At 67.5% G+C, this 223457-nt stretch carries 207 protein-coding genes, 4 tRNA genes, 1 other RNA gene and 2 pseudogenes (2 of these 214 only partly in view); 66 read left to right on the forward strand and 148 right to left on the reverse strand.

All coding sequences use genetic code 11. The features are described 5' to 3' along the window. Together purB and SRAA_RS09935 are read right to left on the reverse strand one after the other, a co-directional pair. Positions 1-455: the 5' portion of an adenylosuccinate lyase gene (gene purB / locus SRAA_RS09930; protein WP_045533691.1), read on the reverse strand. Its footprint begins 1015 nt before the window's first position; 455 of the gene's 1470 nt are visible here — the first part of the coding sequence; the start codon lies at positions 453-455; the stop codon falls past the left edge of the window. A gap of 57 nt (positions 456-512) precedes the next feature. Next, entirely contained in the window at positions 513-3227 is a 2715-nt protein-coding gene (locus SRAA_RS09935) for a cation-transporting P-type ATPase (protein ID WP_045532435.1), read from the reverse strand. Between the two features lie 169 nt (positions 3228-3396). On the opposite strand from SRAA_RS09935, the gene SRAA_RS09940 reads away from it, so the two are divergent. Next, the gene (locus SRAA_RS09940; protein WP_045532437.1) at positions 3397-4014 is read left to right on the forward strand and encodes a glutathione S-transferase C-terminal domain-containing protein; all 618 of its coding nucleotides are present in this window, start codon (positions 3397-3399) and stop codon (positions 4012-4014) included. 139 nt (positions 4015-4153) lie between these two features. Here the strand turns inward: SRAA_RS09940 and SRAA_RS09945 are convergent. Then, positions 4154-5340 (reverse strand): IS3 family transposase gene (locus SRAA_RS09945; RefSeq protein ID WP_171820229.1). Its coding sequence is split into 2 segments (ribosomal slippage): positions 4154-5085 and positions 5085-5340, totalling 1188 coding nucleotides; the frame shifts between segments, so codons are not numbered across the junction. A 331-nt stretch (positions 5341-5671) separates the two neighbouring features. Between SRAA_RS09945 and SRAA_RS09955 the strand changes: the two genes are divergently transcribed. After that, positions 5672-5938, forward strand: coding sequence for a type II toxin-antitoxin system Phd/YefM family antitoxin (locus tag SRAA_RS09955; protein ID WP_045532439.1), 267 nt, complete (start codon positions 5672-5674; stop codon positions 5936-5938). Next, positions 5935-6360, forward strand: coding sequence for a type II toxin-antitoxin system VapC family toxin (locus SRAA_RS09960; protein ID WP_045532441.1), 426 nt, complete (start codon positions 5935-5937; stop codon positions 6358-6360). Before SRAA_RS09955 ends, SRAA_RS09960 begins: the two co-directional genes overlap by 4 nt. Before the next feature lie 24 nt (positions 6361-6384). Here the strand turns inward: SRAA_RS09960 and chrA are convergent, their stop codons facing one another. The 3 genes from chrA to SRAA_RS09975 all read right to left on the reverse strand — a co-directional run bounded on the left by chrA (position 6385) and on the right by SRAA_RS09975 (position 9580). Next, a complete protein-coding gene (gene chrA / locus SRAA_RS09965; protein ID WP_045532443.1) occupies positions 6385-7599 on the reverse strand; it encodes a chromate efflux transporter in 1215 nt (404 codons plus the stop codon). Between the two features lie 82 nt (positions 7600-7681). Further along, positions 7682-9031, reverse strand: a complete 1350-nt coding sequence (locus SRAA_RS09970; RefSeq protein WP_045532445.1) for a Y-family DNA polymerase — start codon at positions 9029-9031, stop codon at positions 7682-7684. 3 nt (positions 9032-9034) lie between these two features. Further along, positions 9035-9580 carry a LexA family protein gene (locus SRAA_RS09975; RefSeq protein ID WP_231849280.1) on the reverse strand — a complete coding sequence of 182 codons (546 nt, stop codon included), beginning with the start codon at positions 9578-9580 and terminating at the stop codon, positions 9035-9037. 137 nt (positions 9581-9717) lie between these two features. On the opposite strand from SRAA_RS09975, the gene SRAA_RS09980 reads away from it, so the two are divergent. From SRAA_RS09980 to ruvC, 5 genes are read left to right on the forward strand one after another with little or no spacing between them, the layout of a single operon-like run. After that, on the forward strand, positions 9718-11964 hold the full coding sequence (locus tag SRAA_RS09980; protein ID WP_171820240.1) for an EAL domain-containing protein: 2247 nt from the start codon (positions 9718-9720) through the stop codon (positions 11962-11964). A gap of 23 nt (positions 11965-11987) precedes the next feature. Then, complete coding sequence (locus SRAA_RS09985; RefSeq protein ID WP_045532448.1) at positions 11988-12839, forward strand: creatininase family protein; 852 nt, start codon at positions 11988-11990, stop codon at positions 12837-12839. Between the two features lie 5 nt (positions 12840-12844). Continuing rightward, on the forward strand, positions 12845-13690 hold the full coding sequence (locus SRAA_RS09990) for an energy transducer TonB (protein ID WP_420834930.1): 846 nt from the start codon (positions 12845-12847) through the stop codon (positions 13688-13690). A 17-nt stretch (positions 13691-13707) separates the two neighbouring features. Further along, complete coding sequence (gene mtgA, locus SRAA_RS09995; protein WP_045533695.1) at positions 13708-14418, forward strand: monofunctional biosynthetic peptidoglycan transglycosylase; 711 nt, start codon at positions 13708-13710, stop codon at positions 14416-14418. Positions 14419-14448: 30 nt separating this feature from the next. Further along, positions 14449-14997, forward strand: coding sequence for a crossover junction endodeoxyribonuclease RuvC (ruvC, locus tag SRAA_RS10000; protein WP_045532451.1), 549 nt, complete (start codon positions 14449-14451; stop codon positions 14995-14997). Between the two features lie 12 nt (positions 14998-15009). On the opposite strand, the gene SRAA_RS10005 is transcribed toward ruvC, so the two are convergent. The 27 genes from SRAA_RS10005 to SRAA_RS10135 form a co-directional block, all read right to left on the reverse strand. Beyond that, positions 15010-15204 carry a hypothetical protein gene (locus SRAA_RS10005; protein WP_045532453.1) on the reverse strand — a complete coding sequence of 65 codons (195 nt, stop codon included), beginning with the start codon at positions 15202-15204 and terminating at the stop codon, positions 15010-15012. 1 nt (position 15205) lies between these two features. After that, the gene (gene lpxC, locus SRAA_RS10010; protein ID WP_045532455.1) at positions 15206-16129 is read right to left on the reverse strand and encodes a UDP-3-O-acyl-N-acetylglucosamine deacetylase; all 924 of its coding nucleotides are present in this window, start codon (positions 16127-16129) and stop codon (positions 15206-15208) included. An 88-nt stretch (positions 16130-16217) separates the two neighbouring features. Continuing rightward, on the reverse strand, positions 16218-17462 hold the full coding sequence (ftsZ, locus tag SRAA_RS10015; protein WP_045532457.1) for a cell division protein FtsZ: 1245 nt from the start codon (positions 17460-17462) through the stop codon (positions 16218-16220). Between the two features lie 40 nt (positions 17463-17502). Next, entirely contained in the window at positions 17503-18732 is a 1230-nt protein-coding gene (gene ftsA, locus SRAA_RS10020; RefSeq protein WP_045532459.1) for a cell division protein FtsA, read from the reverse strand. A gap of 12 nt (positions 18733-18744) precedes the next feature. Further along, complete coding sequence (locus tag SRAA_RS10025) at positions 18745-19575, reverse strand: cell division protein FtsQ/DivIB (RefSeq protein ID WP_045532461.1); 831 nt, start codon at positions 19573-19575, stop codon at positions 18745-18747. Positions 19576-19579: 4 nt separating this feature from the next. After that, positions 19580-20608, reverse strand: coding sequence for a D-alanine--D-alanine ligase (locus SRAA_RS10030; RefSeq protein ID WP_045532463.1), 1029 nt, complete (start codon positions 20606-20608; stop codon positions 19580-19582). After that, positions 20605-22065, reverse strand: coding sequence for a UDP-N-acetylmuramate--L-alanine ligase (gene murC / locus SRAA_RS10035; protein ID WP_045532465.1), 1461 nt, complete (start codon positions 22063-22065; stop codon positions 20605-20607). Before murC ends, SRAA_RS10030 begins: the two co-directional genes overlap by 4 nt. Beyond that, entirely contained in the window at positions 22062-23147 is a 1086-nt protein-coding gene (gene murG / locus SRAA_RS10040; RefSeq protein ID WP_045532467.1) for an undecaprenyldiphospho-muramoylpentapeptide beta-N-acetylglucosaminyltransferase, read from the reverse strand. The genes murC and murG overlap by 4 nt, the downstream gene beginning before the upstream one ends. Beyond that, positions 23144-24481, reverse strand: a complete 1338-nt coding sequence (gene ftsW, locus SRAA_RS10045; RefSeq protein WP_082040018.1) for a putative lipid II flippase FtsW — start codon at positions 24479-24481, stop codon at positions 23144-23146. The genes murG and ftsW overlap by 4 nt, the downstream gene beginning before the upstream one ends. Next, a complete protein-coding gene (gene murD / locus SRAA_RS10050; protein WP_082040019.1) occupies positions 24478-26385 on the reverse strand; it encodes a UDP-N-acetylmuramoyl-L-alanine--D-glutamate ligase in 1908 nt (635 codons plus the stop codon). Before murD ends, ftsW begins: the two co-directional genes overlap by 4 nt. Further along, positions 26382-27560 (reverse strand): phospho-N-acetylmuramoyl-pentapeptide-transferase, encoded by a 1179-nt coding sequence (gene mraY / locus SRAA_RS10055; protein ID WP_045532469.1) that lies wholly within the window; start codon positions 27558-27560, stop codon positions 26382-26384. Before mraY ends, murD begins: the two co-directional genes overlap by 4 nt. Then, a complete protein-coding gene (locus SRAA_RS10060; RefSeq protein ID WP_045533701.1) occupies positions 27550-29115 on the reverse strand; it encodes a UDP-N-acetylmuramoyl-tripeptide--D-alanyl-D-alanine ligase in 1566 nt (521 codons plus the stop codon). Before SRAA_RS10060 ends, mraY begins: the two co-directional genes overlap by 11 nt. Positions 29116-29123: 8 nt before the next feature. Continuing rightward, on the reverse strand, positions 29124-30677 hold the full coding sequence (locus SRAA_RS10065; RefSeq protein ID WP_045532471.1) for a UDP-N-acetylmuramoyl-L-alanyl-D-glutamate--2,6-diaminopimelate ligase: 1554 nt from the start codon (positions 30675-30677) through the stop codon (positions 29124-29126). Further along, positions 30674-32404 carry a peptidoglycan D,D-transpeptidase FtsI family protein gene (locus SRAA_RS10070; protein WP_045532473.1) on the reverse strand — a complete coding sequence of 577 codons (1731 nt, stop codon included), beginning with the start codon at positions 32402-32404 and terminating at the stop codon, positions 30674-30676. Before SRAA_RS10070 ends, SRAA_RS10065 begins: the two co-directional genes overlap by 4 nt. Next, on the reverse strand, positions 32401-32784 hold the full coding sequence (gene ftsL / locus SRAA_RS10075; protein ID WP_045532474.1) for a cell division protein FtsL: 384 nt from the start codon (positions 32782-32784) through the stop codon (positions 32401-32403). Before ftsL ends, SRAA_RS10070 begins: the two co-directional genes overlap by 4 nt. Continuing rightward, positions 32781-33722: a 16S rRNA (cytosine(1402)-N(4))-methyltransferase RsmH gene (gene rsmH / locus SRAA_RS10080; RefSeq protein WP_082040021.1), complete on the reverse strand. Its 942-nt coding sequence runs from the start codon at positions 33720-33722 to the stop codon at positions 32781-32783. The genes ftsL and rsmH overlap by 4 nt, the downstream gene beginning before the upstream one ends. A gap of 9 nt (positions 33723-33731) precedes the next feature. Further along, on the reverse strand, positions 33732-34160 hold the full coding sequence (mraZ, locus tag SRAA_RS10085) for a division/cell wall cluster transcriptional repressor MraZ (protein ID WP_045532478.1): 429 nt from the start codon (positions 34158-34160) through the stop codon (positions 33732-33734). Positions 34161-34401: 241 nt separating this feature from the next. After that, complete coding sequence (locus tag SRAA_RS10090) at positions 34402-35286, reverse strand: class I SAM-dependent methyltransferase (protein ID WP_082040022.1); 885 nt, start codon at positions 35284-35286, stop codon at positions 34402-34404. Between the two features lie 33 nt (positions 35287-35319). After that, positions 35320-36657, reverse strand: a complete 1338-nt coding sequence (hslU, locus tag SRAA_RS10095) for an ATP-dependent protease ATPase subunit HslU (protein ID WP_045532482.1) — start codon at positions 36655-36657, stop codon at positions 35320-35322. Between the two features lie 3 nt (positions 36658-36660). After that, the gene (gene hslV, locus SRAA_RS10100; RefSeq protein ID WP_045532484.1) at positions 36661-37227 is read right to left on the reverse strand and encodes an ATP-dependent protease subunit HslV; all 567 of its coding nucleotides are present in this window, start codon (positions 37225-37227) and stop codon (positions 36661-36663) included. An 84-nt stretch (positions 37228-37311) separates the two neighbouring features. After that, positions 37312-39063: an STAS domain-containing protein gene (locus SRAA_RS10105; RefSeq protein ID WP_082040023.1), complete on the reverse strand. Its 1752-nt coding sequence runs from the start codon at positions 39061-39063 to the stop codon at positions 37312-37314. A 42-nt stretch (positions 39064-39105) separates the two neighbouring features. Further along, positions 39106-39861, reverse strand: a complete 756-nt coding sequence (dksA, locus tag SRAA_RS12530) for an RNA polymerase-binding protein DksA (protein WP_231849281.1) — start codon at positions 39859-39861, stop codon at positions 39106-39108. A 206-nt stretch (positions 39862-40067) separates the two neighbouring features. Beyond that, positions 40068-41201: a CobW family GTP-binding protein gene (locus tag SRAA_RS10115; protein ID WP_045532488.1), complete on the reverse strand. Its 1134-nt coding sequence runs from the start codon at positions 41199-41201 to the stop codon at positions 40068-40070. Positions 41202-41301: 100 nt separating this feature from the next. Continuing rightward, positions 41302-42357 carry a tyrosine recombinase XerC gene (locus SRAA_RS10120; protein ID WP_045532490.1) on the reverse strand — a complete coding sequence of 352 codons (1056 nt, stop codon included), beginning with the start codon at positions 42355-42357 and terminating at the stop codon, positions 41302-41304. 11 nt (positions 42358-42368) lie between these two features. After that, entirely contained in the window at positions 42369-43058 is a 690-nt protein-coding gene (locus SRAA_RS10125; protein WP_045532492.1) for a DUF484 family protein, read from the reverse strand. A gap of 29 nt (positions 43059-43087) precedes the next feature. After that, entirely contained in the window at positions 43088-43963 is an 876-nt protein-coding gene (dapF, locus tag SRAA_RS10130) for a diaminopimelate epimerase (protein WP_045532494.1), read from the reverse strand. 60 nt (positions 43964-44023) lie between these two features. After that, a complete protein-coding gene (locus SRAA_RS10135; RefSeq protein WP_420834931.1) occupies positions 44024-44683 on the reverse strand; it encodes a YiaD family glycine zipper/OmpA-like lipoprotein in 660 nt (219 codons plus the stop codon). A gap of 139 nt (positions 44684-44822) precedes the next feature. Between SRAA_RS10135 and SRAA_RS10140 the strand changes: the two are divergent. Continuing rightward, a pseudogene (locus SRAA_RS10140) lies at positions 44823-45743 on the forward strand (MBL fold metallo-hydrolase); the annotation flags it as partial. On the opposite strand, the gene SRAA_RS10145 reads toward SRAA_RS10140, so the two are convergent. Continuing rightward, positions 45733-47367 (reverse strand): diguanylate cyclase domain-containing protein, encoded by a 1635-nt coding sequence (locus SRAA_RS10145; protein ID WP_171820241.1) that lies wholly within the window; start codon positions 47365-47367, stop codon positions 45733-45735. The pseudogene SRAA_RS10140 and the gene SRAA_RS10145 sit on opposite strands and share 11 nt — an antisense overlap. Before the next feature lie 239 nt (positions 47368-47606). On the opposite strand from SRAA_RS10145, the gene SRAA_RS10150 reads away from it, so the two are divergent. Continuing rightward, a complete protein-coding gene (locus SRAA_RS10150; RefSeq protein ID WP_171820242.1) occupies positions 47607-49532 on the forward strand; it encodes a diguanylate cyclase in 1926 nt (641 codons plus the stop codon). Positions 49533-49567: 35 nt separating this feature from the next. On the opposite strand, the gene rnpB is transcribed toward SRAA_RS10150, so the two are convergent. After that, positions 49568-49913: RNase P RNA component class A (gene rnpB, locus SRAA_RS12115), an RNA gene on the reverse strand. Positions 49914-50075: 162 nt separating this feature from the next. Between rnpB and SRAA_RS10155 the strand changes: the two genes are divergently transcribed. Further along, entirely contained in the window at positions 50076-51998 is a 1923-nt protein-coding gene (locus SRAA_RS10155) for an NAD(P)/FAD-dependent oxidoreductase (RefSeq protein WP_045532500.1), read from the forward strand. Between the two features lie 67 nt (positions 51999-52065). Here the strand turns inward: SRAA_RS10155 and htpX are convergent, their stop codons facing one another. From htpX to SRAA_RS10230, 16 genes are all read right to left on the reverse strand, one after another. Next, a complete protein-coding gene (gene htpX, locus SRAA_RS10160) occupies positions 52066-52938 on the reverse strand; it encodes a protease HtpX (RefSeq protein ID WP_045532501.1) in 873 nt (290 codons plus the stop codon). Positions 52939-53084: 146 nt separating this feature from the next. Next, positions 53085-53612: a transcription termination/antitermination protein NusG gene (nusG, locus tag SRAA_RS10165; protein WP_231849362.1), complete on the reverse strand. Its 528-nt coding sequence runs from the start codon at positions 53610-53612 to the stop codon at positions 53085-53087. Between the two features lie 66 nt (positions 53613-53678). Continuing rightward, positions 53679-54059, reverse strand: a complete 381-nt coding sequence (gene secE / locus SRAA_RS10170) for a preprotein translocase subunit SecE (RefSeq protein WP_045532504.1) — start codon at positions 54057-54059, stop codon at positions 53679-53681. A 107-nt stretch (positions 54060-54166) separates the two neighbouring features. Next, positions 54167-54242 (reverse strand) — tRNA-Trp (locus SRAA_RS10175). 10 nt (positions 54243-54252) lie between these two features. Continuing rightward, positions 54253-55443, reverse strand: coding sequence for an elongation factor Tu (tuf, locus tag SRAA_RS10180; RefSeq protein WP_045532507.1), 1191 nt, complete (start codon positions 55441-55443; stop codon positions 54253-54255). 53 nt (positions 55444-55496) lie between these two features. Further along, a tRNA-Thr gene (locus tag SRAA_RS10185) sits at positions 55497-55571 on the reverse strand. Between the two features lie 54 nt (positions 55572-55625). Continuing rightward, positions 55626-55699: transfer RNA gene (locus SRAA_RS10190), tRNA-Gly, on the reverse strand. 57 nt (positions 55700-55756) lie between these two features. Then, positions 55757-55842 (reverse strand) — tRNA-Tyr (locus SRAA_RS10195). Between the two features lie 37 nt (positions 55843-55879). Next, complete coding sequence (locus SRAA_RS10200) at positions 55880-56650, reverse strand: uracil-DNA glycosylase (protein ID WP_045532517.1); 771 nt, start codon at positions 56648-56650, stop codon at positions 55880-55882. Continuing rightward, positions 56647-57444, reverse strand: a complete 798-nt coding sequence (trpC, locus tag SRAA_RS10205) for an indole-3-glycerol phosphate synthase TrpC (RefSeq protein ID WP_045532519.1) — start codon at positions 57442-57444, stop codon at positions 56647-56649. Before trpC ends, SRAA_RS10200 begins: the two co-directional genes overlap by 4 nt. An 11-nt stretch (positions 57445-57455) precedes the next feature. Then, positions 57456-58505, reverse strand: coding sequence for an anthranilate phosphoribosyltransferase (trpD, locus tag SRAA_RS10210; protein ID WP_045533709.1), 1050 nt, complete (start codon positions 58503-58505; stop codon positions 57456-57458). 94 nt (positions 58506-58599) lie between these two features. Then, complete coding sequence (locus tag SRAA_RS10215; RefSeq protein ID WP_045532521.1) at positions 58600-59187, reverse strand: anthranilate synthase component II; 588 nt, start codon at positions 59185-59187, stop codon at positions 58600-58602. Continuing rightward, positions 59184-59549, reverse strand: coding sequence for a chorismate mutase (locus tag SRAA_RS10220; protein WP_045532523.1), 366 nt, complete (start codon positions 59547-59549; stop codon positions 59184-59186). Before SRAA_RS10220 ends, SRAA_RS10215 begins: the two co-directional genes overlap by 4 nt. Beyond that, positions 59546-61048: an anthranilate synthase component I gene (gene trpE, locus SRAA_RS10225; protein ID WP_045532524.1), complete on the reverse strand. Its 1503-nt coding sequence runs from the start codon at positions 61046-61048 to the stop codon at positions 59546-59548. The genes SRAA_RS10220 and trpE overlap by 4 nt, the downstream gene beginning before the upstream one ends. A gap of 13 nt (positions 61049-61061) precedes the next feature. Further along, the gene (locus tag SRAA_RS12800) at positions 61062-61193 is read right to left on the reverse strand and encodes a hypothetical protein (protein WP_268747374.1); all 132 of its coding nucleotides are present in this window, start codon (positions 61191-61193) and stop codon (positions 61062-61064) included. A gap of 64 nt (positions 61194-61257) precedes the next feature. Next, the gene (locus SRAA_RS10230) at positions 61258-64647 is read right to left on the reverse strand and encodes a DEAD/DEAH box helicase (protein ID WP_338056364.1); all 3390 of its coding nucleotides are present in this window, start codon (positions 64645-64647) and stop codon (positions 61258-61260) included. A gap of 249 nt (positions 64648-64896) precedes the next feature. Here SRAA_RS10230 and SRAA_RS10235 point away from each other — a divergent pair, with 249 nt between their 5' ends. Further along, positions 64897-65487, forward strand: coding sequence for a hypothetical protein (locus SRAA_RS10235; protein WP_045532528.1), 591 nt, complete (start codon positions 64897-64899; stop codon positions 65485-65487). A gap of 6 nt (positions 65488-65493) precedes the next feature. Here SRAA_RS10235 and htpG read toward each other — a convergent pair whose 3' ends face one another. From htpG to SRAA_RS10250, 3 genes are all read right to left on the reverse strand, one after another. Next, positions 65494-67485, reverse strand: coding sequence for a molecular chaperone HtpG (htpG, locus tag SRAA_RS10240; RefSeq protein WP_045532530.1), 1992 nt, complete (start codon positions 67483-67485; stop codon positions 65494-65496). A 557-nt stretch (positions 67486-68042) separates the two neighbouring features. Beyond that, on the reverse strand, positions 68043-68927 hold the full coding sequence (locus SRAA_RS10245; RefSeq protein ID WP_082040028.1) for a pseudouridine synthase: 885 nt from the start codon (positions 68925-68927) through the stop codon (positions 68043-68045). 74 nt (positions 68928-69001) lie between these two features. After that, complete coding sequence (locus SRAA_RS10250; protein WP_045532534.1) at positions 69002-69724, reverse strand: Crp/Fnr family transcriptional regulator; 723 nt, start codon at positions 69722-69724, stop codon at positions 69002-69004. Positions 69725-69893: 169 nt separating this feature from the next. Here SRAA_RS10250 and SRAA_RS10255 point away from each other — a divergent pair, with 169 nt between their 5' ends. The 7 genes from SRAA_RS10255 (at position 69894) to SRAA_RS10285 (ending at position 78416) form a co-directional block, all read left to right on the forward strand. Further along, positions 69894-71840 carry an AMP-dependent synthetase/ligase gene (locus SRAA_RS10255; RefSeq protein ID WP_045532536.1) on the forward strand — a complete coding sequence of 649 codons (1947 nt, stop codon included), beginning with the start codon at positions 69894-69896 and terminating at the stop codon, positions 71838-71840. After that, a complete protein-coding gene (locus tag SRAA_RS10260; RefSeq protein ID WP_045532537.1) occupies positions 71837-72622 on the forward strand; it encodes an ABC transporter ATP-binding protein in 786 nt (261 codons plus the stop codon). Before SRAA_RS10255 ends, SRAA_RS10260 begins: the two co-directional genes overlap by 4 nt. A gap of 12 nt (positions 72623-72634) precedes the next feature. Further along, positions 72635-73564 carry a branched-chain amino acid ABC transporter permease gene (locus SRAA_RS10265; RefSeq protein WP_045532539.1) on the forward strand — a complete coding sequence of 310 codons (930 nt, stop codon included), beginning with the start codon at positions 72635-72637 and terminating at the stop codon, positions 73562-73564. Positions 73565-73591: 27 nt separating this feature from the next. After that, positions 73592-74668 (forward strand): branched-chain amino acid ABC transporter permease, encoded by a 1077-nt coding sequence (locus tag SRAA_RS10270; RefSeq protein WP_045532541.1) that lies wholly within the window; start codon positions 73592-73594, stop codon positions 74666-74668. 83 nt (positions 74669-74751) lie between these two features. Next, the gene (locus SRAA_RS10275; protein WP_045532543.1) at positions 74752-76116 is read left to right on the forward strand and encodes an ABC transporter substrate-binding protein; all 1365 of its coding nucleotides are present in this window, start codon (positions 74752-74754) and stop codon (positions 76114-76116) included. 176 nt (positions 76117-76292) lie between these two features. Next, positions 76293-77102, forward strand: coding sequence for an ABC transporter ATP-binding protein (locus SRAA_RS10280; protein WP_045532545.1), 810 nt, complete (start codon positions 76293-76295; stop codon positions 77100-77102). A 36-nt stretch (positions 77103-77138) separates the two neighbouring features. Next, positions 77139-78416 carry a phenylacetate--CoA ligase family protein gene (locus tag SRAA_RS10285; protein ID WP_045532546.1) on the forward strand — a complete coding sequence of 426 codons (1278 nt, stop codon included), beginning with the start codon at positions 77139-77141 and terminating at the stop codon, positions 78414-78416. Here SRAA_RS10285 and SRAA_RS10290 read toward each other — a convergent pair. Further along, positions 78407-79060 carry a glutathione S-transferase family protein gene (locus SRAA_RS10290; protein ID WP_045532548.1) on the reverse strand — a complete coding sequence of 218 codons (654 nt, stop codon included), beginning with the start codon at positions 79058-79060 and terminating at the stop codon, positions 78407-78409. The genes SRAA_RS10285 and SRAA_RS10290 overlap by 10 nt on opposite strands. Positions 79061-79157: 97 nt before the next feature. Here SRAA_RS10290 and SRAA_RS10295 point away from each other — a divergent pair, with 97 nt between their 5' ends. Beyond that, the gene (locus SRAA_RS10295; protein ID WP_045532549.1) at positions 79158-80849 is read left to right on the forward strand and encodes an HDOD domain-containing protein; all 1692 of its coding nucleotides are present in this window, start codon (positions 79158-79160) and stop codon (positions 80847-80849) included. 32 nt (positions 80850-80881) lie between these two features. On the opposite strand, the gene tssL is transcribed toward SRAA_RS10295, so the two are convergent. The 3 genes from tssL to SRAA_RS10310 form a co-directional block, all read right to left on the reverse strand. Further along, positions 80882-81763, reverse strand: a complete 882-nt coding sequence (gene tssL / locus SRAA_RS10300) for a type VI secretion system protein TssL, long form (RefSeq protein ID WP_045533711.1) — start codon at positions 81761-81763, stop codon at positions 80882-80884. Between the two features lie 10 nt (positions 81764-81773). After that, the gene (pomA, locus tag SRAA_RS10305; RefSeq protein ID WP_045532550.1) at positions 81774-82529 is read right to left on the reverse strand and encodes a flagellar motor protein PomA; all 756 of its coding nucleotides are present in this window, start codon (positions 82527-82529) and stop codon (positions 81774-81776) included. 174 nt (positions 82530-82703) lie between these two features. Beyond that, positions 82704-85517, reverse strand: coding sequence for a DNA topoisomerase III (locus tag SRAA_RS10310; protein WP_082040029.1), 2814 nt, complete (start codon positions 85515-85517; stop codon positions 82704-82706). Between the two features lie 148 nt (positions 85518-85665). On the opposite strand from SRAA_RS10310, the gene SRAA_RS10315 reads away from it, so the two are divergent. From SRAA_RS10315 to SRAA_RS10340, 6 genes are all read left to right on the forward strand, one after another. Continuing rightward, positions 85666-86469, forward strand: a complete 804-nt coding sequence (locus SRAA_RS10315; protein ID WP_045532551.1) for a biotin--[acetyl-CoA-carboxylase] ligase — start codon at positions 85666-85668, stop codon at positions 86467-86469. After that, positions 86463-87320 (forward strand): hypothetical protein, encoded by an 858-nt coding sequence (locus SRAA_RS10320; protein WP_144318751.1) that lies wholly within the window; start codon positions 86463-86465, stop codon positions 87318-87320. Before SRAA_RS10315 ends, SRAA_RS10320 begins: the two co-directional genes overlap by 7 nt. Then, positions 87317-89593 carry an MASE3 domain-containing protein gene (locus SRAA_RS12085; protein WP_052467557.1) on the forward strand — a complete coding sequence of 759 codons (2277 nt, stop codon included), beginning with the start codon at positions 87317-87319 and terminating at the stop codon, positions 89591-89593. The genes SRAA_RS10320 and SRAA_RS12085 overlap by 4 nt, the downstream gene beginning before the upstream one ends. After that, complete coding sequence (locus SRAA_RS10330) at positions 89590-90393, forward strand: nucleotidyltransferase family protein (protein WP_045532555.1); 804 nt, start codon at positions 89590-89592, stop codon at positions 90391-90393. The genes SRAA_RS12085 and SRAA_RS10330 overlap by 4 nt, the downstream gene beginning before the upstream one ends. A 59-nt stretch (positions 90394-90452) precedes the next feature. After that, positions 90453-91841: an aminopeptidase P N-terminal domain-containing protein gene (locus SRAA_RS10335; protein ID WP_045533717.1), complete on the forward strand. Its 1389-nt coding sequence runs from the start codon at positions 90453-90455 to the stop codon at positions 91839-91841. Positions 91842-91931: 90 nt separating this feature from the next. Beyond that, on the forward strand, positions 91932-92885 hold the full coding sequence (locus SRAA_RS10340; protein ID WP_052467558.1) for a YecA/YgfB family protein: 954 nt from the start codon (positions 91932-91934) through the stop codon (positions 92883-92885). A gap of 134 nt (positions 92886-93019) precedes the next feature. Here SRAA_RS10340 and SRAA_RS10345 read toward each other — a convergent pair whose 3' ends face one another. From SRAA_RS10345 to apaG, 5 genes are all read right to left on the reverse strand, one after another. Beyond that, positions 93020-93523, reverse strand: coding sequence for a CinA family protein (locus SRAA_RS10345; protein ID WP_045532557.1), 504 nt, complete (start codon positions 93521-93523; stop codon positions 93020-93022). A 17-nt stretch (positions 93524-93540) separates the two neighbouring features. After that, positions 93541-94098 carry a phosphatidylglycerophosphatase A family protein gene (locus tag SRAA_RS10350; RefSeq protein WP_420834932.1) on the reverse strand — a complete coding sequence of 186 codons (558 nt, stop codon included), beginning with the start codon at positions 94096-94098 and terminating at the stop codon, positions 93541-93543. Then, a complete protein-coding gene (locus SRAA_RS10355; RefSeq protein ID WP_082040031.1) occupies positions 94086-95006 on the reverse strand; it encodes an NUDIX hydrolase in 921 nt (306 codons plus the stop codon). Before SRAA_RS10355 ends, SRAA_RS10350 begins: the two co-directional genes overlap by 13 nt. Positions 95007-95086: 80 nt before the next feature. Next, positions 95087-96100: a thiamine-phosphate kinase gene (gene thiL, locus SRAA_RS10360; RefSeq protein ID WP_045533725.1), complete on the reverse strand. Its 1014-nt coding sequence runs from the start codon at positions 96098-96100 to the stop codon at positions 95087-95089. 15 nt (positions 96101-96115) lie between these two features. Beyond that, positions 96116-96505, reverse strand: a complete 390-nt coding sequence (apaG, locus tag SRAA_RS10365) for a Co2+/Mg2+ efflux protein ApaG (protein ID WP_045533727.1) — start codon at positions 96503-96505, stop codon at positions 96116-96118. 227 nt (positions 96506-96732) lie between these two features. Here apaG and rpe point away from each other — a divergent pair, with 227 nt between their 5' ends. The 3 genes from rpe (at position 96733) to SRAA_RS10380 (ending at position 101171) form a co-directional block, all read left to right on the forward strand. Beyond that, the gene (rpe, locus tag SRAA_RS10370) at positions 96733-97419 is read left to right on the forward strand and encodes a ribulose-phosphate 3-epimerase (protein WP_045532559.1); all 687 of its coding nucleotides are present in this window, start codon (positions 96733-96735) and stop codon (positions 97417-97419) included. A gap of 137 nt (positions 97420-97556) precedes the next feature. Beyond that, positions 97557-99920: a methyl-accepting chemotaxis protein gene (locus SRAA_RS12895; RefSeq protein ID WP_144318752.1), complete on the forward strand. Its 2364-nt coding sequence runs from the start codon at positions 97557-97559 to the stop codon at positions 99918-99920. Positions 99921-99968: 48 nt separating this feature from the next. Next, positions 99969-101171: an MFS transporter gene (locus SRAA_RS10380; RefSeq protein WP_045533731.1), complete on the forward strand. Its 1203-nt coding sequence runs from the start codon at positions 99969-99971 to the stop codon at positions 101169-101171. Positions 101172-101186: 15 nt separating this feature from the next. Here the strand turns inward: SRAA_RS10380 and hypE are convergent, their stop codons facing one another. The 7 genes from hypE to SRAA_RS10415 form a co-directional block, all read right to left on the reverse strand. Further along, positions 101187-102284: a hydrogenase expression/formation protein HypE gene (hypE, locus tag SRAA_RS10385; protein WP_045532561.1), complete on the reverse strand. Its 1098-nt coding sequence runs from the start codon at positions 102282-102284 to the stop codon at positions 101187-101189. Then, a complete protein-coding gene (gene hypD, locus SRAA_RS10390; protein WP_045532562.1) occupies positions 102281-103453 on the reverse strand; it encodes a hydrogenase formation protein HypD in 1173 nt (390 codons plus the stop codon). The genes hypE and hypD overlap by 4 nt, the downstream gene beginning before the upstream one ends. After that, on the reverse strand, positions 103450-103746 hold the full coding sequence (locus tag SRAA_RS10395) for a HypC/HybG/HupF family hydrogenase formation chaperone (RefSeq protein WP_082040032.1): 297 nt from the start codon (positions 103744-103746) through the stop codon (positions 103450-103452). Before SRAA_RS10395 ends, hypD begins: the two co-directional genes overlap by 4 nt. Continuing rightward, entirely contained in the window at positions 103737-104939 is a 1203-nt protein-coding gene (locus SRAA_RS10400) for a Kae1-like domain-containing protein (RefSeq protein ID WP_045532563.1), read from the reverse strand. The genes SRAA_RS10395 and SRAA_RS10400 overlap by 10 nt, the downstream gene beginning before the upstream one ends. Positions 104940-104949: 10 nt before the next feature. Beyond that, positions 104950-106008: a hydrogenase nickel incorporation protein HypB gene (gene hypB, locus SRAA_RS10405; RefSeq protein WP_045532565.1), complete on the reverse strand. Its 1059-nt coding sequence runs from the start codon at positions 106006-106008 to the stop codon at positions 104950-104952. Between the two features lie 97 nt (positions 106009-106105). Beyond that, the gene (locus SRAA_RS10410) at positions 106106-106453 is read right to left on the reverse strand and encodes a hydrogenase maturation nickel metallochaperone HypA/HybF (RefSeq protein WP_045532567.1); all 348 of its coding nucleotides are present in this window, start codon (positions 106451-106453) and stop codon (positions 106106-106108) included. 24 nt (positions 106454-106477) lie between these two features. Further along, positions 106478-107098: a HupE/UreJ family protein gene (locus SRAA_RS10415; protein ID WP_045532569.1), complete on the reverse strand. Its 621-nt coding sequence runs from the start codon at positions 107096-107098 to the stop codon at positions 106478-106480. Between the two features lie 375 nt (positions 107099-107473). Between SRAA_RS10415 and SRAA_RS10420 the strand changes: the two genes are divergently transcribed. The 9 genes from SRAA_RS10420 (at position 107474) to SRAA_RS10460 (ending at position 123208) form a co-directional block, all read left to right on the forward strand. Beyond that, positions 107474-110359, forward strand: coding sequence for a PD-(D/E)XK nuclease family protein (locus tag SRAA_RS10420; protein WP_045532571.1), 2886 nt, complete (start codon positions 107474-107476; stop codon positions 110357-110359). Then, on the forward strand, positions 110356-113889 hold the full coding sequence (locus tag SRAA_RS10425; protein ID WP_045533735.1) for a UvrD-helicase domain-containing protein: 3534 nt from the start codon (positions 110356-110358) through the stop codon (positions 113887-113889). Before SRAA_RS10420 ends, SRAA_RS10425 begins: the two co-directional genes overlap by 4 nt. Next, entirely contained in the window at positions 113886-115010 is a 1125-nt protein-coding gene (locus SRAA_RS10430; RefSeq protein WP_045532572.1) for a DMT family transporter, read from the forward strand. The genes SRAA_RS10425 and SRAA_RS10430 overlap by 4 nt, the downstream gene beginning before the upstream one ends. 266 nt (positions 115011-115276) lie before the next feature. Next, entirely contained in the window at positions 115277-116887 is a 1611-nt protein-coding gene (locus tag SRAA_RS10435) for a site-specific DNA-methyltransferase (protein WP_045532574.1), read from the forward strand. 123 nt (positions 116888-117010) lie between these two features. After that, positions 117011-117259, forward strand: a complete 249-nt coding sequence (locus SRAA_RS10440) for a DUF2281 domain-containing protein (RefSeq protein ID WP_045532576.1) — start codon at positions 117011-117013, stop codon at positions 117257-117259. Then, positions 117256-117663, forward strand: a complete 408-nt coding sequence (locus SRAA_RS10445; RefSeq protein WP_045532578.1) for a type II toxin-antitoxin system VapC family toxin — start codon at positions 117256-117258, stop codon at positions 117661-117663. The genes SRAA_RS10440 and SRAA_RS10445 overlap by 4 nt, the downstream gene beginning before the upstream one ends. After that, complete coding sequence (locus SRAA_RS10450) at positions 117660-120371, forward strand: DEAD/DEAH box helicase (RefSeq protein WP_045532579.1); 2712 nt, start codon at positions 117660-117662, stop codon at positions 120369-120371. The genes SRAA_RS10445 and SRAA_RS10450 overlap by 4 nt, the downstream gene beginning before the upstream one ends. A gap of 81 nt (positions 120372-120452) precedes the next feature. Next, positions 120453-122465, forward strand: coding sequence for an ABC-F family ATP-binding cassette domain-containing protein (locus SRAA_RS10455; RefSeq protein ID WP_045532581.1), 2013 nt, complete (start codon positions 120453-120455; stop codon positions 122463-122465). 71 nt (positions 122466-122536) lie between these two features. After that, a complete protein-coding gene (locus SRAA_RS10460) occupies positions 122537-123208 on the forward strand; it encodes a histidine phosphatase family protein (RefSeq protein ID WP_045533736.1) in 672 nt (223 codons plus the stop codon). 12 nt (positions 123209-123220) lie between these two features. Here the strand turns inward: SRAA_RS10460 and SRAA_RS10465 are convergent, their stop codons facing one another. The 4 genes from SRAA_RS10465 to queC all read right to left on the reverse strand — a co-directional run bounded on the left by SRAA_RS10465 (position 123221) and on the right by queC (position 128112). After that, positions 123221-125350 (reverse strand): ribonuclease catalytic domain-containing protein, encoded by a 2130-nt coding sequence (locus SRAA_RS10465; protein ID WP_045532582.1) that lies wholly within the window; start codon positions 125348-125350, stop codon positions 123221-123223. A gap of 170 nt (positions 125351-125520) precedes the next feature. Further along, entirely contained in the window at positions 125521-126177 is a 657-nt protein-coding gene (gene queE / locus SRAA_RS10470) for a 7-carboxy-7-deazaguanine synthase (RefSeq protein WP_045532583.1), read from the reverse strand. Positions 126178-126272: 95 nt separating this feature from the next. Beyond that, positions 126273-127373, reverse strand: a complete 1101-nt coding sequence (locus SRAA_RS10475) for a 6-pyruvoyl trahydropterin synthase family protein (RefSeq protein ID WP_045532585.1) — start codon at positions 127371-127373, stop codon at positions 126273-126275. Between the two features lie 13 nt (positions 127374-127386). Then, positions 127387-128112, reverse strand: coding sequence for a 7-cyano-7-deazaguanine synthase QueC (queC, locus tag SRAA_RS10480; protein ID WP_231849282.1), 726 nt, complete (start codon positions 128110-128112; stop codon positions 127387-127389). A 156-nt stretch (positions 128113-128268) separates the two neighbouring features. Here queC and rfaH point away from each other — a divergent pair, with 156 nt between their 5' ends. Then, positions 128269-128766: a transcription/translation regulatory transformer protein RfaH gene (rfaH, locus tag SRAA_RS10485; RefSeq protein WP_045532588.1), complete on the forward strand. Its 498-nt coding sequence runs from the start codon at positions 128269-128271 to the stop codon at positions 128764-128766. Here rfaH and rnhA read toward each other — a convergent pair. The 13 genes from rnhA to SRAA_RS10550 all read right to left on the reverse strand — a co-directional run bounded on the left by rnhA (position 128763) and on the right by SRAA_RS10550 (position 140938). Then, positions 128763-129227 carry a ribonuclease HI gene (gene rnhA, locus SRAA_RS10490; protein ID WP_045532590.1) on the reverse strand — a complete coding sequence of 155 codons (465 nt, stop codon included), beginning with the start codon at positions 129225-129227 and terminating at the stop codon, positions 128763-128765. The two genes, rfaH and rnhA, sit on opposite strands and share 4 nt — an antisense overlap. After that, a complete protein-coding gene (locus SRAA_RS10495; protein ID WP_045533738.1) occupies positions 129224-130057 on the reverse strand; it encodes a class I SAM-dependent methyltransferase in 834 nt (277 codons plus the stop codon). The genes rnhA and SRAA_RS10495 overlap by 4 nt, the downstream gene beginning before the upstream one ends. 43 nt (positions 130058-130100) lie before the next feature. Beyond that, entirely contained in the window at positions 130101-131069 is a 969-nt protein-coding gene (locus SRAA_RS10500; RefSeq protein ID WP_045532592.1) for a hypothetical protein, read from the reverse strand. Between the two features lie 113 nt (positions 131070-131182). Further along, a complete protein-coding gene (locus SRAA_RS10505; protein ID WP_231849283.1) occupies positions 131183-131959 on the reverse strand; it encodes a hypothetical protein in 777 nt (258 codons plus the stop codon). Beyond that, positions 131959-132951, reverse strand: a complete 993-nt coding sequence (locus tag SRAA_RS10510) for an MlaD family protein (RefSeq protein WP_045532594.1) — start codon at positions 132949-132951, stop codon at positions 131959-131961. The genes SRAA_RS10505 and SRAA_RS10510 overlap by 1 nt, the downstream gene beginning before the upstream one ends. A 4-nt stretch (positions 132952-132955) precedes the next feature. Then, positions 132956-133759, reverse strand: a complete 804-nt coding sequence (locus tag SRAA_RS10515) for an MlaE family ABC transporter permease (RefSeq protein WP_045532595.1) — start codon at positions 133757-133759, stop codon at positions 132956-132958. Positions 133760-133800: 41 nt separating this feature from the next. After that, the gene (locus SRAA_RS10520; protein WP_052467561.1) at positions 133801-134067 is read right to left on the reverse strand and encodes a hypothetical protein; all 267 of its coding nucleotides are present in this window, start codon (positions 134065-134067) and stop codon (positions 133801-133803) included. Next, positions 134064-134729 carry a response regulator transcription factor gene (locus SRAA_RS10525; protein ID WP_045532597.1) on the reverse strand — a complete coding sequence of 222 codons (666 nt, stop codon included), beginning with the start codon at positions 134727-134729 and terminating at the stop codon, positions 134064-134066. Before SRAA_RS10525 ends, SRAA_RS10520 begins: the two co-directional genes overlap by 4 nt. A 21-nt stretch (positions 134730-134750) precedes the next feature. Next, positions 134751-136172 carry an HlyD family type I secretion periplasmic adaptor subunit gene (locus SRAA_RS10530; protein ID WP_171820243.1) on the reverse strand — a complete coding sequence of 474 codons (1422 nt, stop codon included), beginning with the start codon at positions 136170-136172 and terminating at the stop codon, positions 134751-134753. Further along, positions 136172-138334, reverse strand: coding sequence for a type I secretion system permease/ATPase (locus SRAA_RS10535; RefSeq protein ID WP_045532599.1), 2163 nt, complete (start codon positions 138332-138334; stop codon positions 136172-136174). The genes SRAA_RS10530 and SRAA_RS10535 overlap by 1 nt, the downstream gene beginning before the upstream one ends. Before the next feature lie 159 nt (positions 138335-138493). Then, positions 138494-140248 (reverse strand): phosphoenolpyruvate--protein phosphotransferase, encoded by a 1755-nt coding sequence (ptsP, locus tag SRAA_RS10540; protein WP_045532600.1) that lies wholly within the window; start codon positions 140246-140248, stop codon positions 138494-138496. After that, on the reverse strand, positions 140245-140514 hold the full coding sequence (locus tag SRAA_RS10545; RefSeq protein WP_045532602.1) for an HPr family phosphocarrier protein: 270 nt from the start codon (positions 140512-140514) through the stop codon (positions 140245-140247). The genes ptsP and SRAA_RS10545 overlap by 4 nt, the downstream gene beginning before the upstream one ends. Beyond that, positions 140483-140938, reverse strand: coding sequence for a PTS sugar transporter subunit IIA (locus SRAA_RS10550; RefSeq protein WP_045532604.1), 456 nt, complete (start codon positions 140936-140938; stop codon positions 140483-140485). Before SRAA_RS10550 ends, SRAA_RS10545 begins: the two co-directional genes overlap by 32 nt. 300 nt (positions 140939-141238) lie before the next feature. Here SRAA_RS10550 and SRAA_RS10555 point away from each other — a divergent pair, with 300 nt between their 5' ends. Continuing rightward, positions 141239-141646 carry a TlpA disulfide reductase family protein gene (locus tag SRAA_RS10555; RefSeq protein ID WP_338056365.1) on the forward strand — a complete coding sequence of 136 codons (408 nt, stop codon included), beginning with the start codon at positions 141239-141241 and terminating at the stop codon, positions 141644-141646. A 34-nt stretch (positions 141647-141680) separates the two neighbouring features. Here the strand turns inward: SRAA_RS10555 and SRAA_RS10560 are convergent, their stop codons facing one another. Next, positions 141681-142127 carry a c-type cytochrome gene (locus SRAA_RS10560; RefSeq protein ID WP_045532606.1) on the reverse strand — a complete coding sequence of 149 codons (447 nt, stop codon included), beginning with the start codon at positions 142125-142127 and terminating at the stop codon, positions 141681-141683. Positions 142128-142271: 144 nt separating this feature from the next. Between SRAA_RS10560 and SRAA_RS10565 the strand changes: the two genes are divergently transcribed. Then, positions 142272-142937, forward strand: a complete 666-nt coding sequence (locus tag SRAA_RS10565) for a cytochrome b/b6 domain-containing protein (protein WP_045532608.1) — start codon at positions 142272-142274, stop codon at positions 142935-142937. Here the strand turns inward: SRAA_RS10565 and SRAA_RS10570 are convergent. The 24 genes and pseudogenes from SRAA_RS10570 to SRAA_RS10685 all read right to left on the reverse strand — a co-directional run bounded on the left by SRAA_RS10570 (position 142934) and on the right by SRAA_RS10685 (position 160037). Next, a complete protein-coding gene (locus SRAA_RS10570; protein WP_045532610.1) occupies positions 142934-143440 on the reverse strand; it encodes a peroxiredoxin in 507 nt (168 codons plus the stop codon). The genes SRAA_RS10565 and SRAA_RS10570 overlap by 4 nt on opposite strands. 85 nt (positions 143441-143525) lie before the next feature. After that, complete coding sequence (gene rpsQ / locus SRAA_RS10575; RefSeq protein WP_045532612.1) at positions 143526-143807, reverse strand: 30S ribosomal protein S17; 282 nt, start codon at positions 143805-143807, stop codon at positions 143526-143528. Between the two features lie 3 nt (positions 143808-143810). Beyond that, complete coding sequence (gene rpmC, locus SRAA_RS10580) at positions 143811-144014, reverse strand: 50S ribosomal protein L29 (RefSeq protein ID WP_045532613.1); 204 nt, start codon at positions 144012-144014, stop codon at positions 143811-143813. A gap of 13 nt (positions 144015-144027) precedes the next feature. Next, the gene (gene rplP, locus SRAA_RS10585; protein ID WP_029463323.1) at positions 144028-144444 is read right to left on the reverse strand and encodes a 50S ribosomal protein L16; all 417 of its coding nucleotides are present in this window, start codon (positions 144442-144444) and stop codon (positions 144028-144030) included. Positions 144445-144467: 23 nt separating this feature from the next. Beyond that, positions 144468-145280: pseudogene (rpsC, locus tag SRAA_RS10590) on the reverse strand (30S ribosomal protein S3); the annotation flags it as partial. A 16-nt stretch (positions 145281-145296) separates the two neighbouring features. Next, the gene (gene rplV, locus SRAA_RS10595) at positions 145297-145626 is read right to left on the reverse strand and encodes a 50S ribosomal protein L22 (RefSeq protein ID WP_029463321.1); all 330 of its coding nucleotides are present in this window, start codon (positions 145624-145626) and stop codon (positions 145297-145299) included. Between the two features lie 11 nt (positions 145627-145637). Beyond that, positions 145638-145913 carry a 30S ribosomal protein S19 gene (gene rpsS, locus SRAA_RS10600; protein ID WP_029463320.1) on the reverse strand — a complete coding sequence of 92 codons (276 nt, stop codon included), beginning with the start codon at positions 145911-145913 and terminating at the stop codon, positions 145638-145640. A gap of 12 nt (positions 145914-145925) precedes the next feature. Then, a complete protein-coding gene (gene rplB, locus SRAA_RS10605; RefSeq protein ID WP_029463319.1) occupies positions 145926-146750 on the reverse strand; it encodes a 50S ribosomal protein L2 in 825 nt (274 codons plus the stop codon). A 2-nt stretch (positions 146751-146752) separates the two neighbouring features. Next, a complete protein-coding gene (rplW, locus tag SRAA_RS10610; protein ID WP_045532615.1) occupies positions 146753-147067 on the reverse strand; it encodes a 50S ribosomal protein L23 in 315 nt (104 codons plus the stop codon). Then, positions 147064-147684: a 50S ribosomal protein L4 gene (rplD, locus tag SRAA_RS10615; protein WP_045532617.1), complete on the reverse strand. Its 621-nt coding sequence runs from the start codon at positions 147682-147684 to the stop codon at positions 147064-147066. The genes rplW and rplD overlap by 4 nt, the downstream gene beginning before the upstream one ends. Continuing rightward, positions 147684-148355: a 50S ribosomal protein L3 gene (gene rplC / locus SRAA_RS10620; RefSeq protein WP_045532619.1), complete on the reverse strand. Its 672-nt coding sequence runs from the start codon at positions 148353-148355 to the stop codon at positions 147684-147686. Before rplC ends, rplD begins: the two co-directional genes overlap by 1 nt. A gap of 250 nt (positions 148356-148605) precedes the next feature. Beyond that, positions 148606-148917 (reverse strand): 30S ribosomal protein S10, encoded by a 312-nt coding sequence (gene rpsJ / locus SRAA_RS10625; protein WP_029463315.1) that lies wholly within the window; start codon positions 148915-148917, stop codon positions 148606-148608. A 22-nt stretch (positions 148918-148939) separates the two neighbouring features. Further along, positions 148940-150130: an elongation factor Tu gene (gene tuf / locus SRAA_RS10630; RefSeq protein WP_045532620.1), complete on the reverse strand. Its 1191-nt coding sequence runs from the start codon at positions 150128-150130 to the stop codon at positions 148940-148942. Between the two features lie 163 nt (positions 150131-150293). Then, entirely contained in the window at positions 150294-152396 is a 2103-nt protein-coding gene (gene fusA / locus SRAA_RS10635) for an elongation factor G (protein ID WP_045532622.1), read from the reverse strand. A gap of 101 nt (positions 152397-152497) precedes the next feature. Then, on the reverse strand, positions 152498-152968 hold the full coding sequence (gene rpsG, locus SRAA_RS10640; protein WP_029463501.1) for a 30S ribosomal protein S7: 471 nt from the start codon (positions 152966-152968) through the stop codon (positions 152498-152500). A gap of 191 nt (positions 152969-153159) precedes the next feature. Beyond that, positions 153160-153537, reverse strand: coding sequence for a 30S ribosomal protein S12 (gene rpsL, locus SRAA_RS10645; protein ID WP_029463500.1), 378 nt, complete (start codon positions 153535-153537; stop codon positions 153160-153162). Positions 153538-153666: 129 nt separating this feature from the next. Next, on the reverse strand, positions 153667-154353 hold the full coding sequence (locus SRAA_RS10650) for an exopolysaccharide biosynthesis protein (RefSeq protein ID WP_045532624.1): 687 nt from the start codon (positions 154351-154353) through the stop codon (positions 153667-153669). Between the two features lie 52 nt (positions 154354-154405). Then, positions 154406-154807 carry a hypothetical protein gene (locus SRAA_RS10655; RefSeq protein WP_045532626.1) on the reverse strand — a complete coding sequence of 134 codons (402 nt, stop codon included), beginning with the start codon at positions 154805-154807 and terminating at the stop codon, positions 154406-154408. 140 nt (positions 154808-154947) lie between these two features. Next, positions 154948-156045, reverse strand: a complete 1098-nt coding sequence (locus tag SRAA_RS10660) for an NAD(P)-dependent alcohol dehydrogenase (protein WP_045532628.1) — start codon at positions 156043-156045, stop codon at positions 154948-154950. Positions 156046-156181: 136 nt separating this feature from the next. Further along, on the reverse strand, positions 156182-157372 hold the full coding sequence (locus SRAA_RS10665; protein WP_045532631.1) for a D-alanyl-D-alanine carboxypeptidase family protein: 1191 nt from the start codon (positions 157370-157372) through the stop codon (positions 156182-156184). A gap of 19 nt (positions 157373-157391) precedes the next feature. Further along, a complete protein-coding gene (locus SRAA_RS10670) occupies positions 157392-158036 on the reverse strand; it encodes an alpha/beta hydrolase (RefSeq protein ID WP_052467562.1) in 645 nt (214 codons plus the stop codon). Positions 158037-158051: 15 nt separating this feature from the next. After that, on the reverse strand, positions 158052-158399 hold the full coding sequence (locus SRAA_RS10675; RefSeq protein ID WP_045532637.1) for a (2Fe-2S) ferredoxin domain-containing protein: 348 nt from the start codon (positions 158397-158399) through the stop codon (positions 158052-158054). After that, positions 158396-159523: a VanZ family protein gene (locus SRAA_RS10680; protein WP_231849284.1), complete on the reverse strand. Its 1128-nt coding sequence runs from the start codon at positions 159521-159523 to the stop codon at positions 158396-158398. Before SRAA_RS10680 ends, SRAA_RS10675 begins: the two co-directional genes overlap by 4 nt. An 85-nt stretch (positions 159524-159608) precedes the next feature. Next, a complete protein-coding gene (locus SRAA_RS10685) occupies positions 159609-160037 on the reverse strand; it encodes a CopD family protein (protein WP_045532640.1) in 429 nt (142 codons plus the stop codon). A gap of 43 nt (positions 160038-160080) precedes the next feature. Here SRAA_RS10685 and SRAA_RS12095 point away from each other — a divergent pair, with 43 nt between their 5' ends. From SRAA_RS12095 to SRAA_RS10710, 5 genes are all read left to right on the forward strand, one after another. Next, positions 160081-161043 (forward strand): SMP-30/gluconolactonase/LRE family protein, encoded by a 963-nt coding sequence (locus tag SRAA_RS12095; protein WP_052467563.1) that lies wholly within the window; start codon positions 160081-160083, stop codon positions 161041-161043. A 59-nt stretch (positions 161044-161102) separates the two neighbouring features. Continuing rightward, entirely contained in the window at positions 161103-162320 is a 1218-nt protein-coding gene (glcE, locus tag SRAA_RS10695) for a glycolate oxidase subunit GlcE (RefSeq protein ID WP_045532642.1), read from the forward strand. A gap of 71 nt (positions 162321-162391) precedes the next feature. Further along, on the forward strand, positions 162392-163690 hold the full coding sequence (glcF, locus tag SRAA_RS10700) for a glycolate oxidase subunit GlcF (RefSeq protein ID WP_045532644.1): 1299 nt from the start codon (positions 162392-162394) through the stop codon (positions 163688-163690). 14 nt (positions 163691-163704) lie between these two features. Then, entirely contained in the window at positions 163705-164874 is a 1170-nt protein-coding gene (alr, locus tag SRAA_RS10705; protein WP_045532645.1) for an alanine racemase, read from the forward strand. Positions 164875-164988: 114 nt separating this feature from the next. Continuing rightward, positions 164989-165744, forward strand: coding sequence for a sulfite exporter TauE/SafE family protein (locus SRAA_RS10710; RefSeq protein WP_045532647.1), 756 nt, complete (start codon positions 164989-164991; stop codon positions 165742-165744). 6 nt (positions 165745-165750) lie between these two features. Here SRAA_RS10710 and SRAA_RS10715 read toward each other — a convergent pair whose 3' ends face one another. Next, positions 165751-167382, reverse strand: a complete 1632-nt coding sequence (locus tag SRAA_RS10715) for a GMC family oxidoreductase (RefSeq protein ID WP_045532649.1) — start codon at positions 167380-167382, stop codon at positions 165751-165753. A 153-nt stretch (positions 167383-167535) separates the two neighbouring features. Between SRAA_RS10715 and SRAA_RS10720 the strand changes: the two genes are divergently transcribed. After that, entirely contained in the window at positions 167536-167823 is a 288-nt protein-coding gene (locus SRAA_RS10720; RefSeq protein ID WP_052467564.1) for a putative signal transducing protein, read from the forward strand. Between the two features lie 259 nt (positions 167824-168082). On the opposite strand, the gene SRAA_RS10725 is transcribed toward SRAA_RS10720, so the two are convergent. Next, positions 168083-168391, reverse strand: a complete 309-nt coding sequence (locus tag SRAA_RS10725; RefSeq protein ID WP_231849285.1) for a flagellar basal body protein — start codon at positions 168389-168391, stop codon at positions 168083-168085. A 179-nt stretch (positions 168392-168570) separates the two neighbouring features. Here SRAA_RS10725 and SRAA_RS10730 point away from each other — a divergent pair, with 179 nt between their 5' ends. Then, positions 168571-169437 carry an HDOD domain-containing protein gene (locus SRAA_RS10730; protein ID WP_045532654.1) on the forward strand — a complete coding sequence of 289 codons (867 nt, stop codon included), beginning with the start codon at positions 168571-168573 and terminating at the stop codon, positions 169435-169437. Positions 169438-169453: 16 nt separating this feature from the next. Here the strand turns inward: SRAA_RS10730 and SRAA_RS10735 are convergent, their stop codons facing one another. The 3 genes from SRAA_RS10735 to SRAA_RS10745 form a co-directional block, all read right to left on the reverse strand. Next, positions 169454-169957 (reverse strand): flavin reductase family protein, encoded by a 504-nt coding sequence (locus tag SRAA_RS10735; RefSeq protein ID WP_045532655.1) that lies wholly within the window; start codon positions 169955-169957, stop codon positions 169454-169456. A gap of 62 nt (positions 169958-170019) precedes the next feature. Continuing rightward, positions 170020-171297, reverse strand: a complete 1278-nt coding sequence (locus tag SRAA_RS10740; protein WP_045532657.1) for a D-amino acid dehydrogenase — start codon at positions 171295-171297, stop codon at positions 170020-170022. Between the two features lie 63 nt (positions 171298-171360). Next, the gene (locus SRAA_RS10745; protein ID WP_082040036.1) at positions 171361-172359 is read right to left on the reverse strand and encodes a metallophosphoesterase; all 999 of its coding nucleotides are present in this window, start codon (positions 172357-172359) and stop codon (positions 171361-171363) included. Positions 172360-172534: 175 nt separating this feature from the next. Here SRAA_RS10745 and SRAA_RS10750 point away from each other — a divergent pair, with 175 nt between their 5' ends. Both SRAA_RS10750 and SRAA_RS10755 read left to right on the forward strand, forming a co-directional pair. Then, complete coding sequence (locus tag SRAA_RS10750; protein WP_144318753.1) at positions 172535-173005, forward strand: hypothetical protein; 471 nt, start codon at positions 172535-172537, stop codon at positions 173003-173005. Between the two features lie 36 nt (positions 173006-173041). Continuing rightward, positions 173042-174208, forward strand: coding sequence for an AI-2E family transporter (locus SRAA_RS10755; RefSeq protein WP_045532661.1), 1167 nt, complete (start codon positions 173042-173044; stop codon positions 174206-174208). A gap of 19 nt (positions 174209-174227) precedes the next feature. On the opposite strand, the gene SRAA_RS10760 is transcribed toward SRAA_RS10755, so the two are convergent. The 4 genes from SRAA_RS10760 to hemB all read right to left on the reverse strand — a co-directional run bounded on the left by SRAA_RS10760 (position 174228) and on the right by hemB (position 179781). Further along, on the reverse strand, positions 174228-176117 hold the full coding sequence (locus tag SRAA_RS10760; protein ID WP_045532663.1) for a phosphoenolpyruvate carboxykinase (GTP): 1890 nt from the start codon (positions 176115-176117) through the stop codon (positions 174228-174230). A gap of 256 nt (positions 176118-176373) precedes the next feature. Continuing rightward, positions 176374-178287 carry a DNA helicase RecQ gene (recQ, locus tag SRAA_RS10765; RefSeq protein ID WP_420834933.1) on the reverse strand — a complete coding sequence of 638 codons (1914 nt, stop codon included), beginning with the start codon at positions 178285-178287 and terminating at the stop codon, positions 176374-176376. A gap of 69 nt (positions 178288-178356) precedes the next feature. Then, positions 178357-178767 carry a rhodanese-like domain-containing protein gene (locus SRAA_RS10770; protein ID WP_045532665.1) on the reverse strand — a complete coding sequence of 137 codons (411 nt, stop codon included), beginning with the start codon at positions 178765-178767 and terminating at the stop codon, positions 178357-178359. Positions 178768-178773: 6 nt separating this feature from the next. Further along, positions 178774-179781 (reverse strand): porphobilinogen synthase, encoded by a 1008-nt coding sequence (gene hemB / locus SRAA_RS10775; protein WP_045532667.1) that lies wholly within the window; start codon positions 179779-179781, stop codon positions 178774-178776. A gap of 86 nt (positions 179782-179867) precedes the next feature. On the opposite strand from hemB, the gene SRAA_RS10780 reads away from it, so the two are divergent. Then, positions 179868-181046: a hypothetical protein gene (locus SRAA_RS10780; RefSeq protein ID WP_144318754.1), complete on the forward strand. Its 1179-nt coding sequence runs from the start codon at positions 179868-179870 to the stop codon at positions 181044-181046. Here SRAA_RS10780 and SRAA_RS10785 read toward each other — a convergent pair. Further along, complete coding sequence (locus SRAA_RS10785; RefSeq protein ID WP_045532671.1) at positions 181043-183268, reverse strand: malate synthase G; 2226 nt, start codon at positions 183266-183268, stop codon at positions 181043-181045. The two genes, SRAA_RS10780 and SRAA_RS10785, sit on opposite strands and share 4 nt — an antisense overlap. Positions 183269-183341: 73 nt before the next feature. Beyond that, positions 183342-184010, reverse strand: coding sequence for a LysE/ArgO family amino acid transporter (locus SRAA_RS10790; RefSeq protein WP_420834918.1), 669 nt, complete (start codon positions 184008-184010; stop codon positions 183342-183344). 214 nt (positions 184011-184224) lie between these two features. Here SRAA_RS10790 and argP point away from each other — a divergent pair, with 214 nt between their 5' ends. The 8 genes from argP (at position 184225) to SRAA_RS10830 (ending at position 192854) form a co-directional block, all read left to right on the forward strand. After that, positions 184225-185151 carry an HTH-type transcriptional regulator ArgP gene (argP, locus tag SRAA_RS10795; protein ID WP_045532673.1) on the forward strand — a complete coding sequence of 309 codons (927 nt, stop codon included), beginning with the start codon at positions 184225-184227 and terminating at the stop codon, positions 185149-185151. A gap of 71 nt (positions 185152-185222) precedes the next feature. Continuing rightward, positions 185223-186926, forward strand: a complete 1704-nt coding sequence (gene argS, locus SRAA_RS10800; RefSeq protein WP_045532675.1) for an arginine--tRNA ligase — start codon at positions 185223-185225, stop codon at positions 186924-186926. A 41-nt stretch (positions 186927-186967) separates the two neighbouring features. Then, on the forward strand, positions 186968-187603 hold the full coding sequence (locus SRAA_RS10805; protein ID WP_045532677.1) for an SPOR domain-containing protein: 636 nt from the start codon (positions 186968-186970) through the stop codon (positions 187601-187603). A 116-nt stretch (positions 187604-187719) separates the two neighbouring features. Then, positions 187720-188373 (forward strand): thiol:disulfide interchange protein DsbA/DsbL, encoded by a 654-nt coding sequence (locus SRAA_RS10810; RefSeq protein WP_045532679.1) that lies wholly within the window; start codon positions 187720-187722, stop codon positions 188371-188373. Between the two features lie 91 nt (positions 188374-188464). Then, positions 188465-189118 carry a lipopolysaccharide transport periplasmic protein LptA gene (gene lptA / locus SRAA_RS10815; RefSeq protein ID WP_231849286.1) on the forward strand — a complete coding sequence of 218 codons (654 nt, stop codon included), beginning with the start codon at positions 188465-188467 and terminating at the stop codon, positions 189116-189118. Next, positions 189115-189873, forward strand: a complete 759-nt coding sequence (gene lptB / locus SRAA_RS10820) for an LPS export ABC transporter ATP-binding protein (protein ID WP_045532681.1) — start codon at positions 189115-189117, stop codon at positions 189871-189873. Before lptA ends, lptB begins: the two co-directional genes overlap by 4 nt. An 11-nt stretch (positions 189874-189884) precedes the next feature. Further along, on the forward strand, positions 189885-191531 hold the full coding sequence (gene rpoN, locus SRAA_RS10825; protein WP_045532683.1) for an RNA polymerase factor sigma-54: 1647 nt from the start codon (positions 189885-189887) through the stop codon (positions 191529-191531). Positions 191532-191537: 6 nt separating this feature from the next. Next, a complete protein-coding gene (locus SRAA_RS10830; RefSeq protein ID WP_045532685.1) occupies positions 191538-192854 on the forward strand; it encodes a THUMP domain-containing class I SAM-dependent RNA methyltransferase in 1317 nt (438 codons plus the stop codon). Between the two features lie 224 nt (positions 192855-193078). On the opposite strand, the gene SRAA_RS10835 is transcribed toward SRAA_RS10830, so the two are convergent. Then, entirely contained in the window at positions 193079-193444 is a 366-nt protein-coding gene (locus SRAA_RS10835) for a TFIIB-type zinc ribbon-containing protein (protein WP_045532686.1), read from the reverse strand. A 103-nt stretch (positions 193445-193547) separates the two neighbouring features. On the opposite strand from SRAA_RS10835, the gene SRAA_RS10840 reads away from it, so the two are divergent. Then, positions 193548-194432 (forward strand): LysR family transcriptional regulator, encoded by an 885-nt coding sequence (locus tag SRAA_RS10840; RefSeq protein ID WP_045532688.1) that lies wholly within the window; start codon positions 193548-193550, stop codon positions 194430-194432. 52 nt (positions 194433-194484) lie between these two features. Here the strand turns inward: SRAA_RS10840 and SRAA_RS10845 are convergent, their stop codons facing one another. From SRAA_RS10845 to SRAA_RS10900, 12 genes are all read right to left on the reverse strand, one after another. After that, positions 194485-195591 carry a 2Fe-2S iron-sulfur cluster-binding protein gene (locus tag SRAA_RS10845; protein WP_045532690.1) on the reverse strand — a complete coding sequence of 369 codons (1107 nt, stop codon included), beginning with the start codon at positions 195589-195591 and terminating at the stop codon, positions 194485-194487. A 25-nt stretch (positions 195592-195616) separates the two neighbouring features. Further along, a complete protein-coding gene (gene paaD, locus SRAA_RS10850; protein WP_045532692.1) occupies positions 195617-196171 on the reverse strand; it encodes a 1,2-phenylacetyl-CoA epoxidase subunit PaaD in 555 nt (184 codons plus the stop codon). Between the two features lie 13 nt (positions 196172-196184). Beyond that, positions 196185-196982, reverse strand: a complete 798-nt coding sequence (gene paaC, locus SRAA_RS10855) for a 1,2-phenylacetyl-CoA epoxidase subunit PaaC (protein ID WP_045532694.1) — start codon at positions 196980-196982, stop codon at positions 196185-196187. Then, a complete protein-coding gene (paaB, locus tag SRAA_RS10860) occupies positions 196982-197281 on the reverse strand; it encodes a 1,2-phenylacetyl-CoA epoxidase subunit PaaB (protein WP_045532695.1) in 300 nt (99 codons plus the stop codon). Before paaB ends, paaC begins: the two co-directional genes overlap by 1 nt. Continuing rightward, entirely contained in the window at positions 197278-198288 is a 1011-nt protein-coding gene (gene paaA, locus SRAA_RS10865) for a 1,2-phenylacetyl-CoA epoxidase subunit PaaA (RefSeq protein ID WP_045532697.1), read from the reverse strand. Before paaA ends, paaB begins: the two co-directional genes overlap by 4 nt. A gap of 28 nt (positions 198289-198316) precedes the next feature. Next, positions 198317-199642 carry a phenylacetate--CoA ligase PaaK gene (paaK, locus tag SRAA_RS10870; RefSeq protein ID WP_045532698.1) on the reverse strand — a complete coding sequence of 442 codons (1326 nt, stop codon included), beginning with the start codon at positions 199640-199642 and terminating at the stop codon, positions 198317-198319. Positions 199643-199673: 31 nt separating this feature from the next. Next, on the reverse strand, positions 199674-200168 hold the full coding sequence (gene paaI, locus SRAA_RS10875) for a hydroxyphenylacetyl-CoA thioesterase PaaI (RefSeq protein WP_082040037.1): 495 nt from the start codon (positions 200166-200168) through the stop codon (positions 199674-199676). 218 nt (positions 200169-200386) lie between these two features. Next, positions 200387-201346 carry a phenylacetic acid degradation operon negative regulatory protein PaaX gene (gene paaX, locus SRAA_RS10880; RefSeq protein WP_197538509.1) on the reverse strand — a complete coding sequence of 320 codons (960 nt, stop codon included), beginning with the start codon at positions 201344-201346 and terminating at the stop codon, positions 200387-200389. A gap of 69 nt (positions 201347-201415) precedes the next feature. Then, a complete protein-coding gene (locus SRAA_RS10885; RefSeq protein ID WP_045532699.1) occupies positions 201416-202504 on the reverse strand; it encodes a sulfate/molybdate ABC transporter ATP-binding protein in 1089 nt (362 codons plus the stop codon). 22 nt (positions 202505-202526) lie between these two features. Further along, positions 202527-203459 carry a sulfate ABC transporter permease subunit CysW gene (gene cysW, locus SRAA_RS10890; RefSeq protein ID WP_045532701.1) on the reverse strand — a complete coding sequence of 311 codons (933 nt, stop codon included), beginning with the start codon at positions 203457-203459 and terminating at the stop codon, positions 202527-202529. Then, complete coding sequence (cysT, locus tag SRAA_RS10895) at positions 203456-204370, reverse strand: sulfate ABC transporter permease subunit CysT (RefSeq protein WP_045532703.1); 915 nt, start codon at positions 204368-204370, stop codon at positions 203456-203458. Before cysT ends, cysW begins: the two co-directional genes overlap by 4 nt. After that, positions 204371-205378: a sulfate ABC transporter substrate-binding protein gene (locus SRAA_RS10900; RefSeq protein WP_045532705.1), complete on the reverse strand. Its 1008-nt coding sequence runs from the start codon at positions 205376-205378 to the stop codon at positions 204371-204373. A gap of 294 nt (positions 205379-205672) precedes the next feature. Between SRAA_RS10900 and mntA the strand changes: the two genes are divergently transcribed. Both mntA and hepT read left to right on the forward strand, forming a co-directional pair. Further along, a complete protein-coding gene (gene mntA, locus SRAA_RS10905) occupies positions 205673-206068 on the forward strand; it encodes a type VII toxin-antitoxin system MntA family adenylyltransferase antitoxin (RefSeq protein WP_045532707.1) in 396 nt (131 codons plus the stop codon). Beyond that, positions 206058-206486 carry a type VII toxin-antitoxin system HepT family RNase toxin gene (hepT, locus tag SRAA_RS10910; protein ID WP_045532708.1) on the forward strand — a complete coding sequence of 143 codons (429 nt, stop codon included), beginning with the start codon at positions 206058-206060 and terminating at the stop codon, positions 206484-206486. The genes mntA and hepT overlap by 11 nt, the downstream gene beginning before the upstream one ends. Before the next feature lie 39 nt (positions 206487-206525). Here hepT and SRAA_RS10915 read toward each other — a convergent pair whose 3' ends face one another. From SRAA_RS10915 to SRAA_RS10930, 4 genes are all read right to left on the reverse strand, one after another. Beyond that, positions 206526-207551: a sulfate ABC transporter substrate-binding protein gene (locus SRAA_RS10915; protein ID WP_045532710.1), complete on the reverse strand. Its 1026-nt coding sequence runs from the start codon at positions 207549-207551 to the stop codon at positions 206526-206528. A gap of 164 nt (positions 207552-207715) precedes the next feature. Beyond that, positions 207716-208258, reverse strand: coding sequence for a flagellar transcriptional regulator FlhC (flhC, locus tag SRAA_RS10920; protein WP_082040110.1), 543 nt, complete (start codon positions 208256-208258; stop codon positions 207716-207718). Positions 208259-208317: 59 nt separating this feature from the next. Continuing rightward, a complete protein-coding gene (gene flhD / locus SRAA_RS10925) occupies positions 208318-208629 on the reverse strand; it encodes a flagellar transcriptional regulator FlhD (protein ID WP_045533797.1) in 312 nt (103 codons plus the stop codon). 231 nt (positions 208630-208860) lie between these two features. After that, entirely contained in the window at positions 208861-209445 is a 585-nt protein-coding gene (locus tag SRAA_RS10930) for a cob(I)yrinic acid a,c-diamide adenosyltransferase (protein WP_045532712.1), read from the reverse strand. Positions 209446-209586: 141 nt separating this feature from the next. On the opposite strand from SRAA_RS10930, the gene SRAA_RS10935 reads away from it, so the two are divergent. From SRAA_RS10935 to SRAA_RS12100, 4 genes are all read left to right on the forward strand, one after another. Next, positions 209587-210900 carry a methyl-accepting chemotaxis protein gene (locus tag SRAA_RS10935; protein WP_144318755.1) on the forward strand — a complete coding sequence of 438 codons (1314 nt, stop codon included), beginning with the start codon at positions 209587-209589 and terminating at the stop codon, positions 210898-210900. Beyond that, a complete protein-coding gene (locus SRAA_RS12750) occupies positions 210901-211164 on the forward strand; it encodes a hypothetical protein (protein ID WP_144318756.1) in 264 nt (87 codons plus the stop codon). It begins immediately after the preceding gene. 126 nt (positions 211165-211290) lie between these two features. Continuing rightward, entirely contained in the window at positions 211291-212724 is a 1434-nt protein-coding gene (locus SRAA_RS10940; RefSeq protein ID WP_045532713.1) for an FAD-binding oxidoreductase, read from the forward strand. After that, entirely contained in the window at positions 212721-215918 is a 3198-nt protein-coding gene (locus SRAA_RS12100) for a bifunctional diguanylate cyclase/phosphodiesterase (protein ID WP_052467565.1), read from the forward strand. The genes SRAA_RS10940 and SRAA_RS12100 overlap by 4 nt, the downstream gene beginning before the upstream one ends. A gap of 72 nt (positions 215919-215990) precedes the next feature. On the opposite strand, the gene SRAA_RS10950 is transcribed toward SRAA_RS12100, so the two are convergent. From SRAA_RS10950 to SRAA_RS10980, 8 genes are all read right to left on the reverse strand, one after another. Then, complete coding sequence (locus SRAA_RS10950) at positions 215991-216977, reverse strand: ParB/RepB/Spo0J family partition protein (protein ID WP_045533801.1); 987 nt, start codon at positions 216975-216977, stop codon at positions 215991-215993. Between the two features lie 56 nt (positions 216978-217033). Further along, positions 217034-217807, reverse strand: a complete 774-nt coding sequence (locus tag SRAA_RS10955) for a ParA family protein (RefSeq protein ID WP_045532715.1) — start codon at positions 217805-217807, stop codon at positions 217034-217036. A gap of 205 nt (positions 217808-218012) precedes the next feature. Then, the gene (gene rsmG / locus SRAA_RS10960; protein WP_045532717.1) at positions 218013-218669 is read right to left on the reverse strand and encodes a 16S rRNA (guanine(527)-N(7))-methyltransferase RsmG; all 657 of its coding nucleotides are present in this window, start codon (positions 218667-218669) and stop codon (positions 218013-218015) included. Further along, positions 218666-220669 carry a tRNA uridine-5-carboxymethylaminomethyl(34) synthesis enzyme MnmG gene (gene mnmG, locus SRAA_RS10965; RefSeq protein ID WP_045532719.1) on the reverse strand — a complete coding sequence of 668 codons (2004 nt, stop codon included), beginning with the start codon at positions 220667-220669 and terminating at the stop codon, positions 218666-218668. The genes rsmG and mnmG overlap by 4 nt, the downstream gene beginning before the upstream one ends. A gap of 73 nt (positions 220670-220742) precedes the next feature. Then, on the reverse strand, positions 220743-220955 hold the full coding sequence (locus tag SRAA_RS10970) for a type II toxin-antitoxin system HicB family antitoxin (protein ID WP_045532723.1): 213 nt from the start codon (positions 220953-220955) through the stop codon (positions 220743-220745). A gap of 6 nt (positions 220956-220961) precedes the next feature. Continuing rightward, positions 220962-221150: a type II toxin-antitoxin system HicA family toxin gene (locus SRAA_RS12345; protein ID WP_082040039.1), complete on the reverse strand. Its 189-nt coding sequence runs from the start codon at positions 221148-221150 to the stop codon at positions 220962-220964. A 21-nt stretch (positions 221151-221171) separates the two neighbouring features. Then, on the reverse strand, positions 221172-222059 hold the full coding sequence (locus SRAA_RS10975) for a lysophospholipid acyltransferase family protein (RefSeq protein WP_052467566.1): 888 nt from the start codon (positions 222057-222059) through the stop codon (positions 221172-221174). 90 nt (positions 222060-222149) lie between these two features. Then, a protein-coding gene (locus tag SRAA_RS10980; protein WP_045532725.1) for an aldehyde dehydrogenase crosses the window boundary here: on the reverse strand, positions 222150-223457 show its 3' portion. The gene runs 177 nt beyond the window's last position; 1308 of the gene's 1485 nt are visible here — the last part of the coding sequence; the start codon falls outside the window, past its right edge; its stop codon occupies positions 222150-222152.

The raw sequence follows: 223457 nt of genomic DNA on the forward strand, positions 1-223457 counted from the left end.
GCGTGGCTGGTGTTGTTGATGTCTTCGCTGGTGCAGGCAAAGTGCACGAACTCGCCCAGCGCCTGCAATTCCGGCCAGCCAGCAAACGCGCCGGCCACGCCGAGCTCGGGGTTGCCGCGTATCCAGTACTCGACCGCTTTGACGTCGTGGTTGGTGGTTTTTTCGATCGCTTTGATGGCCGCCGCATCGGCCACGCCGAAGCGCTCGACGAGGGCGCGCAAATGCGCCCGCGCCTGGGGGCTGAGAGGCTGCGCCGCGGGGCTTAGCGGCTGGGCGCTGGCCAAGCCGGCGTCGCATAGGTGTTCGAGCCAGACCAGCTCGACCTGCACCCGGCAGCGCATGAAGCCGTATTCGCTCAACAGCGGGCGCAGGGCGTCGAGCTTGGGCTGGTAGCGCCCATCGAGCGGCGACAGGGCGGTGAGGGGGGAAAATTCCAGTGGGGATGAAGCTTGCATGGTGCGCAGATTGTAAAAGCCCGGCACCTAGCCGCCGACATCGCGCCCCAAGCGGCCTCAGCCCGCTGCAGCGCGGGCTTCCAGCGTTTTGCGCAGCAGCTTTTCGGCACCGACCACGAGGTGGATGGCCAGCCCGACGGCCAGCACCGGCAGCCACTCGGAAGCGGCAATCGGCGCGGTGTGGAACATCGTATTCATTACCGGCACGTAAGTCACCAGCAACTGCGAGCCCATCATCGCCGCAATGCCGACCCAGATCCACGGGTTGCTCATCAGCCCGAGCTTCCACATCGAATGCCGCAGCGAGCGCATATTGAGCAGGTAGAACGACTGCCCTACCGCAAACACCGCCAGCGCGATGGTGCGCGCCTCGGATTCGGTGAGCCCGCGCGCCAGCGCATGGTGGAACAGCACGGTCGCGCCGAGCATCAGCATCACGCCCACGATGAGGATGCGCAGCACCAGCTCCCAGTTGAGGATGGGCGCATCGGGCCGGCGCGGCGGGCGCAGCATGATGCCGGCCTCGCGCGGCTCGAAGCACAGGGTCAGGCCCAGCAGCACGGCGGTTGTCATATTGATCCACAGCGCCTGCACCGGCAGAATGGGCAGCGGCTGCGCGGCCAGAATCGCGGCGATGATCACCAGCCCCTGCCCGGCGTTGGTGGGCAATATCCAGCTGATGAACTTGACGATGTTGTCGAACACGCCCCGGCCCTCCTCGACCGCGGCCTCGATGCTGGCGAAGTTGTCGTCGGTCAGGACCATGGCGGCGGCCTCCTTCGAGACCTCGGTGCCGGTGATGCCCATCGCCACGCCGATGTTGGCGCGCTTGAGCGCGGGCGCGTCATTCACGCCGTCGCCGGTCATGGCCACCACCTCGCCGCGCGCCTGCAGCGCCTGCACCAGGCGCAGCTTCTGCTCAGGGGTGACGCGCGCGAACACCGCAGTCTCGGCCGCAGCGGCCTCGAACGCCGCCTCGTCGAGCGCTTCGAGCTGGCGGCCACTGAGCGCACGTGGCGGCCGCTCGCGGCTGGCGCGCGGGTCCAGCCCGATTTCGGCGGCGATGGCCGCGGCCGTGACCGCGTGGTCGCCGGTGATCATCTTGACCCGGATGCCGGCCGTGTGGCAAGCTTGCACCGCGCGCACCGCCTCGGCGCGCGGTGGGTCTATCATGCCCTGCAGGCCCACAAACTCCAGCCCGCTGCCCACCTCGCCGTGGCCGATGCGCGCCAGGCCCGCGCCGCTGCGGCGCGCAAAAGCCAGCACGCGCAGGCCAAGCCGGGCCATGGCCTCGACCTCGGCCTGCACCGCATCGGCGTCTAGCGGCTGGCTGGCAGCATCTGGGCCGATGGCGCAGTCGCAGCGCGCCAGCACCGCCTCGACCGCGCCCTTCATGTAAACCACCGGCTGCGCGCCGCCGTGCAGCGTGGCCATGTACTGGTGCTGCGACTCGAACGCCAGCGCGTCGAGCCGCGGGTGCGCGGCCGCCTGCCCCGCCTCGTGCAGCCCGGCCTTGCGCGCGGCCACCAGCAGCGCGCCCTCGGTCGGGTCGCCCTCGATGCGCCAACTGCCGCCATCCTCGCGCAGCACGGCATCGTTGCACAGCAGGCCGGTGCGCAGCAGCTCTTCCAGCGCCGGCGGCAACTCTGCCAGCGCCTGGCCTGCCTGGCTGAGCGCCCCCTGCGGCTCGTAGCCCACGCCGCTCACCTCGGCACCCAAGCCAGCGGCCCACAGGCGCTGCACCGTCATTTCGTTGCGCGTGAGCGTGCCGGTTTTGTCGGAGCAAATCACGGTCGTGCTGCCCAGGGTCTCGACCGCCGGCAGGTGGCGGATGATGGCGTTGCGCTTGGCCATGCGGCTCACGCCGATGGCCAGCGTGATCGTGAGCACCACCACCAGCCCTTCGGGGATCATCGCCACCGCCAGCGCCACCGCCGCCAGGAACATCTCCACCGCCGACTGGCCGTGCACCAAGGTGCCCACCGCGAAGCTCAGCGCCGCCAGCGACAGAATGGCCCACATCAGCCAGTGGCTAAAGCGCGTGATGCGCCGCGTCAGCGGCGTAGCCAGCACGTTGGTGTGGGCCAGCAGCTCCGAGATGCGGCCGATCTCGGTGCCTTTGCCTATGGCCACCACCACTCCGGTGGCCGTGCCGTAATGCACCAGGGTCGAAGAATAGGCCATGTTGCGGCGGTCGGCCAGCACCGTGTCGGTGGGCAGCGGTTCGGCGCGCTTCTCCACCGGCAGCGACTCGCCAGTGAGCGCCGCCTCATCCACGCGCAGCTCGCGCACCTCGAGCAGGCGCAGGTCGGCCGGCACCTTGTCGCCCGAGGCCAGCAGCACGATGTCGCCGGGCACCAGTGCGCGCGCATCGATGCGCTGGCGCTGCCCGCCGCGCAGCACCGTGGCCTCGGTGGTGAGCGCGCGCGCCAGCGCTTCCAGCGCACCCAGCGCCTTGCCTTCTTGGATGAAGCCGATCACGGCGTTGAGGAAAATCACGCCAAAAATCACCGACGCATCGGTCCAGGCACCCACGGCCAGCTTGATGGCGGTTGCCACCAGCAGGATATAGACCAGCACCTGGTTGAACTGCAGCAGAAAGCGCAGCAGCGGGCCGCGCCCCTTGGCTGTCGGCAGCGCGTTGGGGCCAAAGCTGGCTTGGCGCGCCTGCACCGCAGCCGCATCGAGGCCCTGCTGCGGGTTTGCCTCCAGCAGCCCGATCACTTCAGCGGGCGGCTGGTGGTGCCAGTGCTTTTCGGGCAAATTTTGCATGCGTGAACCAAATATCTTTGAGGCCACAGTCACACGGGGCCTGATGAAAACCATTCTAACCATGGACTGTGTCGGCGCGGCTGCATCGGCGCGGCTGCGGTGGCACAATCAATTGCCGCTTCAAAATCCTTCACACACCCGCTCAGGTGCCATCCCAACAGTCAAGACCATGAAACTCATCGGATCACTCACCAGCCCCTATGTGCGCAAGGCGCGCATCGTGTTGGCCGAAAAAAAGCTCGACTTCAGCTGGGTCGATGAAAACGTCTGGGCCGCCGACACCCGCATCCAGCAGTTCAACCCGTTGGGCAAGGTGCCCTGCCTGCTGCTCGACGACGGCACCAGCGTGTACGACTCGCGCGTGATCGTCGAGTACCTCGACACCCTGTCGCCGGTGGGCAAGCTGATCCCCGCCAATGGGCGCGAGCGGCTGGAGGTGAAAATCTGGGAGGCGTTGGCCGATGGGGTGAGCGACGCCGCCTTTGCCGCCCGCATGGAGGGGCACTGGGAGGGCCGCACGGCGCAGCAACGCAGCCCGGCTTGGATCGAGCGCCAGCTGGGCAAGATCGCGCACGGCCTGCAAGCCATGAGCGCACGCCTAGGCGAGCAGCCTTTTTGCCACGGCAACCACTTCTCGCTGGCCGATGTGGCCACGGGTTGTGCGTTGGCGTACTTGGATTTTCGCTTTGCGCAGATAGCTTGGCGCACCGAACACCCCAACTTGGCCCGGCTCTACGAAAAGCTGGAGCAGCGCCCGAGCTTTGTGGCCAGCGTGCCGCCGGGCTAAAGCCCCCAAGAGCAGCGTATAAAAAAGGGGTTGCGAGACACTCCGCAGCTCAAGAGAAGAGAGAGGGAGGAGGAGAAAGGCCCCGGAGTGGTCGAAGGCTGTGTGACCTTGCCCCTAGAATCCGTATCCCATAGCCGAGTCACGAATTGGCTTGCTTGGCCTGAGCCGCGAGCCAGTTTTTCTCGAAGCGCATCGGGCTGACGTAAGCCAGCGTCGAGTGTAGCCGGGTGCTGTTGTACCAGAGTACCCAGTCGATGACCTCGTCCTTGGCTTGGCGCCTTGTCACGAAGCGCTGCCCGTGTAGCCGCTCTACCTTCAACGATCCGAACAGCGTCTCGCTGCAGGCATTGTCCCAGCAATTGCCGCGCCGACTCATCGAAGCCGTGGCACCGTACTCGCTCAGCACATCCCGGAAGTCCTGACTGGCGTATTGGCTGCCACGGTCGCTGTGAAAGATCAGCCCAGCTTGCTTGCCCGGATGGCGCTTGAACCAGGCCATGCGCAGCGCGTCGATGACGATGTCGCGACCCATGTCCTCACGCAGCGACCAGCCTACCACCTGGCGGCTGAACAGGTCGATCACAACCGCCAAGAACAACCAGCCTTCGTCGGTGTGGATGTAGGTGATGTCGCCCACCCAGACCTTGTCGGGTTCGGTCACATCGAACTGTCGATCAAGCAGGTTGGACGCAATCGGCAGATCGTGCTTGCTGTCCGTGGTGACCTTGAAGCGGCGCTTGCCCTTGGCCCTGATGCCGTGCAACTGCATCAGCTTGCGCACCCGCTCCTTGCCCACGAGGATGCCCCTGGCCAGCAGCTCTCTCCATGTGCGTGGCCAGCCGTAGCAGCCGCGCGTCTCGGCGTAAATGACCTTGATATGCACCAGCAGCGCATCGTCACTGAGGTGGCGCCGCTGCGCCGCGCTGGCCACCCGCACAAAATGCTCGTGGTACCCGGCCACGCTGGCCTCAAGCACCCGGCACTGCACCGAGATCGGCCACACCCGGCGGTGCCGGTTGATGAAGGCGTACTTCACTTCTGCGCTTTCGCGAAGTACGCCGTCGCTTTTCCCAAGATGTCACGCTCCATCTTCACGCGCGCCAGCTCGGCCCGCAGCCGACTGATCTCCATCTGCTCGGCGCTCACGACCTTGCTGTCAGCCCCTGTAAGCTTGCCCTGCCGGTCAACCTTGATCCAGTTGAACAGCGTCTGCTCGACCACGCCCAGCGACCTGGCCGCTGCCGCGATGCTTTGCCCTGCGTGCACCAACCGCACCGCCTCTTGCTTGAACTCCAGCGTGTAGCGCGCCCGCACTGTCTTGTTCATTTCCGTTGTCCTTGCTTGAATTAAAACACTCAGCAAGGGATACGTTTTCCGGGGGCAAGCTCAGTGCGCCATCGGCCCCGCAACACCAACAAACTGGGGCGCAAGGCCCAAATGGGTTCCACCTTGCGCTTGTCGTTTGGTGTAAGGCAACACGGCTGGAGTTCCCCGGCCCGCCCGCGCTGGAGGTGCGCAGATTGAAACAATTTGTGCAAGCCCTATCCAACGGGGCATGAGCTTGAGTGCTTTTTTCCAAGCCCAATCTCTTTTTTGCGCCCGCATTTTCCGGCTTTGTGCCTAGAATGTGCACCCAAGTCAAACCGAAGCCGTTGTTATGCATATCGCCGTTCGTGAACTCAAAGCCAGCCTCTCGCGGGTTTTGGCGCTGGCTCAGGGTGGGGAGGTGATCGAGGTCAGGTCGCACCACAAACCCATTGCACGCATTGTGGGCATACCGCCACAGGCGGACGCAGGTCTGCGCCACCTGATGGCCACCGGGGCGCTTTCGTGGAGTGGCGGCAAGCCGCAGTTCGCACCCCCGCAGGAGCTTGCTGCGGGCGGCACCTCGGTCAGCCAGATGGTGTTGGAGGATCGGGGGTGATCCTGTTTTGCGACACATCGGCCTTGATCAAGCTCTACCTCAAGGAAGGGCACAGCGCTGAAGTGCAAGCGCTGGCAGCGGCTGCCAAGGGGGTGGTCGTGGCGCGCATCGCTTGGGCAGAAGCGATGGCGGCATTGGCGCGGCGCGTGCGTGAAAACCCCGTCGATGCCGATGCCATCGAAACCGTGCGCACCAAGATGCGCCATGATTGGCCGGCGTTTGCAATGGTCGAGATCACCCAAGCGCTGGTGGAGCAGGCTGGGGAATTTGCAGACACCTTTGCTCTGCGCGGTTACGACAGCGTGCAACTGGCGGCTGCGCATCGGGTTCAGACCGCCACCAGCGAAGCGTTGTGCTTTGCCTGCTTCGATACGCGGCTGAAAAGGGCGGCCAAGGTGCTCGGCATGCAAGTGCTGGAATAGGCATCCGCCCCCCCGCACCGCCACCTACCCCAGCGCCGCCCACAGCGCCCCCAATGCGCCGCTGCCCAGCACCACCAACCAGGCCGGCCATTTGCCCCACAGCAGCGCCAGCGCGGCCAGCGCCAGCAACGCCACGTCCTGGGCGCTGGCCAGCACCCCGGCTTGCAGCGGCAGCAGCAGCGCCGCCAGCAGCAGCCCGACCACGGCGGCGTTGACGCCGGCCAGCGCGCTTTGCGCCTGCGCGCTCTGGCGCAAGCGCTCCCAGTGCGGCAGCGCCGCCAGCAGCACCAGCATACCGGGTGCAAACACCGCCAGCAGCGCCAGCACGGCGCCCAGCCAGCCGCCCATCGCCGCACCCAAGAAGGCAGCAAAGGTGAACAAGGGCCCGGGCACCGCCTGCGCCACCGCATAGCCGGCCAAGAAGGTCTCCAGATCGACCCAACCCTTGGGCACCACCTCGGCTTGCAGCATCGGCAGCACCACATGGCCGCCGCCAAACACCAGCGCCCCGCTGCGGTAGAACACCTCCACCAGCGCCACCCAAAAGCTGCCGCTGGCCCAAGCCCACAGCGGCCAGAGCGCCAGCGCGGCCACAAACACGGCCAGGCAGCCCCAAGCGAGGCGGCGGCCGACCGGGATTTGCAAGGCCGCCTGCGCGCCCTCGGCCGGGGAGGCAGCCGGCGCCGGGGCCAAGGCCAGCCCCCAGCGACCGATCACGGCACCGAGCACGATCACCCCCATCAGCGTCCAGGCACTGGGCCAGAGCCACACCGCGGCGGCGGCCAGCAGGGCCAGTGCGCGCCGGGGGGCATCGGGGCAGAGGCTGCGCCCCATGCCCCATACCGCTTGCGCCACCACCGCCAACGCCGCCACCATCAAGCCCGGCAACAGCCCCGCGGGCAGCACCTGCCCGTGCTGCAGCAGCAGGTAGGCAAACGCGACCAGCAGCAGGGCAGAAGGCAGGGTAAAGCCGCACCACGCCGCCAAAGCGCCTTGATAACCGGCACGCGACCAGCCCAAGGCAAAGCCGACCTGGCTGCTGGCCGGCCCGGGCAGGAACTGGCACAGCGCCACTAGGCTGGCGTACTCGTGCTCGTCGAGCCAGCGCCGCTGCTGCACGAATTCGGTGCGGAAATAGGCCAAGTGCGCGATCGGGCCGCCAAAGGAGGTCAGGCCCAAGCGCAAAAAAACCAGAAACACCGCCCACGGGCGGCGGTCGGCAGCAACAACGGTAGGCATGGGCGGTGGGGGCAATTTGGCACAAAGGGGGAAAGCTGTCAGCCTACACCCAATCCATGACAAAACCGAGGCCTAGGCGGCCTCAGCCGGCGTGCACCTGCAGCAGCTCGTCCCAGCGCGTGGTGTAGCGCGGCGAGCGGCGCTGTTGGCGCATCTGCCATGGGCGCACGGCGGGTTCGGTGCAGCCCGCCGTGGGCGCGCCGCCGCCCCCACCTGCCGAGCCCAGCCACAGCGCCTGCGCGCCGAAGCGGTCGTTGACGGCATCGAGCGCCTGCATCAGGCGCTGGCTGCGCCCGCTGCCAGCCGGCGGCGCCCCCCAGTCGAGTTCAGCCTGGGGCTGCCCCGACTGCAGATCGAGCAGCAGCACACCCGCCTTGGCGTAGCGGTAGCCCGGCCGGTACAGCGCCTGCAGCGCCTGCAAGGCGGTGCCGACCAGGCGCAGCGTGTCGTCGCTGGGCGGGTTGAGCGGCAGCACCAGCGAGCGCGCGTAGGGGGCGTCCTGGGGCCGAAACGGGCTGGTGCGGATGAACACCAGCAGCGCGCCGGCGCGGCTGCCTTGCTGGCGCAGCTTGGCGGCGGCGCGGCTGCCAAAGTGGGTCAGGGCTTGGCGCAGGTCGTCGAGCTCGGTCACCGGCTGCCCAAAACTGCGCGTGACGGCGATTTGCTGCTTGGGCGCAGGCGCTTGCTCGAACCCGATGCAGGCCAAGCCGCCCAGCTCGCGCACGGTGCGCTCGAGCACCACCGACCAGCGCTGGCGCACCAGCGCCGGCTCGAGCCGCTGCAAATCGAGCGCCGTCTGCACCCCGTGGGCCTGCAACTGCGCCGCGCTGCGCGGCCCCACGCCCCACACCTCGGCCACCGGCGTGCGCTGCAGCAGCCAGTCGCGCTGGCGCGCAGTAAGTTCGAGCAGGTTGCAGACCTGGGCCAGCCGCGCCGGGTAGCTGCCGGGCTTGCGCTCGGCGCTCTTGGCGATGTGGTTGGCCAGCTTGGCCAGCGTTTTGGTGGGCCCGATGCCGATGCAGGTCGGCAAGCCGAGCCAGCGCTGGATGCGCTCGCGGGTCTGGCGCGCGCGTGCGCTGGCCTCGGGCAGCCCGGTGAGGTCGATGAAGCACTCGTCGATCGAATAGATCTCCTGCCCGTGCCCGAGCTCGGCGGCCACCTCCATCAGGCGCTGGCTCATGTCGCCGTAGAGCGCAAAATTGGCCGACAGCGCCACCAGCCCGGCCTGCTGCTCGAGGTGGCGGATGCGAAACCACGGCGCGCCCATGGCCACGCCCAGCGCCTTGGCCTCATCGGAGCGGGCAATGGCGCAGCCGTCGTTGTTGGACAGCACCACCAGCGGCCGCCCGCGCAGGCGCGGCTCGAACACGCGCTCGCAGGAGGCGTAGAAGTTATTGCCGTCCACCAGCGCAAAGGTACTCGGCAGTGCCATTGTTCAGTAGGCCATTTTTTTGATGGTGGCGGTCACCACGCCCCACACTTCCAGCGTCTGGCCCTCGCTCAGCACGAGGTCGGGGTAGTCGGGGTGCGCGGCCACCAGCCGGGTGCTGCCGGCTTGGCGGTGCAGGGTCTTGACGGTGAGCTCGTTGTCGAGCAGCGCCACCACGACGTGGCCGTGGCAGGGCGTGAGCTGGCGGTTGACGACGATCAGGTCGCCGTCGTCGATGCCCTTGCCGCTCATCGAGACGCCGCGCACGCGCGCCATGAAGGTGTAGGGCCGGTCGAGCGCCAGATGCTCCAGCAGGTCAACCCGCTCGTGCTGAAAATCGGCCGCTGGCGACGGAAAACCGGCCGGCGGGCGGCCATCAATCAGCGGCATGCTCAGCGCCGCCCCCGGCCCGAACAGGGCGCGCAGCTGCTGCACGCTGGCGGGCTCGAGCCATTGCAGGACCGCACCCGACGGCGGGGCGGGCGCAGCCGAGGGCGCGCTGCTGGCAGGGGGCGCGCGGGGGGCGCCTTCAGGGGCGGCAGGGTGGGTCATGGGGCCGATGCTAATCGGTTTGGGCCGCTGCGGGTTAAGCCCATCCGAAACCCCCTGCAGTAGGTATGATGCCGCTCTGTCACACCATTTTTAGCTTAATGTGGTTCAATATTGAGCCCGACGCCTCTTGTTTGCGCATGACCATCCCCCGCCCTGACGACGCAGCCCACCCCAGCGCCACCCAGCACCCTAGCGCGCGGCGTTGGGCCACGCAGGCTAGGGTATTGCGGCGTGGCCTATTATGCGCCTTGCTGTGGATTTGGGTGGCTGAGGCGTCGCTCCATTTCGCCATCGAAGGGCTCGGGATGAGCCTGATCTGGCCCGCCAACGGCGTGGCACTGGGCGCGGTGCTGGCCTACGGGCCCGCCATGATTCCGGCCCTTGCGCTGGGGGTGGTGGTTTGGCACATCTGGCACAGCGTCGGTGAGCTGGAATCGCTGATCGGCATCGGGGCCTTGGTGCTGGCGCTGCTGCTGGCTTGGGGGGTGCTGCGCTGGCTCTACCCGCGCCTGCAGAGCCGCAATCCGCTGCTGCAAACCGCCAGTTTTCACCTGCTGGCGGTGCTGCCCGCCAGCGCGGTGCTCACGCTGCTGGGCAGTTGGCAGTTTTTGCTGCTCGACGCCCCCGCATGGGCCGATTTCGAGGTGCTGATCCTGATGGCGCTGTCGCAGGTGTTTGGCCTGCTGATGTTTGGGCGCGCTACGCAGTTGCTGCTCAACGCCCTCAAGCACCGCGCCTACCCGTGGCGCAGCCTGCTGGACCGCCAAACCGTGGCGTGGTGCAGCCTGTTCGTGGTGTTTGGGTTGCTGGCCCATTTGGCCGACTACGCCAACCTCGGCTCGGCCGAGGCGGTGCGCTACCTGCTTCTGGGGCTGGTGGCGTGGGCCGCCTTTGCCGCCCGCCCCTTGCTGGCACACTGGGCCACGGCAGCGGCAGCGGTGACCATGGTGGCACTGGCCCCCGAATTCCCAACAGCGGATGCACACGCCCTCACTTGGATCATCGACCAAACCGTGTTGCTGATTTTTTTGGCCGCCATCGGTTTTCTGGTGTCGGCCGTGATGGCGCAGCGCCGCCTGCTCGAACGCGCTTTGCGGCGCGCCGCGCACACCGACCCAGTGACCGGGCGGCTCAACGAAAGCGGCCTGATCGAGCACCTGCGCCTATGCGCCCCGCCCCCGACCTTGCTGGGCGTGGAGGCCAGCAACCTGAGCCAGATCGAAGACCGTTTCGATCTGGCGCTGGCGCGCTCGGTCGAGCGCGATATCTCGCTCACCCTAGGGCAACTGGTGCCCAGCGGCAGCCAGATCAGCCGCATGAAAGAGGGGTTTTTTGTGCTGTGCCTGCGGCCGGGTTGGGCCAGTGAGGGCCTGGTAGAGGGCATTCAACAGGCCCTAGAAGGCAAGCGCTACGCGGTGGCAGGTGAATCGACCCGGTTGCGGCTGGCGATCGGCCGGCTCGACGACGTGGGGCACCCCTTGCAGGCCGAGCACCGGCTGGCGCTGCTGGCCCAAGCCACCCAAGTGGACTGGAACGGCCGCAGCGCCGCCACCCGGGATCCGGCCCAGCCCGAAAACCTGTTGCGCCTGCGCCGCCAGCAGATTGAGTGCATCGACCACCTGCGCGAGCTGCTGCGCCAACCGCAAGCCGACGCCACCACGGGCCTGTGGCTGGCCTGCCAACCCATCCGGCGCGCCCTGCGCGAGCAAGAAGAAGTGGGCGCCGAGGTGCTGCTGCGCTGGACTCTGGCCAACGGCAACTCAATGTCGCCGGCTGAATTTTTCCCGATGGCCGAGCGCCACGGACTGGCTGCCGCGCTCGACCGCTGGGTGCTCAACGCGGCCGCCACGCAGGTGCGCCCGCTGGCGCATGGGCGCGACAAAAACTGGAAGCTGTCGGTCAACCTATCGGGCGCATCGGTGTCCGACCCCGCCCTGTTCGACGACATCGTCGCCGCCATCGCCGCCAGCGGCCTGGGTGCGCGGCAGTGGTGCTTTGAAATCACCGAAACCGCCGGTATTGCCCAGCGCGCCCAAGCGGTGGAGCTGTTTCAGCGCCTGCGCCAGCACGGCGCCAGCACCGCCCTGGACGATTTTGGCACCGGCTTGGCCACCTTTGACTACCTGAAAGCGCTGGAGGCGGACTACCTCAAGATCGACGGCTCGTTCGTGCGTGCAATCGAAACCAGCCGGGTCGATCAGCAGATCGTGCGCTCGATCTGCGAAGTTGCCCGAACCATGCGCCTGCAAACCATTGCTGAATTCGTCGAGCGCGATTCACAAAAGCACCTGCTCGCCGCCTACGGGGTGGACTTTGTGCAAGGCTACGGCATTGCCCGGCCACGGCCCTTGAGCGAACATGTGCAGCAGTTGTTGACTGCCTGATGCGCGTTAAGATGCCCCCACCTATGAGCACCGCCCCCCACCTGCCGCGCTGGGCCGACCTGTGCCACACCGACTTCGCCGCACTCGACCCAGCGCGCACGGTGGCGCTGCTGCCGGTGGCGGCGATCGAGCAGCACGGCCCCCATCTGCCGCTGTCGGTCGATACCGACCTGGTCGAAGGCGTGCTGGCGGCGGCGGCCCCGCACCTAGGGTCTGGGTCTGGGTCTGGCTGGCCAGTCTATGTGCTGCCGACGCAGGCGGTGGGCTACAGCAGCGAGCACCAGCGCTTTGCCGGCACCCTCACGCTGCAACCCGAGACCGTGCTGCGCCTGTGGCTGGAGCTGGGCGAATCGGTGGCGCGCGCCGGGGTGCGCAAGCTGCTGTTGTTCAACGGCCACGGCGGCCACCACGGCCTGCTGGAAGTGGCCGCCCGCGAGCTGCGCGGCCGCTGCAACTTGCTGGTCTATGGCGCCAGTTGGTACAACCTGCCCTTGCTCGACGCGCAGGGGCAGGACCTGCTGCTGCGCCTGAGCCCCGAGGAGCGCCGCTTTGGCATCCACGCCGGCCAGCTCGAAACGGCGCTGATGCTGGCGCTGCGCCCGCAGCTGGTGCGCATGGAGCAGGCGCGCCACTTCCGCTCCAGCTCCGAGGAGCGGGCGCAGCGCTGGCCGATTTTGGGCAACGGTCGCAGCGCCAAGCTGGGCTGGCAGATGCAAGACTACCACCCCGAGGGCGCGGTGGGCAACGCCGCCGCCGCCGACGCGGCGCTGGGGCACGAACTGTTGCAAGCCGCTGGGCGCTCGCTGGCCGAGCTGTTGCGCGAGCTGTGCCAGTTGCCACTCACAACCTTGGTGCAGGATAATCGGGCACCGTGAAACTGTTGCGCTCCCTTGGCACCCTGCACCTGGCGCTGGCCTTCTCGCTGCTGGCGCACGCCGCCGTGCTCACGGTGCAACTGGTGCACCCGCAAGGCCTGCAACGGGTCTGGCACGACACGCCGCTCGACGTGATTTTGGTCAATGCGCGCGCCGAACAGGCGCCCGCGCAGGCGCAGGCCATCGCCCAAGCCAACTTGGCGGGTGGCGGCGAGGCCGATGCCGGGCGCGCCACCTCCCCGCTGCCGCCGGCCGTGGTCGAGCGCAGCGGCGACGCGCTGCAAGAGCAACAGCGCCGGATGCAGGACATGCAAGCCCAGCAAAACCGGCTGCTGGCGCAGTTGCGTCAGCAAGTGGCCGCCATCGCGCCCTTGCCCGCTGCGCCCGCGCCACCCGACCCGCAGGCGCTGGCGCAGGAAGAGCGCCGGCTGGCCTTGCTCCAGGCGCTGGCCGAAATCGAGCAGCGCATCAACGAACAAAATGCCCGCCCACGCAAACGCTACCTTGGCCCCGCCACGCGCGAGGCGGTCTATGCCGTTTATTACGACCAGTTGCGCCGCCGCATCGAAGACCACGGCACCGCCAACTTCCCGCAACTCGATGGGCGCAAGCTCTATGGCGAATTGAGCATGGTGATCACCGTCAACCACAATGGGCAGGTGCTCGACACCGAGGTGGTGCAAGGCTCGGGCCTGCCGGCGCTGGACAGCCGCGCCGAAGCGATCGTGCAGAGCCTCTCCTTTGGGCCCTTCACCCAAGCCATGCGGCGCCAGACCGACCAGATCGTGGTGGTGTCGCGCTTTCGTTTCAGCCGCGACGAGACGCTGCAAACCCGCGTCGGCAGCCGATGAAGGCCCGCCCCCCTTGGCTGCGCTTTCTGCTGCGCTGGCTGTTCTGGCTGCTGCTGGCCGGGCTGGCACTGCAACTGTTTTTTTTGCTGCGCATCGCTTCCATGGTGTGGATCGACCCGGTCAGCACCACCTTCCAGCGCTCGGAAGCGTGGCGCATCATGCAGGTGCGCGACGAGCTGCGTTGGGCGCAGCAGTGGGTGCCCTATGAGGCCATTTCGCCGCACCTCAAGCGCGCCGTGATCGCCTCCGAAGACGCCGCCTTCGCCACCCATTTTGGCGTTGATTGGCAGGCCCTGCAATCGGCTTGGGAGCGCAACCTGCGCCGCCAAGCCGTTGCTGAGGCGCGCGGCCGCAACGCCCGCTTGGTGGGCGGCTCGACCATCACGCAGCAACTGGCCAAAAACCTGCTGCTGTCGGGTGAGCGCACGCTGCTGCGCAAGGGCCAAGAACTGGTGCTGAGCAAAATGCTGGAGCTGCTGCTGAGCAAGGAGCGCATTTTGGAGATCTACCTCAACAGCGTGGAATGGGGCGAGGGCATCTTTGGCGCCGAAGCCGCCGCGCAGCACTACTTTCGCAAACCGGCGGCGCGCCTGAGCGCCCACGAGGCGGCGCGGCTGGCGGTGTTGCTGCCGGCGCCCAAGCGCTTTCAGCGCCAGTTTTGGTCCGACTTCATCGACCGGCGCAGCGCCACCGTGCTGGCGCGCATGGGCGATGTGCAGCTGCCCTAGCCGCGCCCCCCTTTCAGAGCCCCGCCCCCCATGCGCATCCTTGGCATCGACCCCGGCTTGCAAGCCACCGGCTTTGGCGTGCTCGATGTGCACGGCCCCGAGCTGTGCTATGTGGCCAGCGGCACCATCCGCACCCAAAGCGGCCCGGGCAACCTGCTGCCGCAGCGGCTGGGGCTGATCTTTGCCGGCATCCAGGAGGTGGTGCAGCGCTACCAGCCCACGGTGGCGGCGTGCGAGATCGTGTTCGTCAACGTCAACCCGCAGGCCACGCTGCTGCTGGGGCAGGCGCGCGGCTGCTGCCTGACGGCGCTGGTCGCGGCCGGCCTGCCGGTGAGCGAGTACACCGCCTTGCAGTTGAAAAAAGCCGTGGTCGGGCACGGCAAGGCGGCCAAGGCGCAGGTGCAAGAAATGGTGCGCCGCCTGCTGCAACTGCCCGGCCTGCCCGGGCCCGACGCCGCCGACGCGCTCGGGCTGTGCATCACGCACGCCCAAGTGGCGCGCACGCAAGCCGCCATTGCGCGTGTCAGCCCCTTGCAGGCACGCCCGCACGCCGCCTACAAGGGCGGGCGCAGCTACTGAAGCGCTGCCTCGCTAACCGCCGAACATCGACCAGTCGAACTGCGATACGAACAGCACACCGAAGAACACCACAATCGACAGCAGCGTCCATTTGAAAATGGCGAAGCCCCAGCGCCGAAAGCGCTCTTGGCCGGTGATGAGGTAGAGCAAAAAGCTCAGCGCGCTGGCGCCGAGCAGCATGAAAACGAGGATGCGCAAAACGATCATGCTACCAGGCCGCCGCCAAACGGCCCAGACCCGCCGGCGCTTGCGCCTCGTGGTCGAACGTGATCACCTCAAACGCCTTGGGCTGCGCCAGCAACTCGCGCAACAGGCGGTTGTTGAGCTCGTGCCCGCTGCGGTAGGCGCTGTAGGCGGCCAGCATGGGCTGCCCCACCAGGTACAGATCGCCCATGGCGTCGAGAATTTTGTGCTTGACGAACTCGTCGGCAAAGCGCAGCCCGTCGGCGTTGAGCACTTTGACGTCGTCCATGACGATGGCGTTGTCGAGCCCGCCGCCAAGCGCCAGCCCTTGGCCGCGCAGCGCCTCGACGTCGCGCGAAAAACCAAAGGTGCGGGCGCGCGCGATTTCGCGCGCATAGGGGTCGCGCCCCAGCTCGAACTCGACTTGCTGCGCGCTGGCGTTGACGGCCGGGTGCTCGAATTCGATTTCGAAGCGCAGTTTGTAGCCGTGGTAGGGCTCCAGCCGGGCCCACTTGAGGTGCCGGCCCTCGCCCTGGCGCACCTCGACCGGGTGGCGCACGCGCAAAAAGCGCCGCGGCGCGGCCTGCGCCACGATGCCCGCGCTTTGCAGCAGGTAAACGAAGGAAGCCGCCGAACCGTCGAGGATGGGCACCTCTTCGGCCGTGATGTCCACCAGCAGGTTGTCGATCCCTAGGCCGCAGCAGGCGCTCATCAGGTGCTCGACCGTGCTCACCTTGACGCCGCCAAGGGAGAGCGTGGAGGCGCGCCGGGTGTCGCTGACCGAGGTGGCGCGCGCCGGGATGGTGACCGGCTCGTTGAGATCGATGCGCCTAAACACGATGCCGGTATCGGGCGCCGCCGGGCGCAGCGTCAGTTCGACGCGCTCGCCGCTGTGCAGGCCAACGCCCACGGCACGGGTCAGGGTTTTGAGGGTGCGTTGTACGGTCATTGGGCGCATTGTAGATTTTTCTTCAGGCGCGGACCGACCCGGCGGCGTAAGCCCCCGTGACAGCGGTAAGCAAACGCAAGCCGCGCCTTCAGTCGGCCTGGCGGCGCAAAAAGGCCGGGATTTCGTGGTCGTCCATGCCCCCCAGCGAAAGCGCCTCGACGCGCGCGGCGGCCGAACTGCGGTCGTGCGGGCGCTGCCAGACCTTGGGCACCTCGGCGTTGCCCGCGCGCGTGAACACCGTGCTGCGCACCCCATTGCCCCCGCTGCTGGAGCCCACTGGCGTGGTCAGGGTGGGGATGAAGGGCACGTCGTCGGTGCCGGTGCGCAGGCTGCGGGCCGGGCTTGGGACCACGCTCAGCGGCTGGCGCGCGCCGACGCGGTTCAGGCCAGTGGCCACTACGGTGACGCGGATGGCATCGCCCAGCGCATCGTCGTAGGCGGTGCCGTAGATCACGTTGGCGTCGCCGGCGGCAAAGGCGCGAATGGTGTTCATGGCCAGCTTGGACTCGTTGAGTTTGAGCGAGCCCTTGGCAGCGCTGATCAGCACCAGCACGCCCTTGGCACCCTTCATGTCCACCCCTTCGAGCAGCGGGCAGGCCACGGCCTGCTCGGCGGCGATGCGGGCGCGGTCGGGCCCGCTGACCACGGCGGTGCCCATCATGGCTTTGCCGGGCTCGCTCATGACGGTGCGCACGTCCTCGAAGTCCACGTTCACCAGCGCTTCCACGTTGATGATCTCGGCGATGCCGCCGACGGCGTTTTTGAGCACGTCGTTGGCTTCGGCAAAGGCCTCGTCTTGCGTCACGTCGTCGCCCAGCACCTCTTGCAGCTTGTCGTTGAGCACCACGATCAGCGAGTCCACGTGCCCTTCGAGCTCGGCCAGCCCGGTGTCGGCGTTTTTCATGCGCCGATCGCCCTCCCAGTCAAAGGGCTTGGTGACCACGCCGACCGTGAGCACGCCCATCTCTTTGGCGATCTTGGCGATGATCGGCGCCGCCCCGGTGCCGGTGCCGCCGCCCAGGCCGGCGGTGATGAACAGCATGTGCGCGCCTTCGATGGCTTCGCGGATGGTGGCCTCGGCCTGTTCGGCCGCCGTACGCCCCTTGTCGGGCTTGCTGCCCGCCCCTAGGCCGGTTTGGCCGAGCTGGATCACGCGGTGCGCGGCGGTTTTGCTCAGCGCCTGCGCGTCGGTGTTGGCGCAGATGAACTCCACCCCCTGCACCCGGCAGCGGATCATGTGTTCGACCGCATTGCTGCCGCCGCCGCCGACGCCGATCACCTTGATCTGGGTGCCGCGGTTGAACTCTTCGACTTCGATCATTTCAATGCTCATTGCTTTACTCCTTGCTTGTCCAGAAAAAAACGCCAAAAAATCAGAAATTGCCGACGAACCAGTCTTTGATGCGACCCACGGCGCTGCCCACGGAGCCGCTTTTCTGTGCCACCTTGTGCCCGCGCAGCCGCGCCAGCCGCGCCTCCTCCAGCAAGCCCATGACGGTGGCGGCGCGCGGTTGCGCCACCATGTCGCTCAGGGCCCCACGGTAGCCGGGCACGCCTCGGCGCACCGGCTTGAGGAAGATGTCTTCGCCCAGCTCGACCATGCCCGGCATGGCGGCGCTGCCACCGACAAGCACGATGCCGCTCGAGAGCAGCTCTTCGTGCCCCGATTCGCGGATGACTTGCAGCGCCAGCGCAAAGATTTCCTCCACCCGCGGCTCGATCACGCCGGCCAGCGCCTGGCGGCTGAGCAGGCGCGGGCCGCGGTCGCCCAGCCCCGGCACCTCGACTTGTTGCTCGGGGTCGGCCAGCAACTGCTTGGCGCAACCGCTCTCGACCTTGATGTCCTCGGCGTCCTTGGTCGGGGTGCGCAAGGCCATGGCGATGTCGTTGGTGATGAGGTCGCCGGCGATCGGGATCACCGCCGTGTGGCGGATCGCGCCGCCGGCAAAGATCGCCACGTCGGTGGTGCCGGCACCGATGTCGAGCAGCGCCACGCCCAGCTCTTTTTCGTCGTCGGTCAGCACCGAGAGGCTGGAAGCGAGCGGGTTGAGCAGCAGCTGCTCCACCTCCAGCCCGCAGCGGCGCACGCACTTGAGGATGTTCTCGGCCGCGCTCTGCGCCCCGGTGACGATGTGCACGCGCGACTCGAGCCGGATGCCGCTCATACCGATCGGCTCCTTGACCTCTTGCCCGTCGATCACGAACTCCTGCGGCTCCACCAGCAACAGGCGCTGGTCGGTCGAGATGTGGATGGCCTTGGCGGTATCGAGCACGCGCGCCACGTCGGCGGGGGTGACTTCGCGATCGCGGATCGCCACCATGCCGCTGGAGTTGAAGCCCCGGATGTGGCTGCCGGTGATGCCGGTGTAGACGCGCGCGATGCGGCAGTCGGCCATCAACTCGGCCTCTTTGAGCGCCTGCTGGATGCTCTGCACGGTGGCGTCGATGTTGACCACCACGCCGCGCTTGAGGCCGTTGCTCGGAGCCACGCCCAAGCCGGCCAGCTTGAGCGACCCATCGGGCAGCACCTCGGCCACCACCACCATGATCTTGGCGGTGCCGATATCGAGTCCGACGACGATGTCTTTGCTTTCTTTGGGCATGGCGGTATTTGATTAAGGGGTCGGAGCGGCGGGCGCTTGCGCAGGTCTGCTGGGCCCGGGCTGCGGGGGCGGCAATTGCAATTCGGCCAGTGTGCTCACGCCCTGGATGCGCAGGGCGTAGCCGTCGGGGTGGCGCAGATCGACGGTTTCAAGGGGCCGCCCGCCGTAGTGCTGCAGCAGGGCCGGCACGGTTTGGGTGAACCGTTCCACCCGCTGCTGCAGCTCCAAGGGGCTGCCGCGCCCGATCTCGATGCGCGCGCCGTCGTCGAGCACGATGCGCCAACTGCCGCGCTCGTCGAGCGACAGTTGCTCGATGCCCCAGCCGTTTCGCTCAAACACGGGCCGCACGCTGCGGTAGAGTTCGAGCACCTGTGTGGCCCGCTCGCTGGGGCCGGCCAACACGCTCCAGTTGAGCCCCTGCCCCAGCGCCGGCTCGGCCTCGAACACCTCACCGTACTGATTCAGCAACTGCGTGCCCCCGGCCTGGCCCCACCACGCCAGCGGCTGGTGTTCTTCGATGGTGATGCGCAGCCGGTTCGGGAATTGGCGCTGCACCACGGCGCTGCGCACCCACGGCGCGCCTTGCACCAACTGCTGCACCTGAAGCAAGTCGAGCGTCCACAGATTGCCCTGCAGCCGACCCGCCACATGCGCCTGCAGCGCGGCCGCGCGCTGATTCTGCACGTCGCCGTACACCTCAATCGCGCTCAAACTCCAGACCGGTTGCCGCACCACCCAGCCACCCAGCGCCGCCAAGGCCAGCACGGCGGCGAGCGCGTACAGGGCGGCGGCGGCGCCGTCCATCAGGCGCACGTCGAGCGGCAGGGCTTGGGTGGCGTTCATGGCGTTACTGGGGTTGCCCCGCGGTGCCGGTGCCGGTCAGCGCGGCGGGCAAGGGGTTGTCCAGGCCCGCGCTGGCCAGCACCTGCAGGCACAAGGCCTCGTAGCTCAGGCCCACGGCGCGCGCCGCCATCGGCACCAGCGAGTGCCCGGTCATGCCGGGCGAGGAGTTGAGCTCCAGCAGATAAGGGCGGCGCGTGGCGGCGTCTATCATCACATCCACCCGCGACCAGCCGCGGCAGTCCAGGCTCTGGTAGGCCTGCAGCGCCAGGCGCTGGATGGCGGCCTCCTCGGCCGCCGGCAGGCCACTGGGGATGAGGTACTGGGTTTCGTCGCTGAAGTATTTGTGCTCGTAGTCGTAGTTGCCGCCGGGCACCTGGATGCGGATCAGGGGCAGCGCCTGCGCCGCCTCGCCTTGGCCGAGCAGCGCCACCGTGACCTCGTCGCCCACGATGCATTGCTCGCACAGCACCTCGGGGTCGCACTGGGCCGCCAGCGCGTAGGCGGCGGCGCACTCGCTGGCGTGGCTGATCTTGCTCAGGCCGATGGTCGAGCCCTCGCGCGCCGGTTTGACGATCATGGGCGCGCCCAAGGCGGCCAGCGCGGCCTCGGTTTCGGCGCCGCTGCGCACCTGGCGCCAGTCGGGCGTGGGCAGCCCCTCGGCGCGCCAAATGCGCTTGCTCATGATTTTGTCCATGCTCAGGCTGGAGGACAGCACGCCGGGCCCGGTGTAGGCGATGCCCATCAGCTCCAGCGCGCCCTGCACCGTGCCGTCTTCGCCAAAGCGGCCGTGCAGGGTGATGAAGGCACGCTCGAAGCCCTGGGCCTTGAGCTGCCAGAGCTCGCGCTCGGCCGGGTCGAAGGCGTGCGCATCGACGCCGCTGCGCTGCAAGGCCGCCAGCACGCCCTGCCCGGACATGAGCGAGACTTCGCGCTCGGCCGAAAAGCCGCCCAGCAACACCGCCACCTTGCCCAGTGCGCGCGGATCGATCTGGCTGGCGTTCGGGCTAGCGTTTTGGCTTGCGTTTTGGCTCATGCGGGCTCCTGTTCGGGTTTGGCTTGCGCGGAGCTGGGTTGCGTGGCAATGGGTGGTGCCGCATCGGCCAGCTCGCGCACCTGCGCCGCCACGCTGCCGATCGAGCCCGCGCCCATGCACAGCAGCACGTCATCGGCCTGGGCGCAGTCCAGAATCGCTTGCGCCAGCGCGCCCACTTCGGGCACGAACAGCGGTTCGAGCTTGCCCGCCACGCGCAGCGCCCGCGCCAGCGCCCGGCCATCGGCGGCCACGATCGGGGCTTCGCCGGCGGCATAGACCTCGGTCAGCAGCACGGCGTCGGCCGCGCCCATCACGCGCACGAAATCCTCGAAGCAGTCGCGCGTGCGGCTGTAGCGGTGCGGCTGAAAGGCCAGCACCAGCCGCCGACCGGGAAAGGCCCCGCGCGCCGCCGCCAGCGTGGCCGCCATTTCCACTGGGTGGTGTCCGTAGTCGTCGATCAGGGTGGCGCTGCCGCCGCCGGGCAGCGGCGCCTCGCCGTGGCGCTGGAAGCGCCGCCCCACGCCCTTGAACTGCGCCAGCGCCTGCAGCAGCGCGGCATCGGGCAGGCTGAGCTCGGCCGCCAGCGCGATCGCCGCCAGCGCATTGAGCACATTGTGCTGCCCCGGCAGGTTGAGCACCACGTCGAGGTCGGGCAGCTCGACCCCGTTGCGCCGCTGCACCCGAAAGTGCATCTGCGCCCCGACGGCGCGCAGATCGAGCGCGCGAACTTGCGCGTCCGGGCTCAGGCCGTAGCTGGTGATGGGGCGCTGGATGTCGCCCAGCAGGCCGCGCAGGTGCGGGTCGTCGATGCAGACCACGGCGGCACCGTAAAAAGGCATGCGGTGCAGGAACTCGACGAAGGCCTGCTTGAGGCGGCCGAAGTCGTGCCCGTAGGTGTCCATGTGGTCGGCGTCGATGTTGGTGACGACCGCCAGCACCGGCAGCAGATTCAGGAAGGAGGCGTCGGACTCGTCGGCTTCGACCACGATGTATTCGCCCGCACCCAGGCGCGCGTTGGCCCCGGCGCTGTTGAGGCGCCCGCCGATGACGAAGGTCGGGTCCAGCCCGGCAGCGGCGAGCACGCTGGCGACCAAGCTGGTGGTGGTGGTTTTGCCGTGCGTGCCGGCGATGGCGATGCCTTTTTGCATGCGCATCAGCTCGGCCAGCATGAGCGCGCGCGGCACCACCGGCAGCAGCCGCTGGTGCGCGGCCACCACTTCCGGGTTGTCGGGTTTGACGGCGGTGGAGGTGACGATGCAGTCGGCCCCCACGATCTGGCTGGCGGCGTGCCCGATGTGCACGCACGCGCCCAGGCGTTGCAGGCGCTCGGTGGCGGCGCTGGCGCTCAGGTCGGAGCCGCTGACGGTGTAGCCTTGGTTGAGCAGCACCTCGGCGATGCCGCTCATGCCCGAGCCGCCGATGCCGACGAAGTGGATGTGTCGAATCGCGTGTTTCATGGTTTTTTGTGGGCGATCAGTTGTTCGCAGGCTTGCAGCAGCGCCGACACGGCCCCGGTGCGCGCCTGCGCGTGGGCGCGTTCGGCGCGCTGCAGCAGCTCGGCGCGGGTAAGGCTGCGCAGTTGCTGCGCGAGGTCGGCGGCGTTGAGCTGCGGCTGTGGCAGCAGCCAAGCGGCCCCGGCCTCGACCAGGAAGCGCGCGTTGTGGGTCTGGTGGTCATCGACGGCGTGCGGGAAGGGCACCAAGATGGCGGCCGCCCCCACCGCCGCCAGCTCGGTCACGGTGCTGGCCCCGGCGCGCGCCAGCACCAAGTCGGCCTCGGCGTAGGCGGCGGCGGTGTCGTCGATGAAGGGCGTGAGTTCGGCCTGCACCCCGACGGCGGCGTAGGCGGCGCGCAGGGCCTCGATCTGCTTGGCGCCGCTTTGGTGCCGCACCAGCGGGCGCTGCGCCGGGTCGATCAGGGCCAGCGCCTGCGGCACGGTGTGGTTGAGGGCCTGCGCCCCCAAGCTGCCCCCCACCACCAGCAGCTTGAGCGGCCCGCTGCGCCCGGCAAAGCGCTGCGCCGGCGGCGGCTGCTGCGTGAAGGCGGCGCGCAGCGGGTTGCCGACCCATTCGCCCTTGGGCAAGGCCTGGGGGTAGGCGGTGAAGACGCGGTCGGCCACCTGCGCCAACACCTTGTTGGCCAGCCCGGCGATGGCGTTTTGCTCGTGCAGCAGCAAGGGGGAGCCGGCCAGCACGCTCATCATGCCGCCGGGGAAGCTGATGTAGCCGCCCAGGCCCAGCACCACGTCGGGGCGCAGGCGGCGCAGCACGCGAAAGCTCTGCACAAACGCCAGTTGCAGCCGCAGCGGCAACAGCGCCAGCCGCAGCAGGCCCTTGCCGCGCACGCCGCCGAAGTTCACCGGCTCGAAGGCAAAGCCGCGCTCGGGCACCAGCCGCGCCTCCATGCTCTCGGGCGCGCCGAGCCAGTGCACGCGCCAGCCGCTTTCGCGCAGCGCCTCGGCCACGGCCAAGCCGGGAAAGATGTGGCCGCCGGTGCCACCGGCCATGATCAGGGCCACCGGGCTGGGGCTGGTGCTCATACCCGGCCTCCGTGCATCAATTTCCGGTTCTCGTGATCCGCGCGCAGCACGATGGCGACGGCGACCAGGTTCATCAGAATGGCGGAGCCGCCAAAGCTCATGAAGGGCAGCGTCAGGCCCTTGGTGGGCAGCGCACCGAGGTTGACGCCGATGTTGATGAAGGCCTGAAAGCCGATCCACAGCGCGATGCCTTGCACCAGCAGGCCCGAAAAAACCTGCTCCAGCGCGATCGACTGGCGCCCGATCTGCATCATGCGCCGCACCAGCCACCAGAACACGGCGATGAGCAGCAGCACCCCGACCAGGCCCAGTTCTTCGCCGATCACAGCCAGCAAAAAGTCGGTGTGCGCTTCCGGCAGCCAGTGCAGTTTTTCGATGCTGGCGCCGAGCCCGACGCCGAACCACTCGCCGCGCCCGAAGGCGATCAGCGAGTGCGTCAACTGGTAGCCCTTGCCCAGCGCGTGTTCGGCGCTAAACGGGTCGAGGTAGGCAAAGACGCGCTCGCGCCGCCACGGCGAGCTCATGATCAGCAGCGCAAACACCGCCCCCAGCAGCCCGGCCGCCAGAAAAAACATGCGCGCACTGACGCCGCCTAGGAACAAGATGCCCATGGCGATGACGGCGATGACGATGAAGGCGCCCATATCGGGCTGCATCAGCAGCAAAAAGCCGATCAGACCCAGCGGCACCCCCATGGGCAGCACGGCGCGCCAGAAGCGCTCTTTGAGTTCCATGCGCCGCACCATGTAACCGGCGGCGTACATGGCAATCGCCAGCTTGGCCAGCTCGGAGGGCTGAAAGTTCATCAGCCCGAGCGGAATCCAGCGCCGTGCGCCGTTGACTTCGCGCCCGATGAAGGGAATCAGCACCACGATCAGCAGCAGCACGGTGCCGGCCAGCACCCACGGCGACCACTGCTGCCAGCGCTGCATCGGCACCTGAAAGGCCAGCAAGGCCGCGACCGTGCCCACCATCAGGGCGATGGCGTGGCGGATCAGGAAGTGTTCGTGCTCGAGGTTGCGAAAGCGCGGGTTGTCGGGCATGGCGATGGAGGCCGAATAGACCATCACCAGACTCCAGCACAGCAGCGCCACCACGACCCACAGCAGCACCTGGTCGAAGCCGAGTTCGCGCACGGCGGTGCCGCTGCGGCTGCGCGCGTGATCAACGCTGGCCAGGCGCACCGGCAGCTCGCCGGGGGCAGGGTCGCCGCGCAGCCAGCCCAGCGCGCTTGTCGGGGCGTTGAGCAGGCGCGCCCACACCCCGGCGGCACCGGTGGCACCAACCGCAGCGTTGCTGGCCAAGGCAGCCGAAGCGGAATTGGGGCGGCTCATGTGGGCGTGCCCCCTTCCTGCTGCAGCGCGCGCACTGTGGCCACGAAGACCTCGGCGCGGTGCGCGTAGTCGCGAAACATATCGAGGCTGGCGCAAGCCGGCGAGAGCAGCACCGCGTCACCGGGGCGCGCTTGGGCGGCGCACCAGCGCACGGCTTCGGGCAAGGTGGTGCAGCGTTGCAGCGGCACGCCGCTGGCACCCAGCACCGCCTCGAGGGCGGCGGCATCGCGCCCGATCAGCGCCACCGCGCGCACGTAGCGCGCCACGGCCGGGGCCAGCGGTTTGAAGTCTTGCCCTTTGCCGTCGCCGCCCAAAATCAGCACCAGCCGCCGCTCGACCCCGAGCCCGTTGAGTGCTGCCAGTGTGGCACCGACGTTGGTGCCTTTGCTGTCGTCGATGTATTCGATGTCGGCCACGATGCCGACCGGCTCGACCCGGTGCGGCTCGCCGCGGTAGTCGCGCAAGCCGTGCAGCAGCGCCGCCAGCGGAGCCCCGACCGCGGTCGCCAGCGCCAGCGCCGCCAGCGCGTTGCTGGCGTTGTGGCGGCCCCGGATGCGCAAGGCCTCGGCGGGCATGAGGGCTTGCAGCCGCAGGGCGCTGGCTGTTGGTGTGCGGGCGGGCTCGCCGCTGACTTGGGCACGCACCAGCCAAGTGAGGCCGTTGACGGTCTGCAAGCCCCAGTCGCCGGGGCGCTGGGGCGCATCGGTGCCGAATGTGACGTAGGGACGTGCCGGGGCACTCGGTGCAGTGGCTTTGGCAGCGTGGCGGCGCGCTTTGCCGCCTGCTGTGGTGACAGAGGCCGGGGCTTGCGGGCACCAGCCCATGACGGTGGGGTCGTCGCGGTTAAGCAGCATCAGGGCGCGCTGGCCGTAGATGCGCGCCTTGGCGGCCCCGTAGGCGGCCATGTTGCCGTGCCAGTCGAGGTGGTCTTCGCTCAGGTTGAGCACGGTGGCGGCGCTGGCCTCGAAGCCCTGCACCGCGTCGAGCTGGAAGCTGGAGAGCTCGAGCACCCAGGCTTGCGGCAAGTCGCCGCTGTGCAGGCGCTGGCGCAGTTCGTCGAGCAGGGTCGGGCCGATGTTGCCCGCCACCGCCACCGACCAGCCGGCCGCGCGCAGCAGGTGTGCGGTGAGCGCGGTGGTGGTGGTTTTGCCGTTGGTGCCGGTGATGGCGAGCACGTGGGGGCGGTATGTGGGGGTCGGGCTGCTTTGGGCGTTGGCGTTGGCGGCGCTGCTGCGGCCTGGGGTGCTGGCGTGCGCAGCGGGGGCTGCGCTGGGCCGGTGCGCGGAATCGGCGAGCAACTCATGCGTGCACGGGGCTGCGGCTGTGGTGGCGGGGCCCGGGCTGGGCCGGGGTGAGGAATCGGAACGTGTGACTGACGAACCCCGGCCCAGCCCGGGCCCCGTCGCCGCAGCCGTCCCATCCAAAGACCCAGCCAAGTCCTGCGCCCCGCCCAACGCCTCCAGCGCCTGACCGAACAAGCCCAGCTCGCCCACGATCGTCACCCCGGCTTGCTGCGCGGCGGCGGCCAGCCCGGCCATGTCGCTGGGCAAAATGCCGGGGCTGCGACACACCAGCGCCCACGGGGCGGCGGCGAACAAGGCGGCGTCGAAGCGCGTTTGCAGGCGCACGGTGGTCTGCGGCGCTTCGGCGGCCAGCACGGCGGCTTGGGGCGCGCTGGCGCGGGTGTCGGCCACCGTGACCTGCGCCCCGGCCAGCGCACACCAGCGCGCCAGCGCCAGCCCGGATGCGCCTAGGCCCAGCACCAGCACCGGCCGCCCATGCAGCGCCTGCGCCGCCGGAGCCAGCGCCAAGCGCAGCCAGTCCGGCTGGCTGGCGCCGGGCAGGGCAGCGGCCGCGCTGGGGTCGGGCACGGCGCTGGCTGGGGGGAACGGCCGGGTGTTCATCGCAGCTTCAGGGTCGAGAGGCCGATCAGGCACAGCAGCATGGTGATGATCCAAAAGCGCGTGACCACCTGGGTTTCGCGCCAGCCCGATTTCTCGAAGTGGTGGTGCAGCGGCGCCATCTTGAACAGGCGCCGCCCTTGGCCGTAGCGCCATTTGGTGAACTTGAACCAGCTCACTTGCAGCATCACCGACAACGCCGAGGCCACGAACACGCCGCCGATCACGGCCAGCACGATCTCTTGGCGCACGATCACGGCGATGGTGCCCAGCGCCGCCCCGAGCGCCAGCGCGCCCACGTCGCCCATGAACACCTGCGCCGGGTAGGCGTTGAACCACAGGAAGGCCAGCCCGGCCCCGCCCATGGCGGCGCAGAAGATCAGCACCTCGCCGGTGCCCGGAATGTGCGGCAGCAGCAGGTAGTCGGCAAACACGGCGTTGCCGGTGACGTAGGCGAAGATGCCCAGCACGCCCCCGACCATCACCACGGGCATGATGGCCAGCCCGTCGAGCCCATCGGTGAGGTTGACGGCGTTGCTGGACCCGACGATCACCAGGTAGGTCAGTAGCACGAAGCCGGCCACCCCGAGTGGGTAGCTCACTTCTTTGAAAAAGGGCACCATCAGCCCGGCTTGGTGCGGCAGATCGATGGTGAAGCCCGATGCCACCCAGCCCACGAACAGCTCGAACACGCGCTGGTTGCTGCCCTCGGAGATGGCAAACACGAGGTAGAAGGCCGCCACCAGCCCGATCACCGACTGCCAGAAATACTTGGTGCGCGAGCGCATGCCCTCTGGGTCTTTGTGCACGACTTTGCGCCAGTCGTCGATCCAGCCGATGGCGCCAAAACCGAGCGTGACCAAGAGCACGATCCAGACGAAGCGGTTGCTCGGGTCGAACCACAACAGGGTCGAGACGGTGATGGCAAACAGGATGAGCACGCCGCCCATGGTCGGGGTGCCGCTTTTGCTCAGGTGGGTTTGCATGCCATAGCCGCGGATGGGCTGGCCGATTTTGAGCTCGGTCAGGCGGCGGATGAACAGCGGCCCGACGCCCAACCCGACCAGCATGGCGGTGATGGCGGCCATGACGGCGCGAAAGGTCTGGAACTGGAACACGCGCAAAAAATCGAGGTCGGGGCTGAGGCCCTGCAACCACAAGGCCAAGCTAGGCAACATGGGGCGTGCCCTCCGTGGTGGGGGTGTGAATGTGTGCGTGGGCCAAGCTGGCGGCTTGCAGCGCCTGCACCAGCCGCTCCATGCGCATGAAGCGCGAGCCTTTGACCAGCACGCTGGCGGCTTGCGCGGCGGCGGGCAGGGCGGCGCGCTGCAGGGCCTCGAAATCGGGGCATGCGTGCAGGCGGCCGTTGGCTTGGGCACTGGCTTGGGCACTGGCTTGGGCTTGCAAGGCAGCGGCGGCGCGCTGCATCCAGTCACCCGTCACAAAAATCTGCTCGATGCCGCGTGCCAGCGCGTGGCGCAGCACTTCCTCGTGAAAGGCCAGCGCCTGCGCCCCGACTTCGCCCATATCGCCCAGCAGCAGCAGGCGCGGCGCGGGCAGTTCGGCCAACCAGTCGATGGCGGCGCGCACCGAGTCGGGGTTGGCGTTGTAGCTGTCGTCGATCAGGGTCTGGGCCTGCGCGCCCCGGTGCAGGGTGAGGGTGCGCGAGCGCCCGGCCACGGGTTCGAAACCTTCGAGCCCGGCCTGGATGGCCGCCAGCGGCACCCCGGCGGCGATGGCGCAGGCCGTGGCCGCCAGCGCGTTGTGCAGGTTGTGCCTTCCGGCCAGCCGCAGGCGCGCTTGCAGCGGCCCGGCCGGGGTGTGCAGATGCAGCGCCCAGGCGCCATTGGTCCAGTGCGCTTGGGCGTGGACCTCCGCAGGTGGGGTGCTGGTTTTTGCGTTGGCGGGGACGGCGGCGCGGGCCGGGCAGGGCCGGGGTTCGTCAGTCACACGTTCCGATTCCTCACCCCGGCCCTGCCCGGCCCACGCCGCCTCGGGCGTTACAGCTGCGCCCACGGCGAAGCGCAGCACCTGGCGCGCACCGGCGATCTGTTGCCACAACGCGCTGTAGGCGTCGTCGGCCGGGAATACCGCCACGCCGTCGGGCGGCAGGGCCGCCAGCACGCTGCCGTTCTCGCGCGCCACCGCTTCTACGCTTGGCATGAATTCTTGGTGTTCGCGCTGGGCGTTGTTGACCAGCGCCACCGTGGGCTGGGCTAGGGCGGCCAGGGCGGCGATCTCGCCGGGGTGGTTCATGCCCAGCTCCAGCACCGCCAGCCGGTGCGTCTGGCGCAGGCGCAGCAGGGTCAGGGGCACGCCGATGTCGTTGTTGAAATTGCCCTCGGTGGCCAGCGCTGCCTCGCCCACTGCGGCGCGCAGCATGGCGGCGATGAGCTGCGTCACCGTGGTCTTGCCGTTGCTGCCGGTGACGGCGATCAGCGGCAGTTCGAAGCGCGCACGCCAGCGCTGCGCCAGCTCGCCCAAGGCGGCGCGGGCGTCGGGCACTTCGACGCCGGCCAGCCCGGCCGCGGCCAGCCCGCGCTCGGCCACCGCCCCGACGGCCCCGGCGGCGCGCGCTTGGGCCAGCCAGTCGTTGCCGTCGAAACGCTCTCCGCGCAGCGCCACAAACAAATCGCCCGGGCGCAGGGTGCGGGTGTCGGTGTGCACGCGCAGCACCGGCGCGCCGATGTGGCCCACGGGCCGCGCACCCGCCAGCAGCGGCAGCAGTTGCATCAGCTCGTTCAAGTGGCCTCCCCTTGCTCGGCCTGCCAGCGCCGTTGCAGCGCCAGCCGGCCCTGCACCACGTCGGAGAAGGGGTGGCGCACGCCGGCGATTTCTTGGTAGTCCTCGTGGCCTTTGCCGGCCAGCAGGATGATGTCGCGCGCATCGGCCATATCGACCGCCTCTTGGATCGCCTCGGCGCGGTCGGGCTCGACGATGGCGCGCACCGGCTCGCTCAAGCCAGCCTGCATTTCGAGCAGGATTTGCAGCGGGTCTTCGCTGCGCGGGTTGTCGCTGGTGAGCACCAGCCGCGCCGCTTCGCGCTCGGCCGCTGCGGCCATGAGCGCTCGTTTGCTGCGGTCGCGCTCACCGCCGCAGCCCAGCACGCACCACAGGCGCCCGCCCCGGTGCTCGGCCAGCGGCTGCAAGGCTTGCAGGGCTTTTTCTACCGCATCGGGGGTGTGGGCGTAGTCCACCAGCAGCAGCGGCAAGCTGGCTGGGCCGTCGGTCCAGGCGGCCTGCATGCGGCCGGGCACCGGCGTGAGCGCGGCGCTGGCCTGCGCCGCCGCTGCCAGGCTGTGGCCGCCGATGCGCAGCACCGCCAGCGCGCACAGCAGGTTGCTCAGGTTGTAGTCGCCCACCACGTCGAGCGACAGGCTGATGCGCTCGCCACCCTGCCCTGCTGGCCCCTCTTGCTCTGCTGGCACTTCCTGCACCACGAAGTCGATGCCGGTCGCGCTCCAGTGGCGCTCCAGCAGGCGCAGCCGCGCCGGCCGCTGCGCTTCGGGCTCGGTCGAGACCGTCCACAGATCGAGGCTGGGGCGCTGCGCCAGATCGGCCGCCAGTTCGCGCCCGTGCTCGTCGTCGATGTTGACCACTGCCGCCTGCAGATTGGGCCAGTCGAACAGGGCGCGCTTGGCGGCCCAGTAGGCTTGCATGGTGCCGTGGTAGTCGAGGTGGTCCTGGCTCAGGTTGGTGAACACCGCCGTATGCAGGCGCGTAGCGTTGAGCCGCCCTTCGTCGATGCCGATCGAGGAGGCCTCCATCACCACCGTTTGCAGCCCCTGGTCGGCGTAGCGGCGCAGCAAGGTTTGCAGCGTCATCGGGTCCGGCGTGGTAAAGCCGGTGCTCTGCAGCGCGCTGCCTGCGGCCCCGGTGCCCAGGGTGCCGATCAGCGCGGTGGGCTCGCCCAGCGCCTGCAACCACTGGCTGCACCACCAGGCGCTCGAGGTTTTGCCGTTGGTGCCGGTGATGGCCACCACGCGCAGCGCCGCGCTGGGGGCGCCGCAAAAGCGGTGCGCCACCTCGCCCGCTGCCGCCTTAAGTTGCGCCAGCGCCGCCACCCGCGGGTCGTCGAAACCCCAGTCCTGCACCCGTTCGGCCTCCACCAAGCAGGCCACGGCCCCGGCTCGCAGCGCCGCCGCCACGAACTGGCGCCCGTCGTGGCCGCTGCCGGGCCAAGCCACGAAGGCGTCGCCGGGCTGTAGCTGGCGGCTGTCGCTCACCAAGCGCTGGGCACCCTTGGCCTGTAGCCAAGCCACCGCCTCGGCGGCCAAATCAAAGGTTGGGATCATCCTGGCTCCTGCACCAAATCGGCCACGATGTGCGGCCGCACGTCCACGTCGGGCGCCACACCGAGCACGCGCAAGGTCTGCTGCACCGTGGCTGAAAATACGGGGGCTGCCACCACGCCGCCAAAAAATCCGCCCTCGGTGGGCTCGTCGATCATCACCGCCACCACCACGCGCGGCTGTTCGGCCGGGGCCAGCCCGACAAAGAAGCTGCGGTGCCGATTGATGGCGTAGCCCGTACCCTCTTGCACGCGCGAGGTGCCGGTCTTGCCGCCGACCGAAAAGCCCACCGTCTGCGCACGCTGCGCGGTGCCGCCCGGCCCGGCGCTGAGCGCCAGCATGTGGCGCACCGCCTGCGCGTGCTGCGGGCTGAACACCGGCACCCCTTGGGCCGGCTGCTGGCTTTTGAGCAGGGTCACAGGCAGCAGCTTGCCATCGCGGGCAAACACGGTGTAGGCCTGCGCGAGCTGGAACAAGGAGGTGGACAGGCCGTAGCCGTAGCTCATGGTGGCCTGCTCGATCGGGCGCCAGCTCTCGTAGGGGCGCAAGCGCCCGCTCGCGGCACCGGGGAAGGGCAGTTGCGGCCGCTGCCCAAAGCCTATGCGGGTGTAGGCCTCCCACATCTCACGCGGCTGCATGATCTGCGCCAGTTTGACCATGGCCACGTTGCTCGACGCCTTCATGGCCTCGTTGAGCGTGACCGTGCCCAAGGCCCGGATGTCTCGGATGGTGAAGCGGCCCATGGTCAGGCGGCCGTCGCCGGTCTCGATCAGGGTCTCGGGGCGCACCAGCCCGCGCTCCAGCGCTATCGCAGCCATGAAGGGTTTCACGGTGGAGCCGGGCTCGAAGGTATCGGTCAGGGCGCGGTTGCGCACCTGCTCGCCGCTCAGGTTGCGGCGCTGGTTCGGGTTGAAACTGGGGTAGTTGGCGAGCGCCAAAATTTCGCCCGTGCGGGCATCGAGCACCACGATGCTGCCGCCCCGCGCCTGGTGCTGCTGCACCGCCTCGCGCAGGCGCTGGAAGGCGAAGAACTGGATGCGGCTGTCGATCGAGAGCTGCACGTCGCGCCCATCGACCGGCGGGATGACTTCGCGCACGTCTTCGACCACGCGCCCGAAGCGGTCGCGCAGCACCCGGCGCGAACCCGCCTGCCCCGACAGTTGGGCGTTGAAGGCCAGCTCCACGCCCTCTTGGCCCACGTCTTCGACGTTGGTAAAGCCGACCACGTGCGCCAGCGCCTCGCCTTCCGGGTACTGGCGCCGGTACTCTTTGCGAAAGTGGATGCCCTCGATGCCGAGTGCGCGCACCTGCGCCGCGCGCGGCTCGTCGAGCTGCCGGCGCAGCCAGACAAAGGTCGGGTGCCGATCCAGCCGACGCTGCAATTCGGCCGGTGGCAAATCCAGCAGCCGCGCCAGCTCGGGCATTTGGGGGTGCTGGCGGTCGATGTTTTCGGGGATCGCCCACACGCTCTGCGCCACCACGCTGGTGGCCAGGATCAGGCCATTGCGGTCCAGCACCCGACCCCGATTCGGCGGCAGCTCCAGCGTGCGCTCGAAGCGGATTTCGCCTTGGCGCTGGAAAAACTCGTTGCCAAACACCTGCACGTAGGCGGCGCGCGCGCCCAAGCCGAGAAAAACCAGCGCGAAACCGGCCACGATCAGGCGGCTGCGCCAGATTGGGGTGGCGCTGGTGAGCAAGGGGCTGGAGCCCAAGGCGATGCCGCGCTTCATGGACGTGGCTCCGGGCTGACCAAGGGTGGGCGGGATGCGGCGGGGGCGGCCACCGGCCCTTGCAGACGCTGCACCGGCCCAGCCGCCCCCGTGCCCGCCGGGCCGCTGCTGCTGCCGATGGGCAGGACCAACACCTCGGTGATGCCGGGGTGGATCGGGCGCATTTGCAAGCGCTCACTGGCCAGTTGCTGCACCCGCGCCGGGGCCGCTAGGGTGCGCTTTTGCACCTGCAACTGCTCGTGATCGGAGGCCAAGCGATCGGCCGCCGCGTTGGCGCGCTCCAGCGCCACGAACAGGCGCCGCGCCTCGTATTGCTGGTGCACCAGGCTCAGGGCGCTGGCCACCAGCACCAGCAGCAGCACCAGATTGAGCCGCGTCATGGCCGCAGCTCCGATGGCTGCAGCGCGGTGCGCTGGGCCAAGCGCAGCACCGCGCTGCGCGCGCGCGGGTTGGCCGCCACCTCGGCCGCGCTGGGCAAGACCCGCTGCACTTGCGCCAGCGCCAAGGCTTTGGGCGCGGCCAGCGGGGCGCGGCGGTCGTAGGCATCTTTGGCGTGCTGCGCCATGAATTGCTTGACTATCCGGTCTTCCAGCGAGTGAAAGCTGATCACCACCAGCCAGCCACCGGGCTTGAGCACGCGCAGCGCCGCCTTCAGCGCGTGTTGCAGCTCCTCAAGCTCGGCGTTGATGAAAATCCGAATAGCCTGAAATGTGCGCGTTGCAGGGTCCTTGCCCGGCTGGCGGGTTTTGACCGCGCCAGCCACGATTTGGGCCAGCTCGGCGGTGGTTCCAATAGGGCCCCGTTCCTGTCGGCGACGATCAAGCGCCTTTGCAATCGATTGAGCAAACCGTTCTTCGCCGTATTCACGTATCACCTCCGCAATTTCTGCAATATCTGCCCCAGCCAGCCACTCGGCCGCGCTCTGGCCCCGGGTCGGGTCCATGCGCATATCGAGCGGGCCGTCGTGGCGGAAGGAAAAACCCCGGGTGGGGTCCTCGAGTTGGGGTGAGCTCACCCCCAAATCCATCAAAATGCCGTCGGCGCTGGCCTCGGGCAGCTCAGCCAGTGCGGCAAAGCCCTGGTGGCGCACTGCGTGCAAGCGCGTCTCACTGGCCGCCAGTTGCCGCGCCACCTCGATCGCCTGCGGGTCTTTGTCGAACACCGTGAGGCGTCCGGCGGCCGATAGGCGCTCCAGAATCGCGCGCGCATGGCCGCCACGGCCAAAAGTGGCGTCGATGTAGCTCCCGTCTGCTTGCACGTGCAGCGCATCGACTGCTTCGTTCAACATGACGGTGCAATGGGCTAGGGGCTGTTGCACCGGCGGCCCCTAGAAAGAAAAGTCCTTCAGGGCCTCGGGCAGCTCGCCGCGCATCGCCTCGGCCTCCTGGGCGGCGTAGGCTTGGGCGTCCCAGAGCTCGAAGTGGTTGCCCATGCCCAGCAGCACCGCCTCTTTGTTCAAGTTGGCGGCGGCGCGCAGCTCGGGCGCGATCAGCACCCGGCCGGCGCTGTCGAGCTCGCAGTCCATGGCGTTGCCCAAGAAGATGCGCTTCCACCACTGGGCCGACATCGGCAGCGCGGCGATGCGCTCGCGAAACTGTTCCCACTGCGGGCGTGGAAACACCATCAGGCAGCCGTGCGGGTGCTTGGTGATGGTGAGCTGCCCCGCGGCGCACGCGCTCAGCACCTCGCGGTGCCGCGTCGGCACGGCCAAGCGACCCTTGGCGTCGAGACTGAGAGAGGATGCACCTTGGAACACAGCAGAATGGCCTTTTGACCCACTAATCACCACAAAAACACACTTTTCACCACTGTAGCACCAAATCCCAGCCACGCCTAGTCGGCGTTACACTTTTTTCAAATGAAATCAAGCCGTTAGGACTTGGTTGCAAGCCAACAAAAAAGTAAAAATCAAGCCTAATGAAGGGCTTACAAGCCACATCAAAAGTTTTGGATAAAGCTTTTTGGCGGCCGGGGTGGATGCGGCCGCGCCCGCGCACTCAAACGCGCAGCGCGTGCATGGAATACAGCGGCGCACCGCTCCAAGGCAGGCTCATGGCCTCGGCGGCCCAGCCGAACACGCCGTAGCACTCGGCAACGCTGCGCGCGGCGCACCGCGGACGCAGCCGCGGGTGCGCTTGCAGCAATTCCTGGGGCGAGCGCAGGCCCCAGCAAAACTCGGCCCCGCTCGGCCCCACGCTGTGGCAATGGCGCGCCTGCCCTATCCCTACGTGCGAAATGGCATCGAACACCAGCACCGAATCGGGCGGGGCACGCTCGGCAAACTCGCGCAGCAACGCGCGCACCCGCTCCGGCGGCAGGTACATCAGCACGCCTTCGCAGAGCAGCCACAGCGGGCCACTGGCGGCCAGGCGATCCAGCGCCAGCGCGTCCCACCAGCCGTCGCGGGCGATGTCGATGCCGGCGTTGTGGCGGCGCCCGCCCTGTTCCGGCAGCAGTTGCTCGCGCAAGTCCAGCACCTCGGGCAGATCGGCATCGAGCCAGCGGTTGCGGCCGCTGTCCAGCCACTGGAAGTGATTCGACAGCCCACAACCCAAGTTGACCCCGGTCGCGTGCGGGTAGCGGGCAAAAAACTCGCGCCCCCAAGCTTTGAGCACGCCGGTGCGCCACAGCACGTTGAGCATCACCAGCCGGTCTTGCAGCAGCGGCGCCACCTCGGTTTGCAGGCAGCTCAGCAGGTGCGCCGCGTCGGCGTCGTGGCAGTCCAGCCATGGGTAGCAGCGGGCGCCAAAAGCGCGCGCCACCAGCGGGATCAGCAAGGTCGAGCGCACCGCCTGCAACTGCGTCAGACGCACCAAACAGCCCAGCGGCACCGCCCCGGGTGGACAATGGCTGCGGCCGCAACGTCTGAGGGATGTCTCCATGGTGCAATGGTACGCCCAAGCACCGCCTGTGCGCTACAAAATATAGCGCGACAAATCCTCGTTGCGGCTCAGCGCTGCCAGCCGGGCATCGACCATGGCGGCATCGACCGTGACTTCGGTGCCGCTCAGGCGTGCGGCGTCGAAGCTGACCTCGTCGAGCAGGTGCTCCATCACGGTGGCCAGGCGGCGCGCGCCGATGTTTTCGGTGCGCTCGTTGACCTCGAAGGCGATCTGAGCCAGCCGCGTGATGGCGGCCGCGTTAAACACCAGCGTCACGCCCTCGGTGGCCAGCAGCGCCTGGTACTGGCGCACCAGGCTGGCATGGGTTTGGGTGAGGATGGCCTCGAAATCGGCCACGGTGAGCGATTGCAGCTCGACCCGGATCGGCAGCCGCCCTTGCAGCTCGGGGATCAGGTCGCTGGGCTTGCTCAGGTGAAAGGCACCGCTGGCGATGAACAGGATGTGGTCGGTCTTGACCGGGCCATATTTGGTGGACACGGTGCAGCCCTCGACAAGCGGCAGCAGGTCGCGTTGCACGCCTTGGCGCGAGACTTCGGCGCTGGACTGGCCGTCGCTGCGGCTGGTGACTTTGTCGATCTCGTCGATGAAGACGATGCCGTTTTGCTCGGCGCTCTGGATCGCTTGCAGCTTGATTTCTTCTTCGTTGAGCAGCCGCGCCGCTTCTTCGTCGATCAGCAGGCGGCGCGCTTCGGCGATTTTGAGCTTGCGCGTCTTGCGCTTGTGGGCACCGATCTGCGAGAACATGCCGCGCAACTGCTCGGCCATTTCCTCCATGCCCGGCGGCGTCATGACTTCGAGCTGCGGCTGCGCGGTGGCGAGTTCGATTTCGATTTCGCGCTCGTCGAGCGAGCCTTCGCGCAGTTTTTTGCGAAACACCTGGCGCGTGGCGTTGTCGCGCTCGGGCTCGGGCGCCAGCGGCCCCTCGTGCCGGGGCGCGGGCAGCAGCGCATCGAGCAGGCGCTCCTCGGCGCTGTCTTCGGCGCGGGCGCGCACCTTGAGCGCGGCCTGCTCGCGCGCTTGCTTGACGGCGATGTCCACCAGGTCGCGCACGATGCTGTCCACGTCTTTGCCGACGTAGCCGACTTCGGTGAACTTGGTGGCCTCGACCTTGATGAAGGGCGCTCCGGCCAGCCGCGCCAGCCGGCGCGCGATCTCGGTCTTGCCGACGCCGGTGGGGCCGATCATGAGGATGTTTTTGGGCGTGATCTCGGGCCGCAACTTGGGTTCGACCTGCTGGCGGCGCCAGCGGTTGCGCAGCGCAATGGCCACTGCGCGCTTGGCGGCGGTCTGGCCGATGATGTGGGCGTCGAGCTCGGAGACGATCTCCTGCGGGGTCATGGCAAAGGACATGGCTTAGAGCACCTCGACGGTGTGGTTCAGGTTGGTGTAGATGCACAGCTCGCCCGCCACCTGCAGCGACTCGCGCACGATCGCCTCGGCACCCAGCTCGGTGTGCGCCAGCAGCGCCCGCGCCGCCGCTTGGGCATAGGCGCCGCCCGAGCCGATGGCCACGATGCCGTGTTCGGGCTCGAGCACGTCGCCGTTGCCGGTGATGATCAGGCTGGCGCTGCGGTCGGCCACGGCCAGCATGGCTTCGAGGCGGCGCAGCACGCGGTCGGTGCGCCAGTCGCGCGTGAGCTCGATGGCGGCGCGCTGCAAGTGGCCTTGGTGCTTTTCCAACTTGGCCTCGAAGCGCTCGAACAGGGTGAAGGCGTCGGCGGTGGCGCCGGCAAAACCGGCCAGCACCTGCTCGCGGTAGAGCTTGCGCACCTTGCGCGCCGTGCCTTTGACGACGATGTGGCCGAGCGTGACCTGGCCGTCGCCGCCGATGGCGACTTGCACCCCGGCCGGGGTGACGCGGCGTACGCAAACGATGGTGGTGCCGTAGAGCAGGGTGGGATCGTGGGGGTTTTGGTTCATATTCAGTGGCGCACGGCCGCCCGAAGCCACTGAAGCGCCCCCTCGGGGGGCAGCGAGTGCAACGAGCGTGGGGGTGTTTTCATTTCAGTATTGCCGCAGGCGCAGGGTGGCGACCTCATCCAGACCCACGGTGTGAAAGTAGGCCGCCAGCAGCCGCGACAGGCCGTGCAGCTCCACCACCACGCTGCGCTGACGGGCCGCGAGCAGACATTGCAGGAGCGCGCTGGCGGCGGGCAGATCGACCCGCAACAAGGCCCGACAGTCGAGGACGAAAGGCGAACCCGGGGGGTGCTGCGCCAGGGCTTGGTCGAGGGCATTCCAGACCTGGACATGGCCCGCGCCCAAGCTGCCCGTGAGCGCGGGTGCGGCTTGCTCGATCAGGGTCAGGGCGGCCGGCCAATCGGCCAATCGTGTGTGGTCAAAGCCGTTTGGTGCACCCGGCAGCGGCAGCGGCAGGCCCGGCCATGCCAACGGCTCGGCGGCCGTGGCGGCGGACGGCTGGTGTGTCTGCGCGCTGGTGGCGCGCGCCGAGGGGACCGGCGCTGGCGCAGCCGCATCGGGCAGGCTGTCGGCCGCCGCATAAGCGCACAGGGGCTGCTCCCACTCCGGGGGCAGCACGCCGTAGGTGACGCAGTAGTCCAGCGCGGCCAGGTCGAACTCGTCGCGCCGGCGCATCAGACACAGCAGCGCCAGCCGCAGTTGCCACCACACGGCGTCGTTTTCGCTGCGGCCCGAGGGCGTGCTGGCCTTGAGGCGCCGGCGCAACACCGCCGCCCCAACGAAATGCAGCTGCAGCACACGCCGCCTCAAACCCTGCACCTGCTCCAGCAAGGCCTCGGCCGCGGGCAGATCGGCCGACAACAGGCCGGTCCAATCCAGCCATTTGACCGAATGGGGGCCCGCCAAGGCCTGCTCCAATGTGGCCACGGCTTGGCCATCGAGGAACAAGGGGCAGACCCAGATATCGAACGGCACAGGGGCCGCCGGCGGCTGCTCGGATGGGTCCGAGCTGGCCGCCGCCTCGCTGGGCCAACGCGGCACCGGGGTGCCAAAGCGTTCGGCGAACTCGGCGGCGAACTCATCAAACGATTCGAATTCCCCGCGCGCATGGAAGAAATCGAGCAAGGCCATGGCGGCCACCCGCGCCGACAGCGACTGCGGGGCTTGCACCATCAGCTGGCGCAAAGCGCGCTCCGCTGCTTCGTCTTGCCCTTGGGCAAAGGCCTGGGCCGCTTGGGCCAGCAACGGGTCGGTCAAGGCACCCGACAACGCTTGCAGGGTGGACTGCGCCTCTTCGGCCACGACATCGATTGGCAGCGCCGGGGCAGCCTTGGAGCGGGCTCGCAAATGCATGGACTGGCTCAAATCCCGGTCTATGGCTTGGGCCAGCCGGGCGCCCGCAATGCGCGTCCCGCTCGCCGCCGGCGTTTGGCCGCGCCCCAGCCAATGCTGCGCCATTTGGGACTCGATGCGAGCGATTTCGCTCATGGTGCGGTTTCTGGCGCTGCCCGGCCCCGCATCCAGCCTGAGCGTGGACGACAGCGTCGACAAGCCGCTCAAGCCCGAGCTCGGGGCTTGCGAAGAACCCTCTTCCTCTTGCTTCAACCAGCGCGCGCGCATGAGCTCGCGCAAGTGGTTGAGCTCGTCGTTGCGCACCCGGTCGTTGCGGCGTTTGCGTGCAACGGCTTCCTTGAGGGATAGACGCTCGGCATCGGGACCGGCCACCCCAGCCACCCCATCCGTATCGGGCTGTGCTCTGGGCGCAGCCGACGGACGCGCCCAAGCACCGCCGAGACGCTCCAGCCAACTGCGCGGGGGCGGGGCCTGTTGGCTCATCGTGGCCTTGTTGCTACACCCGGCATGCCAGCTCAGCCGCCTTTAGTCGCCAAACAGTTTTTGCTTGAGCTCACGGCGTTGTTGCGCCTCGATCGACAAGCTGGCGGTGGGACGCGCGAGCAAGCGGCCGACCCCGATCGGCTCGCCGGTTTCGTCGCAATAGCCATAGTCGCCGGAATCGATGCGGGCGATCGATTGCTCGATTTTCTTCAACAACTTGCGCTCGCGGTCGCGCGTGCGCAACTCCAGCGCGTGCTCTTCTTCGATGGTGGCGCGGTCGGCCGGATCGGGCACCACCGAGGTGTCTTCGCGCAGGTGCTCGGTGGTCTCGCCAGCATTGACCAGAATGTCGTGCTTGAGCTGTTGCAACTTGCGCCGGAAGAAGGCCAGCTGCACCTCGTTCATGTACTCGGCGTCGGGCATGGACAGCACGTCGGCGTCCGAGAGCTGATCGAGCGGCACGGTTTTCCAGTTGCCGCTCAGCTTGGGGTTTTTTTTCGGGCTCATGGGCGTGATGGCCACCAGCACCCGCTCGGGGCTGGGGCTGAACACCGCCTTGGCCGCCCCCGGGTCGTGCGAGGGCTCCACCGCTTGGCTCATTTGGGCCTGCATGGCGGCTTGGGTGGCGCGCTTGTTGACCGACGGCAGCCGCACTTCGCTGCCGACCTTGAGCACCTCATCGGGTGCGGCCTGGGCATCGGGCTTGGCGCCGGCCTTGGAGCCGGATTTGACGGGGCGCTTGGCAGGCGCGGCGGCAGCGGCGTCCACTGCCTCTGCAGTTGGGGCGGATTCTTTCACTACAGGTTTCCTCTCTGGGGCCGCAGATGCGGCCGGGACACGTCCTTGGTCCTTGGCCACAACGGCTGGCTCTGCAGCCGGCGCGTGGGCACAAGAAACAAAAGGGCCCGATTGTACGGCTTGACCCAAGTCGGCGGCATAGGGCCAGTTGGTGTAAGGCTTGCTCGGCTTCATGGTGGCGCTCCCACGTTCATTTTCGCGTTCACTCAAACCAAGGACTGCTCCAGCCCTTGGACCAAAATGTCGCGCGGCAAATCGATGCCGATGAACACCATTTTGCTCTGGCGCAGCTCGTCGGGCCGCCACTCGGGGCCCAAATCGGAACCCATGAGCTGGTGCACCCCTTGGAAAATCACCTTGCGCTGGGTGCCCTGCATGTGCAGCACGCCTTTGTAGCGCAGCATATTGGGGCCGTAGACCTGCACGATGGCGCCGAGGAAGTCCTCGAGCCGCGCCGGATCGAAAGGCCGCTGCGCCCGGTAGACGAAGCTTTTGACGTCGTCGTCGTGGTGGTGGTGGGCGTGCTGCGCTTCGTGGGCGTGCGCGGGGTGGTCGCAGTCCGGGCCATGCTGATGGCCGCCGTGCTCGTGGGCGTGCCCATGGCCGCAGTCCGGGCCGTGCTCGTGCTCATGCTCGTGGCCGCAGTCCGGCCCGTGCAGGTGTGGCTCGGGCGGAGCACTTGCGTCGAGCAGGAAATCGGGGTCGATTTCGAGTTTGACATTGAGGTTGAAACCGCGCAAATCGAACACCTTGTTCAGCGCCATGTGGCCGAAATGCACCGGCTCGATCGGGGCGCGCGGGTTCATGTGCTTGAGTCGGTGCTGCAAAGCCAGCAGCGCGGCCGGGCTGACCAGATCGGCTTTGCTGATGAAAATCTGATCGGCAAAACCCACTTGGCGTCGCGCCTGCTGGTGGGTGTCGAGCTGAGCCCCAGCATGCACCGCATCGACCAGCGTGATCACGGCGTCGAGCAGGTAGCTCTCGGCCACTTCGTCGTCCATGAAAAAGGTCTGTGCCACCGGCCCCGGGTCGGCCAGACCGGTGGTCTCGATCACGACGCGCTCGAAGTCGAGCTCGCCCCGGCGCCTTTTCTCGGCCAGTTCGCTCAGGGTGCTGCGCAGGTCTTCGCGGATGGTGCAGCAGATGCAGCCGTTGCTCATCTGGATGATCTGCTCTGGGGTGCCCGAGACCAGAATTTCGGCGTCGATGTTTTCGGCACCGAACTCGTTTTCGATCACGGCGATTTTTTGGCCGTGCGCCTCGGTCAGCAGGCGCTGCAGCAGCGTGGTTTTGCCCGAGCCTAAAAAGCCGGTCAGGATGGTGGCGGGGATCAGGGACATGGGCGGCTCACAGCAAGGAAAGGGCAGGCACGATCGGGCAGGCTGGACGGGGTCTGGCCACGGGTGACGGGCCAATCAACCAGCCAGTGTAGTGCAGTTCTTAGGTGCCGTGGCCAGATTTGCGTGCGCGTGGATGCGCCGCCTCGTAGGCGCGGCTCAGGTGCTGGAAATCGAGCCGGGTGTAAATTTGGGTGCTGGTGATGCTGGCGTGTCCGAGCAGTTCTTGCACCGCGCGCAAATCGGCGCTGGATTGCAGCACATGGCTGGCAAAACTGTGGCGCAGCATGTGCGGATGCACCCGCCCCGCTAGCCCCGCGCTGGCAGCCAGCGCCTGCAACTGGCGCCGCGCCACCTGGGGCGTCAGGCGAGCGCCGCGCGCGCCCACGAACAAGGCCGCCTCGGTGGCGGCAGGCCATGCCTGCTGGCGCGCCGCCAGCCACAGCGCCAGGGCCTGCAAGGCGGGGCCGCCCACCGGTACCGTGCGCCGCTTGCCGCCTTTGCCCAGCACCTGCACCTCGCCCGCTTGGGCATCGACCCAACCCAGCGCGGCCGCACTCGGGCGCACATCAAGCCCCAGCGCTTCGCTGATGCGCAAGCCGCTGCCATAGAGCAGTTCCACCAGGCAATGGGTTTGCAGCGCCAGCCAGTCGTCGGGCGTGGCCGCCACGGGCGAACTGGCGGCGCTTGCGCTGCCGGCCACGTGGGCGGAGTGGGTGGCCGTTGGCGGCTGGGGCAGGTGCGCGGCCAAGCGCAGCGCGTCGTGCACGTCCAGCGCCTTGGGCAGGGGCTGGGTCGCCTTGGGCGCGCGCACCGCTTGCAGCGGGTGCGCGCTGAGCACACCTTGGCGCCCCAACCAAGTAAAAAAACCCCGCCAGCACGACAACACCAGCGCAATGCCGCGTGGCTGCCGGCCCGCCCCTCGCAACTGCGCCGCCCAGCGCCGCGCATGGGCCGGGCGCACGCTGGTCCAGCGCAAACCCTCAGCGGCGCAGCGCTGCGCCAGCCCTTGCAAGTGGAGGGCGTACAGTGCTTGGGTGCGCGGCGCCAGCCGCTTTTCGACCCGGATGTGCCGCAGGTAGCGCGCCAGCCAGTCGGCGTCGGCCGCGTCCAAGGTGGGCGCTGGCGGGCTGTGCGCAGGGAGCTGACGCGCCACCATGGCCGTCCCTCTCAGGCGGCGCCGGTCGGCGGCCGCAGGCGACTCAGAGCCGCCGCCGCCAACTCGGCGATGCGCTGCAGAAAATCGGTGCCCATGTCGTTTTGAAAGCGCAGCGGGTCGTCAGAGGCCAACAGCATCAGCCCAAAGCATGGCTGACTGGCTGCCACGCGCAAGGGCAGCAGCGCCAGCGAGGCCACCGGCTGCGCCGGGGCCAGCCACTGCATCACCTCAAAACCCCGGTTCGGGCCGCAGTAGGGCTGCTGCAAGGAATCGGCCAAGGCCCGCGCCTCGGGCGAAACCGATTGGCAAAAAGCCGCTTCGGCATGGGCCGGGCTCAAGTCCCATAAGCGCAGCGCCACCTGGGGCAAAGCAAAATCGGCCAGCAAGCCCGTTAGCAACACCTTGGGCAAATCGGCGGCGTCGGGTACCGCCAGCAAACGGCGCGTCCAGTGCTGCAGCAGCCCATCGATGTGCGCGTTGTCGCGGCCATGGCGAATCATGTCGGCCGCCTTGTGCTCGAGGTGCCGGATTTTTTCGCGCAGCAACTCGGCTTGGCGCTCCTGCAGGCTGACGGCGCGCTGGCTGTGCGGACTGGTCAGTTGCACCTGCACCAGCACTTCGGCATGGCGCTCAAAAAAATCGGGCGACTGGAGCAAGAACTCGGCGATATCGCCTTCGGTCACGGGGGCAATCGGGTTCACAAACGGGGTTTCCTTGAAAAAAGCAGGCTTTAGCAAAGGTCGGGCAGCTCGATCACGCCCTCGAACACGGTTTCGGCCGGGCCGCTCAGGTGCACCGGCGCGGCCAGCCCGTGGCGCGACACCGGCCACGCCACCGACAGCGCACCGCCCGGCAGTTGCACCTCGACGCGCTCGTCGAACCAGCCGTGGCGGATGCCCGCCACCACCGCCGCACAGGCGCCGGTGCCGCAGGCCAGCGTTTCGCCCACGCCGCGCTCAAACACCCGCAGCCGCGCCTGCTGGCGCCCCAGCACTTGCAGAAAACCGACGTTGACGCGGTTCGGGAAACGGGGATGGCGCTCGATCAGGGGTCCGAACTGGGCCACCGGCGCGGTGTCGGTGTCGGGCACGCGCCAGACCGCGTGCGGGTTGCCCATCGAAAGCAACGAGAGTTCGGCCTCAAAGGCCGGCAGGGCCATTGGCCAGACCTGCCAGCCCCCGCAGGGCCGGGGTTGCAGGCCGGCGGCATCGAAGGGAATGCGCGCGGGCTCGAACACCGGCGCGCCCATGTCCACCGCCACCTGCCCCTCGTTGCCCCACTGCAACAGCAGCACGCCGCTGGCGGTTTGCACCCGAACCTCGGGGCGCAGGCTCAGGCCGCGCTCGCGCACGTAGCGGGCAAAGCAGCGTGCCCCGTTGCCGCAGTTTTCCACCTCGCCGCCATCGGCGTTGTGGATCGCGTATTCGAAGTCCACCCCGGCGTGCGGGGCCGCCCGTACGCTCAGGATCTGGTCGGCCCCGACGCCAAAGTGCCGATCCGCCAAGCGGCGGTACTGCGCCGACGTGAGGCCTAAGCGGCCACGGGTTTCGTCGAGCACGACAAAGTCGTTGCCCGCGCCCTGCATTTTGCTAAACGGAATGCGCATGGGCGCATTATCGGGCAGCCGCACGCCAATCGGCGCGCGGCGCCCATGCCGCCCAAGGCTTTAGCGCTGTGGCGCGACTTCGGCCATGAACATCTCGACGCGCCGGTTTTGCGCCCGGCCGGCCGCGGTGTCGTTGCTGGCCACCGGCTCACGCGAGCCGCGGCCGTCGATGCTGATGGAACCCATCGAGACCCCACGCGAGACCAAGTAGTCGCGCACGCTGGCGGCGCGGTTGAGCGAGAGCGGGTTGTTGATGGCGTCGGTGCCGGTGCTGTCGGTGTGACCGATGATGCGCAGGCGCGCGTTGGGGTTGCGCGCCATGCCTTGGGCAAAGGTGTCGAGGATGGGGCGGAAGTTGGGCTGAATGTCGGCCCGGCCCACGGCAAACGACACATCGGAGGGAATGTGGAGCTTGAGCTGGTTGTCGGCCGTCTGCGTGACCTCGACCCCGGTGCCGCGCGTGCTTTGCTCCATGGCGCGGCGCTGCTCCTCCATGCGGGTGGACCAGATGTGGCCACCGATGGCCCCCACGCCAGCACCGATCACGGCCCCGCGCAGCGCGCCGTCGCGGCCATCGGCCGCGGCACCGATGACGGTTCCGGCAATGGCCCCAATGCCAGCGCCTCGGGCGGCACCTTGCTGGGCTTCGGTCATGTTGGCGCAGCCGGCCGTCAGGGCGACGGCGGCAGCCAAGGCGGTGTAGGTGGCATAAGTGGCGATGCGCATGGTTTTTCCTTTGCAGTTGACAATACTGGCATTATCGGCCTGTATAAGCAAAGCGCAAGGTGCGCAGACCCAAATTTACAGCCCTTACGATTGCACACCTTTGCGGCCCGTTGCCACCCCGCTGACGCACCCCTTGATTTGTCCCTCCATGACGACCACCCCTGCCCCCTTGTCCGACCCACCCGACTGGCAACACCTGCAGCCGGTGGCGCTGCGGCCCCATGTGCTGCGCCTGACCTGCCCCAACGCCGGGCTGATGACCGGCCCCGGCACCAACAGCTACCTGATCGGTGCGCCCCGCAGCGGCTTTTGGGTCATCGACCCCGGCCCGGCCGATAGCGGCCACGTGCAGCGGCTGTGGCAGGCAGCGGGCGGCAATATCCACGCCATCGTCTGCACCCATTCGCACCCCGACCACGCGCCCGCCGCCCGGCCGCTGCAGGCCTTGTGTCGCAGCGCCCGCGTGCACACGGCTTCAAATACCGCGCCCATTTTGGGCCTGCCCAGCGCCGCCACCGCGCGCGACAACAGCCGCTTCTGCCCCGATGAGGTCATGGCCGATGGCTCGGTGCTCGACATGCCCCACCCCGACGGGCAGTCGGCGCCGCTGCGCCTGCGCGCCCTGCACACCCCCGGGCATGCCGCCAACCACCTGTGCCTGCTGCTCGAAGGCGACGGGCTGCTGTTCAGCGGCGACCACATCCTGGACGGCAGCACCACGGTGATCGACCCGCCCGATGGCAACATGAGCGATTACCTCGATTCGCTCGATCGGTTGGCCGAGGTTTGCCACGACGCGGGCGTGACCCATATCCTGCCCGCGCACGGGCATGCACTGGCGCAACCCTTGCAAACCATCGAGCGGCTGCGGCGCCACCGCTTGCAACGCGAGGCGCGGGTGCTGTCGGCCATGCGGGCTCTGCCCAGCGGCCAGGCCGACGACTGGCTGCCCATGGTCTACGCCGACGTGCCCGCGCACCTGTGGCCGGTGGCGCGGCGCTCGCTGCTGGCGCACCTGCAGCGCATCGAAACGCTGGGGCTGTTCAGGCCTTGAACTCGACCACCCGGTAGCGGTTGCGCCCTTCTTGCTTGGCCTGGTACATGGCTTGGTCGGCTTGGCGCAGCAGGCTGTCGGGGTCGGCCGATTGTTCGCCGGGCGCGCCCTTGAACAGCACCACCCCCACGCTGGCGCTGGAAGCCACCTCATGCCCATCGATCGCCACCGGCTGGCGCAGCCGCTCCAAGATGCGGTGCAGGGCGTTTGGCCACGCCTCGTCGTGCTCCAGATCGGTGAGCAGCAGCACGAACTCATCGCCACCCAACCGCGCCACGGTGTCGTCGGCGCGCAGGCCCTGCTGCAAGCGCTGGCCGATCTCGATCAAAAAACGGTCGCCTGCCGCATGCCCCAACTGGTCGTTGATGGGCTTGAAATTGTCCAAGTCCAAGTAGCACAGCGCCAGCAAGCTGGCGTTGCGGCGCGCGCGCGCCAGCGCCAGGTTGAGGCGGTCTTCTAAAAGGCGGCGGTTGGGCAACCCCGTCAGGGCATCGAAATGCGCCAGCCGCGCCAGCTCCTCGCGCTGGCTTTGCAGCGCCGCCCGGTCGGCCTGCAAGTCGCGCTTGATGTGCACCAGCCGCCACGTGTTGAGGGCCAAGCCCAGTGCCAACAACAGCACCAGCACCGCCGAACCGGCCAAGGCCACGATCCAGACCCAGTAGCGCTGCCAGACATCGGCCCATGTGGTTTGCGGTTCGGCATCAAACGGCGCTACACCCAATTCCCGCATGGCCTGCTCCACCGCCGAATAGTCGGCCGGGATCGAAAAGCCGTACACGCTGGCGCTTAGGGCCGCCGCATCGGTTGGCCGCAGCGACATGAGGGCCACCGCCACCCGGTGCGACAACTCCGGCGGCACATGGACGGCGGCCAGAAAGGGCCACTCTGGGTACAGGCGGGTCGAGAGTTGCAGCGGAAAGCCCGGCACCTTTTGCGGATTGAGCACCACCAACTGGCCCGCTTGCAGCTTGCCTTCGCGCTGCAGGTCTTCCAGCACGCTGGTGCGCACGAAGCCGGCGTCGGCGGCGCCGCCCAGCACCGCCTCGACCACCCGGTCGATCGGCTGATCGACGACCAGCCACTGCAGCCCATCCAGCGGTACGCCGGCGCGCTGCAGCTCGGCCGCCGGGGCCACAAAGGAGCCCAAGGAGTTGAAGCCGGACGTGGCAATGCGCCGCCCGCGCAGATCGTGCAGGCTGGCGAGGTCGGTGCGCTCGGCCTTGCGCACGATCACGCCTCCGATGCCGTGCAGCGGCTGGTCGCCGGCGCGCATGACCATCGAGGCCAAGGAACCCGACAGGGCGCCGTATTCGCGCAGCACATGAAAATGCACCGGATTGGTGAGGACGAAATCGACCGCGCCGGCCTTAATGGCAGCCTGCAGCTCTGGCCCGGTGTAGGCGCGCACCTCAAAGCGGTGGCTGCCGACGCGCTCTGACAAAAAACCACCGAGTTCGCCAAAGCGCTGCAACATGATGGGCTTGGGCCGGTAAGCAAACACCCCCAAGGTGAGCACGGGCCGGTCATCGGCCGCCGCAGCGGTGGCGCTCGTTGCGGCAGCGCGAGCGGTCGCCGGAGCCGCAACGGCCAAGGCCAGCAAAACCACGCCCAGCAGCCACCCCAACAATTCCCATCGAGGGTTAAGTCCCGCCCACAGCCGACCCCACCTTAACGGCCCACACAGCCCGCTGGCCTGCACCCAAGACGCTTTTAGATGGCCCATTTCATTTTTCTGATTTTGGTGCATTTTAAACCCACGCCATGGGGTTGGCTGGCGTGCTGCGGGGCCCTGCTGGCGCCCATGGTTTGGGCAAAAAAACCTTGCCAAGCATGGGATGTGGCGGCTATAGTTGGCGGTTAACCATGAATTCAAGCCGTTCTTTGCTGTGCGCCGACCGTCAAGTCCGTTTGGGTGGCGCGGGGGTCTGGGGCTGGCCGCTGCCAAGGCGCTGGGCGGCAGGGCTGGCACGGCAATTGGGGCTTTTGTTGCGGCTGGTCTTGCTGTGGGCGGCCGGCGTCTTGCTGGCCAGCGCGTGGGCGGCCGGCAGCGCGCGCGAGGGTGGCGCGCTGGCGCCCCCAGCTGCGGCGCCCGAACAACCGATGCAGGCGGGGGTGGTGCCGGTGCGCGGACCCGGCGGCTTGGCCTTGCAGGGGCAGGTGGCGGTGCTGGCTGACCCGACTGGGCTGCTGACACTCGACGAGGTGCGCGCAGCCTCGGCAGCGGCTCGGTGGAGCACGCCGAACCAGCCTTTGCGCGCCGGCGGCCCCACCGTGTGGTGGCAGCGGCTGGTGCTGCAACCCCAACAGGCGCACGGGCGCTGGCTGCTGGCCTTGCCCAGCACCGCGCTGCGCGACGTCACCCTTTTCGGCCCCTTTGCCGCCGACGGCAGCGCGCTGGCACCCCCTCAAGCCAGCGGCCTGATTCGGCCCTTTGCAAGCCGCCCACTGGGGCTGGAGCGCCTGACTTTTGTGCTCGACCTGCCCGAACCCGGTACCTACACCGTCTACCTGCGGGTGCAATCCAGCATCGTCCAACACATGACGCCCACGCTTTGGCACGCGAGCGATCTGCACCTAGCGCGCCAGCACCAGCGCCTGTTTGACGGGGTGGTTTATGGCGCCTTGGTGGCCTTTTTATTTGCCGCGTTGGCGCTGTGGCTCTCGTTTCGCGACACCCTCTTTGCGTGGTTCGGCGCCATGAGCGGGGCCGCCTTGCTCACCCTGCTGAGCTTTAACGGCCACGCAGCCCAATACCTGTGGCCCCACAGCCCGTGGTGGATCGAGCACAGTTATGTGAGTTTTCCGGCCCTGTGGCTGGTGGCCAGCGCCGGCTTTGCGCGCGCCTTCCTCAACACGCGCCAGACGGCACCCGCCTTTGATGCCGTGTTGCTGCTATTGGCCGTGCTGGCGCTGGGCAGCCTGTGCCTGGGTCTGGCTGGGTGGACGGTTTGGGCGCATGGGGCCAACGAACTCATCGCCCTGTTGGGCAGCGCGGCGCTGGCGCTGATTGCGGCGCTGCTGTGGCGGCGCGGCTTCACCCCAGCGCGCTGGTATTTGCTGGGCTCGCTGGCTCCTTTTGCTTCGGTGGCGGCGCTGCTGCTGTTCAACTGGGGCGTCAGCGACTGGTTATTTATGCAGCACAACAGCTTGGAGCTGGGCCTGCTGTTGCAGTCCTTGGTGTTGTCGGGAGCCTTGAGCGCCCGCATTCGGCACGTGCAGCGCCAAAATGCCCTGTTGGCGCGGCGCGCCGATCGCTTGGCGACGGCCGCCAGCACCGACTCGCTCACCGGCCTGACCAACCGGCGCGGCTTGGTTGAAGTCAGCGCAAGCCTGTTGCGGCGCCCGGGGCAACACGCCGTGGTGCTGCTGGACCTCGACCGCTTCAAACCCATCAACGACCAGCTGGGCCACGAGGCCGGGGACTTTGTGTTGGCTGAATTGGGACGCCGCCTACAGCGCCATTCGCGCACGCGCGATGTGGTGGCGCGCCTTGGCGGCGATGAATTCGTGCTGCTGATCGGCCAATGTCCGGCGCGCCCGGAACTCGATGCCCTGGTCGAGCGCCTGCGTGAGCTGCTCGATGCCCCGATCCACTACCGCGAACACGCGCTGCGGGTGTCGGCCTCGATTGGGGTGGCGATCAGCCCCGACGATGGCGTGGAATTGCAGAGCCTGTTGCGCGCCGCCGACTGGGCCATGTATGGCGCCAAACAGCAGCGCAACGGGGTGCGGTTTGCGGCCGACGCGCCACGCACCGAGCCCCCCACCGGCCTGATGCAAATGCCCTGAAGCGGCAGACCCGCCTAGCCGCTGGCGCTAAAAAAGTGTGAAGCCCGCCGATACGCCGGATTCTGTGCACGGCGGTTGCCCGCCGCGTGACCGCCATTTATCTGGGCCGTGGGTCGCCCACACGGCTCGGTGCCACCTACCCGCCAGCTCCGCGGAACCACGTCAACGCTGGCCTACTTGGTGTTGCTGCACGCAGAGATTGCCCGTTTCACCCCCCGGGCTCCGGCCGCCAAAGCGGATGGTTCCCGGGGACTCGTCTCTGTTGCTCTGATCCTCACCTTGCGGTGGGCAGCCGTTAGCTGCTGCGCCGTCCTGTGCAGTCCGGACGTTCCTCCAGCGCGCCCTTTCGGGCCTTGCGCCAGCGGCGGTCTGGCGGGCTTCACGGGCTGGATTATCCCACTTGGCGCAGACCCGTGGGCTCTCAGCCGAGCCACACACCGGCGCAACCCCTACCGCGCCTTGTGCTGCCCTAAACGTGCTGCCCTAAACGTGACTGGGCAGCGTATCATCCCCCTCCCGTTGCTTGATCAAAACGAGCCCGCCATGATTCGCTTGTCTGAACTCAAACTGGATTTGTCCGCCCTGCCCCTGCCCGTAGAGGGCGATGCGGACTCGGTGCACCCCTTGAGCGCGCTGCGTTCGCTGGCAGCGCAGACCTTGGGCGTGCCCGAAGCGCAGATTGCAAACGTGCACGTGCACAAGCGCAGCTTCGACGCCCGCTCGGTGCAGTTGCGCGTGGTTTTTGTGATCGATTTGCAACTGACGGACACTGAGCTGGAAGCCGAATTGCTGCAGCGCCACGCCGGCCGCTCGCACATCCAGCCCAGCCCAGACATGCGCTGGCACGCCCCGGCCAGTGCCCCGGCTGATTGGCCTTTGGCCTCCGAGCAGCGCCCGGTGGTGCTGGGGTTTGGCCCCTGTGGCCTGTTTGCGGCGCTGGCGCTCGCGCAGATGGGGCTGAAACCGCTGGTGCTGGAGCGCGGCCGACCGGTGCGCCAGCGCACCGCCGACACCTGGGGCCTGTGGCGCAAGCAGCAGTTGCAGCCCGAATCGAACGTGCAGTTTGGCGAAGGCGGGGCCGGCTTGTTCTCCGACGGCAAACTCTACAGCCAGATCAAAGACCCGCGCTGGCTCGGGCGCAAGGTGCTGCAGGAGTTTGTAGCCGCCGGGGCGCCACCCGACATCCTGTACCAGGCGCACCCACACATCGGCACCTTCAGGCTGGTCAAGGTGGTGCAGGCGCTGCGCGAGCAGATCATCGCATTGGGCGGCGAGATCCGCTTTGAGCAGCGCGTCAGCTCTCTGTTGCTGGAGCCTTGTGAGCAAACAGTGTCGGAGGGCCTGCAAACAGCAGCGCAACCGGACTCGCAGCCGGCTTTGCACGCACCCGAGCAGCAAGCCCTGCGCCTGCGCGCCGTGCGCGTGCTCGATCAGGCCTCTGGCACCGAATACGTATGGCCTTGCGAGCGCCTGGTGCTGGCGCTGGGGCACAGCGCACGCGACACCTTCGCCATGCTGCACGACGCGGGCGTGGCGCTGCAAGCCAAGCCGTTTTCGATCGGGGTGCGCATCGAGCACCCGCAAGGCCTGATCGACCGTGCGCGCTGGGGCCGCCACACCGGCCACCCGCTGCTGGGCGCGGCCGACTACAAGCTGGTGCACCACGCCGCCAATGGGCGCGCGGTCTATAGCTTTTGCATGTGCCCTGGCGGCACCGTGGTGGCCGCGACCAGCGAGGCGGGGCGCGTGGTCACCAACGGCATGAGCCAATACTCGCGCCAAGAACGCAACGCCAACGCCGGGCTGGTGGTGGCGATCGAGCCGCGCGATTTCCCGCTCGATTTTCCTGCGGCCACGGCGGCTTGGGAGGCTGCCTTTGGGCCCGAGCGCGGCCGCACGTATGCCCAGCAGGCGCAAGCGCTGGCCGAGCGCGGCCAAGTGCACCCCTTGGCGGGCGTGGTGCTGCAGCGCGACCTGGAAGCGCGCGCCTTTGTGGCCGGTGGCAGCAACTACTGCGCTCCGGGCCAGCGCGTGGGCGATTTGCTGGCCCAGCGCGCCTCCAGCGCCTTTGGCAGCGTGCAGCCCTCATACCAGCCCGGCGTGCACCCAACCGACCTGGCCGCCGTGCTGCCCGACTACGCGCTGCAAGCGCTGCGCGAGGCCCTGCCCGCCTTTGGCAAGAAAATTCGCGGCTTTGATTTGCCAGACGCCGTGCTCACCGGGGTCGAGACGCGCACCTCATCGCCCCTGCGCATTCCGCGCGGCGACAATTTCCAAAGCCTGAACGTACACGGGCTGTACCCGGCCGGCGAGGGCGCGGGTTATGCGGGTGGGATATTGTCGGCCGCCGTGGATGGCATTCGCGTGGCTGAAGCGCTGGCCTGTGCGGCGCTGGGGCTGCCCGCACCGCCGTCGCAGCGGGCGAGCCGGCAGGGTGGCGTTGAAAGCGAAATGGTTTACGGCTGAAGCACCCGCCCTCAGCGCAGGGGGCGCACACAAGCAAAGGCCCGACACAGCGGGCGCTCTGCTTTAATCAGCCTTGGTGCTGCTGCAGTGCCGCGATGCGCTCGGCGATGGGCGGGTGGCTGGAGAACCACTTGCGCACGCCACCGCCGCTGATGCCCATGGCCTGCATCTCTTTGGGCAGTTGGCCCGGCTGCAGGCCGCCCAAGCGCGCCAAGGCGTTGATCATGGGCTGTTTGCGCCCCATCAGGTGCGCGGCCCCGGCGTCGGCGCGAAACTCGCGCTGGCGGCTGAACCACGAGACGATGATGGCCGCCAAAATGCCCAAGACGATGTCCATCACGATGGTGGTCACCCAGTAGCCGATGCCGGGGGCATCGCTTTGGTTGCGCAGCACCACCCGATCGACGATGTAGCCGATCACGCGGCTGAGGAACACCACGAAGGTGTTCATCACGCCTTGGATGAGCGTGAGCGTGACCATGTCGCCATTGGCGATGTGCGCCACCTCGTGCCCGAGCACGGCCTCGACCTCGTCGCGCGTCATGCTCTGCAGCAGCCCGGTCGAGACCGCCACCAGCGCCGAGTTCTTGAAGGCCCCGGTGGCAAAGGCATTGGGGGCGCCTTGGTAGATTGCCACCTCGGGCATGCCGATGCCGGCTTTTTCGGCAAATTTTTGCACCGTGTGCACCAGCCAGGCTTCATCGGCATTGCGCGGCTGGGTGATGACTTGGCAGCCGGTGCTGAACTTGGCCATCGGCTTGCTGATCAGCAGCGAGATGAAGGCCCCGCCAAAGCCGATCACCAGCGAAAATCCAGCCAGCGCCGGCAAATTCAATCCCTGCGCGGTGAGGAATTGATCGAAGCCCAGCAGGCGCGTCATGACCAGCAGCACGACCATCACGGCCACGTTGGTCAAAATCAGCAGCATCGCACGTTTCATAGGGGGTAGAACTCCTTGGGTTCGGTCAGGGATGGGCAGGCACAGTGTAAGGCACCGCAGTCCGCCGCTTGTTTAAGACCGCTGCAAAGCCCTGGAGTTCCACCGTTCCTAAAAACTGTGGGGGGCATCAAGGCCCGATCGCGCACTCAGGCTTTTTCGATCTGATTGAACTCGAGCTCGACCGGCGTGGCGCGGCCAAAGATGGTGACCGAGACCCGCACCTTGTTCTTGTCGTAGTTGACGTCTTCCACCGTGCCATTGAAGTCGGTGAAGGGGCCGTCCTTGACGCGCACGTATTCGCCGGTGACGAACTCGACCTTGTGCCGCGGCTTGTCGGTGCCTTCCTGCATTTGGCCGATGATTTTTTGCACCTCGGCCTCGGAAATGGGCGTCGGGCGGGTGCGTGCGCCGCCGACGAAGCCGGTTACCTTGGCGGTGTTTTTGACTAGGTGCCAGGTGTCGTCGTCGAGCAGCATTTCGACCAGCACGTAGCCGGGGAAAAACTTGCGCTCGGTGGTGCGCTTGACGCCGTTTTTGATCTCGACCACTTCCTCGGTCGGCACCAGGATGCGGCCAAACTTGCTCTGCATGCCGGCGCGCTGCACGCGCTCGATGATGTTGCGCTCGGCCGCTTTTTCCATGCCGGAGTAGGCGTGCACCACGTACCAGCGCATGCCCTCGGCGGGGGCGGCGCTTTGCAGCGGGGTAGGAATGGCTTGTGTTTCGGCTGCGTTCATGGTTTATCTCCAGCCCAGAATCAGGTCGTACAGGACCCAGCTGATCAGGCTGTCAGACAGCCAGAGGAACAGGGCGATGACAAAAACAAAGGCGAACACATAGGCGGTCATTTGGATGGCCTCGCGCCGTGCGGGCCACACCACCTTCTGCGTTTCACGCCATGCGTCTTGGCCGTAGCCGATCAGCTGCCGACCGGATTCGGAGACGAAAAACACCGCAGCCCCCGCCACCAAGCTGATCAGCAGCGCCGCCCACTGCACCAGCGCCCCTTGCGCTTCGAGCATAAAGAAGGCGGTGAATCCGAGCGCAGCCAGCACCACAGCCGCAGCCAGCTTGGCTTTGTCGGCGCCACTGCTGACGGTTTCTACTTCGGGAGATGCCATGAAATTCAGTCCTAAAAATGCGCTCTTTACAGAAACGCAAGCCCACCAGAGGTCTTGCGACTTCGGCGGGCTTTGAAAATGCCACTTGTGACCGCACGCCGGTCAGGTGGCAGGGGCAGTAGGAATCGAACCTACAACCTTCGGTTTTGGAGACCGACGCTCTGCCAATTGAGCTATACCCCTACGCGAAAAATCAATCCAAAATCTTGGCCACCACGCCGGCGCCCACGGTGCGTCCGCCTTCGCGGATGGCGAAGCGCAGGCCTTCTTCCATGGCGATCGGGGCGATCAGCTTGACGGTGATCGAAACGTTGTCGCCCGGCATCACCATTTCTTTGCCTTCGGGCAGCTCGATCGAGCCGGTCACGTCGGTGGTGCGAAAGTAAAACTGCGGCCGGTAGTTGTTGAAGAACGGGGTGTGGCGCCCGCCTTCGTCTTTGGAGAGCACGTACACCTCACCGGTGAAGTGGGTGTGCGGCTTGATGCTGCCGGGCTTGCACAGCACTTGGCCGCGCTGCACGTCTTCGCGCTTGGTGCCGCGCAGCAAGATGCCGACGTTGTCGCCCGCCTGGCCCTGGTCCAGCAGCTTGCGGAACATCTCGACGCCGGTGCAGATGGTTTTCTGGGTGACCGAGATGCCGACGATTTCGATCTCTTCACCGACTTTGATGATGCCGCGCTCGATGCGCCCGGTGACCACGGTGCCGCGGCCGGAGATGGAGAACACGTCTTCCACGGGCATGAGGAAGGCACCGTCGACGGCGCGTTCGGGCTGGGGGATGTAGCTATCGAGGGCGTCGGCCAGCTTCATGATGGCTTGCTCGCCCAGCGGGCCTTTGTCGCCTTCCAAGGCGAGTTTGGCCGAGCCGTGGATGATGGGGGTCTGGTCGCCGGGAAAGTCGTATTTGTCGAGCAGCTCGCGCACTTCCATTTCGACCAGCTCGAGCAGCTCGGCGTCGTCGACCATGTCGCACTTGTTGAGGAACACGATGATGTAGGGCACGCCCACTTGGCGCGCCAGCAGGATGTGTTCGCGCGTTTGCGGCATCGGGCCGTCGGCGGCGGAGCAGACCAGAATGGCGCCGTCCATCTGGGCGGCACCGGTGATCATGTTTTTGACGTAGTCGGCGTGGCCGGGGCAATCCACGTGGGCGTAGTGGCGGCTGGCGGTCTCGTATTCGACGTGCGCGGTGTTGATGGTGATGCCACGCGCTTTTTCTTCGGGAGCGGCGTCGATCTGGTCGTAGGCCTTGGCTTGACCGCCAAACTTGGCCGCCAGCACGGTGGTGATGGCCGCCGTGAGCGTGGTTTTGCCGTGGTCAACGTGACCAATGGTGCCTACGTTGACGTGCGGCTTGGTCCGCTGGAATTTTTCCTTTGCCATGCTACAGCTCCGAATTGAAGAATGCCGAATTGATTAGAAACACACCAGTGAATTGGTGCCCATGGGCAGAATCGAACTGCCGACCTCTCCCTTACCAAGGGAGTGCTCTGCCACTGAGCCACATGGGCATAGCGGCCTTGCGGCCACCGTTTAAAACTTTGACGCCAACACCACACCGACGCTGGAGCGGGAGACGGGAATCGAACCCGCGTCATCAGCTTGGAAGGCTGGGGTTCTACCATTGAACTACTCCCGCATCGAGCCCTTGCGGACCAGACACAGACCCATCGATCCGCTCTTGCAACGGTTGCGCTGGTGGAGGAGGCTGGATTCGAACCAGCGTAGGCGTAAGCCAACAGATTTACAGTCTGCCCCCTTTAGCCACTCGGGCACCCCTCCAGCAAGCCCCGGATTATGCCATGGCGCGCAAGCTTTTTCAAAGCCAGTCTATGCTTTTTTCGCCGCGCGCTTGCAGCCAGCGGTTCACCGCGCCAAAGTGGCCGCAGCCGATGAAGGGCTGCGGTGGGCGGCGCGCCGCCAGCGGCGAGGGGTGGTTGGCGCGCAGCCACAGGTGCTGCGGCGCGCCCGCTTGCTCTGCGCCTTGGGCTGCGGCTTGGGCCTGCCGCCCCCAGAGCAAAAAGGCCTTGGGCCGGCCCTGGGTGGCGCAGGCGCGCAACACGGCTTGGGTGAAAGGCTCCCAACCTTGGTTGGCGTGGCTGGCGGCTTGCCCGGCCTGCACCGTGAGGCAGGTGTTGAGCAGCAGCACGCCTTGTTGCGCCCAAGACTCTAGGCTGGCTGCCCTGTGGCCGCCCCCAAACTCGCGCTGCAACTCGGCCTGGATGTTGCGCAGCGAGGGCGGCGCTCGCTGGCCCTCTGGCACCGAAAACGCCAAGCCATCGGCCTGGCCCGGCCCGTGGTAGGGGTCTTGGCCCAAAATCACCATCCGCACCTGCGCCAGCGGCGTGAGCGCCAGAGCACGCAGGGGTTGGGCCGGATAGACCAGCGCCCCGGCATCGAGCTGGGCTTGCAGCCAGCGGCCCAGTTGCTGCCCGGCCGGGCTGGCGAGGAATTGGTGCCACAGCGGCTGCCAATCGGGGGCCAAGGGCCAGTCCTGCGGGGCCCAGGCGCTCAGGCGCTCGGCAGGGTGCGCTGGGCTGGGCTCTTGGGCGGCTGCGGGCGCATGGGCTGCGCTGCGCCGCGCCCTCATGGGCTGGGGTCGAACAGCTCGGCCAGCGCCTGCCCTGGATCGGGGGCGCGCATGAAGGCTTCGCCGACCAAAAAGGCCGACACCCCACCGTCGCGCAGGCGCAGCACATCGGCGCGGGTGGCTATGCCGCTCTCGCTCACCAGCACGCGCTGCGGCGGCACCTGGGCGCGCAGTTCGAGCGTGGTCTCCAACCGCACCTCGAAGCTGCGCAGATCCCGGTTGTTGACGCCGATCAGCGGCGTGCGCAGGCGCAGCGCGCGCTCGAGCTCGGAAGCGTCGTGCACCTCGACCAGCACCGCCATGTGCAGGCTGTGCGCCAGCGCCTCGAATTCGGCCATCTGCGCATCCGACAGGCAGGCGGCGATCAGCAGCACCGCGTCGGCCCCCAGCACGCGCGACTCATAGACTTGGTAGGGGTCGATCAAAAAGTCTTTGCGCAGCACCGGCAGGTGGCAGGAGGCACGCGCCTGCTTGAGGTATTGCGGGCTGCCCTGGAAGTAGTCCCGGTCGGTCAGCACCGAGAGGCAGGCGGCACCGCTGGCGGCGTAGCTCTGGGCGATGTCGGCCGGCTCGAAGGGCTCGCGCAGCACGCCTTTGGAGGGGCTGGCTTTTTTGATTTCGGCGATCACGGCCGGGCGCCCGGCGTTGAGTTTGGCGCGCAGGGCACCGACAAAGTCGCGCGTCAGCAGCCGGCTTTCGGCGTCGGCGCGCACGGCGGGCAGGGGGTGGCGCGCCTGCGCCTGCGCGATTTCGTCGCGCTTGGTGGCAATGATGCGCTGCAAAATATCGTTCACGCGGGGGCCTTTCAGGCGCTTTGGGCCAGTGCTTGGGTGGTGGAGAGGAACTGCTCCAGCTTGGCTCGGGCGGCGCCGCTGGCCAGCACGGCGCGGGCGCGCTGCAAACCGTCGGCGATGGAGTCGGCCACGTCGGCAGCGTAGAGCGCGGCCCCGGCGTTGAGCGCCACGATGTCGCGCGCCGGGCCGGGCTGGTCGTCGAGCACCGCGCGCAGCAGGGCCAGCGACTGCGCGGGGCCAAGCACGCGCAGGTCGCGCTGGCTGGCCATGGGCAGGCCGAAGTCGTCGGGGTGGATGCGGTATTCGCGAATTTCGCCGTGGCGCAGCTCGCCCACCAGGGTCGCGGCACCGAGGCTGATTTCGTCCAGCCCGTCTTGCCCATGGACCACCAGCGCATGCTGCGCGCCCAAGTCTTGCAGCACCCGCACCAGCACGCCGACCAGCTCTGGGGCGAACACGCCCAGCAGGATGTGGGGCGCGCCGGCCGGGTTGGTGAGCGGCCCGAGGACGTTGAACAGCGTGCGCACGCCGAGCTCGCGCCGCACCGGGGCCACGTTTTTCATGGCCGGGTGGTGGTTGGGCGCGAACATGAAGCCGATGCCGGTCTGCGCGATGCAGTGGGTGATTTGCGTCGGGCCCAGGTTGAGTTGTGCGCCCAGCGCTTCGAGCACGTCGGCGCTGCCCGATTGGCTGCTCACGCTGCGCCCGCCGTGCTTGCTCACGCGCGCCCCGGCTGCCGCCGCGACGAACATGGCGCAGGTGGAGATGTTGAAGGTCTGGGCCCCGTCGCCGCCGGTGCCGACGATGTCTACCAGGTGCTGCCGGTCTGCGATATCAACCGGGGTGACGCGCTCGCGCAGCACCTGGGCGGCGGCGCCGATTTCGGCGCGGGTCTCGCCTTTGGCGCGCAAGGCCACCAGCAAGGCCGCGGTGAGCACCGGCGAGAGCGCGCCGCCCATGATCTGCTGCATCAGGTGGCGCATGTCGGCGGGCATGAGCTCGCGCCCTTCGATCAGGCGCTGCAGCGCCTGCTGCGGGGAGAGGGCGGAAGTGGGGTGCATGGGGCGCGAGGCGTGTGGCAACAAGGAGGTTGAATGCAGATGAATGCAAATGGCTGCAATTCAGTGCGAATTGGTGGCTGCTTAGACGCCAAGATCAACTTTGGCGCTGCAACAGGAAGTTTTGCAGCAAGGCGTGGCCGTGCTCGCTCAAAATGCTCTCGGGGTGGAACTGCACCCCTTCGATGGGCAGGCTGCGATGCCGCACACCCATGATTTCGCCGTCGTCGCTCCAAGCCGTCACAGCCAAGCAGTCGGGCAGGCTGGCGCGCTCGATCGCCAGCGAATGGTAGCGGTTCACCGTGAACTGCGCCGGCAGGCCAGCAAACACGCCCTCTTGGGTGCTGCGGATGAGGCTGGTCTTGCCGTGCATGAGCTGCTGCGCGCGCACGATGCGCCCGCCAAAAGCGGCCCCGATGGCCTGGTGCCCGAGGCAGACGCCCAGTATCGGCAAGCGCCCCGCCAAGGCCCGGATCGCCGGCACCGACACCCCGGCCTCGGCCGGCGAGCAGGGGCCAGGCGAGATCACCAGCCGCTCGAACTCGCCCGCCGCCACGCCGCGTTCGAGCTCCTCGACCCCGATCTCATCGTTGCGCCGCACCAAAACGGCGGCACCGAGCTCGCCGAAATACTGCACCAGGTTGTAGGTGAAGCTGTCGTAGTTGTCGATCATCAGCAGCTTCATGGCTGCTCCTTGGCCGCTGAGGCGGTATGCAAGCGCACAAACTCGGCGCGTTCGAATTCGATGCTGGCCGCGATCAGGGCCCGGTAGGCGGCTTCCAGCACCTCGGGCGGCCCCCCGAGTGCGCTGGCTTGCTCGCGCACCCGCGCCACGATGGCCTCGATGCGCGCCACATCGACGATCTGGCTCGCGTCTTGCTTGATGCGGGCGGCCTGCGCCACGTAGCCGCAGCGCTGCACCAGCAAGGGCACGATGCGCGCATCGAGCACGTCGATCTCGCGCCGCAGCTCGGCCAGGGTGCGGCATTGCGCTGGCGGCGTGGCGGTCTGGGTAGCGCCTTGGCTGGCTTGGGTTGCGCCGTTCATTGCAACCCCGCCTGCACCATTTCGGCGGCGCGCAGCAGCGCGCGCGCCTTGTGTTCGGTCTCGGCCCACTCGAGCTCGGGCACCGAATCGGCCACCACGCCGGCCGCCGCCTGCACGTGCAACTGCCCGTCTTTGACGATGCCGGTGCGGATGGCGATGGCCAGATCCATGTCGCCGGCGTAGCTCAGGTAGCCGCAGGCCCCGCCATAGAGGCCGCGCTTGACCGGCTCCAACTGGTCGATCAGCTCCATCGCGTGCACCTTGGGCGCGCCGGTGAGGGTGCCGGCCGGAAACGTGGCCTTGAGCACGTCCATATTGCTCAGGCCCTCTTGCAGCAGGCCTTCGACGTTGCTGACGATGTGCATCACGTGGCTGTAGCGCTCGACCACGAAGGCGTCGCTTACCTTGACGCTGCCAATCTGCGCGATGCGCCCGATGTCGTTGCGCGCCAGGTCGATCAGCATCACGTGCTCGGCGCGCTCTTTCGGGTCGGCCAACAGCTCGTGTTCGGCGGCGCGATCGAGCTCCGGCGTGGCCCCGCGCGGCCGCGTGCCAGCCAGCGGCCGGATGGTGACCTTGCAGCCCTCGGGCACGCGCTCCTGGCGCACCAGAATCTCGGGCGAAGCGCCCACCACCTGGAACTCGCCAAAATCGTAGTAGTACATGTAGGGGCTGGGGTTGAGCGAGCGCAGCGCCCGGTACAGGCTCAGCGGGCTTTGCTCGTAGCGCTGGCTGATGCGCTGCCCGACCTGCACCTGCATGAAGTCGCCGGCGGCGATCAGCTCTTTGGCGCGCGCCACCGCCGCCAGGTAGTCGGCCCGGGCAAAGGCGCGCTCGGGCGGGTGCGCCGGGCTGGGCTGCACCGGCGGCGCGGCCACCGGGCGTTGCAGCGCCGCCAGCAGCTCTTGCAGGCGCTGGCGAGCCCAGGCGTAGGCCGCGGGCTGGGCCGGGTCGGCATAGACGATCAGGTGCAGGCGGCCCGAGAGGTTGTCGATCACCGCCAGCTCTTCGCATTGCAGCAGCAAAATGTCGGGGCAGCCCAGCGGGTCCGGCGGGCAACTGTGCAGCAGCTTGGGTTCGATGTGGCGCACCGCGTCGTAGCCAAAATAGCCCGCCAGCCCGCCACAAAAACGCGGCCAGCCGGGCGGCAGCGCCACCTTGAAGCGCTGCTGGTAGGCGGCGATGAAATCGAGCGGGTTGCCGCTGGCGGCCTCCTGCAACACCCCGTCGCGCAAAACCTCGGTGCGCGCCGCTGCCCCAAAGCCGCTGGCGCGCAGCACCGTGCGCGCGGGCAAGCCGATGAAGCTGTAGCGCCCAAAGCGCTCGCCGCCCACCACCGATTCGAGCAAAAAGCTGTAGCGCCCGCCTTCTGCACCGGCGTGCGCCAGTTTGAGATAGAGCGAGAGCGGGGTTTCCAGATCGGCCAGCGTTTCGGCGCTCAGGGCGATGCGGTGGTAGCCCTGGGCCGCCAGGTGCTGAAATTCGGTTTCGGTGATCACGCGGGGGCGCCTCCTACAGTACGCGCTGTGGCCAAGTGTAGCAAACCCCCTCGCCCGCGCCGGGCGGCCGGGCAAGGCGCAGCGCCTGCTCAAACACCGCCGCCGGCTGGCCGCCAGAGATGCGGTGGCGGTCGTTGCTGCTCACGGCGGGTACCGGGTGGATGTCGTGGCCGGTGCAGAACTGTGCTCACCCGCACACCCTGTCGGACTCACGCCCTTCCCAGGGGTTTGAGCAGTTCGGCCAGGTCGCTCTCGCCAAACAGCGGCTCGCGCCGGGCCGCCGATCCGCTGTAGACGCCCTCGGCCAAGGCGGCTTTGCGCTCTTGCAGCGCCAGTATGCGTTCTTCAATCGTGCCCTGAGCCACCAGCTTGAGCACCCACACACTGTGTGTCTGGCCGATGCGGTGGGCGCGGTCGGTGGCCTGGTTTTCCACCGCCGGGTTCCACCACGGGTCGTAGTGGATCACGGTGTCGGCCTGCGGCAGGTTTAGGCCCACGCCGCCGGCTTTGAGGCTGATGAGAAACAGCGGGACTTCTCCGCTGGTGAAGCGCTCGATGATCTGGTCGCGCTTTTGGCTCTGGCCGGTGAGTTTGACCCATGGCAGGCCACGCTTCTTCAGTTCGACCTCGATCAGGCTCAGCATGCTGGTGAACTGGGAGAACAGCAACACGCGCCGCCCTTCGGTCAGCATCTCGGGCAGCAGCTCCATCAGGTGTTCGAGCTTGGCCGAGTGTTTGACTTTTCGGGCGGCATCGAGCTTGAGCAGTTGCGGGTCGCAGCAGACCTGGCGCAGCTTGAGCAAGGCGTCCAAGATGGTGATCTGTGATTTCGCCAGGCCCTTGCTGTCGAGCGCCTCGCGCACGGTTTTTTCCATGCTCAGGCGTATCGTTTCGTACAGGTCGGCCTGCCTGCCGCTCAGCTCCACCCGCGCCACGGTTTCCACTTTGGGCGGCAGCTCGTGCGCCACCAGCGCCTTGGTCCGGCGCAGCATGAAGGGCGTGATGCGGGCGCGCAGTTGCGCCATGCGCTCGGGGTTTCCCTGGCGCTCGATGGGGTTGCGAAACAGCTCTTTGAAGCGCTGCTGCCCGCTCAGAAAGCCGGGCATGAGAAAGTGAAACAGGCTCCAGATTTCGCCCAAGTGGTTCTCCATCGGTGTGCCCGAGAGGCACAGGCGGTGGCGCGTGACCAGCTCACACGCCACCTGCGCGGCGCGGGTGCTGGCGTTCTTGATGTTCTGCGCTTCGTCGAGCACCACCAGGTGCCACGGGGTTTGCAGCCAGCGTTCACGGTCGCGCTGCAGCAGCGAATACGGCGCGATCACCACATCGTGCCCCGCCAGTGAGGCGGCTTTTTCGTGCCGTTCCTGCCCGTGCAGCACCAGGCAGCGCAGGTCGGGGCAGAAACGCCCGGCTTCGCGTTGCCAGTTGCCCAGCAGGCTCAGCGGCGCGATGATGAGCGCCGGGCGGTCCAACCTGCCGGCGTCTTTTTCGACTTGGATGTGGGCCAGGGTTTGCAGCGTTTTGCCCAAGCCCATGTCGTCGGCCAGAATACCGGCGAGTGCGCTTTCGCGCAAGAACTGCAACCAGTTCAAGCCCAGCTGCTGGTAGGGGCGCAGGCTGGCTTGCACGCTGGCTGGCAGCGCAACCACCGGCAGGCTTTGCTGGCCCTGCATGCGCTGCACCAGCGCGCGCAGGCTTTGCGCGCCCTGCCACACCACGCCCTCGCCCAGGGCGGCGCTGGTGCGCAGGGCTTCCATGCGCGAGAGCTGGAGCTTATCGGCGTTGAACTCGAGCGTGCGCTCGCCCACCAGCTCCAGCAAGGCACCCAGCCAGGGCCGCAGCGACTGGCTGGGCAGGCGCACAAAACCGCTGCCTTCCAGCGTGCGCAGGTACAAAAATTCGGGCAGCTCGGGCAAGCCGGTGTCGCCGTTCAGCGGCGAGCGCGCCGCCGTGGCGATGATCTCGGGCAGCCAGGGCAAGACGTTGTGGCGCGCGCCGTTGATCTCGATCCCCAGCGACAAGTCAAACCACGGCGAGCCGCCTTCGTCGTCTTCTTCTTCCTCGCCTTGCGCCTCCAGCGCCACTTGCAAGGTGTCGGCGCGCACCACCCAGTCGCGCAAATCGTCTGCAAACTCGAGCTCAAACCCGGCGCCGCGCAGCTCGGCCCAGTCGCTGTCGGCCCACTGCAGCCAGCGTTGCGGCGGCTCGGCGGGCGACAACACCACCTGACCGTCATCCGCCACCCACAAGCCGAGCGCCAGCAGCCGCGCCAGCGCTTGCTGCTCGGTATCCAGGTCGCGGTGCAGCATGCGGCGCTGACCCTCGGCACCCAATGGCGGCAACATCACGGCCGACTGTGCGGGTGGCCAAAACCCGCTGAACCCGGCGTAGTCGAAGCGGAGCAGGCCGCGCATCAGCCCGCCGGTGGGCGCCTCACTGGCGGGCAGCGCACTCAGATGCAGGCAGGCGGTGGGCCGCAGACCTTTGATCTGCATCACGCTGGGCAACACCGGCGGCAGCGGCAGTGGGCCCAGCCGCTGCGTCAACAAGTCGGCGTGTTTGCGCAGCACCGATTCGGCCAGCACCGGCGCCTTGAGCAGCGCCTGCAGCTTGTCGCTGGCCACGCCATCGGCCACCACCAGCCCCAGCACGCCGACGGCGGCATCCAGGTACAGCGGCGGCTCGTTCGCACACAACAACAAGCCCGGTCGCACCAGCGCCGCTTGCAGCCGCCAGCCGGGGGGCGCAGGGTCCGGCGCTGGCACCTCGGACCAGGCCCATTGCAAGGGCTCGGGTTCACCCCAGGCCAGCACGCGCTCGGGGTAGCCGCTGGGGGAGCGCGTGAGCAGCCGCCCGGTGGAGGCGGCTTGGCGCAACAGCAGGGCACCGGCCTCGCCCATGGGCAACACGGTGTCGACAAAACCATATGCACGCCCCTCGCGCGCACTTTTGCAGGCGCGCATGAGCTGCAGCACTTGGTGGTCAAGCGCTGTGGCGCTGTCGTACATCCCATAGCCGGGTTGCGGCTCGTAGCTCACCGCGCGCGGTTTGGCCCATTGCCCATTGAGCTTGGGGTACGAGACCGCTAGGCTGAATTGCAGACGCGACACATTCCGGGTGGTCGATGTCGATACCAAGTAGACGTACTGCTCCCTGCGGTCTGCCTCCGTGCGCAGGTGCGCCGGGTTGCTGCGCACCAACCGGTCCACTGCGTCCACCTGCTGGAGCCAGCCCAGCAACTGCCGCTCAGCGGCTTCTTCGGCCTGCTGCGCCAGGCGCGTCTGGGCGACCTGCTGCGCCGCTTCGGAACGTGCTCGCAGGGCGGCAGCCGCTTCGGCGTCCATCGGGGGTGGGGTAGCACCCTCCAGCAAACGCCCGCCTTGGTAAGCCGCCTTGATCGACAGTGCGACCGCGTGTTTGCAGCCCGCACCCACCGGGCACGAACAGGAGGCAAACCAGTCCACCAGTTGCGACTGGGGGTTGAGCGTGATCGCGACCCGGGTTTGGTACGGCGCGTGCTGCGTGCCTTGAACCCGGCCCGACACCGCCCAGTTTACGCCATCGGGTTCCAGCTCCAGATCCAGCACCCGGTTGTTCAAGAACAGCTGCCTGCCCTTGGTCCAGGTTGGATGATCGACGAAGCCTGCCAAGTCTTGGTGGAAGAACCACAGGCCTGTGTTTGTGCTGCTGTTTGCCATTGCTGAATGCTGCGGATGCGGTGGATACTGCGTTGCTGACGTGATGGAATTTCACCCACCCTCTATCAAACCACATGCGCCCCCCGCCATGACCGACCACACCGCCTAAGCGCGTGCTACCATGGGCGCACTCGCCCCGAGGAGACCCGCATGAGCACCAGCGTCACCTACATCGACCCGATCCAGCCCGAAAACAAGATGCGCCTGTACCGCACCAAGGTGATCAACATCGTCGGCGGGCCGGGCTGCGACAAATCGCTGTTTTCCTCCAGCATCGTGCTCAAGCTGCACCTGATGGGCAAGACGGTGGAAATGGTGCCAGAAATTGCCAAAATCCGCGTTTGGCAGCGCGATTTCGCCTCGCTGCGCAACCAGTACGCGATCGCGCTGGAGCAGCTCCAAATGCTCGAAGTGCTAAATGGCCAGGTGCAGTACCTGGTCACCGAGGGCTCGCTGCCGCAATTGCTCTACTACAACCAGACCTACGCCGACAACATCTGCGACGTGAGCAAAACGCACGCGCAGATTCAGGGTTGGTACCGGCAGTTCGACAACATCAACATCTTCGTGCAGCGCGACCTGGACAAAAAATACATCCGCAGCGGCCGCCTGCAAGACGAAACCCAGGCGCGCGAGATCGACAACCAAATGCGCAATTTGCTGGCCAGCGAGGGCATTCGGTACAAAATGCTGGCCCCGGATCACCGCGCCATCATCGAGTACGCCGCCACGCTGGAGTGAGGGCGCTCAGACCAACAAGGCGTTGACGCGCCGCACGTAGCCGGCCGGGTCTTGCGGAAGACCGCCTTCGGCCAGCAGCGCCTGGTCAAACAAAATGTGCGCCAAATCGTCGAACTGCGCCGCGCCTTCGAGCTTTTGCACCAGCGCGTGTGCCGGGTTGAGCTCCAGGATCGGCTTGACTTCCGGGGCCTGCTGCCCGGCCGCCTTGAGCATGCGCGCTAACTGGTTCGAGTAGTCGCCCTCGCCCACCACCAGGCAGGCCGGTGAGTCCACCAGCCGCGTGGTCATGCGCACGTCGGCGGCCTTGTCGGCCAGCACCGCTTTCAGGCGCTCCAGCAGCGGCTTGTGCTGCTCGGCGGCAGCCTCGGCGGCCTGCTTTTCGGCCTCGTCTTGCAACTGGCCCAAATCGACCGCGCCCTTGGCCACGCTTTGCAGCGCCGTGCCGTCGAACTCGTGCAGGAACGACAGCGCCCACTCATCGACCCGATCGGTCATGAGCAGCACCTCGATGCCCTTTTTGCGAAACAGCTCGAGCTGCGGGCTGCTCTTGGCCGCCGCCAGATTGTCGGCCGTGAGGTAGTAGATGGCTTGCTGGCCCTCCTTCATGCGCGCCTTGTAGTCGGCCAGGCTCACGGCCACGGCGTCGCTGGCGGTGGAGGCAAAGCGCAGCAGGCGCGCGATGCGCTCGCGGTTGCCAAAGTCCTCGCCCAGGCCCTCTTTGAGCACGGCGCCAAACTCGGCATAGAAGCGGGCGTATTTGTCTTTGGCCTCCGACGGCGTGGACGCACCCTCGGCGGCCTCGGCCTGCGCTGCGTCAACCGGGGCCTCGACCGGGGCGGCGGCAGCGGCTCCATCGGCAGATGCGCCATCCGCAGGGGCCGCCTCCTGGGTCCCCTGTTTGGCCAAGTCTTCCAGCAGCGCCAGCACGCGCCGGGTGTTGCCCTCGCGGATGGCTTTCACGTCGCGGCTCTCTTGCAGCAGCTCGCGGCTGACGTTGAGCGGCAAATCGGCCGAATCGATCACCCCCTTGACCCAGCGCAGGTACGAGGGCAGCAGCGCCTCGGCCTCGTCCATGATGAACACGCGCCGCACATAGAGCTTGACGCCGGGCTTTTTGTCGCGGTTCCAAAGATCGTGCGGAGCCTTGGCCGGGATGTAGAGCAGTTGCGTGTACTCGGTCGCGCCCTCGACGCGGTTGTGGCTCCAGCACAGCGGCGCTTGCGAGTCGTGGCTGATGGTCTCGTAAAAATCGGTGTACTGCTGCTCGCTCAGGTCCTTTTTGGGCCGCGTCCAGAGCGCGCTGGCGGCGTTGACCTGCTCCCACTCGTCTTGCAGCACCGACTCGCCTTTTTCGGCGTCCCATTCTTCCTTGCGCATCAAAATCGGCAGGCTGATGTGATCGGAGTATTTGCCGATGATGCCCTTGAGCTTCCAGCGCTTGAGGTAGTCGGCGGCGTCGTCGCGCAGGTGCAGCGTGATGGCGCTGCCGCGCTCGGCCCGGCTGATGGCCTCGGTCTCGAACTCACCCGCCCCAGCGCTGACCCAGCGCACCCCCTGCTCGGGCGGCAGGCCGGCACGGCGGCTCTCGACCGTGATGCGATCGGCCACAATGAAGCCCGAGTAAAACCCGACGCCAAACTGGCCGATCAGTTGCGCGTCTTTTTGCTGGTCGCCGCTCAGGCGGCTCATGAAGGCCTTGGTGCCGCTCTTGGCGATGGTGCCCAGGTGCTCGATCGCCTCGGCCTCGCTCATGCCGATGCCGTTGTCGGTGATGGTGAGGGTTTTGGCCTCGGCGTCAAAGGCCACGCGCACCTCCAGGTTGGGCGCGTCCTCAAACAGCTCAGCGTTGTCCAGCGCCTCGAAACGCAGCCGATCGCAGGCGTCGGAAGCGTTGGAGACCAGCTCGCGCAAAAAGATGTCCTTGTTGGAATAGAGCGAGTGCGTGACCAGGTGCAACAGTTGGGCCACTTCGGCCTGAAATGCGTGATGGGTGCTCATGGGGAATGCTTGAAGGGTGAAAAAAGAAAGCCTGGGCGCGCTGCCACAGCGATTTAAGGCCGTGGGGCGCAACCGGCCCCACATGGGGCTGCGGCGGGGGATTTCAAGGGTTGGCCCTGACCTTGCGGGGCTTGGGGCTTGGGCAGGCTTGGGGGTATGGTGCTTGAGCAGGCTCTGGCGGGATCGGGTGCGGCTGGGGCAGCCGGCCTCATGCCGTCCGCTGCGCGGCCAAAAATCGGCCAACTGCCCCAGCCACCCCCGATCCTGGCGGAGTGGGTTGGCTGAGCACCCCTTGAGGGTCAACGCACCGGCAATCAACAACGGAGTTGCCGGCAACCGACTTGAACTCCAGCGCGCGGGCGATGGCCGGCCACACCCGCCGAAAAGAAGCTGCGCGGCCCGCACGCCCGCGCGCCCACAGGCTTGGGGCTTGGGCAGGGCTGTTGGCCGATTTCTGGCCGCGCAGCGGACGGCATGAGGCCGGCAGCCCTGCCCAAGCCCCAAGCCTCACCCAAGCCCCCAAGCCCCAAAGCCCCTAGGCCACCCAAGCCAGAAGCTCAAAACCGCTCGTTCGGCCCCAAATAGCGCCACTGCCCCAGCGGCAACTGGCCCAGCAGCACGCGCCCGATGCGCACCCGCTTGAGCCCCACCACGTGCAGCCCGACTTGCTCGCACATGCGCCGGATCTGGCGCTTCATGCCCTCTTGCAGCACAAAACGCAACTGCTCCGGGTTCTGCCACTGCACCTGCGCCGGCCTAAGCGTGCGGCCGTCGATTTGCAGGCCGTGGCGCAGCCGCGCCAGCGCCGCCTCGGGAAAAAACGCCTGCACATTTTGCGCCACCACCCCGGCCCCCTGCGGGCCATTGGGGGCCCACTGCACGCGCACCAGGTATTCCTTCTCCACCTCAGAGTCGGCTCCGATCAGCGCTTTCGCCACCCGGCCGTCTTGCGTCAGCACCAGCAAGCCGGTCGAATCGATGTCCAGCCGCCCGGCCGGGGCCAAGCCGCGCGTGTGGCTGGCGGCAAAGCGGCGCGGGCTGCGGTCCTCGCGCCAGCGCGTGCCCGGCTGCACCAGCACGGCAGCGCTCTGGTGCCCGTCTTCGGGTAGGCCGCTCACATAGCCCACCGGCTTGTGCAGCACGATCGTCACGCGCTCATCTTGCTGGCGCTGCGCCTGCGGGTCCACCTCTAGGGCATCGGCCAGCGCCACCTGCTGCCCGGTCTGGGCCACGGCGCCATTCACGCGCACCCAGCCGCGCGCCACCCACTCGTCGGCCTCGCGGCGCGAACACAAGCCCAGCTCGGCCAGCCGCTTGTTGATGCGCACCCGCTCCACAGCAGGGGCAGGGGCAGGCGCAGGGGCAGAAACAGAGGCACGGGCTGGCGCACTGGGCACCGAGCCGGCCGGGCCACGGGGAGGCAAACGCAAGGTAGGAGGCATGATGGACCTGATTGTCCCTCAGGCCGCCCCGCGCCGGCAACGCGCCGGCAACGGCAACCCACCCGCACCGCTCCTCAAACCGGCTCCGTGCTCACCGAATACGCGCGCAAAGCCGCCAAATTCAGCACCCGCAAGCCACCGTAAGCCACTTCGATCAAGCCCTGCTGGTGCAGCGCCGCCAGCGCCAGATTCACGCGCTGGCGCGACAGCCCCACCAAATACGCCAGCTCCTGCTGCGTGATGCGCAGCATCTGCCCCACACCCGGAAACAGCCCCGGGTGAAACAGATTGGCCAAGCTGCGCGCCACCCGCACCTCGGGCTCGCTCAGGCGGTCGATCTCGCGCGCGGCAATGAACTGCCCCAGGCGCTCGTTGAGTTGGCACATGACAAAGCGGTTGAAACCGATCGAGTGGTCCAGCAGCCAATGAAAAGTCTCCACCGGCAGCCCCGCCACCAGGCTCTTGCGCAGCGCTTGCACGTTGTAGCGGTAGCACTCGCGCTTGAGCGCCGTGCCCTCGCCAAACCAGCCCCCGGGGGCCAAGCCGGCAAAGGTCATGATCGGGCCCAAGCTGTCGTCGTTGCTCATTTTGAGCAAGCCTTCGATCAGCCCAAACCAGAACGTCACCGGCCGCCCCACGCGGCAAATCGAATCGCCCGGCAATGCCAGCGTCACCATCAGCTCGCCGCGCACCCGCAAGCGCTCATTCTCGGCCAGGCACTGGACCCAACTGATGGCAGAAAACTCTGCCTCACTCAAAGCCCGCGCCCGCTGCCGCAGCCCATCCCGGTAAACCATCGTCGCCTCCAGTTGTGCCACACGGCCCAGGGAAAGTCCTGGGAGGGCCGCCCCCTAGATTGTCATCGCAAGGACAACATGGCGTCAAACCCAAGCATACAGTGTGCAACAGATTCACTCGCAAATGAAGCCCGCTCATGGGCCGGGCCGCTGGCCTTGAGGAGACCACATGCAGACCACCTTCCCGCGCTTATTGCTAGAGCACGCCGCCAAGCGCCCCACCGCGCCGGCGATGCGCGAAAAAGAATACGGCATCTGGCAGAGCACCGACTGGCGCGGCATGGCCGACTTGGCCAGCCACATCGCCGCCGGCCTGCACCAGTTGGGCTTGCGCCGCGGCGAGCACCTAATCGTCATCGGCTCCAACCGGCCACGCCTGTACGCATCCATGCTGGCGGCGCAGGCGCTGGGCGCGGTCCCGGTGCCGCTGTACCAAGATGCGGTCGGCGGCGAATGCGTGTTCCCGATCACCAACACCGAGACGCGCTTCGTGGTCGTCGAAGACCAGGAGCAAGTGGACAAAATGCTCGAAATCCGGCCCCAGTGCCCGCTGCTGGAACACATCTTGTTCGACGACCCGCGTGGCCTGCGCAACTACGACGAACCCGGCCTGGCCGGCTTGCAGGAAGTGATCGCCGCCGGGGCCGTGTTCGTGCAGCAGCACCCCGACTTTTTCAAAGACGAAGCCGAGCAAGCCCGCCACACCGATGTGGCGGCCATGTTCTACACCTCGGGCACCACCGGCAACCCCAAGGGTGTGGTGCACACCCACGCCTCGCTGCTGGATCGCGCCGCCGCCGGAGCCCGCTTCGACCAACTCACGGCCCAAGAAGAGGTGCTGGCCTACCTGCCGCCGGCTTGGATCGGGCAAAACATTTTCAGCTACTCGCAGTGGCTGGCCTGCGGTTACGTGGTCAACTGCCCAGAATCGTCGGCCACGGTAACCATCGACCTGAAAGAAATCGGCCCCACCTACTACTTTGCGCCGCCGCGCGTGTTCGAGGGGCTGCTCACCAACGTCACCATCCGCATGGAAGACGCCGGCGCGCTCAAGCGCAAGTTCTACGGCTACTTCATGGAGCACGCCAAAAAGGTTGGCCCGGCGCTCATGGACGGCAAATCCATCGGCGGCATCGACCGGCTGCTCTACGCCTTGGGCAACCTGATGGTCTATGGGCCGCTGCGCAACACGCTGGGTTTTTCGCGTGTGCGCGTGGCCTACACCGCGGGCGAGGCCATCGGGCCGGATCTGTTCACCTTTTACCGCTCGATTGGCATCAACCTGAAGCAGCTCTACGGCTCCACCGAGACCGCCGTGTTCGTCTGCCTGCAACCCGACCACGAGGTGCGCGCCGACACCGTCGGGGTGCCGATCGAGGGTGTGGAAATCAAGCTGGCCCCGAACGGCGAAATCCTGGTCAAGTCGCCGGGGCTGCTCAAGGAATACTACAAAAACGAAAAAGCCACGCGCGAGGTGCTCACCGACGACGGCTGGTACCACACCAGCGACGCCGGCTTCATCGACGCCAGCGGGCACCTGAAAATCATCGACCGCGTCAAAGACGTGGGCCGCATCAAGGGCGGCGCCAACGACGGCGCCCTGTTTGCCCCCAAATACGTCGAGAACAAGCTCAAGTTCTTCCCCTACATCAAGGAAGTCGTGGCCTATGGCGACGGGCGCGAGCGCGTCTGCGTGTTCATCAACATCGACCTCGAAGCCGTGGGCAACTGGGCCGAGCGGCGCAACCTGCCCTACGCCGGCTACACCGACTTGGCCGGCAAGCCCGAGGTGCTGCAACTCATCAAGGGCTGCGTGGAGCAGGTCAACGCCGACCTCAGCCGCGACGAGTTGCTGGCGGGCAGCCAGATCTCCCGCTTCTTGGTGCTGCACAAAGAGCTCGACCCCGACGACGGCGAACTCACCCGCACCAACAAGGTGCGCCGGGGCTTCATCGGCGAGAAATACGCAGTGCTGGTCGATGCGCTGTATGGCGGCAAGGCCGAGCAGTTCATCGAAACCCAAGTCAAGTTCGAGGACGGGCGCACCGGCAAAGTAAGCGCCACCCTCAAGCTGCTCGACGTGCAAACCTACTCCCCTGTCAAGGCCGCAGCATGAGCAAGAAAAAAATCGGCGAGGTCATCCTCGATGTGAACAACATCAGCCTGCGCTTTGGCGGCGTCAAGGCCCTGAGCGACATTTCCTTCAACGTGCGCGAACACGAAATTCGCGCCATCATCGGCCCCAACGGCGCTGGCAAGAGCTCGATGCTCAACTGCATCAACGGCGTCTATAAGCCGCAAGAAGGCTCCATCACCTTTCGCGGCCAGACCTTCAAACACATGAACAGCCGCCAAGTGGCCGAGCTGGGCGTGGCGCGCACCTTCCAGAACCTGGCGCTGTTCAAGGGCATGAGCGTGATCGACAACCTCATGACCGGGCGCAACCTGCGCATCAAGAGCAACCTGCTGCTGCAGGCGCTGCGCTGGGGTCCGGCCGAGCGCGAAGAAACCGAGCACCGCGAGAAGGTCGAGCACATCATCGACTTCCTCGAAATCCAGGCGCACCGCAAAACCCCGGTCGGCCAGTTGCCCTACGGCCTGCAAAAACGCGTGGACTTGGGCCGCGCGCTGGCCATGGAGCCCAAGGTGCTGCTGCTCGACGAGCCCATGGCCGGCATGAACGTGGAAGAAAAGCAGGACATGTGCCGCTTCGTGCTCGACGTGAATGACGAGTTCGGCACCACCATCGTCTTGATCGAGCACGACATGAGCGTGGTGATGGACATTTCCGACCGCGTGGTGGTGCTCGACTACGGCAAAAAAATCGGCGACGGTTCACCGGGCGAAGTGCGCGCCAACCCGGACGTGATCAGCGCCTACTTGGGCACCAGCCACTAAAGGAGACGGCAAATGGGATTTTTAATTGAAACCGTAATCGCCGGGCTAATGAACGGCGTGCTCTATGCGCTGGTGGCTTTGGGCTTCGTGCTCATTTTCAAAGCCTCGGGCGTGTTCAACTTCGCCCAAGGCGCGATGGTGCTGTTTGCCGCGTTGGCCATGGCGCGCTTTGCCGAATGGCTGCCCGAATGGCTGGGCTTTGAGAGCCTGCTGCTGGCCAACATCTTGGCTTTTGCCATTGCCGCCTTCCTCATGTTTGTGTTTGCTTGGGCCGTCGAGCGCTTCGTGCTGCGCCACTTGGTGAACCAAGAGGGTGTAACGTTGCTGATGGCCACGCTGGGCATTACCTTCTTTATCGACGGCTTTGGTCAAACCATTTTTGGCAGCGACATCTACGCCATCAATCTGGGCCTGCCGGACGAGCCGATCTTCATTCTTGAAGGCCTTTTTGCCGGTGGCCTGCTGATCAACTCCGACGACCTCGTCACCGCCCTGATGGCGATGGCCATGGTCGCCTTGCTGACGCTGTTTTTCCAGAAAACCGGCACCGGCCGCGCCCTGCGTGCCGTGGCCGACGACCACCAGGCGGCGCAGTCGGTCGGCATTCCGCTGGGGCGCATGTGGGTGATCGTCTGGTTCATGGCTGGCCTGACGGCGCTCGTGGCCGGCATGATCTGGGGCGAGAAGATGGGGGTGCAGTTCGCGCTCACCTTCGTGGCCCTCAAGGCGCTGCCGGTGATCATTCTGGGCGGCCTAACCTCCGTGCCGGGGGCGATCGTGGCTGGCCTGATCATCGGCGTAAGCGAGCAGTTGGCCGAGGTCTATATCGGGCCACTGGTCGGCGGCGGCATCCAGATTTGGTTTGCCTACGTGCTGGCGATGGTGGTGCTGCTGTTCAGGCCCCAAGGTCTGTTTGGCGAAAAAATCATCGACCGCGTGTAAACCTCGCTCAGGACGAACGGAACCATCATGTTTTACCGCGAAAACGGTCAGTTCAAGACCACTTACAAATCCGACCAGCAGATCTTTGGCGTCAAGCAAGACCGCATCGCCATCATCGCGCTGATCGCCTTTGCCTTCATCGGAGTGCCGCTGCTGGCCGATGAGTACCTGTTTCGCGCCATTCTGGTGCCCTTTCTGATCTTGTCGCTGGCCGCCATTGGGGTCAACATCTTGGTCGGCTACTGCGGTCAGATCTCGCTCGGTTCGGGCGCCTTCATGGCGGTGGGGGCCTACATGGCCTACAACGTCTTCATGCGCGTCGAAGACATGCCGCTGATCGTGGCCCTGCTCTCGGGTGGCTTCTTTGCCATGGTAGCGGGCATCATCTTTGGCATACCGAGCCTGCGCGTCAAGGGCCTGTATTTGGCGGTGGCCACGCTGGCGGCGCAGTTCTTCTTCGACTGGCTGTTCGTGCGCGTCAGATGGTTCACCCTCGACAGCCCGGCCGGAACCGCCGAAGTGAGCAACCTGAGCGTGCTGGGTTGGCAGCTCGATTCGTCGGTTGACAAATACCTGTTCGTGCTGGGCTTCGTGGTGGTGTTTGCGCTGCTGGCCAAAAACCTGGTGCGTGGGCCGATCGGGCGCGAGTGGATGGCGATCCGCGACATGGACGTGGCGGCCTCGGTGATCGGCATTCGCCCGGCCTACGCCAAACTCACCGCCTTTGCCGTCAGCTCCTTCATCATCGGCGTGGCCGGTGCGCTGTGGGCCTTCATCCACTTGGGCTCGTGGGAGCCACTGACCTTTGACATCAACCGCTCGTTCCAGTTGCTGTTCATCGTCATCATCGGTGGCTTGGGTTCGATCATGGGCTGCTTCTTTGGCGCCGCCTTCATCGTCATCAGCCCGATCTTGCTCAACCAGTTGCTGCCTTGGATAGGCCGTCTGTTCGGGGTTGAAATTTCGACCTCCATGGTCGGACACGCAGAATTCATGATTTTGGGTGCCCTGATCATCTGGATTTTGATCAAGGAGCCGCACGGCTTGGCCAAGTACTGGAGCATGGCGCGCCACAAGCTGCGCCTGTGGCCCTTCCCGCACTGATTCTTTCCGTTGACGGGCAGCGCCCGACACCTCGCTGCCCGCCCTTGCCCTTGTGCCAGGTGTTTGTTTTTAGGAGACATTTGATGAGACTGCGAAAACTTGCGCTGTCCGCTGCCCTGGCCTTGGCTGCAGCGGCCACTGCCCTAACCACCAGCCTAGTCATGGCCCAGGCACCGGCCGCTGCCCCGGCCTCGGCCTCGGCCACGGTGCAATTCTTCCCCAGCCTGACCGGGCGCACCGGTGCCGTGGCCCCCAACGCCGCCCCCTTCGCCAACGGCTTCGCCGACTACATGAAGCTGGTCAATGCGCGCGGCGGCATCAACGGCGTGCAGACGCTGGTGGAAGAGTGCGAAACCGCCTACGCCACCGACCGCGGCGTCGAGTGCTACGAACGCCTCAAGGGCCGCCACGGCGGCGCCACGGTGTTCCAGCCGCTCTCGACCGGCATCACCTTTGCCCTGATGCCGCGCTTGGCCGCCGACCGCATCCCCATGATCACCTCCGGCTACGGCCGCAGCGACACCGCCGACGGGGCCATCTTCCCATGGGTGTTCCCGCTGCTGGGGCACTACTGGATCGGGGGCGACGTGGTGCTGCAACACATCGCCAACCAAGCCGGTGGCTGGGACCGGCTGCGCGGCCAAACCATCGCCGTGGTCTATCACGACAGCCCCTTTGGGCGCGAGTTGCTGCCTATCATCAACCGGCGTGCCGAAATGCACGGCTTTACGGTGCTGGCGCTGCCGGTGCCGCCACCCGGTGTGGAGCAGCGCGCGATCTGGATGCAAATCCGCCAGCAGCGGCCCGACTACGTGATCATGCAAACCTGGGGCGTGATGACCGCCACCGCCATCCGCCAAGCGATCGCCACCGGTTTTCCACGTGACCGCATGTTTGGCACTTGGTGGAGCGGAGCCGAGCCCGATCTGCGCGACATCGGCGCCGACGCCCGCGGCTACAGCGCCGTCATGATGCAGCACGGCCAAGCGCGCAACTCCGAAGTGGTGCGCCAGATCCTGGCCCAAGTGCACGACCGCGGCCAAGGCACCGGCCCGCGCGCCGAAGTGGGCGACGTGCTCTATATGCGCGGTGTGGTGGGAGCCATGCTGGCCACCGAAGGCGTGCTGCGGGCACAAGAGCGCTTTGGCCGTGGCCGCCACGTGACCGGCGAGCAAGCGCGCTGGGGCTACGAGAACCTCAACATCACGCAGGCGCGGCTCGATGCGCTGGGCTTTGCGGGCGTGTTGCGCGGCCCCATCGCCACCTCGTGCCGCAACCACGTGGGCACGGCGCTGATGCGCATCCACACTTGGAACGGCAGCGGCTTCGACTGGTCCTCCGACTGGCTGCAAGCCGACATGAACGTCATCACGCGCATGGTCACGGCATCGGCCGAATCGTTTGCGCGCGACAACAACATCACCCGCCGCACCGAACCCGGCTGCTGATGGTTTGATGTGGCCCCTGCCCGCGCCCCCCTCACAAGGGGTGCGCGGGAGCTGCCGGGTTGTGTGCGCGAGGGTTTGAGCGAAGCAGCAGCCCGCAGTCGATTGCCCAGTGCGCTGCATCGTGCGCGGGCAACCGACTGCCACCCGCCCCCCGTTTTTTCGTCCAAGGTTCATCCATGAGCACCCCCTCCATCGTCATCAACGTCAACGGCATCGAGGTCATTTACAACCACGTCATCTTGGTGCTCAAGGGCGTCTCGTTGCAAGTGGCCGACGGCCAGATCGCCGCCCTCCTGGGCGGCAACGGCGCCGGCAAAACCACCACCCTGCGCTCGATCTCGAACCTGCTCAAAGCCGAGCGCGGCGAAGTCACCAAAGGCAGCGTCGAGATGCGCGGCGAGCGCATCGACCACCTCAGCACCTCCGACTTGGTCAAGCGCGGCGTGGTGCAGGTGATGGAAGGCCGCCACTGCTTTGCCCACCTCACCATCGAAGAAAACCTGCTCACTGGGGCCTACACGCGCAGCGGCAAGGCCGAAATCGCCGCCAGCCTAGAGAAGGTCTATAACTACTTCCCGCGCCTCAAGACGCGGCGCACCAGCCAAGCCGCCTACACCTCGGGTGGTGAGCAGCAGATGTGCGCCATTGGCCGCGCCCTGATGGCCAACCCGAGCGTGCTGCTGCTCGACGAGCCCTCCATGGGGCTGGCACCGCAGATCGTGGAGGAGGTGTTCGAGATCGTCAAAGACCTGAACCAGAAAGAGCGCGTGACCTTCCTGATCGCCGAGCAAAACACCAACATGGCGCTGCGCTACGCCGACTACGGCTACATCATGGAGAGCGGCCGCATCGTGATGGACGGCAAGGCCGACGACCTGCGCAACAACGAGGACGTAAAAGAGTTCTACCTCGGCATGGGCGGTGACGAGCGCAAGAGCTTCAAAGACATCAAGAGCTACAAGCGGCGCAAGCGCTGGCTGGCTTGAGGCACGCTCCCCAACCCTTTACCCCGAACCCGCACCATGCCCGCCCACTTCGACGCCCGAGAAACCCGCGCCCCAACCGAACGCGAAGCCGCCCTGCTGGCAGCCTTGCCCGCACACGTGCGCCATGCGCAAACACACAGCGCCGCCTACGCTGAGCTGCTGGCGGAGGTGCAGCCAGAGTCCATCAACAGCCGCCAGGCGCTGGCCCAACTGCCGCTGCTGCGCAAGAGCGATCTGCATGCGCGCCAGCAAGCCAGCCGCGCCGCCGGTGGCGATCCCTTCGGCGGTTTCTCCACCATCGGCTGGCTGGGCTTGCGCCACCCGGGCGGTGCGCGGCGCGTCTATCAATCACCGGGGCCAATCTACGAACCCGAAGGCTTGGCGCCCGACTACTGGCGCGTGGCGCGGGCGCTGGTGGCGGCCGGGTTTGAGCCCGGCGAACTGGTACACAACTGCTTCAGCTACCACCTCACGCCCGGCGCTTGGATGATGGAGAGCGGCGCCCAGGCCTTGGGCTGCACCGTGATTCCGGGCGGCGTGGGCAACACCGAACAGCAACTGGCGGCGATTGCCGACCTGCGCCCGAGCGGCTACACTGGCACCCCGAGCTTTTTGCGCATCTTGGTGGAAAAGGCCGAGCAGGCCGGGCAGCGGCTCTCGATTTGCAAGGCGCTGGTCTCGGGCGAAGCCTTTCCGCCTTCGCTGCGCGACTGGCTGCAAGAGCGCGGCATTGCCGCCTACCAGTGCTATGCCACCGCCGACGCCGGCGTGATCGCCTACGAAACGGCGGCGCGCCAAGGCTTGGTGCTGGACGAACAGGTGCTGCTCGAAATCGTGCGCCCCGGCACCGGAGACCCGCTGCCCGAAGGCGAGGTGGGCGAGGTCTGCGTCAGCGTGTTCAACCCAGACTACCCGCTGCTGCGCTTCGGCACTGGCGACCTGTCGGCCATCTTGCCCGGCCCCTGCCCGACTGGGCGCAGCAACACCCGCATCAAAGGCTGGCTCGGGCGCGCCGACCAGACCACCAAGATCAAGGGCATGTTCGTGCACCCGGCCCAAGTGGCCGAAATCGTGCGCCGCCACCCCGAGGTGCGCAAGGCGCGGCTGGTGGTCAGCGGGGCCATGGCCGACGACCACATGAAACTGCAAGTCGAGCTGCACACCACAAGCGCCACAGACTATGCCCGCTTGGCCGAGGCGCTGGCGCAGACGCTGCGCGAAGTCACCAAGCTGCGCGGCCAGGTGGAACTGCTGGCCGCCGAGGCGCTGCCCAACGACGGCAAGGTGATCGAAGACGTGCGCCGTTACGACTGAGGACGATACAGGTTGAGCGTGAGGCGCTCGCGCTCGATCGCCCGCGCCACCGCCGGCAGAGCGGCAAATTCCTGCGCCAGCGCCCATGTGGCAGGCAAGGCATTGGGGTCGATCCCGACCATCCCACCCCAGCGCAGCAGCGTGAGCGCGTAGGCGTCGAGCGCACCGGGCTGCTGGCCGCTCAGCCAAGGCGTGGCTTTGTGCGCCACCATGTGCTCGATTTCTCCCAAAACTTTCCGGTACTGCTGCGTCGCATGGGCCTTGATGGAAGCCTGCGCTGCGGCATCATCAGTGAACTTTTGCGGCATGAAAATATGGGTGAAGGTCGGATGCACGGTGTTGTTCATCCACAGCAGGGTTTCCAGCGCCCGGGTGCGTGCCAAGCCCGCCGGCGGCAACAGGCCGGCCTCTGGAAAGCGCTGGTCCAAGTGCAGCACAATGGCCACGATCTGGCTGATGGCGTTTGGCCCATCGACCAGCAGCGGCACCTGGCCATGGGGGTTCAGCGCCAAAAACTCGGCGCTGCGCTGCTCGCCGCGGTGCAGCTTGAGCAACACCGGCTCGTAGGTGGCGCCAGCCAACTCCAATGCAGCGTGCGCCACAAAAGAACAGGCTCCGGGTGAATAGTACAGCTTTAGGCTCATGGACAGTCTCCAGAAAAAATTGGTGCAAGCGGCCCCGTATGATAAGCCGACGCGCGCAATGGCTTACAGTAGCAGGCATGCCCCATGCCGCCCCCAGATGAGCAGCCCCAAACCCTCTTTTTCCCGCTCGGCCCCGCTCGGCTTGGCTGCTTGGCGCAAACGCTTGGCGGCGGTGCGCCTGCCCTTGGTCAGTCCGCCCGATGTGCTGCAGGCGCTGCAAGACCCCGACCTGCCCAGCCCGCGCCTGCTCGAAGCCCTGAACCGCGACCTGCCGCTGGGGCTTGCGGTGATGCGCGAGGCCCAGCGCGTGCTGCCCAAAGGGCAACGCGTCAGCAACTTGGCGCACGCACTCGGCGTTCTGGGCCTGACCCGCCTTTACAAATTGATCGATACCTTGGGCCAGCAGCGGCTGGACCCGGAGCAAGCGGGCCATCTGCACCTGGCCGAGGCGCTGCAAACCAGCCGCTTGGCCGGGCATCTGGCGCTGCAATTCACCCAGATCGAGGCTGGCAACGACGGCTTGGCGCGCATGGGCGCGGTGCAGGCCCAAAACGTGGCCGAATGGCTGCTGCCGGTGGCCGCGCCCGCTTTGGTCGAAGAAATGGCGCAACGGGTGCAAGACAACGAGCGCCCGGCGCGGGTCGAGCAGGAACTGCTGGGCTGCACCCTGCAGCAGCTCAGCGCCGCCGTGGCGGTGGACATCGGCCTGTTTGAGGCCGACAGCGCCAGCTTGCTGCACGCGCTCGAACCCGCACTGCTGGGCCGCGCCGCCCGGCTGGCTTGGATCGGGACCAACCCACCCGAGATTCCGACCGATCTCGGGCGCTGGCTGTACCGACCCAGCACCCTGCCTTCGCTGCTGCAAATGCTGGCGCACGAGCTGATGCGCGACTGGTACAGCCGCCGCAGCAGCGTGCTGCTCAAAGCCATCGCCACGCACCGCCACCTCAAGCTCGACGAGGTGCTGGCCGCGACCCGGCGCGCCGCCGTGCAAGCCAGCCTAGAGCCGCATCTGTGGGCCCTTTGTGCCGCCCCGGCCACGCGGCTGCTGTGGCCACCCAAGCCACGCCTGCGCCCTGTGCATGCCGCTGCGGCTGGTGCGCCTGAGCCCGCCCAACAACCGGCGCCAGCGGCGCGAGCCGCCACCACCTCGCGCAACCCCTCCGACCCGGTAGCCCCCGCACCCAAGCCACGCCCCAAGCCCGCGCCCGTGCAACCGAGCTCGGTCGAACCCGGCAGCCGCGCCCGCATGCTCATCGACCTGTTCGTCGATGACTGCCGCAGCGGCCGCCATGCCGACCTCAGCACCTTCTTTCGCGCTTTCAAGCTCAGCTTGGCCGACGGGCTGGGTTTGGAGCGCTACGCGCTGTTCTTGAAAATGTCGCAGGGCGAGCAACTGCTGTGCTTTCTGGCGCGCGGTTTTGGCCCCGACATCGAGCCGCGCCGTTACAGCCTGGCGCTCGATGGGCACAACCTGATCGCCAAGGTGTTTGCGCAACCCAATGGATTTTTCATGGCTGAGCGCGCGCGCGTGGCCGGGCTGCGCGCCCTGCTGCCCGAAAAACTGCGGCCCGAATTGCTTGCCAGCGGGGCCCTGTGGGGCGCGGTGCACGTAAACCAGCGCTCGGTCGGGGTGCTATGGGCCGACTGCGGCCCAGAGGGCGGCGACCTAGACGCCGTGCAGTACGCCGGCTTCAAGCTGCTGGTGCGCCACTTTGGCGACGAGCTCACGCGCCTGATGCGCGTGCAAAAGAGCCAGACCGTGTTTGCCGATTCCAGCCGCCTTTAAAGCGGCTCTGCAACACATTGCCGCCCCAAGCCTCACTGCCAGCCAAGCTGAAACGCTTCCTCGGCGCGACCTTGCTCCAGCAAACTCAGCACCTTGGCCTGGTAGGCGGCAATGGGCTGCTCCAAATCCACCACGATTTCGACGCGCCGGTTTTGCGCCCGGTGCTCGGGGGTGGCGTTGTCGAGCACCGGTCGGGTTTCAGCCAAGCCGCTGATGCGCAGCCGCTCCTTTTGCACCGCGCCCTTGGCCAGCAGGGCGTTGGCCACCGACGCCGCGCGCGCCGCCGACAAATCCCAGTTGGAGGCGTAGCGCGCGCTGCGCATGGGGATGTCGTCGGTGTGGCCCTCGATGGCAATCTGGCCCGGCACCTGCGCCAGCGTGTCGCCGATATCGCCCAAAATCTGGGTGAACTCGGCCGAGAGCTGGGATGAACCCGATCCAAAGGAGCCGCGCTCCTCGATGCGGATGATGATGCGGTTTTCTTCCTGCTGCAACTGCAGCTTGCCGGCCTGAATTTCAGCAGCCAGTTGTTGCGCCACCTGGGCCGCCGTGCGCTCGACCTGCTGCTGCGTTTGCTGCTCCACCTGCGCCAGCACCTGCGCGGTGTGGGTTTTGAGGCGCGGATCGTCTTGCTGGGTTTGCTGGCGCACCTCGTCGAGCAGCGTCGGCTCGGGGCGGCCGGGGGAGAAATGGTCAAACACCGGGCTGGTGCCCATGGGGATTTCCATCGCCGGCACCTCGCGCTGCACGCCAAAGGCTTGCTCCAAGGATTCGGCGATCTGCTTGAACTTGGTCGCATCGATCTCGGCAAAGGAAAGCAACAACACAAAAAAGCACATCAGCAGCGACATCAAGTCGGCAAAGGTCATCACCCAAGCCGGCATGCTGCGCTTTTCTTCTTCCGGCTCTTCCATGGCCATGGCTTCAGGCCTCGGCTTTGCGCTGCTTGGGCGGCAGGTAGCTGCTCACGAGCTGCTCGACCACGCGCGGGTTGCTGCCACTTTGGATGGCGGTCACGGCGTCGATCAGCATCGCGTTCATGCGCGCCTCTTCGGTCATGCGCAGATTCAGCTTGTCGGCCAGCGGCAAAAAGACCATGGTGGCCAAAATGGCCCCGTAGAGCGTGGTGAGCAGCGCCACCGCCATGGCTGGGCCGATGGAAGCCGGGTCCTCCATATTGGCCAGCATCTGCACCAGCCCGATCAGGGTGCCGATCATGCCCATGGCCGGGGCCACATCGCCCATGGCAGAAAACACCTTGGCCCCCCAGCGGTGCCGCTCCAGCGTCAGCAAACGCTCTTTTTCCAGCTTGGAGCGCACCACGTCGGGGGCGTGGCCATCGACCATCATCTGGATGCCGGTTTTGAATAGGGCCACCTCGGTGTCGTGGCCGTCGAGCGCCAGAAAGCCCTCTTTGCGCGCGATGCGCGAGACCTCCAAAATCTCTTCGATCAGGGCGTCGGTGGCGGGCAGCTTGAACTTGAAGGCCTTGATGGCCACCTTGAACGCCCCCAAAAACTGCTGCAAGCTGAACTTGGACAGCACCACGAACACGCTGCCGCCGATCACGATCAGGATCGAGGCCGGGTCGAGGAAGCCGCCGGGGTCGGCACCCAGAAAAATGGCGACCATGACGATGGCCATGGCACCGACGAGGCCTATGAGGGTGGCGAGATCCAAGGCGCAAACTCCTGTTGGTGGCCGCAGCGTGAGCCTAGGCCGCAGTTCTTTCTCGATGCGCAAGGCACGGCCGCGCAACAACTGCCCCGAGTATATTGAGCTTCAATGCAGCGCATTTGAAAATCCGACTGCTTTTTCAGTTTGGCGCGCCCGCTTGGGTGCCGCGCCTTGGGCTCAGCTCGCGCTTTTGCGCGTGGCGGGCTTGCGCACGGCGGCGGGTTTAGCCGCTTGATCTGCGGCGATCACCTTGGCTGGCTTGCGCGCAGTGGCTTTGCGCGCTGCAGCGGGCTTGGCTGCAGCCTTTGCGTCAGCCTGCGTTTCAGCTTGGGCCGCAGCCGGTTTTGCTGCGGCTTTGCGTGCTGCGGGTTTGGCCGCCCCCGCCTTGCCCGCGCGCGGCTCGAACTCGAAACCGACCTTGCCCGCCGCCGCGTCCCACACCAAATAGGCTTTGAAGGCGCGCCGGGTTTTGTTCGAGACGAAGCGCTGCAGCAAATCGGTCTTGCCGCTGTGCAGCAGCTTGCCCATCTGCTCGGGCTCGACCACCTGCTGCAAAATAATGGCCCCGCTCTTGAAGTCGCAGCTCGGCTCGGCCTGCACCGAGCTGGGCACGGCGTGGCTGCACACATACTGGCTGCCGTGCGCATAGACCGGGCTGGCGCACTTGGGGCAAGGCCCGAGCGCCGTGGCGGCGCTGAAGTCGGCCAGTTCGCCGCTGGCCTCGGCCTTTTTATCGTCGCCAAAATCGAATTCCAGCTTCCAGTTTTGCTCCTCGGCGCTGAAGGCCAGCGCCAGCTCGGCCACGAAGGGCCAGCCGGCCTTGGAGCGAAAGCCTTGCAAGGGGCCGATGCGCTTGTCGCGCAAAAAGGCTTCGGCTTCGTCGCGTTCGAAGGTGCGCCCGGCGGGCGACTTGCCAAAGGAAAAGCCACAGCCTTGGCCGGCTCCTTCTGCCCCATCGGCCGCTTCGGCCCCGGTGCAGGCGTAGCGGCGGTAGTTTTCGCGCACCACGCCGCCGCAGTTGGGGCAGGGTGTACCCAGCGTGGCGTAGTCGCCCGGCACGCTGTCGCGGTCGTATTCTTTGGCCTGGCGCACCATGCGCTCGGTCAGCTCGGCGATCTGGCGCATGAAGTCGGCGCGGCTCAACTGCCCGCGCTCCATCAGCGCCAGCTTGTGCTCCCACTCACCCGTCAGCTCGGGCTTGCACAGCTCTTGCACCTGCAGGCCGCGCAGCAGCGTCATGAGCTGGAACGCCTTGGCCGTGGGAATGATCTCGCGCCCCTCGCGCAGCAGGTAGTTTTCGCTCAGCAAGCCTTCGATGATGGCGGCGCGCGTGGCGGGCGTGCCCAGCCCCTTGTCGGCCATGGCGCTGCGCAGTTCTTCGTCATCGATCAGCTTGCCCGCGCCTTCCATGGCCCCGAGCAAGGTGGCTTCGTTGTAGCGCGCCGGGGGCCGCGTTTGCAGGGCGCGCACGGCGGCCTCGGAGTTGCGCACGGTTTCGCCCGGCTGCACCGGCACCAGGCGCTGGCCTTTGTCGCCGGCCTGCGCGCCCTCGGTCTCGTCGGCGGCTTCCTTGCCATAGACCGCCATCCAGCCCGGCTTGACCAGCACCTTGCCCTCGGTCTTGAAGGCGTGGCTGGCCGTTGGCAGCTTCACGGTGCTGATGCGGGTGGTGAGCAAAAACTCGGCCGGCGGAAAAAACACCGCCAGAAAACGGCGCGCCACCAGGTCGTAGAGCTTTTGCTCGGCCTCGCTTAAGCCACTGGGGGCTTGCAGGGTGGGAATGATGGCGAAGTGGTCGCTCACCTTGGCGTTGTCGAACACGCGCTTGCTGGGCCGGATATAGCCTTGCTCGATCGCCGTGCGCGCGTGCGGGGCCAGGTGCGCCAGGCCGCTGGCGGCCAGCATGGCCACGGTTTGCTGCACCGTGGGCAGGTAGTCTTCGGGCAGGGCGCGGCTGTCGGTGCGCGGGTAGGTCAGGGCCTTGTGCCGCTCATACAGGCTCTGCGCCAGCGCCAGCGTGGTTTTGGCGCTAAAACCAAAGCGGCCGTTGGCCTCGCGCTGCAAGCTGGTGAGGTCGTACAGCAGGCCGCTGGCCTGGGTGCTGGGTTTGGATTCTTCGCTCACCTGCGCTGGCTGGCCGCGCACTGCGGCGGCGATGGCCTCGGCCGCTGCCGCATTCCAGAGCCGGTCGGCCTTGAGCTCGGCATCGGCCGCCTCGGCGCCGGGTTTTTTGAAGGCCGGGTCGAACCACTTGCCCGCGTAGGCACCCGCTTGGGCCTCGAAAGTGGCGTGGATTTCCCAGTAGTCGCGGCTTTTGAAGGCGCGGATTTTTTCTTCGCGCTCGACCACCACCGCCAGCGTCGGGGTCTGCACCCGGCCCACGGTGGTGAGGAAGAAGCCGCCGTCGCGGCTGTTGAAGGCCGTGAGCGCCCGGGTGCCGTTGATGCCCACCAGCCAGTCGGCCTCGGAGCGGCTGCGCGCGGCGTCGGCCAGCGGGCGCATCTGCGCGTCGCTGCGCAAAGCGCCAAAGCCGTCGCGTATCGCCTGCGGCGTCATGGACTGTAACCAGAGCCGCTGCACCGGCTTGCCCAGCCCCTTGCTGCCACCGGCGTACTGCTCGATCAGGCGAAAGATCAGCTCGCCCTCGCGCCCGGCGTCGCAGGCGTTGATCAGCTCCGCCACGTCTTTGCGTTTGGCCAGCTTGACCACGGCGTTCAGGCGCCCTTTGGATTTTTCGATCGGCCTCAAGTCGAACTGCGGCGGGATCACCGGCAGGTGCGCAAAACTCCACTTGCCGCGCTTGACCTCGTAGGCCTCGGGGGCGGCGATCTCCACCAAATGCCCGACCGCCGAGGTCACGATGTAGCGTTCGCTCTCGTGGTACTCGTCGTGCTTCTCAAACTTGCCCGCCAGCGGCGTCAGGGCGCGCACCAGATCAAGGGCGACCGAAGGTTTTTCGGCGATCACCAGGGTTTTGTTGCTGTTGTTCATGCTCATCGTCTCTACAATCCGCTCCCATGCGCGCACACGCGCCCATGCATGAGTTAACCTTAGCAAAGTTTTGGCCCGTTTCCATGAAATGCGCCCAATCGGCCCCGCCCGATCTGCCCGCACCCCGCCCACTGCACCTTAGCTGCCCATGACCGACGCCCGCCTTTTGGCCGATTTGCATGCCGCCGCCGAATCGGTGTGGCAAGACGTGGTGCCGCTGTGTCCGGGCTTTGCGGTCGAGGTGCTGCCGCGCATCGATTCCACCAACTCCGAACTGATGCGCCGCGCCCGCGACGGCGCGCTGCACCCGCTGCTGCTGGTGGCGGCCGAGCAAAGCGCGGGCCGCGGCCGCCAGGGTCGGCAGTGGATCAGCCAACCCGGGGCCTCGCTCACCTTTTCGCTCGGTTTGCCGCTGCAACCGGCCGATTGGTCGGGGCTGTCGCTGGCGGTGGGCGTGGCCTTGGCCGAGGCCCTGCACCCGCAGGTGCAGCTCAAGTGGCCCAACGACCTGTGCTGGCACGGCCGCAAGCTCGGCGGGGTGCTGGTCGAGACCGCCTCGTTGGGCGCGCAGCGCTACGCGGTGATCGGGGTTGGGATCAACCTGCAGGCCCCGGAGCGGCTGCCCGATGTGGCGCCGGGTGAGGCGATGCAGGCGCTGGCACCTGCGGGCCTGCTGGAACTGGCACCCGATGCGCCCAGGGGTGCGGGCCACTGGCTGCGCCGCGTAGCGGCCCCGCTGCTGCGCCAGCTGCTCGATTTTGAGGCCCAAGGCTTTGCCCCCATGATGGCGCGCTACGCCGCCCGCGATGCCTTGGCCGGGCGCGTGGTGCGTTTATCCGACGGCCGCGAAGGCATGGCCGACGGGGTGCGCGCCGATGGGGCGCTGTGGCTGGCCGCGGCCAGCGGGCGCACGGCGGTGTGGCAAGCCGAAGTGAGTGTGCGCCCGTGCTAAGAACGCTGGCGCTGCTGTTGCTGCTGGCCAACTTGGGGCTGTGGGCCTACACCCAAGGCCATCTGGCCGTGCTGGGGCTGGCCCCCTTCGCGCCGCGCGAACCCGAACGGCTGGCGCAGCAGGTGGCGCCACAGACGCTGCGCGTGCTCAATGCGCCGGTGCCTGCGCCTGCGTCTGCGTTTGCCGAGCCTGCGGCCGCCGCACCGGCCCTGCCGGTGCCGGCCCAAGCAGCTGCCGCCAGGCTCGGGCCGCTGGCAGCCGAGGCCACCCCCGCTGCCGCATCCGCCCCGGCACCACGCCTAGAAACCGAGCCCGCTGCACCCACCCCGGCAGCGGCCCCGGAAGCGCCGCGCCCCGGCCTAGCCACCGCCACCGCGCCCCCCGGCACTGGTCCGGGCCCCGCCACGGCCTGCTGGCAGGCCAGAGGCTTGTCGGGGCCGCAGGCGGCGCTGGTGCGCGCCGCACTCGAGCCCAAGGCCGACCTGCAAGGGCGCTGGAACCTGGCCGAGACCCGGCTGCCGCCACGCTGGCTGGTGTACATTGGGCCCATGGCCAGCGAACGCGCTTTGCAGCAGCGCCGCGCCGAGCTGACCTTGGCCGAGATCGAGCACCGCAGCGTGGCTGCCCCGCTCGCCCCCGGGCTGGCGCTGGGCACCTTCTCCAGCCGCGAACGGGCTGAAGTCGCCTTGGCTCAAGCGCGCCGCGAGGGCGTGCGCGACGCCCGCGTGCTGCAAGAGCGGTCCGAGACCATCAGCCACACGCTGGTGCTCAGCGCCGTCAGCGCGGCGCAGTTGCGCCAGATCGAGGCCATGGCGATTCTGCCGCCGCGTGTGTTGCAAGCCTGTCCATGATGCCCCCCGCCGCCATCCACCCCTCCCACCAGCCTGAAGCGTGGTTCACGCTGATTGCGCTGGCCCTCTTGGCCCTGCTGTGGCTGGCCCTGCTGGCACTGCCACCCATTTTTCCGCCCTCCAGCCTGCCGCTGCAGATCGGCTTGGAAACACTGGGCATCGTGTTTGCGACCTTGATTTTTGCCGTGGCCTGGTCGGCCCCGTCGGCCAGCACCTCGCGCAACGCCTGCATTTTGGCGGGCACTTTTCTTGGCGTGGCTTTGCTGTCCTTTTCACACCTGCTCTCGCTCCCGGGCATGCCGGGCATTGTCACGCCGGGCAGTTTCGAGAAGGCCATCAACTTCTGGCTGGCGGCGCAGTTGCTGGCAGCATCGGGCTTGCTGGCGGCCCTGTGGCTGCCATGGCAGCAGGCCAGCCTGAGCCAGCGCTGGCCCAAGTTGTTGGCCGTGCTGGCGCTGGTGGCCGCCATTCACGCTTGGCTCTTGTGGGCCCCGCACACCGTGCCGCGCACCTACATCGAAGGGGTTGGCCCTACGCCCGTCAAGCAGGCCCTCGAAGCGCTGCTGGTCGGGCTGTACCTGCTGGTGGTGCTGCGCCTAGTCTGGCTTTGGCGCCGGCCCCGCGCCTTCAATGTCGGCGGCCTGCTCGGCGCGGCGGCGGCCATGGCCATGGGCGTGGCGCTGTTTGCCCAATACGCGGGTGCCAATGAGCTGTTTTCAGTGTGCGACCACCTGTTTCACCTCCTGCCTTACCTGTTTCTCTACCGCGCCCTGTTCGTCGAAACCCTGCTGACCCCGCACCAAGCCCTGCAAGCGCGCACCCTCGAACTGGAGCAAGCGCGAGCCAACTTGGAGCGCGAGCACCTGCGGCTGCAAAACGCCCTTGATGCCTCCCAGATCGAGATCTCCGAGCGCAAGCAGGCCCAGGCCGAGCGCGAGGCGCTGACACGCCAGCTGAGCGACTTGGCCGCCAACGTACCGGGGGTGTTGTTCAGCTACCTCCATGGGCCCGATGGCGGCCACCATTGCGACTACCTGAGTCAGCGCGCCGAGGCCGTCTGTGGCGTGGCGCGCGGCCTGCTTCAAGTCGACGTCAGCCACCTGATGGCGCGCCTGCGCACCCGCGACCGGTTGCGCCTGATGCGTGCCATGGCCGAGGCCGAGCTCTTGGGCGGCCCTGTGCACACCACCTTCAGGCTGCCCCACCCCGAGCGGGGCTTGCGCTGGATCGAAATTTCGGCGCAACCGCACCACCAGCCCGGTGGCGGCGTGCTGTGGCACGGCTATGCCCAAGACGTTACACGCGCCCACACCGACCAAGAATGGCTGCGCCTGTCTGACAAGGTGTTCGAGGCCAGCCAGAGCGGCATTTTCGTCACCGACGCGCGCCGCCGCTTGGTCAAGGTCAACCCCGCGTTTACCGAAATCACGGGCTACCCACCCGATGAGGTGCTGGGCCGCTCGCCCAAGTTGCTTGGGTCGGGGCAGCACGACCCGCAGTTTTTTACGCGCATGCTCGACACCCTGGCCCAACACGGGCGCTGGCAAGGCGAGGTCTGGAACCGGCGCCGCTCGGGCGAGCTGTACGCGCAGTGGCTGGCGGCCTCGTGCATCCGCAATGAAAGCAGCGAGATCACGCACTATCTGGCGGTTTTCACCGACATCTCTGGCCTCAAGGCGCATGAACAACAACTGGACCACCTGGCCAACCACGACATGCTCACCGGCTTGCCCAACCGGCGCCTGCTGCGCGACCGGCTGCAGCAGGCCATCGCCTACAGCCAGCGCAACGGCAGCGGTCTGGCGGTGGCCGTGCTGGACCTCGACGGCTTCAAGCCGGTCAATGACGCGCACGGCCACGCGGTGGGCGACAAGCTTCTGGCCGAAGTGGCGCTGCGCCTGCGCGAGGTGGTGCGCGCCGACGAAACGGTGGCGCGTTTGGGCGGCGACGAGTTCGTGCTGCTGTTTAGAGAAAACCACGGTCCGCTGCCGCTGGAACGCGTGCTGCAAACGGTGCAGGAGCCGATTTGGGTCAACGGCTTGAGTCTGCGGGTGGGGGCCAGCGTTGGGTTGTCGCGGCTGCGCGCCGACAACGCCAGCGTCGAGCAACTGCTGCAAGAAGCCGACCAAGCCATGTACCAGGCCAAGAGCGCTGGCCGCAACCGCTGCGTCACGTACAACCCATCCGCCTCGAAGCAGGAGCGCGCCGAGGCCGCCGCCGGTGCCGCCACCCGGGCCCCGGCGCTGCCCCACAACGGGGAGACGCCCCCATGAAGCCCCCTACCGACCCCGTTTTGCCTGCCAGCGCCCTGCTGCTGGCCGCTGGCCGCGGCGAGCGCATGCGCCCGCTCACCGACCGCACCCCCAAACCGCTGCTGGCGCTGCACGGCCAGCCGCTGATCGCTTGGCACCTGGACGCACTGGCGCGCGCCGGCGTGCGCCACGCACTCATCAACACCGCCTGGCTGGGCGAGCAGTTGCCCGAGCGCCTGGGGTCGAGCTGGCCGGTGGATGCCGCCAGCGCCTCTGCCACGCCCTTGGCCCTGAGCTACTCGCACGAAGGGCGCGACTTTGGCGGCGCACTCGAAACCGCTGGCGGCATTGCGCGCGCCCTGCCCGCGCTGGCCGAGTGCTTTTGGGCTGTGGCTGCCGACGCCTATGTGCCCGGCTTCGCCTTCGACCCCGCCGCCTTGCAGCGCTTTGCCGCCAGCGGCCTGCTGGCGCACCTGTGGCTGGTGCCGAACCCGGCGCAGCACCCGGGCGGTGATTTCGGCCTAGACCTCAACCCCGGCCCCAGCCACCAAGGCTGCACACTGGCGCTCAACCTGCCCCCCACCCACCCCGGACCGCGTTACACCTTCAGCGGCTTGGCGCTGTACCGGCGCGAGTTGTTTGCCCCGCCCTGGCTGGACATTGCCCCCGGCAACCCACAGGGCATCCGCGCCGCGCTGGCGCCGCTGCTGCGCCACGCGATGGACAATCAAATGGTAAGCGCCGAGCTCTACCCCGGCCCTTGGGCCGACGTCGGCACCCCGGAGCGCTTGGCTGCGCTCGAAGCACGAATCCCCCTATGAACGCCCCAGACCCCATTGCCGCCTCTGCCCCTGTCGCCCCCACCCCGGCCTGCGCCCCCATGGCCCACGCCGAGGTCTATGCCGCGCGCCGCGCCCGGCTGGCGGCGCAACTGGGCCCGGGCGGCATCGCCCTTGTTCCCACCGCGCCCGAGCGCAAGCGCAACCGCGACAACGAATACCCGTACCGCTTCGACAGCTACTTCTACTACCTCACCGGCTTCACCGAACCCAATGCCTGGCTGCTGCTCGACGATCAGGGCCACAGCACCCTGTTTTGCCAGCCCAAAGACTTGCAACGCGAAATCTGGGACGGCATCCGCCTCGGCCCCGCAGCGGCCCCGAGCGCGCTCGGCGTCACGGCCGCCTACCCGATCGAGGAGCTGGACGCCCGCCTGCCCGCGCTGCTGGAAAACCGCGCCAGCCTGAGCTACCCCTTCGCCATCCACGCCGGACTGGAGGGCCGCATCGACGGCTGGCTGCAAAAGGTGCGCGCCCGCACCCGCTACGGTGCCCTGTGCCCCGACACCCAGCGCGACCTGTGCGCCCTGCTCGACGACATGCGCCTGTTCAAAGACGCGCACGAGCTGGGCCTGATGCGCCGCGCCGCGCAGATCAGCGCCGGGGCGCATGTGCGCGCCATGCAGCGCTGCGCCCACTGGTTGCGCGGCGGGCGCGAGCTGCGCGAGTACCACCTAGAGGCCGAGCTGCTGCACGAGTTTCGCCGCCACGGCGCCCAAAGCCCGGCCTACGGCAGCATCGTTGCCGCCGGCTCCAACGCCTGCGTGCTGCACTACCGCGCCGACGCCGCCCCGGTGCGCAGCGGCGAGCTGGTGCTGATCGACGCCGGCTGCGAGCTCGACGGCTACGCCAGCGACATCACCCGCACCTTCCCCGCCAACGGCCGCTTCAGCGGGCCGCAGCGCGACGCCTACCAACTGGTGCTGGCGGCGCAACAGGCCGCCGTGGCCGCCACCCGGCCCGGCCAGCGCTTCACCGACCCGCACCAAGCCAGCGTGCGCGTGCTGGCGCAAGGCATGCTCGATTTGGGCCTGCTCGATGCCGCCAAAGTGGGTACGCTCGACGACGTGATCGAGCAGCGCCACTACTTTCGCTTCTACATGCACCGCACCGGCCACTGGCTCGGGCTCGACGTGCACGACGTGGGCCGCTATGTGGAACCGAGCGAAATCGGGCAGGCCAGCGAGCGCACCGACCCGCTCAGCGGCGAAACCATCAAAGACCGGCCCAGCCGCATCCTGCGCCCCGGCATGGTGCTCACGCTGGAGCCGGGCCTGTACGTGCGCCCCGCCGACGACGTGCCCGAGGCATTCTGGAACCTCGGCATCCGCATCGAAGACGACGCTGTGCTCACCCCCGAAGGCTGCGAACTGATCTCGCGCGCGGTGCCCGTAGAGCCCGATGAAATCGAGGCGCTGATGCGCGGTTGAGGCGCGCAGCAGGCGCCGCAGCGCCAGCCCTTGGGCGCAGCCAAGTGCAGCAGCTACACTGGGCACCTCGACCCGCAAAGGCCCCGCTCCATGACCACACCCCGCCCCACCGAAGCCACCGCGCCCGCCCAAACCGCCGCAGCCGATGCGCCGCCCGATCAATCCGAGCAATCCGCCCTGATCGAATCGGACCCGGCTGAACAAGCCAAGCCGCCGGCCGCCGCAACCCACCTGAGCCCACAAGAGCTCGACGAGCTCGAAGACATCCTGCTCGGCCTGAGCCAGCGCGGCGTCGAGGCGCCTTCATGGGAATTTTTGGAGGGTTTCATGGCCGGGCTGCTGTGCTGCCGCCGCACCATCGAAGCCGAGGAATACTTCGCCGCCGTGTTGGCCGACCCGGACAACGGGCGCTTTGGGCCGCATCTGTTCCCAAGCCCGGAGCAGCACCAGCGCTTCATGCAACTGTGGCAGCGCCGCTGGCAGCAGGTGCAAACCGCGCTCGACGCCCCGGTCGATGCGCTAGACGACGAGCGCGCCTACGCCCCCGAGCTGTTCGATCTGCGCGCCCTGCTGTGGTCGCTCAGCGCAGACGACCGCGCCAAGATGCTGGCCGAAATGGCTGCCGAAGCGGCGGCCGAAGAGGGCGTCGATGCCGACGGCATGCCACACGTGCCCGCCTTCGCCCAGTTGTGGGCCATCGGCTTCATGGCCGTGGTTGAGACCTGGCCCGAAGAATGGCAGCCGCCGCGCGACCGCGAACTCGCCCAGTGGCTGGAGGAAGCGCTGGACAGCATCGAAGCCCTCACCGACGACGACCTCGATCCGCCCAGCCTGAGCACCCAGTCCGACGACGACGCGCCCAGCGTCAGCCCACAGCGCTTGGACGCCTACGGCGAAGCGCTGTGGGCCGCCTACGACCTGCGCGAAATCGCGCGCACGCTAGGCCCGCGCGTGCCGCCGTTGCGCAAAGCCGAACAACCCGGCCGCAACGACCCCTGCCACTGCGGCAGCGGCAAAAAATTCAAGAAGTGCCACGGGGCCTGAGCCAGCCAGCAGTGCCCGGCGAGTACCCGTAGGCGGGGCGCTGTGGCCGGCGGGTGTGGGCCGATTTCTGGCCGCGCCAGCGGACGGCATGAGGCCCGCGCCCGCCGGCCGCAGAGCCCCGCCGCAGCCGCAGCTCAAGCATCCCCAGGCAACAACTGCCGCAACAGCCCCTGCAACGCGTGCCGCACCGCCGCCTCCCGCACGGCGTCGCGATCGCCCTCGAAGCGCTGCGTCTGGCTCGTCACCCCGGCCGGCGTGGCCCAGCCAAAGCACACCGTGCCCACCGGCTTGCTGGCGCTGCCGCCCAGCGGCCCGGCCACGCCGCTCACCGCCACGCTCACCTGCGCCAGCGAGTGCCACAGCGCCCCCTCGGCCAAGGCGCGCACCACCGGTTCGCTCACGGCCCCGTGCTGCGCGATCAAGGCCCCGCTCACCCCCAGATGCGCGCTCTTGGCCGCATTCGAATAGCAGACGAAGCCGCATTCAAACCACTCACTTGAACCGCTCAGGCCGGTGCAGGTGGCGGCGATCAGGCCGCCGGTGCAGCTCTCGGCGCTGGCCATGCGCCAGCTGCGCGCGCGCAGCGCAGCCGCCAGTTGCTGGCACAGATCGAGCAGTTGCGGCTCCAGCGTGTTCATGTGCTGCCACTCACAAATCAGAACAAAAACCGCCACAAGGCAAACAGCAACAGCACACAAAAAGCCGCCACCAGATCGTCGAACATCACCCCCCAAGCCCCGCGCCAGCCCTGGCCCTTGAACACGCGGTCGGCCCATGCCACCGGCCCGGGCTTGGCGGCGTCAAAGTAGCGAAACAGCGCAAACGCCAGCAACTGCCCCAACCAGCCCGCCGGGGCGATCAGCCACAGCACCAGCCAGAAGGCGACGATCTCGTCGATCACGATGAAGCCCGGGTCGCTGGCGCCGCTGTGGCGCAGCGTGATCGCCGTGGCCCACCAGCCAAGCAACAGCGTGACGGCAATGATCAGCCCCCACACCCAAGCGGAGGGCTGCCACAACAGGCTGACCCACACAAACACCGCCCAAGCCCACAAGGTGCCGATGGTGCCGGGCGCGCGCGGGCTCAGGCCGGCCCCAAAACCCAGCGCCAGCGTGTGCGCCGGATGCGCCAGCAGGAAGCGCAGCCCCGGTTGGCGCGCGGCTTTGGGTGCCGAGGCCGAGGCCGATGTCGATTCCGGGCTCACGCAAACCAGCCCTCAAAGCCCCCCACCGGCTCGAAGCGGCGGCCCACCACGCGCAGCCGCGTCGGGCCGGGCAGCAGGCGCTCGGGCTGTGCGTGACAGGGGTCACCGGGGTAGCACAGGCCGCGCAGCGCGCCTTCGGCAAAGGGCATGGGCTCGATGCACGGGGCGCGCCGCCCCAGTGCCTGCTGCCACGCTGACGCCGCGCTCTCAAAACGCGCCAGCTCGGCCAGCGCCATCAGTTGCGGCGCGATCAGCTCCAGCTCCTGCGCCCAGTGGCGCTGCAGGGCCGCGCGCGGGCTCAACCAGAGCGCCTCCACCGCCTCGCGCTGGTCCGGCACGGCCTGCTGCCCTGGTGGCAGCAGGGCCAGAAAAAAACGGGTGTCAAAGCGCGCCGTCCCCACCACCGGGTTGCGTGGCGTGATCCAGCGCGACCACGGGCGCAAGGCCGCCGTCTGCGCCCGCACCCCGTGCTGGCGCAGCGCCTCGGGCCACACCTGGCCTTGCTGCAGGCTGTGGTGCAAAGCGGCCGCTGCCCCCCCCGCAGGTGCCGCCAGCAGCACCCCGGCTTCCTCGTACAGCTCGCGCAAAGCCGCTAGGTGCAGCCCGCGCGCCTGCTCCGGCGGGGTGCTGGGTTCGTTGAGGCGCAGCGCAAAATCGAGCTCGGGCTGGTCCAGCGCCGGGGCCCAGGCGGGGTCGCAATCGGCCGCATCGAGCTTGCCGCCCGGAAACACATAGACCCCGCCCAGCACCTCGGTGCCAGGATGGCGGCGCAACAGCAGCACCTCCAGCCCAGCGCTGCCGTCGCGCAGCAGCAGCACCGAGGCCGAGGCACGCGGCGGCCGCTCGGCCTCACCTCTGGCGCCAGTGGGGCGGGTTGCGCTCGGTTCGGTCTTGGGGGGATTGGCTGGCTGATTCATGGCGCGATTGTGGCACCGTCAGCGGCAAAGGAGACTCTGGGCTGGATGCCTACGCTGTGGCTCACCCTGTGCGGCCAGTCTCATGCAAAGTGATCAAAGCCCGCCAGCTCCACCCCTGGCGGCAGGGTGTAGGGCCGCCCCTGGGCATCCACCAGGCGGCACGGCGGCCCCGCATCGGCCATGGCCACGATGCGCCCGATGCGGCTCAAAGCCACCCCCGCCTCCTGCCCGGCGCGCTCGACGGCAGCCCGTGCCGCCACCGGGGCCGTGAACAAGAGCTCGTAGTCGTCGCCGCCGGCCAGCAGACAGGTGAGCGCCAGCGCAGGCTCCAGCAGCGCCAGCGCGCGCAGCTCTGGCCCCACGGCGGCGCTGGCCAGCAGAGCCGGCACATCCATCTGTGCCGCCACGCCCGAGGCGCGCAGCACATGCCCAAGGTCGGCCAGCAGGCCGTCGCTCAAGTCGATCGCCGCATGCGCCTGCCCGCGCAAAGCCAGCCCGAGCGCCACCCGAGGTTGGGGCCACTCCAGCCGCTGGCGGCAGCGCTGCAGCGCCGCGGCGGGCAGCGGCCAGCGCCCGCGCAGAGCCTCCAGCGCCAGCCGCGCCTGGCCCAAGTGGCCGCTCACGTACAGCTCGTCGCCGGGCTGGGCGGCGCTGCGGCGCAGCGCCTGCTCGGGCGGCAGTTCGCCAAACACCGTCAGGCACAGGTTGAGCGGCCCGGCGCAGGTGTCGCCCCCCACCAGCGCGCAGCCGTGCGCGTCGGCCAGCTCCAGCAGGCCGGTGGCGAATTCCTGCACCCACGCTTCATCGATCTGCGGCAGCGCCAGCGCCAGCGTAAAGGCCAGCGGCCGCGCACCCATGGCGGCCAGATCGCTCAGGTTCACCGCCAGCGCCTTGTGGCCGAGCGCGCGCGGCGCCACGTCGGGGAAGAAATGCCGCCCCTGCACCAGCATGTCGGTCGAAACCGCCAGCACCTGCCCCGGTGCCGGTTGCAGCAGCGCGCAGTCGTCGCCATTGCCTAGGCGCACTCCGGCACGCGCCCCGGCTTGTGCCAAGGGGTGCTGGAAATATCGCCGAATCAGATCGAATTCGCCCACGGCCATACACCGCGCTCAGTGCAGCGAAGAGCGGCCTGCTTCCCCATCGGCGCGCAGCACGAAGGCCGCCACCGGGGCCTCGAAGCGCTGCCCATCGACGGCGACGCAGAAAAAATGCCCGCTCATCAGCCCCATCGGGGTGCGCAGCGGCACGCTGCTGCTGTAGCGAAACGACTGCCCCGGCTGCAACAGGGGTTGGTGCCCGACCACGCCCAGCCCATCGACCTGCTGCGTCTGGCCGCGCGCGTCTTCGATCTCCCAGTGCCGCGCCACCAGTTGCGCCGCCACCTCGCCGCTGTTGCGGATGGTGATGGTGTAGGCAAACAGGTACAGCGGCGCCTGCGGGTCGGACTGCTCCGGCACATACTGCGGCTCGGCTTCGCAAGTGAATTGGTAACGTGACATGGGCCACATTGTGAAGCACTTGGCGCCGCGCTGCGCACCCTGTTCGTGGCAACCCTGCCAAGGCTGGGCACACGAGCGCCGATCTGAAGGCAGACTGAAGGAAATCTAAAGGAAATCTCAAGGCTTTGGGATCGCCTTTGGCGTGCCATCGGTACACAATCGCCCCATGCCGCTGTCGCACTGGCAGCCCGCCCTTTGGTTCCACCACCCCTCAGAGCCCCAGCCCCATGCCCCACTACCGCATTGCCCCCTCCATCCTCTCGGCCGACTTTGCCTGCCTCGGGCAGGAGGTGCGCGAGGTCATCGCCGCCGGTGCCGACTGGATCCACTTCGACGTGATGGACAACCACTACGTGCCCAACCTCACCTTTGGGCCGATGGTCTGCCAGGCGCTCAAGCCGCACGCCAAAAAACCCGACGGCACGCCGGTGCCGATCGACGTGCACCTGATGGTGCAGCCGGTCGATGCGCTGGCCGGGGCCTTTATCGACGCCGGGGCCAATCTGGTGAGTTTTCACCCCGAGGCCAGCGCGCACGTGCACCGCAGCATCCAGGCCATCAAGGCGCGCGGCTGCCAGGCCGGGCTGGTGTTCAACCCCGCCACCCCGCTCGACGTGCTGGACTGGGTGATCGACGAGCTGGACCTGATCCTGATCATGAGCGTCAACCCTGGCTTTGGCGGCCAAGGCTTCATCGACTCGGCGCTGCGCAAGGTCGAGCAGGCGCGCAAACGCATCGAAGCCAGCGGGCGCGACATCCGGCTCGAAGTCGATGGCGGGATCAAGGTCGGCAACATCCGCCGCGTCTCCGCCGCCGGGGCCGACACCTTCGTGGCCGGCAGCGCGATTTTTGGCCAGCCCAACTACGCCGCCGTGATCGCGCAGATGCGCGCCGAACTGGCGGCCGGGGCTTGAACCGAGCGCATGCAGCGCGGTACCGGCGCAACGCACCACCCTTAAGGGTAAACCCCGTCATAACTGATAACCGCGCTTGGCGCAACGCGACTATGATTAAATAATATCTTTTATCGTCCCACTTGGGCGCCTGCCTCATGACTGCATCCTCCCACTTTCACCCCCTGATCCGCCCCGGTGTCTGGCTGATGCAGCGCCTGCCCATGGGCTTCAAGCTGTTGGCGCTGGCCGCCGTGGTGCTGCTGCCGCTCTCGCTGGCGGCGGTGTGGATTGTCCACAACCTCTGGAGCGATCGCGCCGGGGTGCAGGGCCAGCTCAGCGGCTTGCAGGTGCAGCAGCAGGTCGTGGCCGTGGCGGCCCCGCTGCTGGAGCACCAAGGCCAGGTGCACGGCTTGCTGGCCGGGCGCGCCGATGCCGCCCCAGCGCTGGAGGCCGCGCGCACGCAATTGCGCCCCGCCATCGCCGCGCTCGACGCCGCCATCGCCGCCACAGCGCAGCCCGATCTGAGCCCCAAATGGCAGCCGCTGCGCGACGAACTGCTTTTGCTGCTAAACACCGCCCCAGCCAGCCACAGTGCCGCCGATTGGTACGCGCGGCAGTCGGGCCTGCTGCTGCGGCTGCAGCGCTTGGCGCTGCTCAACGGCGAAACCTCGACTCTGCTGCTCGACCCCGACCGCACCCTGTTCTACCTCGTCGATGCGCTGGTGCAGCGCCAGCTGCCCTTGCTGCAAGCCAGCGCACACCTGCGCAACGAGGGCACCGTGCTGCTGCTGCAAGCCCAAGGCGGCGGCATCAGCCCCGAGCTGATCACCCAAGCGCTGCGGCTGGGCGGCCACACGGACGTGGTCGATGAGCAGCTGCGCCAGATGCAAGAGCGCATCGAGGCCTTGGTGCGCATTGGTGCCGCCGCTCCAGCGGTTTGGCCGCAAGTGCAGGCCAGCAGCCAGCAGTACGCAGCGGCGGTGCGCGACGGCATCGGGGCGGGCGTGCTGGCCTCTGAGGCGCAAGCGCATTTCCAACAAGGCAGCCAGGTGCTGACACGGCAACTGGAGTTAAACCAACAACTGGTCGCACAGGCTCAGAAACTGCTGGCCCAGCAGCACAGCCGCCTGCAGTGGCTTTTGCTCGGCGTCGGCTTGGGGGCGCTGCTGGTGCTGCTGGCGCTGGTCTATGGCATGGTCGCGCTCTACCATGCCACGCTCGATGGCCTGCGCCAGCTCGGCAGCGTGTTCAAAAATGCCACCGCTGGCGACTTGACCGGCGAGGTGCAGATTGCCGGTCAAGACGAAGTGGCGCAGATGGCGCAGCAGTTTAGGCTCATGCTCAACACCTTGTCGGCGATCGTTGCCGATGTGCGCAGCGTGGCCGCCGTGCTCACCCACATGGGCGGACAACTGGTGCAAGACAGCCAGCTTTTGTCTGAGCGCACGCAGTCGCAGGCCGCCAGCCTGGAGCAAGCCAGCGCCAACATCCGCGAAGCCGCCGAGACCGTGACGCGCAACAGCGAGGGCGTGCTCGAAGTCAGCCGCGTCAGCGCCGGGCTGCACCGCCAGACCGAACACGCCAGCGGCCTGATGCAGCAGACCATGAGCGGCATGGGCACGCTGCAAAGCACCTCCAAGCGCATGAACGAGATCATCGGCGTGATCGACAGCATCGCTTTTCAGACCAACATCTTGGCGCTCAATGCGGCGGTGGAGGCGGCGCGCGCGGGCGAGGCCGGGCGCGGTTTTGCGGTGGTGGCCTCCGAGGTGCGTTCGCTGGCCCAACGCAGCCAATCGGCCGCCGGGGAGGTGCGCCAGTTGATCGCCGAATCCACCAGCCGGGTTAAAAACTCGGTCGATGAAATCAGCGCCGTCAACGCCGTGATGGAGCAACTGGTGCAAGGCATCCGCGACATCACGCAGCGCATCGACGCCATGGCGGTGGCCAGCAACCAGCAAAGCGCCGCCCTCAAGGAAGTCTCGCAAGCCATGTCGCAGCTCGACGGCGTGACCTACGACAACGCCGCCATGGTCGAGCGCAGCGCCCGCCACACCCACGAGCTGCTGGCCCACACGGCCGATCTCGACGCCGCCGTGCACCATCTGCGCCTCAAGCAGGGCACGGCCGACGTGGCGCGCCAGCTCACCGAGCAGGCGCTGGCGCATCTGCGCAAGGTTGGCTATGAGCGCGCCAGCGAAGATTTTTACAAGCAAAACGGGCCCTTCATCGACCGCGACCTCTACATCTTCGTGCTCGATCGAAAAGGGGTGTACCGCGTCATGGGGGCCAACCGCGCCAAGACCGGCAGCCGCGTGCAAGACGCGCCCGGCATCGATGCCGAACAGTTCATGCACGATGTGTGGGAACAGGCCGACAGCGGCGGCGGCTGGCTTGAATACAATATCGTCAATCCCTTGACCGGCGACGTGCGCGGCAAGGCCTCTTTTGTGCTGCCGATCAACGACGACTTGTTGATCGGTTGCGGCGCCTACCGCAGCGCCCTCAAAACCAGCTAACCGTCGCTCCATTCTTTGTCCATCAACGAAACCGCTTCGCCGCACCTGATGACGGCTGGCGAACGCCGCGCCAGCGCGTCCTTGGCCGCCATTTTTGCGCTGCGCATGCTGGGCCTGTTTTTGGTGCTGCCGGTGTTTGCGCTGGAGGCGGCGCGCTACCCCGGCGGTGACGATCCGCTGCGGGTCGGCTTGGCGCTGGGCATTTATGGCCTCACGCAAGCGCTGCTGCAAATCCCGCTCGGCATGGCCTCCGACCGCTGGGGCCGCAAGCGCATCATCCAGGGCGGGCTGCTGCTGTTCGCCGTCGGCAGCTTGGTGGCCGCTTGGGCCCCGACGCTGGAATGGCTCACCGTGGGCCGCGCCCTGCAAGGCGCGGGGGCGATCTCGGCCGCCGTCACCGCCTTTTTGGCCGATGTCACGCGCGACGAGGTGCGCACCAAGGCCATGGCCATGGTGGGCATCAGCATCGCCCTGACCTTCGCGCTCTCGCTGGCCACGGCGCCGCTGCTGGTGACGGTGATTGGGCTGCATGGGCTGTTTGGGCTCACCGCCGCCTTGGCGCTGCTGGGCATGGCGGTGGTGGCTTGGGTGGTGCCACCGGAGCCGCTGCGCCTGCGCCCACCCAAGCGCGCCAGCTTGCGCTCGGTCTTGTTGGATGTGCGCTTGGCGCGGCTGAACCTGGGCGTGTTCGTGCTGCATGCGGTGCAACTGGCCTGCTGGGTGGCGCTGCCGGCCCTGTTGCTGCAAGCGGGCCTGGCGGCGCATCTGCATGGCTGGGTGTATTTGGTGGCGGTGCTGGCGGCCTTTGTGGTCATGGGCGCGCTGCTGTTCCGGCTCGAGCGGCGCGGGTTTTTGCGTGCCGTGTTTTTGTGCGCCATCGGCCTGATCGTGCTGGCTCAGCTCGGCCTGTGGTGGGCCAGCGCCGGCGCTGCGCCGACTTGGCTGTGGTTGTTGCTGTGTCTGTTCGTTTTCTTTCTGGGCTTCAACACGCTCGAAGCCAGCCAGCCCAGTCTGGTCTCAAAAATGGCCAGCGCAGAGCAACGCGGCGCCGCGCTGGGGGTCTACAACACCCTGCAATCGCTCGGCTTTTTTACCGGCGGGGCGCTCGGCGGGGCGGTGTTGGCGCTGTGGGGGCCGGGTGGCCTGTTTCTGGCGTGCGCCGCCTTGGGCCTGCTGTGGCTGCTGGTGGCTTGGCGCATGCCGGCGCTGCCTGCCGCGCCTCCCGTGCACAAGCGCTCTGCCGCGCCCTGACCGGGGCGCGTGGGCTCAACAAATGCGCGGCAACTGCTCGCCGCTGAGCCAATCCACCACGCGGCGCCCGCCAAATCGGGTCTGCATTTGCACGAAATGCTGCGCATCGGCGGCCACGGTGCCAATCTGACAGGCTTGGCCGCCCAGCGGGTGCGCGCGCATCGCCGCCAGCACCGTTGCGGCGGCCTCGGGGGCGCAAATCGCCACCAGCTTGCCCTCGTTGGCCACATAGAGCGGGTCCAGTCCGAGCAACTCGCAAGCCGCATCGACTTGCGGCTGCACCGGGATCGCCGCCTCTTGCAGCAGCATGCCCACGCCCGACTGGCGCGCGATTTCGTTGAGCGTGGTGGCCAGCCCGCCGCGGGTGGGGTCGCGCAGCACCCGCACCGCACCCGGGGCCGCTGCCAGCATGGCCGCCACCAGGGTGTGCAAGGCGGCGCTGTCGCTCTGGATGGTGGTGGCAAAGGCCAGCGATTCGCGTTTTGAGAGCACCGCCACGCCGTGCTCGCCGATCGAGCCCGACAGCAGCACCGCATCGCCGGGGCGGGCGTTGCGGCCGCTGACATCGACCCCCGCTGCCTGCCACCCCACGCCCGTGGTGGCGATGAACACCCCGTCGCCTTTGCCGCGCTCGACCACCTTGGTGTCGCCGCAGACCACCGGCACCCCGGCCGCGCGCGCCGCTGCGCCCATCGAGCGCACGATGCGCTGCAAATCGGCCAGCGGGTAGCCCTCTTCGAGGATGAAGCAGGCGCTCAGGTAGAGCGGCTGCGCGCCCAGCATGGCCACGTCGTTGACGGTGCCGTGCACCGCCAGGCTGCCCAAATCGCCACCCGGAAAGAAGATGGGAGAGACCACGTGGCCGTCGCAGGCCATGACCAAGCGGCCGGCGGTCGATCCCGGGCCCGGCAGCGGCAGGCTGGCGCCGTCGTCGCCTTGGCGCAGAAAGGGGTTGTCGAGTTCGGCCAGAAACAGCTCGTCGATCAACTGCGCGGCCGCCTTGCCGCCGGCCCCATGTCCCATGTCGATGCGGCCGCGCTTGATGTCGAGTGGGCGCAGATAGGCTTTGCGCGCCTGCCCTTCGGTGGGTGCTGCCGCCACGGGGCCGCTCATGCCAGCGCCCCCTCGGTTTGCGGCGCCGCTGCGTTGGCCACGATCGGGATGTCGCGAAAGCGGCCGTAGGTGTAATGCGCGGCACAAGCGCCCTCGCTCGAGACCATGCAGGAGCCAATCGGGTTTTCGGGGGTGCACACGGTGCCAAAGATTTTGCATTCGCGTGGCTCTTTGACACCCCGCAAAATGGCCCCGCACTCGCAGGCCTTGTTGTCGGCCACGCTGCGGTAGTGCAGGCCAAAGCGGTGTTCGGCGTCGAACGCACGGTAAGCGGGGCGTATCTGCAAAGCCGAATGGGCCAAGCTGCCCAAACCGCGCCATTCGAACGCGTCGCGCAGCTCAAACACCTGATCCATCAGGGCCTGGGCGCGCAGGTTGCCGGTGGGGTTGACAGCGCGGGTGAACTCGTTTTCCACCTCGGCCCGTCCCTCGTTGACCTGGCGCACCAGCATCAAAATGGCTTGCAACACGTCCAGCGGCTCAAAGCCGGCGATCACCACTGGCTTGCGGTACTCGCGGGCGAAGCGGGCGTAGGGCTCGGAGCCAATCACGATGCTGACATGGGCCGGGCCCACGAAGCCCTCGATTTCGGCGGTGGTCCGCTCGGCTGCGCTGGCACCGTCTAGGATGGCGCGAATGGCCGGTGGCGTGAGCACGTGGTTGCACATGACGCTGAAGTTGCGCACGCCTTGGCGCGCAGCGGCGTCGATCACCAGGGCGGTGGGCGGGGTGGTGGTCTCAAAGCCGATGGCAAAAAACACCACCTCGCGCTCGGGGTGCTGGCGCGCCAGCTCGAGCGCATCGGCGGGCGAATAGACCATGCGGATGTCGGCCCCGCGCGCCTTGGCCCGGGTCAAGGAGTCGCCCTCTGAGGCCGGCACGCGCAAGGTGTCGCCGTAGGTGCACAGGATGACGCGCTGGCTCAGCGCCAGATCGATGGCCATGTCGAGGCGGCCGATGGGCAGCACACAGACCGGGCAGCCAGGGCCGTGGATCAGGCGCAGATTGGGTGGCAACAGGTCGATCACGCCGTAGCGAGAAATGGCGTGGGTGTGGCCGCCGCAAAACTCCATGAAGCGGTAGGCGTGCCCGGGGTCGGCCTCGGCGGCGATGCGCGCGGCGATCTGGCGCGCCAGTGCGCCGTCGCGGAATTCGTCGATGTGCTTCATGGGGTGCAGTCGTCGAGCTGCGGCACGGCCCGCAAAGATGGCACGGGGCTCTGCGGTCGTGGCGGCTCCTGCGCCTGGAGACGCTCGATCTCGGCAAAAATGTCGAGCGTGCGCTGCGCCTCCTCGGCGTCGAGCAGGCCGATGGCGTGGCCGACGTGGACGATCACGTAGTCGCCCACCACCGCCTCGGGCACCAGCGCCAGCGAAATCGATTTGCGGATGCCGCCGAGTTCGATCAGGCCCTGTTCGTGCTCCAGGCGTTGCAGCAGCAGGGCCGGTATGGCTAGACACATGGTTCGTTCTCCTTCGTTGTTTCGAGACGCTGCACTTGGGCCGCAGTTGCGGCAGCGTGTTCTTGCGCCGCCACCCAGGCCTGGCCCAGCGCCAGACCGGCGTCGCCGCAGCCGTGTTCGGTTTGCAGCCAGACCTGCAAACCCGCTTCCTGCAGCCGTTCACTGAGCCGCTGGCGCAAGATGGCGTTGTAGAAGCAGCCGCCCGCCAGCGCCACGCCGCGCACCGGCCGCTGGCGCCGGGCTTGCAGCACCCAGTCGGCTAGGCCATCGGCCAGGCGCAGGTGAAAAGCGGCGGCGAGGGCGTCGGTGGCGGCAGCCGTGGTCGGAGCGGCTTGGTGGAGCGCCAGCCAGAGCGGGCGCAAGTCCAGCCGCCCCTGAGCGTCGGGCAGCGGGGTGGGCAGATCGGGTAGCGCCATGCCGCCGTCCAAGGCCCGCTGCGCCGCCTGCTCCAGCGCCACAGCGGCCTGGGCTTCGTCGTCTTGTTGGAGGCACAGCCCGAGTGCGGCGGCGGCGGCGTCGAACCAGCGCCCGGCGCTGCTGCTGGGCGGGCAGTTGAGCTGGCGCGCCAGCATCTGCTGCAGCAGCGCCGCTTGGGGTGCGCCCACCGCCGCGCCCCAGCGCGCGGCGATCTGCTCGCCATGGCCGCAGGCGTGCAAGGCGCTGGCGGCCATGCGCCAAGGCTGGCGCGCGGCGCGGTCGCCGCCGGGCAGCGCCAGCGGCTGCAAATGCCCGAGGCGCTGCCAGTGCGGGCCGTGCAGCCACAGCAGCTCGCCGCCCCAGGCGCTGGCGTCGTCGCCTAATCCGAAACCGTCCAGCGCCAGCCCCAGCACCGGTTCATCGAGCCCGTGCGCCGCCAGCACGGCCCCGATGTGGGCGCGGTGGTGCTGCACCGCCACGGCCGGCAGGCCGAGCTCGTCGGCCAATTCCAGCGCCAGCTGGCTGCTGTAAAAATCCGGGTGCAAATCGTGCGCCAGCGCCGCCACCGGCGCCCCGGCCAGGTGCGCGCGCTCGATCAATTCCAAGGCCGACTGGCGCAGCGCCGCACAGGCCGCCGGGTCGCTCAGGTCGCCGTGCGCGGCCGACCACTGCACTTGGCTGCCTTGGCACAGGCAGGCGCGGTTTTTCAGCCACGCCCCCAGCGCCAGCACGGTGGGGACGGTGCGGTGGCAGGGCGCGGCGGGCTGCGGGCTCATGGGATTTGGATCAGGCCACCGCCCCGGTGCGCAGCCGCGCCAGTTCGGCTTCGAGCATGGTCACCCGGTCGCGCAGCGCCTGTTCGGCTGCCGAGGGGCTGGCCGCAGCGTGTGCGTGCCCATGCTCGCCATGATCGTGCTCGTGCCCCAGCGCGTGCTCTATCCAGTGCAGCCAGTCTTCCATGCCCTGCCCGGTGCTGGCCGAGAGTTGCACAATTTCGATGCCCGGATTGACGCGCCGCGCCAGCTCGATGCAGCGCTCCACGTTGAAGGCCACATGCGGCAGCAGGTCGATCTTGTTGAGGATCATCAGTTGCGCGGCGGCAAACATATCGGGGTACTTGAGCGGCTTGTCCTCGCCTTCGGTGACGGACAAAATCGCCACCTTGGCGCGCTCGCCCAAGTCCCACATGGCCGGACAGACCAGGTTGCCGACGTTTTCGATGAACAGCAGGCTGGGGCTGTGGCTGTGCGCCGCGTGGTCGTGATCGTGGCTGTGCGGGTGGTCGTGGTCGTGGTCGTGCGGGTGGTCGTGCGGGTGCTCGTGCGGCTGCGCATGGCTGTGCAGTTGCGCAAACGCCGCCGCCACCATCGGGGCGTCGAGGTGGCAGCCTTTGCCGGTGTTGATCTGGATCGCCGGGGCGCCGGTGGCGCGGATGCGCTCGGCGTCGAAGCTGGTCTGCTGGTCGCCCTCGATCACCGACACCGGCAGCGCCGGGTGGCGTTGGCGCAGCGCGTCGATGGTGGCGCACAGCAAGGTGGTCTTGCCCGACCCGGGGCTGGAGACCAGGTTGAGCGCCAGCACCCCGTGCGCCGCGAAATGGGCCCGGTTCTGCTCTGCGATGCGCTGGTTGGCCCCCAGAATGTCTTGTTCGAGCTTGATGGCGCGCGCTTGGCTCATGCCCGGCACCGACACCTTGGCCGCCCCCGCGCCGTAGTGCAAATCGCCGCTGTGCGGGTCGATCTGCGGGCCTTCAGGCGAGGCGCTGCCGGAACTGGCGGCACCGGAACGGGCCGGCTCGGGGCCGGCAAGCCGGCTGCTTTGGCTGCATCCGCATACGACGCACATGGTTCAAATCTCCTAGGGTTGGGGCGGCTGGGTGGCCCGCGCCGGGTTCAAGTCCGGGCTTGGCTGGCAAGCCCGCGTGGCGCGTGGCCGCACCGCATCAATCATCGCTCACTTGCAGGTCGAGCACGCGCAGTTCCATGCCGCCCGTGGCTTGTATCTGATGGCTGTCACACAACGGGCAGGGCTGGCCGCGCTGGGCGATTGTCACGCTCTGGTTGCAGCCCAAGCACCAGCCCTGACCGGGGCTTTCGATGATCTCGATCTGCGCCCCATCAAGCCGGGTGCCGGGGGCGATGCAGGCCAGCGCAAAACGCAGCGCCTGCACCTCGACCCCAGCCAACTGGCCCACTTCGAGCCGCAATTGCAACACACGGCTAAAGTCCTCGCGCTGCGCCGTGTCATCGACCAGTTGCAGCACACCGGCGGCCAAGCTGGCTTCATGCATGGCGCAAGTCCCCTGGCTGGCCGTTCAGGCAGCGAGGTGGCCCAGCAGCAGCACCCCGCCACCGGCCAGCAAGGCACCACCCAAACCGGTCACGGCAAGCTTGCGGCTGCGCTCGGTCAGCCAGCGCTGCACGCCCAAGCCCACCAGCATGCCCGTTCCGTGCAAGGCGGCGGTCGCCACCATGATGCCCAGCCCATAGACCGCCAAGCCGGCACCGGGGGCTGCAAAACCGTGCGACAAGCCGTGCAGCAGCCCGGCCAGCAGCACCAGGCCCAGCCCAACAGCGGCCGGCAAGCGCTGGCGCGCGGCGGCCAGCAGCATCAAAGCCCCAAACAGCAGCACCGACAGCGCCAGCGCCCACTCCATGAAAGGCAGCATGAAGCCCGTCAGTCCGACCCAAGCCGCCAGCGGCAGCGCCAGCAAAAACAAGACGGGACCTTGCCACGCCTTGCCAGCGGGCAAGGCCAGCACCGACCACAGCCCCACCGCCAGCACAGCCAGCAGGTGATCGGCTGCAAACGGATGTGCCAGCCCCGCCGCTAGCGTATGACCTTCGTGAGCGCCGTGACCGGGGTGGGCCAGCGCAGCCCCCGCAGCCAGCAGGCCGCCCAGCAGTAGCAATGAGCGGACGAGATGTGCTTGCATGATTTCTGTCTCCTAAAAATGAACCCGCGCAGGCTGGGTTTGAAACGACACTGAAAAGCAAGCAAGCCGCAGGCCATTCTTTGGCGAACGGGTGTAAACCCTGGGCTGAGCCCTTGAGCCCCTTGATTTGTCAAGACTCGACCACACCCGCTGACAACGGCCAACGCCGGCGCGTGCGCGACCAAGGCAAGCACCGCTTGCACCTGCGGCATCCGAATGAAAGGAGTTTATCCACATTCATTCAGCAACTTTCTGCCACTCAAACGGACGGACTCGACCCAGGCAGGCCCTGCACCACCCGGGGCTGGGCCGCGCTACACTGCATCCACCACCTTCCTGCCACAGCCGAGCGCCCCCGGCTGCAGGGTTGCCCGCATGACCACCCACCCCTCCACCGACCTCGCCCGGCCCGCTGCGCATCTGGTTCTGTGCGCCAGCGCGCGGCTGGTGGTGGCGCTGCGCCAAGCTGCGGGCCGCCGCGCCACCGAGCAAGGCTTGCGGCATTGGCCCGCCCTCGACTGCCGCACCCCCGAGCAATGGCTGGCTGCGGTGCGCCAGGAATGGGCTTTGCGCGGGCTCTGCCCGCACCCCACGCTGGCGCGCCAGCCCCTGAGCCGGGTGCAGGAGCACTGGCTGTGGGAGCGGCTGATTGGGCAGCGGCTCGGCCCCGAGGCGCCGTATCTGTTTGATTTGGCGGCACTGGCGCGCACCGCCCAAGAGGCGCTGGCGCTGCAACTGACCTGGGGCGTCGCCACCGGCACGGGCCCGCCGTCGGCCGAGCAGCAACAGTTTCAGCACTGGCGCGCCGACTTCGAGCGCTGGTGCCAGCAACACGGCTGGGCCACGCCAGAGCAGCTCGACGCCGCCACGGTGGCATCCCTAGCTGCCGCCCAAGGCTTACAGCAATGGCCGCAGCAACTCAGCCTGGCCGGCTTCCACCGCCTCAACCCGCTCCAGCAGGCGCTGCTGGCGCGCATGGGCGAGCTGGGGGTGGCGCTGCAGCCATGGGATGAGGAGCTGCCTGCGCCCCAGATCGAAACGGCAAGCTACCCCGACCCCGGCGCCGAAATCCAAGCCGCGGCGCGGTGGGCGCAACAGCGGCTGGCCGCCGACCCCCGCTGCCGCTTGGCCATCGTCGCCCCCGACCTGGGCGAGCTGCGCCAGCCCTTGCTCGATGCGCTGGAAGACGCGCTCTGCCCCGAGGCCCTGCACCCAGCGCGGGCGCAGCAGCCACGCCCCTACAACGTTGCGCTCGGCTCGGCACTGACCGAGCAGCCGCTGGTGGGTGCGGCGCTGCTGCTGCTGCAGCGCCTGTGCGCGGCCGACGAGCCGACCCAAGCCGACTGGAGCGCGCTGCTGCGCCACCCGCATTGGTTGCCGCCCGAGCAGGCCCCAACGCGGGCGCAATGGGAGGCACGCATGCGCCGCACCCTGCCGCCACAGATAAGCTTGGCACAGTTGCTCGAATGGGCCTTGCAGCCGCGCCAGCGCCCGCCCGAGGCGCCCGCCGACGCCTGGCTGCCCGCCCTGCGCCAACTGCAAACCCTGCGCAACGGCGCCTGTGCGGGCCAGCGGCTGCCCAGCGCCTGGTCGGCCAGCGTGCCCGACTGGCTGCGGCAATGCGGCTGGCTGCAAGGGCAGCGTTTGACGAGCCACGGCTTTCAGGCCCGCGAGGCGTTTTTTGAGGCCTTGCACGAGCTGGCCGCGCTCGACTCCTGCAGCGGCCCCCTGTCCTGGACGCAGTGGCTGAGTGCGTTGCGCGCGCTGTGCCACGAAACCATCTTCCAGCCCCAGACCGAAGGCGAGCCGCGCCTGCAAGTGCTGGGCCTGCTGGAAGCCAGCGGACAGCGCTTCGATGCGGTCTGGGTGCTGGGGCTGCACGCCGCGGCTTGGCCGCCCCCGGCACGGCCCAACCCTTTGCTCTCCATCCAAGCCCAGCGCCGCGCCGCCTGCCCCAACGCCAGCGCGGCCGAGCAAAGCGCCTTTGCGCAGCAGGTGCAACAGCGCCTGCTGCGCAGCAGCGCAACGCTTTGCCTCTCGTGGCCACGCACCCAGGGCGGCCACCCGTGCGAACCCAGCGCGTGGCTGCTGCAGGCCGCCGCGTCTGCAGCCAGCGGCTTGGCCCCGGCCAGCCGCGCGGCCCCGCTGGCCACGAACTGGGTCGATGGCGTGGTGCGCGACGGCGGCCCAGCGCAGCGGCTCGAGGCCCGGCTCGACGCCCGCGCGCCCGCGCTGGCGCCCGGCGAAACGGTGCGCGGCGGCAGCGCCTTGCTGCGTGCCCAAGCCCTCTGCCCGGCCTGGGCCTATTTTGAATTCCGACTGCACGCCCGCGGGCTCGAAGAACCCGTCGACGGCCTCGACGAGCGCGCGCGCGGCAGCTTGCTGCATCTGGCGCTGGCGCGCCTCTGGACCCATCTGCGCGACTCGCGCACCTTGCAGGCGCTGATGGCGCCCGAGCGCGCACAGGTGGTGGCGCAAGCCGTGGCCGAGGCCTTGCAGCAGCGCGCCGCCGACCCCGATCAACCCCCGCTGACGCCGCGCCGGCTGCGGCTGGAACAGATCCGCTTGCAGCGCCTGCTGCTGCAGTGGCTGGCGCTGGAGGCCCGGAGGCCCGCTGATTTTTCGGTGCTGGCCATTGAAGCCAAGCACGCGATCGACCTCGACGGCCTGGCGCTGCGGCTGCAGATCGACCGCGTCGACCGGCTCGACGACGGCCGCTTGCTGGTGATCGACTACAAAAGCGGCTCCGCCGTCGACACCCGCAGCTGGGCCGAGGCGCGCCTGACCGAGCCCCAACTGCCGCTCTACGCCACCTGGGGCGACCTGGGCGCTTTGCACGACTTGGGCGCCGCCCCGGCCACGGCCCACCCTGCAGGAGCGCGCCCCGACCCCGTGGCCGGTGCCCTGTTTGCCAAGGTGAGCCTGAAAAAGCCGGCCTGGGCCGGCTTGGTGGCCCAGGCCGCATTCAACCCCGGCGGCGCCACCGTGCTCGACAGCGCACGCGGGCGCAAACGCTACCCCGAGGCCGACTTCCCCGGCTGGGCCGAGGTGCTGCTGCACTGGCGCGAGCGCCTGCGCGAGTGCGCCGCCGAAATCCGCCGCGGTGAGGCCGCCGTGCGGGTGCCCGATGAACCCGCGCTGCGCCACTGCCGCGTGCTGGCGCTGCTGCGCCTGGACGAGCGGCGCCGACAATGGCTGGCGCTGCGCGCATCCAGCCCCACACCCGGCTGCACGCCCCCCGTCCAGCCTGCCAAGCCATGAGCCCCGCGCACGACCCGGTTGCGGCCAGCCCGCTGGCGGCCGACTTGCTGGCCCAAGACGAGCGCCAGCGCGAACAGGCCCTCGACCCCACGCGCAGCTTCATCATCCAGGCCCCGGCCGGGGCGGGCAAGACCGAGCTGCTGACGCAGCGCTTTCTGGCCTTGCTCGAAAAGGTGCAAGAGCCCGAACAAATCGAGGCCCTGACCTTCACCAACAAGGCCGCCGCCGAGATGCGCCAGCGCATCGTCGCGGCCTTGCAGCAAGGCCAGCACAACCAGCCGCCGCCCGAGCCGCACAAGCGCCGCACCTGGCAACTGGCACGCCAGGCGCTGGAGCGCGACCGCCGGCTGGGCTGGGGCTTGCTGGAACAACCGGCCCGGCTGCAAGTGGGCACCCTCGACGCGCTGTGCGCCCGGTTGGCGCGCCAAATGCCCCTGCTGTCGCGCTTTGGCGGCCAGCCCCGCGTGGCCGATGACCCCGGCCTGCACCACCAGCGCGCGGCTGCCCACACCCTGGCCCTGCTCGACGGCGAGCAGCCCCAGGCGGCGCTGCTCGAGCGCGTGCTGGCCCGCTTCGACAACGAACACGCGCGCCTGCGACTACAACTCCAGGCCATGCTGGCGCGGCGCGATGCGTGGCTGGCGCTGGGCGACGCGGCGCTGGCTTTCGACGCCGCCGAAGCGGCGCTGCGCGACCTGATCGACGACGAACTGCGCTCACTGGCGCAGCACCTGCCGCGCGCCTGGCAGCTCGCGCTGATGGCGCCGGCGCGCTATGCAGGAGCCCAAGCACTGGCCCAAGCCGACCGCGCCTCCACCCCAGCGGAGCACGCGGCAGCCGCACCAGCCGCCCCAGCGCCGCCCTTGGCCGCCCTGAGCGACTGGCACACGCCGCTGCAGGGCTGCTGCGCCGAATTGCCGCTCTGGCGTGGGCTGGCCGAGCTGCTGCTGACCCAAGAGGCCAAGGTGCGCTCCGCCAGCCGCGCCCCGTCTGGCTTGGGCTTCACCCTGGCCGAAGGCAAGGCCCTCACCGCCCCCTTGCTGGCGGCGCTGCAGGCGCTGCACGCCGACCCGGCGGCCGCGGCGGCGCTGGCGCGGGTGCGCCGCCTGCCCGAGCCGCACATTGCAGCGGCCGAGCGGGAGCAGATCGCCGACCTGCTCGAACTGCTCAAGTGCGCCGCAGCGCACCTGTGGCTGCTGTTTGGGCAGGCCGGCGAAGTGGACTTCGTGGCGATTGCGCTGCAAGCCCTGCAAGCCTTGGGCGAGAGCGAGGCCCCGAGCGAACTGCAACTGCAGCTCGACCACCGCGTGGCCCATCTGCTGATCGACGAATTTCAAGACACCAGCCCGCTCCAGCTCGAGCTGCTGCGCCGCCTGAGCGCCGGCTGGCAAGCGGGCGACGGGCGCACCCTGTTTTTGGTGGGTGACCCGATGCAGTCGATCTACCGCTTCCGGCGTGCCGAAGTCGGGCTGTTTTTGCAAGTGCGCGCCCAAGGCCTGGGTGCGCTGGCGCCTGAGCCGCTGCAGTTGTACCGCAACAACCGCTCGCTGCCGCCGCTGGTCGATTGGGTCAACCGCCATTTCGTGCACGTCTTTGGTGCGCTCGACGACCCGCGCCGGGGCGCGGTCGCGTTCGCCCCCGCCAGCCCCACCCGTCCAGACGGCGCCGGGGCCGGCGTATTTTGGCACCCCCAGATCGAGCACCCCACCCAGGCCGAGCCGGGGCTCGACGCCCTCGAACCCGAAGCCAACGGCGAGGAAATCGATCCCGACAGCGCCGTGCGCGAGGCGCAACAGGTGGTGCACCTGATACGCCAGCGCCTGCAGGCCCACCCCTCCGGCACGGTGGCGGTGCTGGTGCGGGCCCGCAAACACCTCGAGGCGCTGGTGCAGGCCCTGCGCCTGCAAGCGTCGCCGCTGCCGTTTCAGGCGGTCGAAGTCGAGGCGCTGGCGCAGCGCCAGCCGGTGCAAGACCTGCTCACCCTGACCCGCGCCCTGCACCACCTGGCGGATCGGGTGCATTGGCTGGCGCTGCTGCGCGCCCCGTGGTGTGGGCTGCTGCTGGCTGACTTGCACCGCCTGGTGGCCGACGCACCCCAGCAGACGGTCTGGGAGCTGATCAACCAACCCGAGCGCTGCGCGGGCCTGAGCGTCGACGGCCAGCAGCGGCTGGCGCACCTGCGCGAGGTGCTCACACTGGCCTTGGCCCACCAGGGGCAGCAGCGCCCGCGGCGCTGGGTCGAAGGGGTCTGGCAGGCGCTGGGCGGGCCGCAGTGCCTGGCCAGCCCGTCCGACCTGGCCGATGTGCGCGCCGCCCTCGAGGTGCTGGACCGCTGCACCCGCCACGGCCAGTTGGAGCTCGATCGCATCGCGGCCGAACTGAGCCGACTCTACGCGGCAGCCGACCCCGCCGGCGCCCAGGTGCAGCTGATGACGATCCACAAATCCAAGGGGCTGGAGTTCGACACCGTGATCCTGCCCGGCTTGCAGCGCCCCCCGCGCGCGCCAGAACGCAACTTGCTGCTGTGGGACGAGGTGCTCGACGACCACGGCCACGAGCGCCTGCTGCTGGCAGCCGATGCGGCTGCGGGTGCTGACGGCCCGACTCTGTACGACTACCTGCTCGACCTCGAACGCACCCGCGCCCGCAACGAAGCGCGCCGCTTGCTCTACGTGGCCACCACCCGGGCCCGCAGCCAATTGCATCTGCTGGGTTGCGTGCGCCCGGCCAGCCCGGCCGACACCTTGCGCGCGCCCCACAAAGACAGCCTGCTGGCGCTGCTGTGGCCGCAGGCTGAAGCCGAGTTTTTGCGCCATTGGCAGTCGGTTGCACCGGCCGCAAGCCCGGCCGCGCGCGCCAACGCCGCCGACCCGGTGCCGCCCTTGGCCGACTTCGTGCCCCAGTTGCAGCGCCTGCGCCAGCCCGGCTGGCCGGCGGCCTGGTCGCCCCATGCCATGCCCAGCACTGCGCCTGCACCCGCTGACAGCGCGCCGCCCGCCGATGCGGCCCCGCCCGCTGCCGCCGCAGCCGTCGGCACACTGGTGCACCGCTACCTAGAGCTGATCGCCCACGACGGGCTGGACGCTTGGCCTGTGACGCGCCTGCCCGCGCTGCATGCCGCCATGCAGCCCTGGTTGCGCGGCCAAGGCTTGGCCGAGGCGCAGGCCAGCGCCGCCGCCGCCGAGGTGCAGCAGCACCTGCACAACACCCTCAGCAGCGCCGACGGCCGCTGGCTGCTGGCGCCGCATCCGCACGCGGCCAGCGAATGCGCCATCGGCAGCGCCCCCACCGAAGCCACCAGCAGCCCCACGCTGCACCTGATCGACCGCACTTTCGTGCACGAAGGCACACGCTGGATCATCGACTACAAAACCACGGCCCACGAAAGCGCCGCCCTGCCACTTTGGCAGGCCCAATTGCAGCGCTACCGCGCCCTGTTCGACGACGGCCTGCCGGTGCAACTGGCGCTGTTTCTCACCCACAGCGGGCGCTTGCTGCCGCTGGCGGACGCAAAGCCCCCCACCCCATGAACCGCTCCATCGCCTACGCCCTGGCTTCGGCGCTGCTGTTTGGGGCCAGCACCCCGCTGGCCAAGCAGTTGCTCGACCAGGTGCCGCCGCTGCTGCTGGGCGGCCTGCTTTACCTCGGGGCCGGTCTCGGGCTGCTGCTGTACCGGCTGCTGCGCGACCGGGGCTGGCGACACCCCGGCCTGCACGGGCACGACTGGGGCTGGCTGGGTGCGGCCATCGCCGTCGGCGGCGTGGTCGGCACCGCCACACTCATGTTTGGCCTGCAGCTCAGCAGCGCCGCCAGCGCCTCGCTGCTGCTCAACTTGGAGGCGGTGTTCACCGCGCTGCTGGCCTGGCTGGTGTTTCGTGAGCACGCCAGTCGGCGCGTGGTCACCGGCATGCTGGCCATCGTGGCCGGGGGGCTGCTGCTGGCCTGGCCCACCGACCCGGCCGCTACCGCCACTTCCGCAGCTAGCGCCGCCTTGACGGGCACTGGAGCCGCCTTGATCGCCCCCAGCGCCTGGGCGGCAGCCAGCGCCGCTTGGCTGGGGCCGCTGCTGGTGGCGCTGGCCTGCCTGTGCTGGGCCATCGACAACAACCTGACGCGCAAAGTCGCCGCCGCCGACGCCCTGTTCATCGCCGGCAGCCGCGGGCTGGTGGCCGGGGTGGTGAGCAGCGGTGCGGCGCTGGCGCTGGGTGCCACCTGGCCCGCCACGGGCCCCGCGCTGGCGGCCATGTTGGTTGGCTTGCTGGGCTACGGCGTGAGCCTGGTGTTGTTCGTGCTGGCGCTGCGCGGGTTGGGCACGGCGCGCGCCAGCGCCTACTTCGCCACCGCCCCCTTCATCGGCGTGGCGCTCTCGCTGCTGCTGCTGGGCGAGGCCACCAGCTGGCTGTTCTGGCTCGCCGGCCTGCTCATGGCCGTGGGGGTCTGGCTGCACCTGGGCGAGCGCCACGCCCACCTGCACCCGCACGAGGCGCAAGAGCACGAACACTGGCACGCGCACGACGCGCACCACAGCCACACGCATGAGGGCGGCACGGGCACGGAAAGCCCCTTGGGGCACCGGCACTGGCACCGCCACGAGCCCCTCACGCACCGGCACCCGCACTACCCCGACACGCACCACCAGCACCGCCATTGAAGTGCAGCGGCGCGGGCAGCCATGCGGACGCACCGGTGTGCCGCCAAGGTGTGCCCAAAAATGCCTCAAGCACCCGCTGGCGCGGCTTGCGGGTTGCAGCAAATGCGGCCTGTGCTACATTGAGCCCGCACACCCGCTTACCCGCCTCGTGCTGGCCGCGCTGCGGCGCACTGGCCACTTGTTGCGATTTTTGTCGCCTGCGGGTTTGGCTAAGCGGCGCGGGCTAGCGGCCTTTGCGCCAAGATTTTTTGAGGGAATGGGCACCCATGCCTACATTGAACTGGATCGGCAAGGAAGCCGTCGTCAAACACCATAAAGAAGTGCCGTTCCGCCTGCTGGAGCCCGTGCCTGAGCTTTGCTGCGGCCCGGCTCAAGGACCAGATTCGGGCAACCTGATCGTGCAGGGCGACAACCTGCACGCGCTCAAAGCGCTGCTGCCGCGCTACGCGGGGCGGGTCAAGTGCATCTACATCGACCCGCCTTACAACACCGGCAACGAGGGCTGGGCCTACAACGACAACGTCAACAGCCCCGAAATTCGCCGCTGGCTGGGCGAGGTGGTGGGCAAGGAAGGCGAGACGCTGGACCGGCACGACCGCTGGCTGTGCATGATGTACCCGCGCCTGGTGTTGCTCAAGCAGTTTTTGCGCGAGGACGGGGCGATCTTTGTTTCCATCGACGACAACGAGGTGGCGGCGTTGCGGTTGTTGATGGACGAAATTTTCGGCGTTAATAATTTCATCGCTCAGTTCATATGGGAAAAAAGAAAGAACCGAGAAAATCGAAAAATCATTTCTATTCGGCACGATCATGTTATTGCCTATGCGATGAATGGCGAGCACATTGGCAAAGCATTTAAGCCACTCCCGATGAACACAGAAGCCTTGGCAAGGTACAAAAATCCAGACAACGATGTGAGAGGCCCTTGGAAATCTGACCCAGCTACAGCACAAGCTGGTCACGGTACAAAATCTCAGTTTTACGTCTTGACGGCTCCAAATGGAAAGCACCACAAACTTCCGAGTGGTCGATGCTGGGTTTACACGGAAAGCGTCATGCAAGAGATGATTGCCAGCACGAGAATTTCTTTCGGCGAGTCCGGGAATAATGTCCCGAGAATAAAAACCTTCCTGCATGAGAAACAGAGAGGTCTAACCCCTGAGACAATCCTCTTCGCAAATGAGGCATCAACCAACGAGGATGCCAAGAACGCCCTCAAAGAAATTTTTGGCGGGCATTCTCCATTTGAAACACCGAAACCGCCGGAACTAATTAAGCAGTTCCTCCAAATGTGCACGCGGGGTGACGACTTGATCCTCGACAGCTTCGCTGGCTCCGGCACCACCGGCCACGCGGTGCTCAAGCAAAACGCCGAGGACGGCGGCAGCCGCCGTTTCATCCTCGTGGAAATGGATGCAAACATCGCGCAAAACGTCACGCGCGAGCGCGTCCAGCGTGTCGCCCGCGGCTACACCAACGCCAAAGGGCAAGCAGTAGCAGGTCTGGGTGGAGGCTTCCAGTTTTGCCGCTTGTCGGCCGAGCCGCTGTTCGATGCCGGGGGCCAAATCCGCCACGATGTGGGCTTTGCGCAACTGGCCGAGTTTGTCTGGTTTGCCGAAACCGGTGCGGGCTGGAACGGCCACGCCGATTCGCCGCTGCTGGGCATTTTTGAGGGTCGCGCCATCTACTTGCTCTACAACGGCATCCTCAAAGACAAATCGGCCGCAGGGGGCAACGTGCTCACCGGCCCGGTGTTCGATCGGCTGCCCCAGTTCGCTGGCCCGAAAGTGATCTACGCCGCCGCCAACCGCATGGGGCCCCGTGCCGCCCGCGAAAGCGTGTGCTTCAAGCAAACCCCTTACGCGCTGGAGGTGTGAGCAATGCAAGTCTTGCCTCCTCGCGAAAGTACCCAAGACCCTGATTTGCTTGGGGCGCTTGCTGCTCTCAAACGCGCCGCCCACAATGCAACTTTGCAACAGACTGAAGATAGGAGTGCGAACATGAATCTGTCCGACACGATTTATGCCCATGCGCGGGGGCTACCCGCGGATCTGCAACGGGAAGCGCTGGATTTCATCGCTTATCTCGAACAGCGCTACCACATTACCCCCGCCACTCCCGCCACCTCTGGCCGACTGACGACCGAAGCGTTTATCGAGCGCATTGCCGGGAGCGTGGGTGATGATTTTCCAGATGATATCGACGATGCCGGACTGGCAAGCGATGCGCCCAGGGAGTCGCTTGGATGAAAGGCTTTTTGCTGGATACCAATGCCTGGATTGCCTTGCTCAAGAACCAGGCCGGGGTTGTCGCGGGTGTGCGCCGCGCCGGGCTGGATGCACTGTATCTGTGTTCACCCGTATGGTCTGAACTTTGGTTCGGTGCCTGCAAAAGTGAGCGGATAGCTGAAAATCAGGCGCGCATCCGGGAGCTGGTGGTTCATGTGCCCAGCCTGTCTTTCGATGATCGCGCGGCCGAACATTGCGGTGAAATTCGCGCAATACTGGCGCGGGCGGGGCAGCCGATCGGCCCCTACGATATGCAAATTGCCGCCATTGCGCGCGCGGCGGGTTTATGCTTGGTGACGCGCAATGTGTCCGAGTTCAGCCGTGTGCCAAACCTAACGGTTGAAAATTGGCAGGATGTTGCATGAGCAGCTTCACCCCCAAAACCTACCAGCAACAAGTGCTCGACAGCGTGCAGGCCTATTTCAAGGCTTGCCACGAACTGCCGTCGCCGTCGCTGGCCTTTGCCGCCACCACCGAGCGTCTGTGGGGCCGTGGCAGCGCCTACCACCCTTTGCAGGGTTTTCCGGCCGAGATGCCGTATTTTTGCCTGCGCGTGCCCACTGGCGGCGGCAAGACCTGGCTGGCAGCCAAGAGCGTGGCGCTGGTCAACACGCATCTGTTGCGAACCGAGCACAGCGTGATCCTGTGGCTGGTGCCGAGCAAGCCGATTCGTGAGCAGACCATCAAGGCCTTGCAAGACCGCAACCACCCGTACCACGCGGCACTGCGCGAGGCCGGGCCGATCACGGTGCTGGATCTGGAAGCCGCCAAGGGCCTCACCCGCGCCACGCTTGACACCTCGACTGCCGTCATCGTCGCCACCCGGCAGGCATTTCAGGTGGAAGAGGAGGAATGCCGCAAGGTGTATCAGTCCAGCGGCGCCCTGATGCACCACTTTGACAACCTTTCGCCCCGCCAGCGCGATGGGTTGCTGACCGAGGGCAGCGGGGCCGAGCGCACCACACCGTATTCGCTGGCCAACGTGCTGCGCCTGCGTCGGCCCTTTGTGGTGGTGGACGAGGCGCACAACAGCCGCACCGATCTGGCCTTCGATATGTTGGCGCGCTTGCGCCCCAGTGGCGTGTTGGAGCTTACCGCCACCCCCGATCTGGAGCGCACACCAAGCAACGTGCTGCACAGCGTGTCCGCCGCCGAGTTGAAGGCCGAGGAAATGATCAAGTTGCCGGTGCGGCTGGAAACCGAACCCAACTGGCAGCAGTGCCTGGCCGATGCCATTGGCCAGCGCGAGGCCTTGCAGCACTTGGCCGATGCCGAACGGCGTGCCGGGGCTGCGTACCTGCGGCCCCTGGTGTTGATCCAGTCGGAGCCGCGCCGCGCCGGCATCGAGACGCTGGATTTTGAGCGCGTGCGCAACGAGCTCATCACGAACCACGGCATCCCTGCCAGCGAAATCGTGCTGGCCACGGGCGAGGAAAGGGGGCTGGAGCAGATCGACGCGGATTACAAGTTGGGGCTGTCCGACCCGGCCTGCCCGGTGAAGTTCGTCATCACCCAAAAGGCGCTGGCCGAGGGCTGGGACTGCCCCTTTGCCTATATTTTGGTAAGCATGGCTGCGCTGTCGTCGGCCACCGCGGTGGAGCAGTTGCTCGGGCGCGTGCTGCGCCAGCCCGGTGCCAGCCTGCGCAGCGCCCGGGCGCTGAACCAGTCTTATGCCTTTGTGGTGTCGCGCAACTTTGCCGAGACGGCTGGCGCGCTGCGCGATCGGTTGGTGGCCGGTGCCGGATTCGAGCGGCGCGAAGTCGCCGAGTTCGTCACCGCCGCCAAGGCCGAGCAGGCGCGGCTGGACCTAGGTGGCCACGCCGGGCGCGTGATCGTTCGGCCTATTGCCATCACCTTGTCGGAAAAGCCCGACCTCAAGCGCGTGCCCAAAGCGGTGCGCGACAAGGTGAGCTGGGACGGCAAGCTCAACACGCTGACCCTGAGCGCACCACTGAGCGAGGACGAGGCCGAAGCCCTCCAGGCATCGGTCAGCTCGGAAAGCGCTGTGGCGGCGATCATGCAGGCCGCCGAAGAAAGCCGCAGCACGGCGATTGAGTTTTTCCAGACGCCCGCCGAATTGGGCCTGCGCCTGCGCGTGCCCGCTTTGGCCTTGCGCACCGGGGCCGAAAAAAATGGCGAATTGGCGCTGTTTGACGACCCCGAGGTGCTGGAGTACCCGTGGGACTTGTCGCCCTACGATGCCGCCCCGACGGCTGACGACCTTCAGGCATTGGGCGCGGCGCTGAAAGTCTCGGAAGGCGGCGAGATCGACATCGACGCGGGTGGCCATGTGGTGACGCGCTTCCTGCCCGAGTTGCAGCGCGATCTGGGTTTGGTCTATCAGCCCGAAAACTGGGACGCGGTTCGTATTGCCACCTGGCTGTGCCGCAACCTGCCTGAGCCGTCGCTGACCCACGCCAGCAAGCAGGCTTTTGTCGCAGCTTGGCTGGCCAACTTGCTGCGCCAAGGCGGTTTCACGCTGGCGCGCGCCAATCTGCAAAAATTCCTGATTCGCAATCTGCTGGAGGCGCGCATTCGTGATCTGCGCCAGCAGGCCGTGGCCAGGGCTTTCCAGCAGACGCTATTCGGTGCCGATGCGGCTGCGCGCGTGGCGGTGAGCGATGAATACGCCTTCGAGTTTCACGCCCAAGCCTACGCGCCGAGCCGCGACTACGACGGGCGCTTTGGGCACTTCGATTTCCGCCGGCACTACTACGGGCGCATGGGCGATTTCGACAGCGCCGAGGAATTTGAGTGCGCCTGCCAGTTGGACATCTGGGCGCAACAGGGCCGCATCCAGTTTTGGGTGCGCAACCTGGTGCGGCGCGAAGGCTGCTCATTCTTTCTACAAAAGGCCGATGGCCGCTTCTACCCGGATTTCCTGTGCCAGTTGCCCGGCCGCACCGACCAGCCCGGCGCGATTCTGGCCGTGGAATACAAGGGCGCCGATCGCTGGAACGGGGCAGAGGATGATCGCTTGATCGGCGGCCTGTGGGCCAACTTGTCGCAAGGGCGATGCCGGTTCGTGATGGTCAAGGACAAGCGCTGGGATTGGGTCGAAGCGCAGCTCTGAGCTGGCAAGCAATGCAGGCCCGTTTTGCAGCGCATCCTTGCTCCCCAAGCGCCCCAGCCACTCTGATGGACAATCCCCCCCATGACATGGATCACCTTAACCGGCCTTAGCCTCGCCTACGGCCACCTGCCGCTGCTCAATCGGGTGGATTTTTCGCTCCAAGCCGGCGAACGCGTCGGCCTGGTGGGGCGCAATGGCAGCGGCAAATCGTCGCTGCTCAAAATCATCGCTGGCCTGGAGCGGCCCGACGACGGGGCCGTGCAGCGCCAGAACGGGCTGCGGCTGGCCTATGTGCCCCAAGAACCCGATCTGGACCCCGAGGCCAGCGTGTTCGAGGCCGTGAGCGTGGGCTTGCAGCGGGTGCAGCAACTGGTGCAGCGCTACCTGGCGCACGAGCCGGGTTGCGACCTCGACGCGCTGCAAAGCGAGATCGAAACCCTGGACGGCTGGAACTGGGAGCAGCGCGTCGAGCAAACCCTGAGCCGGCTCGGGCTGCAAGCCGATGAGCGCGTTGGCAGCCTCTCTGGCGGGGTGCGCAAGCGCGTGGCACTGGCGCAGGCGCTGGTGGCCTTGCCCGATTTGCTGCTGCTCGATGAGCCGACCAACCACCTCGACCTCGACGCCATCGGCTGGCTGGCCGAGCTGTTGCGCGAGTTTCGCGGCACGCTGCTGCTGATCAGCCACGACCGCGACTTCCTAGACCGCGTCTGCACCCGCATAGTGGAGCTCGACCGCGGCCAACTGCACAGCTACGACGGCGCCTTCAGCGCCTTCGAGCGCCAGAAAGCGCAGCGGCTGGCGCAAGAGGCGCTGCTCAACGCCCGCGCCGACAAGCTGCTGGCGCAAGAGGAGCAGTGGATACGCAAAGGCGTGGAGGCGCGGCGCACGCGGGCCCAGGCGCGCATCGAGCGCTTGCACAGCCTGCGCGCCGAACACGCCCAGCGCCGCGCCGCCGTCGGGCAGGTGCGGCTGGACGTGAACAGCGGCCAAGGCAGCGGGCGCTTGGTGGCCGAGCTCGAGGGCGTGTGCAAAAGCTTTGGCGAGGGCCCCGAGCGCCGCTGCATCATCGACAACTTTTCTGCCACCATTTTGCGCGGCGACAAGGTCGGGCTGATCGGCCCCAACGGCGCCGGCAAAACCACCCTGCTCAAGCTGATTTTGGGCCAGCTCGCCCCCGACAGCGGCAGCGTGCGCAGCGGCAGCCGGATCGAAGTGGCCTACTTCGACCAGATGCGCGACGCGCTGGACCTCAACGCCACGCTGGAGGACTTCATCAGCCCCGGCAGCGAGTGGATCGAGATCGGCACCCGCCGCATCCACGTGCGCAGCTATTTGGCCGACTTTTTGTTTGCCCCGGCGCGGGCGCGCGCGCCCATCAGCGCGCTCTCGGGCGGCGAGCGCAACCGGCTGCTGCTGGCGCGGCTGTTTGCGCGCCCGGCCAACGTGCTGGTGCTCGATGAGCCCACCAACGACCTCGACATCGAAACGCTGGAGCTGCTGGAGCAGTTGCTGACCGAGTTCGACGGCACCGTGTTCTTGGTCAGCCACGACCGGCGCTTCCTCGACAACGTGGTCACCAGCACCATCGTATTCGAGGGCGCGGGCCAGTGGCGCGAGTACGAAGGCGGGGTCGAAGACTGGATCGCCCAATCGATGCGCGTGCACGGCGCCGCCCCGGTGTGGGGCAAGCGCAGCGAAGGTGCGGCGAGCCTGCCCGGAGCCGCTCTGGCCGCCGGCACCGGGCAGGCTCGCGGCGGCGCGACTGCAAACGCTGCATCAAGCTCTGCGGCACCCTCCGCTGGATCACCCGCCCCATCCCCCGCACCCGCCAGCAGCGCGCCGCAGCCGACGGCCACCCCCGCCGCCGCCAAGCGCAAGCTCAGCTACAAAGAGCAGCGCGAACTGGAAGCGCTGCCGCAGCGCATCGAGGCGCTGGAGGCCGAGCAAAAAGCCATAGCCGCCGAATTGGGCGACGGCTTGCTGTTTGCGCGCCACCCGGAGCGCGCCAGCGCGCTGACACAGCGCCACGCCGTCATCGAAGACGAGCTGCTGCAGGCGCTGGAACGCTGGGAGGCGCTGGGGCAGCCGGGTTGATCCTCGGGCCCCGCGCTCAGGTCGCCTTGGCGACGCGCACGGCCCTCTGGCGGCCGCACAATCGCAACCCCATGGGAACGCTCTACTTGGTGCGCCACGGCCAGGCCTCGTTTGGCGCCGACGACTACGACCGCCTGAGCCCGCTCGGGCAGCGCCAGAGCCTGCGCTTGGGCGAGCACCTGCGCGCCCACGGCTGGCAGCCCGATGCGGTGCTGTGTGGCACCTTGCGCCGCCACACCCAGACCTGGGATGCGCTGGCACGCGGACTCGGCGGCCCGACCCCCGAGCCGCTGCCATGGCCGGGCCTGAACGAGTACGACAGCGCCGCCCTGATCGAGGCCCTGCACGCCGCGCCCCTGCCGTCGCCCCACACCCCCGAGGGCTACCGGCAGCATTTTCGGCTGCTGCGCGACGCGCTGCGCCAGTGGATGGCGGGCGTGCTCACGCCAGTGGGCATGCCCGACTACCCGGCCTTTGTGGCCGGCGTGGTGGCGGCGCTGGACCATGTGCGCCAGCTCGGCCAAGGCCGGGTGCTGATCGTCAGCAGCGGCGGCCCGATCGCCACCGCCGTCGGCCACCTGCTGGGCACCACACCCGAGACCACGATCGAGCTCAACCTGCGGCTGCGCAACACCGCGCTCACCGAATTCGAATTCAACCCCAAGCGCCACACGCTGCAAAGCTTCAACACGCTGCCGCACCTGGCGCAGCCCGAGCAGGCCGACTGGATCAGCTACGCCTGAGGCGCCGCGGCCTCAAGGCGCGGCTTTGTGCGCCGCTTCGTTGGGCGCCGCCACCTCTGCAACTTCAGAGGCGCTGTCGGATGGCGGCAGCGTCTCCGACTCGGCGTCGTCATCGAGGTCCACCGCCAGCGCCAGCGCGGGGGCCAGCGCGGCTTCGTCCTCCTCGTCGGGCTCGGGTTCAGCGGACTCGGCGCCAGTTGGGGCCGTGCGCGCCAGTTGCTCGATCACGCTGGCCGACACCTCGAGCCCAATCAGGTCGATGTCGCCCAGCCGCAGCCGCACCGGGGTGCCGCGCGCCAGCCCCGCGCTGCCGGCGGCGTTGAGCACCAGCGGCAGGGTGTCGGCGCGCACCAGCCCGTCTTTGATGACGCTGGCGCTGAGCTCGCCGATCTGCTGTTGCTGCAGGTAGCGCAGCGTCCAGTAGCGCTCCATGCCGTTTTGAAACTGGGCGTAGGCGGTGTAGGCGGCGTCGAAGGCGCTGATGACCACCAGCAGGGCGGTGTCGCGCGGCTTGAAGGGCGCCGCCAGCGCGGCCGCCTTGCCGTGGCGCACGCAAGCGATCAGTTGCCACTGGTTGACCAGATCGGTGTAGCGGCGCAGCGGCGAGCTGCTCCAGGCGTAGCAAGCCACCCCGATGCCGGCGTGCGGCAGCGCCCTGGCCCCCATGCGCACCTTGATGCCCGGCGCCAGGCTGGCCTGGCTGCGGTAGATGGCGGGCACGCCGCAGTCGGCCAGCCACTGGCCCCAGGTGCTGTTGGCCAGAATCATGGCCTCGGCCACCATCAGGTCCAGCGGCGCGCCGCGGCTGCGGGTGCCGATCTGCACCCGCTCATCGCCCGTCGGGCCTTCGGGGGGCGCGTCTTGCAGGGCAAAGGTGTAGTCGGGCCGGGTGAAGGTCTCGGGTTTGCCGCGCACCGCCTCGCGCCGCGCTTTGCAGTGCAGCGCCAGCCGGTACAAAAAAGCCAGTTGCGGGCGCAGGGCGACGATGGCTTCGGGCAGCGGGGCCCCGGGCGCCGCAGCGGGGTTTTGCAGCCAGTCGACGCTGAGGGCCTGGTCGAGCTGGTCGTGGCGCAGGTTGTGCGCGATCGGCACCTGCTCGATGCGCGTCTCGCTGCCGCGCAGCTCCAGCGTCTCGGCATCCAGCCGCAGGTAGAGCGACAGCGCCGGGCGCGCGCCCCCGGCGTCGAGCGTGTAGGCCTGCACCACCGCGTCGGGCAGCATGGTGATTTTGTGCCCCGGCATGTACACGGTGGACAGGCGCTGGCGCGCCACCTGATCGAGCGCGCCGCCGGGTTCGATGGCCAGCCCCGGCGCCGCGATGTGGATGCCCAGCGTCACCTCGGCGCCACCCAGGCCCTGCAGGCTGAGCGCGTCGTCGATTTCGGTGGTGCTGGAGTCGTCGATCGAAAACGCCTGCACCGTGGCCAGCGGCAGGTTCTCGGGCAAGGGCGGCAGGGGCGGCAGCGCCGCAAAACCCACGCCCTTGGGGAACTGATCGAACAAAAAGCGCTGCCAATGAAATTCGTAGGCATTGCGGATGGCGCCCGCGCGCTGCAGCAGCAGCAAGGGGGCGGTGTGGCTGCTGCGCGCGGCGTGCACCACGGCCTTGTACTCGGGCGCGTTTTTATCGGGCCGAAACAGGATTTTATAGAGCTGCTGGGCCACCGCCGGCGGGCACTGGCCCGCAGCCAACTCGGCCGCCCAGGCCTCGGTCTGGGCCTGGATCTGGCGCTTTTTCTCGATCGCCGCCAGCGCCTGCTGCACCACCTCCGCCGGGGCTTTTTTGTAGCGCCCCTTGCCGGCGCGGCGAAAATAATGCGGCGCCTCGCCTAGGCGCAACAAGGCGGCGAGTTGCTGCGCCGTGGTGGGCGGGTCCTGAAAATACTCGGCCGCCAGTTCGGCAAAGCCAAACTCGGCCTCGGGCGCAAACTCCCACGCCAGCTCGAGCTCGATCTGCGGCCGCAGGGCCTCGGCCGCCTGCAGCAGCGCGCTCGGCTCGGGCTGGGCAAAGCGCAGCAGCACCAAGGCGGCCTTGACCTTGACGCGCTTGCCCGACTCCAGCTCGACTTGCAGCGCGGACTCGGATTCGGACAGGATGCGGCCAGCGAGCAACTTACCGGCTTCGTCAAACAGGGCGTACAAAATGGGGCTTTCCGGGCGGAGGCAGGGTGAACAAGGGATGGCGAGGCGGCGGGGGCCGCACAGAGGCGGCGCCCGCACCAGTGCGGCCTTGGGCGGGCTCCGAGTTTAACGGCCTTGCTGCGGCTGCGCGGGCACCGACCTGGTGGCACGGTTCATCGCCGCACCGGCGCTCAAGGGATGCCGAGCCATTTGTGGGTTTGCAGCGACAAGCGCCATTGCGGATGCGCCATGCAATAGCCGATCGCCTGCTGGGTGTGCGCCTGGCGCAGCGGTCCATCCAGCGGCTGCAAAAAAAAGTGCGCAAAGTCCAGCCCCGCAAAGCGCTCGGGCGGGGCCTCGGCTTGCGGATAGACCAGCTTGAGCTCGTCGCCGCGCTGCACGCGCAGCTCGGCGTCGGCCTTGGGGCTGACGCAGACCCAGTCCAGCCCTTCGGGCAGCGCCAGCGTGCCATTGGTCTCGACGGCGATCTCAAAGCCTTGGGCATGCAGCGCCTCGATCAGGGCGGCGTCGAGCTGCAGCAGCGGCTCGCCGCCCGTGCACACCACCAGCGGCCGGCCTGCGCCCAAACCCGAACTTATTCCGCTGCCGCCGCCCCAGCAGGCCCACACCGCCTGCGCCAGCGCCAGCGCGCTGGCAAATTTGCCGCCGCCGCTGCCGTCGGTGCCCACGAAATCGGTGTCGCAAAAACGGCACTGGGCGCTGGCCCGGTCGGCCTCGCGGCCGCTCCAGAGGTTGCAACCGGCAAAGCGGCAAAACACGGCGGCGCGCCCGCTCTGGGCGCCCTCGCCTTGCAGGGTGTAGAAAATTTCTTTGACGCTGTAGTTCATTTCAGTGGCGCACGGCCGCCCGAAGCCACTGAAGCACCCCCTCGGGGGGCAGCGAGCGCAACGAGCGTGGGGGTAACATCATGCCATTGCCCCACTCAAATCGGGCTCAGGCCCGGGTCGGCGGCCATGACCAGCGCCCCGCAGCCGGGCGTCTGGTACAGATCGACTCGCTCCAAGGCCGCCAGCTCGCGCCGCCCTTGTTGCAAGATCCACCCAGCCAAGCTGGCGCAATCGCAGTCGGGCAGACCCGCCGTGGCGGCCAGCTCGTGCAAAGGCTGGTGGTCGAGGGCCTTGAACAGCGGGTCGAACAAGCGCTTGACGTCGCCGAAATCGAGCACCCAGCCCTGCACCGCATCGAGTGCCCCGCCCAGCCCTAGGCGCAGCGTGTAGGTGTGCCCGTACAGGGCCGCCAGGGGGTGGTCAGGCGGGGCGTGGCGCAGCCGGCGCGCGCTGTCGAGTGTCAGGTCTTTCCAGATGCGGTAGCGCTGTCCGTCGAAGCTGGCCCCGCAGGAGGCGGTCTCGAACACCGTGACCCGGCTCAGGCCGGGCAGGGCGGCCACCAGCTGCTGCCACAGCCACGCCGACAGCACCTCGCTGGTGGGGTTTTCCAGCCCCGCGATGTCGTTCAGGCAGTGCCGGTGCAGGCGCTGCTGCAACGGTGCCCAGGCGTGGTCGAGGCGGTCGGCGGCGCCCAGCTCATCAAACAGCCCGTCTGGGCGCGCGTGCAGCAGCACCTCGAAGCCGTGCCCGTGCATGCGGCCGCACTTGTGGCCCGCCGGCACGCGCGGCAACTGGTGCGCCGCCTCGAAGCGGTAACGCCGCCACGTGTGGGCGTGGCCGGTGGCATCGAGCTCGCAGCCGCTGCGCGGGGTGCTTTGCACCCCGATCTGGACCAGTTGCAAGCCCGCGCTGGGCAAGCGCTGCTGCAACCAGCGCGCCAGCGCGGTGTCGTCGGGCTCGGGCAGGCAGTCGTTGAGCAGGCGGTGGTCCAACGCCGCCGTCACATCCGCCAGATGCTGCTGCAACTGCTCCACCTCGGTGCCGGCCACCGCCGCCCAGCCGGGTTCCACGCGCGCGCGCAGCCGCGCCTCAAAGCTGTGCCCATGCAGGCGCGCCTGCGGGTGCTGGGGCGCGCGGCGCTGCAGTTGCCGCGCCGCTTCGAAGCCGGCTTGGGCGCAGTGGTACAGGCTCAGCATGGGGCAAGCCGTCTCATTGGTGCAGGCCAAAGCGCTGCCGCAAGGGGTCGGGGCAGCCCACCTCGGCAAAGCCCTTGGCGCGCAGCAGGCAGGCGTCGCAAGCGCCGCAGGGCTGGCCTAGCGGGCCTGGGTCGTAGCAGCTGCAGGTGTGCGCCAGATCGACCCCGAGGCGCAGCGCCTCGCGCACGATCTCGGCCTTGCTCAGGTGCTGCAAGGGGGCATGGATGCGCAGCCGCTGCGCGCCTTCGACGCCCGCCCGGGTGGCCAAGTTGGCCATGGCCTCGAAAGCCTGGATGAAGGCCGGGCGGCAGTCGGGGTAACCCGAGTAGTCGAGCGCGTTGACACCGATGAAAATGTCGCAACTGCCCAGGGTTTCGGCCCATGCCAGCGCCAGGCTCAGAAACACCGTGTTGCGCGCCGGTACGTAGGTGAGCGGTATGCCCTGCTGCGCCAGCTCATCCAGCGTGCGCTGCTTGGGCACCACCAGCGCCTGATCGGTCAGGGCCGAACCGCCAAAGGCGCGCAGATCCACCGGCAGCGTGATGTGGCGCCGCGTCCCTTGGGCCTGCGCCTGCGCCCGCGCCGCGGCCAGTTCGTGGGCGTGGCGCTGGCCGTAATCGAAGCTCAGGGCGCAGGCGGCAAAGCCGCGCTCACGCGCCAAGGCCAACACGGTGGCCGAATCGAGGCCGCCGCTGAGCAGCACCACCGCCGTGGGTTGGGCCGCGCTCATCAAAGTCATGGTGGGTCCTTTTTTTTCAAGATGGGGGCGAGGGAACCCATCGTGCCAAAGCAGCGGCACGAGCCGGTGCGCAAGCCGCTCATTTTAAGCTTGTGCCGCGGCCTGCGCCTGGCGCGCTAAAATCTGGCGCATAAAACGGCTTTCGGAGGATAGGCATTGCACTGGTATCTGGTCCACACCAAACCGCGCAAAGAGTTGTGCGCACTCGAGCACTTGGAGCGCCAAGGGTTTGACTGTTACTTGCCGCTGCTGCGCTCCGAAAAGCTGCGCCGCGCCGGCCTGCAAGCCTGCGACGAGCCCTTGTTTCCGCGTTATTTGTTCATTCAGTTGGGGCTCGATTTGCAAGCCCGCAGTTGGGGCCCGATCCGCTCCACCGTGGGGGTGAGCCGCTTGGTGGCGTTCGGCTCTGAGCCCGCCAAAGTGCCCGACGCACTGGTCGACCAGTTGCGCCTGCACGAGGCCCAGCTGCGCGGCCACGTGGTGCCGCTGTTTCAGCCCGGCCAGCGGGTGTGCATCACCCAAGGGCCGTTTGCGGGCCTCGAGGGGGTGTTCCAGATCGCCGAGGGCGAGCGTCGGGTGCTGGTGCTGATCGAAATGCTCTGCAAGCCGGTGTTGCTGCCGCTCGAACCCAGCGCGCTGCGCAAGGCCGGCTAGAGGGGCGGGCGGGGCGGGGCCGCACGCGCTTGCGCCACGCCTTGGTTGGCGAGGGCGTCGGCGCGCTCGTTGCCCGGGTCGCCGGTGTGGCCCCTGACCCAACGCCAGTCGATTGCGTGCCCGCCCTGCTGCACCAAGGCGTCGAGCTGCTGCCACAGATCGACGTTTTTGACGGGCTGGCGAGCCGCCGTTTTCCAGCCCCTGGCTTTCCAGCCCGGCAGCCATTCGGTGATGCCTTTGCGCACGTATTCGCTGTCGAGCCACAGCGTGACGCGGCACGGGCGCTTGAGCGCCTGCAAGGCCTCGATGACAGCGGTGAGTTCCATGCGGTTGTTGGTGGTCTGCGCCGCGCCGCCGCAGAGCGTTTTTTCAGCCCCCTCGGTGCGCAACAGCACGCCCCAGCCCCCAGGGCCCGGGTTGCCTTTGCAGGCGCCGTCGGTGTAGATGACGACCGATTTCATGCGGGCGATTGGTGCTCGTCGTCAAGCCGCGCGGGGCTGGCTTGACAGGCCACCGCCACCGGTGCGGCAGCGGCGGGTTTGGGCTTCCAGGCTGGCCCCAGCAAGCGCAGGCCACGCACCCGCTTGACGGCCACCATGCAATAGGCGTTGCCGAAAAAAGGCCAGTAGCGGGCACCGGCGCGCTCCATCCAACTCCAGCGCTGCAACCACAACTCCGACTGCAGCGCCGGCCGGTAACAGCCCATGCGGCACGACTCGACCTCCAGCCCCAGCAACTGCAGCCAGTCGCGCAGGCGCCGGTGCGCAATGAACTCGCCCGCCTCCGGCAAAAACGGCCGCGCCCAGCGTGGGCGTTGCAGCCCCAACCGAGCCAAGAGCCGCGCCCGCTGCTGGCGCAAACCCCACAGGCTCCACGGGTTGAGGCCACAGACCACCAAGCGGCCCTCGGGCAACAAGACCCGCTGCACCTCGCGCAGCACCGCGTGCGGGTCGGCGCTGAACTCCAGCGTATGCGGCAGCACGATCAAATCGAGGGTATTTTCAGAAAACGGCAGCGCGGCGGCGTGCGTCACCAAGGCCAGCTCGCGCCCGCCACTGGGCTGCAGCGGTGCCGCAGCGGCGCCTTGGTCGGCATGGCGCTCCAACGCCGAGGAGGGCTCGGGCTGTGCCAGCCAGCGCTTGGGGATGCGGTTGGCGCGCAAGGCATCGATCTGTGGCAAGCCCAGTTGCAAGGCATGGTAGCCAAAACAATCGGCCACCGCTTCATCACACCGCTCTTGCTCCCACGCCAGCAGGTAGCGCCCGGCCTCGCTGGCCAGCCACGCCGCCAGCTGCTGCCCGCCTGCATCCGATGCAGCCGGCTGCAGGGACGGCTCAGTGGTCAAGGGCTTCATCAACCACGGGCGACTGTGCCAGCACCGCCGCACGGATCATTTCGCGCATGGCTTTTTTCTCGGGAAAGCTCAGCGTGCGGCCCAAACCGCGCCGCACCCGCAGCAGCAGATGGCGGTCGGTCTCAGGCGGAACCCCTTGGCTGCTTTGCATTTCTTCGTACAGATCGAGCCGGGCATGCGGGGTTTCCTCGCGCCACCACTCGTCGATCACGTGTTGCACCTGCTCCAGCCACGCCCCATCGGGCTGCTGGTCGGCATGGGCGGGCTCGCCCAGCGCGGCACCGTGCTCGTGCTCTTGCTCAAATTCGCGCCGTTCCAGTTGCGCCAGCCGGGTCGGCATGAAACCCAGTCCCTCAGCCTGCCCGTCGTTCAGGGCCGCCCAAGCCGCCTCGTTGAGGCTGACGCGCCGATCGGCTTGCATCAGCAGCCGCGCCCAACTGGGGTCTTCGGCCATCAGGCGGCCAAAGTCTTGCGCCGAGGCGTCGGTCACCATCACCACCTTGAGTCCGCGCCACTGGGCTTCGTCGATGTAGGGGATGAGGCGCTCGTCGTCGCTGGCCAGCAGCGCCAAGGCGCAGCCACCCCGGCTCGCCAGTTGCGTCAGCTCCAAACCCAGCGTCCGCACCAGCGCGGCCCCACCATCGCTGGCGTGCGCCGGCACCATGCGCAGCACCACGTCGTCGAGCAGTTGGCTGGGTTGCTGGTCGGTGTAGAGGTAGCTGCGCAACAGCGCCGCATCGGCGCCACAAAGCCGCGCCAACTGCGAGAACACGGGCTGAAAAAGGTCTCGATGCAGCCCATCGCTGGGTGGATTGGGCTGCTGCTTGGCCAACCAGCTCAGGTAGCGCTCGTCGATCAAGGCCACGGCTTGGCCGAATTCGGCCCCGGCACCCGCCCCAAAAGCCGGGCGCAGGTGTGGCCTTTTGTTTAAGTGAAATTTGGTTTTCATAAGAGCCCTATAACTGCAATAAGGTAAAACGGCCCGGATGGGCCATCCGCTTGGGCAACTGCCTGCGATTTTGGCACGAAAGCGCGCCAAAGGTTCCCCTGCCGAACGGCCGCTCAGGGCCGGGTGGGCGGTGGTTGAGCTGGCGGCGCCGCCAGCAGCCACTCGATGCGCCTGAGCGCTTCGGTCGCCTGCTCGGCCTGCCCGCGCTGCTGCGCCACCGTGGCCTGCAAGCGCAGCCACGCCAGCAGGGGCCGGCGCCAGCCTTGGTCGGAGGCGGTCTGCACCACCAACGCCAGCGCCTCGGGGTCGAGCCGCTGCGCGCGCAGCCAGACGCTGGCGGCCACCAGGCGCGCCAGCGGGTCGTCGATGGCGCGCAGCAGCGCCGCCGCTTCCCCTGCGGCGGCCGGCTCCAGCAAGCGCCGCGCGGTGGGCCGGTGGGCCGCCGGCAACCACTCGATGTCGGCGGCCTGCGCTTGCCCGAGCAGGTAGCGGGCGTAGGCCTGCTCAGCCAAGCCGGCGTGGGGCAGCAGCGGCTGCGCTGCCAAGCAAGCGTCGGCCAAGTCAAGCGCGGCTTGTGCCACGGCACAGCGGGTCAGCGCCAGCCGCGCCATCTGGTCGGCACGCGCCGTGCGCTGAACGGACTCACGCGCACGCTGCCACTCCAGCTCGGCCACGCGCTGGCGGCCTTCCAGGTCGGCCCGAATGGCGCGCTGCTGCGCCGCGTGGGCTTCGATTTGCCAATCGGGCACGCGTGGCCCGGCCGCGCAACCCGCCAGCAGCAGCACCCCCAACAAAAGGGCACACAACAGCCCCCCATGCCAACGGATCTGCGCCTTGGGCGCAAGCGGTGCGGGCTGGGCAAGGCCAGCCGACCATTGTTGCTGCTGCATCAGGGCACCCTCAGTTCGGTGTCGCGCGCCAAAGGCCAGCGCCGGCTGAGCTCGCTGAGCAGGCCATCGATGCGGCGCAGATTGGCCTCCACCTCGACCCGCAACTGATCCAGATCCACCGTGGCGGCGCGCGTATTTTGCGCAATGCCTTGGGCCTCGACCAGCACCGCATCGACCTGTTGCAGCGACTGGCGCGCATCGGCCAGCAAGCCCTCGATTTGGCGCACCGCCGCCTGGGTGTCGGTCATCAGGCCATCGGCCCCAAACACGCGCTGGTCAGCATTTCCCACCAGCGATTCGGCCCGCTCCGCCACCGCCTCCAGGCGCCGCAGCAAGGCGTTGCTCTCGTCGACCACCTGCATGAAGCGGGCGCGGTCTTCGGGGTTGCCCACCAATACCCCGAGCGCACCTTGCGGCCCCACCAGCGTTTCGCTGGCGCGCTGCACGTTGCGCAAGCTGGCATTGAGCGGCGCCTGCTCGGCGGTCATGGTGCTGAGATTTTGCAGCAAATCGCGCACCTGGATCACCAGGCGCGGCAGGTCGGCCATGGCGTCGCCTTGGAGCACCCTGCGCTCGACGCCATCGAGCAGGGGCGGGTCTTCCAGCACCCCGGTGAAGGCGCGCAAGCGCGTCGCCCCCACCAGGCTGCGCTCGAGCGTAAACACGCTGCTCTCGCGCAACCAGTGGGCCTCGCTGCTGCGCACGTCGACCCAGATGCGCACCATGCCGTCGTCACCTAGCCCCACGCGGCGCACGCGCCCGATCGGAAATCCAGAGAAGGTCAGGTCCATGCCGATCGCCACCCCTTCGGAGTCGTCGGCAATCAGCACCAGCTCTTGGGTGGGCTCGAACGCACCGCGTGCGTACAACAAAAACAGCGCCGCCCCCAGCAGCAACGCCAGCATCAGCGCGAGCAAGGCCGCCGCCTTGAACTCGACGTGCTTGACGCGCGCCTGGCGGATGGTGCGTTCGACTGTGTCTTCGGTGCTCATGAGATCAAGCGTAGTTGCCCAATAGTGAAACCATCTGAATCAGCAGCAGCGCCAGAAACAGGCGCAGCAACAGCTGCAATTCGGTGCTGGCCCGCTGACTCGGGTCCACTGGATCGTACAGACTGGATGCCAGCGGCACCAGCGCCACGATGAGGGCAAAGAAAAAAGTCTTGAAAACGAAGATCAGCGTCACCTCGGGGCTGAAAACCCGCCCCACCAGGTGCGTGTACGGGTCGATGGCCCAGGGGCTAAAACCGTAAATGTTGACGTAGCCCAGCAACAGCGCCACCAGCGTGCTGACGGCCACCAGCGTCAGCACCGAAAAGATACCCGCCAAGGCGCGCGGCAGCACCAGCCAGTGCAGCGCGTCTTTGCCCTCGGCTTGCAGTTGCTCAAACGCCCCTTGGCGGCGCAGCGTCAAGATTTCTCCGGCTTGGCCAATGCTGCAGCGCAGCGCCACGAACAGCGCCGCCGCCAGCGGAATGAGCTCCAGCACCAACACCCGCACCACCATCTCGACCGCATACTGCGTCAGCCCCAAGCCGGTGGCCGTCACCACCACGATCCGGATCAGCACCACGCCAAACAGGGCCGACAAGGCGGTGAACCACAGCAGCACCGGCGCCGTGGCCTGGTAAATGTGCAAAGCCAACATCGGCCAGCGCTCGCGGCGGTAGCTCGCGGGCGAGACCGCCAACACCAAAATCACCGCCCCCAGGTGCACGATGCGCCACCAATTTAGGCACCAATGCAGCAGCCCGCGCCCCATGCCCGATCCCAGCGCGAAAAATTGCTTGAGCCACACCATAGGGCCGATCTTAGCGTGCGGCACACCGCGCCGCCATGGCTTTAGAGCGTGTCGTCTTGCTCGTCGAGCAGGCGCAGCCGACGGCTAAGGGTGGCGCGGGTCTGGCGGCGCGACAACAGCTTGGCTTGCGCGGCGGGCGGGAAATCGGTGAACTGGATCACGCCGCGCAGGATGAGGATGTCGATCAGGTCTTCGGTGACGCGCGCCACACCGCTGTCCGACAGGGCCAGATCGCGCTGTACCTGCTGCTCGGCCGATGGCGTCGGCCCGCGTTCTTCGTCGGGCAGCAGGGGCGGTGGCGGGCTCATGGGCGCACCCCCGGCAGGTCGGAGTGCACACTGCTTTGCAGCCTGAGCACCAGCTGCACCCGGTCGCGCACCCCCAGTTTGTCGAAAATGGCCCCCAAGTGGGCCTTGACCGTGCGCTCGGAAATGAACAACTGCTCGGCCACCTCTTTGTTGCTTTTGCCCAAGGCGACGGCGCGCGCCACTTGGGCCTCGCGCTCCGATAGGCCCGACAAGTCGCAGCCCGCTGCGCTGGCCGAGGCGGGGTTGCGCTGCACCAGCTCGCGGGTTGCCGCCACCAGCCGCTGCACCAGGCTGGGCCCCACCCACAGCCCACCGTGCACCACCACCTGCTGGACTTCGCGCAGCAGCTCCGGCACCGCTTGCAGGTGACAGTAACCGCGCGCCCCGGCATCGAGCGCGCGCAGGCCTTCGGCGTCTTCGGGCACGCTGCTGAGCACCACCACCAGAGACCCCGGTCGCTGCGCCAGCAATTCGGCGATGCGGTCCGGCCACTGCGGCTGGCTCACGGGGATCCAGACCGTATCGCCCGGGCGCACCCGCGCCAACAGATTGCCCCAAGTGGCCCACTGGCCATCGGCAAAGGCTTGCACCCAACGCTCTGAGGGCGTCGGCAAGGCGGTGCTGCTGGCCGTTGAATGCAGCAAAAAATAGGCTAGGCTCATGCGGTTCCTCGGCGTCTGGGGTCAGCGTTCGGAGAGGGCGTTTTCTTTGGCCCGCAACACCGGCTTGAGCAAGTAGCTCAAAATGGTGCGCTTGCCGGTCAGGATGTCGACTTGGGCCACCATCCCGGGGATGATGGGCAGGCCTTCACCCAACGAAGCCTCGCGGGTGCGCAGGCGCACGATGAAAAAGGCGTTGCCTTGCTCGTCGACCACGGTGTCGGCGCCGATGTGCTCGACATCGGCGCGCAGGCCGCCGTAGATGGCGAAGTCGTAGGCGGTGAACTTGACCATGGCCTCTAGGCCCGGGCGCAGGAAGCCGATGTCGCGCGGTGCAATGCGGGCCTCCAGAATCAGGGCGTCGTCGAGCGGCACGATTTCCACCACCTCGCGCCCGGGTTGCACCACCGCTCCCATGGTGGTGACGTGCAAGCGGCTGACGGTGCCGCGCAGGGGCGAGCGGATGTCGGCGCGCACCACCCGGTCTTCCAAGGCGCGCCCGCCTTCGACCAAGGCCGACAGGCGGTTCATGGTGTCGGAGAGTTCGGCGCTCATTTGATTGCGCGCCGTGAGCTGCACTTCTTCGATGCGGCGCTGGGCTTCGGTGATGGAGGCCAGTACGCGCGCAATCTGCGCCGCCGCCTGATCGCGCTCCCCCACGAGGCGCGAGACCTGTTGATCCAGCCGCAGCACCTCGACTTCAGACACCGCCCCACTGGCCACCAGCGGTCGCGTGGCGGCCAATTCGCGCTGCACCAGGCTCAGGCTGCTGGCGGCCGAGTCGCGCCGCGATTGGGCCTCGGTCAGCTCTTGCCGGCGCTGCAGCAACTGGCTCTGGGTGATGGAGATCTGGGCGCTGATTTCGGCCCGGCGCGACTCGAACAGGCTGCGCTCCTGGGCCACGATGGCCGGCGCTTCGCGCTCGAGCGCCACGGACGGGTTGAAGCTGCGGCCTTGGATGAGCGCGCGCAAGCGCTCGGCGCGCGCCTCCAGCGCCATTTGAGAGACGCGGGTTTCACCCAAGTTGGCCGCAAAGCGCGTCGGGTCCACGCGCAGCAGCACCTGATCGGCCTCCACCACCTGGCCTTCGCGCACCAAAATTTCGCTCACCACCCCGCCATCCACGCTTTGCACGATCTGCACCTGCTGGCTGGGCACCACGCGGGCCTCGCCGCGCGTGACCTGATCGACCTTGGCCACCGCCGCCCACAACACCAGCACCAGCACCAGCACGGCGCTCCAGCGCAGCAGCCGGCGCGCGCGCAAGGGCTCTTGCTGCAATTGGGCCCAGTCGGCGTCGGCGGCCCAATCGAGCGCCTCGCCATCGGGCTCATCGTCGCGCGCCAGGCGCTGCGCCAGCTTGCCAAACAAGGGCTTGCCCACGCGCGCTCCGGCCTCGGTGGCCTGACCGATGCGCTCGAAGGTTTTTTGCTCGAGTTTGCTCATCACGCAGCCTTTCCGATCCGGCCTTGGCGCAGCGCCTGGATGACCTGCTCTTTGGGGCCATCGGCCACGATGCGGCCGGCATCCATGACAATGATGCGTTCGACCAGATCGAGCAAGGAAGTTCGGTGGCTCACCAGCACCACGGTCTTGCCCAGCACGAACTGCTGCAAGCGCTTTTTGATGTCTTCCTCGCTCGAGTGGTCCATGGAGGAGGTGGGCTCGTCGAGCAGCAGAATGGGCGGGTCGTTGATCACCGCGCGGGCGATCGCCACCCCCTGGCGCTGGCCGCCCGAGAGCGACTCGCCGCGCTCGCCCACCAGCATATCGAAGCCCTGCGGGTGCTGGTTGACCAAATCCACGATGCCGCTGAGGGTGGCGGCCCTGAGCACGTCGGCGTCGTCGGCCAACGGCGCGCCCAGGGTGATGTTTTCGCGCAGGCTGCCGTAAAAAAGCATCACGTCTTGTTGCACGTAGCCGATGTGGCGGCGCAATTCGGCCGGGTCGAGCTGGCGCTGGTCGATGCCGTCGATCAGCACCGCGCCGCTGCTGGGCCGGTACAGGCCGAGGATGAGCTTTTCCAGCGTGGTTTTGCCCGAGCCGATGCGCCCCAAGATGGCCACGCGCTCGCCGGGTTGGATGCGAAAGCTGACGTTGCGCAGCGAGGCGTTGCTCTGGCCGGGGTAGCTAAACGAGACGTCTTTGAACTCGATCCCCCCCTGAATGTGGCCGCGGCTGATGAACTGCGCGCCATCGGGGCGTTCTACTTCGCGCTGCATCATCTCCTCGAGCGAGCTCAGGGCGGTGGCGGCGGTGTGGTACTGCACCAGCAAGCCGGCCACTTGGCCGATGGGGGCCATGGCGCGCGAGGCCAGCATGGAGCAGGCAATCAGACCACCCATGGTGAGCTCGCGCGCACCGATCAAATAAACCCCCAAGATGACGATCGCCACCGTGACCGCACCCTGCACAAAAGCCGCCGTGTGGCTGGCGCTGGCCGAGAGCAGCCGCAACTGCGCCCCGACGCGCGCCAACAGGGCGGCGCTTTGCTCCCACTTGCGCTGGATCGGGGCTTCGGCGGCGAGTGCTTTGAGGGTTTCGAAACCCACCAGACCCTCGATCAGGGTGGCGTTGCGCTGCGCGCTGGCGCGGTAGGTGGTTTCGGTGAGCGTGTGCATGCGCCCCTGCACCGCCAGCGCGTACAGCAACAACACCGCCGCGCCGATGAACAAGGGGATCAGCATCATGGGTGCGATCCAGCCGATCACGAGGAAGAAGATCAGCGCAAAAGGCAGATCGATGAAGGCCACCACGGTGGCCGAACCGATGAAGTCGCGCACCGACTCGAAGGCGCGCAGGTTGGAGGCAAAGGAGCCGGCCGAGGCCGGGCGCTGCTCCATGCGCATGCCCAGCACGCGCTCCATGATGAAGGCCGATAGCTTGACGTCGGCGCGGCTGCTGGCCAGATCGACGAAGCGGCTGCGCATGACCTTGAGCATCAGATCGCCCAGCACGATGATGAAAATCCCGGCCGAGAGCACCCACAGGGTGTCAAAGGCTTGGTTGGGCACCACGCGGTCGTAGACGTTCATCATGAACAGCGGCATCGCCACCGCGAACAGATTGGTCAGGAAGGCCGCCAACAGCACATCGCGGTACAGGCGCCGGTTTTCGGCGATAACGCCCCAGAACCAGTGCTCGCCGCGCACCTGCTTGACCGCCGGGCTGCGCGCGTCGTAGCGCGTGCGCGGTCGGGCATAAATCGCGCGGCCGCTGTAGCGCGCCTCGATCTGCGCCGTCGGCAGATCGAGTGCGGCCTCGCCGAGGTCGGGAAAAATCACGCGCACGCTGGCGCCGTCGGCGCTGCGCTCGAGCAGCACGCAGGCGCACTGTTCGTCGAGCAGCAGCACCGCGGGCAGCAGCTCAGCCTGCAGCCTGGCGATGGGCTGGCGCACCAGCTTGCTGCTCAGGCCGGCCCGGTGCGCGGCGCGCTCGAACAGCGACGGCGTCAGGCGCCCGTCGGGTGTGGGCAGGCCAGCCAAGGCGCCGTCGCGCGTCAGCGCCAAACCGTGCAGGCGCGCCAGCACGATCAGGCAGTGCAACAGGTCGTCGCGCTCAGGCGCTGCCGGCTGAGCGGGCAGCGGCAGGGCGGTGTCTGGGGTCATTGCTACTCCGTGATGGCCCGAACGCCACGGCATCCCTGACACCGCGCGCAGCGAGACCGACAGTCCTTGACTTCAATCAAGCCGCAGTGTAGCGCAAAGCGGCATCGATTGATAAAAACGCAATCTCGGCGGCCTTCCCGGTCGCACCCCCCGCTGCGTTCAATTGGCCATCAGCGCGGCCGGCTCATCGCTTTCGATCACCTGCTGCGCCCAAGCGCGCAGCTTGCGCGTATCGGCACGCAAAATCTGCTGCTTGACCGCCAGTATCTGGCTTGGGTGCATGGAAAAACTGCGCAGCCCCAGCCCCAGCAGCAGCCGCGTCATGGTGGCGTCACCGGCCATTTCGCCGCATACACTGACCGGCTTGTTCTGTGCCCGGCACTCGGCAATGGTGCTCGCCACCAGTTGCAGCACCGCCGGGTGCAGCGGGTCGTACAGGTGCGCCACGCTTTCGTCCACGCGGTCGATCGCCAGCGTGTACTGGATCAGGTCGTTGGTGCCGATCGAGAAAAAATCGAAGTGCTTCAAAAACAAGCGCAACGCCAGCGCCGCAGCGGGGATTTCGATCATCGCGCCCAGCCGCACCGGGCCATAGACGGCGGCACGGGCATCGAGCTGCGTCCGCGCCTTGGCCAACAAGGCCTTGACTTGCTGCACCTCGCGCAGATGCGCCAGCATCGGGATCAGCAGATTCACCTTGCCGTGCGCAGCGGCGCGCAACACAGCACGCAACTGCGTCAGGAACATGGCCGGCTCCGACAGGCTCCAGCGGATCGCGCGCAGCCCCAGCGCCGGGTTCAGGTGCTCGTCGCGGCTGCTGCGGTTGAGCGGCTTGTCGGCCCCGATATCGACGCTGCGTATCGTCACCGGCAACCCGTGCATGCCCTCCACGGCGGCGCAGTAGGCGGCGTACTGTTCCTCCTCGTCGGGTAACTTGCCACGGCCCATGAACAAAAACTCGGTGCGAAACAAGCCCACACCGACCGCGCTCACCGCCAGCGCGGGCAGGGTGTCCGAGGGCTGTTCGATGTTGGCCAGCAACTCGATGCGTTCGCCGTCGAGCGTGACCGCGGGGGTGTTTTTGATGCGCGACAAGCGCTGGCGTTCGACTTCGCCCTGGCGCTGCTTGAAGCCGTATTCGGCCAGCACGATGTCTGAAGGGTTGACGATCAGCACCCCGGCGTCGCCGTCGATCACCACCCAATCGTCCTGGCGCACCAGCTGGCTGGCGCCACGAGCGCCCACCACGGCCGGGATGTCCATGCTGCGCGCCACGATGGCGGTGTGGCTGGTCTTGCCGCCCACGTCGGTGGCAAAGCCGACGAAGACGCTGCGCTTGAACTGCAAGGTGTCGGCCGGCGAGAGGTCGTGCGCAACCAACACCAGCGGGTCTTCCATGCCATGCCCCCCCTTGGCGCTTTCGCCTTCAAGGCGGTTGCTCGGGGCCAGCATCGGGGCCGTGGCCCCGTTCATGCTGCGCAGCAGCCGCTCGGTGATTTGCTCCAGATCGGCCTTGCGTTCGCGCAGATAGGGGTCTTCCATTTCGTCGAACTGTTTGGCCACCAGTTCGAGCTGCGAGGTGAGCGCCCACTCGGCGTTGTAGTGGCGCTCTTGCACAAAGTGCGTGACGCCTTCTTGCAACTGCACGTCTTGCAGCAGCATCAGGTGCACATCGAGCAAGGCGGTGAGCTCTGGATGCGCCTCCATGCTGGCGGTTTCCTGCAGACCGCGCTGCACCTGCTCGATTTCGGCGATCACCGCATCGCGCGCCTGGCGCAGGCGGCGCAGTTCCTCGCGCACCTGTTCCGGCCCAATGAAGTAATGCGCCACGTCGATGCGGCTGGAAGCCACCAGCACCGCGCGCCCGATGGCGATGCCCCGCGAGACCGCTTGCCCGTGTACGCTAAAGGTCATTGTCCCTCTCCAAACTTGTCGTCGATCAGCGCCAGCAGCGCCTGCATGGCGGCTTGCTCGTCGGGGCCGTCGGTTTCGATTTCGACCTGCGATCCCATGCCCGCGGCCAGCATCATCACGCCCATGATGCTCTTGGCGTTGATGCGCCGCCCGCCCCGGCTCATCCACACCTCGCATGGGTACTGGCCTGCCAGCTTGGTCAGCTTGGCCGAGGCGCGGGCGTGCAGCCCGAGTTTATTGCTGATGGTCGCGGTGGTTTTGAGCATGGGATGGGTCTGGGGTCGGGCGCTGCAGCGCCTGAGCGGGGATGTTGGGCAGCGCCATCACGCCCAAGGTGCCGCCCTGCAGCGCGCGTGCACACAGGGCCTCGAGGGGTTCGTGGCGGTACGAGACGGCGCGCAGCAACATCGGCAGATTGACGCCAGCCAGCAGCCGCGTGCGCACCCCGTCGGCCACCTGGCTGGCCACGTTGCAGGGCGTCGCCCCCACGATGTCGGCCAACAGCAGATGCGACCTGGTTCCGTGGCGCCGCAGCAGCAACTGCAGTTGCGCCAGGCTTTCCTCGGGCGCTTGCTGCGCCGCCACATCGAGCGCCTGCAGGCAGTCGTCGGCGTCGGGGAAGACGTGCAGCACGCACTGGCGCAGCGCCGAGGCGAGCGGCGCGTGGGCAATGACGATGATGCCGTTCATGGCTGCGATTATGCGGCCCAGCGGGGCCAGCTTTTCCCCCTGAAGCGCTGGGTGACTCTGAACTTTGTGCTGCCTTTCGAGCCCAATCGCGCTACATTATGCGAATACCTATAAGCAACCTGTGCGCTCCGACTGGGAGCAGCGGCTGGCGCTGGTCTGCGCGATTTAGGCGATCCGTTGATTGAAGGGTTTTTCACCATGCAACCTGCATCCGAACCACATCTAAACCGGCGCCGGTTTCAGCTTGGCTTGGCCGCTGCAACTGCGCTCGGGCTGAGTGGTTGCGCTAGCGGAAACCAAGTGCCGCCGTCGCGCTTTCTGCTGCTCGACGGCAGCACGCTGAGCGAGGCCGACCTGCGCGGCCAAGTCACGCTGGTCAACTTCTGGGCCACTTCGTGCGTGTCCTGCGTGCGCAAAATGCCCGATTTGGTGGCCACCTACCTCAAGTACCGCGAGCGCGGCTTCGAGACCATTGCGGTGGCGATGAGCTTCGACCCACCGGCCATGGTGGCCAATTTTGCGCAAACGCGCCAATTGCCTTTCAAGGTCGCACTAGACAGCACCGGCGCCTTGGCGCGTGATTGGGGCGAGGTGCGCCTGACACCCACCACCTTTGTGGTGGACCGGCAGGCGCGCATCGCCAAGCGCTACCTGGGGCCGATCGACCCCGCTGCGCTCAACGCCTTCATCGAAGGCTTGCTGGCCTAGGGCGGCTCTGCAAAACCCGCGCCGAGCGCTGTTTTTAATCGCGGAAATTGTCGTGGCAGGCCTTGCAAGAGGCGGCGGTCTCGCCAAAGGCGCGCCGCACCGCATCGAGGTTGTTGGTCATCGCGGCGGCATTGAGGGCGGTGAGCGCACGCGCTGTGTCTTGGGCCGCAGCGTCAAAGCGGGCGCGCTCGGTCCAGACCACTGCCTTGGCCCTGCTTGGCAAGCCTTGCGTTTCGGGCGTAAAACCAGCCCACGGCAGGCGCGACAGCATCATGACGACGGCCATGTTTTGTTGCAGCACAGCCGCGTCGAAAGGCACGCGCCCATTGGCCATGGCCCCTACGCGGCCAAAGTGGTGGCCCATGACCTCAAAAGCCCCTTGGCGGTAGTCAACTGCATCTTGGGGGGTGCGAAACTGGGCCTGCGCGGCACCGGTGGCGGTTAACAGCGCGGCAGCGATCAGCGCGACGGGAAACTTCATCTGACATTCCTCTTGGTGGTGAAAAAACGGGCGTGGTTTACCGCGTAAGCGGACAGCGATTCAGTTTATGCACGTATCATTGCCGGCTGGTTACAGGGCCTCTTGTCCGACTGTTTCGCATAGTTATTTGGGAGGGTTGCGCGGATGCACCGAATTCGAGTTTGGGACGGGCCCACGCGGCTCTTTCACTGGTCTTTGATGCTGGCGGTGATCGGACTGATCACCACTGGCAACGTGGGCGGGCTGTGGATGGAGTGGCACATCTGGCTGGGCTACTTCGTGCTCTCCCTGCTGCTGTTTCGCCTGTTCTGGGGTGTGGTGGGCGGATACTGGTCGCGCTTTGCCAGCTTTGCCTATGCGCCCAGGTCGATCTGGGCCTATTTGCGCGGGCGCAGCCCGACGCTGCACCGCGTTGGGCACAACCCCTTGGGGGCGCTGTCGGTGTTTGCGCTGCTGCTGGCGCTGCTGCTGCAGGTGCTCAGCGGCCTGCTCACCGACGACGCCATCTTTTACGCTGGCCCTTGGGTGGCGTGGGCCAGCCCGGAGTGGGTGGACCGCGCCAGCGACTACCACGACGAAGTGGGCAAGCTGCTGCTGATCGGTTTGGTGGCACTGCACCTGCTGGCGCTGCTGTATTACAAGCTGGTCAAGCGCGAGGCGCTGGTGTCGGCCATGCTCACCGGAGACAAGCTGCTGCCCAAGCCCGCACCGTCGAGCCGCGACGGTGCCGCCCAATGGGCGCTGGCGGCGGGCTGCTACGCCTTGGCAGCGGGCTTGAGCTACGTGCTGGTGAACTGGGCGCCGGCTTAGGCTTTGATCTGCGCCAGCAAGGTGTCGGCGTCCGAGACCTCGAACTTGCCCGGGCCTTCGACGTTGAGCACCTTGACCACCCCGTCTTGCAGCAGCATCGAGTAGCGGTTGCTGCGCAGCCCCAAGCCGCGCCCGCTTAGGTCGAGCGTCAGGCCGGTGGCGCGCGCCAACGCGGCGTCGCCGTCGGCCAGCAGGCGAATTTTGCCGGCCGTGCCTTGCTCGCGCGCCCACGCCCCCATCACGAACACATCGTTGACGCTCACGCACCAGATTTCATCGACCCCGGCGGCCTTGAAATCGGCGCAGCGCTGGATGTAGCCGGGCAGGTGATTGACCGAACAAGTGGGTGTAAAAGCGCCCGGCACTGCAAACAGGGCAATGGTCTTGCCCGCCAGGGCGGCCTCGGTATCGACCTTGTTGGGGCCGATGCTGCAGCCCTCGCCCTCTTGCTCAACAAACTCCATCAGGGTGGTGGCGGGAAGGCGGTCTCCAACTTTGATCATGTGTGCACTCCTAGGCAGAAACAAAAAAACCAACCGGCATTGTCGGTTGGTTTTTCTGCCGGGCCTAAGGCCAGAAGCAAAAGGCTTACACCAAGTCGGCTTTTTGCACCAAACGGGTCGCAACCCAGTTCTTGGTTTTCGACAGCGGGCGGCTCTCGGTGATCTCGATCACGTCGCCGAGGTGGAAATCACCGTTTTCATCGTGCGCGTGGTACTTGCTCGACTTGATCACGATCTTGTCGTAGAGCTCGTGTTTGACGCGGCGCTCGACCAACACCGTGACGGTTTTGGCGCGCTTGTCGCTCACCACTTTGCCGATCAGGGTGCGCTTGAGGGATGAGGTGGCACTGGTTTGGGCTTCACTCATGGTTCACTCCTTGGTGGCCGAAGCGCGTTTTTGCGCCAAGATGGTCTTGGCACGGGCGATCGCGCGCCGGGTTTCACCCAGCGTGGCGGTGTTGTTGAGTTGTTGCGTGGCTTTTTGCATGCGCAAATTGAAATGCGCTTTTTGCAGCGATTTCACTTCGGCTTGCAGGGCGGCTTCGTCTTTTTGACGCAGTTCGGCGGTATTCATGGGGTGCTCCTGATTACTGGCCCAACATGCGGGTCACGAAGGTGGTGCGCAGCGGCAGCTTAGCGGCTGCGAGCAAGAAGGCTTCCCGAGCCAATTGCTCGGGTACGCCCACGATCTCGTACAGCACCTTGCCGGGCTGAATTTCGGCCACGTAGTACTCGACCGCGCCCTTGCCGTTGCCCATGCGGACTTCGGCTGGCTTTTTGGAGATCGGCTTGTCGGGGAAGACGCGAATCCAGACCCGGCCACCGCGCTTGACGTGGCGCGAAATGGCCCGGCGAGCGGACTCGATCTGGCGAGCCGTCAGACGGCCACGATCTGTGGACTTCAGGCCGAAATCGCCAAAGGCCACGGTAGCGCCACTGGTGGCGATGCCCGTGTTGCGGCCTTTTTGTTCTTTACGGTATTTACGGCGTGCAGGTTGCAACATGATTGAATTTCTCCTTAGGCCTGCGGTTTGGCGCCGCCATCGGCAGGGGCACCAGCGGCACGGCGTGGCGCTCCGGCACCGGAACCGGCACCACGACCGCCGCGGCTATCGGGTCGGCCATCAGGACGGCCGTCGCGGCGCGGGCCACGGGGTGGACGGCGCTCGTCGTCGGGGCGCGGGGTGCTGTCGAGCGTGGGCGCATCGCTGCGGCCCAGGTTGTCGCCCTTATAGACCCAGACCTTGACGCCGATCACACCATAGGTGGTCTTGGCTTCCGAGGTGCCGTAGTCGATGTCGGCGCGCAGCGTGTGCAGCGGCACCCGGCCTTCGCGGTACCACTCGGTGCGGGCGATTTCGATGCCGTTCAGGCGCCCAGCCGACATGATCTTGATGCCTTGGGCACCCAGACGCATGGCGTTTTGCATGGCGCGCTTCATGGCGCGGCGAAACATGATGCGCTTTTCGAGCTGCTGCGTGATCGAGTCGGCGATCAGCTTGGCATCGACTTCGGGCTTGCGCACTTCTTCGATGTTGACCGCCACCGGCACGCCCAGCTTGGCAGCCAGTTCTTTTTTCAGCTTCTCGATGTCCTCGCCTTTTTTGCCGATCACCACACCCGGGCGCGCCGAGTAGATGGTGATGCGGGCGTTTTTGGCCGGGCGTTCGATCACGACGCGCGAGACGGCGGCGTTTTTCAGCTTGGCTTTGAGGTACTCGCGCACCTTGATGTCTTCGGCCAGCATGCCGGCAAAGTTGCGCTCGCTGGCGTACCAGCGGCTGGCCCAGTTGCGGCTCACCGAGAGGCGAAAACCGGTCGGATGGATTTTTTGTCCCATGGCTAGTCCTGTCGGTTTAGGTGCCCACCGTCACGTAGATGTGACAGGTCGGTTTGCTGATGCGGTTGCCGCGGCCTTTGGCGCGCGCCGAAAAACGCTTGAGCGTGGTGCCTTGTTCGACGTAGATGGTCTTGACCTTGAGCTCGTCGATGTCGGCCCCGTCGTTGTGCTCGGCGTTGGCGATGGCCGAGTCGAGCGCCTTCTTGACGATGCCAGCGGCCTTCTTCTGCGTGAAGTTCAGAATGTGCAGCGCCTGATCGACTTTTTTGCCTCGAATCAGGTCGGCCACCAGGCGGCCCTTGTCCACCGAGAGGCGGACGCCGCGAACGATTGCGCGTGTTTCCATGGTGTGTGTCCTTACTTCTTGGCTTTCTTGTCGCCGGGGTGACCCTTGAAGGTGCGCGTGAGCGAGAACTCGCCCAGTTTGTGGCCCACCATCTGGTCGGTGATATAGACCGGCACGTGCTGCTTGCCGTTGTGCACGGCGATCGTCAGCCCGATGAAGTCGGGCAGGATCATGGAGCGGCGCGACCAGGTTTTGACCGGCTTTTTGTCTTTGGTAGCAACGGCCTTTTCGACCTTGGCCATCAGGTGATGGTCAACGAAGGGGCCTTTTTTGAGTGAGCGCGTCATGTCGTCAGCTCCTTACTTCTTGCGCCGCGAGACGACCATGGTCTGCGTGCGACGGTTGTTGCGGGTGCGGTAACCTTTGGTCAGGTTGCCCCACGGATCAACCGGCGGCATACCGGTGCCGGTGCGGCCCTCACCACCACCGTGCGGGTGGTCGATCGGGTTCATGGCGACGCCGCGCACGGTTGGGCGGATGCCCATGTGGCGTTTGACGCCAGCCTTGCCGAGTTGGCGCAGGCTGTGTTCGGGGTTCGAGACTTCACCGATGGTGGCGCGGCAATCGACGTGCACCTTGCGCACCTCGCCGGAGCGCACCCGCACCTGGGCATAGACGCCTTCGCGTGCCAGCAGCACCGCCGAGGCACCCGCTGAACGGGCGATTTGCGCGCCCTTGCCAGGCAGCATTTCGATGCAGTGAATGGTCGAACCGACTGGAATGTTGCGGATCGGCAGCGTGTTGCCGACGCGAATCGGCGACTCCGGGCCCGACAGCAGCGTGGCCCCCACGGCCACGCCACGCGGCGCGATCACGTAGCGGCGCTCGCCATCGGCGTAGCACAGCAGGGCGATGTGGGCGCTGCGGTTCGGGTCGTATTCGAGGCGCTCGACCTTGGCCGGAATGGCGTCTTTGTTGCGCACGAAATCGACCACACGGTAGTGGTGCTTGTTGCCGCCGCCCCGGTGGCGCACGGTGATGTGGCCGTTGTTGTTGCGGCCGGCCTTCTGGAACTTGGGCTCCAGCAGCGGCGCGTAGCCCTCACCCTTGTGCAGGGTTTCGCGTGTGACCTTGACCATGCCCCGGCGGCCGGGGGAGGTCGGTTTCATCTTGATGACTGCCATGATCAGACGGCCTCCCCGCCAAAGCTGATTTCTTGCCCGGCTTGCAGCGTCACGTAGGCTTTGCGCACGTGGTCGCGGCGACCGATGGTTTTGCCAAAGCGCTTGCTCTTGCCTTTTTGGTTGAGCACGTTGACGGCCTTGACCTTGACGTTGAACATTTGCTCGACCGCTGCCTTGATTTCGGTCTTGGTGGCGTTTTGCAGCACCTTGAACAAAACCGCGTTGGTTTTATCGGCCGTGGCAGTGGCTTTTTCCGAAACGATCGGCGCCACCAGCACCTGCATCAGGCGGCCTTCGTCAAACTGGATGCTGCTCATGCGAACATCTCCTTGAATTGGTCCAGGGCACCTTTGGTGACGATCACCTTTTTGTAGTGCACCAGCGAGAGCGGGTCGGCGTAGCGTGGCTCGAGCACCAGCACGTGCGGCAGGTTGCGCGAAGCCAGGTAGAGGTTTTCATCGACCTCGTCGGCGATCAGCAGCACCGATTTCAGATTCATGGCCTTGAACTTGTCGGCCAGCAGCTTGGTTTTGGGGGCTTCGAGCGTGATCGCATCGACCACCGCCAAACGGCCCTCGCGCACCAGTTGCGACAGAATCGAAGCCATGCCGGCGCGGTACATCTTCTTGTTGAGCTTTTGGCCGAAGTTTTCGTCCGGGCTGTTCGGGAAGATGCGACCGCCCCCACGCCACAGCGGCGAGGAGGTCATGCCGGCGCGGGCGTTGCCGGTGCCTTTTTGGCGAAACGGCTTGCGCGTGCTGTGCTTGACGGTGGCGCGGTCTTTTTGCGCCCGCGTGCCTTGGCGCGCGTTGGCCTGGTAGGCCACCACCAGTTGGTGGATCAGCGCTTCGTTGTAGTCACGACCAAAGACGGCATCGGGCACTTCAACGGTGGAAGCGGCCTGGCCTTGTGGGTTGAGGAGTTCGACTTGCATCAGTTGCCTCCTTTGGGCAGTGCTTTGACAGCCGGACGCACGGTCACGAAGCCGCCGTTGGAGCCCGGCACCGCGCCTTTGATGAGCAGCAACTGGCGCTCAACATCGACCCGCACCACATCGAGGTTTTGCGTGGTGACGGTCTCGTCACCCATGTGGCCGGTCATTTTTTTACCCGGGAACACGCGGCCCGGATCTTGCGCCATCGAAATGGAGCCCGGCACGTTGTGCGAACGGCTGTTGCCGTGCGTGGCGCGCTGCGACGCAAAGTTGTGGCGCTTGATGGTGCCAGCAAAGCCTTTACCGATCGAGGTGCCTTGCACATCGACCTTTTGGCCTACGGCAAAGAGCTCGGCCACGGGCAACACGGTGCCGGCGGCGTATTTGCCCGCCACATCCGCGCTGACGCGGAACTCTTGCAGGATTTCACCGGCTTCGACGCCGGCTTTGGCCAAGTGACCGGCCGCCGGCTTGCTCACGCGCGAGGCGCGGCGCTTGCCATACGTCAGCTGCAAGGCATCGTAGCCATCGTTGGCTTGGGTTTTGACTTGTGCCACACGGTTGTTCGATACATCCACCACCGTGACAGGAACCGCGTCCCCGTCCTCGGTGAATAGGCGCATCATGCCCACCTTGCGGCCCAACAACCCCAGGGAGTTGCTCAGACTCATTTTTTCTCCATTTCCGCGTTGTCCGCGTGTCCGACTGCAATTGGCCGGAAAGCTTTTTAAACCAGCAAAGCCCTCCCTTTTAAGGGGGAGAGCCGGTCCGGATTTGACGATTGTTTTTGCTTGGACCCGATATGTCATTTCTGACAAAACGCGGCCAAGCTCAAGATTATAACCCGCTGACAGATTTCATGCAAGGCCTACGGAGCGGTTTCGGCTCGTCTGCGCTGCCGCAGGCCCGGCGCCTGTGGCCTTATTGCAACTTGATCTCGACATCGACGCCGGCTGGCAGGTCCAGCTTCATCAGCGCATCGACGGTTTTGTCGGTCGGGTCCACGATGTCCATCAGGCGCTGGTGGGTGCGGATCTCGAACTGGTCGCGGCTGGTCTTGTTGACGTGCGGCGAGCGCAGGATGTCAAAGCGCTTCATGCGCGTCGGCAGGGGCACGGGGCCCTTGACGATGGCGCCGGTGCGCTTGGCGGTGTCAACGATTTCAGCGGCCGAGGTGTCGATCAGCTTGTAGTCGAAGGCTTTGAGGCGGATGCGGATTTTTTGCTTGCTCATGGTGTGTTCGTCCTGTGTGCAATCAATCCAAAATCTTGGCCACCACGCCGGCGCCCACGGTGCGTCCGCCTTCGCGGATGGCGAAGCGCAGGCCTTCTTCCATGGCGATCGGGGCGATCAGTTTGACGGTGATGCTGACGTTGTCGCCCGGCATGACCATCTCTTTGCCTTCGGGCAGTTCGATCGAGCCGGTGACATCCGTGGTGCGGAAGTAAAACTGTGGCCGGTAGTTGTTGAAGAACGGGGTGTGGCGCCCGCCTTCGTCTTTGCTCAGCACGTAGACTTCGCCGGTAAAGTGGGTGTGCGGCTTGATGCTGCCGGGCTTGCACAGCACTTGGCCGCGCTGCACGTCTTCGCGCTTGGTGCCGCGCAGCAAGATGCCGACGTTGTCGCCCGCCTGGCCCTGGTCCAGCAGCTTGCGGAACATCTCGACGCCGGTGCAGATGGTTTTCTGGGTCACGGCCAAGCCGACGATTTCGATCTCTTCACCGACCTTGACGATGCCGCGCTCGATGCGCCCGGTGACCACGGTGCCGCGGCCGGAGATGGAGAACACGTCTTCCACGGGCATGAGGAAGGCACCGTCGACGGCGCGTTCGGGCTGGGGGATGTAGCTATCGAGGGCGTCGGCCAGCTTCATGATGGCTTGCTCGCCCAGCGGGCCTTTGTCGCCTTCCAAGGCGAGTTTGGCCGAGCCGTGGATGATGGGGGTCTGGTCGCCGGGAAAGTCGTATTTGTCGAGCAGCTCGCGCACTTCCATTTCGACCAGCTCGAGCAGCTCGGCGTCGTCGACCATGTCGCACTTGTTGAGGAACACGATGATGTAGGGCACGCCCACTTGGCGCGCCAGCAGGATGTGTTCGCGCGTTTGCGGCATCGGGCCGTCGGCGGCGGAGCAGACCAACACGGCACCGTCCATCTGCGCGGCACCGGTGATCATGTTCTTCACATAGTCGGCGTGGCCGGGGCAATCAACGTGGGCGTAGTGGCGGTTGGCCGTTTCGTATTCCACGTGCGCGGTGTTGATGGTGATGCCACGCGCTTTTTCTTCGGGAGCGGCGTCGATCTGGTCGTAGGCCTTGGCTTGACCGCCAAACTTGGCCGCCAGCACGGTGGTGATGGCCGCCGTGAGCGTGGTTTTGCCGTGGTCAACGTGACCAATGGTGCCTACGTTGACGTGCGGCTTGGTCCGCTGGAATTTTTCCTTTGCCATGATGCAAATATCCTTGAATGAAAAAAGAACAAAGCCCGTGTGGGTTTAAGGTCTGCGGCGGCGGCGGCGTCACGGGCAACGCCGCCTCCCGGTTGGGGGCGCATCAGACCGGGGCCTTGCGCAGCGCAACCGAACCCGGTGCGGCAGCGCGCAGCCCGCATCTTTACTTGGCGCGCGCCGAAATAATGGCTTCTTGCACGTTGCGCGGCGCTTCGGAGTAGTGCTTGAACTCCATGGTGTAGGTGGCGCGCCCTTGCGACATCGAGCGCAGCGTGGTCGAGTAGCCAAACATTTCGGACAGCGGCACCTCAGCCTTGATGGCTTTGCCACCGCCGACCATGTCTTCCATGCCCTGCACCATGCCGCGGCGGCTGGAGAGGTCGCCCATCACGTTGCCGGCGTAGTCTTCCGGGGTTTCCACTTCGACCGCCATCATGGGCTCCAAGATCACCGGCTGCGCTTTGCGGCAGCCTTCCTTGAAGCCGAAAATGGCCGCCATCTTGAAGGCCTGCTCGGAGGAGTCCACATCGTGGTAGGAGCCAAAGTGCAGCGTGACCTTGACATCGACCACCGGGTAGCCGGCCAGCACGCCGGTGTTGAGCGCTTCGATCACGCCTTTTTCCACCGCCGGAATGAACTCGCGCGGCACCACGCCGCCCTTGATGGCATCGACGAACTCGAAGCCCTTGCCCGGCGCTTGCGGCTCGATCTTGAGCACCACGTGGCCGTACTGGCCCTTGCCGCCGGACTGGCGCACAAACTTGCCTTCGGAGTCTTCGATGGTGCCGCGGATGGTCTCGCGGTACGCCACTTGCGGCTTGCCCACGTTGGCCTCGACGCCGAACTCGCGCTTCATGCGGTCCACGATGATTTCCAGATGCAGCTCGCCCATGCCGGCGATGATGGTCTGGCCCGATTCTTCGTCGGTCTTGACGCGGAACGATGGGTCTTCAGAGGCCAAGCGGCTCAGGGCGATGCCCATTTTTTCTTGGTCGGCCTTGGTCTTGGGCTCCACGGCCTGGGCAATCACGGGCTCGGGGAACACCATGCGCTCGAGCGTGATGATGGCCGAAGGGTCGCACAGGGTTTCGCCGGTGGTGACTTCCTTGAGGCCGACGCAAGCAGCGATGTCGCCGGCGCGGATTTCTTCGACCTCAACGCGGTTGTTGGCGTGCATCTGCACGATGCGCCCGATGCGCTCTTTCTTGCCCTTGATTGGGTTATAGACCGTGTCGCCTTTTTTGAGCACGCCGGAATAGACACGCACAAAGGTGAGTTGGCCGACGAAGGGGTCGGTCATGAGCTTGAAGGCCAGCGCGGCCAGCTTCTCGGAGTCGTCGGCGCGGCGGCTGGTGGGCTGCTCATCGTCGTCGCTGCCGCCCACGGGCGGAATGTCAACTGGCGAGGGCAGGAAATCCACCACGGCGTCGAGCATGCGCTGCACGCCCTTGTTTTTGAAGGCGGTGCCGCACAGCATGGGCTGAATCTCGGCCCCAATGGTGCGGGTGCGCAGGCCCAGCATGATTTCGGCCTCGCTCAAGTCGCCTCCTTCGAGGTACTTGTTCATCAGCTCTTCGTTGGCTTCGGCAGCGGCTTCGACCATTTTCTCGCGCCACTCTTGGGCGCTGGCTTGCAGCTCGGCCGGAATCTCGCGGTAGTCGAACTTCATGCCCTGCGAGGCATCGTCCCAATAGATGGCCTTCATCTTGATGAGATCGACCACGCCTTTGAAGCCTTCTTCGGCCCCGATCGGGATCACCACCGGAACCGGGTTGGCCTTGAGGCGCAGGCGCATCTGGTCATAGACCTTGAAGAAGTTGGCGCCGGTGCGGTCCATCTTGTTGACGAAGGCCAAGCGCGGCACCCGGTACTTGGTGGCTTGGCGCCACACCGTTTCAGACTGCGGCTGCACCCCACCCACGGCGCAATAGACCATGCAAGCGCCGTCAAGCACGCGCATGGAACGCTCGACCTCGATCGTGAAGTCCACGTGACCGGGGGTGTCGATGATGTTGAAGCGGTGCTCGGGGTAGGACAGGTCCATGCCCTTCCAGTAGCAGGTGGTGGCGGCCGAGGTGATGGTGATGCCGCGCTCTTGCTCTTGCTCCATCCAGTCCATGGTGGCCGCGCCATCGTGCACTTCACCGATTTTGTGGTTGACCCCGGTGTAAAACAGGATGCGCTCGGTGGTGGTGGTCTTGCCGGCGTCGATGTGGGCCGAGATACCGATGTTGCGGTAGCGCTCGATGGGCGTGTTGCGGGGCATGGAAAATTCTCCGAAAAATACGGGCCAAGCCCGCCACCTCGGCTGGGAGTGCGGCGGGCTTGGGGATAAGCGATAGGCGAAGGGCCTGGGGCCAGCGCAGCTTAGAAGCGGAAGTGGCTAAAGGCCTTGTTGGCCTCGGCCATGCGGTGCACCTCGTCGCGCCGCTTCATGGCGCCGCCACGGCCTTCGTTGGCCTCCAGCAGCTCGTTGGCCAGGCGCAGGGCCATGGATTTTTCACCGCGCTTGCGCGCCGCCTGCTTGATCCAGCGCATCGAGAGCGCGAGCCGGCGCACCGGGCGCACTTCGACCGGCACCTGGTAGTTGGCGCCACCGACGCGGCGCGATTTCACTTCCACCATGGGCTTGACGTTGTTGATGGCGGTGGTGAACAGCTCCAGCGGATCTTTGCCGGATTTTTTCTCCATGGTCTCGAGCGCGCCATAAATAATGCGCTCGGCGACCGCTTTTTTGCCGCCTTCCATGATCACGTTCATGAACTTGGACAGCTCGACATTGCCGTACTTGGGGTCCGGCAGGATTTCACGTTTAGGGACTTCGCGACGACGTGGCATTTTTACACCTCTTATGCTTCAGTTGGCGCCGCTTTGGCGGCACCGCGAGAGCCTTCATGGCCCCCACTTACTCGACCCGCGCACACAGCGTGCGTTGGGGCCATACGCCACCGACATGCGCGCCACGCGCACCGGCAACACCCGATCACAAGCCGACCCCGGCTTGCAACAAATTGACTGGCTTACTTGGCTTACTTGGCCTTGGGCCGTTTGGCACCGTACTTGGAGCGCGACTGCTTGCGGTCTTTCACGCCTTGCAAGTCGAGCGAGCCGCGCACGATGTGGTAGCGCACGCCGGGCAAATCCTTGACCCGGCCGCCGCGCACCAGCACCACGCTGTGCTCTTGCAGGTTGTGGCCTTCACCGCCAATGTAGGAGATGACCTCGAAGCCGTTGGTCAGGCGCACCTTGGCGACCTTGCGCAACGCCGAGTTTGGCTTTTTGGGCGTCGTGGTGTAGACGCGGGTGCAGACGCCACGGCGCTGCGGGCAGTTTTCCATGGCCGGGCTCTTGGATTTGGTCTGTTCGACCTCCCGGCCCTGGCGCACGAGTTGATTAATGGTTGGCATTGAAAAAACGTCCCTAAACGTTTGGAGAATTTGAAACTAAAAAAGCACCTTTTGCCCCCAAGGCAAACGGCAATCCCTTCGGAATGAATCCGAAAAGCCTGTGACTGTAGCACGAAAGCCGTGCGGCGGTCAAGCCAAGGGTGGGTAGGCGGTGAGCAAGGTGCGCCAGAGCGCGAACACCGCCACGGTCACGATGCCCGAGGCGTAGGCGGTGCCGATGGCGCCCAGCAGCAGCGAGAGCAGCAGCATCAGGCCGTCGCGGTGCATCCAACCCAGGCACAGCGCGATCAGGCTCAGGCCGGGCAAGATGTTGCCCAAGGGCAAGGGAATGAAGATCAGCAGCGCCATCCAGACGATCCACAGCGTCCACCAACCGTGGCTGGCGCGGTGCGAGAGCCAGGTCAGGCGCGGCCGGATCCAGGTGGCGGCGCAGTCGTGCAGCCAAGCCAGCGCGTGCAGGGTGCGCCGGCTCCAAGCGGGGTTGAGGCGCGCGCGGCCAAGCCGCTGCGGCAACGGGGCCGCCGAAGGGTGCCCCCACTGCCAGGCAATGGCAAACATGGCCAGGCTCATGGCGGTGCCCAGCCCCATGATGGGCGGCAGGCACAGGCAGGCCAGCAGCATCAGCAGCAAGGGGCGCGAGCCGCCGCGCCCGTGCAGATCGACCAGTTCCGCGATGCTGATGCCCTGTGCCCCAGCCGCCGATGGCTCGGGCGTGCCCGTTGCAACGCTGGCATGGGCTGCCGCCCCCAGCCCCTGACCCCAAGCGCGGCAGCGCTGGGCCCAGGTGCGCGGACAGATTTCGGGGTTGGGGCTCATGGGGAGCGCGCGGATGCCAAAAAAGAGCAGGCCGATGCAAGCCGGGCCCCGCTCAAAGCGGGCGCGGGCGCACCTGGTGCCGCAGCCTTTGCGCCTTGCTCAGCGCCCAATGGCCCAGCAGCGCCAGCACCACGATGATGCCGGTCACGATGAACCAGAGGATCCACAGCAGCACCGACAAAATGCCCACCAAACCGGGCAGAAACGGCAGCAGCGACTCCAGCACCCCCACCGTCCAGGCAAACAGATCGCGCAGCGGCACCAAGAACGCCTCGCCGATCCACGGCGCCAACTCGGGCGGCACCGGCCACTGCGCGATGATGGCGGCCAGATTGGCCGCCTCGCCGGTGGCGACCTGCGCCGCCAGCCAATCGGCCAAGCCGGTGAAGACCCAAATGGTCCCGGTCCAGAGCAACAAAACCAACAGGGTCACGACCCAGAGCAAAAGTTTCACGCGATGCTTTCAAAAAAAAGCCAAACCCAAGTGGGCGGCCAAACGTGGGAGGCCAAGCGGCCGCCCAAGTTCCTTTGGGCACTATAACGGCATTCGCACCGCTTTGCTGCGCCGCATCAAAAAACCGGGGCAAGGGGGGCTCAGGGCTTGATCGCCACCTTGAGCACGCCGTCGCGCTGGTTGGCAAACAGATCGTAGGCGGCGACGATGTCGTCGAGCCGGAACTGGTGAGTCACCAGCAGGCCCAGATCGAGGCGGCCGCTGGCGACCACGTTCATCAGGCGGCGCATGCGCTCTTTGCCGCCCGGGCACAGCGCGGTGACAATTCGGTGATCGCCCAGCCCGGCGGCAAAGGCCCCCAGCGGGATGGTCAGGTCTTGGGAATAGACCCCCAGGCTCGAGAGCGTGCCGCCGGGTTTGAGCACGCGCAACGATGCTTCGAAGGTGGATTGCAGGCCCAGCGCCTCGATGGCGGAATCGGCGCCGCGCCCGCCGGTCAGGCGCATGACCTCGGCCACCACATCGCACTGCTTGTAGTTGAGGGTGATGTCGGCCCCCATTTTTTTGGCGATCTGCAGCCGGTGTTCGTTGCCATCGACACCGATGATGGTGCTGGCCCCGAGCAGGCGCGCCCCGGCGGTGGCGCACAGCCCGATCGGCCCTTGGGCAAACACCACCACCGTGTCGCCAATGCGGATGTTGGCGTTTTCTGCGCCCTTGAAGCCGGTGGACATGATGTCGGGGCACATCAGCACCTGCTCGTCGGTAAGCCCATCGGGCACCGGGGCCAGGTTGGCTTGCGCGTCGGGCACCAGCAGGTACTCGGCTTGGGTGCCGTCGATCAGGTTGCCAAAGCGCCAGCCCGCCGTGGCCTTGTAGCCGTGGCAACCGCAGCGGCCCGAGGCCACCAGGTAGCTGCCGTCTTGCGCGGGCAAGCCGTCTTGCGCGGCATAGGAGTTGAAGTTGGGGCAAATGGCCCCGGCGATGACGCGCTGGCCCTCTTGGTAGCCCGACACGGCGCTGCCGAGTTTTTCGATCACCCCCACCGGCTCGTGCCCGACCGTGAGCCCCCTAGCGACTGGGTACTCGCCCTTGAGGATGTGCACGTCGGTGCCGCAGATGGTGGTGGTGCTGATGCGCACCAAGGCGTCGTTGGGCCCGACGTCGGGGATGGGCTTGTCGGCCAGCTCGATACGGCCCGGCTCGACAAAGATGGCGGCTTTCATCATGGCAGTCATGCGCTTGCTCCTGTGGGTGGATCAGACCGAACCAGAGCGGCTGCGCATGGCAGAGGGCGCAGTCAGCGCGGGCTCGAGCCCCAGTCTGACACGAATGGGCCGCCTTGCACAGCCCAATCCCCACCCCGTCACTCGGCTACTGGATCCAAAGCCGCAGCGCGCCCCAGAAGCGCCCCAGCAGGCCGGCCTGCGGCACCGTTTCGAGCACGAACAGCGGCACTTCGGCCACCACGTCGCCACGGGCGTTGCGCACCCGCAAGGAGCCCAAGGGCTGGTCTTTGAGCAAAGGGGCCAGCAGCGGATCGGGTCGCAGCAACTCGGTGCGCAAACCCGCCGCCTGCCCGGCCGGCACCACCACCACCACCCCGTCGGCGCGCCCGAGCGGGACCGTGCTGGCACGGCCCTGCCACACCGGCGGTGTGGTCACAGGCTGGCCGGGGGCAAACAGGCGCACCGCTTCGAAAGCCGAAAAGCCCCAGTTGAGCAGGGTCTGGCTCTGCGCCGCGCGGGCGTTTTCGCTGGCGGCCCCCAGCACCACAGCGATCAAGCGGCGCTGCCCGGCTGCCCCGGGACCCAGCGCGGCAAAGGGGCGCTGCGCGCTCGCCACCATGCCGTAACCGGCGGCCTCGGTGTGACCGGTTTTCATGCCATCGACGGTGGGATCGCGCAGCAGCAGCAGGTTGCGGTTGTTTTCATTGACCGCCGGCGCCCCGGGGTAGCGGTAGCGCTGGATGGCAAAGTAGGCCATGAACTCGGGGAAATCTTGGCTCAGGCGCTGGGCCAGCAGCGCCAGATCGCGTGCCGTGCTGCGGTGGCCGGGCGCGCTCAGGCCCTCGGGGTTGAGAAAGCGCGTGCGCGTCAGGCCCAGTGCGCGCGCCTGCTGGTTCATGCGCTCGACAAAGCGCTCCACCGAACCCGCCACGCCCTCGGCCAAGGCGGTGGTGGCGTCATTGGCCGAGAGCACGATCATGCCCTTGAGCAAGTCGTCCACCGGCACCTGGGCGCCTTGCGGCACAAACATGCGCGCGCCGGGCATGCGCCAGGCGCGCTCGCTCACCGTCAGGGCTTGCGTGCGCTCGATGCGGCCCGCACGCAAGGCCTCGAACACCAAGTAAGCCGTCATGAGCTTGGTCAACGAAGCGGGCTCGACTTCCTGATCGGCCTCGCGCGCTGCCAACACCTGGCCGGCGGTGGCATCGAGCAGCACAAAGGAGCGGGCTGCGATCTCGGGCGCTTGCGGGCTGCTGGCCCAAGCCCCGCCCGAAGCGCTCAGCAGCCAAGCGACCAACAGCCAAAACAACCAGGTGGAGCGATTCAACAGGGGCATGGTTTGACCAACAAAAGGTTCAGGTCTCGGGTTCGCAGGCGCGCAAATGCCGCAGCGTGAGCGACTTGAGCAGACCCAAGCGGCCGTGAAAAAAATGCTCGACGCCAGGCACCACGGCAATCGGTAGGCCCTGCGGCCGAGCCCAGTCGAGCACGGCGGCCAAGGGCACCGTGTCGTCGACCTCGCCGTGTATGAGTGCGGTGCGCTCATGGAGTTCGGTCGGCAGGGCGGGCAGCTCGAAGCGGCTGGCCGCCGCCCCCACCAGCAGCACCGAATGCACCGGCCGCAGCGGCGCCAGTTGCTGCAAAGCGCGCAGCACCACGAAGGCGCCAAAAGAAAACCCGGCCAAGGCCAGTGGTCCGTGCGCGGCCTCGAGCTGCAACAGCGCCAGCAGGTCGTCGGTTTCGCCCACCCCGTGGTCGTGCACCCCAGCGCTGGCCCCGACGCCGCGAAAATTAAAGCGCAGCACGCGCCAGCCCTGCTGCACATGCGCGCGCGCCAGCGTCTGCACCACCTTGTTGTGCAGCGTGCCCCCAAACAGCGGGTGCGGGTGGGCAATCAGCGCCACCCCGGCGTCGGCGCGGGGCTGCGGCGGCTCGTCGATGGCCACTTCCAGCACGCCATGCGGGCCTTGCACGAGGCGGGTAACGGTGTGCGGATTCATGAACGAGGAACGGATTCAGCGCCCCACTTCAGGTGCCAGCAACAGGCGCTGCACCGGCACCCCGTCGCGCAGATGCGAGTCGATGATCTCATCCAGATCGGCGCGATCGACGTAGGTGTACCACGCGCCTTCCGGGTACACCACCGCCACCGGCCCGCCGGCGCAGCGGTCGAGGCACCCGGCCTTGTTGACCCGCACCCGGCCCGGGCCGTCGAGGCCCAAGGCCTTGACGCGTGCCTTGCAATGATCAAAACTTTGCTGCGCGCCCTGCTCGGCGCAGCAGGCCTGGCCGTTGTCGCGCTGGTTGAGGCAGAAAAAAATGTGGCGCTGGTAGTAGCTCGGGGCGGAAGTGGCAGGGTTCATGCGCGGCGATTGTAGACCTGCCCCGGCGCGGGACGCAACGCCAGCCGCAAACCCACCCACAGCGCGGCGAAGGGCCACAGGCCCCCCAGCCACTGCGACAGGCCGTGCAACTGAATGAAGCGCCCCCACTCCCAAATCTGCAAGGACTGGGCAAAGTACGGCACTTCGGGGGCGCGGTTGAGCAACGCCAGCGCCAACACCCATGCCAACAGGGACAACACGGCGGCCGCCCGGTGTCCCAGCGCCAGACTGAGCAGCGCCAAAGCCACGGCAAAGCTCAAGCCCAGCGACGCCGACGGCGTCAGCCAGGCCCAGGCGTGTGTGGGCCCCCACGTCAGACTGGCCGACAGCAGCAGGGCCGCCAGCCCCAGCCCCAGCGCCAGCAGCAGAAAAACAAACCGCTGCCCGACCCGGCGCAGCACCGCGTAGCCCAGCAGCAACGGCGCCCAGATGCACAGCGCCACCACGATCGCCTCGGTGAGCGGGCTTAGGGGCAACTCGGGCATCGGCGTGGGCAGCCAAGGCTGCAAAAAACTGCCCTCGGTCCAATCGTAGAGCGTGCGCTCGAGCCGGGGCCAAATCTGGCCCAGACCAAACGGCACCGAAGTGGGGTAGACCAGCGCCAGCGGCCACAGCGCCAGCAGCAGCGGGGCACCGCAGGTCTGCGGCACCAGCCCAGTTTGGTGAAAGGCGCTCCAGCGGGCCATCCAGCGCGAGCTCAGCAGCCACAGCGCCAGCCCCACCCCCAAGGCCGCGCCCACCGTGTTGAGCAGCCAATCCACCTGCGACGGCACCCGGTGTTGCACCAGCAAACCTTGCGCGCTTTCAAGCCCCAGCGACAACAGGCAGGGCAAGAGCAAGCCCACACCGGCCGCCCTGCGCCGGCTGCCGTGGCGCGCCACCGCCACAGTCAGCCACAGCCCCAGCGGCACGTAGGCCAGCAGGTTGGTGGCCACATCAAAAACGGTCCAGTGCACTGGCCAAGGAGCCTGCAGGAATGCCCACAGCGCCACCCCTTGATAGCGCCAACCGCTAAAAGGATACAGGCTGGCGTGCACCACCAGCGCCGCGTACAGCAGCGCCAACACCAGCGCCAACGAATAGGGCTTGGCGGCAGGGGACAAGGGGCCGTGAGGGCGCATCGACGAATCGGAGCAAACTATCCAAGGGCCGACAGGCGCGCGGGCGCCGGCGATCGGGCTGCGCGCCTCAAAATGGTTTGAGCACCACCAACAACACCGCAGCCACCAACAACAACACCGGCGCTTCATTGAACCAGCGGTACCAGACATGGCTGCGGCGGTTGCGGCCCAGCTCGAAATCGCGCAACAATGCCGCGCAATGGCCATGATAGGCCAGTAGCAGGACCACCACCAGCAGCTTGGCGTGCATCCAGCCGTTGCCGGGCCCCCAACCGATGCCGTAACCGATCCACAACCACAGCCCCAGCCCCAAAGCCGGCACGGCCAGCAGCGTCATGAAGCGCAGCAGCTTGCGCGCCATCAGCAACAGGCGCGCTCGCTCGGCCTCGCTGCCCGGCGGGACAAGCGCCAAATTGACATAAATGCGCGGCAAATAAAAAAGTCCCGCAAACCAACTGGCTACGAAGATAATATGAAAGGCTTTGACCCACAACATGCGGCTAGTGTAGCCCGGAGCCGCTAGGGAAAGGATAAGAAGCATGGCCGATACCGTCAGCGCCGAATGGCAAGTCGTGAGCGATGTGCTGTGCGCCTCGGGTGAGGCGCCGTTCTGGAGCGCGCGCGAGGAACGCCTGTACTGGATCGACCCGCCGCTCAAGCGCGCCTGGCGGCTGCACCTGCCCAGCGGGCGCGCCGAGCACTGGGGCTTTGCTGGCCCCATCACTGGCCTGACACCTTGCCGCAGTGGCGGCTTCCTGTTGCTGCTGGGCGATGGCATCTACCATGCGGGCTCTTGGCTGGATGTGCCCACCTTGCTGGTCCCGCTGCCCTCGATCGACGCCAATGCGCTGTGGCGAGCCGGCACCTGCGACCCTTGGGGGCGTCTGTGGCTGATCGCCCAAACGCGGCCAGCCGCCAATCGCCTCGTCCCGTCCAGCACCCTGTATTGCCTGCGCGCGCGCAGCACCACCCAGCCGCCACTGGAGCCGATTCGACACCATGTGGGCGACTGCCTGGGCTTGTCTTGGAGCCCCGACGGCCGCAGCGCCACTTGGTGCAACACCCGCCTTGGGGAAGTCGTGCAGGCGGCGCTGTCACAGCCCGGCAGCTGGCCGCCGGAGCTGAGCGCCCCAATGCCGTTGGCGCGCTTTGTCGTGAATCCGGGCGCACCCAGCGCCCAGCCGGTCGCGGTCGATGCGGCATTTGAAGGACTGCCCCGCAGCGGCACCCTCGATCAAGCCGGGAATTATTGGGTCAGCCTGATCGCCACCGGGCGGGCGCGCTGCCTAAACGGACAGGGGCGCAGCCTGCTCGACCTTGCAGTCCCAGCCCTGTACCCCAGCGGCTTGTGCCTGGGTGGAAGCGATGGGCGCACGCTGTTTGTCACCAGCATGCGCGCCGGCCTCAGCGCCGCTCAGCTTGCACACCATCCCCAGTCGGGGGCCGTGTTTGCGCGCCGCGTCGAAACGCCGGGTTTGCCCGCGCCGCTGTACTGGGACTGAGGCCCGGCGTTAAAAAAAATCACGCCCCTGTCGTTTGCAGCGGCGCTACCATTGGGACCATGCAAGCCCCTTCCGATTCAGCCGGCTCCCCCTTGGCACCCGCCCTCCAAACTTGGACTGAGCAACTCCACGCCGCACGCCTAGAAAGTCGGCGTGTGCGCATCGTCGGCGCAGGCAGCAAGGCTTTTCTGGACCCGCCCCACGATCCGGCCCTGATCGAGCTGCGCACCAGCGCGCACCGTGGCATCGTGGCCTACGAGCCCTCGGAACTGGTGGTAACAGCGCGCGCGGGTACACCGCTGGCCGAAATCGAGGCGCTGCTGGCCGAGCAGGGCCAGTATCTGGCCTTCGAGCCGCCGCACTGCGGCGCCGGAGCCACCCTCGGCGGCGCCGTGGCGGCGGGCCTGAGCGGCCCGGCGCGCGCCAGCGTGGGGGCGCTGCGCGACTTCGTGCTGGGCGTGCACGTGCTCAACGGGCGCGGCCAGTACCTGGAGTTTGGCGGCCAGGTGATGAAAAACGTGGCCGGCTACGACCTCAGCCGCCTGTACGCCGGCAGCTTGGGCAGCCTGGGGGTGCTGGCACAGGTCTCGCTCAAGGTGCTGCCGCTGCCACCGGCCGAGGCCACCTTGCGCTTCGAGTTACCCCAAGCACCGGCGCTGCAACAACTGGCGCGCTGGCGCGCCCTGCCGCTGCCGCTCAACGCCAGTTGCTGGGTGCGCGACAGCACCGTGGCGGGCGCGCCCGAACACCTTTATGTGCGCCTGCGCGGCGCCGCGGCCGCCGTGGCCGCCGCCTGCCCGCAGATGCTGGCCGAGGCCCCCGGCGAGCGGCTCGATACCGCCACCTGCGCCCCCGATTGGCAGGCCTGCCGCGAGCAGACCCTGCCTTTTTTCACCCAGCCACCGGCCACCGCGGCCGCAGACACCACCGCGCTTGCCCTGTGGCGCCTGAGCGTGGCCCCCACCAGCGCGGCGCTGGACGCCCCTTGGCCGACCCTGATCGAATGGCACGGCGGGCTGCGCTGGGTCTGGGCCCCGCTGAACCAAGCCGTGCCTTTGCGTGCCTGGGCGCAAGCCCACGGCGGCCACGCCAGCCTGTGGCGCGGCCCGCCCGGCTCAGGGAGTGCTGGCCTTGGCCCCGACTCGGGTGCTGCCGCACTGGCGGCCTTGCGCTTCACCCCCCCGGCCCCGGCGCTGCAAGCGATCCACCAGCGCCTCAAGGCCGAGTTCGACCCGCACGGCCTGTTCAACCCCGGCCAGTGGGGCTGGGGCCTGTGAGCCCTTTGCGCTTCGTGCAAGCCCAGCGCCCCCTCATCCCCCTTACCCTCATTTAGCCGGCCTGCTCTGCGATGCAAACCCAACTTGCCCCACCCTACCAGGGCAGCCCCGACGGGCAGACCGCCCAAGACATCTTGCGCAAATGCGTGCACTGCGGCTTTTGCACCGCCACCTGCCCCACGTATCAGTTGCTCGGCGACGAGCTCGACGGCCCGCGCGGGCGCATATACCTGATCAAACAGGTGCTCGAAGGGGCCACCCCAACCGAGCGCACGCAACAGCACCTAGACCGCTGCCTGAGCTGCCGCAACTGCGAGACCACCTGCCCCAGCGGCGTGGAGTACGGCAAGCTGCTCGAGATCGGGCGCAAGGCCGTGGCGGCGCAGGTGCCGCGCTCCAGCCCCCAGCGCGCCCTGCGCTGGCTGCTCAAAGAAGGCTTAACGTCGCGCGCCTTTGCCCCCGCCATGCGCCTCGGGCAGGCCGTGCGCCCCCTGTTGCCGGCCGCCCTGCGCGCCAAGGTGCCGCAGCGCGTGGCGCCGGGTCTGTGGCCGCAGCGGCAACACGCGCGCCGGGTGCTGCTGCCCGAAGGCTGTGTGCAGCCGGCCATGCTGCCGCACATCAACCACGCCAGCGCGCGCGTGCTCGACGCCGCCGGGCTGCAAGTGTTGCGCCTGTCCAGTGGCGGCTGCTGCGGTGCGCTGCGGCTGCACCTAGACGACCACAGCGGCGCCTTGGCCCACATGCGCGCCAACATCGACGCCTGGTGGCCCCACGTGCGCCCCGACAGCGCGCAGCCCGTGGAAGCCATCGTCAGCAACGCCTCCGGCTGCGGCGTGATGCTCAAAGACTACGGCCACCAGTTGCGCCACGACCCGGCCTACGCCGCTAAAGCGGCACGGGTGAGCGAGCTGACGCGCGACCTGAGCGAACTGCTGCCCGACCTGCTGCCCGCCTTGCAGCGCAAATTGGCCTTGGCCGATGGCGCCCGAAGCCCCGCCGTGCCGCGCCCCAAGCTGGCCTACCACCCACCCTGCACCTTGCAACACGGGCAGCAACTGCGCGGCGGCGTTGAGCAGGGCTTGCGTGCGCTCGGCTTCGAGGTGGACACGGCGCGCACCGAGGCGCACCTGTGCTGCGGCTCGGCCGGCACCTATTCGGTGCTGCAAGCGGGCTTGTCGAGCCAGTTGCGCGAGCGCAAGCTCGGGCACCTGGGCGAATTGGGGGCCGCGCAGATCGTCTCGGCCAACATCGGCTGCATCACGCACCTGCAAAGCGGCACCCAGACCCCGGTGCGGCACTGGATCGAGGTGCTCGACGAGGCGCTGACAGCGGCCGCCGAGGCCGAGGCTCCCAACTCCGCTACCGCCTGAGTTAAGCTGGCGCCATGCCACGCCCCATCCACGCCACCGTCCACCTGCCTGCGCTGCAACACAACCTGCAGCGCTGCCGCCAAGCCGGCGGCGCGGCGCGGGTGTGGGCGGTGCTCAAGGCCAACGCCTACGGCCACGGCATCGAGCGCGTCTATGCCGCGCTGCGCGGCGCCGACGGGCTGGCGCTGCTGGACCTGAGCGAGGCCGAACGGCTGCGCGCCCTGGGCTGGCGCGGCCCCATTTTGCTGCTCGAAGGCGCGTTCGAGCCGCGCGACCTGGAGCTCTGCTCGCGGCTGCAACTCTGGCACGTGCTGCACCGCAGCGAGCAGATCGACTGGCTGGCGGCGCACAAGACCGAAGCGCCGCAGCGCGTGTTCCTCAAGCTCAACTCCGGCATGAACCGGCTCGGCCTGCGCCCCGAGGCCTTTCGCGCCGCCTGGACGCGCCTGAGCCACCTGCCCCAAGTCGAAGAAATCGGCCTGATGACGCACTTCAGCGACGCCGACGGCCTGCGCGGCGGCCAAGAAGGTGTGCGGCACCAGCTCGACACCTTTGTGCGCACCACCCACGACCTGCCCGGCGAGCGCAGCCTGTGCAACAGCGCCGCCCTGCTGCGCCACGGGCTGGCGCTGCACCTGGGCAGCGGCCCCGAAGCGCAGCCGCTGGCGGCCGACTGGACCCGCCCCGGCATCGCGCTCTACGGCAGCGCGCCCGACTTTGCGCAGCACAGCGCCGCCGACTGGGGCTTGCAGCCCAGCCTGACGCTGGCCAGCCAACTGATCGCGGTGCAAGACGTGCCTGCGGGCGAAACCGTGGGCTACGGCTCCACCTACACCGCCACCCACGCCATGCGCATTGGCATCGTGGCCTGCGGCTATGCCGACGGTTACCCGCGCCACGCCCCCGGCAGCAACGCCCACGGCGGCCCGGTGCTGGTGCGCGGCGTGCGCACGCGCCTGGTCGGGCGCGTGAGCATGGACATGCTGGCCGTCGATCTGGGCCCGGTCGAGGCGCACCTGGGCAGCACCTGCAAGCCCGGCGACGCAGTCACGCTCTGGGGCCGCAGCGGCTGCGGCGCACTGCTGCCCATCGACGAAGTGGCGCAGGCCGCTGGCACCTTGGGCTACGAACTGATGTGTGCGCTGGCCGCCAGGGTGCCGGTATCGGTCGAGCCGCTGCCCTGAGATCCTGCACAGCACGGCCCCACACACCACGTCGCCACCCGCACCCACCCAGCCAACCCAGCACCATCTGGTCGGCGCTCACGGCTCCCACCATCACCCTCTGCACTCGCCCCCATGGATGCCTGGACCCTCACCCTCTTGCTCGGCAGCGCCGGTTTTGCCGCCGGCGCCCTCAACGCCATTGCTGGCGGCGGCAGTTTTTTGACCCTGCCGGCGCTGCTGGTGGCTGGATTGCCGCCGATCGTGGCCAATGCCACCAGCGCGCTGGCCGTCAGCCCAGGCTACCTGGGCAGCACACTGGGCTTTAGGGCCGAGTTGGCGCAATTGCCGCGCCGACGGCTGTTGCGCGAAACGCTGCTATCGGCCATCGGCGGCGTGTTGGGGGCCTTGCTGCTGTTGCTCACCCCCTCCGAGGTGTTTCGCGGCCTGATCCCGTGGCTGCTGCTGTTTGCCACCGCGCTGTTCTTGCTCGGGCCGTGGCTGGCTCAGCGTCTGGTGCAGGCTGGCCCAGAGGGCGAACCCAGCTGGCGCAACCCCGGCCTGCTGGCGGTGGCCGCCTACGGCGGTTACTTCAACGGCGGGCTGGGCATTTTGCTCATGGCCCTCTACAGCGCCAGCGGCGAAAAGAACCTGCACACCGCCAACGCACTCAAAAACCTCAACTCGCTGGTGTTGTCGCTGCTGTCGGTGCTGACCTTTGTGCTGGCGGGCGTGATCGCCTGGGGCCCGGCACTGCTGATGATGGCCACCGCCACGGTCGGGGGTTATGTCGGGGCACGCCACGCGCGGCGCTTGTCGATGCGCAGTGTGCGCACTGTGGTGGTCTGCACCGGGCTGGTGATGAGCGCGCTGTTTTTCTGGCGCGGCTAAAACCACTCAGCCCGCTGCCAGCAGCCACGCCGCCGCGCGCTCGCCGATCATGATCGCGGGCGCATTGGTGTTGCCGCCGATGAGCGTGGGCATGATGGATGCGTCGGCCACGCGCAGCCCCTGAAGGCCGTGTACGCGCAGCTGCGCATCGACCACGGCGCCCTCGTCCACCCCCATGCGGCAGGTGCCGACCGGGTGGTAGATGGTGTCGGCGCGGCTGCGAATCAACTGCTCCCAAGCCGCATCCCCATGCAGTTGCTCGTCGTACAGCGGCGTGCCGCGCCAAGGCTGCAAGGGGCTGCGCAACAAGATCTCGCGCATCTGCTGCGCGCCCCGGCTCAGCAGGTGCAGATCGCGCGCATCCGATAAAAAGGCCGGGTCGATCAAGGGGGCCGCCAGCGGGTCGGCGCTGCGCAGCCCGACCCGGCCGCGTGCATGCGGCCGCAGCACGCACACATGGCAGCTAAAGCCATAGCCCCAGTGCAGCTTGCGCGCGTGGTCATCGACGATGCCCACGCAAAAATGCAGTTGCAGATCGGGCCGCGGCTGCTGCGCATCGGAGCGCCAGAAGGCCCCGCCCTCGGCGCTGGGCGAGCTCAGCGGCCCGCTGCCGTCGCGCCGCCACTGCCGCCAAGCCTGCCAGTGCTGCCAAGCGGCACCGAAACCAATGCCAAACAAGTCGGTGCGGGTGCTGCGGTAAGAGAGTGTGAGGTCTAGGTGGTCTTGCAGGTTCTGCCCGACCCCGGGCAAGCGGTGCACGAGCGGGATGCCGTGGCGCTGCAATTCGTCTGGCGGCCCCACGCCCGAGAGCAGCAGCAACTGCGGCGACTGCAGCGCCCCGGCGCACAACACCACCTCGCGCCGGGCGCGCAGGCTGATGTGGCGGCCGCGCTGTCGCGCCTGCACCCCCACGGCACGCCGCCCTTCGAACAGCACCCGGGTGGCTTGGGTGTGCGTGAGCACCGTGAGGTTGGGGCGCTGCAGCACCGGGTGCAAAAAGGCCGCAGCCGCCGAGCAGCGCTGGCCGCGCCGGGCCGCGTCGTGGAACTGCGTCACTTGGAACAGGTAAGCCCCCTCCTGCTCCTCCCCGTTGTAGTCGGGGTTGGGCGCGATGCCGTGCTGCGCGCAGGCCTCGATGAAAGCCTGCGCAATCGGGCGCGGGCTGACCTGATCGGCCACGTGCAGCGGCCCGCCCACGCCGCGCCATGCACTGGGGCCGCGCTGGTTGTGCTCGCTGCGCATGAAAAAGGGCAGCACCTCGGCGTGTGACCAGCCCGCCGCACCGGCTGCGGCCCAGTCGTCGTAGTCGCTGCGGTGGCCGCGCGCATAAAGCATGGCGTTGATGGCCGAGGAGCCGCCGAGCGCCTTGCCGCGCGGCTGGTAGCCGCAGCGCCCGAGCAAGCCCGGCTGCGGCACGGTCTCAAAAGCCCAGTTGTTGTATTTGAAGGGGCGCGCTGGGAGCATCGCCACCACCCCGGCAGGCAGGCGGATGGCCAGGTCGCGGCCGTCGCCCCCGGCCTCCAGCAGCGCCACCGTGACCGCTGGGTCTGCGCTCAGGCGCGCCGCCAGCACGCAACCGGCCGAGCCGCCGCCCACGATCAGGTAGTCGAAGGCGTCGGTCGGGGGGTTGGGTGTCATGGTGGCAGCACGTAGTACGATGATGAACCAGCCGCAGCGCAAAAATCTGCGGTTCACCCGCCTTGGGCAGCACCGCAACCACCGCGCTTCAGTGGTGTGCCATGCTACACCAAACCCGTCCGCGACCCCCACCCATCAAAAGCCCGCCGCACCATGCCAGACAACAGCCCCTACGACCCCGAACTGGGCGACTGGCAGACCCTCACCAGCTTTGCCAACCCGACCGAGGCTTGGCTGTTGCAAGGCCGGCTGCAAGCCTGCGGCGTGCCAACCATGGTGGCCGACGACCAGATGGCACAGATCTATTCTTTGCTGGCGCAAGCCATTCCGGCCCGCGTGATGGTGCCGCAGCAGCGGCTGACCGAAGCCCAAGCGATCTACCAGGCCTTTTTGCGCGGCGAGTTTGCGCTGCGCGACGACGACCCCTCTCCATTCGGGTAGCCCGTTGGGTCTGCCGGCAGCCGACGCTGCGCGGGTAAATCCCTATACACAACAGTGGTGCATCTGCGTAGAATCAGTTGGATTGTTGATGCAAGCGGTTTCCATACCTTGCATGCACAAGGTCAGAGGAGACAACCCTGAACGTCGAACAATTGTTTTGCTCGGTCAAAGAACCGATTTCGGACCAAGCCTGCAAGGCCCAAGCCCCGCCAGCCCCGTGCTGGCGTTTTCATTGGGCGCTTGCCTAGATGGCCTGCGCTCAGGCCCGTGTATCGAGCAAAGCACCCAGCGTTTGGTCCGTCTTGAGCGCCATGCGCAGCGCCAGCAAGTTGGCGCCAAAATCGGCAGCTGCGGCGCGCTGTTGCACCACATCCTGAACCAGATCGGCCCCCGGAGCGGGCAAGCGCTCGACCTGCGCGAGCACCCCGCTGGGCAGTTGCGCCTGCTGGCGCACTTGGCTGCGCTGAAACCCCGGCGTTTGGGCGTTGGCCACGTTGTGGGCCGCCACATCCAAGCGCAACTGCGCCGCCCGCATGCCTGATAGTCCGGGGAGCGCCAAGTTTTGCACGGTGCGTAGGGGTGGTTGGTGTGGCTGGTTTGCCGCAGTGTAAACCGCCCAAGCCAGCGCTGCAAGCCTGCCTGTTGCCCGAGTGGGGCCAAGCCTAGGCACAATACGCTTGGGCGGTGGGGCGCGTCGCCTCCAAGCCCCCCCGATCCACATTGTCCGCGCACACCCTCACTTCTGCCATGTCTCAGCCCCTAATCGACGAACTTGAGCGCGCCCGGCGCAGTGGCCCGGTGCGCGACATCCTGATTCCGCCATGCCCGGAGCTGCTGCGACAGTTGCAACAGGCCATGGCCGAGGCGGAACCCGATTTGGTCGAGATCGACCGCATTGCCAGTTCCGATGTGGCCATGGCGGCGGCCTTGATGCGCCACGCCAACAGCCCCCTTTTGGCACTGGAACACCCGGTGCAAACGGTTGGCCGCGCCATGACGGTGCTGGGCTTGCAGGCCGCGGTGCAGCTGCTCAGCGGCTTTTTAACGCGCCGGGCGCTACCGGTGCATTCGCCGCTGTTGCGGCATTTCTGGGACACCTCGACGCGGCGCGCACTGGCCTGCGCGCACATCAGCAGGCAACTCTACGACCTCGACGCCGGACTGGCTTACAGCGCCGGCTTGTTTTGTCATGTGGGCATGCCGGTCATGCTCGGCGGCCTCAAGGGTTATGGCAGCACCATCGCGGAAGCACTGGCGCGGCGCGACCGCAGCTTTTCCCAGACCGAAGAGGCCAACCACCGCACCGACCACGCGGTGGTGGGGGCGATCGTGGCCCGCACCTGGAACCTGCCGCCCGAGGTGGCGCTGGCGGTGCGGCTGCACCACGATTTCAGCTGCCTAGGCGATGCCCGCATTGGTGCCCCAGTGCGCCAACTGGTGGCGCTGTTGCTGGTGGCCGACTACCTGGTGCTGCAGCACGAGGGCGTCAACGCACCCGCCGACTGGGCCCGTTGCGGAGCCGCGTGTTTGGCGCATTTGCAAATCGATGCCGCTGAAGTGGAGCACTGGATCGACGAGTTGCACCCGGTCTTTGAGGCCGTCTCCCTGCACTGAACAGGCAAGCGCCGGCTCAGAGCGGGTGCTCGGTGTAGAAGCGCCCACCGTGGTAGAGCAAGGGCCGGGCATCTGGCCGATGCTCGCAGCGCTCGACCGCGCCGACGAAGATCAGGTGGTCGCCCTCGGTGTGTAGGCTGTGGTGTCGGCACTCGAAGCGCGCCACGCCGCCGGCCAGCAAGGGCACGCCGGCGGGGCTGGGCTGGTGTTCCACCCCGGCCCAGCGGTCGATGCCGGGGGTGGCGAAACGCAGCGCCAGGTCGCGCTGCGAGGCCGCCAGCACATGAATGGCAAAGTGCTGGGCTTGCTGAAACACCGGCAGCGCGTTGGAGCGCAGCGCCAAGCTCCACAGCACCAAGGCCGGCTGCAAGGAAACCGAATTAAAAGAGTTCACCGTCAGCCCGACCGGGCTGCCATCGACCGCACGGGTGGTGACGATCGTCACGCCGGTGGCAAAGCGGCCCAATGCGGCGCGCAGGTCCTGCGGGGAGGGGTGTGGTGCGGCGGTGCGTGGCGTCATAAACGGGCTAGATTGTCACCGAAACCGCCCTTGCCCCCATTTGCATTCAAGGCGCAAGGGATTTATAGCGGTCCGTACTCCGGGCTTTGCCCGCTCATCTGACGCGCCAGCGCCCGCCCCGAGCCCGCCCCCAGCGTCCAGCCCAGGGTGCCGTGGCCGACGTTGAGCCACAAGCCGGCGATGCGGCTGGGGCCGATCAGCGGAACGTTGCTGGGGGTGGTGGGGCGCAGGCCGCACCAAAAGTTGGGCGCTCCGCCTTGTTCGGGCAAGCGGGTATCGGCCACCTCGGGGAACACCGCCTCGATGCGCTGCAACAGGCGTGCGCAGCGCGCCCGCGCCAGCGGGGTATCGAGCGCGCGGTCCATGCCGGCCAATTCGAGCGTGCCCGCGACCCGCAACTGGTCCCCCAGACGCGAGACGGCCATTTTGCATTCGTCGTCGATCAGGCTGAGCGCCGGCGCACGCTCGGGCCGCAGCAGCTTGAGCGTGGCGCTGTAGCCTTTGCACGGATACACCGGCAAATGCAAGCCCAAGGGCTGCGCCAGCGCCACCGAGTCGCTGCCGCAAGCCAGCACGAAGGCGTCGGCCTGCAGCACCCGGGTCACACCGGTGCGTTGGTGCCTGAGCACCGCTCGCTTGAGCACCCCGCCTTCGAGCGCCAGCTGCTCGATCAGGTGTCCATACAGCAGGTGCGCGCCCGCGCTCTGGCAGCGCAGCGCCAGCGCCTGGGTAAAGGCACGCGCATCGCCATGCTCGTCGGTGCCGGTGTAGCAGCCCCCCAGCAAGCGCTCGGCAAAGGGCTGCAGGGCCGGTTCGAGCTGCAACAACTCGTCGCGCCCGAGCTGGCGCCGCTGCACCCCGAGCGCCCGCATCATTTCGGTGACGCGGGCGGCGCCGCGCAGGCTGGCGGCGTCGGTGCAATAAAGCGCGATGCCGCGCTGGCTGCGCTGGTACTCGATGCCGGTCTGCTGCACCATCTGCTCCAGGGTGGCCTGGCTGTAACGCGCCAGCGCCACCAGTTGGCGCAGGTTGCGCTCGAAGGCGCTGTGCGTGCACTGGCGCAAAAAACGCAACAGCCACGACCACTGGGCCCGGTCCCACTGCGGCCGCAGCAGCAACGGGGCTTGGCGCTGCAGCATCCAGCCCAAGGCCTTCAGGGGCGTGTCGGGATGGGCCCACGGTGCGCTGTAGCCGACCGAGATTTGGGCCGCGTTGGCAAAGCTGGTTTCCAGCGCCGCATCGCTTTGGCGGTCCACCAGCGTGACCTCGTGCCCGGCTTGCAACAAATGCCATGCACTGCAGGTACCGATGATGCCAGCCCCGAGGACGACGACGTGCATGCAAGCTCCTTTCGTGGGCCGCTTGGGGCCCGTTGTGCCGCTGATTTTGCCGCATTCCCCAGCTCAATCCACGCCACGGCCCCAAGTGCCTGCTGGCAGGGGGCTCCGATCAAGCGGCGGGCATTCGATCAGTTGCTGCGCCAAAAATCCGGCTTGTTCGTTTTTGTCGGCGTAACCCAGCGGATTGGCCACCACCCGGCAGCGCCCCACCGTGTAGTCGTGGGCGCAATGCAAATGCCCGTGCAACCACAGATCGGCCAGCGGCAACAGCTCGTCGAGGGCGTTGCAGAAGCCGGCGCTGCCCGGATTGAGCCCGTAGCGCGGGTCATGGCTGCGCAGGCTGGGGGCAAAGTGCGTCACCACCACGGTCGGACCTGGGTGCGCTTGCGCCAGCGCGTGGCGCAACCACTGCTGGCACAGCAGGGCTTGCTCGCGCATGGCCGCGGCGTCAAAAACCTGGCCATGGCGCAGCGTCTGCATTTTGCGCAGATAGTGGTTGGCGGCCCGAAAGGCGCGTTCGCGCAGCTTGAGCCGCCGCGCCAGCGGATCGACCGGCAGGCCGCGACCGCTGTGCGGCTGCTCGGCCAAGGCATCAAAGTCGCTCCACAAGGTGGTGCCGACAAAACGCACGCCTCGGTAAATCCATTGCTCACGCTCCAACCAAATGATGCCAAGCCGCTCGCAGCAGGCGCGCAGGGCCTGGTGGGTGGTGTCGAAGTCGAGCCCGTCGTATTCGTGGTTGCCCGGGCAAAACAGCACCGGCGTGGGCCAGCCCGCGTACTGCGGCAAGGGCGAGAAGCGGCGCAAACCCCAGTCGGGCTCGCTCATCAGGGGCGGCGCGGGGGGCGCTGGCAGCGGCTCCGATGCAAGCGGCTGCAGCCGGGCGGCGGCCGGGCTGTCTCCAGCGAGCGGGGCGGCGGCCAGGGCGGCTTTGGGCACCGATGCGCTTTGGTAAGACCCAATGTCGCCCGCCAGCACCAACACATCGGCCCCCGGGGCCGGACGGGCTTGCCAGTTGGGCTGGACTTCGAGGTGCAAATCGCTCAGAAGCTGGATTTTCATGCGGTGAGGGCGATTCCCCATGCGGGGCGCCGAATAAACAAGGGCTGGCTCCCCTTGCACAAGACCGCAACGGGCAAGCAAATGTAAGGGATTGAAAAATCGCTTGGCAGCCACCTGGGGTTTACCCTAAGATCGGACCTTGGTAATGCTGCAGTGCAGCAAAAGGAGATTGACGATGTACGCATCAACCCCCACACCGGCCGACTCCGGGGCCCTAGAGTCAACCCACCCGCCCACAAATGCGCCCGCCATGGTGCGTGTGCAGCCGCAACCGCCGCTCAGCCCGCACCTGCTGCACCGACGCGCTTGGGTGCGTCCACTGGCGGTGCTGCTGCTGGCGCTAGGCGTGGTCTTGCTGGCGCTGGCCAGCGCGCAACTGTTGAGCGAGCGGGCCAACGATTATCTGCTGCTGGCCTGGCTGGCTTTGTGGCTGCTGCTGTTTGCCGGCTGCCTGTTGCTGGCCGGCACCGCACACCGCATGGCCCAGCGCAGCGCCGAGGCGCTGGACCACTGGGCCCAGCGACGTGCCCAAGCCCGTGCCGACGCCCGCTTCGCCGCGCTGGCGCAACACGACGCCCGCCTACAGGCCGAATTGCGCGCGCAGCAAGATGCCCAATCGGTTGCGCCCACGCGCCCTGCCCGATAATGCCGTTAACCGCCCTTTGCCCACCCCCACGCACCGATGAACGAAGCCCACCCTCCGCTCTGGCTGCGCCGTGCCCTGATCGCCGCACTGCTGAGTGTGCTGCTGCTCGCTGGGCTGGTCGTGTTGCAGCCCTTTGTCACCGCAGTGGTCTGGGCGGCGATCTTGGTCTATGTTTCGTGGCCGCTGTACCAGCGCCTGCTGGCTCGCTTTCATGGTCGGCGCGGCTGGGCCGCGTTCACGATGACCATGGCGCTGGCCGTGGTCTTGGTCGCGGTGCCGGCCTGGCTGCTGTTCATGCTGCAGCGCGAGGGCTACGGCGCGATGCGCGACGCGGTCGCCCTGCTGCGCGCCGGGGTCGAGCTGCCGGAACCGCTGGCGGCCATCCCTTGGCTCGGCCCCTGGCTGGAGGAGCGGCTGGCGCTGCTCGGCGGCGACCGCGAGGCCTTGGGCCGCCAGCTCGCCGCAATGGGCGAGCAGTGGGGGCAGTGGCTGGGTGCGCACGCGGTCAGCCTGCTGGGCGATCTGGGCCTGAATGCGATGCGCTTTGCGATCGCGCTGCTGACCGCCTTCTTCTTGTTCCGCGACGGCGAGGAGTTGATTGCGCAATCGCGCCAGGTGTTGCAGAGCCTGCTCGGAGCGCGCGTGCGGGGCTACTTCGACGCGGTCGGCGACACCACCCGCGCCGTTGTCTATGGCCTGTTGTTGGCGGCCATCGTACAGGGCTTTATGGCTGGGCTGGGCTACTGGGCGGCGGGCATCTCGGCGCCGGTCTTTTGGGGCGCAGCAACCGCGATGCTGGCGCTGATCCCGTTCGGCGCGACGCTGATCTGGGTGCCGATGGGGCTGTGGCTGCTGCTCACCGGCCACATCGCCGCTGGCGTCGGCCTGCTGCTCTGGGGCATGCTGGCGGTGAGCTGGATCGACAACCTGGTGCGCCCGCTGGTCATCAGCGGCGTATCCAATGTGCCGTTCCTGATCGTGCTGTTCGGCGTGCTCGGGGGACTGGGCGCGTTCGGCCTGATCGGACTCTTCGTCGGCCCGGTCATCTTGGCGGTGCTGCTGGCGATCTGGCGGGAGTGGGCCGCCAGCGAGGCCGCCGCCGTGCGGGCAGCGGAGGCCACCGAGGCCACAGGCGCGGCCGGCACCGCACTGCCGAGCGCGCACACGCCCGCTGCGCCGGCCACAGGCTCACCGCACGCCTAGCGGCATCTCTAGGAAGTCCTTAAGCGTGCGCGCCTGCCGCCAGCCGCTGCTCCAGCCGCGCCTTGACCGCCAGCAGCTCGGGCGGCAGGTGGTGCGCCAGTTGCTCGAAGTGCGCGCTGTGGCTGGCCAGCTCTTGTGCCCAGTCGGCGGCGTCGATGCGGCTCACGGTCTCAAACTGCTGCGCGCTGAAATCCAGCCCATCCCAGTTCAGATCGGCGTAGCGCGGGCTGGTGCCAAAGGCGTGCGCCTGCCCCTCGGCCTGGCCCTCCAAGCGCTGCAGCATCCAGTGCAGCACGCGCATGTTGTCGCCAAAGCCGGGCCAGACGAACTTGCCATCGGCGCCTTTGCGAAACCAGTTGACGCAGAAAATCGCGGGCAGCCGGGCCCCGCTGGCCTCCAGGCGGGCCCCGAGGCTGATCCAGTGCTGGAAGTAGTCGCTCATGTGGTAGCCGCAAAAGGGCAGCATGGCAAAGGGGTCGCGGCGCACCACGCCCTGGGCCCCAAAGGCGGCGGCGGTGGTCTCGGAGCCCATGGTGGCGGCCATGTACACGCCCTCGTTCCAGCTGCCTGCCTGCGTGACCAAGGGCACCGTGCTGCTGCGCCGGCCGCCGAAGATGAAGGCGTCGATCGGCACCCCGGCCGGGTCGTCCCAAGCCGGGTCGAGCGCCGGGTTGTTGGTGGCCGAGACGGTGAAGCGCGCGTTCGGGTGCGCCGCCTTGGCCCCGCTGGCTTGGGCCAGTTGCGGCGTCCAGTCGCGCCCCTGCCAGTCGATCGCGTGCGCCGGGGCTGGGCCCATGCCTTCCCACCAGACGTCGCCGTCGTCGGTGCGCGCCACGTTGGTGAAAATCACGTCGCGTTCGAGGCTGCGCATGCAGTTGGGGTTGGTCAGGGTGTTGGTGCCGGGGGCCACGCCAAAGTAGCCCGCTTCGGGGTTGATGGCGTACAGGCGCCCGTCGGCACCGGGCTTGATCCAAGCGATGTCGTCGCCCACGGTGCTCACTTGCCAGCCCTCAAAGGCCTTGGGCGGGATCAGCATGGCGAAGTTGGTTTTGCCACAGGCGCTCGGGAAGGCGGCGGCGACGTGGTATTTTTTGCCCTGCGGGTTGGTCACACCCAAGATCAGCATGTGCTCGGCCAGCCAGCCCGGGCCACCGTTGGGGCCTTGCGCGGCCTGGCGCCCCATGGCCGAGGCGATGCGCAGCGCCAGGCATTTTTTGCCCAGCAGCGCGTTGCCGCCGTAGCCCGAACCGTAGGACCAGATTTCGCGCGTCTCGGGGTAGTGCACGATGTATTTGGTGCTGGGGTTGCAGGGCCAAACCGCATCGGCCTGCCCCGGTTGCAGCGGGGCGCCCACGGTGTGCATGCAGGGCACGAATTCGCCCTCGCGCCCCAGCACCTCATAGACGGCGCGACCCATGCGCGTCATGTGGCGCATGTTGACGACCACGTAGGGGCTGTCGGAGAGCTCGACCCCGATGTGCGCGATCGGCGAGCCCAGCGGCCCCATAGAGAAAGCGATCACGTACAGGGTGCGTCCGCGCATGCAGCCTTGAAACAGCGGCTGCAAGGTGGCGCGCATCTGCGCCGGATCCATCCAGTTGTTGGTCGGGCCGGCGTCATCGGCTTTTTCGGAGCAGATGTAGGTGCGGTCTTCGACCCGAGCCACGTCAGAGGGGTCGGTGCGGGCCAGGTAGGAATTGGGGCGCTTGGCCGGGTTCAGGCGCTCCAGGGTGCCGGCCTCGACCATCTGCTGGCATAGGCGGTCGTATTCGGCCACGCTGCCGTCGCACCACTCGATGCGATCGGGCTGGCACAGGGCGGCCATGTCGGCCACCCAAGCCAGCAGGCGGGGGTGTAGTACCCAATCGGGTGCGTTCAGGGCCAAGCCCGACATCGCAGGTGCGTTCATGCAATCGACTCCAAAGACTAAAAAACGGATGTGGGAAATCCCCGACGAGGGACTTACCGGATCCGTTTGGGGGCCTTGCTGGAAGGTGCCATGCGAGCCGCGTGGGTACAAACTTGAATTTTATGAAATGCGCGTGAAATTGGCTGAATTTTCTCATGCAAGACTTGCATAAACTGATGCCGCCTCTGCGATGGCCGTGCTGGCCCTACCCCGGCAGCCGGCTTTGCCACAGGCCCGCAGGCAGCCCTGCCGGGCCTCAGAGCCGGCGCTCCAGCACGCGCAACACCTCGGCGCCATAGGCCTGCAGTTTTTTCTGGCCCAGTCCCGGAATGCCCTGCAGATCGGCCAAGGTGCGCGGCTGGCGCTGCGCCAGCGCCTCCAGCGTGGCGTCGTGAAAGATCACATAGGCGGGCAGGTTGTGCTCGCGCGCCACTTCGGCGCGCCAGGCTTTGAGCGCGGCCAGCGTTTCGCGTGCGGCCAGCGGCAGCGTGCTGGCGGCGCTGCTGCGCGTGCGCGCGGTAGCGGCCGGCGTGGTGCGGGTGCGGGCCTGCAGTTTCAAATACACGCTTTGCTCGCCCTTGAGCACGGCGCGCGCGCCTTCGCCCAGGCGCAGGGTGTTGAAGTGCTCGCCATCGACCCACACCGCCGCGCGCGCAATGAGCTGGCGCAGCAGGCTGCGCCATTCGCTCTCGCCCAGTTCAGCCCCGATGCCAAAGGTGCTCAGGCGCTGGTGCCCGTGCTGCTGCACCTTGTCGGTGGCCTTGCCGCGCAAAATGTCGATCAGGTGCCCGGCCCCAAAGGCGCTGCCGCTGGCCTGCTGCACCCGAAAGATGCACGAGAGCAGCTTGCGCGCCGCCTCGCTGGCGTCCCAAGTCTGGGGCGGGGCCAGGCAGTTGTCGCAATTGTGGCAGGCGCTGGAGTCCTCACCAAAGTAGCCCAGCAGGCGCACGCGGCGGCAGTCGCTGGCCTCGGCCAGGGCCAGCAGGCCGTCGAGCTTGCCGCGCATGGCTTGCTTGAATTCGTCGGCGGCCGGGCTGGCGTCGATCAGGCTGCGCTGCTGGATCACGTCTTGCAGCCCGTAGGCCATCCAGGCATTGGCCGGCTGGCCGTCGCGCCCGGCGCGGCCGGTCTCCTGGTAGTAGCCCTCGATGTTTTTGGGCAAATCGAGGTGCGCCACGAAGCGCACGTCGGGCTTGTCGATGCCCATGCCAAAGGCGATGGTGGCGACCATGATCAGCCCGTCTTCGCGCAAGAAGCGGTCTTGGTGGCGCTGGCGCGTGGCGGCGTCGAGCCCGGCGTGGTAGGGCAGCGCCTGCAGGCCATGCGCCGCCAGTTGCGCCGCCACGTCTTCGACCTTGCGCCGCGACTGGCAATAGACCACACCCGCGTCGTGCTGCAACTGGCCATTGACCTGGCTGCTGTGCTCGCGCTCGATGAAGCGCAGCAACTGCTGCAGGCTGTCTTTTTTCTCGACGATGGCGTAGCGGATGTTGGGCCGGTCGAAGCTGCTCACGAAGGTGCGCGCCTGCTGCAACTGCAACTGCTCGACGATGTCGGCCCGCGTGAGCGCATCGGCGGTGGCGGTCAAGGCGATGCGCGGCACGCCGGGAAAGCGCTCGTGCAGCGCCACCAGACTGCGGTAGTCGGGCCGGAAATCGTGCCCCCACTGGCTCACGCAGTGCGCCTCGTCGATGGCAAACAGGCTCAGGGCGCCGCGCTCGTACAGGGCTTGCAGTTGCGCCATGCAGCGCGCCGTGGCCAGCCGCTCGGGGGCGGCGTAGAGCAAGGTGAGCGCGCCGCTCATCATGCGCCGCTCGACCGCTGCGGCCTGCTCCGGGCTCAGGCTGGAGTTGAGGTAGGCCGCCTCCACCCCGGCTTCGAGCAAGGCCCCCACCTGGTCGTGCATGAGCGCGATCAGCGGCGAGACCACCACCGTCAGCCCGCGCCCGGCGCGCTGCCGCACGATCGCCGGCACCTGGTAGCACAGCGATTTGCCGCCGCCAGTGGGCATGAGCACCAGTGCGTCGCCGCCCGCGCTCAGGTGCGCCACGATCTCGGCCTGCGCGCCGCGAAAGGCGGGGTAGCCAAACACCTCTTGCAGCACCTGCAGGCAGGGGTCGGCGCTGGCGCGGTCCGAGCGCGGCCCGTCCAAGCCAGACCCGGGCTCCAGCCCCGGCTCGGTCACCGCCCCTGGCTGCAGCCCTAGGGGTGCCAGCGCCGCTTCAGCCACGGGCTGCGTTCACATCTGCTCCCACGGCAGGCCGTCGAAACGCCAGCCGTTGCGGGTGGAGCGGTGAAAGTTCGCATCCAAGTCGCCCTCGAAGCCGTGCAGCACGTGCGCCACTTCGCCAAAGCCAGCCGCCTCCAGCGCCGCCCCGGCATCAAGCGTGCGCTTGCCGCTGCGGCAGATCAGCAGCAGCGGGCGCTCCTTGCTGCCGGCTTCGCGCTCGACCTGCTGCACGAAGCGCTGCGCATCGGGGCGCAGTTCGGGGTATTCGTACCACGGCACTTGCACCACACCGGGCGGGCGGCCCACATAGAGCGACTCGACCTCCATGCGCACATCGACAAACAGTGGGCGTTGCTCGGCCGGGCGCGCGCTGAGGCTTTGCAGCCAGTCCCAAGCTTGGCGGGGTAAAAGGTGTTGCATAGGGGCCTATTCTCGCCGCAGCAGCCGCGCCGCCTCGCGCGCAAAGTAGGTCAGCACGCCGTCGGCCCCGGCGCGCTTGAAGGCCAGCAGGCTCTCAATCATCACGGCGTCGTGCGCCAGCCAGCCGTTTTGCGCCGCCGCCTTGAGCATGGCGTATTCGCCGCTCACCTGGTAGGCAAAGGTGGGCACGCGGAATTCATCCTTCACCCGGCGCACGATGTCGAGGTAGGGCAGGCCCGGTTTGACCATCACCATATCGGCCCCTTCGGCCAGGTCGAGCGCCACTTCGCGCAGCGCCTCGTCGCTGTTGCCGGGGTCCATCTGATAGACTTTTTTGTCGGCGCGGCCGAGGTTGGCGGCGCTGCCCACCGCATCGCGAAAGGGGCCGTAAAAGGCGCTGGCGTACTTGGCGCTGTAGGCCATGATGCGGGTGTGCACATGGCCCTGCGCCTCCAGCGCCTGCCGGATGGCGCCGATGCGGCCGTCCATCATGTCGCTCGGGGCCACGATATCGACCCCGGCCGCCGCCTGGCACAGCGCCTGCTGCACCAGCACCTGCACCGTGGCGTCGTTGACGATGTAGCCGCTGTCATCGAGCAGGCCGTCCTGGCCGTGGCTGGTGTAGGGGTCGAGCGCCACGTCGGTCATCAGGCCCAGCATGGGAAAGCGCGCTTTCAGCGCCGCCACCGCGCGCGGCACCAAGCCTTCGGGGTTGCAGGCTTCGCGCCCGTCCGGGGTTTTGAGGGCTGGGTCGAGCACCGGAAACAGCGCCAGCGCCGGAATGCCAAGCTCCACGCACTCCTGCGCCACGGGCAGCAACCGGTCCAGGCTCAAGCGCTCCACGCCGGGCATGGAGGCCACCGGCTCGCAGCGGTCGCTGCCGTCGAGCAGGAACACCGGGTAGATCAGGTCGTGCGCCGTGAGCTGGTGTTCGCGCACCAGGTTGCGGCTAAAGGCGTCGCGGCGCAGGCGGCGCGGCCGCGACAGCGGAAAAGGGGCGGGGGGCTGGCTCATGCGTGTATTGTGGCAAACTCTGCCGCACAGATGCGCGGGCCTTGAGGGTCGCAAGCGCCTTGCATGTGTTTTTTCATTTTGAGCCCATGCCCCCTTCCAACCCGACCCCTGCCCCAAGCGCTCCTTGGACCCCTGCCGTCGAGCCGCTGGCGCCCGATCAGGCTTGGCGCATGGCCGAGCATTGGCCCGAGCTCAGCGCCGCACTCACCGCCCAAGCGGTGGAGGCGGCCGACCGGATGTTGCGCGGGCTCGAGATGCTGGTGCAGCGCGAGCGCCTGAGCGCCGCCGAAATGCAGGTGCTGGCCACCCCGGCCCTGCGCTTGCAGCGTTGCGCCAAGCAGGTGCAACAGATCCTGCGCACGCAAAGCGGCCAGGTGCGGCTGTCGCACGAAAAAATCGATTTCGCGCAAGTGGTCGACGCGGCGCTGCACGATCGGCGCGATGAATGGGTGGCCCGCGGCCTGACGCTGCAGCGCTTTCTGCAACCCGTCGAGCTGTTGATCGACCCGACGCTGGGCTACAGCCTGTGCCTGGCGATGGTCGATTGGGCACAGCGCTTTGGCGAGCACCTCGAGCTGCGCCTTGGGCTCGACCCCCTCCAGCCCGGCGCGTTGTTGTCCCTGCGCACGCAGGATGGCAGCCCAGCCGCAGATGCCGAACGGCTGCAGCATGACTCGATCGAATGGCTGTTGTTGCGCCAACTGGCCGCCACCGATGGCGGCATCGAGCTGCAGCGCCGCGCGACCGAAAACGGGGTCGAACTGAGCGCGCGCTTTCGCCGGGTGTCGGCCGCGCCCGAAACCCAGCCAGCCGATGGCTCGGCCGCCCCGCTATCGAAAGCGCCAGCGCCAGCGCCGCCCGCCCAAGCCAAGCTGGGGCCAGCGGCCCAGTCCGGTGCGGTGCTGGTGTGCTCGGCCGACCCCGCTGTGCGCCGCGAAACGCTGGCCCTCTTGCACCCGATGGGCTTGGCGGCCAGTGCCGTCGCCAGCGCGGCCCAAGCCTTGGCGGCCTTGGGCGAGCGCCAAGTGGCGCTGCTGATTTACGACCAAGAGCACCCACCCGCCGACGCGCCGCAGTTGCAGCAAGCGCTGGCGGGCGACGGCGCTGGGCTACCGGTGTTGCGGCTGGTGCGGCTGCGCGCCACCGCCCACGACGAAGGCGGCGGCGACACGGCGGTGATGTCAGAAAAAATGCAGGTCCCAATCGACGCACTGCCGGCCGCGCTGGCGCCCGCCGTGCGCTTCGCGCTCTCGAACTTGGGTTAAGCGCGAGCCGACTGGGCCTTGACCTTGAGCCGCCAGGCGTGCAGCAGCGGCTCGGTGTAGCCGCTGGGCTGCGCACAGCCCTTGAACACGAGGTCGAGCGCGGCTTGGTAGGCGGCGCCGTCGGGGTGCGCCAGCAGGCTGCGGTAGGCCGGGTCGGCGGCGTTCTGGGCATCGACCTTGGCCGCCATGCGGGCAAAGGACTGGCGCACCTGGGCCTCGCTCACCACCCCGTGCAGCAGCCAGTTGGCCACGTGCTGGCTGGAGATGCGCAGCGTGGCGCGGTCTTCCATCAGGCCGATGTCGTTGATGTCGGGCACCTTGGAGCAGCCCACGCCTTGGTCCACCCAGCGCACCACGTAGCCCAAAATGCCTTGGATGTTGTTGTCGAGCTCGGCTTGTTTGTCGGCCTCGCTCCAGTTGGGCTGCGCCGCCACCGGCACCGTGAGCAAGCCCTGGAGCAGGGCGGCGCGCTCGGCGTCGGCGTCGATGCGCTCCAACTCTTGCTGCACCTCGGCCACGTTCACCTGGTGGTAATGCAGCGCGTGCAGGGTGGCTGCGGTGGGGCTGGGCACCCAGGCGGTGTTGGCGCCGGCCTTGGGGTGGGCGATTTTTTGTTTCAGCATCTCGGCCATCAGGTCGGGCATGGCCCACATGCCTTTGCCGATCTGCGCCCGCCCGCGCAGGCCCATCCCCAAGCCCACCAGCACGTTGTTGCGCTCATAGGCGGCGATCCAGGCGCTGGACTTCATCTCGCCCTTGCGCACCATGGGGCCGGCCTGCATGGCGGTGTGCATCTCGTCGCCGGTGCGGTCCAAAAAGCCGGTGTTGATGAAGGCCACGCGGCTGGCGGCGGCGGCGATGCAGGCCTTGAGGTTGACGCTGGTGCGCCGTTCTTCGTCCATGATGCCCAGCTTGACCGTGCTCTCGGGCAGGCCGAGCAAGCGCTCGACGCGGCCAAACAGTTCGGCGGCAAACGCCACTTCCTGCGGCCCGTGCATCTTGGGCTTGACGATGTAGACGCTGCCGCTGCGGCTGTTGCGCACCGGCTCACCACTGGGCAGGCGGCCGTGGCCTTGCAGGTCGTGCAAGGCGATGGTGGTGGTGAGCACCGCATCCAAGATGCCTTCGGGGATTTCGCGCGCCACGCCTGCGGCATCGGTGTAGAGGATGGCCGGATTGCTCATCAGGTGCCCGACGTTGCGCACGAACAGCAGCGAGCGCCCGTGCAGGCGCAGCTCGCCGCCGTCGGGCCGGGTGTAGCGGCGGTCGGGGTTGAGGCCGCGCGTCAGGCTTATGCCCCCTTTGTCGAAGGTTTCGGTCAGGCTGCCGCGCAAAATGCCGAGCCAGTTGCGGTAGCCCAAGATTTTGTCTTCGGCATCGACGGCGGCCACCGAATCTTCTAGGTCCAGAATGGTCGAGAGCGCCGACTCCAGCACCACGTCGGAGATGCCGGCCGGGTCGGTGCGCCCGATCGCGGTCTGGCGATCGAGCACGATTTCGATGTGCATGCCGTGGTGCTGCAGCAGCAGCGCGCTCGGGGCCTCGGGCGCGCCACGGTAGCCCAGCAACTGCTGCGGCTGGCGCAGGCCGGTCTGCTGGCCGTCGTCTAGGCTCACTTGCAGCGCCCCGGCGACGATGCGGTAGCCGCAGGCGTCTTGGTGCGACTCGATCGCCAGCGGGGCGGCTTGGTCGAGGAACTGGCGCGCAAAGGCGATCACGCGCGCGCCGCGCAGCGGGTTGTAGCCGCGCCCGCGCTCGCAGCCCTCGGACTCGGGGATGGCGTCGGTGCCATAGAGCGCGTCGTAGAGCGAGCCCCAGCGCGCATTGGCGGCGTTGAGCGCGTAGCGCGCGTTCAAAATCGGCACCACCAGTTGCGGCCCGGCCTGCAGCGCCAGTTCGGCATCTACATTGGCGGTGCTGGCGCGCACGCCGCTGGGCGCGGGCACCAGGTAGCCTATGCCTTCGAGGAACTGGCGGTAGGCCGGCATGTCGGTGATCGGGCCCGGGTGCGCGCGGTGCCAGCGGTCCAGCTCGGACTGCATGCGATCGCGCTCGGCCAACAGGGCGGCGTTTTTGGGCGCCAGATCGGTGACGAGGGCCTCAAAACCGGCCCAAAAAGGGGCGCTCTCGATGCCGGTGCCGGGCAGCACCTCGTGGTTCACAAAGTCGTACAAGGCGCTGGCAACTTGCAGGCGGCCGGCGGCGGTGCGGGCGGTGGACATGAACGATGGGCTCCAATGAAAAAACGGGCGCGCGCCGGGGCTGGCGGCAGCCGCAACATTTGAGTGTAATCGCTCAAAACAGGCTGTGCAGCAGCAGCCCCGCCATGCCCCACATCATCAGCGCCACCACGCCGTCGAGGGCGCGCCACAGGCGCAGCGAATGGAGCCGCTGCCCGAGCCAGAACGCCGCCCCACCCAAGAGCAAAAACCAGAGCAGCGAGGCCGTGGCCGCGCCCAAGCCAAAGTCGGGGCCCGCGGCACCCCAGGCCAGCGAGGCCGAGCCGATCAGCACCGCCGTATCGAGCCAGGCGTGCGGATTCAGCCAAGAGAACGCCAGCGCCGCCAGCACCGCTTGCAGGCGCGAGATCGGCACCGCAGCCGGGGGGGAAGCCGGGGCCAAGGCCAAGGGTGCCAGGGTGCCGACGGAGCCAGCCGCAGCAAGCGGCGGCCGCCAGGCGCGCCGAAACGCCAGCCCACCGTAGATCAGCAAAAACACCACCCCGGCCCCGACCAGCGCGCCGTGCAGCTGGTCCGACAGCCCGCCCAACTGCGCCAGCCCCAGCACCCCGAGGGCGATCAGCGCCAGATCGGCCAGCACGCACACCGCCACCGTCAGCCCCACGTGCTGGCGCTGCAAGCCCATGCGCAGCACATGCGCGTTCTGCGGCCCGATCGCCATGATCAGCGACAAGCTCAACAGCAGGCCGGCGGCAAAGGCCGGGGTGGACAGGGTCAGGGTCACGCAATCTCTCCAGCAAGGGCAGGCAAGGGCAGGGGGTTGCAGCCATTCAAGGCCTAGGCAGGCACTGCGGCCCAACAGCCGCAGCGCGCAAGTGGCAGCGCCTGACCTTGAGTGTGCCCCAAGCCGCAGCTTGGTTTAGGGTATTTAAATTAAATTGATTCGCTTAAATTACACTTGATAGGATTCGCTTGCCTCAACCCCATCCCAACCGCCCATGCTCGATCCGCGCCACCTGCAAGCCCTCAGCGCCGTGGTCGAGCAGCGCAGCTTTGCCGCCGCCGCCCACAGCCTGTCGCTCACGGTGGCGGCGGTGTCGTTGCGCATCAAGGCGCTGGAGGAGTCGCTCGGCCAGCGCCTGCTGGTGCGCGGCAAACAAGTGCGCCCCACCGCCGCCGGACAAAGCCTGCTGACGCACGCCAAACGGGTGCAACTGCTGGAAGCCGATTTGCTGGGGGCGCTGGCGGGCTCGGCCACGGGGCCGCAGCGGCGCGCGCACTGGCACAGCCTGTCGGTGGCGGTGAATGCCGACTCGGTGGCGAGCTGGTTTCTGCCCGGCGTCGCGCCCCTGTTGCTGCAGCAGCGCCTGCTGCTCGACGTCTGGATCGACGACCAAGACCACACCCACGACGCGCTGCACAGCGGCGAGGTGCTGGGCTGCGTCAGCACGCTGGCGCAAGCCATGTCCGGCTGCCGGGCCGAGCCACTGGGCACCATGCGCTACCGCTGCGTGGCCACCCCCGAAGTGGCGCAGCGCAGCCGCAACCCCGAGGGGGCGCTCTCGGTGCACCGCTTGCTGGAGTGGCCGGCCGTGATTTTCAACCGCAAAGACGCGCTGCAAGACCGCTTTCTGGCGCAACACTTCGGCCTGCACCAGGCGCACTACCCGCGCCACTTCGCCCCCGCCATCGACGCCTTCGAAGCCGCGATCGAACTCGGCCTGGGCTGGGGCATGGTGCCCGAGCTGCACCTGCAGCGCCGCCCAGACAGCGCCACGCCGCTGGTGGACCTGCTGCCCGGGGCCGCGGTCGAGGTGGCGCTGTACTGGCACCACTGGGCGCACGAGCCGCTGAGCGCGCAGCGCCTGACCGATGCCGTCAAAGCCGCGGCGGCGGCGGCGCTGGGGCCTGCCGTGGCCGACTGAACCCACCCAGACCCAGCGCACCCCCGGCACACACCCGGCAGCAAGCCCCGACAAGCCCTAAAATCCCCCCTATGCTCAGTGTCAAATCCGAACTGCTCACCGCCTTGGCGGCCGAGCTGGAACGCCTCGCCCCCGGTGCCGCCAGCCTAGCGCGCTTCGAATCGCCCAAGCTCGCCGCGCACGGCGACTGGGCCTGCACCGCCGCCATGCCGCTGGCCAAGCAGCTCAAAACCAACCCGCGCCCACTGGCGCAGCAACTGGTTGCGGCGCTGCAGGCGCAGCCGGCCTTTGGGCGCTGGGTGCAGGAGCTGGAAATCGCCGGCCCGGGCTTCATCAACCTGCGTTTGCAGCCCGCCGCCCAGCAGCAGGTGCTGCGCGAGGTCTTGCAAGCCGGTGCGCACTACGGCTGCCAGCCCAGCAACGGCCAGCGCGTGCTGGTCGAGTTCGTCTCGGCCAACCCGACCGGGCCGCTGCACGTTGGGCATGCGCGCCAGGCCGCGCTGGGCGATGCCATCTGCAACCTGCTGCACAGCCAGGGCTGGCAGGTGCACCGCGAGTTCTACTACAACGACGCCGGGGTGCAGATCGAAACGCTGGCGCGCAGCGTGCATTTGCGCGCACTGGGCCACAAGCCGGGCGACCCCGAATGGCCCGAATCCGCCTACAACGGCGATTACATTGCCGACATCGCTGCTGGTTTTCTGGCGCGCCAGACCGTGCGCGCCGACGACCGCTCTTATAGCGCCAGCGGCGACCCGGCCGACCTCGACGGCCTGCGCGAGTTTGCCGTGGCCTGGCTGCGCCACGAACAAGACCTGGACTTGCAGGCGCTGGCGGTGCGCTTTGACCAGTACTACCTCGAATCCAGCCTCTACACCAGCGGCCGGGTGGCGCAGACGGTGCAGCGGCTGGTCGAATCCGGCCACACCTACGAGCAAGACGGCGCACTGTGGCTGCGCAGCACCGCTTTTGGCGACGACAAAGACCGGGTCATGCGCAAGTCCGCCACCGTGGCGCCCGACGGCAGCCCGCTCGAAGGCGGCTACACCTACTTCGTGCCCGATGTGGCCTACCACATCAGCAAATGGGAGCGCGGCTACACCAAGGTCGTCAACATCCAGGGCAGCGACCACCACGGCACCATCGCGCGCGTGCGCGCCGGCTTGCAGGCGGCCGGGGTCGGCATCCCGAGCGGCTACCCGGACTACGTGCTGCACACCATGGTGCGCGTGCTGCGCGGCGGGCAAGAGGTAAAAATTTCCAAGCGCGCTGGCAGCTACGTGACGCTGCGCGACCTGATCGAGTGGACCAGCCGCGACGCGGTGCGCTTTTTCCTGCTCTCGCGCAAGCCCGACACCGAATACACCTTCGACGTCGATTTGGCGGTGCAACAAAACAACGACAACCCAGTCTATTACGTGCAGTACGCGCACGCCCGCATCTGCTCGGTGCTGGCGGCCTGGGGCGGCGCGCGCGAGCAGTTGCAAACGGTGGACTTGAGCCCGCTGCAAGGCCCGCAAGCGCAGGCGCTGCTGCGCCTGTTGGCGCGTTACCCCGAGGTGCTGAGCAACGCCGCCGCCGACTTTGCCCCGCACGACGTCAGTTTTTATCTGCGCGAACTGGCTGCCGCCTACCACAGCTACTACGACGCCGAGCGGATTTTGGTCGATGACCCGCTGCTCAAACACGCCCGCCTGGCGCTGGTTGCCGCCACCGCCCAAGTGTTGCACAATGGATTGGCGCTGCTCGGAGTGAGCGCGCCGGTGAAAATGTGATGCCCGCCCTGACACACCCCGCAAGCCCCATTGCTCACGCCATGAATATCCGGCCTCCCTCTCGCCATCGCGGCAGCACGCTGCTGGGTTTTGCCGCCGGCCTGCTGCTGGGGCTGGCGCTGGCGTTGGTGGTGGCGCTCTACGTCACCCGATCGGCCACGCCCCTCGAAGACCGCAACGCCCAACGGCCCGCCACCTCGCCCGCGCAAGAGGCCGAACAAAACCGCAACTGGAACCCCAACGCCGGGCTCTCGACCCGGCCAGTGACTCCGGCTGCGCCGCCCGAGGCAGCCACGCCGCCTCTGGCCGGGTCGACGCCCGCCACCACACCTGCTGGCGCAGCCGCAGGTGCTGCCACGCCCGCCGCCCCGGCCGCCGACCCCATGGCCCGGTTGATCGAACAGCGCCTTGCTGCTGCGGCCCCTGCTGCTGCGGCAGCCGGCATCAGCTATTTCGTGCAAGCCGGCGCCTATGGCAATGCCGAGGAAGCACAAGCCCAACGCGCCCGGCTTGCCATGTTGGGCTTTGATGCCAGCGTGAGCGAGCGCCAGCAAAACGGACGGCCCATCTTCCGGGTTCGCTTAGGACCTTTCGTTACCCAAGCCGAAGCCGATGCCATTGGGCAGAATTTGCAAGAGCAAAACATTGAAACCGCGCTGGTGCGGGTGGCGCGCTAAGGCCGCCTACACCCCAGTTGCAACGGCCGGTAAGCACGCGGAACTTCAGCGCCCCATTCACAACTCACAGTCGCGGTAGGCCGTTCGATTGGCCCGATTCAGATCAAGGACGCACCATGCACAGACGCCGATTTTCGCAAGCCTTGGCAGGCCTTGGCGGCCTCGTCGCCACCGGCAGCGCGTTGCCACTTGGGGCCCAAACCCCAGCCGCTGCCCCGGCATTTCGTGAAGGCACGCACTACCGCCGCTTGCGCCAGCCGGCCCCAGTCGATGCGCCGGCCGGCCGCATCGAGGTGCTGGAGTTCTTTGCCTACACCTGCATCCACTGCCACCACTTTGTGCCGGTTTTCAAAGCCTGGAAGCGCACCGTGCCCGCCGACGTGGTGGTGCGCCATGTGCCTGTGGGCTTTGCGCCCGAGTTCGAACCGCTGCAGCGCCTGTTCTACACCCTTGAGGCGATGGGCCGCCTCGACAGCCACCACGAGCGCGTGTTCCAAGCCATCCACGGCACCCAACGCCAGCGCCTGCACAACGCCGAGACCATCGCCCAATGGGCCGCCAGCGCCGGGCTGGACCGGGCGCGCTTCACCCAGACTTACAACTCCTTTGCCGTGGTGAGCCGGGTGCGCCGCGCCACCCAGTTGCAAGACGCCTACCAGGTCGAGGGCACGCCGGCGCTGGGCATAGCCGGGCGCTTCTACATTCCGGGGCAGGCCGAGCGCACGGTGCAAGTGGCCAATATGTTGATCGCACGGGTGCGCCGCGGCTGAGACGCCATCCGACTTGGCGCGGCGTCCATTTGCGGGCGTTGCGCGCCGGCTGTGGCTACAATGCCTGCATCGCCTGATTGATGCAATTTTCGTGCCCACCCACACCGCCCCCACCCCCCGCCCCAAGGCTGCCCCGCACTGGCGTGCAGTCGGGCTGGCCTTGCTTCTGGCCTGTCTGAGCGCACCTGCGCTGGCGCAACCCAGCGAGCGCGAACAACCCATGCTGATCGAGGCCGATGCCCTGCAGCACGACCAAACCGGGCAAGTCAGCGTCTTCACCGGCAACGTGGTGATCACCCAAGGCACGCTGCTGCTGCGCGGCCAGCGCGCCGAGCTGCGCCAAGACGCCCAAGGCAACCAATCGGGTGTGCTGCAAGGTGCGGCGGGCCAGCGCGCTTTTTTCCGCCAACAACGCCCGGGGCTAAACGAGGTGCTCGAAGGCGAGGCGCTGCGCATCGAGTACGACAGCGCCAGCGGCAACCTGCGCCTCGTCAACCAAGCCGTGGTGCGTCGGCTGCGCGACGGCGCCCTGAGCGACCAAGCCAGCGGCAGCCTGATCGTCATGAACCGCCAAACCGAGCGTTTCACGGTAGACGGCGGTGCGGCGGCGCGCACCCCCGACAACCCAGCCGGCCGCGTGCGCGCGCTCATCGTCCCGCGCCCGGCCACCCCCCCGGCCACCCCCCCGGCAGCGCCCGCCGCTGCCCCGCTGCAGCCCAGCCCGCAACTGGAGCCGCGCCGATGAGTGTGGCCGCCGAGCGCAGCAGCCTAGAGGTGCGCGGGCTGCAAAAGAGCTATGGCCGGCGCCAAGTCGTCAAAGACGTGTCGCTGCGCCTGGCCAGCGCCGAAGTGGTGGGCCTGCTGGGCCCCAACGGGGCCGGCAAGACCACCTCGTTCTACCTCATCGTCGGGCTCATTCGACCCGACGCGGGCACCATCTTGCTCGACGGGCAGCGCATCGACCGCCTGCCGATCCACCGCCGCGCCCAAATGGGGCTGGGCTACCTGCCCCAGGAAGCCTCGATCTTTCGCAAGCTCACGGTGGCCGAAAACGTGCGTGCGGTGCTGGAATTGCAGCGCGACGCCGACGGCCGGCCGCTGCCGCCACAGCGCATCGAGCAGCGCCTCGATGCCTTGCTCGATGAACTGCACGTGGGCCACTTGCGCGACTCCCCGGCGCCGGCGCTTTCGGGCGGCGAGCGGCGCCGGGTCGAGATCGCGCGCGCCCTGGCCACTGAGCCGCGCTTCATCCTGCTCGACGAGCCCTTTGCCGGCATCGACCCGATCGCCGTGATCGAGATCCAGCGCATCATCGGCTTTTTGAAGGAGCGCGGCATCGGCGTGCTCATCACCGACCACAACGTGCGCGAAACGCTGGGCATCTGCGACCACGCCTGCATCATCAACGAGGGCCGCGTGCTGGCGCAGGGCACACCGGCCGAGATCGTGGCCAACCCGGAGGTGCGCCGGGTCTATCTGGGCGAGCACTTCCGCCTCTGAATGTGGTGGCCATGAAGCAAGGTCTGTCGCTGCGCCTGAGCCAAAACCTGGCGCTCACGCCGCAATTGCAGCAGTCGATCCGCCTGTTGCAACTGAGTACGCTGGAGTTGGAGCAAGAGATCGGGCAGATGCTCGACGACAACCCATTTTTGGAACCCGACCCCGCCGATGAGCCGTTCGAGGCCAGCCCAGCGGCGCCGCCCGAGGCCGCATTGGCTGCCCACGCCGAGCTCGATGCGCCTGCCAGCCACGATGCGGGCGCTGGCGCACCCGATGAAGTGCCCGCCCTCGACGCCGCTTTCGAGGCCGCCTGGACAGGCGCAGCGACGGACTCCGGCGGGGGGGGGCCAGAGGCCGAGCACCACGATGCGGGGGATTTCGCTGAGTCCAGCGATCCGGGCGACTGGGGTGAGCCGGGCGCTGCCCGCTCTGGGGCCGCGCCCGAGGACGACAATGGTGCGGGGCCCGACTGGGCGCGCGCGCCCGAGTCGCTGACGCAGCACCTGCACCAGCAAGCCTGCGCCCTGCGGCTCGAACCCCAGGTGGCACTGGCCTTGCACGCCCTCATCGAGTCGCTCGACGACGACGGCTACCTCGCCGATGGGCTGGACGAATTGGCTGCTGCCCTGTGCGGCATGGAGCAAACCAGCGGGGCCCACGCGCCCGATTCCGGCCTCCACACCATGGCACCGCTGTCAGCGTCGCAACCCATGGCAACTGACCGTCGGCACGCCCACTGGCAGCACTGCCTGCAGCAGGCCTTGGAGCAGTTGCAGCAAATGGAGCCCACCGGCGTGGGCGCGCGCAACCTGGCCGAGTGCTTGCAATTGCAGATTCTGGAGCTGCGCAACCGCCCCGAGAGCCGCACCGCGCTGGCCATCTGCCAGCAGCCGCTCGACTATCTGGCGCGGCGCGACAGCCGCCGCTTGGCCCAACTGTGCCGCTGCAACGAGGCCTTGGTGCGGGCCGCCTTTGGGCTGATCGCCCGCCTCGAACCCAAGCCTGGACGCCGCTTTGCGGTGCTCGAACCGCACCAGTTGCGCCCCGATGTGATCGTGACGGCGCAGGGGCGCGGCTTCAAGGTCGCGCTCAACCCCGAGGTGCTGCCGCGGCTGCGCCTGCACGAAACCTATGCCCTGGCCCTGCGCCAAGGCCGCGGGGGCGGCCAGTCTCACGCGGGGCTGCAGCAGCACCTGCAAGAGGCGCGCTGGTTCATCAAAAACATCCAGCAGCGCTTTGACACCATCTTGCGCGTGGCCAGCGCCATCGTGGAGCGCCAGCGCCCGTTTTTTCAGCACGGCGCCCTGGCCATGCGGCCACTGGTGCTGCGTGAAATCGCCGACGAAGTGGGGCTGCACGAATCCACCATCAGCCGCGTCACCAGCGCCAAGTTCATGGCCACGCCCCAAGGCACCTATGAATTCAAATATTTTTTTGGTTCGGCGCTGGCCACCGAGGCCGGCTCCAGCGCCTCCAGCACCGCGGTGCGGGCCCTGATTCAGCAACTGATCGCCGCCGAAAACCCCAGCCACCCCCTGAGCGACAACCAGCTTGCCGACCTGCTCAAAGCCCAAGGCATCGCCTGCGCGCGCCGCACCGTGGCCAAATACCGCGAGGCGCTGCGCATTGCCCCCACCCATTTGCGCAAAGCGCTCTGAACCCCCATGCACAACCTGACCCTGTTCCTGCCCTGCCCCGCCGGGGTGGAAGACTATCTGCTGGCCGAAGTGCAACAGATCTGCCCGGCGGCCCAAAACCTGCGGCGCCAGCGCGGCGGGGTCGAGCTCACGGCCGACTGGGACGACATGCTGCGGCTCAACCTGCACAGCCGGCTGGCGCAGCGCGTGCTGGTGCGGCTGGCGCTGCAACCCTGCCCCAATGAAGATGCGCTCTACGAGGCTGCCTACGCCGTGCTGTGGGAGCTGTGGTTCACGCCCGCGCAGACTTTCAAGGTCGAGCTCACGGCCCAGCACAGCCCGTTCCAGAGCCTCAATTTTGCCGCCCTGCGCATCAAAGACGCGGTGTGCGACCGCATGCGCGAGCGCCTCGGGCAGCGCCCCAGCGTGGAGACGCTGCAGCCCGAGGTGCGCCTGCACGCCCACCTGGGGCCGGAGCAGGTCTGGCTCTACATCGACACCTCGGGCGAGCCCTTGTTCAAGCGCGGCTGGCGCACCGACACCGGCGATGCGCCGCTCAAAGAGACGCTGGCCGCGGCCATGATCGCCGCCAGCGGCTGGACCGGCCTCGATGCGCAAGGCCAGCCGCAGCCGCTCTACGACCCCTGCTGCGGCAGCGGCACGGTGGCGATCGAGGCGGCGCAGCGGGCGCTGCACATCGCTCCCGGCAAATTGCGCCGCTTTGGCTTCGAGCGTCTGTTGCCACACCAGCCGGCGCGCTGGCAGGCGCTGCGCCAGCAAGCCGTGGCCGCCGAGCGACCCGTGCCGGGCGGCCAAGCCTTTGTTTTTGGCTCCGACGTGGCGTTTCGGATGGTGGACTTTGCGCGCCGCAACGCCGAGCGCGCCGGGGTGGCGCAGGCCATCGAGTGGCGCGGCGGCGATGCCTTGGAGCGCCTGCCCCCTTGCCCGACGCCGGGGGTGATGCTGCTCAACCCGCCCTATGGCGAGCGCATCGCAGCCGCCGGCGTGGCCGGGCAGTCGGCGCAAACGCGGGCCCGGCCTGAGCCGGCGCAGGGGCTCGTGCCCGGTGCCGGCCGCGAAAGCGCCCGCCACGCCGATGGCGAGGAAAACACGGCATTTTTCTCGCAACTGGCCAGCCACTGGAAAAAAAACTACGCCGGCTGGACCGCTTGGCTGCTCAGCCCAGACCCGCAACTGCCCTCGCACATGCGCCTCAAAGCCACGCGCCGGGTGCCGCTCTGGAACGGCCCGATCGAATGCCGCCTGTTTCGTTTTGACCTGGTCGCCGGCAGCGCACGCACACCCCGCGCTGGCGCTCAGCCCAACGACACCACCCCCGAGTAAAGTAAAACTATGTAGCCAATACGGACTTTTTGACCGGCCTAGCTGATGCCTGTGCGAAAGTTGGTTTATACTTTCTTCGGGTCGTTTAACACCGGCCCCCCGCTTTTCCTCCCTGAGCGGGTGCCTTTGTGTGTGACAGCAAAAAGGCTTCCAAACCTGGCTCCTCTAGAGCCAGGTTTTTTTTCGCCCCTTGTCTGCGGGCACCGGCTCGGCGCGTAGCGGCTTCAGTCAAAAATATCGCTCAACCACGATTTTTTCTTTTTCTGGCCGGAGCCGGCAGCAAAACCGCCCGAGAGCCCGCCGCCCAGCCCGCCCTTGAGACCACCGGCCAAGCCACCCAGTTTGCTGCCCAGCCCACCGCCCTGCGCGAAGCCACCGCTGCGCTGGCGAAAGTCGGAGTCTTCAAAATCCGGTTGACGAACTTGGGCGCCGCTGCGCCCGGCCGGGGCCTGGCCGAGACTGCGCTCGATCAGCTTGTCGAGTTCGCCACGATCCAGCCAGACGCCACGGCACTGGGGGCAGTAGTCGATCTCCACGCCCTGGCGATCGCTCATCACCAGCTCCACATTCACGCAGTTGGGGCATTTCATCAAAGGCTCCTTTAAGCCAGTTTGGGGAACTTTGCAGTCTAGGGCCTAGCGGGTGCCAAAAAAAGCAGAAAATCAGGCAACTTTACATCGCCACAAGCTGAACATGAGCCTCTCTTACAGCTACCGCCACCTGTACTACTTCTGGATCGTGGCCCAGGAGGGTGGCATGTCCAAAGCCGCCGCGCGGCTCGACATGGCGGTGCAGACCGTGAGCGCGCAAGTGCGCGAGCTGGAAAAGGCGCTGGGCTGCCAGTTGCTCAAACCGGCCGGGCGCGGTGTGGCCCTGACCGAGGCCGGTGTGCTGGCCGCGCGCCAAGCGCAGCAGATTTTCGAGCTCGGCGAGGCGCTGCCCGCGCTGCTGCGCCAGGCGGCGCTGGCGCCCAGGGTGCGGCTGGCGGTGGGCCTGGCCGACGGGCTGCCCAAGCTGGAGGTGCTGCGCCTGCTGCGCCCGGTGCTGGATGTGCCCGATCTGCACCTGATCTGCCACGACGGCGAGATCGACGACCTGCTGGCCGATCTGGCCATGCACCGGCTCGATGTGGTGCTGACCGACCACCCGGTGAGCAGCCGCGCGCACCTGAAGGTGCACCACCACCGCTTGGCCAGCAGCGCCTACGGCTGGTTCGCTGCGCCGCCTTGGCTGCATGCGGCGCAGCGCGCTTTCCCGGCTGCGCTGCAAGGGGTGCCGCTGTTGCTGCCCACACGCCACGCCAGTGTGCGCGCGCAACTCGACCAGTGGCTGGCGCGGCACGGCCTGACGCCGCGCATCGCCGGCGAGTTTGAAGACAGCGCCCTGCTGGAAACCTTCGGTGGCCAAGGCATGGGGGTGTTCCCGGCCGCGCTGGCGCTGGCCGAGACGCTGCAGCAGCGCCATGGCGCCTCGCTCGTCGGCGTCTGCGAAGGCGTGGCCGCCCCCTGCTACGCCCTCAGCCTGGAGCGCCGGGTGGCGCATCCGCTGCTGCGCCGCCTGCTCGAACAAAGCGCTTGAGCGCTTGGGCGGGGTGGGGCGGGCCGCCGCAGAGCGAGGCGCACGCGCGCGCTCAGCGCTCATCGAAACTCAGGCGCAGCCGCTCACTCTGCGCCCGCGCCTGGCAGGTGAGCACAAAGCCACGCGCCACCTCATCGGCGTGCAGCCCGAAGTTTTGCTGCATCGCCACCTGGCCTTCGAGCACCTTGGCGCGGCAGGTGCAGCACACCCCCGATTTGCAGGAGTAGGGCAAGTCCAGCCCGGCTTCGAGGGCCGCATCGAGCACCGACTCGTCGCGGCCCAGCGCCAGCTCGTGCCGCTTGCCATCGAGCAGCAGCTCCATGCGCACCCCTAGTGCCGCCTTGGCCGCATCTTGTTGCAGCCCTTGGGCGTCGCGGTCGGCCTGCACCCGCACCGCCACGGCGGCGCTGGTGGTGAAGCGTTCGGTGTAGATGCGGTGCGCTGGCACCCCGGCGGCTTGCAGCGCCGCCTGGGTGGCCTCGATCATGGCTTCGGGGCCGCAGACGAACACTTCGTCCATGCTGCGCGCCGGCAGCAGGGTGTCGATCAGGGCCTGAACCTTGGCCTGGTCGATGCGCCCTTGCAGCAAGTCCACCTCCTGCGCCTGGCGCGACAGGATGTGGATCATGGTGAAGCGGCTCGGGTAGGTGTCTTTGAGGTCTTGCAGCGCCTCGTTGAACATCACGCTGGCCATGCGCCGGTTGCCAAACACCAGCGTGAATTTGGACTCGGGCTGCTCTTGCAGCGTGCTGGCGGCGATCGAGAGAATGGGGGTGATGCCCGAACCGGCAGCGAAACCCACGCGGTGTATGGCGCGCGCTTTTTTGACGGTAAACGCCCCCTCGGGCGGCAGCACCTGCAGCGTGTCGCCCACCCGAATGGCGCGCGCGGCCCAATTGGAAAACACGCCCCCCGGCACCGGGCGGATGCCGATCTCGATCTCGCCCTGCTGCTGCAAGCGGCTGCGCGGGCTGCAGATGGAGTAGGTGCGGCGCAGCTCCTGGCCGTCCACCTGGGCGCGCAGGGTGAGGAATTGGCCGGGCTCGAAACCGAAGGTCTCGCGCTGCGAGGCCGGGATGTCGAAGGTCAGCGCCAAGGAGCCCGCCGCTTCGGGGCTGATGCGCTTGACCGTGAGGGGATGAAAACGGGATGCAGACATGGCAAATGCTCCGCGGGGGCGGGCCTCAGTAGGGCTTGAAGTAGTCGAATGGCTCCTGGCAGTCCAGGCATTTGTAGAGCGCTTTGCAGGCGGTGGAGCCAAAGTGCGAGGTCTCGACCGTGTGCAACGAGCCGCAGCGCGGGCACGGCACCGGCGGCGCCGGGTCGGCGGCCCCGCGCACGAAGCGCAGCCGCTCGGGGCCGGCAGCCACCGCGGCGGCACAAGGCAGGGGGGCCGCGATGCCGTAGGCGCGCAGTTTCTCGCGCGCGGCGGGGCTCATGGAGTCGGTGCTCCAGGCCGGGGCCAGTTGGCGCAGCACCCGCACGGGCAAACCCAAGCCCTGCACGGTGGCGCGCACATCGTCCTCGATCTGGTCCATGGCCGGGCAGCCGCTGTAGGTCGGGGTGATCAGCACCTCCCAGACCTCGGGTGCGTCGGCAGCCGGGCGCAGATCGCGCAAGATGCCCATTTCGCGCAGCGTCAGCACCGGGATTTCTGGGTCGCACAGCTGGTCCAGGGCGGCCCAGAGGCGCTCGCGGGTGCCGGCCTCGGCAGCGTGGCTCAAGTCGGTGGCGGGCATGGGGTACCCCGGCCTACCACTGCGCGCCGGGGTGGGCGCGCGCCAGGCACTGCATCTCGGCCAACAAAAAGCCCAGGTGCTCCGAATGCAGGCCCTGCTTGCCGCGCGTCAGATAACCGCTGGCGCTGGGGCGGCGCAAGGTGGCTTCGGCCAGGGTCTGGTCGAGCAGGGCGTCCCAGGCGGCGCGCAAGCTTCCCATCTCGACCCCGAGCCCACTGGCGGCGGCGGCCGCCTCGACCTCGCTCTCGCTCCAGAACTCCTGGGTGTAGGGCATCAGGTGCTCCAGCGCCGCTTGCATGCGCGCCTGCGACTCGGCCGTGCCGTCGCCCAAGCGCAGCATCCAATCGCGCGCGTGGCGCAGGTGGTAGCGCGTTTCTTTGAGCGATTTGGCGGCGATGGCGGCCAGCTCGGGATCGCTGGATTGCTGCAGCGCCTCCCAGCGCAGCACCATCAAGGCGCTGTAGAGGAAGTTGCGAACCAGGGTGGTGGCGTAATCGAGGTCGGTGATGGCATAGCCGACCAGCGGGCCGTGGTGCGGCAGCTCCAGCAAGGTGTAGTTGCGGAACTCGGTGTCGTCGCGAAAGTAGGCCAGCGTGTCTTCGGTCACGCCCTCCCCCAGGCTCTGCGCCACCAACTGATACAGCAGCCGCGCCTGCCCGATCAGGTCCAGGCTGATGTTGGCCATGGCCAAGTCTTCCTCGATCGCGGGGCCGTGGCCGCACCACTGGGCGTTGCGCTGCCCCAGCACCACGGCGTTGTCGGCCAAGTGCAGCAGGTAGGCGAGACGAAAGTCGGTCTGGGTCGCCTCCATCACATATGCCCCACTTCGGCTGGAATCTCGTAAAAAGTCGGGTGCCGATAGATTTTGTCGGCCGCCGGCTCGAAGAACTCCTCTTTGTCCTGCGGCGCACTGGCGCTGATGGCGCTCGATGGCACCACCCAGATGCTCACGCCCTCCTGGCGCCGGGTGTACACGTCGCGCGCCATTTGCAGCGCGTGCGCGGCGTCGCTGGCGTGCAGGCTGCCGCAGTGTTTGTGCTCCAGGCCCTGCTTGCTGCGGACGAATACCTCCCACAGCGGCCAGTCTTTCAAAGCGGGTGTGGCGTTCATGCGGCCTCCTTCAGGGCACGTTGTTGCTGTTTGCGGGCGTGTGCCAGGGCGGCGTCGCGCAGCCACTGGCCGTTTTGGTGCGCCTTGACGCGGGTCGCGAGGCGCTGCTGGTTGCACGGCCCCTTGCCGTTGACCGTGCTCCAGAATTCGTCCCAGTCGATCGGGCCGTGGTCGTAGTGGCCGCGCTCGGGGTTCCATTTGAGTTCGGGGTCGGGCAGCGTGATGCCCAGCACCTGCGCTTGCGGCACGGTGGCGTCGATGAACTTTTGCCGCAGCTCGTCGTTGCTGATGCGCTTGATGCCCCAGCGCATGCTCTGCTCGCTGTGCAGGCTGTCGGCATCGGGCGGGCCAAACATGGCCAGGCATTTCCACCACCAGCGGTTGACCGAGTCCTGCACCATGTGGCGCTGCGCCGGGGTGCCGCGCATCATCACCAGCAGGGCTTCGTAGCCTTGGCGCTGGTGAAAGCTCTCCTCTTTGCAGATGCGGATCATGGCGCGCGCATAGGGCCCGTAGCTGCAGCGGCACAGCGGAATCTGGTTCGAGATGGCGGCCCCATCGACCAGCCAGCCGATCACCCCCACATCGGCCCAGTTCAGCGTCGGGTAGTTGAAGATCGAGCTGTATTTGGCGCGCCCGCTGTGCAGCGCGTCGATCAGGTCGGCGCGCTCGGCCCCCAGCGTCTCGGCGGCGCTGTAGAGGTATTGGCCGTGGCCGCCTTCGTCTTGCACCTTGGCGATCAAAATCGCTTTGCGCTTGAGGCTGGGAGCGCGGCTGATCCAGTTGCCCTCGGGCAACATGCCCACGATCTCGCTGTGCGCGTGCTGGCTGATCTGGCGCACCAGGGTGCGCCGGTAGGCTTCGGGCATCCAGTCTTGCGGCTCGATCCGGCCGTCGGCGTCGATGCGCTCTTGGAAGCGTTGCAGCCGCTCGGCCGATTCGGCCACTTTGAGCGCAGGCGCGGCCTGCTCGGCTGGGTCGGGGATGCTCAAGGCTTGGGTGTACATGGTGGGCTGGCTCCTGCTGGGGGTAAATTCAGGTTGGTTTGGGGCGTTGGTCGATCACCCGCTGCGCCTTGCCGGTCAGGCTGCGCTCGATCTGCTGCGCCTCCAGCACCGTGACGCGGCTGCTGACGCCGATGTGGGTCTTGATCTGGTGCTGCAACTGCTGCCCGATCGCCTGCTTCTCGGCGGCCGTGAGCTTGCCGGAACATTCGGCTTGCAGCTCGCAGCGCACCTCGATCTGGTCCAAGTGCCCGTCGCGGCTGAGGTGGATCTGGTAGATGCCGGCCAGGCGCCGATCGCGCAGAATCTGCTCCTCGATCTGGGTCGGAAAGACGTTGACGCCGCGTACGATCAGCATGTCGTCGCTGCGGCCGCTGATCTTGCCCAGGCGGCGAAAAGCGCGCGAGGTGGGCGCCAGCAACCGGGTCAGGTCGCGGGTGCGGTAGCGGATCACCGGCATGGCCTGCTTGCTCAGCGAGGTAAAGACCAGCTCGCCACTGGCCCCGTCGGGCAGCACGGCGCCGGTTTCGGGGTCGATGATCTCGGGGTAGAAGTGGTCTTCCCACACCACCGGGCCGTCTTTGGATTCCACGCATTCGCTGGCCACGCCCGGGCCCATGACTTCGGACAGGCCGTAGATGTCGACCGCATCGAGCCCGAGTTTGCGCTCGATTTCGGCGCGCATGCCCTCACCCCAGGGCTCGGCCCCAAAGATGCCGATCTGCAAGGAAATGTCCTCGGGCCCCAGGCCCTGGCGCTCGAATTCCTCGGCAATCACCAGCGCGTAGGAGGGGGTGACCATGATCAGGTCGGGTTTGAAGTCGCGGATCAGTTGCACCTGCTTTTCGGTTTGCCCGCCCGACATCGGCACCACCGTGCAGCCCAGCCGCTCGGCCCCGTAGTGCGCCCCCAGCCCGCCGGTAAACAGACCGTAGCCGTAGGCCACGTGCACGATGTCGCCCGCGCGCCCGCCCGCGGCGCGGATCGAGCGCGCCGCCAGGTTGGCCCAGGTGTCGATGTCTTGTGCGGTGTAGCCCACCACGGTTGGCTTGCCGGTGGTGCCCGATGAGGCGTGCAGGCGCAGCACCTGCTCGCGCGGCACGGCAAACATGCCAAAGGGGTAGTTGGCGCGCAGGTCGTCTTTGGTGCTGAAAGGAAAACGCGCCAGGTCGTGCAGCGTGCGCAGATCGTCTGGGTGCACCCCGGCGGCGTCGAAGCTGCGCCGGTAGTGCGGCACGTGGTCGTAGGCGTGGCGCAGGCTCCAGCGCAGGCGCTGCAGTTGCAAGGCGGCGATTTCGTCGCGGCTGGCGCGCTCGATCGGCTCCAGGTCGCCGGGGCGGGGGTGTTTGACGGGCATGGGTCTTGGCTCTGGGGCTAAAGGTCTGGCTTCAGGCAGATTGGGGCAGCTCGATCACGGCACCCTGCACCCGGTGGCTCTTGCCCCGGAACAAGGCCACGGTGCCACCGCCGCGCAGGCGCACCGTCACGTCATAGACGCCGCTGCGCCCGCTCAGGGCGCGCTCCTGCGCTTGGGCTTCGAGCTCGTCGCCCAGGCGCGCCGGGGCTAGGAAGTCGATCTGGCAGGCCGAGGCCACGGTGTTGGCGTTGCTGCTGTTGCAGGCGTAGGCGAAGGCGGTATCGGCCAAGGTGAAGATCAGGCCGCCGTGGCAGATGCGGTGCCCGTTGACCATGTCGGGGCGCACCACCATGCCCAGGCTGGCGCAGCCCGGCCCAACGGCGTGCAGGCGCATGCCCAGCGCCTGCGCAGCGTGGTCGCGCGCCCACATGGACGCGGCGCAGTCTTGCGCCAGTTGCTGCGCCGGGTCGGGTGCGCTGGGGTGCGCTGAATCGCAAATCGGATCGCTCATGGGGTCGTCGCTCATGGGTCGCTGATGGGTCGCTGATGGGGCCTTGCCACGGTCGGCACTGGGGTGCTAGGTGTGGGGCACAATTCCGATACAAAATTGCACCGAAATCCTTGGCTAAAGTATCAAGCCTAAACCCGGTGCTTGGCAAGACGGGGTTTTCCCTTGGTTGGGTGCCCGCTCCCGCCTGCTCGGGCCGACTGTTGCCGGGCGCGACTGGGCGTGCTGGGCGCTGCTCAGAGAGGCGCGCGCGCGGCCGCAAAGCGCTGCTGCAACCGCGCGCTGGCTGTGGGCAGGGTGCCGTCGGCCAGTTGCAAGTGGGTGTCCAGATGGCGCTCGGAGGCGGGCAGCAAGTGCAGGTACAGGGCCTGGCAGAGGCTGCGCGCTTGCTGGCCTGGCCAGTCGGGCGGCAGCAGCGCGGCGGGCAGTTGCGGGTCGCGCAGCAGCAGGCGCCGGTAGTCGTGCAGCAGCAGCAGGCGCAGTTGCAGCGCGGTGGCGTCGGTGCCGCCACCCGACTGCGCCCACTGGCACTCGGCCAGTATGGGCTGGTAGCGCTGCACGAAATCCAGGTAACCCGCCGCCAGCGCCGCCAGCGGCCAAGCGCGCTGCACCAGCGCGGCGTCGTCGGCGCTGCCTTGCATTCGAGCGTGCGTGGCCTGCAAAGGCAGCAGGGCGGGCAGCCACGGGCCTAGGCCGTCGCTGCGCAACGCCAGCCGCACCTGCTCCCAGTCGGCACCGGGGTGTACGAAGCTGCCCCGGCCCAGTTCGCCAAAGCCTTGCCAATACAGGGCGCGGCGCACGGCCTCGCGCGGGCCACTGCCCATTTCACCCACTACCTGCACCCAGCGCCAGTGGCCGTCCCAGTCCGGCGCCGCCGGGGCGTAGATCTGCTCGGCCGCCTCCTCAAAGCGCTGGCGCCCGGTTTGGGTGAGGAAATAGTCGCTGCGCCGCCCACTGGCTTCGGTCGCCAGCCATTCGTCCTTGACCAAGCGGTACACCGCCGTGCGCACCAGCCGCTCGCTCAGGCCCAGCGGCTGCAGCAGCGCGATCAGGCTGCCGAGCCAAATGCGGCCGCCGCGCGGCAGCAAGAGGTCGCCAAAACAGGTGATGATGAGCGAGCCTGCGCGCATGCGCCCGAGTTGGCGAAAAGCCTCCAGGCGCTGCCCGCAAGCCGAGGTGGCACTGGGAGTCAACATGGGGCCCAATGGTAGCGCCGCCGCGCGCCCGGCCTGGCCGCGGCACCCAGTGCCCGCCAGCCGCCGCCCTCAGGCCGGCTGCGGCTGCAAAAACACGCGCGCCTTCTTGGGCGAGAGCAGCACCCGGTCGCCTTCTTTGAGGCCGAGCTCGCGCAGCCGCTCGGCCGGTATCTGGGCCTCGATCAGCGGGTCGTGCCCGTCGGGGGCTTCGGCGTCCAGCGGCAGCAGCTCCAGCCGCGCAATCGGCCCCACCACGATCAGGCGCTGCAACTCGGCCGCAATCCCCACCGCGCCGGGGCGCCAGCGCTCCACCTCCAGGTCGTGCGGGCGCACGTAGGCAAAGGCTTGCGCGTCCCGCGCCAGCGCGTGCTCGGGCGTGTCGATCGCCACCCCTTCGAGGTGCAACTGGCCCTCGTGGGCGCGGCCGTGAAACAGGTTCACGTCGCCCAAAAAACCATAGACGAAGGGGCTGGCCGGGTGCTCCCACACCTGCTGCGGCGTGCCCACCTGCTCTATGCGGCCCTGGTTCATCAGCACCACGCGGTCGGCCACTTCCAGCGCCTCCTCCTGGTCGTGGGTGACGAAGATGCTGGTCACCTGCAGCTCGTCGTGCAGGCGGCGCAGCCAGCGCCGCAGCTCCTTGCGCACCTTGGCATCGAGCGCGCCAAAGGGCTCGTCGAGCAGCAGCACGCGCGGCTGCACCGCCAGCGCGCGCGCAAGCGCAATGCGTTGGCGCTGCCCACCCGAGAGCTGCGAAGGGTAGCGATCCGCCAGCCAGTCGAGCTGCACCAGCCCCAGCAGCTCGTGTACGCGCTCCTTGATCTGGGCCTCGCTCGGGCGCTCGCGCCGGGGTTTCACGCGCATCCCAAAGGCCACGTTCTCGAACACCGTCATGTGCCGAAACAGCGCGTAGTGCTGGAACACGAAGCCCACGTTGCGCTCGCGCACGTGCACGTCGGTGGTGTCTTGGCCGCTGAACAGAATGTGCCCATGCTCGGGCGTTTCCAGCCCGGCGATGATGCGCAGCAGCGTGGTTTTGCCGCAGCCCGAGGGGCCCAGCAGCGCCAGCAGCTCGCCCGATTCGATGTCGAGGTCGATGTTTTTCAGCGCGTGAAAGTTGCCGAAATGCTTGGAGACTTGGCGGATTTCGATGCTCATGGGGTAACTCGCTTACAAGGTTTCAGACCGGACGGCCGGCCCAAGAGGGGCTGCTGGAACCGGCGGCAGCGCCGGGGCGCTCGGGCGCCATGGCGTCGAGGGCCTTCATTTCGCGCTCCATGCGCCACTCCGAGACCGACTTGATCACCAGCGTCACCAGCGCCAGCAGCGCCAGCAGCGAGGCCACGGCAAAGGCCGCCACCGACTGGAATTCGTTGTACAGCACCTCCACGTGCAGCGGCATGGTGTTGGTCTGGCCGCGAATATGGCCCGAGACCACCGACACCGCGCCGAACTCGCCCATGGCGCGCGCGTTGCACAGAATCACGCCGTAGATCAGGCCCCACTTGATGTTGGGCATGGTCACGCGCCAGAAAGTCTGCCAGCCGCTGGCCCCGAGCACCAGCGCCGCTTGCTCCTCATCGGTGCCCTGCGCCTGCATGAGCGGAATCAGCTCGCGCGCAATGAAGGGGAAGGTGATGAACAGCGTGGCCAGCACGATGCCCGGCACGGCAAAGATGATCTGGATGCCGCGCTCGTCCAGCCACGGCCCGAACCAGCCCTGGGCGCCAAACACCAGCACATAGATCAAACCCGCCACCACCGGCGAGACCGAGAACGGCAGGTCGATCAAAGTGGTCAGGAAAGACTTGCCCCAGAACTCGAACTTGGCCACCGCCCACGCCGCCGCCACCCCAAACACCAGGCTCAGCGGCACCGTGATGGCGGCCACCAGCAGCGTGAGCCGAATGGCCGACATGGCGTAGGGGTCGCGCAGGGCCTCGAAGTAGGCGCCCCAGCCCAGCCGCAGCGCCTCGGTGAACACCGCCAGCAGCGGCAACACCAGGAACAGGAACATAAAGCCCAGCGCCAGCCCGATCAGCAAGCGCCGCACCCAGGGCGCCTCGCCCTGGCGCACGCCGACGCGCCCGGAGCGCCCGACGGCGGCGCTCACAGGCCACCTCCGGCGCGGCTGCGCTGCCAGCCTTGCAAGGCGTTGATCGCCAGCAGCATGACGAAGGAAAACAGCAGCATCACCGAAGCCAGCGCCACCGCGCCCTGGTAGTCAAAGGCTTCCAGGCGGCCAATGATCACCAACGGCACGATCTCCGACACCATGGGGATGTTGCCGGCGATAAAAATCACCGAGCCAAACTCCCCGACCCCGCGCGCAAAGGCCATGGCAAAACCCGTCATGAGCGCCGGGATGATGGTCGGCAGGATCACGCGCCAAAAAATCTGCAAGCGCGTGGCACCCAGGCACTGCGCCGCTTCTTCGAGCTCGCGCTCGGCGTCTTGCAGCACCGGTTGCACCGTGCGCACCACAAAGGGCAGGCCGACGAAGATGAGCGCGATCACCACCCCGGTCGGGTTGAAGGCGAGCTGGATGCCCAGCGGCTCAAAGAACTGCCCGATCCAGCCGTTGCCAGCCAAAATCGCGGCCAGCGCAATGCCCGCCACCGCCGTCGGCAGGGCAAAGGGCAGGTCCACCAGCGCATCGACGATCTTTTTGCCGGGGAAGGTGTAGCGCACCAGCACCCAGGCCAGCAGCAGCCCAAACACCAGGTTGAACAGCGCCGCCAGCAGCGCCGCCCCGAACGAGAGCCGGTACGCCGCCAGCGCACGCGGCGTGGTCGCGGCCTCCCAGAACTCGGCCCAACTCATCTCGAAGGTTTTGAGTATCAGCGCCGCCAGCGGAATCAGCACGATCAGGCTGAGGTAGAAAACCGTGTAGCCCAGCGCCAGGTGAAAACCGGGCAACACGCGCTTGACCGCGCGCTGCTTCGGTCTGGCCTGCGGCGCGCTGGGTTTGCGCCCACCGGGCGCTGCCGTGCCCTCGAGCACCAGTGTGGATGCGGTAGCCATTTAGCGTCGCGCCTCAAAAATTTGGTCGAAGGTGCCGCCGTCGTTGAAATGCACCCGCTGTGCCTCGGCCCAAGAGCCGAAATACTGCTCCACGGTAAAGAGCCGGATCGGGCGCAGGGTCTGGGCGTGGCGGCGCAGCACCTCGGGGTTGCGCGGGCGGAAGTGGTGCCGCGCTGCGATTTCCTGCCCCTGCTCGCTGTAGAGGAAGTTCAGGTAGGCCGTGGCCAGTTCGCGCGAGCCGCGCTGGTTCACGGTGCGCTCCACCAGCGCCACCGGGTTTTCTGTGAGCAAGCTCACGCTCGGGTGCACCACATCCACATGCCCGACGCCAAACTCGCGCTCAACCGAAATCACTTCAGACTCGAAGGTCACCAGCACGTCGCCGATGTTGCGCTGCAAAAAGACCCCGGTCGCGTCGCGCCCGCCGCGCGCCAGCACCGGCACGTTGCGGTAGAGCTGGCGCACGAAGGCGGCGGCATCGGCGTCGGAGCCGCCTTTGCTGCGCACGTAGCCCCATGCGGCCAAGTAAGCCATGCGGCCGTTGCCGCCGGTTTTGGGGTTGACCACCACCACCTGCACCCCAGGGCGGACCAGGTCGCTCCAGTCGCGGATGTTCTTCGGGTTGCCTTGGCGCACCAAAAACAGCATGGTCGAAGTGGTCGGCACCGCTTGGTGCGGGAAGCGCTGGCGCCAGTCGGCCGCCACCACGCCGCGGCTGGCCAAAAATTCGATATCGGTGACGGTGTTCATGCTCACCACATCGGCGTGCAGCCCGTCGGCCACGGAACGCGCCTGCGCACTGGAGCCGGCGTGCGACATGTCGATGCGCAGCTCCGGTGCGCCGCGCTGCTGCTGCTGCGCCACGAAGGCGGCGTTGATCTCGCGGTAGAACTCGCGCGAGACATCGAACGAGACGTTGAGCAAAGTGCCCTGGGCCAGCGCCCACGGGCTAAACAGCAGGGTCAAAAGGGCAAATACGGCCAACAGGCCACGCAGACTGGGTTTCATGAGAGGGGCTCCAAGGGCTTGAGGCAGACGGTGCGAAGCGCGAGTGTGCCCGGCCTTCTTCATATGTCAAACTACTTTGTTTTTGTTTCTACATGACTTAAAGTTGTTAACGGACTTGGCACGCTGCGCTTCTGCTGTGCCCCACAGCCGTAGCCTGCCGCAGTTTGGGCTGGCTATACTGGAGTCGGTGCCGCACGCACCCAAGCGGCCGTCCACTCACCACCCCCATGCCCTATCGCCAGACCACCCGCGCACAAACGCCGCTATCCAGCGTCGGCTTGCCCGCTTAGCCGCATGAACCGCCCAACCATCGTTGCAACCCTGCGCGAGCGCCTGCCCGATCTGCTGGCCATCTATGCCTTTGGCAGCCGCATCCAAGGCACCGCCGGACCGCAGAGCGATCTGGACTTGGCGGTGCTGGTTGCGGGCTACGCCGACCCCTTGGCTTTGTTCGATCTGGCGGGCGATTTGGCCGATGTGGCGGGCTGCCCGGTCGATCTGCTGGACCTGCGCGCCGCCTCGACTGTGTTGCAACACCAGATTCTTGTCACCGGCCAGCGCTGGTGGGCGCTGGATGCCCAAGCCGCCCTGTTCGAGGCCGCCATGCTGAGCGAAAAAACCGCACTCGACGAGGCCCGCGCCGGGCTGCTGGCCGACATCCTGCAAAGGGGAACCGTTTATGCACGATGAGGTGTTGCTCAACAAGGCCGCCACCATCGAGCGCTGCGTGGCGCGGGCGCGCCAAGAGTACGCGGCCAACCCGAGCGGGTTTGGCACCGACACCACGCGCCAAGATGCCGCCATTTTGAACATCCAGCGCGCCTGCGAGGCCGCCCTAGACATGGGACAGCACCTGATCCGGCGCGAGCAACTGGGCCTGCCGCAAAGCGCTCGCGACGTGTTCACCCTGCTGGCACAGGGCGGCTGGATCACAGCCGAACTGGCTGATGGCCTCAAGCGCATGGTGGGGTTTCGCAACATTGCGGTGCACGACTACCAAGCCCTGCAACTGCCGATCACGGTGCGCATCATCGAACAACATCTCGATGAATTCCTGCACTACAGCCAGGCTCTGCTGCAGCGCGACGCCGCCCCGCCCGCACGCTAAACCGGCCTTCCGGCACTGCAGCCATTCCACATCAGCCGCTCAGCGCCGCAGCGTAAAAATCTGATCGAACAGCGCCCCTTCGGCAAAGTGCACGCGAGTGGCGTTGGTCCAGCCGCCAAAAGCCTCGTCGATGGTGAACAGGGTCAGCGCGGGGAACTGGTGTGCGTACTTGGCCAGCGCGGCGGCCGAGCGCGGGCGGTAGAAGTGTTTGCCGACCAAGTCTTGCCCGGCTTCGCTGTAGAGGTGTTCCAAGTAGGCTTGGGCTGCGGCGCGGCTGCCTTTGCGCTCCACGTTGCGGTCCACCACCGTGACCGGGGGCTCGGCCAAGATGCTGATGCTGGGGTAAACGAAATCGACCCGCTGCCCAAATTCTTTTTCCAGCAAGTGGGCCTCGTTCTCCCACGCCAGCAGCACGTCGCCCTGGTTGCGCTGGGCAAAGCTGGTGGCCGCACCGCGTGCGCCCACATCCAGCACCGGCACGTTGCGGTATAGGCGCGTCACGAAATCCCGCGCCCCGGCCACGCTGCCGCTTTGGCGGCGCGCAAATTCCCACGCCGCCAGGTAGTTCCAGCGCGCCCCGCCCGAGCTTTTGGGGTTGGGCGTGACCACGCGCACATCCGGGCGCACGAGGTCGCCCCAGTCGCGGATGTTTTTCGGGTTGCCGCTGCGCACCACGAAGATGATGGTCGAGGTGTAGGGGGTGCTGTTGTGCGGCAGGCGGCGCTGCCAGTCGCGCGGCACCCAGTTGCCGTTGTGGTGCAAGGCATCGATGTCGGCCGCCAGCGCCAGCGTGGCCACGTCGGCGGCCAGCCCGTCGATGATGGCGCGCGCTTGCCGCCCCGAGCCGCCGTGCGCCTGCTGAAAAGTCAGCACTTGGCCGGTGCGCTCGCGCCAATGCTGGCCGAAGAGCGGGTTGTAGTCGGCGTAGAGTTCGCGCGTGGGGTCGTAAGAGACGTTGAGCAGCGTGAGCGGCGCGCTTGGGGTGGAGGCGCTGGCCAGGCTGAAAGCGGCGGGGCCTAGGGCGCTGGCACCCAGCAGGTGCAGCAAGCGGCGGCGGTTGGGCATGGTTTCCTCGTCTGAAAGGCTGGTGTGGGCGCGATCATGCGAGAAAATCCTACAAACTCAAAAGAATTAAATATAGTTACTTTATGCTTTTTATATATAAACGTAAACCCTGCACGCCCGAGCAGCCCCTGCACTCCAAGTCACAGCGGGCGCATGGCCGCCGCTCACTCCAGCCGCAGCCCGCCCGCCGCCCGGCCCTTGCCCGCACGCGCCGGTGGCTTGCACAGGCCGCACACAAAGTAGCGGGAGTTCTCGTAGGGGTCGGTCACGAAATGCCCACCGCAGCAGGTGCAGCGGGTGCGCACCAGCATGTTGGCGGCCATGAACTTGCTCAGGCGCCAGGCGCGGGTGACGCTCAGCAGCGGCTCGATGCCGCAGAGCTGCATCTGCTCGGCGTAGAGTTTGTAGGCCTTCATCACCACCTCGATCGAATCGAGCGATACCGTTTTGTCCAGGTATTCGGCGATGTTGGCGTAGAGCGAGGCGTGGATATTGGGCTGCCAGCTCAAAAACCAGTCGGTGGAAAACGGCAACTGCCCCTTGCTGGGCGACTTGCCCGCCACCTCTTTGTACAGGCGCAGCAGTTTTTCGTAAGACAAATCGGTCTCGCTCTCGAGCACCTGCAAGCGCGCCCCGAGGTGGATCAGCGCCACGGCGCGTTCGATGTCTTTGCTCTCAGTGACCAGGCTTTTGGTGGCGGTGCTCAAGGCGGACTCCAGTGGGTGGTGGGTGGTGGGTGCAGGGCGTTCGGTGTTGCCGCTCAAACTCAGGCGCTGGCCAGCCGGCCCGCCATGAGGATGCTGGCGTGCAGCTGCTGCGTGGTGTCGTTGCCGCTGCGCTGCGGGCTGTGGCGGCTGGTGAGCAGGGCCCAGACCATGTTTTCGTCGGCGCGCATGCGGCACAGCAGGGTGTTGCTGCTGGCCAGCTTGAGCACCTGCGCCGGTGAGAGCGCGGCGATCAGCTCGGCCGATTCCTCGCTCACCCCGAGGCGAAAGACCGCCTCCGCCATGTCGTGGCGAATCAACTGCTGCGCCAGCATCAAATAGGTGAGGTTGATTTCTCGAATTTGCTCCAGCATGGGATCGAGGGCGGGTGCAGGGGCGATGGCGGTGGCGTTCAATTTCACTCTCCAGTTGAGGCCTCGAGACGCCTGCTGCAATCACGGCAGGAAAACGTCGAAGCGTTGAAATGGATTGTGAAAGCCAGCCTGTTCTTCTTGAATCGGAAATTGGCTGTTGCGCGTGTCGGGGTTTGCGCCGGGCGCTGTAGGGCAAGTTCTTACACGGCAGAGCAGCAACCCCAAGCCGCGCTAGGCCTGCGGCGGCTCGGGCTCGGGCTCTGTGCGCTGCAGCCGGGTGCTGCGCCAGTACACATCGTCGCCCCCGGCGGCGCGGTTGAGCACGCGCGCCAGCACGAACAGCAAATCGCTCAGGCGGTTGAGGTACTGGCGCGGGGCCTCGTGCAGGGCTTCTTCGTTGCCCAGCGCCACCAGTTGGCGCTCGGCGCGGCGCGCCACGGTGCGGCACACGTGCGCCTGCGCGGCAGCGCGGCAGCCGGCGGGCAGGATGAACTCTTGCAGCGGCGGCAACTGGGCGTTGTAGTGCGCCAGCGCCTGGTCCAGCTCCAGCACCGCCGCGCCTTGCAGCAGCTCGTAGCCGGGGATGCTGAGCTCGCCGCCCAGGTTGAACAACTGGTGCTGGATGGCATCGAGCAGCGCGCGCACATCTTGCGGCAGCGGCTCGCACAGCAGCAGCCCGAGCTGGGAGTTGAGCTCATCGACCTCGCCCATGGCGTGGATGCGCAAGCTGCTCTTGCTCACGCGCTGGTTGTTGCCCAGCCCGGTGGTGCCGGCGTCGCCGGTGCGGGTGGCGATCTGGCTCAGGCGGTTGCCCATGGTCTTGATTGTGGTTATGCGATTTGACAGCGGCAAGATGATAATAAAATCAGGAAATCCGATTTTTTATCTTTTTTGGCTGCGGGCGCGGGATTTACCCAAGCCATTCTGTCACAAGAAGCAGCCACCAGGGGGAGTCCCATGCGCAACAACCAGCCCATTACCCAAACCGAAATCGTCCTGCGCGACGATGCCTCCATCGTTTCCACAACCGATTTGCAAGGCCACATCACCTACTGCAACGCGTATTTCGTCGAAATCAGCGGCTATGCGCCCCATGAGCTGCTGGGCGCCCCACACAACATCCTGCGCCACCCCGACATGCCCCCAGCGGCTTATGCCGACATGTGGGCCACCCTCAAGAGCGGCCTTCCGTGGACCGGGCTGGTAAAAAACCGCACCAAAACGGGCGACTACTACTGGGTCCAAGCCAATGTCACCCCGGTGTACGAGCGCGGCCAGCCTACGGGTTATATGTCGGTGCGAACCAAGCCCGGGCGCGCCTTGGTGCAGCAAGCCGAGCAGACCTACCAAGAGCTGCGTGCGGGCAACCCACGCCGGCTGCGCATCCAGCGCGGGCGCGTGCTCACACCCACCCAGCAGCTGTTGCAGCGCTTTGACCTGCAGGCGCAGCTCAAAACCGCATACCTGTTGGCCCTGAGCTGCATGCTGCTGTTGGGCCTGCAAGCGCTGGACCTGCTCGGCGGCGCTGGGCTGGGTGTGGCGCTGGCTGGCGCAGGGTGTGCCAGCTTGGTTTGGGCCATGTGGCTGATGAGCCAGCGCGTCTTGGCCCCACTGCGGCAGATCACGGGCCAGGCTCGGATTTTGGCCGGCGGGGATTTGACTCAAACCATGCCATCAGCGGGCGAAGACCCCGTGGGGCAGTTGCAAAACGCGTTGCGCCAAACCAACATCAACCTGCGCAGCATCATCGGCGATGTGCGCCAAAACTTCGAGGCCATCCGCCTCGAGACGAGCCAACTGGCTGCGGGCAATAAGGACCTTTCCAACCGCACCGAAGCCCAAGCCGCCAGCCTGGAGCAAACCGCCGCCAGCATGGAGCAACTCAACGCCACCGTGGCACAAAGCGCCGGCAACGCCGAACAGGCCAACGCCTTGGCCAGTCAAGCCACGCAGGCCGCCCAAGAGAGCGGCCAGGTGGTGGCCAGCGCGGTGCAAACCATGCAAGGCGTCAACCGGTCGTCGCGCAAGATTGGCGACATCATCGGGGTGATCGACGGCATTGCCTTCCAGACCAATATTTTGGCGCTCAACGCCGCCGTCGAAGCGGCCCGCGCCGGCGAGTCGGGGCGCGGCTTTGCGGTCGTGGCCAGCGAAGTGCGGGCCTTGGCGCAGCGCAGCGCGGCCGCCGCCAAAGAGATCAAAACCCTGATTACCGAGTCACTGGACCAAGCCAATACCGGTTTGACGCTCACCACTCGCGCAGGCGCGTAGATGGAACACGTGATTGGCTCCATCGCCAAGGTGGCCGGCGTCATGACCGAAATCTCGGCCGCCGCGCGCGAACAAGGCACTGGCATTGCGCAGGTGAACCAAGCCGTGGGGCACCTAGACACCGTGACCCAGCAAAACGCGGCGCTGGCAGAGCAAGCGGCAGCGGCCACCAGCAACCTGTCTGACCAAACGGCTCAAGTCAGCAATGCCATGGGCATTTTCAAGCTGCCCCATCACGCCAGTGGCCCCTCGCAGCCGCGCTAGATGTCAGACACGGTCTGCGTCTGCCGTGCATACCCTTGGTTACAGCCTTGGTCACAAAGGCTGATTGCACCATGGTATCCTTTGCTGCAAAAGATTTTCAGACAGGGTGTTTATAGAATTTCACCCATGAACACGATCTCCGAGCAGCCAGCGACCGCCAGCCCCGCTGCGCTGAACACATCCCCTCTGCCCCCGGCCTTCTTGGCCGCATTGCAGCAGCGCTTTGGGCCGGGCCAGTGCAGCACCGCGCTGGCGCAGCGCGAACAGCACGGGCGCGACGAATCGGCCTACGTCGGTGTGCCGCCGCCCGATGCCGTGGTCTATGCCGAATCCACCGCCGATGTGGCCGACGCGGTGCGCCTGTGCGCGCAGCACCGGGTGCCGCTGATCCCCTTTGGCGCCGGTTCCTCGCTCGAAGGGCAGTTGCTGGCGGTGCAGGGCGGCATCAGCCTGGATTTGATGCGCATGAACCGCGTGCTGGCGCTGCACCCCGAGGACCTGAGCGCCACCGTGCAGCCGGGCGTGACGCGCATGCAGCTCAACGCGGCGCTGCGCGAGCAGGGCTTGTTTTTCCCGATCGACCCCGGCGCCGACGCCAGCTTGGGCGGCATGGCCGCCACCCGCGCCAGCGGCACCAATGCGGTGCGCTACGGCACCCTGCGCGACAACGTGCTGGCGCTCGAAGTGGTCAACGCCCACGGCGAGGTGCTGCGCACCGGCAGCCGCGCACGCAAGTCCAGCGCCGGCTACGACCTCACGCGCCTGTTTGTGGGCAGCGAAGGCACGCTGGGCGTGATCACCGAGCTCACGCTGCGCCTGTACCCGCTGCCGCAGGCGGTGGTGGCGGCGATTTGCGGCTTTCCCAGCATCGAGGCGGCGGTGCGCAGCACCATCGCCACCATCCAATACGGGGTGCCGATCGCGCGCTGCGAGCTGCTCGACGCCGCCACAGTGCGCGCCGTCAACGCGCACGCCAAGCTCGGGTTGCGCGAGCAGCCGCTGCTGCTGATGGAGTTCCACGGCTCACCCGCTGCGGTGCGCGAGCAGACCGAGCAGGTGCAGGAAATTTGCCACGAGCACGGCGGCGCTGACTTTGAGTGGGCCGACACGCCCGAGCAGCGCAGCCGGCTCTGGGCGGCGCGGCACCAGGCTTACTTTGCCGCGCTGCAAACCCGGCCCGGCTGCCGCGCCATCACCACCGACGCCTGCGTGCCGATCAGCCGCCTGGCCGATTGCCTGCTGGCTTCGGTGGCCGACGCCGAAGCCTCGGGCTTGCCCTATTTTCTGGTGGGCCACGTGGGCGACGGCAACTTCCACTTTGGCTACCTGATCGACCCGCACAGCGCCGCCGAGCGCGCCGTGGCCGAAGGGCTGAACCAGCGCCTGGTCTCGCGCGCGCTGGCGCTCGACGGCACCTGCAGCGGCGAGCACGGCGTGGGCTTGCACAAGATCGACTTTTTGCGCCAAGAAGCCGGCCCGGTGGCCCTCGACGCCATGCGCAGCCTGAAACAGGCACTCGACCCGCACGGCATTTTCAATCCGGGCAAGATTTTTTTGTGAGCCTGCAACAGTCCACCACCAGCAACGGCGAAGGCCCCGCCCCGCGCAACGGCGGCACGCGGCCCGCCTTGGGGCTGTCGTGGCTGGTGGCGGGGCTGATCGGCGTGGCCATCGCCACCGCCACCGCGCTGGCGGGCGGGTACTCGTGGCAACAAGCCCATGCGCGCGCCGAGGCGCACCTGCAGGCCACCGCCTTCAGCATGGCGCAGCGGCTGGCCGACTGGCATCGGGAACGACTGGCCGCCGCTGAACTGTTGCAATACCGCAACGACTTGGAGCAGCTTTGGGCGCAACACCAAATCCAACCGGGCATCGAGCGCATGCAACTGATGAGCAAGCTGCTGCACGACTACGCCCACGCGCCCTCGATCGCCTCCATCGAGCTGTTCGACTCCAGCCTGCAAAGCCTGTGGCATTCCGCCTCACACGCCTCGCCCAGCCACCCGACCTTGAGCGCTGGCCTGCAAGCCGTGCGCACGCAGGGGCGGGCCCTGGTGGTAGGCCCGTGGCGCGATGCGCAGGGCCAGGTGCAACTGGCTTATGTGGGGCTGCTGGACCCGGCCGGCCACGCCCCGGCGCTGGTGGCGCTGCACGCACAACGACCCCCTTATTTTCACGCCGCCCTCACGCAGTGGCCGCTGGCGCACACCAGTGGCAGCGCACGGCTGTTTTCGATCCGCGCACAGCAGGTGCACTACTGGTCCTATCTGCCCGCCGCATCCGACACCGCGCACGCGCCCGACCCGGCGCACACCTTCGCCCAGCGCCTGCTGCGCGGCGAGATCGGCACCGGCACGCTGGTGCACGGCCCGGACGACCTGGGCAACCGGGCGCTGGCGGTGCTGCTGCCGGTGGAGGGAACCGACTGGGTGGTGCAGGTGGAGGCCGACCACGCCGAACTGATGAGCGGGGCGCAGCGCAGCTTGCTCAGCCTAGGCCTGATCGGCACGCTGGCGCTGCTGCTGGCGCTGGGTGGCACGCGCATGTTGCTGCAACGGCGCCAGCTCGCCAGCGCCAAAGAGGCGCTGGCGGCGCTGGAGCGCACGCAAGCGCGCTTGAGCGAGAGCGAGGCGCGCTACCGGCTGCTGGCAGAAAACGCCAACGACGTGGTCTGGCTGTACGATATCGCCGACGAACGCCAGCTCTACGTCAGTCCGTCGGTTGAGCGGCTTTTGGGCTACGACCCCCAAGAGCGCACCCACTTGCCACTAGCCGCCATGTTCGAACCCGCTGTGGTTGCGAACATTCGAGCGGTTTTGCGCAGCCACCTTGAGCGCTTGGCGGCAGGAGACGCCAGCGCCCAAAACATCTGGATTGAACTCAGCCATCGACACAAAGACGGTCAAGCCGTGCCGGTCGAAATCTCAGCCCGCATCGTGTTCGACGCACTGGGTCGTCCGGCCCAGGTGCAGGGTGTTTCGCGCGACATCCGTGAGCGCCGCCGCGCCGAGCGGCAAATTCGCCTGCTCTCGCAAGCCACGGCACAAAGCCCAGTGGCGGTCATCATCACCGACGAGCAAGGGGCGATCGAGTACGTGAACCCGGCCTTCGAGCGCATCAGCGGCTACAGCGCCACCGAGGTGCAGGGTCAAAACCCGCGCTTGCTGCAATCGAGCCGCACCCCGAGCGAAACCTACCGCCAGATGTGGCAGGCGCTGCTGGCGGGCCACATCTGGCAGGGTGAACTCATCAACACCCGCAAAGACGGCAGCCACTGCCACATGGCCGCCACCATCGCGCCCCTGCGCGACGACCACGGGGGGCAGGTGCTGCAATACATCGCCGTGCAAATGGACGTGACGGCGCAGCGCAACGCCGAGGCACAGATCGAGCTGCTGGCCTGGTTCGACCCGCTCACGGGCTTGCCCAACCGGCAGCGGCTGCTGGCCGACATTGGCCGAGCCTTGCGCCACCGCAACGGCAACGGCAACAGCAACGGCAACGGGGAGTATGCCGGGCTGCTGATCCTCAACCTTGACCGCTTCAAGGCCCTCAACGACGCCCTGGGCCGCACCGAAGGCGACGCGGTGCTGCTGGCGGTGTCCGAGCGCTTGCGCCAGCAGGTGCAGGAGCCCGACGCGGCCGCCGCCAAAGAACTGCTGGCGCACCTCAACGGGGACGAATTCGCGCTGCTGATGGTCGATCTCGGGCACGACGCCAGCTTGGCGGCGGCGGCCCTGATGCGCCGCGCCAGCGACTTGCACCGCCTGTTCGAACAAACCGTGGCGGTGGGCCCCGATGCGCTGAGCTTGAGCCTGAGCCTGAGCATCGGCGTCACGCTGCTCGACGGCATTGCCGACGAGCGCGCCGCCGAGGCCCTGCGCCGGGCCGATACGGCGCTGCACCAAGCCAAAGACGCCGGCGGCAACCAGAGCGTGTTTTTTGACGCCCGCATGGGCCAGTGGGTGGCCGAGCGCTTTTCTCTGGAGCAAGACCTGCGGCGCGGCATCGAGGCTGGCGAATTGCGCCTGTATTTGCAGCCGCAAGTCGATGCACACGGGCGCATGGTCAGCGCCGAGGCGCTGGTGCGCTGGCAACACCCGCAGCGCGGCCTCATGGGGCCGGTGCAGTTCATCGGACTGGCCGAAGAATCGGGGCTGATCGAGCCCTTGGGCCAATGGGTGCTGGAGCAGGCCTGCGCCTGGCTAGGACGGCTGCGCACGCTGGGGCGCCCGCTGCCGATTTCGGTCAACATCAGCCCGCACCAGTTCCACCAAGCCGACTTCAGCCAGCGCTTGCAGCAGGTGTTGCAGCGCCACGAGGCCTCCGGCGACGACCTGATGCTGGAGTTCACCGAAGGCGTGGTGCTGCGCCAAGTGGAGCAGGTGATCGAGCGCATGGGCTTTCTGTCTGGCTTGGGGGTGCGCTTTTCCATCGACGATTTTGGCACCGGCTACTCCTCGCTCTCCTACCTCAAAACATTGCCCATCCACGAACTAAAAATCGACCGCAGTTTTGTCCAAGACGCCCCACACAACCCGGGCGATGCGGCGCTGGTGGCGGCCATGTTGTCGGTGGCCAGCCTGATGCAGCTGCGGGTGGTGGCCGAAGGGGTGGAGACCGAGGAACAGGCTGCGGTTTTCCGGCGCCACCCCGGGGCGCTGATGCAGGGCTATCTGTTTGGCCGCCCGGAGCCGGCCGAGGCGCTGCTGGCACGCTGGCTGTCGGCTGGCGAGGCAGACCACGGGGCCTGATAGCGCCAGAGCGTGCCGCCCTGGGGGCATGGCCCGGATTGCGGCCACGCTCGGGCCGTGATCGCGCCGCGTTCAGGCCGCGCGCAGGCGCTCGATCAGGCCATTGAGCTCGTCGAGTGAGGCAAAGCCAATCGCCAACTCCCCCTGCTCGGGGTGGTTGCTGCTGCGCCCCTTGCGCGGGCTGCGGCTTTTGAGGCGCAGCTCGACCCGCGCGGTGAAGTGGTCCGAGAGCTCTTGCTCCAACCGCAACAGGTCGCGCGGCTTCTCTGGGGCTGGCGCTGGCGGCGTGAGGCGGAATTCGGCCGAGAGCTTTTTGACCAGCCGCTCGGCCTCGCGCACCGAAAGCGCCTTGGCGCTGATTTGGTGCGCGGCCGTGATCTGCGTCGCCCCTTGCAGCCCCAGCAGAGCGCGGGCGTGCCCCATGTCGATGTCGCCCGCCAGCAGCAGCGCCTGCACCGGCTCGGCCAGGTTGAGCAGTCGCAGCAGGTTGCTGGTGGCGCTGCGCGAGCGCCCCACCGCCTGCGCCGCCTGCTCGTGCGTGAGGCCAAATTCGTGCAGCAGCCGCTGCAGGCCCTGCGCCTCTTCGAGCGGATTGAGGTCTTCGCGCTGGATGTTTTCGATCAGCGCCATGGCGGCGGCGGCCTCATCGGGCACATCGCGCACCAGCACCGGCACCGTGTCCAGCCCGGCCAGTGCCGCCGCCCGAAAGCGCCGCTCGCCGGCGATGATTTCGTACACCGGGCGCGCGCCGCGCACGGCCTCGGCCTGCCCCTGCTGCGCCTGCCACACAGCCAAGCGGCGCTCGCCATCGCCTTGCGCCAGCCGGCGCACCAGGATCGGCTGCATGATGCCCTGCGCCTTGATGCTTTCTGCCAGCTCGTACAGCGCGCCTTCGTCCATGCGCGTGCGCGGCTGGTAGGTGCCGGGCACGAGGTCGCTCAGAGCAAGCTGGTGCGGCAGCTCGCGCTGCGCCGGGTCCAGGCTGTCGCCCTCGTCGAGCCGCGGCCCCAGCAGCGCTTCGAGCCCGCGGCCCAATCCTTTGGTTTTTTTGTTCAGCATGGCTTTGAGTGGAATGCGATCAGGCGCTGGGGGCTGGGCTTGGGGGCTGGATCGGCTCATAGCTTGTCGATGCGCGCCACCATTTCGCGCGCAAATTCGACAAAGGCTTTGCTGCCGCGTGCGCCGGGGTCGAACACCACACCGGGCTGGCCATAGCTGGGGGCTTCGGCCAGGCGCACGTTGCGCGGGATCACGCTGTCGAACACCTTGTCGCCAAAATGCGTTTTCAACTGCTCGCTCACCTGCTGCTGCAAGGTGATGCGTGGGTCGAACATCACGCGCAGCAGCCCGATCAGCTTGAGCTCGCGGTTCAGGTTGGCGTGCACCTGCTTGATGGTGTTGACCAAATCCGACAAGCCTTCGAGCGCAAAGTACTCGCACTGCATCGGCACCACCACGCCGTGCGCCGCGCACAGGCCGTTGAGGGTGAGCAGGCTCAGGGCGGGCGGGCAGTCGATGAGCACAAAATCGTAATCGGCATCGACGGGGGCCAGCGCCAGCTTGAGGCGCAGCTCGCGCTGCGGCAGCTCGACCAGCTCGATTTCGGCCCCGGCCAGCTCGCGGTTGGCCCCCAACACTTGGTAGCCGCAACCGGGTCCGGCCGGTACCACGGCCTGCGCCAGCGCGGTGCTGCCGAGCAGCACGTCATAGACCGTATGCTGCAGCGCGCGCTTGTCCACCCCCGAGCCCATGGTGGCGTTGCCTTGCGGGTCGAGGTCGATCAGCAGCACGCGCTGCCCGACCAGCGCCAAGCCCGCAGCCAAGTTGACGGCGGTGGTGGTCTTGCCTACACCACCTTTTTGGTTGGCGACACAGAAGGTTTTGGCCATGTAACGTGGGGTGAAGCGTGCGGGTGAGTCGCTGCGATCCGTTGCGCTGCGCGGTGGGTAGGGTTGGGGACTTGCAATGGGGCAAGTGTAAGCCTTGCGCGGCTGAGCCTGCCTTGGCCTAGGAGCGCACGCCACCAGAGTGCCCCAAGCGGGGCCTAGCGGCGGCAGGAGCGCTCATAACCCATCTGCCGCAAGCGCCTCAGGCTCAGGCGCGGCGCCGCATCCAGATCAGGCAGCGCTCGGCATCCAGCCCCGGAACGGTGATCGGTTCCACGTGAAACACCTCGATTTCGGGCGGCAGCGCTGCGATTTCCTCGTGCGGCCATTTGCCCTTGAGCGCCAGCCACAGCCCTTGCGGTGCCAGCGCCGCCTGGGACAAGCGCGTGAAATCGGCCAGCGAGGCAAAGGCGCGCGACAGCACCAGGTCGTGCGGCTGCTCAATCTGTTCGACGCGCGCGTGCTGCCCCTGCAGATTGGGCAGGCGCAGCGCCGCCGCCACCTGGCTGATGAACAGCGCCTTTTTGGCCACCGCATCGACGCAGCGCACCAGCAGCGCCGGGTCGGCAATCGCCAGCACCACGCCCGGCAAGCCGCCGCCCGAGCCCACATCGAGCAGGCGAGGCGGCTGCGCCAGCCCGAGCGCGGCCAACTGGCACTGCACCGGGGCGCAGACCGCCAGACTGTCGAGCAGGTGGTGCGTGAGCACCTGCTGCGGCTGGCGCAGCGCGCTCAGGTTATAGACCCGGTTCCATTTGAGCAGCCAATCGGCGTAGTCGAGCAGGCACTGCTGTTGCGCCGGGCTCAAGTCCAGTTGCAATTCGGCCAAGCCGCTGCGCAAGCCCTCGGCGAGCGGATGACTCACGGCGCTGACCCTGGCAGAGCAAATTCGCGCCCCCGGCTGCGCTTGAGGTGGATCAGCAGCAGCGAAATCGCCGCCGGCGTCACGCCCGAAATGCGGGCCGCCTGGCCCAGCGTCTCGGGGCGCTGCGCCGACAGCTTTTGCCGCACCTCGATGCTCAGCGCCGCCACCTGGTGGTAGTCCATGTCGGCAGGCAGGCGCAGGTTTTCGTAGGCGGCGCCGCGCTCGACTTCATCGCGCTGGCGCTCGATGTAGCCCGCGTACTGGGCCGCAATTTCGATCTGCTCCACCACGGCTGCGTAGCCATCGTCCAAGGTTTCACGTGAAACCACGGGGCGCGGGTCGTCCGGCTCCGCGCCAGTTGCAGGCCGCCAGCGCCCGCCTTCCAGGCTCAGCAACGCCTCGTAGCCCACGCCAGGGCGGCGCAACAGCTCGAACAGCGGGTACTCGCGCTCGATCGCCTTGCCCAGCACGCGCTCGGCCTCGGGCTGCGAGAGCGTGCGCGGGTTCACCCAGGTGGATTTGAGACGCTCGGTCTCGCGTGCCAGCGCGTCGCGCTTGCGGCAAAAAACGCTCCAGCGCGCTTCATCCACCAGGCCGAGCCGGTGCCCGATTTCGGTCAGGCGCAGGTCGGCGTTGTCTTCACGCAGTTGCAGCCGGTACTCGGCCCGGCTGGTGAACATGCGGTAGGGCTCGCTCACGCCTTGGGTGACCAAATCATCCACCAGCACGCCCAGATAAGCCTGGTCGCGCCCCGGCAACCAGGCTGCTTGCCCGCGCACCTGCAAGGCGGCGTTGAGGCCGGCGTACAGGCCCTGCGCCGCCGCTTCCTCGTAACCGGTGGTGCCGTTGATCTGGCCGGCAAAAAACAGGCCGCCGATCTGGCGCGTCTCGAAGCTGCTGCGCAGCGCGCGCGGGTCGAAGTAGTCGTACTCGATCGCGTAGCCGGGGCGCAGGATGTGCGCGCGCTCCAGCCCTTCGATGCTGCGCACCAGTTCGAGCTGGATGTCGAACGGCAGGCTGGTGGAGATGCCGTTGGGGTAGAACTCGTTCGTCGTCAGGCCCTCGGGCTCCAAAAAAATCTGGTGGCTGTCTTTGCCGGCAAAGCGCTTGATCTTGTCTTCCACGCTCGGGCAGTAGCGCGGCCCCACGCCCTCGATCTGGCCGGTGTACATCGGGCTGCGGTCAAAGCCGGAGCGGATGATCTCGTGCGTGCGCTCGTTGGTGTGCGTGATCCAGCACGGCAACTGGGCCGGGTGCATGGCGGGCTGGCCCATGAAGCTAAACACCGGCAGCGGCCGCTCGGCGTTGGCCCCGCCCGGCATGCCGTCGCCGGGCTGCTCGGTGCAGCGGGAAAAGTCGATGCTGCGCCCGTCCAGCCGCGGCGGGGTGCCGGTCTTGAGCCGCCCTTGCGGCAGTTGCAGCTCTTTGAGCCGGGCCGAGAGGCGCTGCGCGGGCGCATCCCCGGCGCGGCCACCGGGGTGGTTTTGCAGCCCGATGTGGATTTTTCCATCCAGAAAGGTGCCGGCCGTGAGCACCACGGCGCGGGCGCGAAAGCGGATGCCGGTCTGCGTCACCGCCCCTGCCACGCGCGCGCCGCTGGCGTCGGCGTCGAGCAGCAGGTCATCGACCGCCTGCTGAAACAGCGTCAGGTTGGGCTGGTTTTCCAACTGCTGGCGAATCGCCGCCTTGTACAGCAGCCGGTCGGCCTGGGCCCGGGTGGCGCGCACCGCCGGCCCCTTGCTGGAGTTGAGGATGCGAAACTGGATCCCGGCCGCGTCGGTGGCCAGCGCCATGGCCCCGCCGAGCGCATCGACTTCGCGCACCAGATGCCCCTTGCCGATGCCGCCGATGCTGGGATTGCAGCTCATCTGGCCCAGGGTCTCGATGTTGTGGGTCAGCAGCAGGGTGGCGCAACCCATGCGCGCCGCCGCCAAGGCGGCCTCGGTCCCGGCGTGCCCGCCGCCGACCACGATCACATCAAATTCTTCCGGGTACCACATGCCATGTCCGCCTTGCCTACACGCGCAGCCGCAAAGGCGCGGCGCAAAGGGGCGATTTTAGGTCGCTGACCTGCTACGCAACAACCTCGATGTATTCAACTTGGCTGGAACCGTCTGGAATGGCTATGCCGTCTTCGCGCAGCCCTTCGAGGTGAAAGGCGATTGCCTCGCGCAACTCGGCTTCGACTTCAGCGACGGTTGTGCCCGTGGCTACGCAACCCGGCAGATCGGGAACATAAGCCGAGTAGTTGGCTGCGGCCTTTTCAATGACGATGGCGTAGCGCATAAGTCCTCACAATTTCAAATCAGCCTGCTTGCGAATGCTGTTCAGGGTGCCGGGTGCCAGCTCATCGCTCGGTTTGCCGGGAACAGTGACGCGACCAGGCTTGCTGGCATGCTTGTATTGGCGATGGCTTCCACGAGTCGCAACCAGACGCCACCCATCTGCTTGGAGCAGTCTCAGGACCTCGCCGACCTTCATGGGGGAAAGATACCACAAGCCTCAATACACCGACGCCTGCCCCGGCGGCCGGCTCTTGAAGCGCCGGTGCAGCCAGTGGTACTGGCCCGGGGTCTGGCGCACGGCGCTTTCGAGCGTGGCGTTCATGCGCTGCGCGTCGGCGGCATCGTCGCCGCTGGGGAAATCGGGCCACAGCGGCGAGACGTCGAGTTGGTAGCCACTGGGCGTCATGCGGCAGATCAGGCTGGCCACGGGGGCCCGGGCGGCGCTGGCGTAGCGCGACAGCGCCGTCACGGTGGCGGCCGGCACGCCAAAGAAGGGCACGAACACCGCGTTATGCGCACCTAGGTCCATATCGGGCAACAGCATCAAGGCGGCCCCCTCGTGCAGGCCGCGCAGCACCGGGCGGATGCTTTCGCGGCGCGAGACCAGGCGCGGCGCACCGAAGCGTGCGCGCCCAAGGTTTACCCAGCGCTCCAGCCAGGGCCGCTTTTGCGGCGAATAGACCGTGATCCATGGGCGCTCGACTTCGAGCGTGATGCGCGTCCAGCAGGCGTCGAGGCCGCTGAAGTGGGGCGCAAAATACACCATCGGGCCGGGGCGCTGCAGCACCTGCTGCGGGTCGTCGAGCCGCACCCGCCGGCGCACCAGCGCCGCGCTGCCGTGCCAGAGCCAGACCCGGTCCAGCGCCGATTGCGCCAAGTGCCTGAAGGCCTGCCAGAGCCAGCGCCGCCGCTGCCACGGCGTGGCCTCGGGGAAACACAGTTGCAGGTTGCGCCGGGCGATCTGGCGCCGGCGCTTGGCCAGCAGCAGCAGCAGCGCCACCAGCGCCCCGAGCGCGCGCCACAGCGGCAAGGGCAGGTGCGCCAGCGCACGCAGCCACAGCGGGCCTGGCGGCGCTGGGGCGGTTGGTTCGGCAATCGTTGGCACAGAAGACGGCTCAGGTGTCGGCACGGATGTCGGGGTGGGCGTCGCTGTGGGTGGGGTTCGCGGGGCCGGGCATCGCAACCACCGCCCGGCTCAAAGCAGCGGGCTGTCGATGCGCAGCCAAGTGGTTTTGAGTTCGGTGTATTTGTCGAAGGCGTGCAGCGATTTGTCGCGCCCCATGCCGCTTTGCTTGTAGCCGCCAAAGGGCACGGTGATGTCGTCCTCGTCGTACTGGTTGACGTGGATGGTGCCCGCGCGCAGCGCCCGCGCCACGCCGTGGGCGCGGTTGATGTCGCGGCTCCAGACCGAGGCCTGCAAGCCATAGATGCTATCGTTGGCCAGCCGCACCGCTTCGGCGGCGTCGGCAAAGGGCAGCACCGCCAGCACCGGGCCAAAGATTTCTTCGCGCGCGATGCGCATGTGGCTGCGCACGCCGCCAAAAATCGTGGGTTGCAGGTAGCAGCCGCCCGGTACCGGGTGCACGCGCTGGCCACCGGCGAGCAACTGCGCGCCTTCGCTTTGGCCCAGCGCTATGTAGCGCAGCACGGACTCGGTTTGCGCCTCATCGACCAGCGCACCCTGCACCGTTTGTGGCAGCAGCGGGTGCGCGGGCTGAAACTGCGGCAGCAGTTCCAGTGCGCGCGCCACGAAGGCGTCGTGGATGGCAGCGTGCAGCAGCAGCCGGGTGGGGGCGTTGCAGCTCTGGCCGCAGTTGAAGAACACGCTGCCCACCACCGCCTGCACGGCGCGCTCCAGATCGGGGCAGTCGTCAAAGACGATGAAGGGCGACTTGCCGCCCAGCTCGGTCCAGGCGCGCTTGAGGTTGCTCTGCCCGGCCATGATGTGAATCTGCTTGCCCACGCGGGTGCTGCCGGTGAAGGCGATGCAATCCACATCGGGGTGCAGCGCCAGCGGCGCCCCCGCCTCGGCCCCGTAGCCCGGCACCACGTTGAGCACCCCAGGCGGCAGGCCCGCTTGCAGCCCGAGTTCGGCCAGCCGCAACGCGCTGAAAGGCGATTTTTCGCTGGGTTTAAGCACCACCGCGTTGCCCGCCGCCAGCGCCGGGGCCACTTTCCAGACCGCCATCAGCAGCGGGTAGTTCCAGGGCACGATCACGCCCACCACCCCGACCGGCTCGCGCTGGATCAGGGCCAGCGCATTGGCGGGTGTGGGCGCGATCTGGTCATAGACCTTGTCGATGGCCTCGCCAAACCAGCGCAGGCAGTTGGCGGCCCCGGCCACATCCACGCCCTTGGCGTATTGCAGCGGCTTGCCCATGTCGAGGGTTTCGGTCAGGGCCAGCTCGTCGGCGTGCTGCAGCAGCAGCTCGGCCCAGCGCAGCAGCACCCGCTTGCGCTTGGCCGGGGCCTGGCCGGCCCAGCGCCGGTCTTCGAAGGCTGC

The organism is Serpentinimonas raichei (assembly GCF_000828895.1).
In the GTDB taxonomy this organism is placed as follows: domain Bacteria; phylum Pseudomonadota; class Gammaproteobacteria; order Burkholderiales; family Burkholderiaceae_C; genus Serpentinimonas; species Serpentinimonas raichei.

What these genes read in the sequence shown, in the direction of transcription:
- argP (WP_045532673.1), top strand. Translation starts at nt 184,225, where the DNA reads ATGCTCGATCCGCGCCACCTGCAAGCCCTCAGCGCCGTGGTCGAGCAG.
- ftsZ (WP_045532457.1), bottom strand. Translation starts at nt 17,462, where the DNA reads ATGAGCATTGAAATGATCGAAGTCGAAGAGTTCAACCGCGGCACCCAG.
- hypB (WP_045532565.1), bottom strand. Translation starts at nt 106,008, where the DNA reads ATGTGCGTCGTATGCGGATGCAGCCAAAGCAGCCGGCTTGCCGGCCCC.
- SRAA_RS10710 (WP_045532647.1), top strand. Translation starts at nt 164,989, where the DNA reads ATGGATGCCTGGACCCTCACCCTCTTGCTCGGCAGCGCCGGTTTTGCC.
- SRAA_RS10500 (WP_045532592.1), bottom strand. Translation starts at nt 131,069, where the DNA reads ATGAAAACCAAATTTCACTTAAACAAAAGGCCACACCTGCGCCCGGCT.
- trpD (WP_045533709.1), bottom strand. Translation starts at nt 58,505, where the DNA reads ATGCACCCCACTTCCGCCCTCTCCCCGCAGCAGGCGCTGCAGCGCCTG.
- lpxC (WP_045532455.1), bottom strand. Translation starts at nt 16,129, where the DNA reads ATGACCGTACAACGCACCCTCAAAACCCTGACCCGTGCCGTGGGCGTT.
- SRAA_RS09985 (WP_045532448.1), top strand. Translation starts at nt 11,988, where the DNA reads ATGAGCACCGCCCCCCACCTGCCGCGCTGGGCCGACCTGTGCCACACC.
- SRAA_RS10415 (WP_045532569.1), bottom strand. Translation starts at nt 107,098, where the DNA reads ATGCAAGCACATCTCGTCCGCTCATTGCTACTGCTGGGCGGCCTGCTG.
- SRAA_RS10735 (WP_045532655.1), bottom strand. Translation starts at nt 169,957, where the DNA reads ATGACGCCACGCACCGCCGCACCACACCCCTCCCCGCAGGACCTGCGC.
- SRAA_RS09940 (WP_045532437.1), top strand. Translation starts at nt 3,397, where the DNA reads ATGAAACTCATCGGATCACTCACCAGCCCCTATGTGCGCAAGGCGCGC.
- rpmC (WP_045532613.1), bottom strand. Translation starts at nt 144,014, where the DNA reads ATGAATACCGCCGAACTGCGTCAAAAAGACGAAGCCGCCCTGCAAGCC.
- hepT (WP_045532708.1), top strand. Translation starts at nt 206,058, where the DNA reads ATGCACGATGAGGTGTTGCTCAACAAGGCCGCCACCATCGAGCGCTGC.
- cysT (WP_045532703.1), bottom strand. Translation starts at nt 204,370, where the DNA reads ATGGCTACCGCATCCACACTGGTGCTCGAGGGCACGGCAGCGCCCGGT.
- SRAA_RS10250 (WP_045532534.1), bottom strand. Translation starts at nt 69,724, where the DNA reads ATGGTTTACCGGGATGGGCTGCGGCAGCGGGCGCGGGCTTTGAGTGAG.
- SRAA_RS10105 (WP_082040023.1), bottom strand. Translation starts at nt 39,063, where the DNA reads ATGAGCCAACAGGCCCCGCCCCCGCGCAGTTGGCTGGAGCGTCTCGGC.
- SRAA_RS12895 (WP_144318752.1), top strand. Translation starts at nt 97,557, where the DNA reads ATGACTGCATCCTCCCACTTTCACCCCCTGATCCGCCCCGGTGTCTGG.
- SRAA_RS10845 (WP_045532690.1), bottom strand. Translation starts at nt 195,591, where the DNA reads ATGTCTGCATCCCGTTTTCATCCCCTCACGGTCAAGCGCATCAGCCCC.
- SRAA_RS10460 (WP_045533736.1), top strand. Translation starts at nt 122,537, where the DNA reads ATGGGAACGCTCTACTTGGTGCGCCACGGCCAGGCCTCGTTTGGCGCC.
- SRAA_RS10785 (WP_045532671.1), bottom strand. Translation starts at nt 183,268, where the DNA reads ATGTCCACCGCCCGCACCGCCGCCGGCCGCCTGCAAGTTGCCAGCGCC.
- tuf (WP_045532620.1), bottom strand. Translation starts at nt 150,130, where the DNA reads ATGGCAAAGGAAAAATTCCAGCGGACCAAGCCGCACGTCAACGTAGGC.
- SRAA_RS10420 (WP_045532571.1), top strand. Translation starts at nt 107,474, where the DNA reads ATGACCACCCACCCCTCCACCGACCTCGCCCGGCCCGCTGCGCATCTG.
- ruvC (WP_045532451.1), top strand. Translation starts at nt 14,449, where the DNA reads ATGCGCATCCTTGGCATCGACCCCGGCTTGCAAGCCACCGGCTTTGGC.
- SRAA_RS10515 (WP_045532595.1), bottom strand. Translation starts at nt 133,759, where the DNA reads ATGGTGTGGCTCAAGCAATTTTTCGCGCTGGGATCGGGCATGGGGCGC.
- SRAA_RS10755 (WP_045532661.1), top strand. Translation starts at nt 173,042, where the DNA reads ATGAACGAAGCCCACCCTCCGCTCTGGCTGCGCCGTGCCCTGATCGCC.
- SRAA_RS10715 (WP_045532649.1), bottom strand. Translation starts at nt 167,382, where the DNA reads ATGACACCCAACCCCCCGACCGACGCCTTCGACTACCTGATCGTGGGC.
- rpe (WP_045532559.1), top strand. Translation starts at nt 96,733, where the DNA reads ATGCCCCACTACCGCATTGCCCCCTCCATCCTCTCGGCCGACTTTGCC.
- SRAA_RS10780 (WP_144318754.1), top strand. Translation starts at nt 179,868, where the DNA reads ATGCCCCCTTCCAACCCGACCCCTGCCCCAAGCGCTCCTTGGACCCCT.
- SRAA_RS10525 (WP_045532597.1), bottom strand. Translation starts at nt 134,729, where the DNA reads ATGAGCCTAGCCTATTTTTTGCTGCATTCAACGGCCAGCAGCACCGCC.
- SRAA_RS10805 (WP_045532677.1), top strand. Translation starts at nt 186,968, where the DNA reads ATGAATATCCGGCCTCCCTCTCGCCATCGCGGCAGCACGCTGCTGGGT.
- SRAA_RS10650 (WP_045532624.1), bottom strand. Translation starts at nt 154,353, where the DNA reads ATGAGCCCCAACCCCGAAATCTGTCCGCGCACCTGGGCCCAGCGCTGC.
- glcF (WP_045532644.1), top strand. Translation starts at nt 162,392, where the DNA reads ATGCAAACCCAACTTGCCCCACCCTACCAGGGCAGCCCCGACGGGCAG.
- SRAA_RS10510 (WP_045532594.1), bottom strand. Translation starts at nt 132,951, where the DNA reads ATGAGCACCGAAGACACAGTCGAACGCACCATCCGCCAGGCGCGCGTC.
- apaG (WP_045533727.1), bottom strand. Translation starts at nt 96,505, where the DNA reads ATGTCACGTTACCAATTCACTTGCGAAGCCGAGCCGCAGTATGTGCCG.
- rplC (WP_045532619.1), bottom strand. Translation starts at nt 148,355, where the DNA reads ATGAGTCTGAGCAACTCCCTGGGGTTGTTGGGCCGCAAGGTGGGCATG.
- SRAA_RS10830 (WP_045532685.1), top strand. Translation starts at nt 191,538, where the DNA reads ATGCACAACCTGACCCTGTTCCTGCCCTGCCCCGCCGGGGTGGAAGAC.
- rpsG (WP_029463501.1), bottom strand. Translation starts at nt 152,968, where the DNA reads ATGCCACGTCGTCGCGAAGTCCCTAAACGTGAAATCCTGCCGGACCCC.
- SRAA_RS09980 (WP_171820240.1), top strand. Translation starts at nt 9,718, where the DNA reads ATGACCATCCCCCGCCCTGACGACGCAGCCCACCCCAGCGCCACCCAG.
- rnhA (WP_045532590.1), bottom strand. Translation starts at nt 129,227, where the DNA reads ATGAAATCGGTCGTCATCTACACCGACGGCGCCTGCAAAGGCAACCCG.
- SRAA_RS10425 (WP_045533735.1), top strand. Translation starts at nt 110,356, where the DNA reads ATGAGCCCCGCGCACGACCCGGTTGCGGCCAGCCCGCTGGCGGCCGAC.
- rpsJ (WP_029463315.1), bottom strand. Translation starts at nt 148,917, where the DNA reads ATGAGCAAGCAAAAAATCCGCATCCGCCTCAAAGCCTTCGACTACAAG.
- chrA (WP_045532443.1), bottom strand. Translation starts at nt 7,599, where the DNA reads ATGCCTACCGTTGTTGCTGCCGACCGCCGCCCGTGGGCGGTGTTTCTG.
- ftsA (WP_045532459.1), bottom strand. Translation starts at nt 18,732, where the DNA reads ATGCCCAAAGAAAGCAAAGACATCGTCGTCGGACTCGATATCGGCACC.
- SRAA_RS10215 (WP_045532521.1), bottom strand. Translation starts at nt 59,187, where the DNA reads ATGAAGCTGCTGATGATCGACAACTACGACAGCTTCACCTACAACCTG.
- SRAA_RS10220 (WP_045532523.1), bottom strand. Translation starts at nt 59,549, where the DNA reads ATGAACGGCGCAACCCAAGCCAGCCAAGGCGCTACCCAGACCGCCACG.
- paaI (WP_082040037.1), bottom strand. Translation starts at nt 200,168, where the DNA reads ATGAGCGACGACCCCATGAGCGATCCGATTTGCGATTCAGCGCACCCC.
- SRAA_RS10345 (WP_045532557.1), bottom strand. Translation starts at nt 93,523, where the DNA reads ATGAACACGCTGGAGCCGCAACTGCTCGATCTGTGCCAGCAACTGGCG.
- SRAA_RS10570 (WP_045532610.1), bottom strand. Translation starts at nt 143,440, where the DNA reads ATGATCAAAGTTGGAGACCGCCTTCCCGCCACCACCCTGATGGAGTTT.
- SRAA_RS10770 (WP_045532665.1), bottom strand. Translation starts at nt 178,767, where the DNA reads ATGCAACACCTTTTACCCCGCCAAGCTTGGGACTGGCTGCAAAGCCTC.
- SRAA_RS10150 (WP_171820242.1), top strand. Translation starts at nt 47,607, where the DNA reads ATGAATTCAAGCCGTTCTTTGCTGTGCGCCGACCGTCAAGTCCGTTTG.
- secE (WP_045532504.1), bottom strand. Translation starts at nt 54,059, where the DNA reads ATGGCATCTCCCGAAGTAGAAACCGTCAGCAGTGGCGCCGACAAAGCC.
- fusA (WP_045532622.1), bottom strand. Translation starts at nt 152,396, where the DNA reads ATGCCCCGCAACACGCCCATCGAGCGCTACCGCAACATCGGTATCTCG.
- rplD (WP_045532617.1), bottom strand. Translation starts at nt 147,684, where the DNA reads ATGCAAGTCGAACTCCTCAACCCACAAGGCCAGGCCGCTTCCACCGTT.
- SRAA_RS10285 (WP_045532546.1), top strand. Translation starts at nt 77,139, where the DNA reads ATGCCCGCCCACTTCGACGCCCGAGAAACCCGCGCCCCAACCGAACGC.
- SRAA_RS10520 (WP_052467561.1), bottom strand. Translation starts at nt 134,067, where the DNA reads ATGAGCCCGCCACCGCCCCTGCTGCCCGACGAAGAACGCGGGCCGACG.
- rplB (WP_029463319.1), bottom strand. Translation starts at nt 146,750, where the DNA reads ATGGCAGTCATCAAGATGAAACCGACCTCCCCCGGCCGCCGGGGCATG.
- SRAA_RS10395 (WP_082040032.1), bottom strand. Translation starts at nt 103,746, where the DNA reads ATGTGTCTAGCCATACCGGCCCTGCTGCTGCAACGCCTGGAGCACGAA.
- SRAA_RS10070 (WP_045532473.1), bottom strand. Translation starts at nt 32,404, where the DNA reads ATGAAGCGCGGCATCGCCTTGGGCTCCAGCCCCTTGCTCACCAGCGCC.
- SRAA_RS10025 (WP_045532461.1), bottom strand. Translation starts at nt 19,575, where the DNA reads ATGAACGCCACCCAAGCCCTGCCGCTCGACGTGCGCCTGATGGACGGC.
- SRAA_RS12085 (WP_052467557.1), top strand. Translation starts at nt 87,317, where the DNA reads ATGATGCCCCCCGCCGCCATCCACCCCTCCCACCAGCCTGAAGCGTGG.
- rplW (WP_045532615.1), bottom strand. Translation starts at nt 147,067, where the DNA reads ATGAGCAGCATCCAGTTTGACGAAGGCCGCCTGATGCAGGTGCTGGTG.
- murD (WP_082040019.1), bottom strand. Translation starts at nt 26,385, where the DNA reads ATGAACACCCGGCCGTTCCCCCCAGCCAGCGCCGTGCCCGACCCCAGC.
- SRAA_RS10545 (WP_045532602.1), bottom strand. Translation starts at nt 140,514, where the DNA reads ATGCTCAAAACCACCGCGACCATCAGCAATAAACTCGGGCTGCACGCC.
- lptB (WP_045532681.1), top strand. Translation starts at nt 189,115, where the DNA reads ATGAGTGTGGCCGCCGAGCGCAGCAGCCTAGAGGTGCGCGGGCTGCAA.
- SRAA_RS10235 (WP_045532528.1), top strand. Translation starts at nt 64,897, where the DNA reads ATGAGCACCAGCGTCACCTACATCGACCCGATCCAGCCCGAAAACAAG.
- paaD (WP_045532692.1), bottom strand. Translation starts at nt 196,171, where the DNA reads ATGCCCGCCACCGACTTGAGCCACGCTGCCGAGGCCGGCACCCGCGAG.
- argS (WP_045532675.1), top strand. Translation starts at nt 185,223, where the DNA reads ATGCTCAGTGTCAAATCCGAACTGCTCACCGCCTTGGCGGCCGAGCTG.
- nusG (WP_231849362.1), bottom strand. Translation starts at nt 53,612, where the DNA reads ATGCGCTGGTACGTGGTGCACGCCTACTCCGGCATGGAAAAAGCGGCC.
- ftsL (WP_045532474.1), bottom strand. Translation starts at nt 32,784, where the DNA reads ATGACGCGGCTCAATCTGGTGCTGCTGCTGGTGCTGGTGGCCAGCGCC.
- SRAA_RS09955 (WP_045532439.1), top strand. Translation starts at nt 5,672, where the DNA reads ATGCATATCGCCGTTCGTGAACTCAAAGCCAGCCTCTCGCGGGTTTTG.
- SRAA_RS10355 (WP_082040031.1), bottom strand. Translation starts at nt 95,006, where the DNA reads ATGAATCAGCCAGCCAATCCCCCCAAGACCGAACCGAGCGCAACCCGC.
- SRAA_RS10115 (WP_045532488.1), bottom strand. Translation starts at nt 41,201, where the DNA reads ATGTCCCTGATCCCCGCCACCATCCTGACCGGCTTTTTAGGCTCGGGC.
- SRAA_RS10565 (WP_045532608.1), top strand. Translation starts at nt 142,272, where the DNA reads ATGCACCGAATTCGAGTTTGGGACGGGCCCACGCGGCTCTTTCACTGG.
- SRAA_RS10430 (WP_045532572.1), top strand. Translation starts at nt 113,886, where the DNA reads ATGAACCGCTCCATCGCCTACGCCCTGGCTTCGGCGCTGCTGTTTGGG.
- SRAA_RS10675 (WP_045532637.1), bottom strand. Translation starts at nt 158,399, where the DNA reads ATGAACCCTGCCACTTCCGCCCCGAGCTACTACCAGCGCCACATTTTT.
- rpsS (WP_029463320.1), bottom strand. Translation starts at nt 145,913, where the DNA reads ATGACGCGCTCACTCAAAAAAGGCCCCTTCGTTGACCATCACCTGATG.
- SRAA_RS10835 (WP_045532686.1), bottom strand. Translation starts at nt 193,444, where the DNA reads ATGAAATGCCCCAACTGCGTGAATGTGGAGCTGGTGATGAGCGATCGC.
- tuf (WP_045532507.1), bottom strand. Translation starts at nt 55,443, where the DNA reads ATGGCAAAGGAAAAATTCCAGCGGACCAAGCCGCACGTCAACGTAGGC.
- SRAA_RS10670 (WP_052467562.1), bottom strand. Translation starts at nt 158,036, where the DNA reads ATGAATCCGCACACCGTTACCCGCCTCGTGCAAGGCCCGCATGGCGTG.
- rplV (WP_029463321.1), bottom strand. Translation starts at nt 145,626, where the DNA reads ATGGAAACACGCGCAATCGTTCGCGGCGTCCGCCTCTCGGTGGACAAG.
- SRAA_RS10315 (WP_045532551.1), top strand. Translation starts at nt 85,666, where the DNA reads ATGACCGACGCCCGCCTTTTGGCCGATTTGCATGCCGCCGCCGAATCG.
- SRAA_RS10935 (WP_144318755.1), top strand. Translation starts at nt 209,587, where the DNA reads ATGCGCAACAACCAGCCCATTACCCAAACCGAAATCGTCCTGCGCGAC.
- SRAA_RS10745 (WP_082040036.1), bottom strand. Translation starts at nt 172,359, where the DNA reads ATGAAAATCCAGCTTCTGAGCGATTTGCACCTCGAAGTCCAGCCCAAC.
- ptsP (WP_045532600.1), bottom strand. Translation starts at nt 140,248, where the DNA reads ATGACCTTTAGCGTACACGGGCAAGCGGTCTCGCGGGGCATCGCCATC.
- SRAA_RS10065 (WP_045532471.1), bottom strand. Translation starts at nt 30,677, where the DNA reads ATGATCCCAACCTTTGATTTGGCCGCCGAGGCGGTGGCTTGGCTACAG.
- SRAA_RS10530 (WP_171820243.1), bottom strand. Translation starts at nt 136,172, where the DNA reads ATGAGCAAACTCGAGCAAAAAACCTTCGAGCGCATCGGTCAGGCCACC.
- paaX (WP_197538509.1), bottom strand. Translation starts at nt 201,346, where the DNA reads ATGTTGACTCCCAGTGCCACCTCGGCTTGCGGGCAGCGCCTGGAGGCT.
- SRAA_RS10730 (WP_045532654.1), top strand. Translation starts at nt 168,571, where the DNA reads ATGTCTCAGCCCCTAATCGACGAACTTGAGCGCGCCCGGCGCAGTGGC.
- SRAA_RS10475 (WP_045532585.1), bottom strand. Translation starts at nt 127,373, where the DNA reads ATGCTGAGCCTGTACCACTGCGCCCAAGCCGGCTTCGAAGCGGCGCGG.
- SRAA_RS10810 (WP_045532679.1), top strand. Translation starts at nt 187,720, where the DNA reads ATGCACAGACGCCGATTTTCGCAAGCCTTGGCAGGCCTTGGCGGCCTC.
- glcE (WP_045532642.1), top strand. Translation starts at nt 161,103, where the DNA reads ATGCAAGCCCCTTCCGATTCAGCCGGCTCCCCCTTGGCACCCGCCCTC.
- SRAA_RS12750 (WP_144318756.1), top strand. Translation starts at nt 210,901, where the DNA reads ATGGAACACGTGATTGGCTCCATCGCCAAGGTGGCCGGCGTCATGACC.
- paaA (WP_045532697.1), bottom strand. Translation starts at nt 198,288, where the DNA reads ATGTACACCCAAGCCTTGAGCATCCCCGACCCAGCCGAGCAGGCCGCG.
- SRAA_RS10005 (WP_045532453.1), bottom strand. Translation starts at nt 15,204, where the DNA reads ATGATCGTTTTGCGCATCCTCGTTTTCATGCTGCTCGGCGCCAGCGCG.
- SRAA_RS10970 (WP_045532723.1), bottom strand. Translation starts at nt 220,955, where the DNA reads ATGCGCTACGCCATCGTCATTGAAAAGGCCGCAGCCAACTACTCGGCT.
- flhD (WP_045533797.1), bottom strand. Translation starts at nt 208,629, where the DNA reads ATGCTGGAGCAAATTCGAGAAATCAACCTCACCTATTTGATGCTGGCG.
- SRAA_RS10455 (WP_045532581.1), top strand. Translation starts at nt 120,453, where the DNA reads ATGACATGGATCACCTTAACCGGCCTTAGCCTCGCCTACGGCCACCTG.
- SRAA_RS10260 (WP_045532537.1), top strand. Translation starts at nt 71,837, where the DNA reads ATGAGCAAGAAAAAAATCGGCGAGGTCATCCTCGATGTGAACAACATC.
- hemB (WP_045532667.1), bottom strand. Translation starts at nt 179,781, where the DNA reads ATGAGCCAGCCCCCCGCCCCTTTTCCGCTGTCGCGGCCGCGCCGCCTG.
- queE (WP_045532583.1), bottom strand. Translation starts at nt 126,177, where the DNA reads ATGAACTACAGCGTCAAAGAAATTTTCTACACCCTGCAAGGCGAGGGC.
- SRAA_RS10060 (WP_045533701.1), bottom strand. Translation starts at nt 29,115, where the DNA reads ATGCAACTGCTGCCGCTGCTGGCGGGTGCGCGGCCCGTGGGCCACATC.
- mnmG (WP_045532719.1), bottom strand. Translation starts at nt 220,669, where the DNA reads ATGTGGTACCCGGAAGAATTTGATGTGATCGTGGTCGGCGGCGGGCAC.
- SRAA_RS10885 (WP_045532699.1), bottom strand. Translation starts at nt 202,504, where the DNA reads ATGAGCATCGAAATCCGCCAAGTCTCCAAGCATTTCGGCAACTTTCAC.
- rpsQ (WP_045532612.1), bottom strand. Translation starts at nt 143,807, where the DNA reads ATGAGTGAAGCCCAAACCAGTGCCACCTCATCCCTCAAGCGCACCCTG.
- SRAA_RS10090 (WP_082040022.1), bottom strand. Translation starts at nt 35,286, where the DNA reads ATGGAGACATCCCTCAGACGTTGCGGCCGCAGCCATTGTCCACCCGGG.
- dapF (WP_045532494.1), bottom strand. Translation starts at nt 43,963, where the DNA reads ATGCGCATTCCGTTTAGCAAAATGCAGGGCGCGGGCAACGACTTTGTC.
- SRAA_RS12095 (WP_052467563.1), top strand. Translation starts at nt 160,081, where the DNA reads ATGGCCGATACCGTCAGCGCCGAATGGCAAGTCGTGAGCGATGTGCTG.
- SRAA_RS10120 (WP_045532490.1), bottom strand. Translation starts at nt 42,357, where the DNA reads ATGGTGGCGCGTCAGCTCCCTGCGCACAGCCCGCCAGCGCCCACCTTG.
- SRAA_RS10685 (WP_045532640.1), bottom strand. Translation starts at nt 160,037, where the DNA reads ATGTTGTGGGTCAAAGCCTTTCATATTATCTTCGTAGCCAGTTGGTTT.
- alr (WP_045532645.1), top strand. Translation starts at nt 163,705, where the DNA reads ATGCCACGCCCCATCCACGCCACCGTCCACCTGCCTGCGCTGCAACAC.
- SRAA_RS10760 (WP_045532663.1), bottom strand. Translation starts at nt 176,117, where the DNA reads ATGAACGCACCTGCGATGTCGGGCTTGGCCCTGAACGCACCCGATTGG.
- SRAA_RS09970 (WP_045532445.1), bottom strand. Translation starts at nt 9,031, where the DNA reads ATGGCACTGCCGAGTACCTTTGCGCTGGTGGACGGCAATAACTTCTAC.
- SRAA_RS10265 (WP_045532539.1), top strand. Translation starts at nt 72,635, where the DNA reads ATGGGATTTTTAATTGAAACCGTAATCGCCGGGCTAATGAACGGCGTG.
- SRAA_RS10255 (WP_045532536.1), top strand. Translation starts at nt 69,894, where the DNA reads ATGCAGACCACCTTCCCGCGCTTATTGCTAGAGCACGCCGCCAAGCGC.
- SRAA_RS10660 (WP_045532628.1), bottom strand. Translation starts at nt 156,045, where the DNA reads ATGACTGCCATGATGAAAGCCGCCATCTTTGTCGAGCCGGGCCGTATC.
- hypD (WP_045532562.1), bottom strand. Translation starts at nt 103,453, where the DNA reads ATGAAGCACATCGACGAATTCCGCGACGGCGCACTGGCGCGCCAGATC.
- rpoN (WP_045532683.1), top strand. Translation starts at nt 189,885, where the DNA reads ATGAAGCAAGGTCTGTCGCTGCGCCTGAGCCAAAACCTGGCGCTCACG.
- SRAA_RS10290 (WP_045532548.1), bottom strand. Translation starts at nt 79,060, where the DNA reads ATGAGCCTAAAGCTGTACTATTCACCCGGAGCCTGTTCTTTTGTGGCG.
- SRAA_RS10930 (WP_045532712.1), bottom strand. Translation starts at nt 209,445, where the DNA reads ATGGGCAACCGCCTGAGCCAGATCGCCACCCGCACCGGCGACGCCGGC.
- paaC (WP_045532694.1), bottom strand. Translation starts at nt 196,982, where the DNA reads ATGGAGGCGACCCAGACCGACTTTCGTCTCGCCTACCTGCTGCACTTG.
- SRAA_RS10310 (WP_082040029.1), bottom strand. Translation starts at nt 85,517, where the DNA reads ATGAACAACAGCAACAAAACCCTGGTGATCGCCGAAAAACCTTCGGTC.
- SRAA_RS10270 (WP_045532541.1), top strand. Translation starts at nt 73,592, where the DNA reads ATGTTTTACCGCGAAAACGGTCAGTTCAAGACCACTTACAAATCCGAC.
- hslU (WP_045532482.1), bottom strand. Translation starts at nt 36,657, where the DNA reads ATGTCCTTTGCCATGACCCCGCAGGAGATCGTCTCCGAGCTCGACGCC.
- rplP (WP_029463323.1), bottom strand. Translation starts at nt 144,444, where the DNA reads ATGTTGCAACCTGCACGCCGTAAATACCGTAAAGAACAAAAAGGCCGC.
- SRAA_RS10275 (WP_045532543.1), top strand. Translation starts at nt 74,752, where the DNA reads ATGAGACTGCGAAAACTTGCGCTGTCCGCTGCCCTGGCCTTGGCTGCA.
- SRAA_RS10665 (WP_045532631.1), bottom strand. Translation starts at nt 157,372, where the DNA reads ATGCCCCTGTTGAATCGCTCCACCTGGTTGTTTTGGCTGTTGGTCGCT.
- SRAA_RS10245 (WP_082040028.1), bottom strand. Translation starts at nt 68,927, where the DNA reads ATGCCTCCTACCTTGCGTTTGCCTCCCCGTGGCCCGGCCGGCTCGGTG.
- murC (WP_045532465.1), bottom strand. Translation starts at nt 22,065, where the DNA reads ATGAAACACGCGATTCGACACATCCACTTCGTCGGCATCGGCGGCTCG.
- SRAA_RS10155 (WP_045532500.1), top strand. Translation starts at nt 50,076, where the DNA reads ATGATTCGCTTGTCTGAACTCAAACTGGATTTGTCCGCCCTGCCCCTG.
- queC (WP_231849282.1), bottom strand. Translation starts at nt 128,112, where the DNA reads ATGACTTTGATGAGCGCGGCCCAACCCACGGCGGTGGTGCTGCTCAGC.
- hslV (WP_045532484.1), bottom strand. Translation starts at nt 37,227, where the DNA reads ATGAACCAAAACCCCCACGATCCCACCCTGCTCTACGGCACCACCATC.
- htpX (WP_045532501.1), bottom strand. Translation starts at nt 52,938, where the DNA reads ATGAAACGTGCGATGCTGCTGATTTTGACCAACGTGGCCGTGATGGTC.
- SRAA_RS10440 (WP_045532576.1), top strand. Translation starts at nt 117,011, where the DNA reads ATGAATCTGTCCGACACGATTTATGCCCATGCGCGGGGGCTACCCGCG.
- SRAA_RS10535 (WP_045532599.1), bottom strand. Translation starts at nt 138,334, where the DNA reads ATGACCCCAGACACCGCCCTGCCGCTGCCCGCTCAGCCGGCAGCGCCT.
- SRAA_RS10560 (WP_045532606.1), bottom strand. Translation starts at nt 142,127, where the DNA reads ATGAAGTTTCCCGTCGCGCTGATCGCTGCCGCGCTGTTAACCGCCACC.
- SRAA_RS10435 (WP_045532574.1), top strand. Translation starts at nt 115,277, where the DNA reads ATGCCTACATTGAACTGGATCGGCAAGGAAGCCGTCGTCAAACACCAT.
- SRAA_RS10445 (WP_045532578.1), top strand. Translation starts at nt 117,256, where the DNA reads ATGAAAGGCTTTTTGCTGGATACCAATGCCTGGATTGCCTTGCTCAAG.
- SRAA_RS10940 (WP_045532713.1), top strand. Translation starts at nt 211,291, where the DNA reads ATGAACACGATCTCCGAGCAGCCAGCGACCGCCAGCCCCGCTGCGCTG.
- SRAA_RS10200 (WP_045532517.1), bottom strand. Translation starts at nt 56,650, where the DNA reads ATGAGGGCGCGGCGCAGCGCAGCCCATGCGCCCGCAGCCGCCCAAGAG.
- SRAA_RS10840 (WP_045532688.1), top strand. Translation starts at nt 193,548, where the DNA reads ATGAGCCTCTCTTACAGCTACCGCCACCTGTACTACTTCTGGATCGTG.
- SRAA_RS12345 (WP_082040039.1), bottom strand. Translation starts at nt 221,150, where the DNA reads ATGAAGGTCGGCGAGGTCCTGAGACTGCTCCAAGCAGATGGGTGGCGT.
- SRAA_RS10400 (WP_045532563.1), bottom strand. Translation starts at nt 104,939, where the DNA reads ATGAGCCCGCAGCCCGCCGCGCCCTGCCACCGCACCGTCCCCACCGTG.
- SRAA_RS10450 (WP_045532579.1), top strand. Translation starts at nt 117,660, where the DNA reads ATGAGCAGCTTCACCCCCAAAACCTACCAGCAACAAGTGCTCGACAGC.
- SRAA_RS10330 (WP_045532555.1), top strand. Translation starts at nt 89,590, where the DNA reads ATGAAGCCCCCTACCGACCCCGTTTTGCCTGCCAGCGCCCTGCTGCTG.
- SRAA_RS10900 (WP_045532705.1), bottom strand. Translation starts at nt 205,378, where the DNA reads ATGAAACCCAGTCTGCGTGGCCTGTTGGCCGTATTTGCCCTTTTGACC.
- mraY (WP_045532469.1), bottom strand. Translation starts at nt 27,560, where the DNA reads ATGTTGCCTAGCTTGGCCTTGTGGTTGCAGGGCCTCAGCCCCGACCTC.
- SRAA_RS09935 (WP_045532435.1), bottom strand. Translation starts at nt 3,227, where the DNA reads ATGCAAAATTTGCCCGAAAAGCACTGGCACCACCAGCCGCCCGCTGAA.
- SRAA_RS09975 (WP_231849280.1), bottom strand. Translation starts at nt 9,580, where the DNA reads ATGACCCACCCTGCCGCCCCTGAAGGCGCCCCCCGCGCGCCCCCTGCC.
- SRAA_RS10505 (WP_231849283.1), bottom strand. Translation starts at nt 131,959, where the DNA reads ATGCAGCAGCAACAATGGTCGGCTGGCCTTGCCCAGCCCGCACCGCTT.
- SRAA_RS10410 (WP_045532567.1), bottom strand. Translation starts at nt 106,453, where the DNA reads ATGCATGAAGCCAGCTTGGCCGCCGGTGTGCTGCAACTGGTCGATGAC.
- SRAA_RS10280 (WP_045532545.1), top strand. Translation starts at nt 76,293, where the DNA reads ATGAGCACCCCCTCCATCGTCATCAACGTCAACGGCATCGAGGTCATT.
- htpG (WP_045532530.1), bottom strand. Translation starts at nt 67,485, where the DNA reads ATGAGCACCCATCACGCATTTCAGGCCGAAGTGGCCCAACTGTTGCAC.
- murG (WP_045532467.1), bottom strand. Translation starts at nt 23,147, where the DNA reads ATGAGCACCAGCCCCAGCCCGGTGGCCCTGATCATGGCCGGTGGCACC.
- paaB (WP_045532695.1), bottom strand. Translation starts at nt 197,281, where the DNA reads ATGAACGCCACACCCGCTTTGAAAGACTGGCCGCTGTGGGAGGTATTC.
- SRAA_RS10030 (WP_045532463.1), bottom strand. Translation starts at nt 20,608, where the DNA reads ATGAGCCAAAACGCAAGCCAAAACGCTAGCCCGAACGCCAGCCAGATC.
- ftsW (WP_082040018.1), bottom strand. Translation starts at nt 24,481, where the DNA reads ATGAGCCGCCCCAATTCCGCTTCGGCTGCCTTGGCCAGCAACGCTGCG.
- tssL (WP_045533711.1), bottom strand. Translation starts at nt 81,763, where the DNA reads ATGGAAGAGCCGGAAGAAGAAAAGCGCAGCATGCCGGCTTGGGTGATG.
- SRAA_RS10340 (WP_052467558.1), top strand. Translation starts at nt 91,932, where the DNA reads ATGACCACACCCCGCCCCACCGAAGCCACCGCGCCCGCCCAAACCGCC.
- SRAA_RS10915 (WP_045532710.1), bottom strand. Translation starts at nt 207,551, where the DNA reads ATGCCCAACCGCCGCCGCTTGCTGCACCTGCTGGGTGCCAGCGCCCTA.
- SRAA_RS10740 (WP_045532657.1), bottom strand. Translation starts at nt 171,297, where the DNA reads ATGCACGTCGTCGTCCTCGGGGCTGGCATCATCGGTACCTGCAGTGCA.
- SRAA_RS10335 (WP_045533717.1), top strand. Translation starts at nt 90,453, where the DNA reads ATGGCCCACGCCGAGGTCTATGCCGCGCGCCGCGCCCGGCTGGCGGCG.
- paaK (WP_045532698.1), bottom strand. Translation starts at nt 199,642, where the DNA reads ATGCCCGTCAAACACCCCCGCCCCGGCGACCTGGAGCCGATCGAGCGC.
- rpsL (WP_029463500.1), bottom strand. Translation starts at nt 153,537, where the DNA reads ATGCCAACCATTAATCAACTCGTGCGCCAGGGCCGGGAGGTCGAACAG.
- SRAA_RS10955 (WP_045532715.1), bottom strand. Translation starts at nt 217,807, where the DNA reads ATGGCCAAAACCTTCTGTGTCGCCAACCAAAAAGGTGGTGTAGGCAAG.
- SRAA_RS10295 (WP_045532549.1), top strand. Translation starts at nt 79,158, where the DNA reads ATGAGCAGCCCCAAACCCTCTTTTTCCCGCTCGGCCCCGCTCGGCTTG.
- hypE (WP_045532561.1), bottom strand. Translation starts at nt 102,284, where the DNA reads ATGAGCGGCCCCGTGGCGGCAGCACCCACCGAAGGGCAGGCGCGCAAA.
- SRAA_RS10550 (WP_045532604.1), bottom strand. Translation starts at nt 140,938, where the DNA reads ATGAACGGCATCATCGTCATTGCCCACGCGCCGCTCGCCTCGGCGCTG.
- SRAA_RS10950 (WP_045533801.1), bottom strand. Translation starts at nt 216,977, where the DNA reads ATGCTGAACAAAAAAACCAAAGGATTGGGCCGCGGGCTCGAAGCGCTG.
- SRAA_RS10380 (WP_045533731.1), top strand. Translation starts at nt 99,969, where the DNA reads ATGACGGCTGGCGAACGCCGCGCCAGCGCGTCCTTGGCCGCCATTTTT.
- SRAA_RS10720 (WP_052467564.1), top strand. Translation starts at nt 167,536, where the DNA reads ATGCCAGACAACAGCCCCTACGACCCCGAACTGGGCGACTGGCAGACC.
- mntA (WP_045532707.1), top strand. Translation starts at nt 205,673, where the DNA reads ATGAACCGCCCAACCATCGTTGCAACCCTGCGCGAGCGCCTGCCCGAT.
- SRAA_RS10750 (WP_144318753.1), top strand. Translation starts at nt 172,535, where the DNA reads ATGTACGCATCAACCCCCACACCGGCCGACTCCGGGGCCCTAGAGTCA.